Below are 226,073 nucleotides of genomic sequence, written 5' to 3' on the forward strand. Positions count from 1 at the left end.
ACCGCAACATGGTTGGCGCGGTCGTCGGCGTGCAACCCTTCGGTGGCGAAGGCCTGTCCGGCACCGGCCCGAAAGCCGGTGGCCCGCTGTATCTCTACCGCCTGCTGGCCAACCGGCCGGACAACGCCGTTCAGCGCACCCTGAACCGCCAGGACGACGAGCGCCCGCTGGAAGCCACCGCGCGGCCGCAGCTGCTCAATGCCCACCAGGCGCTCGAGCAGTGGGCGATTGCCGAAAAACAAAGCGATCTGGTGCAGTTGGCGCAACGTTACGCCGAGCTGGGCCAGGGCGGCACCGTTCGACCGCTGCCGGGCCCGACCGGCGAACGCAACACCTACGCCCTGCTGCCGCGTGAGCGCGTGCTGTGCCTGGCGGACAACGAGGCCGATGCGCTGACCCAACTGGCTGCAGTGCTGGCAGTTGGCAGCAGCGTACTGTGGCCGGAAGCCGAATTGCAGCGCACGCTATACCGCCGCCTGCCGACGGCTGTTCAGGCACAAATCAGCTTCAGCAAGGACTGGCAGCAAGATAAGGTGGAATTCGACGCCGCCATTTACCACGGCGACGCCGATCAGCTGCGCACCCTGTGTGAACAGATCGCCCAACGCAGCGGCGCGATCGTCTCGGTACAGGGCTTTGCGCACGGTGAAACCAACATCCTGCTGGAACGCCTGCTGATCGAACGCTCGCTCAGCGTCAACACCGCCGCCGCCGGCGGTAATGCCAGCCTGATGACCATCGGTTAACCTTTAAAGAGGGATTACAGCCGTTTGTAATCCACTCTGCTATCTCCCTCGCAAACCCTGCATCCGTGCAGGGTTTTTTGTTGTCTGCACAAAAGCGGCACGCTCGCGTAGTCATCTCGTTGCCATTCAGTGTGTATGGTGTGTATAGCAAAGGGATGATAAATGCGTGAAAAGTGCAGAACCGATCAGGCTGTTAGAACGGGAAGGTTGGGGTTTTAGAGCGGATAAAGGGAAGCCACCATCAGTTCAAACACCCGAGTTCCCGTCTGGTGATCACCGTTCCACACCCGCGTAAAGATCTGAAGCCGGGAACGCTGCGCCAAATCATGAAAGATGCCGGGCTGTGCTGACCCGGCGCCATGAGTTAACAGGAGAAATTATGTTCTACCCTGTTTATGTACATTCAGACTACGACGGCAGCGCCAGCGGTTTCTTCCCCGATGTGCCGGGCTGTTATTTTGCCGGCGACACCCTAGATAAAGCCTTTGAAGATGCCAAAGGCGCGCTGGACGCGCATTTCGAACTTCTGAGCGAAGACAACCAGGCCATCCCGCGCCCACAGGCCGTTTCCTTCCATCTGGCACAGGAAAACGACGCCCTGAACGGCGGACAGTGGCTGCTGGTCGATATCAATATGGATAAGTTCGATGGGCGGGCGGAACGGATAAATATCACCCTGCCGCACCGCTTGCTGAACCGCATCGATTCACTGGTGCAGCAGCATCCCGGCTATGGGAGCCGCAGCGCCTTTTTGGCCGCAGCCGCCCGTAATGAATTGTTGAAAATCGATTAGTCGAGAGTCGGGGGGCGAAACGCCCCCCTTTCTCATTGATTCAGAAACTTGTCGAGGAATTGCTGGGTGCGCTGGTGTTGCGGGTTGGCGAACAGTTCTTTGGCCGGGCCCTGTTCAACGATGCGCCCGTGGTCCATAAAAATGGCGCGGTCGGCAACGTCGCGGGCAAAGCTCATTTCATGCGTCACGATCACCATGGTGCGCTTCTCTTCTGCCAACGAGCGAATGGTGTTGAGCACCTCGCCCACCAGCTCGGGATCGAGCGCGGAAGTGGGTTCATCAAACAGGATCACTTCCGGCTGCATCGCCAGAGCGCGGGCAATGGCCACGCGTTGCTGCTGGCCGCCGGAAAGCCGGCGCGGATAAGCGGACTCTTTGCCACTCAGCCCGACTTTGGCCAGCAAAGCACGGGCGCGCTGTTCGGCGCCGGCTTTGCTCTCGCCCTTAACGATGACCGGGCCTTCAATAATGTTCTCCAGCACCGAACGGTGCGGGAACAAGTTGAAGTTTTGGAACACGAAGCCCACCTGCTGGCGCAATGCCCGCACCTGTTTTTTCTGTTTGCTCAGCGGCTTTGAACCGTCGATCTGAATATCGCCGACGCGAATGGTGCCGGAATCCGGAACCTCCAGCAGATTGATGCTGCGCAGCAAGGTGGTTTTCCCCGAGCCGCTCGGCCCGATAATCGCCACCACTTCACCGGCGTTAACCTCCAGATCGATCCCGTGCAGCACCGTTTGGCCGTTGAACTGCTTGACCAGTTTTTTCACTTCGATGGCACTCATGCGTTACTCCTGATCCTGGCGGTTAACGTGGGCTTCCAGACGATTTTGCAGTGCCGAAAGCAGGGTCGCCATCACCCAGTAAATCAACGATGCCGCCAGATACAGGGTAAACACTTCCAGCGTACGCGAGGTGATCAACTGCGCCTGACGGAACAACTCAGGCACCTGAATGGTCGCCGCCAACGAGGTGTCTTTCACCAGGCCGATGAAACTGTTGCCCAGCGGCGGCAAGGCGGTGCGCGCCGCCTGCGGCAGGATCACCCGGCGCATGGTTTGCCAGCGCGTCATGCCAATGCTGGCTGCGGCTTCCCACTGCCCTTTTTCAATCGACGAAATCGCCGCGCGCAGGGTTTCCGAGGTATAGGCTGCGGTGTTAAGCGACAAGCCAATCAGCGCCGCCGGGAAGGGATCAAACTCGATGCCGAACTGCGGCAGACCGTAATAAATCATGAACAACTGAGCGATCAATGGCGTGCCGCGAAACAGCGACACATAAATACGCGACAGCCACGACAGCGGCCATAATGGCGAAAGGCGCATCAGCGCCAACAGAAAACCAAGCAATAAACCGAGCGCCATGCCCCCCAGACTAAGCTGGAGGGTCAGTATCGCGCCCTTCAATAAAAATGGCGCTGAATCCAGCGCCAGTTGAATACTTTCGTGCATTATTTAGTTACGTCCGCGCCAAACCATTTCTCGGAGATCTTCGCCAGCGTGCCGTCTTTTTGCATCTCGGCAATCGCCTGGTCAATCGCTGCCAACAGTTCCGGGTTGTTTTTACGCACCGCGACGCCGGACTCCTGACGAGAGAACGCCGGGCCGGCGACCGCCAGCGTATCGCCGGTTTTCTTCACCAGATCCAACGCCGCCAAACGGTCAACCAGAATGGCGTTGATACGGCCAATGCGCAGGTCCTGGTATTTGGTCGGGTCGTCATCATAGGTACGTACGTCAACGCCCTGCACGTTTTCACGCAGCCATTGCTCGTAGTTGGTACCCAGGCCAACGCCGACCTTTTTACCCTTCAGATCTTCCGGCTTGGCAATGGTGCCTTCGTTGCCCTTCTTCACCAACGCCTGAATACCGGACACGGTATAAGGCGTTGAGAAATCATATTTCTTCTTGCGCTCATCGGAGATCGTCACCTGATTGATCACCACGTCGATGCGTTTCGACTCCAGCGATGCCAGCATACCGTCCCATTTGGTCGGGTTCAGCTTGGCCTTCACGCCGATGTGCTGTGCCAGCGCATTGGCGAAATCCACTTCGAAACCGGTCAGGTTACCGTCTTCACCCTGGAAGCTGAATGGCGGATAGGTGCCTTCCAGCCCGACAATCAGAGTGCCGCGCTGCTTGACCTGCTGGAGCAGATTGTCGGCGGCATAGGTTTGTGCGCTTAAACCGGCGGTCAGCGCAACGGTCATCACGCCCAACAGCAATTGACGACGAACTTTGGAAAAGATCATAAACACCCCATCTGTTGTTTATCTTTTTGATATCAGCACTTTACCAGTGCGTTTGGTCGCACAAAGGAATATAACATTATAAATATAGTTCAAAATGGAATAACAAGCCGCCGTCACACCTGCGGATGGTAGGCAAACAGCGCCGGCGCACCGCCGGTGTGAATGAACAGTATCGGGCCATCGTCGCAAAAACGCTGCTGGGCAATGCCGTCGATCAGGCCGGCCATCGCTTTGCCGGTATAGACCGGATCCAGCAACACGCCTTCCTGCTGCGCCAGCAACTGCACCGCCGCCGTGCCCTCTTCGTTGGGCATGCCATACTGCGGCGCAAAATACTCGTCCCACAGCTTGATCGGCGCCAGAGTGTCGATGCCTAACGAGCAGGCCAGCGCTTTTTGAATCAGCTCAACCTTGGGTAATTGGTCGATCACTTTACGCGAAACCGTAACGCCAATCAGTTCAGTCTCCGGCAGCAGTTGCTGAAGGCCGACCGCCAGCCCGGCATGCGTACCGGCACTGCCGGAAGCCACCAGCACCGAACTGAAAGCAACGCCGCTACGCCGGCTCTGCTCGGCGATTTCCAGCGCGCACTGCACGTAACCCAACGCGCCCAATGCGTTGGAGCCGCCCACCGGCACCACATAAGGCCGGAAACCCTGCCCTTCGAGACGCGTCGCCAGGTCGGCCAATTGCTGCTGCGGATCGTGCAACGCTTCGCACATCACCACTTCGGCGTTGAACAGCCCGAGCAGCAGACGGTTACCGTTGGTGAGGTAGTTTTCCGCTTGGGTGTCGATCGGATTTTCCAGCAACGCCACGCAGTGCAGGCCGAGTTTTGCCGCTACCGCCGCAGTTTGGCGTACGTGATTGGATTGGATGGCACCGGCGGTCACCAGCGTGTCCGCGCCCTGTCTCAGGGCCTCGGCAGCAAGATACTCCAGTTTTCTCAGTTTGTTGCCGCCCATCGCCATCGGCGTGACGTCGTCACGTTTGATGTAAATTTCACGGCCAAGGTAGTCTGAAAGGCGAGACAGTTTTTCGAGCGGTGTGGCAGAGCCGACTAAATCCAGGCGCGGGAATTGCGCCAATTGCTGTTGCAGATTCACAACGTCCCCCAGGGAACAGGTATCAACATCCAAAGCATAGATTTATCAGATGTGGGCCGAATAATCACTCTTTTTGATGAGACGCAAAGCGGTGAACCCCCGGCCGGCGCGCCGGGGAGACGGGATCAGTAACTTTTCTGCCAGGCGATATATTGGTCGTATTTACGCAGAGCGATGCGGTAATTATTGTGTGCGGCGCTGGGCAAGTCTTCGATAATGCGCTGATGGTTATTGCTGCTGGCGAACTTGTCCGCCGGATAGTTGCGCGCCACCAGCATTTCGTCCAGCCGACGCAGACGCACCACGTATTCGCGGATAGTGCTGTGGCTCATCTCGGTCTGCTCAAACAGATACTGTTTGAACGCCATGATATCGAAATAGCTCGGATGGCTGTTGCAGGAAATCTCACTGCAAAAACGGCATAGCGCGGTCAGCTCATTTTGCACATTCAGCCAGACGTTATCGTCAATCGGCTGGTCCATGCGCGCAATGGCATCTTTGTTAATGATCTTGCCTCGGAACACCAACGCCATGCGATCCAATAACTTACCGCACTGGGAGCAATGGGTTTGGCTGTGTTTGTAATCTTTCAAATAACGGCTCAGCGGCCGTTTTTTCAATAATATTCCTGGCATAAGGCAGTCCGGTTATCGCAACGGTAATCAGGTTGAAGGGTAAGCGTTGATTCGCCTCAATTTTCGGCCGCCAGGCGGGCGCGCAGCCGCTTGATCGCCTGACTGTGCAGTTGGCTGACGCGCGATTCCCCCACGTCCAGCACGGCACCGATCTCTTTCAGGTTCAACTCTTCCTGGTAATACAGCGTCAGCACCATTTTTTCGCGCTCCGGCAACGCGTCGATAGCGTCGATCACCCGCTGGCGGAGGTTGCCCTCCAGCAGATGATGCAGCGGGTTGGCTTCTTCGTGCCCTTCCAGCAGCGGCTCTGCGCTTTCGCCATGCTCTTCACGCCATTCGTCGTAGGAAAAAAGCTGGCTGTTATTGGTGTCCAACAGTATTTGACGGTACTCATCCAGCGGGATATTCAGCGTCTGCGCGACCTCCACTTCACTGGCCGGGCGGCCGAGCCGCTGTTCCAGTTGCCGCATCACCTGTGCCACTTCACGCGCATGCCGACGCACGCTGCGCGGCACCCAGTCGCGGCTGCGCAGCTCATCGAGCATTGCGCCGCGAATGCGCTGCACCGCATACGTGGTAAAGGCGGTTCCCTGCAGGGCGTCATAACGCTCAACGGCGTTCAACAACCCGATTCCCCCGGCCTGCAGCAGATCGTCGAGCTCCACGCTGGCGGGCAGCCTGACTTGCAGGCGCAACGCCTCGTGGCGCACTAACGGAACATAGCGCAGCCAGAGAGAATTTTTGTCCATCACGCCTTCGGCGGTATACAGATCGCTCACTATGTCTAAAACCTGCGGATAAGAGAGTCAGCGCTATTATCCGTAGGGGGCAAAATGCCAATCGGCTGAACAGTCGCACAAAATAGGCTTTATTTGCGCCATGCATTAACTTCTGGGCGCGCACCATAAAAAAACCCTGCCGAAGCAGGGTTCTTTACGACAGGTTAATCGCGGAGATCGATTAACGCAGCAGGGTCAACACGTTCTGGGTAGACTGGTTAGCCTGTGCCAGAACGGAGGTGCCTGCCTGTTGCAGGATGTTGGCACGGCTCATGTTGGACACTTCGGTCGCGTAGTCGGCATCCTGAATACGGGACTGAGAAGCGGACAGGTTGTTCACGGTGCTGTTCAGGTTGTTGATAACAGAATCGAAACGGTTCTGTACCGCACCCAGAGAAGAACGCAGTGAGTCAACCTGTGACAGCGCTTTGTCCAATACAGACAGCGGATCCTCAGTGGTCGGCGTGGTGCTCATTTCTGCGCCTTTGCTGACTTTACCCGCAGAGTCTACGTTAGCTTTGAAGTATTTGGCATTTGCGCCAGTGCCTTCCTGGATAACGTAAGATTTGCCGCTGTCATAAGACTTCAGGTTAGCGGCGTCAGCGCCGGTTGCAGTCACTTCCTGCTTAACGGTAGTGGTAGCGCTGGTGCTGGCCAGGCCGGTGGTGTCAGTCGCTGCGATCGCAGTGATGTCACCTGAGGTTTTGTCAACGGTGGCCAGGTAGTTCTTACCATCGGTACCTACCGCGTAAACATCGCCGGTCGCGTCATCTTTGATAAAGCTGGCTGGTGCTGCACCGTTAGCCTGCTTGTTGGTGGTGTTGGTGATGGCGATATCTTTGCCGTTTGGTACAGTCGTCGCCGCGCCACCCACTTTGGTAGGATCGATGGAGGTCGCAACGCTGAACTTGTCCAGGCCCAGAGTAGAAGAGTTGATGTTTTTCAGGTCGATATCGATAGTTTCGTTATCGTTGGCACCCACCTGAATGGTCAGCTTTTGGTCGCCGCTCAGCACTTTCACGCCGTTGAAATCGGTTTGCGCAGAGATACGGTTGATCTCGGACATACGCTGGGTGATTTCGTCCTGGATTGACTGCAGGTCGCTGGAAGAGTTGGAACCGTTCTGGGACTGTACGGTCAGACGACGGATGTTTTGCAGGTTGTCGTTGACTTCGTTCAGTGCGCCTTCGGTGGTCTGCGCCAAAGAGATACCGTCGTTAGCGTTACGGGAAGCCTGAGTCAGGCCTTTGATGTTAGCGGTGAAACGGTTAGAGATCGCCTGACCCGCAGCATCGTCCTTCGCGCTGTTGATACGCAGACCGGAAGACAAACGCTCGATCGCAGTGCCCAGAGTGGATTGGGATTTGTTCAGGTTGTTCTGCGCCATCAGCGACAGGCTGTTGGTGTTAATTACTTGTGCCATTGTATGCTTTCCTTACGAATCAGTTGCGATATTCGCATCACGGTTAAAAGGTTCGGGCTTCGTTGCCCACGGCGTCAACCACCGTCCCATCAGGTATCGGCCCTCCCCCTGCAACCTTTAGAAATTTTTTATTTTTTTTTCGCTTTCGGGCAATGGCATAAATAACGCTGTTTTTCCTTCCTCTATTGCGCCATCGGTTTTTTATTTTTTCAGTAAACTTTTTCTCCACTGGGCCGATAAACGCGTAAAGCGAATAAAGTCATTATTAAGGAGAATTACGAATGGCATCGATCAGTTCATTAGGCATCGGCTCAGGACTCGACCTCAACGGCTTGCTGGACAAGCTGACCAAAGCGGAGCAGCAACGTCTGACGCCCTACACCACCCAGCAGACCAGCTACAACGCAAAACTGACCGCTTACGGCACCCTGAAAGGCTCGCTGGAGAAGTTTGATACCCTAAGCAAAGATCTGGCCAAACCTGATTTCTTTAATAACACCACCGCCAGCACCCACGATCAGTTCACCATCACCACCAATGCCAAAGCGGTACCGGGCAACTATGTGGTCGAAGTTGAACAGTTGGCGCAGTCCCAGACCCTGACGACTCAGGCGGCCATTAGCGATCAGGCCGCCGAACTCGGTACCTCCGGCGCCAGCGGCCGCACCATCAGCATCACCCAGGGTAACCCGGCCAAAACCGTTAATATTCCTTTGAATGACGATCAAACCTCGCTGCTGGAAATGCGCGATGCGATCAACGGCGCGAAAGCGGGCGTCAACGCCAGCATCATGCGCGTTGGCGATAACAAGTATCAGTTGGCGTTAAGCTCCTCGGCCACCGGCGAAAGCAACAAGATGTCGATCAAGGTCAATAATGACGATGCGCTGAACGACATTCTGAGCTACGACTCCAGCATCCCCAGCGGTGCCATGAAGCAGACGGTTCCTGCGCAGGATGCCAAAATCAAGGTTAACGGCACGGAGATCCAACGCAGCACCAACACCATTGCCGATGCCCTGCAAGGCGTGACCCTCGATCTGAAAACCAAGACCAAGGTCGATGAACCGCAAAACCTGGTGATCAGCAACGATAAAACCGGCTCCGCCGATAAAATCAAAAGCTGGGTCGACAGCTACAACTCTCTGTTGGACACCTTTAATTCGCTGTCCAAGTTTACCCCAGTGAAAAGCGGCGAAGAGCAGTCGGCGAAAAACGGCGCACTGCTGGGCGACAACACCCTGCGCGGTATTCAATCCTCAATCAAAAGCGCGCTCAGCGCGGCGCAGGATAACCCGGAGCTGAAGGGGCTGGGCAATCTGGGGATCACCACCAATGTTAAAACCGGCAAACTCGAGCTCGATAACGAGAAACTGAAGAAAGCCATCGACGAGAAACCCGCCCAGGTGGCGAATTTCTTTGCCGGCAATGGCACGGATACCGGCATGGCGACCGAAATCCACAATGAAATTCAAAATTATATTAAAGCCGGCGGTGTGCTCGAGAATGCAACCAAGAGTATCAACACCAATCTCGATCGCCTGAATACGCAAATTACCCGCGTGACAGAAAGCATTCAGAGCACCATCGACCGCTATAAACAACAGTTTGTTCAACTCGATACCATGATGTCCAAACTTAATGGCACCAGTAATTATTTAAACCAGCAGTTCTCATCCAAATAAGAACTTTTTAACCAGGTAATAAATCGCATGTATAACCGTAGCGGAACTAAGGCCTACGCCCAGGTCAGTTTGGAAAGTGGCGTAATGAGTGCCAGCCCGCACCAGTTAATCGTGATGCTTTTCGATGGGGCGCTCAGCGCCCTGTTACGCGCACGCATTCTGATGAATCAGGGTGATATCGCCGGCAAAGGGCTGGCCATATCAAAAGCCATCAACATTATTGATAACGGCCTGAAAAACGGCCTCGACCACGATCAAGGTGGCGAGATGGCCGATAATCTGGCTGCGCTGTATGACTATATGAAACGGCGCCTGATGCAGGCCAATCTGCATAACGACGAAGCGGCGATCGCCGAAGTGGTCAAGCTGCTGGAAAATATTGCTGACGCCTGGCGCCAGATTGGTCCCAATTATCACCCTTCTCAGGACGCCGTATAATGGAACGTCAACAGCAACTGCTAGCCGCGTATCAGCAAATTTATGCCCTGAGCAGCCAAATGCTCGCGCTGGCGCAAACGGAAAGATGGGAAGACCTGGTCGAGCTGGAGCTGGCCTACGTTCAGGCGGTAGAGAAAACCGCCGATTTTACCGGCAAAGCGGGACCATCAATGGCGTTGCAGGAATTGTTGCGCAATAAGCTGCAGCAGATCCTGGACAACGAAAACGAGCTGAAACGCCTGTTGCAACGCCGCATGGACCAGTTGAAAGAATTGATTGGCCAATCGACGCGTCAAAGCGTGGTCAACAGCACCTACGGTCAGTTTCACGATCGCGCCCTGCTATTAGGGGAACCGCAAATCCGGTGAGCCAGTTATAATAACGACATTTTATGGATAAATAGCACCATACGCTATTTACACCCGATTAATTCAGGATATTAATCCATGATATTTGAATTACTCATGCCCATCATATTTATCACCCAGGCTCCATAGGGGCGAATATAATCGCCCCGGCTAACGCGGCGCAGCATGCGGCGCCCCTAGGATACGGATAAATATCACTCCGACACGGACGTTTTCTGTTCAGCAGGAAATTGATTTTTGATAGATAAAACACGTCGTTGTGCTTCACAACGCATGGAAAAATGTTGCTCCGACGCCCATCAAAGCGTAAAGATATTCCCAGATAATGGCTGCGAAATGAATATCGATGGAACGTACAATTAATCTTTGTCCTGGGATTGGTGCCTCTGCGCACATCATTCAGCATACTGAATTATTATTCCCTTCAGTTTATTTTGAGCAACCTCATCTGTATCTGGTACAGCAAGGCCACAAACGCGTGCGCTGGCAACAGCATGAAGTGGTGGCTCATGCGGGAGAACTGTTGATTATCGGCGGGGGGCAAACCGTGGATATTATTAATGGCCTTTCCGATGAGGGCATATTCAGTTGTCAGTTGCTTACCTGCGATCCTCTGTTGTTCCACGCACAGCAAACTCCTGCTGAAACCGCCCCTCACCCCCCGTTCGACGCGGTGTTGGCCTTACGCAACCTGCCCAGCGCGCTGATGCACAGTTTTGAGACCACCAGTCTGGCGATGGCGTTTAAACACCGTTTCCCGCCGATCATCATCCGCCACAAGATGCTGGAAATCCTGCTCTGGCTAAAGCAATTCGACATCAGCTTTATGCATAACGAGGCGCGCGACTTAACGCAACGGGTACGCCGCTGCCTGGCGACCGATCCGCATAACATCTGGACGGCGGCCAAAGTGGCGGAAAGTCTGTCAATGAGCGAAGTCATGCTGAGACGCAAACTTTCTTTAGAAAACACCGCGTTGCGCAATTTAATGATCGACGTGCGCATGAGCAGCGCGCTGGCGCTGCTGCAATCTACCGATTGGCCAATATCCGCCATCTCCCAGCACGTCGGTTATGAAAGTTCTTCGCGGTTTGCCGAGCGTTTCCGCAAACGTTTCGGTTTTGCGCCAACGGCCATTCGCGGGCACCAGCGGATCATGGAGCCCGGCGCGATCCAGCCCTATCGCCTCAGCCTGATGGAGGACCCGGAGTGATGTCCATCCTGCAAATTAAATCATTGCACAATGAACTCACCGTTTATGCACCCGGCGTTAGCGGAAAATGGTCAGGTGCGATAGCATCGGCAAACCTTAATACCGCCAGAGGTGAATCAACGGTGCTCAACGAAAAATGGCTGCTTTCCCTTGCCGTGTTGCTTGTCGGCCTGTGGCTTATGGGTCTGCTGTACGAAGAAGACGCTATGCGGATGCTGGCGGGGAAATAAATCAGCAGGGCCACGCGCAGTGGCCAATGATTATTTAACTTTGTTTAATTAATACAGTGATCAATCCAACTAAAACGATCAATATTAACACACTGAAAAATCGCCATCTGCTTTCGCTTTTGCTGCTCATTTTTATTACCTGATAATTAAAATGCCTTAAACTCGCACGATTATAATCCAGCAATAAGTTCAGCAATTTGAGACAAAGCATGTTTTTTATGCGTTTACTCAGGCGATTGATTTCAAAGACCTCAACCCATCACACCGCCATATTCATCACTTCCTGATAAGCGGAAACCAGCTTATTGCGCACTTGCACGCCCATTTGCAGTGAGATGGACGATTTTTGCAGATCGACCATCACGTCGTTCAGGCTGACGCCCGGTGCGCCCAGTTCGAAGTCTTGCGCCTGTTTGCGCGCAGCCTGCTGGGTATCGCTGATCTTGCCGATAGCCGCTTTCAACTCGCCGGCAAAGCTGACGCCCTGCACCGCTGAACCCTGGTCAATCTGCCCCGCCTGAATCGCCGTGGCCTGCAATTGCTGCAATACCCCTTCAATCCCCTGAATTGCCATTGTGACCTCAATAAAGACTCTGTTGCCGGATGAGTTTTCATCAGGCACTACTTTGATGCTGAGGAGCCTACCACAGCATTTTTATCCTAAAGCGGCTAATTAACTGCAAAAAACCCGGCTTATCGACCCATCGAAATCGCCCTTAAGGGCAAATAATGGCACGCCCAGAAATGGGAGCGCCGCTATTTAGAAGATATGTGTATCAGGGAGTCTGTTTTGTCACCACACAACGCTAACCACACCGTTCATCAGCCTGGCAGGGAGCTACGCCGTGGCTTGCACCGGATACTGAGCGACATTGAAGGACACGGGATAAAATGAGTGCTTCAATAACCGCCGCCGAAAGCCGCGAAAATGGCCTGCAAGCCCTGTGGGACCGTCTGCGCGCCAACCCGAAAATCCCACTGCTGATCGCCGCTTCTGCGGCAATCGCCATTGTGGTCGCGTTGCTGTTATGGGCGAAAAGCCCGGATTACCGCGTGCTGTACAGCAATCTTAACGATCGCGACGGCGGTGCCATCGTTACCCAATTGACGCAGATGAATATCCCTTATCGGTTTGCCGAAAACGGTGCTGCGTTGATGATACCGGCCGATAAGGTCCATGAAACCCGCCTGCGTCTGGCGCAGCAGGGATTGCCGAAAGGCGGTGCGGTGGGCTTCGAATTGCTGGATCAGGAAAAATTCGGCATCAGCCAGTTTAGCGAGCAGATCAACTATCAGCGTGCGCTGGAAGGCGAACTGTCCCGCACCATCGAGTCGCTGGGGCCGGTACAAAATGCCCGTGTGCATCTGGCGCTGCCCAAGCCTTCGCTGTTTGTCCGCGAACAGAAATCCCCTTCCGCCTCCGTCACCCTGACGCTGCAACCCGGCCGAGCGCTGGATGACGGCCAGATCAACGCTATCGTTTATATGGTCTCGAGCAGCGTGGCCGGATTGCCGCCGGGCAACGTCACGGTAGTCGATCAGGCCGGTCGCTTGCTGACCCAGTCTGACGGCGCCGGTCGCGATCTGAACGCGGCCCAGTTGAAATACGCCAACGAAGTGGAAAACCGCTACCAACGCCGCATCGAAGCGATTCTGGCGCCAATGGTCGGCAATGCCAACGTGCACGCCCAGGTCACCGCGCAGATCGATTTCGCCACCCGCGAGCAAACCGACGAAGAATACCAACCGAACCAACTGCCGAATCAGGCCGCCGTGCGTTCTCAGCAAATGAGCCAGAGCGAACAGCTTGGCGGGCCGCAGGTCGGCGGCGTACCGGGTGCGCTCTCCAATCAACCCAGCGCGCCGGCGACTGCGCCGATAGAAACCGCCAAAGCCAACGCTGCTGCCGGCAATAACGCCAACGGCGCCAAACCTAACGCCGCCGCAACCCGCAGCACTGCAGCCAACGGCAGCGGACCACAGAATACCCGTCGCGATGAAACCACCAACTATGAGGTCGATCGCACCATCCGCCACACTCAGCAGAAAGCCGGGACGGTACAGCGGCTGTCGGTGGCGGTAGTGGTCAACTATCGCGGCGTCGATAAAGACGGCAAACCCTTGCCGATGAGCAAAGAGCAACTGGCGCAGATCGAATCGCTGGTGCGTGAATCCATGGGCTTCTCCAGCAGCCGCGGCGATACCCTGAACGTGGTCAATACGCCGTTTACCGATACCGAAGTCACCGGTGGCGAACTGCCGTTCTGGCAAACCCAGAACTTTATCGATCGTCTGTTCGATGCCGGTCGCTATCTGCTGGTCTTGCTGGCGGCCTGGCTGCTGTGGCGCAAGCTGGTGCGCCCGCAACTGCAAAACCGTCAGGCGGTGCAACAGGCCGCGCTCGCCGCCGCCAATGCACCAATGGCCAAACCGGCCGACAACAATAAACCGAGCAATGAGGAGCTGGCGCAGCATAGAAAATCGCAGCAGCGCGTCAGTGCAGAAGTCCAGAGCCAGCGGATCCGCGATCTGGCTGATAAAGACCCGCGCGTGGTCGCTCTGGTAATCCGCCAATGGATGAGTAACGAATTATGAGTCTGACCGGAACCGAAAAAAGCGCCATCCTGCTGATGACCTTGGGTGAAGACCGCGCCGCCGAGGTGTTCAAACACCTCTCCTCGCGTGAAGTGCAGCAGCTCAGCGGCACCATGGCCAGCATGAGCCAGGTCTCGCACAAACAGCTGGGCGAAGTCCTGCGCGAGTTCGAAGACGATGCCGAACAGTACGCGGCGCTGAGCGTCAATGCCAGCGACTACCTGCGCTCGGTGCTGGTCAAAGCCCTGGGTGAAGAGCGTGCCTCCAGCCTGTTGGAGGACATTCTCGAATCGCGCGAGACCACCACCGGCATGGAAACCCTCAACTTTATGGAGCCGATGAGCGCCGCCGATCTGATCCGCGACGAACATCCGCAAATCATCGCTACCATTCTGGTCCATCTGAAGCGCGGCCAGGCGGCGGATATTCTGGCGCTGTTCGACGAACGCCTGCGCAACGACGTGATGCTGCGCATCGCCACCTTCGGCGGTGTGCAACCGGCGGCGTTGGCGGAACTGACCGAGGTGCTGAACAACCTGCTCGACGGCCAGAACCTCAAGCGCAGCAAGATGGGCGGCGTACGCACCGCAGCCGAGATTATCAACCTGATGAAAACCCAGCAGGAAGAAGCCGTTATCGACGCCATGCGCGAATACGACGGCGAGCTGGCCCAGAAGATCATCGACGAGATGTTCCTGTTCGAAAATCTGGTGGAAGTCGACGACCGCAGCATCCAGCGCCTGTTGCAGGAAGTGGAAGGCGAATCGCTGCTGGTTGCGCTCAAAGGCGCGGAACAGCCGTTGCGCGAGAAGTTCCTCAGAAACATGTCGCAACGCGCCGCCGACATTCTGCGCGACGATCTGGCCAACCGTGGCCCGATGCGCATGTCGCAGGTGGAGAACGAACAGAAAGCCATCCTGCTGGTTGTGCGCCGATTGGCGGAGAGCGGCGAAATGATTATCGGCGGTGGCGAGGACACCTATGTCTGATCGCATTAACACCCTGCCCTGGCAGCCCTGGTCGCTCAACGATCTGCTGGAACCCAAACCGCCGATCGAGCCTTTGCTGCCCATTGAAACGGACACCCTGTCGCCAGACGACAGCGCCGATCGGCAACAGCAGTTGCTCCAGTTGCGCCTGCAAGCGGAGCAGCAAGGCCAACAGTTGGGTTATGCCGACGGCCAGCAAAAGGGCTATGAAGCGGGTCTCCAGGCCGGTATGGAAGAGGGGCGCCGGCAGGGTTTGCTGGAGGCGCAGCAGCAACAACAGCCGCTGACCGCACACTGGCAGCAACTGATCACCGAGTTTCAGCACACGCTCGATGCGCTCGACAGCGTGATCGCTTCGCGTTTGATGCAGTTGGCGCTGACCGCCGCCAAACAGGTGCTCGGTCAACCGCCGATATGCGACGGTACCGCCCTGCTGGCGCAGATCCAGCAGTTGATCCAGCAAGAGCCGATGTTCAGCGGCAAGCCGCAGTTGCGCGTGCACCCGGACGACTATCAGCGTATCGAACAGCAACTGGGGGCCACGCTCAGCCTGCACGGCTGGCGGCTGTTGGCGGACGGTCAACTGCACCCCGGCGGCTGCAAGGTCAGCGCCGAAGAAGGCGATCTCGATGCCAGCCTGGCGACGCGCTGGCACGAACTCTGCCGCCTGGCTGCACCGGGAGACGTGTAATGACCGCTCGCCTCGGCCGCTGGCTGTCCTCGCTGGATACGCTGGAAAAACGCATCGCTTGCACGCCTACGGTTCGCCGCTACGGCCGCCTGACACGCGCCACCGGGTTGGTACTGGAAGCCACCGGCTTGCAATTGCCGATCGGCGCCACCTGCCTGATCGAACGTCACAACGGCGGTGAGGTGCAGGAAGTGGAAAGCGAAGTGGTCGGTTTTAACGGCCAGCGGCTGTTCCTGATGCCGCTGGAAGAAGTGGAAGGCATCGTGCCCGGCGCACGGGTTTACGCCCGCGTTGCGCCGGAAGGGCAAAGCGCCGGCAAGCAACTGCCGCTCGGCCCGGCGCTGCTGGGCCGGGTGCTGGACGGCAGCGCCAAACCGCTCGACGGCCTGCCCGCGCCGGAAACCGGCTATCGCGCGCCGTTGATCACCGCCCCGTTCAACCCGCTGCAACGCACGCCGATCGAACAGGTGCTGGACGTCGGCGTGCGCACCATCAACGGCTTGCTGACCGTCGGGCGCGGCCAGCGCATGGGGCTGTTTGCCGGCTCCGGCGTCGGTAAAAGCGTCTTGTTAGGCATGATGGCGCGTTATACCCAGGCCGACGTGATTGTCGTCGGCCTGATCGGCGAACGCGGCCGCGAAGTCAAAGATTTTATCGAGAATATCCTCGGCACCGAAGGCCGCGCGCGCTCGGTGGTGATCGCCGCCCCGGCGGACGTCTCGCCGCTGTTGCGTATGCAGGGTGCCGCTTACGCCACACGCATCGCCGAGGACTTCCGCGATCGCGGTCAGCACGTGCTGTTGATTATGGACTCGCTCACCCGCTACGCCATGGCGCAACGTGAAATCGCGCTGGCTATCGGCGAGCCGCCGGCCACCAAAGGGTATCCGCCCTCCGTGTTCGCCAAACTGCCGGCGCTGGTGGAGCGTGCAGGCAACGGCATCAGCGGCGGTGGGTCGATCACCGCGTTTTATACCGTACTGACCGAAGGCGATGACCAGCAAGATCCGATAGCCGACTCGGCGCGCGCCATCCTCGATGGCCACGTGGTGCTGTCGCGTCGGCTGGCGGAGGCAGGCCATTACCCGGCGATCGACATCGAAGCCTCTATCAGCCGCGCCATGACCTCGCTTATCGACGAAGAACACTACCGCCGGGTGCGCAATTTCAAACAGATGCTGGCCAGTTACCAGCGTAACCGCGATCTGATCAGCGTCGGTGCCTACGTAGCGGGCAGCGATCCGCTGCTGGATAAGGCCATGACGCTGTACCCGCTGATGGAAGCCTATCTGCAGCAGGGCATTTTTGAACGCAGCGGTTACGACGACGCCTGCCAACAGTTACAGCAGTTGATCGTTTAACGTCACAAAAGGCTGAACCCGATGAAACCACAGTCACCTCTGATTACCCTGCGCGATCTGGCTCAGGATGCGGTGGAACAGGCTACGCAACAGTTGGGCCAGGTGCGCAAAGCGCAACAGGCGGCCGAACAACAGCTTTCCATGTTGCTCAATTATCAAGACGAGTACCGCCAGAAGCTGAATCACCAGTTGAGTGACGGAATGGACTCTTCGCACTGGCAAAACTACCAGCAGTTTATCGGCACGCTGGAGCAGGCCATCGATCAGCATCGCCGGCAACTGATGCAGTGGGGCCAGAAGGTAGACCACGCAATGAAACAGTGGCAGGACAAACAGCAGCGGCTGAACGCCTTCGACACTCTGCATACCCGCGCCCAAAGTGCGGAACGGCAGGTGGAGAACAAACGGGATCAAAAACTGATGGACGAGTTCGCTCAACGCAGTTCACAAAGGAATCTACACCCATGAACCTGAATGCCTTGCCGGGCAGCATAGCGCCTGGCGATGCCGGCGTGCTGCCGGACGCGCAGTTGCCGATGGATGACTCGCAGCTGTCTTCGGCTTTTGCCCTGCTGCTCGGCGCACGTACACTGCCAGCCGACAAAGATGAGGGCAAGCTGCCGCCGGCGCTACTGAGTGCAGAAGATGACAACACGCCGGCGCTGAGCCGCAACCCGCTAAACCCACTGCTCGCCGCCTTCAGTGAACGCGATGGGCTGTTGGCGCCCACCTTGTTAAGCGACACCCAGTCGCCAGTCGCGGCGGGCGGCGATGACAAGACACAAGATAAAAAAACGGATGCCGTCTTGCGCCCCGCAGGTGAAATAGACGCCGCCACGCTGCAGGCACTGTTCGCCATGCTGCCGCTGGCCGTTACCCCTGCCGCGCCGATCGCGTCCGCAACGGGGCTAAACCTTGAAAGCGAACAGGACCCGGCACACCCCGCCGCCCTGCTGAGCGTCGCGCTGAATCAACAGCCCAATGCCGCAGGCATCCCGATGACGCCGCCCCCAAAAGCCACGTCGCCAGTGACCGAAAAACCGCTGAACCTTGACGCGCACACCGACGGCCCGCAGCCAATCGCGGCCCCCCATGACCAACCGGATGCAGCGCCGCTAAAATTCAGCGCCGATACCCAGCCTCAGGCACCGGTCAATCACCTGATGGTACCGCCGGTCGTCAGCCCGGTCGTGGCGACAACGTCGAGCGCTGCCCTGGTCACCGCCCCGCCGACGCCGCAATTGAACGCCCAACTTGGCAGCCCGGAGTGGCAACAGGCGCTGAACCAGCAGGTACTGATGTTCCATCGCAACGGTCAGCAAAGCGCCGAACTGCGCCTGCACCCGCAGGAACTGGGTGCGCTGCAAATCACCCTCAAACTGGACGATAGCCAGGCGCAGTTGCACATCGCTTCAGCGCACGGCCAGGTGCGCGCCGCGGTGGAAGCCGCAATGCCGCAACTGCGCCATGCCCTGGCGGAAAGCGGCATCAATCTGGGGCAAAGCAGCGTTGGCGGCGAGCCCACGCCGCAGTGGCAACAGCCACAGCAGCAGACGGCGGACGATCGGGGCCGACCGGCCTACCGCGATAGCCACGGCGAGAGCGATCTGGCCGCCGAAACCCTCATCGCCCCGACGCAATTGCAGGCGATGGCCCGCGCCGTCAGCGGCGTTGATATTTTCGCCTGAGCGGCGGCAAACGTTCAAGCTGGCACGTTTTTCCCCGCCTATTCTGGCTATTGCACACCGGAATAGGCGCGATAATACCTTTACATGTCATGCGTGAGGCTTTTGCGCGCGCTATGCCCGGCAGCGGTTCGTAGACTCTCGGGTGTCACTACAGGAATTTGATTTAGCTATGTCTCAAAACACCCTACCGGCAGCACCGAAACGCCCCCTCCTGGTCATCCTGCTGGTGTTGATTACCGTCCTCGCCTGCGGCGCGGCAGGCTACAGCTGGTGGCAACTGAAACAACACAAAGACGGCGCTCAACCCGCCGCCAAAGCACTGCCGCCGGCAGCGCCGGTGTTTATGCCGTTGGATACTTTTACCGTCAATCTGGTTACGCCGGATAACAACCCCGATCGCGTGTTGTATATCGGCCTGACGTTGCGCTTACCGGACGAAAACACCCGCCGCCAGTTGAACGATTTTCTACCGGAAGTACGCAGCCGCCTGTTGATGCTGCTCTCCCGTCAGGAAGTGGGCCAACTGAGCAGTGAACAAGGGAAACAGCAACTGGTGGCGCAGATTAAGGACGTGCTTAGCCCGCCGCTGGTTAAGGGACAACCGAAGCAGGTGGTCAGCGACGTGCTGTTCACCGCCTTCATATTGCGGTAATCACTATGGGCGACAGCATTCTTTCACAGGCAGAGATCGACGCCTTGCTCAACGGCGACAGCGCGGGGGATGAACCCGAAGCGGTGGTCAGCAACGAGAGCGAGGTCAAGCCTTACGATCCGACCACCCAGCGCCGAGTGGTGCGCGAACGGCTGCACGCGCTGGAAATCATCAATGAACGTTTTGCCCGGCAGTTCCGTATGGGGTTGTTCAACCTGCTGCGACGCAGCCCGGACATCACCGTCGGCCCGATCAGGATCCAGCCGTATCACGAATTCGCCCGCAACCTGCCGGTGCCCACCAACCTCAACCTGGTGCACCTGAACCCGTTGCGCGGCACCGCGCTGTTCGTGTTCGCGCCGAGCCTGGTGTTTATCGCCGTCGATAACCTGTTCGGCGGCGACGGCCGTTTTCCGACCAAAGTGGAAGGCCGCGAGTTCACGCCAACCGAACAGCGGGTGATCAAACGCATGCTGCGCCTGGCGCTGGATGCCTATGGCGACGCCTGGAGCGCGATTTACAAGATCAATGTGGAATACGTGCGCGCCGAAATGCAGGTGAAATTCACCAATATCACCACCTCGCCGAACGACATCGTGGTCACCACCCCGTTCCAGGTGGAAATCGGTGCGCTGAGCGGTGAATTCAACATCTGCATTCCGTTCGCGATGATCGAACCGCTGCGCGAACTGCTGACCAACCCGCCGCTGGAAAACTCGCGGCAGGAAGACAGCCAGTGGCGTGAAACGCTGGTGAAGCAGGTGCAACATTCCGAGCTGGAGCTGATTGCCAACTTCGTCGATATCCCGATGCGGCTGTCAAAAATCCTGAAGCTGCAGCCGGGTGACGTATTACCGATCGATAAACCGGAACGCCTGATCGCCCACGTGGACGGCGTACCGGTTCTGACCAGCCAATATGGCACGTTAAACGGGCAGTACGCCCTGCGTGTTGAACATTTGATTAACCCTATTTTGAATGCTCTGAGTGAGGAACAGCCCAAATGAGTGATCCTAAGCAACCGTCTGGCGAAGGAAAGGAATCCGTGGACGATCTGTGGGCTGATGCGTTTAACGAACAGCAAGCGACCGAAAAAACGTCCGCAACCGACGCGGTATTCAAGTCGCTGGAGGCGCAGGATGCCGTCGGCAGCCTGCAGGATATCGATCTGATCCTGGATATCCCGGTCAAGCTGACCGTGGAATTGGGCCGCACCAAAATGACCATCAAAGAGCTGCTGCGCCTGTCGCAGGGATCGGTGGTGGCGTTGGACGGGCTGGCGGGTGAACCGCTGGACATTCTGATCAACGGCTACCTGATCGCCCAGGGCGAAGTGGTGGTGGTGGCCGACAAGTTCGGCGTACGCATCACCGACATCATCACTCCCTCCGAACGTATGCGCCGCCTGAGCCGCTGATGAACCCAGGTACCGCCGTGCCCGGCCAGGGCACACTGCAACCCGCTGCACCGGCACTGCCGGCCGGCTCGGTGCTGACGCAAGTCAGCACTGCGCTGGGCGGCATTCTGCTGTTGATCCTGCTGGCCGGCTGGCTGTTCCGCCGCCTGGGGTTTGCCCCTCAGGCGCGCAACAGCAAACTGCTCAACCTGCGCGCCAGTTGCCAGGTCGGGCAGCGTGAGCGGGTGGTGGTGATTGAAGTGGATAACACCCTGCTGGTGCTGGGCGTGACCGCGCAACAAATCACCCCGTTGCATACGCTGCCGGCTCCAGCGCAGGATAGCGAAGCAGTTGACGCCGCGCCGGCTGACTTTCGCCAACTGATGCAAAAAGTTCTGAAACGTCCGGAAAAATCGGCATGAAACCCCTCGCTCATTGTGTCGCTTCGCTTTATCGAAGCGGGAAGAATATGCCCTGGCTGGCTGCCACCCTGCTGCTTGTCAGCCCGGCGGCGTTGGCACAGTTGCCCGGCCTGATCAGCCAACCGCTCGCCGACGGCGGCCAAAGCTGGTCGCTGCCGGTACAGACGCTGGTGCTGCTGACGTCTCTCAGCTTCCTGCCCGCCATGCTGCTGATGATGACCAGTTTCACCCGCATCATCATCGTGCTCGGGTTGCTGCGCAACGCGCTCGGCACCCCCTCGGCGCCGCCGAATCAGGTGATGCTCGGGCTGGCGCTGTTCCTGACCTTTTTCATCATGTCGCCGGTCTTCGACAAGGTCTATCAGGACGCCTATCTGCCGTTCAGCCAGGACAAAATCAGCCTGGACGCGGCACTGGATAAAGGTTCCCAACCGCTGCGCGAGTTTATGCTGCGCCAGACGCGTGAAACCGATCTGGCGCTGTACGCCAGGCTCGCCAACCAGCCGCCGCTGGCCGGGCCGGAAGCGGTGCCGATGCGCATTCTGCTGCCGGCTTACGTCACCAGCGAACTGAAAACCGCGTTCCAAATCGGCTTCACGGTATTTATTCCGTTTCTGATTATCGATCTGGTGGTCGCCAGCGTGTTGATGGCGCTGGGGATGATGATGGTGCCGCCCGCCACCATTTCACTGCCGTTCAAACTGATGCTGTTTGTGTTGGTGGACGGCTGGCAATTGCTGCTCGGCTCGCTGGCGCAGAGTTTTTATTCGTAAATTTATTCAGGTGGCCGCTACGCAGCCACTGAGGAACTCACAATGACACCCGAATCGGTCATGGCGCTGGGCACCGAGGCGATGAAAGTGGCGCTGGCGCTGTCCGCCCCGCTGCTGCTCGCCGCGCTGGTCAGCGGCCTGGTGGTCAGCCTGCTGCAGGCCGCCACCCAGATCAACGAAATGACGTTGTCGTTCATTCCCAAAATTCTGGCGGTGGTCGCCACTATCGTGGTTGCCGGGCCGTGGATGCTGAACCTGCTGCTGGATTATATGCGCACGCTGTTCAGCAACCTGCCGAATCTGATTGGTTAGCCATGCTCACCGTTGACAGCGCACAGTTCGGCGTCTGGCTTAGCCACTATTTCTGGCCGCTGCTGCGCATTCTGGCGCTGATCAGCACCGCGCCGGTGTTCAGCGAAAAACAAATCGGCAAAAAGGTGAAAATCGGCCTCGGCGGGCTGATTGTCATCCTGATCGCCCCCGGGCTACCCACCAGCGCCGTTCCCATTTTCTCCGCCGCAGGTTTGTGGCTGGCGGCCCAGCAAATCCTGATTGGCGTGGCGCTCGGGCTGACCATGCAGTTCGCCTTTGCGGCGATACGCCTGGCCGGCGAAGTGATCGGCATGCAGATGGGCCTGTCCTTCGCCACCTTCTTCGATCCCAGCGGCGGACCGAACACGCCGGTGCTGGCGCGGCTGCTCAATCTGCTGGCGATGTTGCTGTTTTTGAGCTTTGACGGCCACCTGTGGCTGATTTCCCTGCTGGCCGACAGCTTCCACACCCTACCGATCCAGCCCGCCCCGCTGAACGGCAACGGTTTTCTGGCATTGACCCAGGTAGGCTCGCTGATTTTTATCAACGGCATGATGCTGGCGCTGCCGCTGATCTGCCTGCTGCTGACGCTGAACATGGCGCTCGGCCTGCTCAACCGCATGACGCCGCAGCTGTCGGTGTTCGTCATTGGCTTCCCGGTCACCATGACCATCGGCATTATGACCATCGGCATGATGATGCCGATGCTGGCGCCGTTCTGCGAGCATCTGTTCGGCGAATTCTTCGACCAGTTGGCAGGCGTTATCGGCGGCATGGCTTTCTGAATCCCCACCGGCTACTCACAACGCCCCCGCCCGCCACAAGACAAAATGGCAATAAACCGGCTTTACCGGGACAAAAGCGTGATAAAGCCCTTTTGTCCAGATTAAGGTCCAAATGTCCGTCACGGCTTGAATAAAAAAATACCCGACCTAGAATAGACCCATCGACAAAATATAATCGACCATTAACTTTTGGAGAAAAGGGCATAAAAATCCAATAGGCGAATTATTAAACCACTGAATGATTAACCCACGTATTTATTAATTACGTGCAGGACCCTGTACATCATAAAAAACATGCGCCCGGCCTGGCAGCTGGCTGCAGGGCGAAGCGTTGACCTCTGATAACAACAGGAGTGATATCATGATTAAATCGAAAAGCAACCGCAAGGCACGCCGATTATTCGGTTTGACCCACTGGAAAAGCAACAAGTTTAGAGTTTCCTTCACCGAGACCAGCGATGGCGAGAAATGGAAAGTGGTGAAGAAAAAGAAATAATCGCGCAGGACCTATAGCAAAAATTCCGGGTTGCGCCCCTATCCGGCTTCTGCAACGTCATTCGACGCTGCGCCGCATCGGCAGCCCGGGACCCACACTCATCACTCGCCGGCAAACTGTGCCGGTGTACTTTATTCTTAGGAAGGGAATAACGCGCCACATCACTCTGGCTGCTGCGTTAAATTTAAAAATAATACATTAACGATTTAATTTACTCACACCTCTTATTTATTCACTGACAAGAAAAATCGATTTCCCACCTTATTTCCCCAGTGTTATATTAAAAACAACCTTGCAGCCAGCACGCTGCAAGCCTCACTAAAATATAATCGGTGTAAATATGAAGATAAAATTTCAGCTGAGTGATTTATTCATCAGCGGCATCGCCCTTTTGATCATGAGCACTATTTTAAACACGCTGGGTTTTTCCTGGGGTTTATTTGCTCTGCCGCCTGGCGTCGATAGTTTTGTCATCATCCCGTTTACCTTATTTGGCTCATTGAAGTTGGCCGAGTGCCTCTATAAGCCAATACGGTGGCTGCTAAATGAGAGCCGCAAACCCCAAATCGAAAATAACAACCCTAAAAATAACGCTAAGTCGCGTTAACAGGAGATCGACCTATGCTGAGAGAACTGACCAGAGAAGAAATGCAACGGATTGGCGGCGCCGGTGACGGCAATAACGGCGGCGACCGGGATCGCGACTATGGCCCAAGCTCCTACGGCGCGCAGGCGAACGGCTTCCAGCCTAATTGGGCGGCGAAAGACTATGGGCTATTTCAGGATCCTTGTACCGGCGCGGTGGTGACCGGCGCCATTGCCATGGCCGGCGCCCTGGCCAGCCGTAACGGCAGTGCGATTGGCACTGCAGCGGCCTCAGCCTTTGTCAATATAGGCGGTCAATGCAATAAAGACGCCAGCCGCGATCGCGGTGTGCCCTTCCGCTAACGATTAGCGTAAATAGAAAGAGAATGGCGGAGAAAAAAAAGGCACGTCACTCAAGCCTATTGTGGGAGAAAGAGTGACGTGCCCAACAGTGCGCCCGGTTTCAAGAAGCCTCCCTCCCCGCGGGGAGGAGAGGGCATTTTCTAAGCGCACTAAAGGGAAACCCGTCGCGGTCAGGCAACGGGGTAGTGCTCTTAACGATTCATTTGGAACAGCGACATCCCCTGCATATCACCAAAGGTCTTGTACGATGCCTGCAAAGCCGCCTGCTGCATGAAGTAGCTGGAAATCGACTCGGTCAGATCGGCATCCACCAACGCACTCATTTGCGTTTGGTTGATCATGTCGCGATCCTTGCCAATACTGTCCAGCGTATCCATTTCCTGCAGTTGGTTGCCCAACTCGGCACGTACGCTGAGCACCTTGTTATAGGAGTTGTCCAACCCGCGATTGGCCTTGGCCATCGCGTCGTTCACTTGCTGTTTGGTGGCGTCGTCCGCCCCGTCAAGCGGGGTTTTCAACGCTTTCAGCGCGATATCGATGCTTTCGAACACGTTGGACACCGATGCGCTGCCATCCGGCTCCGGCTTGGGGTTGCTGGTCAACGACATGAATACCGTATCGCCGGTATGGCCGACCGTCATGATGCGATTGGCATCCACTTTCTGCTCGACCGGCGTATTGCCACCCACATAGCTGACCGAGCCGCCGTTGTTCGCAAACGGCGGCTTGTCATTCTCAAAACCGCCGAACATAAAGCGGCCATTGCCGTCGGTACTGTTGGCCTGGTTAAGCAATTGGTCTTTCAGCCCCTGTAACTGGGTAGCCAGCGAATCGCGATCGTTGTCGCTTTTGGTGCCGCCTGCATTGACGATCAGCGCTTTCATGTCCGAAATGGTGCTGGTCGCTCCGGCCAGCACCGTCTCTTCCATCGACACGCTCTGGCGGGCAAAGGTGCGCGCCAGCGCATATTGGGTGTTTTCCGACTGGGACTGGGCCAGCATCACCGCCTGCGACGCCGCCAGCGGATCGTCGGACGGGTTGCTGACTTTTTTGCCGGTGGAAAGCTGTTCTGCCGCCTTCATAAACAACGACTGATTACCGGTAATGCCGGTCATGTTCTGCTGGTACATCATGCTGGTGCTCATGCGCATGGTGCGGGTTCCTCAAAATCAGCGGCCGGAGCCGCCGGGGCTCCGGTTAAAATGAAAATCAACGGATATTCAGCAACGTATCGAACAGCGTGCTGGCGGTCTGAATCACCTTCGAGTTCGCCATATAATATTGCTGGAAGCGCAGCAGCTCGCCGTATTCTTCGTCCAGGTTGACGCCCGAAATCGACTGCTGTTGGTTTTCCAACTGCTTGACGATGTTGCCCTGCGAGGTGGCGGTCACCTTGGCGGATGCGGTCTGATTGCCGACGCTGCTGACCAGGCTGGCGTAAGCGCCGCTGAAGGTGGCCTTGCCGTCCACCAATTTTTGGGTTTGCAGATCAAGCAGCTTCTTGGCGTTTTCATTGTCGCCTCGGCCGCTGTCATCTTTGCCTGCGGCAGCGATGTTGGCGGAATCGGTGATGGCGACCTTCAGGCTGCCCGCCACGTCGCTGACCGGCTTGACGGTGAAGCTGTCATTCTTTTGCGCAGTGCCGTCAATGCCGACTTTCAGGCCATCAAAACTCAACGTCGGGTTGCCGGCGGCGTCAGTACCCGCCGTGGCATTAACCTTGACGTTATCCGGCAGGCGGCTCACCTGCCAGTTGCTGCCGTCAAATTCTACCCGGTAATCATTGGCCTTCACCTTGCTGGTATCGGTGTAGGACACCGACAGCGCGGCATCGCCGGTATTGCGGTTGTTGTCCACTGCGCGGGCGCCGCCAAATCTGAAGAAATCCGTGCCGGCATCGCCGTTTAGGTCGAACCCGGCGCGGTGCTGTTGGTTAAAGCTGTCAGCCATCGCCAACGCGAGTTGCCCCAGTTGATTTCGGGCGCTGTCCAGCGATTCGCTGCGGAATTTCAACACCCCGCTGACGCTGCCGCCGGTGATTTGGCCTTCCGGTATTTCGCTGGCGCCGTTACCGCGGTCATACCCCATCGTCAGACGGGAAGGATCGCCGCTGGTGGGCACCGCCGCGACCTGGTAAGCATTGTTGCCCTGCACCAGCGTCAGGCCGTTGGCGAAAGAGACGGTGTAGGCATCGCCGTCTTGCTGAGTCACCTGGACGCCAACCACTTTGTTCAGGTCGGTAACCAGCTGATCGCGCTGGTCCAGCAGCGCATTGGGCTCGCCGCCGCTGCCGCGCAGACGGGTGATCTCTTCGTTCAGTTTGGCGATCTGCTGGCTGTAGCTGTTGATCTGCTGCGCACTGTCGCTGAGCTGCTGATTCACGCCGCTGTCCATGTCGCGCAGGTACTTGTCGGTATTGTTGAACTGATTGACCAGGCCATTGGCCTTGCCCAGCACCGTCTGGCGCGCGGCGTCATCACCGGCGTTGCTGACCAGATTTTGCAGGTTGCTGAAGAAGTCCTGCATGTTGGTCGACAAGGTGTTGGTCTTGCTGGCCAACAGGTTATCAATCTGCGAGATTTTTTCGAAATAGGCGTTCTGCGCCCCGGCCTGGCTCTGCGCACCGCGCAACTGGCTGGTGATGAACTGGTTATATTCCCGGTTGACGCTGGTGACGGTGACGCCGTTGCCAATAAAGCCGCTCATAGTGCTCATGCCGCCGTTTTGCGCCAGGATCGCCGTCTGACGGTTGTAGCCCGCCACGTTGTAGTTGGATATGTTGTTACTGACGGTGCTGAGCGCCACCTGCGCCGCATTCAGCCCGCTCATGGCAGTATTGATTAAGCTATTGGACATAGAAGTTCCTTTTACTGCGGCGCCGGTGGCCCACAGGAGTCAATGAATCTGCCGAGCCATTCGCCCAGCCTGTCTGTGTTATCGGCAAAAACGGAGGAAACTTGAGAGGAAAAACCGGGTTCAGCATGCTGAATTCCTACGTTTTAATACTGCTTATCGCGTAGGGGCGTTACATGCCGCACCCGAAAACTAGAACAGATCCTTCAGGTCATGGGTATAGGCCTTTACCACCTGCTCGCCGGCGTTTTTCATCTGCTGGATCACGCTGACCAGCTTGTTGGCGTATTGCGGGTCGGTGGCGTATCCGGCCTGTTGCAGCGCATGCGCCGCCTGCTCCGGGCTGCGAGCGGCGGCCACGTCGGCGTAGCGCGGGTTATTGGTCAGCAACTTGACGTAGTCGGCAATCGCCTCGACGTAAGAACCATAAACCCGGAACCGCGCCTTGATCTTCTTCGCCGCCCCCTGCTCAAACTCGGTGGTGGTGATCTCGGTCACCGGGCCGTCCCAGCTGCCGCCCGCCTTGATGCCGAACAGGTTGTAACTCGGCGAGCCGTCGGCGGTCGGGATCTCGCGTTGGCCCCAGCCGGATTCCAGTGCCGCCTGAGCCACAATCAGCTGATGCGGAATGCCGCTCTGCTGGCTGGCGACGCGTGCCGGGATCGACAAACGGGCGACAAAGTTGCCGCTGTTGAGCGACAGCGGCGCGGCCGTCGGCGCTTTCGGCACCGCACGGCGAATCATCTGTTCCAGCGCCTGATTTGGCAGCGTTTGCAGCACTTCGTTATCTAACGCCATCGGCGACATCCCCGCCGTTTCGCTCGGAACGGCGTTGGCATTGGCCATCTGTTTCACCATCATATCGGCCAGCCCCAGCCCCTTCTGCGACATCTGCTGGGCGATCTGCTGGTCATACATCGAGGTGTAGAGCCGCGACTGATCGCTGCTCAGCACCCCATCCTGCGGCAGCGCGGCGCGCATGCTTTTCAGCATCATCTGCACGAACATGCCTTCAACCTGCTGCGCCACCTGCTTCAGGTTGCCCTGCGGATCGGCCGCTGCGTCGCGTTTCAGGCCGTTCAGCGCCTGGGCGTCATAGGCGGCGCCCGACATCGCCATCAGATCGCCGGCCATCAGATGATTTCCAGCTTGGCGCGCAGGCAGCCGGCGCTTTGCATCGCCTGCAGGATCGACATCAGATCGATCGGCGTAGCGCCCAGCGCATTGAGCGCACGGATCACATTGTTCAGATTGGCGCTGGCGTTCACCTTCTGCAACGAACCGCCCTGCTGCTGCACCGAAATCTGGGTATTTGGCGTCACCACGGTTTGCCCGCCGCCAAACGGCGTGTTCGGCTGGCTGACGGTATTTTGCCGATCCACCACTACCGACAGGTTGCCCTGCGCCACCGCACAGGAGTCCAGGATCACGTCGCGGTTCATCACCACCGATCCGGTGCGTGAATTGATGATCACCTTGGCGTCAATCGCCCCGACGCTGACGTTGATGTTCTGAATTTCCGCCAGGAAACGCACCTGCGAGCTGTTGCCCTGTGGCACCAATACCTGAATGGTGCGGGCATCCAGCGGTGAGGCGGTGCCGCCGCCGCGCTGGCGGTTGATGGCGTCGCTGATCTGCTGCGCCAGCGTGAAGTCTTCGTTATTCAGTTGCAGGTTAATCACCCCGCCGTTGCCGAAAGTGGTCGGCAATTCACGCTCGATAGTCGCACCGTTGCTGATGCGTCCCCCCGCCAGCTGATTGACCTGCACGCTGCTGCCGCCGGACGCCGCACCGGCGCCGCCCACCAGCACGTTGCCCTGCGCCAGCGCGTAAACCTGGTTATCCACGCCTTTCAGCGGCGTCATCAGCAAGGTACCGCCACGCAGACTTTTGGCGTTGCCCATCGAGGAGACCACCACATCAATGTTCTGCCCGGTGCGCGAGAACGGCGGCAGCTTGGCGGTGACCATGACCGCCGCCACGTTTTTCAACTGCATATTGGTGCCCGGCGGCACGGTAATGCCCAATTGCGACAGCATATTGCTCAGGCTTTGGGTGGTGAACGGCGTCTGCATGGTCTGATCGCCGGAACCGTCCAGCCCCACCACCAACCCGTAACCGATCAGAGCGTTGTCACGCACGCCCTGTACCGTCACCAGATCGCGGATGCGTTCCGCCGTCGCCGGCAGGCTCAGCGCACAAATCACCAGCGCCATTAGAAATTTCTTTAACATTGGAACCTCATTCGCCTTACCCACAAGGCGTTATTGTCGCAGGCAGTTTGGGGGCGGACAGCGCACAGGCGGCGGAGCGTACACGCAGTACGTGACGGCACCGAGCACTGCCCAACCGCAAAATGACAAGTAAAATAGCCTGTACTCAAAACGGGGAGACATTTAAGAAGAAGCGTTGTAACCACCCCATGGTCTGCGCTTCGTTGATATAGCCGTTGCCGACGTATTCAATGCGCGCATCCGCCACCTGGGTGGAGGTGACCGAGTTACTGCCGCTGATGGTGCGCGGGTTAACCACCCCAGAGAAACGGATAAATTCGGTGCCTTGGTTGATGGCGATCTGTTTTTCACCCACCACGTGCAGGTTGCCGTTGACCAGTACCTGATTGACCGTGACGGTAATGGTACCGCTGAAGGTATTGTTGGCGTTGGCCCCGCCCTTGCCGCCAAAGGTGCTGTCGCCGGAGATATCCATATCGGCGCGCGCGTTGCCCAGCAGGCCGTCGAGATAACGCGGCGACGTGGCGACGCCGAACTTGCTCGCCCCATTGCGGCTGGCGTTGGCGGAGGAACTTTTGCTGGCGCTGACGTTTTCCTGCAGCACGATGGTCAGGGTATCGCCGATATTGCGCGGGCGGCGGTCTTCAAACAGCGGCTGATAGCCGTAGTTCATCGGCTGCACCGTCTGGAAAATCGATCCGTTCGGTACCGGAGCGCCCGCCGGCGCCGGCTGCGCCGTGGTAGCGCCATCAACCAGGGGTTTATGCGGAATATAGGCGCAGCCGCTCAGCGTCAGCATCGCCATCGCCGCCAGCCAGCGCTTTCCTTGCTGCGGCGCGTTTGCCATCAGATATGTGGTTACCACGGGTCTCGCCTTTGTTTCACGAAATAGGGTGACGGGCGCACCGGCGGCGCCCGTCAATTACAGTTGCGTCAGTTTTTGCAGCATCTGATCGGACGTTGATACCGCTTTGCTGTTGATCTCGTAGGCGCGCTGGGTCTGGATCATGTTGACCAGCTCTTCAGCCACGTTGACGTTCGAGGTTTCCACGTAGCCCTGATAAAGCAGGCCCGCGCCGTTCAGCCCTGGCGTGCTTTCGTTCGGCGCGCCGGAACTTTCGGTTTCCTGGTACAGATTCTCGCCCACGCTTTCCAGGCCGCTGTCATTGATAAAGGTGGTCAGGGTCAATTGGCCCACCTGTTGGGCGGCGGTCTGCCCCTGCTGAGTGACGCTGACGATGCCGTCACGGCCGACGGTAATGCTCAGGGCGTTGGCCGGAATGGTGATCGCCGGCTGTACCTGAAAACCGCTGGCGGTCACCAGTTGGCCGTTTTGGTCGATCTGGAAAGAGCCGTCGCGTGTGTAGGCCTGGCTGCCGTCCGGCAACATCACCTGGAAGAAGCCCTGGCCTTTAATCGCCACGTCTTTGCTGTTGTTGGTCTGCGACAGGTTGCCCTGGCTGTGCAGACGCTCGGTCGCCACCGGGCGCACGCCGGTACCGATCTGCAGGCCCGACGGCAAGGTAGTCTGCTCGGATGACTGCGCGCCCGGCTGACGCATGGTCTGGTACAGCAGATCTTCAAATACCGCACGCTGGCGTTTGAAGCCGTTGGTGCTGACGTTCGCCAGGTTGTTGGCGATTACGTCCATATTGGTCTGCTGCGCATCCAGACCGGTTTTGGCAATCCATAAAGATGGGATCATGGGTTATTTCCTTGCTGCTTAACTCAGTGATAACAACGAGTTGGCGCGCTGTTCATTTTCATCCACGCTGTGGATGACCTTCATCTGCATTTCAAAGCGACGGGCGTTGGCGATCATGTCGACCATGGTTTCCATCGGCTTGACGTTGCTGCCCTCCAGCACACCCGGCATCACCCGCACCAGCGGATCGTTCTGCAACTGATTGCCGCGTTGCTGCTGGGTTTCCGGCGTCAGGCGAAACAGCCCGTCGTCGCCGCGCATCACTTCACGCGCATTGGCCTTCACCAGCTTCAACCGCCCTATCTGGGCGATGGTGTTCGGCGGATCGCCGGCGTTCAGCGCCGAGATGGTGCCGTCGGCCGCGATGGTGATCTCTGCCGACGGCGGCACTTCAATCGGCCCGCCATCGCCCATCAGCGGCCTACCCTGCACCGTCAACTGCCCGGCGGACGAGATCTGGATGTTACCGTTGCGGGTGTAGGCTTCGCCGCCGTCCGGCAGGCTTACCGCCAGAAAACCGTCCTGCTGCAACGCAACGTCCAACGGGCGCGCGGTGTAGTTCAGCGCCCCCTGGCTCATGTCGGCACCCGGCGTCGACGCGGTGACCAACGTACGCGTCGGCAGGCTGGGCCCGTCCACCGGCACGGCACGCAGCGCCGAAAGTTGAGCACGAAAGCCCGGCGTCGATGCGTTGGCCAGGTTGTTGGCGGTAACGGACTGCTGTTCCAGCGTCTGTCGCGCTGCGCCCATCGCGGTATAAATCGCGTGATCCATAAATCAATCCTATTAGCGCAGGCTGACCAGCGTTTGCAGGATGGAGTCCTGCGTTTTGATGGTCTGGGCGTTCGACTGGTAGTTACGCTGTGCGACGATCATGTTCACCAGTTCCTGGCTCAGATCGACGTTGGAGGCTTCCAGCGCACCGCTGGTCAGCTTGCCGAAACCGCCGCTGCCCGCCAGCCCTACACGCGGTTGGCCAGACGCGCCGGTTTCCTGCCACACGTTATCGCCCTGTGAGGACAAGCCTTCCGGGTTGGAGAAGTTGGTCAATACGATTTGGCCCAGCAATTGGGTTTGCTGGTTGGAATAGATCCCCACGACGCTACCGTCATTATTGATCTGGAAGTTGGTGTACTCACCGGCGGTATACCCGTCCTGCGACACCTTGCTGACCGAGTCGCTGCTGACGCTCTGCTGCATGCTCTTGGCAAAGCTCAGGCTGAAGTTCTGCGCCGGGGCGCCGTTGGTGGCGGACATCGGGATCAGCATGCTGAATTCGCCGGTGGTGCCCTGCTTGCTGGTGGTGCTGACCAGGTTGCCGCTGGTATCGAACGCCATCGTACCGGCATCCGTCACCGGGGAGCCGGGGATGTTGCCTTCCTGGGTATACACCTGCCAGTTGTTGTCGGAGGTCTTCACAAAGTAGGCATTGATATTGTGCACATTGCCCAGCGAGTCATAGGCGGTAATCGAGTTGACGTAGTTGTAGGAATCCTGCTTGGCGGGATCGAACGTCTTGTTATCCGGCACCTTATGGGTCGATTTCAGGTTGGCGACCATGGTGCCCGAGGTGGTGGACTTGGCGGTCATCATCCCTTCCGGAATGCTCAACGGCACCGGGTTGGCGCCCTGCTGAATGGTCGGCGGTGAACCTGCTGCCGGGAAACCGGTCAATTGCAGGCCCTGCATATTGGTCAGGTTGCGGTTTTCATCCAGCTTGAACTGGCCGTTGCGGCTGTAGAAAATACCGCCGTCCTTGTCCTGCAGGCGGAAGAAACCGTTGTCGGAAATGGCGACGTCCAGCGCGCGGCTGGTGCCGGTCGTGGTGCCGCCCTTGAAGTTCTGAGTGATCCCCGCCACCTTGACGCCCAAGCCGACCTGCGAGCCGGCGAACATATCGGCAAAGGAAACGGTGCCTGATTTGAAACCGGAAGTGGCGGAGTTCGCGATATTGTTACCGATCACGTCCAGGTTGGTTGCTGCTGCGTTCAAGCCGCTTACTGCCTGAGAAAAGGCCATGTCATTCTCCGAATAATGTGCAGGCTATCGTCCGATAACGCCTGAGAAACAAGTGATAGAGTTATAAAATCTGCCGAACGTCTTCCAGCGTCGCGCTGCCCGCCAGGCCCAGATCCAGCTTCGTGCCGTCTGAACCGCGGATAACGCCATTGACCATGCCAAAATGCAGGCTGCGCGCCACCAGCTGTTCGCCATTGCCCTTGGCGTTGATCGCCACGGTGTAGGCACCGTCGGGGGCGGTGGTGCCGTCAGTCAGTGAACCGTCCCAGGTAAATGAGTGCACGCCGGCGGTCAGGCCGCCGATATCAATGGTGCGCACCGCTTTGCCGGTGGCGTCGGTGATGGTGGCGGTTACCGTGTCGGCGGCGCGCTCCAGTTCGAGGCCAAACGGCGTGGTGCTGACCTTGCCGTCTTTGCTGCCGACCAGAATGTTGCTGCCGGGCACCATCACGCCGTGACCGATCAGCGCGGTTGCCTGCAATGACTGATTGCTGTTGATCTGGCCGGAGATCGACCCCAGCGTGGTATTGAGTTTTTCGATGCCCTGAACGGTGTTGATCTGCGCCAGCTGCGTGGTCAGCTCATTGTTCTGCATCGGGTTGGTCGGATCCTGGTTTTTCAACTGCGCCACCAACAGCGTCAGGAAGTTGTTCTGCAGATCCTGGCCGGTGTTGCTTTTGGCGTTGACGCCGGTGACGGTGTTATCCAGCGATTCATTGGTGGTTGCGGCAATGGCCATGCATAGCTCCGGTTACTGACCCAGCGTCAGGGTTTTCATCATCATCGACTTGGTGGTGTTGAGCACCTCGACGTTGGCCTGGTAGCTGCGCGAGGCGGAAATGGTATTGACCATCTCGCTCACCACATCCACGTTCGGCATGCGCACATACCCTTTGCCGTCCGCCAGCGGATTACCCGGTTGATACACCAGACGTTCCGGCGCCGGGTCGTCGACCACCTGAGATACGCGCACCCCACCGGTGGGTTGCCCGGCGGCTGCGGCCACCTCAAACACGACCTGTTTGGCGCGGTAGGGTTCGCCGTCCGGGCCGGTGACGCTGTCGGCGTTGGCCATGTTGCTGGCGCTGACGTTCATGCGTTGCGACTGGGCGGAGAGCGCCGAACCGGAGATATCGAAAATATTCAGTAGCGACATGCGCCTTATCCTTGTTGTAACACTGACATCATCCCTTTGATCTGACCGTTGATCAGCGTCAGGTCGGTCTGATACTTCAGGCTGTTATCGGCGAAGTTGGTGCGTTCGCGATCCATGTCCACCGTATTGCCGTCCATCGCCGGCTGATCCGGCACGCGAAACAGTAAATCGAGCTGCGGCGGCTGCATGTTTTGCGCCGGGATATGGCGTGCAGACGTCATATTCAGCGCGATGCCGCTGCCGCTGACGCGGCCCTGTGCCAGCACCTTGTTCAACTGGCCGGCGAAATCGATATCCCGCGCCTGATAGCCCGGTGTGTCTGCGTTGGCGATGTTAGCGGCCAAAATCTCTTGCCGCTGGGCGCGCAGATTCAGCGCCTCTTGACCAAAGCGCAGAGCAGCGTCCAGTTTGTCGATCATGCTCCCTCCGCGAGGTTAAAATTTGGAGCCGACAGCATAAACGCCCCTTCCGCCAGCCTATCGTGGGAATAAGGGCAAAATGCGTCGCTATTTGTCTGCTTAGCCTGCGCGCAGTCCGGGTAAACTTACCCGCACCCGATGGCGCTTGAGGAAGCGAAGATGAAAGGTAAAATACTGTTGTTCGCCGCCCTGCTGTGCAGTCTGAACGCACAGGCCGACGATCTGGCGGCACAGATCGATCGCTTCATCAGCGGCCAGTTCAGCGGCAACCCGGTACAGGTTAAGGTGCTGGTGCGCACGCCGGCGGCACAGTGGCCGCAGTGTGAGTTTCCGCAGTTGTCGCTTGCGCCGAACGCCCGCCTCTGGGGCAATATCAGTATTTCGGCGCGTTGCGGCCAGGAACGGCGTTTTATACAAACGCAGGTGCAGGTGATCGGCAACTACCTGGTGTCGGCACGTAACATCAGCGCCGGCAGCCGGTTGACGGCCGCAGACGTGAAGCTGAAAAGTGGTCGGCTCGATACCCTGGCACCACGCACCCTGACCAATGCGGACAAGGCGATCGGTGCGGTCAGCCTGCGAAATATCAGCCCCGGCCAACCGCTGACCTTCGCCATGCTGCGCCGCGCCTGGGTGATCAAGGCCGGTCAGCCGGTGCAGGTAACGGCGCAAGGCACCGGGTTTAACATCAGCGGCGCAGGCAAAGCCATGAACAACGCCGCCGCCGAGGACAGCGTCCGCGTACGCATGGCCTCCGGGCAAATCGTCAGCGGTATTGCCGATGATGACGGTACGATTCGCATCGCTTTATAAAAAGGTAAAGGTTTATAAAAACCTGCCGATAAGAACAATATAAGCAGAGGTTGATGACAAAGTTGTCTTTGAGTCCGAAATACCCGGGCCTGGCGCACTGAGGGGCACTCTGGCGGCAAGCCGCTACGACCCCTTCAGCACGCTCTCCCTGATAATGGGCTTTGTCAGCTGTCTGAAGCAGTAATTACCTGGCCGCCAGGGCCGCAAAAAATATCAGCCATTGCCCGTCGGGCCGCGGCATTGATGGAGATTGACCATGAGTATCGATCGCACCCAGCGGCTGCAGCCCGTGACAACGGTGCAGCCGCGTGAAACACCGGCAGACAATCAGCTTCAGCCGCGCAAGGCTGTTCAGACGGAAAGCACCGTCAGCGGCACCCAGGTAAAATTGAGCGACGCACAGGCGCGCCTGATGCAACCGGGCACTCAGGATATTGATATGAACCGGGTGGACGCTATCAAGCAGGCGATCCGCCGCGGCGAATTGAAAATGGATGCCGGCAAAATTGCCGATGCGCTGCTGCAAGACGCGCAGAGCGATGTCCAATGGATGTCAAACGGCAGTCGGCCGCCGAAGGCATAATCGGGTGATGCAACCTGGCCTGCATTGCCCGCAGGGCTGCGGCGTGAAAGATTAAGGGACACTCTGAAAGGTGATGAATCGCAATGGAAAATCTGCCACAGCTGCTTGATAATTTGCTGGAAACCCTGAATGCACTCGATACGGTGCTGACGGAAGAACATCATTTGCTCTGCTCCGGCCAACTGCCGGGCGTAGCGTTGCAGCGCGTTACCGACGTCAAGAGCCAGCTGTTGGCTACGGTGAACTACCTGGAACAGCAACGGCTGGAGCTGGAGCGCGCGCAAAGGCAACAGGCGCCCTATGCCGCTCACCCGCGTCTGGCCGACGCCTGGCAGCAAGTACAGTTGCTCAGCCAAAAGTTGCGCGAGAAAAATCAGCATAACGGCCTGTTGCTCAATCAGCAGATTGATCATAACGCCCAGGCGCTGGCGATCCTCGGCAAAAACAACAAATCGCTTTATGGCCCGGATGGCCAGTCGCGCAGCGGCAGTCTGCTGGGGCGAAAAATCGGCGTTTAGGGTCTTTTGACGAAGGGGGCGGACAGGCCCCCTTCGTTTTGCCATCTTCCTCTCAACTTCGGTTCATCCTGCTAAACATCTAAAATCTTCACGCGAAGTCCTTCGCATTCCGGTGAATCAGACTTTTTCGCCTATTTAAATGTCGATTATGAAATCGTGGAAGCAGGGAAGCGTGGCGAAGCGCGGCCTGATTCCGCCGCGATGAAACTGCTTTCGCTGGTCGATCGCAATGGGCTGGCGATCCTCGGTTAAACCGTTATTGGTAATTCACAATCACCTGATTGCCAATCACCCGCAGCGGCGGATTCAATCCGCCGCGCGCCTGCACGTAATAGACAAAGCGCAATTCGGCATTAGCCGGTTCCCCGTTCAATCCGTTGCTGCTGCCACTGCCGCCGCCCAACGCAATGCAACGGGTCAGCGTACAGAGCTGTACCTGCAAGCCGGCAGGTTCGGCGGCCAACAGCCGATAACGCCAACTGACGCTGGTGATGCGTGCATTCGGATCCGGCAATGCGTAAGGCGTGCGCAGACCAGGCGATTCGCCGCGAACGCCGCCATATTCCAGCGTAGCACCGACGCTGTCGGCCACCCAGGATCCCGACACCGCCTGCGCGCCAAGCGGCGCCAGCAGGCAGAGCAACGGCAAACAGTGTTTCATTATGCGGCTCCAATGGTCGACGTCATGCGGATTTGGCGATCGTCGTTGATTTCCAGATTAGACAGCACCACCATCTGCGGCAGGCTGCGGCGCAGGAAGCGCGCCAACAACGCCCGCAGCGCGTGGTTTACCAGCAGCACCGGTGGCGCGCTGAGCATTTCTTGCCGCTGTAACGCCTGTTTGGCCTGCTCCAGCAGGCGGTCCGCCAGCCCCGGCTCCAATCCGCCACCGCCCTGCAACGCCTGTAACAACAAGCGCTCGAGCTGGGTGTCCAGACCAATGACCTGAATTTCGCCGTTGCCCGGGAACCATTGCTGGGTGATCGCCCGCCCCAGCGCAACCCGCACCACGGTGGTCAACTCATAAGGGTCGGTTTGCGACGGCGCATGTTCCGCCAGCGTTTCAATAATGGTGCGCATATCGCGGATCGAGACCCTTTCCGCCAGCAGGTTCTGCAATACCTTATGCAGCGTGGTCAGGGACACCACGCCAGGCACGAAATCTTCGGTCAATTTCGGTATATCCTGCGCTACGCGATCCAGCAACTGCTGGGTTTCCTGCCGGCCAAACAGTTCGCTGGCGAACTGGCCAATCAAATGATTGAGATGGGTCGCCACCACGGTGCTGGCCTCCACCACGGTAAAACCCTGGATCTGCGCCTGTTCGCGCAACGCACTGTCAATCCATACCGCTTCCAGCCCAAAGGCCGGATCGACGGTTTTATCTCCCGCCAGTTCACCCACCGCATTGCCCGGGTTAATCGCCAGCCAACGCCCCGGTTGCGCTTCGCCGCTGCCGATTTCTACGCCCTTCATCAGGATCCGGTAGCTGGCGGGCGGCAACTCGAGGTTATCGCGGATATGCACCACCGGCGGCAGGTAGCCCATCTCTTGGGCGAATTTTTTACGGATGCTGCGGATTCGTCCGAGCAGTTCGCCGTTTTGCTGGAAATCCACCATCGGGATCAGCCGGTAGCCCACCTCCATGCCCAACGGATCTTCCAGTTGTACGTCCGACCAACTGGCTTCTACCGCCTGTGGATTATCCTGTGCCAGCGGTATCTCCTGTACCTTCGGCGCTTGTTGATCGCGCCCCCGCAGCCACCAGGCCAACCCCAACAAGGCCGCAGTGAACAGCAGGAACACCAGGTTCGGCATCCCCGGCACCAGGCCCAGCAGGCCAAGCACTGCGGCACTGAGCAACATCACGCGCGGGTTGTTGAACAGTTGGCCGACCATCTGTTCGCCCACGTCCTGATCGGTCGCCACGCGAGTCACGATGACACCGGCGGCAGTCGAAATGACCAGCGCCGGGATCTGCGCCACCAGGCCGTCACCGATAGTCAGCAGGGTGTAGGTTTCCGCCGCCGTACCCAGCTCCATACCGTGCTGGATCACACCGACAAGCAGACCGCCGACCACGTTCAATATCATGATCATCAGCCCGGCGACCGCATCGCCGCGCACGAACTTGCTGGCGCCGTCCATCGAGCCGTAGAAATCGGCTTCCTGCGTTACCTCGGAACGGCGTTTTTTCGCCTCTTCCTCACCGACCAGACCGGCGTTGAGATCGGCGTCGATCGCCATCTGCTTGCCGGGCATGCCGTCCAGTACGAAGCGCGCCCCCACTTCGGCGATACGCCCGGCGCCCTTGGTGATGACCATAAAGTTGATCAGCACCAAAATGATAAACACCACGATGCCGATGGCGAAATTGCCCCCCACCAGGAAGTGGCCAAAGGCCTCCACCACGCGGCCGGCGGCGGCGGAACCGGTATGCCCTTCCATCAAGATGATGCGCGTCGATGCCACGTTGAGCGACAGGCGCAGCAGGGTCGAGAACAGCAATATGGTGGGGAATGCAGCGAATTCCAGCGTGCGCTGGGTAAACATCGCTACCAGCAATACCATGATCGACAAGGCAATATTGAAGGTGAACAACAGATCGAGGATAAATGCCGGTAACGGCAGCACCATCATCGACAGGATCATCAGGATCAGGATCGGGCCGGCCAGTACCTGCCACTGCGTATCTTTAAAACTGCCCGGCAAACGAAGCAAGGCGGCCAAATTAGCCATTAGAGTTACTCTCTCCAGCAAAATCCAGTGCTTCCGGCACCGGTAAACGTTCAGGTTTCTTCGGGATCAGACCGCCCTCGCGCCGCCAACGTCGCAGTTGGTAAACCCAGGCCAGAACTTCGGCCACGGCGGCATACAGGGTGGCCGGGATGTGTTGTCCAATCTCACTGTGCCGATACAGCGCTCGCGCCAGCGGCGGCGCCTCCAGCATCGGAATGCGGTGTTCCGTGCCCAGTTCACGGATGCGCAGCGCAATTTCGCCGGCGCCTTTGGCCAGCACTTTCGGCGCACTCATTTTTTGATCGTTGTACTGCAACGCCACGGCGTAATGGGTCGGGTTGGTGACTATCACGTCGGCCTTCGGCACGTCGGCCATCATGCGGCGTCGGGCGATAGCGCGCTGCTGCTGACGGATACGGCCTTTAACGTGCGGATCGCCCTCCTGATCCTTGAACTCGTCGCGAATGTCCTGCTTGGTCATTTTCAGCTTTTTAAAATGGCTCCACAGCTGGTAGAACACGTCAAACGCCACCATCGGCGTCAACCCGAGCACCACCAGCAGACCGCAGAAAATGATCATGCGCAGCGCATTGCCGAGCGCATCGAGCGGCTGTTGCGTCACCAGATGCAGCATCTCCGCCCAGTGGTGCCACAGGTACAAACCGGTGATCCATCCCACCAGCGTCGCCTTCAAAAGGCCCTTCAGCAGCTCTGCCAGCACCTGACTGGAAAACATGCGTTTCAGCCCCGACAGCGGGTTCATCCGTTTTACATCGAACTTGAGCGATTTGCCGCTTAACAACAGGCCGCCCAGCAGCATCGGCGCGGTGATAGCCACCAATACCAGACCCGCCATGATTGGCAGCAGCGCCCACACCGCCTGCCGCAACAGCATGCCCAGTTGGCGCAGCATCTGTTTGTCGTTGCTGACCATCGTATGATCGAAATTCAGCCCCTGGGTCAGCATCGCAGCCAGTTGCTGCGCCATGCCGCCACCGGCAACCCAGATGATCGACAGCCCCGCGACCAGCATCAACACCGACGTCAGCTCGCGCGAACGCGGGATCTGGCCATCCTCGCGCGCCTTTTCCACCCGGTGGGCCGTGGGGGCTTCACTTTTTTCCAGATCGCTGTCTTCAGCCACGGGCGCGCATCCTGTGCCAGGGGGGAATAAAATTGCGGCCAGCATGCCAAAAAAACGCTGACTTCATTGATGGAACAACGGGGGAAAAGGCGGGTTATTTGGGGGATGAGGAGGAAGCGCAGGCATTACGCCCACATGCGGCATCTGGGGCGCAATAATGTGCGCCCCAGAAAACGTCAGAAACCGAGGCTGTCGAGCAGGTCATCCACCTGCGCCTGATTGGCGATAACGCCGGCGCCGTTTTGATCGAGCTGCGGACCGTTGAGCAAGCTGTCGTTCGGTTTTTTCTCCTTCGCCGGCTGCTCTGGAATATTTTCCATCAACACCATCAGCAGCTGCTTTTCGATCTCCTGCACCACGTCCATCATGCGTTTGATCACCTGCCCTGTCAGGTCCTGGAAATCCTGCGCCATCATGATTTCCAGCAACTGAGCGTTGGTGAACGACGTATGTTCCGGCACCTGTTCCAGATACTGGCGGGTATCGGTGACCAGCGCGCGCGCGTCGGCCAGTTCGATCGGGTCGGCAAACCAGTCGTCCCAGCGCCCTTTCAGCGCTTTGGCCTCTGACTCCAGCTCCGCCTGGCGCGGCTGCGCCGCTTCCACGCAGTTCAACGCCCGTTCCGCCGCCTGCGCCGTCATGGTGACCACGTAATCAAGCCGATCGCGCGCATCCGGGATTGCCTCTGCCGCCTGGGCGATTGCCTGATCTAGCCCCAGTTCACGCATGCTGTCGCGCAACATGCGCGTCAGTTGACCAATGCGGGAAATTATCTCTCCCGCAGTCGCCGCATCGCTGGCAGGCATTGGAATGTCTCTCATCGCCCTCTCCTTACATGCCCAGTTTTTCAAAGATCTTATTGAGCTTTTCTTCCAGCGTCGCCGCCGTAAAAGGTTTCACCACGTAACCGCTGGCACCGGCCTGCGCCGCCGCGATAATGTTTTCTTTCTTGGCTTCCGCCGTCACCATCAGTACCGGCATCGCCGCCAGCGCGCCGTCGGCGCGAATGGTTTGCAACAGTTCGAGGCCGTCCATATTCGGCATGTTCCAGTCTGATACCACAAAATCGAAACCGCCGGCGCGCAGCTTGTTCAGCGCATCCGCGCCGTCCTCAGCCTCTTCAACATTGTTAAAGCCCAACTCTTTCAGCAAATTTCTGACGATGCGACGCATAGTGGAGAAATCGTCCACCACCAGAAATCTGAGATTTTTATCTGCCATGTTCACTCCCAAGGTGTTAACCGTTCAATTGTGCAAAACCACCACCGCCGTAAGGCGGAAATATAAAATCAAATACGCAGCGCCTGCCCACCGGCAATTTGCGCCAGCATGCGTTGGCTCATGCGATCCAGATCCACCACTTCGTTCACCCCGCCGGTGGCGATAGCCTCGCGCGGCATGCCGAATACCACGCAGCTTGCCTCGTTCTGCGCCAGGGTATAGGCGCCGGCGCGGTGCATTTCCAGCATGCCCGCTGCGCCGTCGTTGCCCATGCCGGTCAGGATCACGCCAACCGCATTGCGCCCGGCGAACTGCGCGACAGAACGGAACAGCACGTCCACCGAAGGCCGGTGACGGTTAACCGGCGGGCCGTCATTCAACTTCACCTGATAGTTGGCGCCGCTGCGCGACAATTCCAGATGGCGATCGCCCGGCGCGATATAAGCATGGCCCGGCAACACCCGCTCACCGTCCTCTGCCTCTTTCACCGTGATCTGGCATAGCTTGTTCAGCCGTTCGGCAAACGATCGGGTGAAACCCGGCGGCATATGCTGGGTGATCAACAGCGCCGGGCTGGTGGCCGGCAACGGTTGCAGCACCTGACGGATCGCTTCGGTGCCGCCGGTGGAGGCGCCGATGGCAATCAACTTCTCGCTGCTCAGCAACGGCGCATGGCTAAGGATCGCCGGCGCCGGGCTGTTGGAGCGCTGCGGTAACCGCGCCTTGGCCGCCGTACGGATTTTCTCGGCAATCAGTTCGCTGTAAGCCAGCATGCCTTCGCGGATGCCAAGCTGCGGTTTGGTGACGAAATCCACCGCCCCCAGCTCCAGCGCGCGCAGGGTGATTTCCGATCCTTTGCCGGTCAATGACGACACCATCACCACCGGCATCGGCCGCAAACGCATCAGCTTTTCCAGGAAATCCAGGCCGTCCATGCGCGGCATTTCGACGTCCAGCGTCAGCACCTGCGGATTAAACTTTTTGATCATGTCGCGCGCCACCAGCGGATCCGGCGCGGTCGCTACCATCTCCATATCGGGATGGCTGTTCACAATTTCGGTCATCAACTGCCGCATCAGGGCCGAATCGTCTACGCTCAATACTCTGATTTTACTCATTACCTCTCCTTGGTCAGGCCATACACGGTCTGCCCACGCAAGTAGAAATCCCGGCTGATCTGGCTGAAATTCTCGGAGTGGCCGGCAAACATCAGGCCCCCCGGTTTAAGCAAGGGCACGAAGCGGCGCAGGATGCGCTCCTGCGTCGCCTTATCGAAATAGATCATCACGTTGCGGCAAAAAATGGCGTCAAACTGCCCCGGCAGCGCCCATTCCGGCGCCAGCAGGTTGAGCGACTGGAAATTCACCCGCGCCGCCAACTCCGGCCGCACCCGCACCAGCCCCTGATGCGGACCTGTGCCGCGCAGAAAATAGCGCTGCATCTGCGCCGGCGTCAGAGTGCGCAGATCCTCGTGGCGGTAAACGCCCGCTTCGGCCTTTTCCAGCACCTGGGTATCGATATCGCTGGCCCATACCTGACAGCCGCTGGCGCGTTGCCCCAGCGCTTCGTTCAGGGTGATGGCGATCGAATACGGCTCTTCCCCGGTCGATGCCGCCGTACTCCACACGCAATAGCCGTTGGGCCGCTGGCGCGCATGCTCCGCCAGGATCGGGAAGTGGTGCGCCTCGCGGAAAAATGCCGTCAGGTTGGTGGTCAGCGCATTGATAAACGCCTGCCATTCGGCGCTGTTCGGATCGCTTTCCAGCAGCGCCAGGTAATCGCCGAAATCGTTCAACCCCAGCAACCGCAGCCGGCGTACCAGGCGGTTGTAAACCATCTCGCGCTTGTGTTCCGCCAGCACAATGCCGGCGCGCTGGTAAATCAGTTGGCTGATACGCCGAAAATGCACGTCCAACAGCGGCAGGCGCTGCACCATCTGTGTCAGTAAGGACCCAGGATCCCGGTTAGGGGTCGACGGCGCCTGTTTCATACCCTATCACTCATAAAAAACGTGCTGCTTATGCGGTTTGACAATCTGAGGCTTCCTTTACCACGGGTGAAACTGCGTCTTGATTGTTGCCCGGCGCGGCGAAGTTATCGTCTGCCAGACGGAATACCGACACCGCGTCGGCCAGGGTTATCGCCTGCTCTTCCAGCGCGGAGGCCGCCGAGGCGGCTTCCTCCACCAGCGCGGCGTTCTGCTGGGTTACCTGATCCATTTGGGTCACCGCCTGCGTGACCTGCTCGATGCCGCGGCTCTGTTCATCGGACGCCGAAGCGATTTCGCCCATGATGTCGGTAACCCGGGTGACCGAGCGCACGATGTCCTGCATGGTCGCGCCGGAGTTTTCCACCAGCACCGAACCCTGTTTCACGCGGCTGACCGATTCGTCGATCAACCCTTTGATTTCTTTCGCCGCCTGCGCGCTACGGCTGGCTAAATTGCGCACTTCTCCGGCCACCACCGCAAAACCGCGCCCCTGCTCACCGGCACGCGCCGCCTCTACCGCCGCGTTCAGCGCCAGAATGTTGGTCTGGAAGGCAATGCCATCGATCACGCTGGTAATGGCGCCAATTTTCTGCGAACTGTTGGCGATATCCTGCATGGTGGTCACCACGTCGCCGGCCATTTCGCCGCCCTTGGCTGCCGTGGCGGAGGCATCACGCGCCAGTTGCGAGGCCTGGCGCGCGTTGTCGGCATTCTGCTTCACCGTGGCGGTCAACTGTTCCATGCTGGCGGCGGTCTCCTCCAACGAGGCGGCCTGTTGCTCGGTGCGCGAAGAGAGATCGTTGTTGCCCTCGGAGATTTCCTGCAGGCCAATCAGGATGGATTCTGCGCCATCGCGCACTGCGCCGACGGTGCCAATCAGCGAACGCTGCATGCGCTGCAGACTGGCGAACAGCTGGCTGATTTCATTGCGGCCATAAACCTGGATCGGCGTCGCCAGATCGCCGGCGGCGATGCGGTCAAAATGGCTGCGCATGATATTCAGCGGTTGCACCAGCATATTGCGCAACCACCACAGGGCGCTGCCGGTCACCAGGATAAGCATCAGCACCGCACCGCCCACCAGCCAGCCGGACAAGGTGAAAGATTGCTGATTGGCAGCATTGGCCGCATCGACATTGGCGTTCACCAGTTGCAGATACTGGACAAAATCGGCCTCGAACAGGTCCTGGGTTTTCTGCGTCGGCTGGTCCATAAACGCCTGCAGGTTGTTGTTCTCCAGGAAGCCAATCAGCTCACGCAGCGCGCTGCGCAGTCGGTTATAGCTGGCTTGGGTGGTTTCGGTCAGTTGCTGTTCCTGTTCGCTGTGACGCGGTACCGCCAGGAACTGGTTGAAATAGAGATCGGCTTTCTGCAGTGAGCTGCGCGCATTGCCCATCAGCGCATTCACCTGCTCTTGCGGCAGCTTAAGCGCCGAACGGGTGCCGGCGCGGTTCAGCGTATTGCGGGCCTGTAGCAGCGATACCCAGCTCAGGCTTAGGGCATCGCGCTGCTGGCTGCCGAGCGTGATCAGGTTCAGGTTGTGGTGATCGGAACGGAAAGCGGTGTACGACAAGCCGCTGGTGGCCAACTGCATAACACAAAAAGTCATCAACAACAGAAACAGACTGGTAGAGACGCGGATTCGGTTAAACACTGTGAACCTCCTTGCAGCCGGCCGACGGCCAGCTTACGACGGGGAATAAGCCTCCCACAGAACTGCGAGGAGGCCCAATGTCGGTCAGAACGTTTCCCAGTTATCCTGCAGATCGCTGGCGTTCGTTTTTTTATGATTGAGTACCGGGAGAACGGTGGCTTTGCCGGCAGGCATTTTGAATTCGTCCTGGCCTTCCGCTTTCAGGCGGAACACCGCCACCGACTGCGTCAGCATGCTGGCTTGCTCTTCCAGAGCCGCCGCCGCAGAGGCGGACTCTTCTACCAGCGAGGCGTTTTGCTGGGTGACGCGGTCCATTTCCGCCACCGCCTGGCCGACCTGATCGATACCGCGGCTCTGTTCGTCGGAGGCCGAGGCGATTTCACCCATGATGTCAGTGACGCGGGTAACCGCGTTTACGATGTCGCCCATGGTCTCGCCGGCGCTTTCCACCAGCACCGAGCCCATATCGACACGGCTGACGGAATCTTCGATCAGGCCCTTGATCTCTTTCGCTGCCTGCGCGCTGCGCTGGGCCAGGTTACGCACTTCCCCCGCCACCACCGCAAAGCCACGGCCCTGTTCGCCGGCGCGTGCCGCTTCTACCGCCGCATTCAGCGCCAGGATGTTGGTCTGGAAAGCAATGCCGTCGATCACGCCGGTAATGTCGGCAATTTTCTGCGAACTGCCGGCAATGTCGTGCATGGTCTGCACCACGTTGGCCACCACTTTGCCGCCCTTCTGCGCGGTTTCTGAGGCGCTCAGCGCCAGTTGGCTGGCCTGACGGGCGTTTTCGGCGTTCTGTTTCACCGTGGCGGTCAACTGCTCCATGCTGGCGGCGGTTTCCTCCAGCGAGGCGGCCTGCTGTTCGGTACGGGAAGAAAGATCGTTATTGCCGGCGGCAATTTCGGATGCGCCGCTGTAGATGGCGTCGGCCCCCTGACGCACGCCGCTGACGGTCTCGATCAGTTCGCTCTGCATGTGTTTGAGGCTGGCGGCCAGCACGCCCATTTCATTGCGGCTGGTCACGGCAATCTGTTGGGTCAGATCGCCGGCGGCGATCATTTTGATATGATCGATCATGCGGTTGAGCGGACGCACCAGAATGTGGTGGATACCGCTCCACACCAATACGATCACCGCCAGCACCACGACCAACACCACGACCAGTGTCCAGATGGCGAAGCTGAAGGAGCTGTTGCTGTCTTCCACCGCGCTTTGGTAGAGCTTGTCGTTTTGTGCCAGGTAGGTGTTGTAGATGTCTTCAAAGCCGTTCTGATAGCTTTGCGTCGGTTGGTCGAAGAAGGCGTTGATCTTGCCTTCGCCCAGCAGTTGAACCAACTCGGACAACGCACCGTGCAAAATACCGTATTGCTGTTTGAGCTTTTCGGCAGACTGCGCGTCCTGACGAGGACTTAGAGGAATTTTGTCATAGGCGGCATAATGTTGTTCCGCCACCAGCAGGTTTTTTTTGGCCCCAGCCAGCAGGTCCGTAACGCTGGCGCCGCTGCCAATCTTATTGGCATCCATCATGTAACGGATCCCGGCGCGGTTCAGCGTATTGCGAGCCTGCAGCAGGTTAACCCAGCTTTCGTTCAAATCGGACTGCTGCTGGCGAATGGTCTGCAAAACGGTGAAGTTTTCTTTGTCATTCTTTAGTGAGGAGAAAAAGAGCCCGCCCGAAACCAGCTGCAAGGCGCCAAATAACACCAGTACCAGCAACAGGCTGGTGACCACCTTCATACGATTAAACATGTTTTCCCTTGTTGAAAGCCCGCGCGGACAGGCCCGAAGTCTGTTGATTGACAGAGTTATCGGCGCTGCGGGGCAGAACTTTATGCGAGGAGGTAACTATTTTTGGTTGGGGGTTTGGGCGCACCGTACGGCGTCCCTGCGGTGCAGACAATGGCGGCATATTGTTTTGCCATATGCAGGGTTCAGTACGCCGCCCCCGTATCGCCACAGGGCTTGGCGCGTACGCCCGCCAGGCGTAACATCCTGCCATCATCGGAAAGCATTTGTGAGGACGAGATGGAGAATCGACGAATCAAACGGGCGGCGTGGGTATTTGCAGGATTCTTGGCCGCCAACCTGCTGAGCGGCCTGTTGAGCTCAACGACGCAGGTCAACCTGTTGCGCAGCGCCACGGTTGCGGCGCTGTTCGCTGCCGGTTACCTGCTGGTGACCAGCCGTGTCTGGAAAAGATACGTGCTGCGCTTGAAGGATATCGATTAGTCGGGCAATGCATCATCAGGCGCTACCCGTTTTTGGGGCGCAACATGCGGCGGAGATCCCTTGCCGCATGATGAACCCGTCTCATCGCCAATCAGGCGCTTTTCGCCACGCTGTCGACCAGCGACATCTCTTCGCTGCTCAGCAGCTTTTCGATATCCACCAGAATCAGCATGCGATCGCCCAGCGACCCCAGGCCGGTCAGGTATTCGGTCGCCAGCGTCACGGCGAACTCCGGCGCCGGGCGGATCTGCTCGGTGGTCAGCGACAGCACGTCGGATACGCCGTCAACCACAATACCCACCACCCGCAGGCCAAAGTTCAGCACAATCACCACGGTGTTTTCATCGTAGGACACGTCCTGCTGGGCAAATTTCACCCGCAGATCGATAATCGGCACAATCACGCCACGCAGGTTGGTGACACCCTTGATAAAGGCCGGCGTATTGGCGATGCGCGTAACCTGATCGTATCCGCGGATCTCCTGCACCTTGAGGATATCGATGCCATATTCCTCGTTGCCCAAGGTAAAAATCAGGAACTCCTGCCCTACCGTTTCGCCAGCCAATTTGCTGACGGTTGCCAGTCCTGCCATATCATTCACCTCTACACCAATCGATTAGTTATTATCAGACGGCTGCCAAAGTCCGTTATTAGGGAGAGCGTGCCGAAGGGGTCGTAACGGCTTGTGCCGTCGACCAATTTGCTGGGAGCAAATTGGAACGACTTCCAGTCGGCCCGAAGGGTGGGACACAGGGATGTGTCCCATAATAGCCCCTCGGTGCGCTAGGCCCGGGTATCTCGAACTCAAAGACAACGCGGCCATCAACCTCATTATTATTATGCAGCCGCGTCCGTCAGACGTTGTTCGCGGTTCAGCGTTTGCAGCGCCGACACATCGACAATCAGCGCCACGCTGCCGTCGCCCAGAATGGTCGCGGCGGAAATCCCCGGCACTTTGCGATAGTTGCTTTCCAGATTCTTCACCACCACCTGATGCTGGCCGATCAACTGATCCACCAGCAGCGCATAGCGGCGGCCGGCGCTTTGCAGGATCACCACAATGCCCTGAGTGGCATCGGTTTTGGCGCCTGCCACCTCGAACACCCGGAACAGTTCCACCAGCGGCAAATATTCGCCGCGCACCTGCAACACCCGCTCGCCACCGGCCAACGGGTGCAGGTCTTCGGCCTGCGGTTGCAACGATTCCATCACCGCATTGAGCGGCAAGATAAACACTTCGTCGTTTACCTTGACCGACATACCGTCGAGGATCGCCAGCGTCAACGGCAGCAAAATGCGAATCGCCGTGCCCTTGCCTGCCTGCGAGTGGATTTCTACATGCCCACCCATTTCCTGAATATTTCGCTTCACCACGTCCATGCCGACGCCGCGGCCCGACACATCGGTCACCTGCTCTGCGGTGGAAAAACCCGGCGCAAAGATCAGCATGCCGACCTCTTCATCGCTCATGCTGTCGCTGACCGGCAGCCCCTGCGACGCCGCCTTGGCGAGAATTTTTGCCCGGTTCAGCCCGGCGCCGTCGTCGGTCACCTCAATGCAGATATTGCCGCCCTGATGCTCCGCCGACAGAACCAGATTACCCACAGCCGATTTACCGGCAGCAACGCGCGTGGCCGGGTCTTCGATGCCGTGATCCAGGCTGTTGCGCACCAAGTGCGTCAGGGGATCGATAATGCGTTCGATCAGACTCTTGTCCAACTCGGTAGAACTGCCCTGCAACTGCAGCTCCACCTGCTTGTTCAGCTTGCCGGCCAGATCGCGCACCAGACGCGGGAAGCGGCTGAACACGTACTCCATCGGCATCATGCGGATCGACATCACCGACTCTTGCAGATCGCGCGCGTTACGCTCCAGTTGGCTCATGCTGTTGAGCAGATCGCCGTGGTTGACCGGGTCCAGGCTGCCGGAACGCTGCGCCAGCATCGACTGGGTGATCACCAGTTCCCCGACCAGGTTGATCAACTGGTCAACTTTTTCCACCGCCACGCGGATGCTGGTCGACTCGCTGGCCTTGGCGCGCGGTTTCGGCGCTTCGGTAACCGCAGGCGCCGGTATGGCTACCCTCGGCTCTGTAGCCTTAACGGCTGGCTGTGTCGGCACCGGCGGCAACTCGGCCTGCGGCGGCTTGGCAAAGCTGATTTGCTCCGGCTCCAGCACGAAACACAGCACTGCGCTGATGTCATCTTCGCCGGCAGAGGTCAGCAGCGTCACTTCCAGGCTGCTTTCGGTCTGCTGCGGATTTTTCACCTCACCCAGGTTGCCCAACTCTTCCAGCATCAGCGGGATTTCATTCGGCTTCAGGCCACTGAGGCAAACCCGCATCCCGCCCTCTGTCGCCGAAGGTGCGGCGACGGCAGTTTCCGTCAACGCAAGCGCAGCGGGAGCATCCTGCTGCTGTGCGTCCAGCGCAAGCTGCCGCAACGCCTGACAGATGTATTCAAAGCTGTCGGCGTCTGGCTTTTGCGACGTTTTATAGGCGTCCAGTTGCTCCTGCATAATGTCTTTGGTTTCCAGAAACAGGTTGATAATTTCAGTGCTCAGGCTCATCTCCTGACGCCGCGCACCGTCCAGCAGGTTCTCCAGCAAATGGGTCGTTTCCTGCAGCACCGAGAAGCCGAAGGTCGCCGCACCGCCCTTGATCGAGTGCGCTGCGCGGAAAATGGCGTTCAGCGGTTCAATGTCCGGGGCCAGCGGATCCAGCTCCAGCAGGTGTTGCTCCATATCGGCCAGCAACTCATCTGCTTCATCAAAAAAGGTCTGATAAAAAGCGCTAATATCCATGCTCACGGGGTCACCTCTGCTGTGAGTCGCTGTTAGTCGGTGAAGGGACAGCCGCCGGCTGCTCCGGGGCGATAAGGGTCGCCGGTGCCGTTGCCGACGGCGCCAGAGGCTTCAGATCAACCGGCCTGGCGATGCCCATCGCGTTGCTTTCGCCATTTTCGTGTTCAATGCCCTGTTGGGTTTGCTTGTTCAGCACCAGCACGGTGATGCGGCGGTTGATAGCATCATCGGCTCCGTGCTGTTTCAGGCTCATGGTGGCGGCCATGCCCACCACCCGCAGCACCTTGCCCTCCGACAACCCGCCGGCGATCAGCTCGCGCCGCGAGGCATTGGCGCGATCGGCCGAAAGCTCCCAGTTGCTGTAGCCACGCTCACCGGTGGCGTAGGGAATATCGTCGGTATGACCGGACAGGCTGATTTTATTCGGCAGGTCATTCAGGATCGGCGCAATGGCCCGCAAGATATCGCGCATGTAGCTTTCTACCTGTGCGCTGCCGGTTTTGAACATAGGCCGGTTCTGGCTATCGATGATCTGAATGCGTAATCCTTCATCCATCATGTTGATCAGCAGATGCGGACGCAGCGCTTTCAGGCGCGGATCGGATTCAATCAGCTCATCCAGCTTTTCCCGCAGCTTGTTGAGCCGCAGTTCCTCGTCACGCTTCTCCAGCGTATCGATCTGTTTTTTCACCAACCCATCCTTCTGAGTGGGGTCATCCCCACCCCCCGGGATCGGGCTGCTTTCCGAACTGCTTTTGTCGCCGGTGGTCAGCGCCACCTTCAAGGGCGTGCGGAAATACTCGGCGATTTGCGTCAGTTCCTGGGGGCTGGCGATCGCCAGCAACCACATCACCAGGAAGAACGCCATCATGGCGGTCATAAAGTCAGCATAGGCAATCTTCCAGGAGCCACCGTGATGCCCCGCCTGATGCGATTTGCGTTTTCTGACCAGAACGACCGGGTGATTCTGTTTCATGCCTGCTCTTCTTCCGTCGCCTGCTGCGCCGGCGCCTTAACGCGGCGCACGTGTTCTTCCAGCTCAACGAAGGATGGCCGCTCGGTGGTGTACAGTGTTTTACGGCCAAATTCGACCGCAATCTGCGGCGCATAGCCGTTCAGGCTCGACAGCAGCGTGACCTTGATGCATTGCATCATTTTGACGTTTTCCGCGCTTTTCTGCCGCAGCAGGGTCGCCAGCGGCGAGATAAAACCGTAGGCCAGCAAAATGCCGAGGAAGGTACCGACCATCGCGTTGGCGATAAGCGCCCCCAACTCGGCCGCCGGGCGATCGGCCGAGGCCAGCGCATGCACCACGCCCATCACCGCCGCCACAATGCCGAAGGCCGGCAACGAGTCGCCGACCATCGCCAGGCTACCGGCCGGCACTTCGCTTTCCTGTTCGAAGGTTTCGATCTCTTCGTCCATCAGCGCTTCAATCTCAAACGCATTCATGTTGCCGCTCACCATCAGCCGTAAGTAATCGGTAATAAATTCCACCAGGGTGTTATCGGCAAGGATGCGGGGATAATTAGAAAAAATTTCACTTTCCTGCGGGTTATCGATATCGAACTCGAGGGACAACATGCCCTGTTGACGGGATTTGGCCAGCAGGCGATACAGCAACGCCATCAGATCCATGTACAGATCCTTGCTGTATTTCGAACGGCGCATCAGTTTGGGGATAGCGCGCAGGGTGGATTTTATCGCCTTACCGTTGTTGCCTACGATAAAAGCGCCGATGCCCGCACCGCCGATGATCAAGAACTCCGACGGTTGATAAAGCGCACCGAGGTGGCCCCCCACCATCATGTACCCCCCAAAAACCGCCCCCAATACCACGAGATAACCCAAAATAACTAACACACGCATTCCTTAAATTAACAATGTGGATGGAAGGTGGGATAAGCGCGCTTTTGAGCCGCAACGGCGCAGCAGTCCAGGCTGCGCCGACGGGTTCGGTATACCGAACCCTGCGTTTCACAAGTCGATTTAGGTCTGGACGAACCGGCGTTGCCGCCGGCTCAAATTGCGCGTTTAACCTGCTCGTCCGGCTGTTGAGGAATAATATCGGCCAGTTGCGGCGAAAGTTTACGTCTTTTTACTGCGCGGGAAGGGGGTTGGCATAAACTGCAAACAAAACTGTTCAAGGGTTGGTGCGCGTGGGTGATAAAAGTGCCGCCACAACAGTTGCAGGCGGAGAGCTGCAACATGCCGCTATCGACGAAACGCACCAGCGTCCAGGCGCGGGTCAGCGCCAGCAACGGCGTCTCCCCCGCCGGGTGCGGGCACTGTTCCAGATACAGACGATAGGCTTTGATCACCGCCTCGACACCGGTGCAATACCCGCTCTTCATCAGGAAACTGTAGGCGTTGTAAAACATGGATGAATGGATGTTCTGTTCCCAGGTCATAAACCAGTCGGTAGAGAACGGCAACATTCCTTTCGGCGGCGGACTGCCGCGCAATTCCTTATAGAGTTTGATCAAACGCCCGCGGCTGAGCTGAGTTTCACTTTCCAGCATCTGCAAACGCGCACCCAGCGTAATCAATTCCATCGCCAGCTGGATGTCCTTGGCTTCCTGAACAATACTTTTCTCTACCATCATCAGGCTCTTTTCTTCGTCGCACTACCGTCTTTAGCCGATAGTTCTTGCAGTAAATGGCTTGATAGCAAAATGCCCGTATGGATTTGCTGCAGATCGTCCACACGTGACTCTTTCGTCAGGCGTTCGATAGTATGGCTTTCGTTAAAACGGAAGTGACAGACCAACTGGTTAGTCTCAGCCAGTTTGACCATTTGCGGTAACGTGAGTTGAGCGAGCGCATCGGCCATGGCTTCGTCGATACCCAGACGGAACATCGCCGATGCTTTTTCATCATTAATCAGACGCTGTGCTAAAAGTAAATATGACAAATTTATGTCATAAATATGCTTAAGTAATTCAGACGTACCCATATTCCCCATCCCGACAGACTATGTTTAAAAACATACGCTGGGTGATAATTTTTATCGCCCGTGACCTGGGTTTGTTCCCGAAGTTGGCAAATGAATCCCTGAATAACGGCCGTTATAAATTTTTCAACATCTCTAAATTCGGACCATCATTCAGTATTTGATACGTGCGCAAACCAATGTGTATGGATGTACAGCATTTTGCTTCGATAGTGTGTAGTCACCATGAAACTATTTTTACAAAATTAATAAGATTATTCCTAAAGCAGCGCAACTCTACCCCCGAACCATTAGCACACACAACGTAAGTAGGCGGCAATTTTAAATACAATGTGACATAGATCACAAAAATAAAAAATAATTAAGCCAAATACCCCCTTATACGTCCATTTTTTAACCGTGTTTTTGCTTAAAAATCAGCCATAAGTAAAAAAACGTCTTAAAAACAATGCATATGAGCCAAAAAAATATCATTTTTAGATCAATTCGAACAAAAGTATTACCAAACCAAAATAACAGAACAAAAATCTGTTCATAGCCGGTAAACGCAGTATAAATAACCATTTAGTTAACAATAAACTATCAACACTCCAAAAATAACTCATGGAAACTATAAGGGAATTAAGTTTCAGATTTGACTTAAAGAACGGCTCATCGCCTGTTTTAATTTTAAGCGAAAGTGCATATTAGGTTAACAATGGGTTGCTTGGGTTATGAACAAGAAAACAGACGTAACGATATGTTTCTCGATTTGCAGAGTTAAGGCGGCGGATTTAGGCTTATGTCTCCCCGTAACGTTTTATCGGCAGAGATAATTAAAACTTTAATCATTTTTTCATTGTAAAAAATTTAAATATCTCTGGGCGATTATTTTTCGATAAAATTTACCCGTGCATTTTTACCGCCATATAAAATAAAACGTAGTTTTATTTTACTTTTTTCTCCGGGCGAGCTATTTCATTATTCGCTGCGGCCAGAGAACCAACCATATAACGTCGGTTATGTTGTCAGCGGCTGCCATAAGAGAATTGAAGACGCCCTACTGTGGGTTTCAGGTGAATGCGCTCGACCGTCGGAGAACTTCAACGCGAGGAAAACAATCCCCTCAGGAGGATGCTGCTCAGCGTTTACCGCCTCGGCTTGCCCCCGACTCGTTGCCCTTACCGGCCCGCCGCCCTCCTCCAGCGACCTGAGACTTTCCCTATTTCGCGTATTTACCGACAGGATGACATTGCCGATACCGCGTGGGCATATTATTATTCTTCACGCAAAGGCGCTGGTAGCGCAGCCGATTATTACCCTATTGCAATTTATTCATTTGAAATTGATTTTTCAGGTCGAACATCACTCTTTTGACGCCGTTCTGGGTGACCGCGTGATGTTTCTTCGTCCGGCCACTACTCTTAACAGGCTATATTTTAATCATGAATGATACCTTCGATTACCTGATGACGTTCCGCAAATGCTCCAGTCTGGACAGCGTGGAAAAAGTGTACGACAAGCTTAACTATTCCATTGATAACGATATTGAAATGAGCAATATGTACCGTGCGGCCGATCACCGTCGTGCCGAGCTGGTTGCCGGTAAATTGTTCGATTTGGGCAAGGTACCAAAAACGCTGTGGGCGCAGGTGCTTTAATTTTCTTTCATTACGCGCGAAAGCCCCTTTATCTTTTATTGCTAAATAGCGGCAATAATCTCCGATTTATTGTCGCGCGTGATACAAAACACATTTATCAAACGCACCAGGCTCTACTCTTTATCTTAAGCATGAGAAACGGGGGTGGAAGATGGGATATCAAAACGTTCTGGTTACTGTTGCCGTAGCGGCTGACAGCCACCGCCTGGTTGAAAAAGCCGTCTCCATCGTGCGCCCCTCTAATGGCAAAATCACCCTGCTGAGCACGATCGCCAACCCGGAAATGTACAATAACTTCGCCGGGCCGATGCTGGGCGATTTGCGGGCACTGATGGAAGAAGAGACGCTGCTGTTTATGGAGGAACTGCGGTTGCGGGCCGATTACCCAATAACCGATACGCTGATCGTTCATGGCGAACTGAGCGATAGCCTGAGCTACGCCCGCCAGCGCCAGCCGTTTGATCTGCTGATCTGCGGCAACCACTGCGACAGCCTGATGAACAAGATCTCCTGTTCTGCTGCGCGTTTTATCAATACCAGCCATATCGACGTGCTGATCGTCCCGCTTTGATATCCGGCGGTTTGCCGCAAAGCCGCCACTTTTGCCCTCGCCGTCTTCATGACGCACTTTCAGCTCTGTGATAGCCCTGCCGATTTAAGGGGGCAGCGCCGAAGCACATTAGGCCATTCCCCCTCACTGCGGATTGACTAGACTTAGGGTTCTGTCCGCATAAGGAGTTCCTGATGTCTCAATCTGAACAACAAAACCGCCGCATCCTGCTGGCCTCACGCCCGCACGGTGAACCCACCGCTGACAATTTCCGCCTGGAAACGGGGGCGATACCGCAACCCGCCGCCGGCCAGGTACTTTTACGCACCGTCTATCTGTCGCTTGATCCCTACATGCGCGGCCGTATGAGCGATGCGCCTTCTTACGCGCCGCCGGTAGAGATAGGCCAGGTCATGGTCGGCGGCACGGTGTCGCGCGTTGTCACGTCGCAACACCCTGATTTCAAACCCGGCGATTGGGTGCTGGGCTACGACGGCTGGCAGGATTATGCGCTGTCTGACGGCAGCGGCTTGCGTAACCTTGGCCCGCAACAGACACACCCTTCCCGCCTGCTCGGGGTCTTGGGCATGCCGGGCTTTACTGCTTATATGGGCCTGCTGGATATCGGCCGGCCGCAACCCGGTGAAACCCTGGTGGTCGCCGCAGCCAGCGGCGCCGTCGGTTCGGTCGTTGGCCAAATAGCCAAACTGAAAGGTTGTCGCGTGGTCGGCGTGGCGGGCGGCGCGGAAAAATGCCGCTATGTGGTGGAAGAACTGGGCTTCGATGCCTGTGTCGATCACCGGGCTGCCGACTTTGCCGAACAGCTGGCCGCAGCTTGCCCGCAGGGGATCGACATTTATTACGAGAACGTCGGTGGTGCGGTGTTTGATGCGGTAATGCCGCTGCTGAACGCCAAGGCGCGTATTCCGGTCTGCGGCATTATTGCCCACTATAATGCCACCGGTTTGCCCGACGGCCCGGATCGGCTGTCGATGCTGCAGGGGCTGATTTTACGTAAGCGCATCCGCATGCAGGGTTTTATTATTTTCGATGACTATGGCTCAGAGTACGGTGACTTCCTGCAGCAAATGGGCGAATGGGTCGGGCAGGGAAAAATCAAGTTCCGCGAAGATGTGGTCGACGGGCTGGAAAATGCGCCGCAGGCGTTTATCGGCCTGTTACAAGGGAAAAACTTCGGCAAACTGGTGATCCGCGTCGCCGACGAGTAACCGAAAGCCAGGGCGCAGCGGTCCGCTACGCCCTGGCATGACTTCAATCCAACAACCTCAGTGCAGCGCGCCGCCGGCGATCGTCAAGTCCTCGTCAACCGTCAACGTGGTATGCGCGATGCTGCGCACCGCGTCGATCATGGTCGCCAGCGCCATGCTCGGTTTGCCCGGATGATTGACCGCCAGCTCATGGCTATACGGAATGTGAATAAACCCGCCTTTTATCGCCAGATGATGGCTGGCAATGTGGTGGCTCAGCCCGTAAAAAAGCTGGTTGCAGTTATAGGTACCGGCAGTATGAGACACCGCCGCCGGAATACCCTGCCGGCGCAAGTTCTGCACAATCGCCTTCACCGGCAGCGTAGAGAAATAACCGACCGGCCCACCATCTACCACCGGCACGTCTATCGGCTGTTTACCGGCATTATCGGGAATGCGGGCGTCGATCAGATTGACGGCCACCCGCTCAACGGAAATCTCCCCGCGCCCGCCGGCCAACCCCAGGCAGATAACGGCAACGGGATGCAGCTCTTCGATCGCCGCAATCAGCTGTTGGTTGGACAGCCCCAGCACACAGGCAAGCTCGCGCACCACGATTTCCGCACCGGCGATATGTTCCCCTGCCAAAGCCTGCGCAACCTGCCATGACGGGTTTACGTCGTCGCCATCAAACGGCTCGATGCCGGTCACCAATACCCTCTCCATCGCTACACCTTATGCTGTGCTTAAATTCCTAGGGTATCAGCCTAAACGCGACAATATGATTATGGAAATATGTTATCCGCATATACCGGTGCGCCAGGGCCTGTGGCTATATTTTCTTCACCGATTGATAAATATCGAGATCGAAATAGCCGTCTGCTTCACAGTCGTTGAGATAGTGCTCAATGGTCTACGGGCAAGACCCCTGCATGCTAGGCACCAATTTCGGTGCGCACGTCCAGCAGTTCCGGGAAGAAGGTCAGATCCAGCGCCTTTTTCAGGAAGCTGACGCCGCTGGAGCCACCGGTACCCGATTTGAAGCCGATAATGCGCTCTACCGTCTTCATATGACGGAAACGCCACAGGTGGAAGCTTTCTTCTATATCCACCAGCTTCTCGGCCATTTCATAGGCTTCCCAATACTTTTGCGGGTGGTCGTAGATCTCTTTGAACGCCGGCAACAGATTCGGGTTGCGTTGGTATGGCTGCGTCCAGTCGCGGTCGATACATTCCTGCGGGATCGGCAGGCCGTGGCGGGACAGGTAGAGCAGGTATTCGTCGTACAGGCTTGGCGCCTCGAGGATCGCTTTCAGCGCCGCGTGTTTTTCCGCATCATTACTGAACACCGCCAGCATGGCCGCATTCTTGTTACCCAGTAAAAACTCGATGGAGCGATATTGATGGGACTGGAAGCCCGAGGAGTTGCCCAGCACGTCACGGAATTCAACATACTCTGACGGCGTCAGGGTTTCCAGCACCGCCCATTGTTCAAACAGCAGCCGCTGAATCTGTTTGACCCTGGCCAGGATCTTGAAACAGTGGCTGAGCTTGTCTTGTTGCACCAACGCCCGTGCCGCCTGCAGTTCATGCAGCATCAGCTTCATCCACAGCTCAGAGGTTTGGTGCTGCACCACGAACAGCATTTCATCATGATGCTGCGGGTTGGACAGCGGATGCTGGCAATCCAGCAACTGGTCCAGGCACAGGTAATCGCCGTAGCTCATGCGTTTGGAAAAATCGGTGACAATCGCGCTTTCTAATTCTCGTTTGTTCATCTGTACTCTCCGCGGTACCACGGCCGGAAGCGGCGTGGAACGTGCTGCAAAGAGAAAACAATAGTACAGAACCCTCACGCCCGGCGGACTATAAACGAGAGTTGCCTCGCAGATCTCGGTCATGATGAGGCCAGGGGTAATCTCGTATCGGTAAAGGTGCGGGAGGAGTATCATTCCCGGCGCGGAATACCTGGCGCGAGAATCTGAAAATATCGAAAAAATAACAAACCAGACGGGGATATTACAGTGAATTAATATCGATTAGCCTTATTCGCATTATTTAATACACCAACTTACCGCAACCGATAACATATTTACCCTTCCGTTTTATTTTCTAAAAAAACACTTGATATGATAATTGCCATGCGCTAATAATTAATCACCTTACAGAGGTCGGCATTACAATAACTCATATATTCAAAAGGAGTTGGTTATGGAAATAGTTGATGCGGTTTGGTTCGACTCTATCGCCGGCGGTCGCGGCAATAATGGTGGCGATCGTACCGATAATGGCGGAAGAAATAAGGGTGGAAGTCAATCCGGTAACAACCGTGGTTCAGGTAATTACTACGCCAACAATACCTCGGAAGACTGTATCAATGGGATGGGCGTTGGTGCGGCATTGGGCGCATTTGGTGGGTTACCCGGTATAGCCGCTGGCTTGATTGGCGGCGCAATTACCGGGAAATGTTTCCAAGACACCAGTAAAGGCGGCGGCAACGTAGGAATGGGTAAAGGCGGCAACAAGTGCGGGTCAAGCGCAGGTGGCAGTTGTTCCTGGTAAGCGTTCACACTAAAAAATGATTTCTATATTTTGTTGTCAGGTTCACTTTCGGCAAGTCTCCTGTAGATAATTAGCCTGCCCATTTTGAATTATAACAACGCAACCACCTGGGAATTCATTAATTAAAGGCGGCAGTTAACACCTGCCGTCTTATAGATTAACAAAGAGTTATAAATGGATAAAATCATCAGACCCATAATTATATTTTTCGCCATACTTTCCATCTCCCCTTTCCTTAGTGGGGCCGGAGTGTTAACACCGGGTTCCGTGTTCTCTGCACCCGCGGGCATATCCAAATTTATGATTACCCTCGCCACCGGCTATTTTTTTGTTTCTTTATCCTTAAAGCTCTATGATTTCTTGCGAAAAAGTAAATGAATATCACAGCAAACCACTACCATCAGGCAGCCATACTCAATCCCCTTTGCGAGGCTGGCTCGGACTCAGCCAACCCTAACCTTGATAATATCGCTAAATTTAGTGGTATAACCCGGTGACAGCATTTCGCGTTTCATTTGCCACGGCTTGACGATGCCTTGCCCGGCAAACCAGATGCGGCCGCGCCCTTCCCGGTTGAGCTTGTCCAGCGTCGCCATCAGTTGGCCGCTGTTGCGCCGCGGTGGGCAGTCGTCGAACAGGTCAATTTGCGCCATGGTACCGGCACTGAAATCCCCCAGTATCACGCCGCCTTTCAGGTAACGGCAGCCCTCCCGCCAGATGCTTTCCAGCGCACGCACTGCCATGGCAATAATATCGCGGCTGTCGTTGCTCGGCGTTTGCAGCCGGGCGGTGCCCAGGTTGCTGTAGTAACCCTCACCTGCGGAATGTGGGCTGGTTTTGATAAAGACCGACACGCTGCGGCAATAGCGTTCGTCTTGCCGCAGTTTTTCCGCCGCGCGCTCCGCATAGCTGCAAATCGCCTCCCGCATATGCGGGTAATGGGTCAACCGCTGGCCGAACGAACGTGAGCAGATAATCTGCTCTCTGGCCGCGGCCTCATCCTCCAGTTGCAGGCAGGATTCCCCGCGCAGCTCGCGCACCGTGCGTTCCAGCACCACGCTGAACGTTTTGCGCACCAGCCGGGTGTCGCAATCCGCCAGTTGCAATGCGTTTTCAATCCCCATCGCCCGCAGTTGCCGGGTCAGTCGGCGGCCGACGCCCCACACTTCCTCTACCGGTATCAACGCCAATAGTTTACGCTGACGGACAGGATCCGAAAGATCCACCACGCCCCGGGTACCTGGCCAACGCTTGGCGGCGTAATTGGCCAACTTGGCCAGCGTCTTGCTGGGCGCAATGCCCACGCCGACGGCCAAATGCGTCTCCTGCAAAATCCTTTGTTGCACCTGGCGGCCAAACTGCGCCAGATCGGCACAGCGGCTAACGCCATCCAACCGCAGAAAGGCTTCGTCCAGCGAATAGATTTCCACCGCCGGCGCCATCTCGTCCAGAATGCTCATCACCCGGTGGGACATATCGGCATACAGCGCGTAATTGGAAGAGAACACCGCCACGTTGCGGCGGCGCATCTCCTCCTTGATCTTGAAATACGGCGCCCCCATCGGCACGCCCAACTCCTTGGCCTCGGCGCTACGGGCGATCACGCACCCGTCGTTATTGGACAGGACTATCACCGGCCGCCCCTTTAAATCCGGCCGGAAAACCGTCTCGCAGGAGGCATAAAAGCTGTTCACGTCCATCAGAGCAAACATCGTCAGGCCACTCCATAGCAAGGGTTCGGCATGATCGCATCGGGTTTTGGGCAACAGGGTTGACGTGTCTTCATAATGCATAACTTAACTGTATATATATACAGCTAATGATAAACAAAAATTACCACCCTGCAAGCAACTTTGCCGGCAGGATGCGGTGTGAATCGCTAAGGCAATCATTTTCTGTGAAATTTGGTTGCCTGGCAGCCGTGAGCCGAAACCGCATTCCGCCCAACATAAATGCCCGGTTGGTATGCAGGCTTCGCTACAGACTCCCCCCAAACATGCGGTTCATCATAAAGGCATGCATAACGTCACGGCGTCATCATTAGCTATTCCCTTCCCCTATTTAGGAATATTTATACTTAAACTATCGATTATATTAATTAATGCCGCACTAAGGTTGCTCATCTGCACTATACCCGTGCGAAATATCATTTATCAATTCCACCAAAATTTAATTTAAACGTATCTTTAATTACAGAAAACAAAATACATCAGATTGTTAAATAACAACTTTATTATTTATTTTTTATTCTGGCACGCTTAATGCTCATTCATCTGCATCGGCAGACACAACACTTATACCTTGGGAGATTTAAATGACCCTAGTCAGCGAGTCAGTAATAGAAAAAAGTAATCAGCGGTGGATACAACTCCTTTTGGGATTGATCTGTATGGCGGCGATTTCCAGCCCACAATATGTTTGGACATTATTGACCAAATCGCTGTCGGCCAAACTGGGCGTTGATCTGCCCGCGTTGCAGGTCACCTTTTCGCTGCTCATCATATTGCAAACCTTCTTTTCGCCCTTCCAGGGCAAACTTATCGATCGCTTTGGGCCACGGATATTAATCTCCATCGGCACGCTGTTGTCGGGATTTAGCTGGATTATTTCATCCCAGGTCAGCAGCCTGACTGAGCTCTATCTGGTGTATGGCTGTCTCGGTGGGCTGGGGACCGGCATTGTGTATATCGGCGTCGTTGGGCTGATGGTCAAGTGGTTTCCGCAACAGCGCGGTTTTGCCGCCGGTGCCGTGGCTGCCGGATATGGCATGGGGGCGATTTTAACCACCTTTCCCATCAGCATTTCTCTGGGCAGCTACGGGCTGGATCAGACCATGATGGTCTTCGGCGGCCTCTTTGCCCTTGTGGGCTTTCTGGCCAGCCAAGGGTTGAAAGTACCGGTCAATGTTGACTTACAGCCGACCAGCACCAAGCTGGAGCAGAACAAACGTCAGTTCACATCAAAAGAAATGCTGCGTCAGCCCCTGTTCTGGCTGATGTTTGTCATGATGGCAATGATGTCCACCTCTGGGTTGATGGTGACGTCACAGATGGCTATTTTCGCGGAAGATTTTGGCATCAGTCAGGCGGTGGTTTTTGGCCTGGCGGCGCTGCCCCTGGCGTTAACCCTCGATCGCTTCACCAATGGGCTGACTCGCCCGCTGTTCGGTTTTATTTCCGACCGCTATGGCCGGGAAAAAACCATGTTTATCGCCTTTGCGCTCGAAGGTGTCGCAATGACGCTGTGGCTGATGTGCCGTGAGGACCCACTGTTATTCGTTTTACTTTCCGGCGTGGTGTTTTTTGGTTGGGGGGAGATATTTTCTTTGTTCCCTGCAACATTAACCGATACCTTCGGCAGCCAAAACGCCACCGCCAACTATGGCTGGCTGTACATGTCGCAAGGGATCGGCTCTATTTTTGGCGGCCCGTTGGCGGCACTGCTTTATCAGCACACGCAAGGATGGCACGTTGTTTTTGGCATGGCGATTTCCTTTGATTTTATCACCGCCGCACTGGCCCTTTGGGTGCTGAAACCCTGGCGCTCACGCTTTATGCGCCAACATAGCTGATAATATGCAGGGTGATCTGAGCTGCGGTCACCCTGCAAACGGCATACGAGCTATTTACAAGCCACAAGATTGGCCATTTGCTCTTTATCCGGCAGACCGGCGATCTGTTGAAGCACGTTGGCATGGTTCAGATAATAAATCGCCGGTGTGCCGTTGGCGCCCAGATCGTCCATCAATTTCTGGTTGTACTGGATCTGGGAAAAAATCGGTTGCGGCGTTTTTTCCAGGAGTGCCGGCTTGCTTTTACCGCCAGACAGTTCGAAATCCTGCCACACCTTCGCGGGGTTATCAGCAGACAATATCGCCGCCGCGTAACGGCCGCTGTCGGGCTGCATGACAGCGACCAACTGCGTTTTCATGGCGATTTTATTGTCGTTGATATAGGGCTGCACTTCCTGTCTGAACTTTTTACAATATGGGCAGAAAGGATCGGCAAACACGACAATCTGGCAATTTGCCTTATCGCTGCCTTCCATGATGCCTGGCGCCTTTAAGAGCGTTTGCCACATCTCCCGGCCAGCAGGAATGTAAATCTCCTCTTGTATGACTTTTTCGCTCAGGTTACTGCCGTTCTCATCGTACATATAACCTGATATGGCATGTTTTTTATCGGGGGTCAGATAAATTGTCACCCCCGTTCCCTGATATTTTCCCAACCAACCCTGAACCCCACCGGGAGCCGTGAAGGGTTTGATGATTTCAATACCTTGTTTTTCCAGCTGTTTGACCGGTGCGGGAAGCTCAGCAGGCGTTGCAGCCTGAACCTGCGTGCCGATAAGCGCAGCAGATAACGCGAGGAGGTATTTGTTCACTCTTATCTCCATATAATAGGTACTCGTTACGGGCCTTTATATCACAAACCACCGGATCTCTCGGTCATGCCAGAAATAATTGCAAAAAAGATCCCATTGGCCTTTATCATTGCCCGAGTTATGTGATGCCGAGTGCCAGTTAATACCTAAGGAGAATACATGCAAGATTTCAAAGCACTGCTTGATGCCGCATCGGGTTACAGCGAATTTGTTGCCGGCGGAACAGAAGAAGACAGCAAGGCATTGCGGCATTTTGAGGCGCTTGCCAAAGGGGCATTGCCTGACGATATCATCGGTAAGCTGTCGCGCCTGCCGGGTTCGTACAGCATTCTGGTTGCAGCCGAAATGTGGTGCCCCGACTGCCATAAAAACTTGCCCGTTATCCATGCCGTTGCCGCGTCAGCACCGGCTATTCGTTTGGGCATCGTCACGCGCGATAAGGCGGAAGCCGTCTTTAAAGCACACTTTGGTGTCGATAAAGTCAAAATTCCGTTTGCGGTGGTACTGGATGAGAACGCGATTCCGCTGGGGCAGTTTATTGAACGGCCTAAAACAGCCATCGGCAAGAATGGAGAAGTGACCGAGAGTTACAAAAACGGCGAACTTCTGGCCGATACCGCCCGTGAAGTGGCTTCAATTTTCCCTCAGGGCTGAGGATCGTCAGAAAACCCGATCAAAATAGTGAATACCTGGTGCTGGGCAGCATCGGGGACTAATAAAAAACGAGTAATATCAATAAGAGTCTTAGCCCTGCTTATTTGCAGGGCTTTTTTGAATAGACGATTTATACCCCTGGCATTGGCGTGGCTCTGAATGCATTTACAGCCTTGTCCATAACAACCTGGGCGTTACTTCCCGAATCAAGAACCGTGTTTTTAACCGATTCGTTTTCTATCAGTACGGTAGTCACGTCAAGCTCCTGCAATTGATCGGTAGCCAGCAAAGCGCCCACTTGCGTAGCGAAACAAGAACCCGTTGCTATAGCCTGCACCTCCGACGCTTCGGTAGTGGCAACAATATGATTGCCAGAAATATAATTTCCCTGCCCCGAGGCGATACGTATTATTACGGGTGTTGCACCTGGGGGCGTGACATACTGAGTACCTATCGTTTCAGAAATATGATTGGCAATCACAGAGTTATTGTCACCACTGATATAGAGAATGCCATACAAATCATCCAAGCCATTGTTGTATGCCTGCATAGGAGGCCAAGGTTCACGGTCACGTAAAAAGTGATTTGAAGAAACCAAATTTTCCGAGCAGTTTCCCTGGAGCACCACCATTCCCGGGTAAAATGAATGAAATCTATTGCTGGAGATAGCTGAGCGCACGACACCAGAAAAATGGACGCTGCTTTTACCCCGTGGGAAAATATTGTTGGCCGTAATTAATAGCCCACCAAAATTCTCAGCATAAATTGAGTAGCCTTTATAACCAGCGCCTAGTAAATTATCGGTCACTTTTGACGCCTGCCCCGAACCCCGTAGCTCTATACAGTTGCCGCATTCAGCGATGAAATTATCATGAACATCCAGCGCATCTGCATTATAAATAGTCACCCCATGCTCCAAATACACCATCCCCATACCGGTAACTCGGAATGAGTCTTGAGCACTGGCAATATAAATACCTGTTTTCCCGTTTGTGTAGCTATTTTCTGGATCATTGTTTCCTGAGCCATCATCCAAAAAATGTAAACCATCAATACAAAAGTCAGCAAACTCTACCGAGCTAATTCGGGGTGCGCCATCACGCTGAACATAAAATGCGGCTCCTGCATACTCCTCATCGCCAGCCGCCGACGATATGCCCACCTGTATTCTGCTGCCCCCCGGCCACACTTCGTGCCAGTTTGCCAGCTCACTCTCCGGAGTATTAAAACGAATGCTGGAAGAAGTGAAACCATGACCAGAACCCACAATTTTCAAATAGCTGATGTCAATAACCACCTGCGTAGTAAGATGATAGTCACCTGGCGGAATATAGATAACGGCGCCTGGCTTACCACCTTCATTCATATCAACGTTCGTTTGCCGGCTTTTAACATCCGCGATAATGCTATTAATTACCTCGCCAATATCCTCATACGGATTACCCACATGCCATTCTGTTACATCGTAGTAATTTTCACTCGCCATTAATTAAACCTCTTCTAAGATGACATTAAAGGACAGGAACGTCTTTATATTCCAGTGATTGACCCCGGCCGTTCTCCAGTTCACGCTTTGCAAGATCGACTTTGATTTTTTCGAGGAGCGCATTATTCAGCTTGAAGTAGCGCACCATAAACGCGCTGATGAAATAACTCACCATGGGCAGTAACGAGAACATCATGATAATGCCCTGAATCGTCTCCGTATTCTGTGCCGGTTTATTGGCAATATACCCGGTAAACGACAGTATCCAGGCAACGATCGCGCCGGCCACCGCCAGCCCCATTTTCAACATAAACAGGTTGCCGGCGAAGGAGATACCGGTCAGGCGTTTACCGAATTTCCAGTCGCCGTAGTCGTCAACGTCGGACATCATTGCCCACAGAATGGGGCCCGACTGGATTAAATGCAGAATATTGATGACGATAAACAGCGTTAACAGCGGGGTCAGCGATTTCGGGTCGACAAACCATAACGCAAAGGACAGGATGCCGAGAATGATGTTGATAATGCGGAACAATTTTATTTTATCGAAGCGATCGGTGAGCGGCTTGGCAATCACGCTACCCAGCATATTGCTGGCGACGCCGAGCGCCATAAAAAAGGTGATAAATCCTACCGAGGCCTGCATTACGTAGGTGGCGTAATAGATAGTGACCGCACCGCGAATAAAAGCCGGGAAGACGTTCAGGAAGGTAATCGAAATCATCAGTAGCCATTGGTCATTTTTGGCGATGTCTTTCAGATCCCGCATTAAGCTGTCGTTGGCTTTAATCGAAACGACGCGTTCCTTGATACTGGAGAAGCAGAACAGGAACATTAAGGTCGCAGCGCCGCCCATGATCATCATCGTCATCTGGAAACCGGAAGCCCGGTCGCCATTACCCAGCCAATCGGTCAGGGGCAGGATGGAAGAAGAGACGATAAGCGTCGCCAGGCCGTTCAGGAAGAAACGCCATGACAGACAACCCATGCGTTCTTTCTGGTTCAATGTAATGACGCCCGCTACCGAGCAGTAGGGAATATTGATCGCCGTATAGATCAACGACATCACCAGATAAGTTACCCATGCATAAATGATTTTTCCGTTCATGCTCAGGTCTGGTGTGGTAAACATCACAACGGCACCCAGACCAAACGGCAGCGCCATCCACAACAGCCAGGGCCGAAATTTACCCCAGCGGCTTTTGGTGCGGTCGCAAATAGCGCCCATGACCGGATCGCTAAAGGCGTCAAAAATGCGGATGACCAGAAATAATGTGCCCACAATCCCGGGATCCAAGCCATACACATCGGTATAAAACCATGTCAGGTACAGCGCCAGCACGCTCCAAATCATGCAGGATCCGGCATCCCCCATACCGTACCCCACCTTTTCTTTCAGGCTCAGCTTTTCGTAAGCGCTTTGCTTTTCTATTGCGGTAGCAGACATAAACCCACCTCTTTATTGCGCAGTCATGAATACAAAGCACGGGCCGTGTTCCAGCCATCAACGCCAGCGCTTTCATCGTTTTTTGTTAAAAGGAATCCCTGGCGCAAACAGTTGCACCTTGGCTAAACCTGAATCGAATTACAGGGTAGTGATGTGAATATTAACGCTGCTCTCTCGTATAATTAATCGTGAGACAATTTCATGCATTTCGATACTTTCCTGCCTAACTTGATTTTTCACCATTTGAAAGGCCAGGTGAGCAATTTCGCTTATCGGTTGTGCCATGCTGGTGATCTTTTTTGTTTGCGCCAATAAGGTGTTGTCGAAGCTGGCGATGGCAATATTCTGGGGTACCGCAACGCCTTTTTCTTTTAACCCATCAATAATATAACTGGCGGCGACATCGTTATAAACCAAAAGACAGGAACAGGTTTTATGCTGCTTCGTTAATTTTTCGATGATGACATCAAGTATATTTATATGGCCTGATATTTTTTCTCCCACACCTTTGGTTATCCAGAACTGGTTCTCTTTGGCTAGAGCCAGACCATGGCTGCTGATTTTTTTACTGTAGGAAGACACTTTTCGATTATCGACACCTTCCTGAGCAACAAAACCCAATGAGGTATGCCCCGTTTGCATGAAATGTTCCGCAATGCTTTCCGCGCCTTTACCTTGGTTAATTGATACGGAGTTAAAAAAACGGGAAACCTGCGTTACGACTGCCACCGGAATGTTGGTGATCGTTAACCACTCAGAGAGTTCAGCCTCCACTTCTGTCGGTACCCACAGCAGGCTGTCGATCCCCATGCCGACCAAGGTATGGATAATTTGCTTATCCTGCTGCGGTTGATTCTGATGCGTTTTAACGATAACCGACTTACCAATGTATCTGGCCTCTTCTTCAAATGTCGCCAGCAGCTCACAGAAGTGAGGGTTAACCAGATTAGGCAATACCACGCCAATCAACCCGGAACATTTGCCGCTAAGTTGGAAAGCACTCTTGCTTGGCACATAACAAAGATAATCCATCGCATCACGCACCGCCTTGCGTGTTTCCGCCACTACGCTGGGGTGGTTATTTAAAACCCGCGATACGGTGGCGGTAGAGACCCCGGCTTTTTTTGCTACGTCTTTAATGGATGCCATGATGATTAATGCGTCTCCCTTACAATGGAACTCACTATAAAGTGTGACGGGAGTTGAAAATGCAAGCCAGTTCACATGTCGTTGTGTTACATCAAACCACGGCTTGCGCTCTCAATTTTATCTATCGCGGGGTTTTGTTGAGTAAATAGAACGTTGGGCCGCCAGCAGGTTCGGAACGCTGTCCTTCTGGTTTGATACGCAGGTCGTCCAGGCCCGGGGTTTTAATTTCCCGCTCACAGCGCAGCATAAACAATAAAAGTAACCACGCCGAAGATCTCCAGCGCGTCTTCGTCACCGAAGACGATCGGCGAATAGGCCGGGTTCATCGGCAGCAGCCGCAGATCGGGGTGGCGCTGCAACTTCTTCACCGTGAACTCGCCGTCGATGGCGGCGATGACAATGTTGCCGTGCTCCGCCCGCAGTGAACTGTCGACGATCAGCAGATCGCCATCCTTGATGTTGCCTTCGACCATCGAATCGCCGCTGGCGCGCACAAAGTAAGTGGCGTTGGGGTGCCGCACCAGCAGTTTGCCGATATCCAGCCGGGCCTCCACATAATCCTGCGCCGGAGAAGGGAAACCGCAAGCCACGGGATCGGCAAACAGCGGCAGTGCCGGCGTGGTTTTATTGTCTTCGGCAGGGGAAATAAACATCATAATGAACGACCTTACATAACTGTGTTTTTATACAGTATCGCATGAGATTTATAGCGTTCAAGTTGTTTCCCTGAGGGGCCCGGGAACCGATTGATGCCGTGGGAAATTTAGCTGTTCTGGCTAGCCGACAGCTTATCTGCATTTTCACCCTCAGCTATAAGCAAACACCTTTACGGCAAGAACATGCTATAGCTATAATGACATGATTTTTCACATAAAAATGGTCATTTTATTCTCAATTGGCTTATCATTTCGGCCGGTCTGCTGACCGATGAGCAGACCTTCGCACTGATATGATCGCTCTGTGTTCATCGTCTAAACTACAAGTCTTTATCTTTTTCATTGAGGTGTAACCCCAGCCTGAATGGCCTGCGGCGCAGAGCAGCCTGATTATCCCCCGCCATGTCTTCATTTTGACATCCGGATCGGGTTAATTAGGGGGGTAGCATGAGCGCATTTGCCGGCCGAAGAACGGGCGGACTGCGTGGGATTCCCTTGGGTACATGCCCGGTTTCAGGGCGTAATTGCAGAGGCAAGCTATGGAACATGTCGTTTATGTCGTCGATGATGACCATTCGGTCAGGCAATCTATTGTCAGGCTGTTAAACTCTGCCGGCTACAATGCCGTTGATTTTGACTGCGCAGAGGCCTTTCTTACACATGCCTTTCCCGCCATACCCGGCTGTATCATTCTGGATATGCGCATGCCGAGCGGAGATGGTTTCGCGGTAACCGATGCGCTGAAAGCAAGCGGCCGGGAAATGCCGGTGATCTTCCTTACCGGCTACGGCACCATCCCGCTGTCGGTGCAGGCGATGAAAGCCGGTGCACATGAGTTTTTGACCAAACCCGTCGCTTCCGACGATCTGCTCAAGGCGGTTCAGGAAGCCCTCAATCTGGCCGCGGAAAATTCAGATCAGTTGCGCGAGCATTACGAACTGAAACAGCGGCACCTCACGCTGACGCCGCGCGAACAAGAAGTGCTGGAGCTGACGATTAAAGGCTTGATGAATAAACAGATTGCCGCAGAGCTGGGCGTCAGTGAAATTACGGTCAAGGTACATCGTCGCCGGGTGATGGATAAAATGCAGGTGCGTTCTCTCGCGGATTTGGTGCGTAATGCCGAGCGGTTAAATCTCAGTAAATCCAAAGTATCCTGACAAATCGGCTCATGTGCAGGCATACAGGGAACCCCGCACATGAGCCATTTTGCTTAACGAGCTTGCAAGAACGCCAGCAGATCGTCGTTTAACCGGTCCTGATGCGTTACGGCAAAGCCGTGAGGCGCATTGTCATACACCTTCAGTTCAGCGCCAGGGATCGTTTCGGCGGCCACTTTACCGGTGACATCAATAGGAACGATTTGATCGTTGCTGCCGTGGATCACCAGCGTAGGCACATCAATCTTCAGCATATCGTCACGGAAGTCGGTTTCCGAGAACGCGGTCACGCACTCGATGGTCCCCTTCAGCGATGCCAGCAAAGCAATGTTCAGGGTCTGGGTCAATACGCCTTCAGAGATCGTCTGGCCGGCATTGATGCCGTAAAAGGGCACGTTGAAATCGCTGATGAACTGGGCGCGATCTTTACGCAACCCACTGCGGATCCCTTCGAAAACGGACAAGTCCACGCCTTGCGGATGCGTTGCGCTTTTGCCAAACATCGGCGTAACCGCGCCTAACAGCACCAGGCCAGCCACACGCGCGCTGCCGTAGCGGCCGATGTAGCGAGCTACGTCGCCACCGCCCATGGAAAAGCCCACCAGCGTGACGTCCTGCAGATCAAGCTGCGTGATCAGTTCATTGATGTCCGACGCGAAAGTGTCGTAGTCATAACCGGTCCAGGGCTGATCTGAACGGCCAAAACCGCGACGGTCGAACGCAATGGCACGATAGCCGCGTTCAGCCAGAAAGTTTAGCTGGCTGTCCCACATATCCGCGTCCAATGGCCAGCCGTGGCTGAACAGCACCGGCTTCCCCTTTCCCCAGTCTTTGTAGTAAATCTGCGTACCGTCGTTCGTTTTAATCGTGCTCATAACAGACCTCTTGGCAGTGGGTTTAATAAACTCAGAGACTGACGGACCCGGTTAAACCGGCGCCACCAGGTAACGGATCAGCGGCAGTGTTTCGCCCTGATGAAAGGCACAAATACGGTTTTGTATTTTCTGGTCATTGACGGTGTAACGCTCCTGCTGGCGCAGGTACTCCATCCAGGAACCGACCACAAACGTCTCGACAAAAACGCCGGGCTGAAGAATGTCCTCATACACAGACCAGTTGATGGCGCCGCCGCGCCGCCTGACGCGTCGCATATCCTGCATGCATACCGTGAAGGCGCGCGCATCCTCTGCCGTAACCAAATATTCATAGCTCACCATCACCGGCCCACGGTCATGGCGCACATCCAGCTCAGGCGTGGCTCCCTGCTCCGTACTGATGTCCAGATTCAGGTCGGGATCCTGGTCCAAACGCCAGCGGTAAACCGTGGTACTGGCCAACACCATGCCCAACGCGGCCACGCACAGCGAAACGGGAATGCCGAAATGCGAGGCCAACTGCCCCCAAATGGCGCTGCCGGCGGTCATGGAGCCGAAGAAGACGGTCAGATACACCGCCAACGCGCGTGCTTTCACCCATTTCGCCGCGCTGCGCTGTGCGCCGAGGTTCAGCGTAGACAGCACCGCTATCCAGGAAAAGCCGGTGAAAAATTCAAACGCGTTGAGCAGCCAGACGTTACGGACAAACGCCAGCGCCAGCATCGTGACGGCAAACAGCAGGCTTGCCAGCACCATCAGCCGATCCGGGTTGAAGGACTTACGCAAGCGAGGCAGCAACACGGCACCGAAAATCGCCCCTACGCCGATAAAGGCCAGCATGATCCCGTAACCGCCCGGGCCAAGCCCAAGTTCACGCCGCGCTACCAGCGGCAGCAAAGCCCAGCCCGCACTGCCGAACGTGAAAAAAGCTACCGTACGAACCAGCACATTGCGTAAAACCGGTGCGGCATGCACATAGCGAAACCCGGCGCGCACGGCGGAGAAAAAGTGCTCGGGCGGCAGGCGCTGAACGCTCGGTTCCGCCTTCCAGCGGTAGAGCACCCAGGCCACGCCCAGCACCGAGATGGCGTTGAGCAAAAACACCATCCAGGGGCCGGCGAAGGAAAGAATCAGCCCGCCCAACGCCGGGCCGATGGCGCGGCTGATGTTGATGCCCAATGAATTGAGCGCAATGGCCGGCCCCATCTCATTTTTGCTGACCAAATCAGGCACGATGGCCTGGAACGGCGGCGAGCTCATGGCCGCGCCGGCGCTCAGCAGGAAGGCCGCAACCAACAACACCCCGGGGGTGACGTGGCCCGTCACCGACAAGAGGGTCAGCCCGGCCGCGGCGATAAACACCCAGACCTGCGAAAACAGCAGGTATTTACGGCGATCGACAATATCCGCCATCACCCCGGAAGGCAGCGCAAACAGAAACATCGGCAAGCTGCTGGCCACCTGGACCATGGCGACGGACAACGGATCGGCACTGAGCGTCAGCATGGTCCAGTTCACCCCGATATCGTTCATCCATGAACCGATATTGGAAACGACGGTGGCTATCCACAGCATGCGGAACACGCGTTGGCGCAGCGGTTGCCACGGCGATGCGTTCGCCGCCGGCACCTCTTTCAGCGCTTCAGCTGTGATGCTGTGAATATCATTAATCTGCGTCATAACGCCTCTCCAGCGGCCTGTCTGCACCGATACGCCATTTACCCGGCCCGGTTATCGCCAGCGTGGTAAAGATGATCAGCAGCAGCCAGCCGAACTGCCCTTCGGCGATGGACCAGCCAGGGTGCACGAACAGCATCGCCACCAGCAGCACGCCGATAATGGGCAGACAGGCGATACGCGTACCGAACCCCAGAATAATGAACACCGGGCAGACCACTTCAGCCAAAATGGCGGGCAACAGGCTCATGTAAGGCCCGAAACCAAAAGGATCTTCGATGCGTGTCAGTTCTTCGCTGAAATTAAACACCTTCGGCAAACCGTGCACATGCAATAAGAGCAGGCTGCCGGTCAGGCGCAGGAAGAACAGCCCCAGATCGATCCGGGGCGCGATGAAAAATGCAGATGACGTTTTCATAGGATTAAAACGCAAAGCAGCTGCAGCCGAGCGTGCCCCAGAATGCATTGTCATCTGCAACGGGTACGCTGGAGCCGCGGGCAATATCATGATTGTGGGTATGCACCCCACAAGGGCCGCTGCAGTGATGCGCCTGTGACATCATGCCGACGCGCGCGTTCGCTACCGGCGGTGCGCTGCGGTAGTGACCCGGCACCTTCACCACCGGCGACCAGTCCGGCAACACCGGAATGGACGGCGGTGCCAACGGCCCGAACGTGCCGGCGGCATAAACGATGTCGCCACCGACCACCGTCAGCACGGATTCGATGCCCTTGATCTCTTCTTCAGGCACGCAGAAGTAATCCTTGCTGAGCACGGCCATGTCCGCCAGTTGGCCCGCTTTGATCTGCCCTTTTTTGCCCTGCTCGCTGGAGAACCAGGCGCTGCCCTGCGTCCACAGCATCAGCGCGGTATCGCGATCCAGACGCGCATTGGCGTCATACATCTGCATGCCGCCCACCGTGCGGCCGGAAACCAGCCAGTAAAGCGCCGTCCACGGGTTGTAGCTGGCCACGCGGGTTGCATCCGTTCCCAGCCCCACCGGCACGCCGGTTTCCAACATGCGGGCCACCGGTGGCGTGTGGCGGGTAGCCTCAATGCCGTAACGCTCGGCGAAGTATTCGCCCTGGAAGGCCATGCGGTGCTGCACGGCAATGCCGCCGCCAAGCTCCTTGATGCGATCGATGTTTTTCTGGGTCACGGTTTCTGCATGGTCAAAGAACCAGTGCAGGCCATTGAACGGGATCTCGCGGTTGACTTTTTCAAACACGTCCAGCATGCGGCTGATGGATTCGTTGTAGGTCGCATGCAGGCGGAATGGCCAACGATGCTCGACCAGGTGGCGTACGACACGCTCCAGCTCGTCTTCCATGCCCGGCGCCAGATCCGGGCGCGGTTCCAGGAAGTCTTCGAAGTCCGCGGCGGAAAACACCAGCATTTCGCCTGCGCCATTATGGCGGAAGAAGTCGCTGCCTTGGCCCGGCGTCAGCATGTCGGTCCATTTTTCGAAATCTTCCAGTTCATGCCCCGGCCGCTGGGTAAAGAGGTTGTAAGCGATGCGCAGCGTCATCTGCTTCTTCTCGTGCAGCTCGGCGATCACTTGATAGTCTTCCGGGTAGTTTTGGAAGCCGCCGCCCGCATCGATGGCGCTGGTCAGGCCCAGACGGTTCAGTTCACGCATGAACTGACGGGTCGAATTCACCTGCTGTTCCAGCGGCAACTTCGGTCCTTTGGCCAGTGTGGCATAGAGGATCATGGCGTTAGGGCGCGCAATCAGCATGCCGGTCGGGTTGCCGTTGCCGTCGCGCTGAATTTCGCCGCCTGGCGGATTGGGGGTGTCTTTGGTATAGCCCACCACTCTCAGTGCGGCGCGATTGAGCAGCGCGCGATCGTAAAGATGAAGAATAAACACCGGCGTGTCCGGCGCGGCTTCGTTGATCTCATCCAGCGTCGGCATGCGGCGTTCGGCAAACTGAAACTCCGTCCAACCGCCCACCACGCGCACCCATTGTGGCGATGGCGTGCGCAGCGCCTGATCTTTCAACATCCGCAAGGCATCCGCCAGTGACGGCACGCCTTCCCAGCGCAATTCGAGGTTGTAGTTCAGGCCACCGCGGATCAGGTGGAGGTGTGAGTCATTAAGCCCCGGCACCGCGGTGTGTCCCTTCAGATCCACCACTTTCGTGCCTTCGCAGTGGTGCTGCATCACTTCGGCGACGGTACCGACCTCGAGGAATTTGCCCTCGCGGATCGCCACGGCTTCCGCCAGTGGATTCTCGCGATCGACAGTATGAAACTGCCCGTTAACCAGTATCAAATCAGCTTTGCCCAGCGAAACCATAGATCCTCCTGTCTGTGACGTCCGGTTCAGGCAGAAGGCCGCCGGACACAACGTACGCGGCCCTTCAGAGCGACGCGAATTGAAAGGATTATGGAATAGGAATGAGAAAAGACCAGTTATACAAAGGGATAGATATACCAAAGTATAGGTATACGAAAGGTTAGTTATACCAACAGATAATAGTTTTGCCCCCGCCTCCCGCCTAACATTCAATCCGTTGATAGCGTTTACCACCCGGTAGCTTTCGGCTCTGTCGCTGCGCCAACGGCGTGACGACCTTGTTACTTTTAACCTCATCCCAAGGGTATTTTTATGACAACCTCTAAGCTCGAAGTCCTTACGCCTGCCAACTGCCAGATGATTTTTATCGACCACCAACCTCAGATGGCTTTTGGCGTGCAGTCGATTGACCGCCAGGTGCTGAAAAACAACACCGTTGCCCTGGCGAAAGCCGCAAAGGTATTCAACATTCCAACCCTCATCACAACCGTTGAAACCGAGAGTTTCTCTGGCAACACTTATCCGGAACTGCTGGACGTGTTCCCCGGCAAGGACATCCTCGAGCGGACCTCAATGAACTCGTGGGACGATCAGAAAGTGCGTGACGCGCTGGCCGCCAACGGCAAGAAAAAAGTGGTGGTTGCCGGTCTGTGGACCGAAGTCTGCAACAACAGCTTTGCTCTGTGCGCCATGCTGGAAGGCAACTATGAAATCTATATGGTGGCCGACGCATCGGGCGGCACCTCTAAAGAAGCGCACGATTATGCCATGCAGCGCATGATTCAGGCAGGCGTGATCCCGGTAACCTGGCAGCAGGTGATGCTGGAATGGCAGCGTGACTGGGCGCACAAAGAGACCTATAACGCGGTGATGGATATCGTGAAAGAGCATTCGGGCGCTTACGGCATGGGCGTGGATTATGCCTATACCATGGTGCACAAAGCGCCTTCTCGTCAGAAGAGCGAGCACCGCACTCTGGCACCGGTCGCCGCCCGCTAACCGCGGGAAGCCGGCCGGCGCAAAGCCCGGCTGGCTTCTTCACTGGAGATAATGATGAGCGCAGGATTGATTTCCCTTTCCGCCGGCGTGCTTATTGGCCTGATCTATGGGCTGCTTAAGGCCCGATCGCCGGCTCCCCCGGCACTGGCGCTGGTGGGGCTGCTGGGAATGCTGGCTGGAGAAAGTTTGATGGGACAGGTGCTGCAACCTGAACAGACCGCCAACGCTCAGCGTTGTCAGACGGAGCCCGGTGCGGCGGCCTCTTCCCCTGTAACCTGCTCTGCGAAAGGGGACTGATGAAATGAAAGCATGGTTTGTTTCGCTGGCAATCGGTCTTCTGGCCGGTATTATCTATGCTGCGTTGGATATTCATTCACCGGCTCCGCCGGTTATTGCCCTGCTGGGCCTGTTGGGGATGCTGATCGGCGAACAGATCATCCCGGTCACCCGGCGGCTTATAAACCGACAGCCGCTGACGCTGACGTGGTTTCGCCATGAATGCGTCCCCAAAATATGCGGAACTCCACCGGCCAAGGCTCAGACGACAACAGAGGACCCTCCGCTTTAGTAATGATTTGTCAGAGGAATTTCAGCATGATGCTGCCGCAGCGCATTGCCATTGTCGATGATGAACGTTCTGTCCGCAGCGGGTTGATCAACCTGCTGCAGTCGGACGGTTACACGACATGCGCCTTTGAATCCGCAGAGGCGTTTTTAAACGAAAAAACCGCGCTGTCAGACGCTTCGTTGGTCATTATCGACATCAAGCTAAAAGGAATGGGTGGATTCGAGCTTTATGAAAAAATAAAGACTTACGCAACGCCGCCGCCGGTGATATTTATATCCGGCCACGGTGATGAGAATATGCAACGGTTTGCCCTTAAACTCGGCGCCGTTGCTTTTTTGCGTAAGCCTATCGACATCGATACGCTCCTGGGCCTGATACAACACGCATTGAGAGGCGATAAAAACGCCTGATGACAAGACCGCTTCCTGCGAGAGACCCGAATGAATGACCCGCTGATACCGCCAGACCGGGCTGCCCTTCCTGATTTTCAGGATGGGCAGTTTTTTGCATTTAAGGATGATGTCATTTTTACTCCCTTGGTTCAGGAGGGTTGCATCGTCTGGATGAACGGGCGGCACCCATTTTCGAACGGGGCTTTCATCCTCGCCACGGCGGTCAGCGATGAGGCGGAAGCGGACGCGACCCGGCTGCTGAAAAATGAATTCATCCTGCGCCCCTATCTGTCCGACGCCTGGGCGGTGAAACCCGCCGCCTGCACGCAGTATCGTGGCCGGTACGCGCTGGTTTATCCGTCTTTTGCCTTTGACTCCCTGGCCCGCATCACGGGGCAGCCGATGGCCTGCATTGCCAGCTTTCTGGAGCTTGCCATCCGGATATGTGCCCCACTGCGCCAGATGCACAGGCACAACCTGATCCACGGCGATATCAAGCCGGGCAATATCTTTATCCAGGAAGATGCCTCATGCCGCCTTGCCGGGTTTGGTCTGACGACGGGCACTGCGGAAGAGTTAAAACAGACCCGCCTGCCGTTTTTTGGCGGCACGCTCGCCTATATGTCACCCGAACATACCTCGCGCACGCAAAGATCGGTGGACAGCCGCAGCGATCTCTACAGCCTTGGCATCGTCTTTTATGAGCTGCTGACCGGCTCTTTGCCCTTCGACCTCAGCGAAGGCGGCCTGGAAGAGTGGACGCATCACCATATCGCTTCGGAGCCACGTCCGCCTCATCTGCTGCGCGAACAGGTACCGGCCATGCTTTCAACCCTGGTCCTGCGGCTGTTGGCCAAGTCGCCCGATAACCGTTACCAGACGGTCGACGGGCTGGTCGCAGACCTGCGTCGCTGTCAGGCCACTTTGACCAGTGACAATGACATCATGCCCTTTCCTCCCGGATTGCAGGATCGCGCACCTGAGTTTCATCTCGCCGATACGTTGTACACCCCACATCCACAGGGCCGCGAGCTTATCGCCGCGTTCGACAAGGTTAATCAGAGCGGAACCCACGCGCTTGCGGTCATCAGCGGGCCTTCTGGCATCGGTAAATCTTCGCTGATCGCCTCAGCGTTAAAAGAGCTGAAAAACCGGCGCACGCTGCTGGCCGTGGGTAAAGTCGACCAGTTTTCGTCGTCGCTGCCTTATGGCGTGCTGACCTCCGCCTTCCGGACGCTGACTCTGAAACTGCTGGGATTGCCGGCAGAAGATGTCGCGCTATGGAAAGCCCGCCTGGCGCGCACGCTGGACGGTTACGAGGGGTTGGCCATTAACCTGGTACCGGAACTGGGCCTGTTGCTGGAGAGAAAATCCCGGCAGGCTCCCGACTCGCTGTCGACCGATGCCCGGGCCCGTTTTAATCTTATGATAGTCAGCCTGGTCAATACCTTTGCCACCCCCGGCTGTCCGCTGGTGTTGCTGATTGACGATATCCACTGGATCGATGCCGCCAGCTTGCAGGTGCTGGAGTATCTGCTTAAAAACAGCGATGCCCTGCCGTTGCTGTTGGTGGTGGCCCTGCGCGATCCCTCTTCAACGGACAACCTTTCGGTGTCTGAGGCGCTGGGCCGTCTTCGTGATGCGGCTCAACGTAAAATCGACATCATACCGGCGCCGCTCTCGGTTAAAGCCGTCGCTCGTTGGCTGGCCGACGTCTTCCAGCGGCGCTCAACCGACACCCTCGACCTCGCTCGTCTGATACATGAAAAAACCGGCGGCAACCCGCTGTTCGTGCATGAGTTTTTCAAACGCATCGTCGATGACGGCCTGGTGACGCACAACAAGTATCAAGGCAAGTGGTATTACGACGTGCCGACCATTCAGGCACGTCATTACACCGAAAATGTCGTCGGCCTGGTATTGCAGCAACTGGAGAAAATGCCCGAAGAAACCCGCAAGCTATTGGGCAGCCTGGCCTGCCTGGGTAGCAGCGGTGAGCTTGGCACCATCAGCCGCGTCCTGAACCTCTCAGATACGGATATCCGCTATCAACTGCACCCTGCGGTTATCGCCCAGTTGATTACCCTGTCCGCCGACACCTACACCTTCCCCCACGATCGCGTGCAGGAAGCGGCCTTCGCCCTGCTGGATGCCGGCGAACGGGGGCACTTGCACCTCACGACGGCAAGTCTGCTGGCCGAAGCTTCACGCCAGGCGGCGGGCAATGAGATGCTGTTCCGCGCCATTCACCATGTGTCCGCAGCCATTGACTGCGTACAGCCGCCGCCACAGCGCAAAATGTTCCGTGAATTGAGCATGCTGGCGGCCCAGCGCGCGAAGCGTTCCGGTGACTACCTCTCTGCACAGCGATACCTACAGACCGCCCGAGCACTCGGCGGCCCCGCGTCTGATAACGCGTCCGATTTCGCGCTGGAGCTGGAAGAGGCCGAATGCGCGTTTTTACTGGGTAACCTGGTCGCGGCGCGGCATTTGAGCGACCGGTTGCTGGGTTCGCCTGGCGGGTTGGCGGAAAAAATCTCCGCGGCCAATTTGCTGGCGGAAGTGCATATGCGCCAATCGGATAACCCACTGGCGCTGGAGACCGCATTATGCTGGCTGACGGTATCCGGCATTACGCTTAACCGACACCCCGACGATGCGGAATGCGAGACAGCCTGGAAAATGCTCCACGCCCGTATCGGTGATAGCCCGGCCGCGATTTTCAATCAATTGCCGCTCATGGCTAATCCTGAAACAGAAGCCGCGATGAGTTTGCTGGCCCGTGCCGGTCTGTCCGCCAGCTTCATCAGCCCACGCCTGCACTTCATGTTGCTGTGCCAGATGCTGCATCTGACGCTGGAACACGGCATTACCGGCGCCTCAACGTCGGCGATGGGCTGGTTTGGCGTGCTGATCGGCCACCGCTATGCCGAATATCGGTTGGGCTTCAAATACGCGGTGCTGGCCCGTGAACTCGTGACGCGCCACGGTTACAGCGTTTACGAAGCGAAAACGCTGCTGCCGCTCGATCAGTTGAGCGTCTGGACCCAGCCGCTCTCCTACACCACCGAATGCGCCAAAGCCTGCTTCACGGCGGCGGTGACGCACGGCGATCTGACCGTCGCCTCTTTTGCCGCCTGCCATCAGATCATTAACTTTTTAAGCCGCGGCGATCATCTCGATAACGTGCTGACCAGCATCGAACGGGGGCTGGCTTTCGTGCGGAAATCCCATTTCCCTGACGTTGAACGCATTATGTTGATCCAGCGGCATTATGTAGAGAATTTACGCACCGTATCCCCCGGATATTGGGGCGGCATAGATGCGTTGCCCGACTCGCTGCTGCCAACCGCGCCGGAACAGGCGCCGCAGCAAATGTCCACCATGATGTTCTGGTTCTGGCTGTATCGGGGCATGACGCATTTTGTCGCCGGCGAATATCCGCAGGCGGAAGAGTCGCTGGCGCAGGCCGAATTCTTTGCCTGGTCTGCGCCGGGGCATATCCACCTGCTGGATTTGCATCTGTACAGCGCGCTGACGTTAAGCGCTCAACTGACACCGGATACCTTCTCCGTTGAACACCGGCGAAAACTGCAAAAGCACCATGACAAAATCGCGCTCTGGGCGCGCATTAATCCGGGCACATTCGCCGACAAAGAAGCGCTGGTGTATGCGGAGATTGTCCGCCTTGACGGCATGAACAGCATTGCACTCGAGCAGTATGAAAAAGCGGTGAGGCTCTCGCGGGACTCGGGGTTCAATCCCAGCAATGGGCTGGCTCACGAACTCGCGGGGCGCTTCGCGCTCAGTTGCGGCTATCATACGGCCGCAGATGCCCACTTTAGGGGCGCAATGGCGGCATGGGGGCGCGCAGGTGCGCAGGCCAAGGTAAATCAGCTGAAACAAGCTTATCCCCATCTGGTGTCTCCCGGCCAGGCAACGCCTTACGACACCATCGCCTTTGCCCAGAATGAAGAAATCCGCGATCTGCAAAGTGTCATCAAGGCATCGCGTGCCCTGTCTGAAGAGATCAATCTGGAACGGCTTATTCAGATATTGATGACGATGCTGCTGGAACGTGCCGGCGCCCAACGCGGCCTGTTGATCCGCGTATTGGACAACAACATTCCTGAAATCGAGGCAAGTGCCTATACCGGCAGCGACGGCGTCAGGGTACGGATTATAAAAGATGTGCCGATGGCCACCGACATGCCGCTGTCGGTACTGTCGGCCGTGATCCGTACCGGGCAAGAGATACGCACCGGAAAACCGGAAGAGTTCAGCCCTTTCTCGCAGGATCCTTACCTCGTGACTTCCGGCGCTGCCGTATTGTGCGTGCCGATGTTCAAGCAGGCGCGGCTGGTCGGCGTGTTGTATCTCGAAAACCGTTTAATGCCTGAAATCTTCACCGCCGAGCATTCGAAAGTGGTTAACCTGCTCGGCGCGCATGCCGCAGTATCGCTCGAAACCGCAAGGCTGTATGCCGAATTGCTGGAGGAGAACATTCAGCGCCGGCGGGTGGAGAAAGAGCTCAGATCAAGCCAGACCTCGCTGATGCTGGGCGAGCAGATCAGCCATACCGGCAGTTGGCGTTGGGAGCTGGAGCAGGATCTGATGTTCATGTCCGAAGAATATGCCCGTATTCTCGGCCTGCCCGAGAAGCAGAAAATGATATCTATGGCCGAGTTTCTTACCTTCGTCCATCCGGACGACTATGCGCGAGTCAGCACCGTCGTCACCGACGGGGTGAGAGACGGGCTGCCCCTGCGGGCCGAGTTTCGCATCATGAGCGCGGATGGCGTTTGCCGCTACATATTGGGCATCGGTAACCCTGTCGGCGTGGGTACCGAGGTCTACGAATACTACGGCACCATCACCGACATCACCGCCCAGCGGCAGACGGAGGACGCCGTCAGGGTTGCCCAGGCCGAGCTGGCCCGCGTTTCCCGCGCGACCACCGTCGGCCAGTTGACCTCGTCCATTGCGCACGAGATCAATCAACCGCTGATGTCGATTGTCTCGAACGCCGGAGCAAGCCTGCGCTGGCTGAACCACGACCCTGTCCGACATGACAATATTCGTACCGGGCTGGAGGAGATCATTGCAGAAGGCCAGCGCGCAGGTGAAATCATTCGCAGCCTGCAAACCCTGACGCGCAAGCAGGAACCGGTCTTTTCCCGTATCGATCTGCACTATCTTGTCCGCCATATCATGACCCTGTCACGCAGCGAAATCGAGCAACGCCGCGTGGTGGTGGATTATGAACTGAAGGCCGCCGACAGCTTCATCTTTGGCGATAGCGTTCAGATTCAACAGGTATTGATTAACCTGGTGATGAACGCGATAGAAGCCTTGTCGGAAGTGAGCGATCGTGCGCGCACGCTTAGGATAACCACGTTGAACCCAGATGACGGCAGGGTTGAGCTACGCATAATGGACAACGGCGTCGGGCTGGATCCTGACGTAATGGAACGGGTTTTCGATTCTTTCTACACCACAAAAGCGCAGGGAATGGGCATGGGGTTGACCATCAGCCACGCCATTATTGAACGCCATCGGGGCGTGTTGAAAGCACAGGCGGCGGAACCCTGCGGCAGTTGCTTCAGTTTTGTGGTGCCAACCGCCGGCAATGAAAGCGCCATTAAGCCGCAATGAGCACAGGAATTTGCGCGATCATCGGGTGAAATCCCGGCGGCCCGTCTCAGCCAAACTGCCCCGAATGAGGCGAGCCGCCGGGTTAGCGGCTACAGCAGCAGCGCCAGTTCCATCGCCGCGCGTTGCAACTGTGGCAGCACCCGCTCACGCAGCTCCGCCGAGGAAATTTGCGAAGCATTGACCCCCACGTTCATTGCCGCCACCACGCCGCCGCCCTTGCGCGAATGCATCGGCACCGCGATCGAACGCAGGCCAATCTCCAACTGCTGATCGTTGATGGCATACCCCTGCCTGCGCACTTTAGCCAACTGTTCACGCAACTGTTCCGCGCTGGTCACGGTATGTTCGGTCAGCGGTTCGAAGGTCACCCGCGACAGATAATCCTCCAACTGTTCCTCATTCAGCGCACTGAGCAAAACCAGCCCCATTGACGTGGCATAGGCCGGCAAACGGCTGCCGCGCCCCAGATCAATCGTCATGATGCGCTTCACCGAGGCGCGAGCGATATACAAAATGTTGTCGCCGTCGAGCGTTGCCACCGAGCAGGACTCGTTGAGCAGCTTGCTAAGGTAATCCAGCGAATTCTGCGCCGCCTTCGCCAGTTCGGAAGAGGAAAGATAGGCGTGACCGATGGTCAGCACCCGAGGCAGCAACCGATAATGTCGTCCGTCGGGGCAATGCACAAAACCCAGCGCCCGCAGAGTGTACAGGCAACGGCGCACCGCAGCGCGCGGAATACCGGTAATCTGGCTGATTTCGGAAACCGACATCTGCGAATACTGCGGCTGGAAGGCCTGCAACACCTCTAACCCCCGGGCCAGCGAAGCCATAAAGTTGGGATCGCCCTTGTACCTCTCGTTGCTTAAATCGCCGATCTCCTGCAGCCGGCGCAGCTCCCCGCCGCCAAATTCCGAAACATCACCCATCCTGATCCTCCCTTCTTTCGATGACGCCTGGGCTGATACGCCCGAAGTGCCAAAAACAGTGCCGAAACAACGCCAAATATCGATTTAGTTACCTGCATCACAAAATGAGCAGCTTAACCACCAATGTTTCGATAATCGCACAATACGCTGATATTCGCACTTGTCGCTGTATTTTTCATCATTTAATTTAGAGCCAGAACCACCAGTGTGACGCTGAATTAACCGTAGCCTACTCAGGAGAGCTGATGATCGATAAAAACGTGGCATCCGCAGACGCCGCCGTCGCCGATATACCGGATGGCGCCACCCTTATGGTCGGTGGTTTTGGCCCTGCCGGCCAACCCTGCGCCCTGCTGGATGCGCTGATCCGCCACCGCCCGCGCGAGCTGACGCTGATCAGCAATAACGCCGGTAACGGGGATTTCGGCCTGGCCGCGCTGCTGAAGGCCGGCTGTGTGCGCAAAGTGGTGTGCTCTTTCCCGCGCCAGTCCGACTCCTGGGTATTTGACGATCTGTACCGCCGCGGCGAACTGGAACTGGAGCTGATCCCGCAGGGCAATCTGGCCGCCCGCATTCAGGCCGGCGGTGCCGGCCTCGGCGGCTTCTACACGCCAACCGGTTACGGCACCAAACTGGCGGAAGGCAAGGAAACCCGTGAGATAGACGGCCGCCAGTACGTGTTTGAGCTGCCGCTAAAGGCCGATTTTGCTCTGATCAAGGCTGAAAAAGGCGACCGCTGGGGCAACCTGCTATATTCCAAAACCGGCCGCAACTTCGGGCCGATCATGGCGATGGCCGCCCATTGCACCATCGCTGAAATCAATCAGCTGGTGCCCCTGGGCCAGTTGGACCCTGAAACCATCATCACGCCGGGGATCTTCGTGCAACGCCTGGTAACTTCCCCGGCAAGCGCAGCGCAACTGTCGGCTTAAGGAACGGACTTATGTCAAAACTCACTCACCAGCAGTTGGCAGAACGCATTGCGCGCGACATCCCGGAAGGCGCCTATGTGAATCTGGGCATCGGCATCCCGACGCAGATCGCCAACTACCTGCCGACGGACAAAGAAATTTTTCTGCACAGCGAAAACGGCATCCTCGGCATGGGTCCTGCACCGGCAGAGGGACTGGAGGATCCTGATCTGATCAACGCCGGCAAACAGCCGGTCACGCTGCTGAAAGGCGGTTGCTTTTTCCATCACGGCGACTCTTTCGCCATGATGCGCGGCGGCCACCTGGATATCTGCGTACTGGGTGCTTATCAGGTCTCCGAACAGGGCGATCTCGCCAACTGGAGCACCGGCGCACTGGGGGCCATTCCGGCAGTCGGCGGCGCGATGGATTTGGCGATTGGCGCACGCCAGGTCTTTGTGATGACCGAACATCTGACCAAAAAAGGCGAATGCAAGATTGTCCGCCACTGTACCTATCCTCTGACCGGCGTCGGCTGCATTGACCGCATCTACAGCGATCTGGCGGTGATGGACGTTACGCCTCAGGGCCTGGTGGTACGCGAAATATTCGGCGGGCTGACCCCGCAGCAATTACAGGAAGTCACCCCGGTCGAATTGACCTTTGCCCTTCAGCACGGAGAACCAACGCATGAATCCAGCCTATCTGTGTGACGCCGTTCGTACACCTTTTGGCCGTCTGAACGGCAGTCTCGCCACTGTCCGCGCCGACGATCTGGCCGCCCTGCCGCTGAAAGCGCTACAGGAGCGCCACCCGCAGCTTGACTGGAGCGCGGTAGACGACGTGTTGCTCGGCTGCGCCAACCAGGCGGGAGAAGATAACCGCAACGTGGCGCGCATGGCGCTGCTGCTGGCCGGCCTGCCGGTGCAGATCCCCGGTTGCACCCTCAATCGTCTGTGCGGCTCCAGCCTGGATGCGGTGGCGATGGCGGCCCGCGCCATCAAGACCGGTGAAAGTGAGCTGATGATTGCCGGTGGCGTGGAAAGCATGTCGCGGGCGCCGTTTGTGATGGGCAAAGCGGAGAGCGCCTTTAGCCGGGCGATGAAAATAGAAGACACCACCATGGGCTGGCGGTTTATCAATCCGCAAATGCAGGCGCAATACGGCGTGGACTCTATGCCGCAGACCGCTGAAAACGTAGCCCTGAAGTTTGGCATTAGCCGCCAGGATCAGGACGCTTTCGCCCTGCGCAGCCAGCAACGCACCGCAGCGGCCCAGGAAAGCGGTTTCTTTGCCGAGCAACTGATTGAAGTCAGTCTGGCGCAGAAAAAAGGCGACCCACTGCTGTTCCGTCAGGATGAACATCCGCGTGCCACTACGCTCGAGGCACTGGCGAAGTTGAAACCGGTAGTTAATCCGCAGGGTACCGTCACCGCCGGTAATGCCTCCGGACTGAACGACGGTGCCTGCGCACTGTTGCTGGCCGGAGAACGCGGCGTAGCCCGCCACGGCTTGCAGCCAATGGCGCGCATTGTCGCCAGCGCCGTGACCGGCATTGAACCTTCGATTATGGGCTTTGCGCCGACAGAGGCGGTGCGCAAAGTGCTGAAAATCGCCGGTCTGACGCTCGATCAAATGGACGTTATCGAACTTAACGAAGCCTTTGCCGCGCAGGCGCTGGCGGTGACTCGTGAGCTGGGACTGAGTGACGACGCCGCACAGGTGAACCCGAACGGCGGCGCGATTGCGCTGGGCCATCCGCTGGGCGCTTCCGGTGGCAGGCTGGTGATGAACGCCGCCTGGCAATTGCAGAAAACTCGGGGACGCTACGGGTTATGCACCATGTGCATCGGCGTTGGCCAAGGTATTGCGTTGATCATCGAGCGGGTATGAATATGGCCATCGACTATCGCCTCGATGGCCGCGCCGGTGCGCCGCTGTTGGTGCTGTCCAACTCGCTCGGCACCACCTTCGACATGTGGCAGGCGCAGTTGCCGGCATGGTGCGAACACTTTCGCGTGTTGCGCTACAACCAACGCGGCCACGGCGCAACCCCCTTGCCGGCGACCCCGCTGCGGCTGGAAACGCTGGGCAATGACGTTGTCGCCCTGCTCGACCGGCTGGGTGCGCCAAGCGCCCACTTTTGCGGCATTTCTATGGGTGGGCTGACCGGGCTGTGGCTCAACCGCTACCACCCGCAACGCATCGATCGCTTGGTGGTGGCGAATACCGCCGCGCGCATCGGCAGCGCTGAAGGCTGGCAACTGCGTGCGCAACAAGTGCGCTGCGAGGGATTGGCGGCGGTGGCCGCCGCATCCCCTTCACGCTGGTTCACCGAAGCCTTTTTGCAGCGCTCGCCGCAGCAGGTTGCTGCGCTGGTTGACGGGCTGGCAGCAGGTGACGCCGCCGGTTACGCAGCCTGCTGCGATGCGCTGGCACAGGCCGATCTTCGTGACCAGACCCGCCAGATGGCACGGCCGATGTTGGTCATTGCGGGGGAGCATGATCCGGTCACCACCGTGGCGGACGCCGAATTTTTGGTTGCCAACGCGCCACATGCCCGGTTAAACGTCTTGCCAGCCTCGCATATTTCCAACGTGGCCTGCGCGGAAGCGTTCGGCCAAAGCGTTATAGAGTTCCTCACCGAGAAGGATTGACGGGCCGGCGGGCCTGTCATTTTCCCGTGATTCGTTGCCCCTGCGCATCAATCACCGGCTCGCCGTCTTCTTTGCTGAACGGACCCTGCTGGGGATCCGGCAGGATATCCAGCACCGCCTCCGACGGACGGCACAGCCGCGTGCCCAAGGGTGTCACCACTATCGGCCGGTTAATCAAAATCGGCTGCTGCAACATAAAGTCGATCAGTTGAGCATCGCTCCACTGTGCGTCCGCCAGCCCCAGTTGTTGGTAAGGTTCGACGTTTTTGCGCAGCAACTCACGCACGGAAATGCCCATATCGGCAATCAGTTTGACCAATTGGTCACGGCTGGGCGGCGTCTCCAGATACAGGATCACCGCAGGCTCCACGCCGCTGTTACGGATCAATGCCAGCGTATTGCGCGAGGTGCCGCAGGCCGGGTTATGGTAAATGGTTATCTGGCTCATGGGGTTCTCTCTTGTTAACACTAAAGCGACAGGCGCAGGGCCAGAGCGGCCAACGCGACAAACAACACCGGAAGTGTCATCACTATCCCCACCCGGAAGTAATATCCCCAGGTGATGACGATATTTTTCTGCGACAGCACATGCAGCCACAGCAGCGTAGCCAGGCTGCCGATAGGGGTAATTTTCGGCCCCAGATCGCTGCCTATTACGTTGGCGTAAATCATCGCCTGCTTGATCACGCCGTCCGCGTTGCTGCCGTCGATCGACAGCGCGCCCACCAGCACCGTCGGCATGTTATTCATGATCGAAGACAAGAACGCCGTCAGAAAACCGGTCCCCATCGTGGTCACCCACAGCCCCCGCTCGGCCAGGCTATCCAGCATACCGGACAGCAGATCGGTTAATCCTGCGTTGCGCAAACCGTAGACCACCAGGTACATGCCCAACGAGAACACTACGATCTGCCAGGGCGCACCACGCAACACTTTACCGGTGTCAATCGCATGCCCTCTTTTCGCCACTGCCAGCAGGATCAACGCCCCTACGGCGGCGACCAGGCTGACCGGTACGCCAAGCGGCTCCAGGCCAAAGAAACCCACCAGCAGCATGGCCAATACGCCCCAACCGGCTTTAAAGGTCGGCAAATCGCGGATCGCCTCGCGCGGCGGCCGCAGCAGCGCCAGGTCATAGCTCACCGGAATATCCTTGCGAAAATACAGGTGCAGCATCACCAACGTTGCGACAATGGCGGCAATGTCCACCGGCACCATCACGGCGGCATACTGAGTAAAGCCCAGCTTGAAAAAATCTGCCGAGACGATGTTCACCAGATTAGAGACCACCAGCGGCAGGCTGGCTGTGTCGGCAATAAATCCCGCCGCCATCACGAACGCCAGCGTGGCGCCCGAGCTGAACCCCAGCGCCAGCAGCATCGCAATCACAATCGGCGTAAGGATCAGTGCCGCGCCGTCGTTGGCGAACAGCGCCGCCACGCTAGCCCCCAGCAACACAATATAGGTAAACAACCACCGCCCTTTGCCCTTGCCCCAGCGCGCAACGTGCAGCGCCGCCCACTCAAAGAAGCCGGACTCATCCAGCAACAGGCTGATGACTATCACCGCGATAAAGGTCGCCGTGGCGTTCCAGACAATGTGCCAAACCAGCGGAATATCAGCGGGATGCACCACGCCTGTCAGCAGCGCCAGCACCGCCCCGAGCGAGGCGCTCCAGCCAATGCCCAACCCTTTTGGCTGCCAGATCACCAAAATGAGTGTCAGAATAAAAATTGCCCCAGCCAGTACCATCATCGCTCCCTGGCGCATCACGCCATAAATACATATGATTTTTCGAATATATAAAAACAAATTTTTTACGTTACCGGCAGAGCACCCGGCCACCCGCTGCAGCTTGCTGCGCCAGTTCGGTAAACCGTTGCTGCTGGCTGAGCCAGGCTTGCTCGATAATCGCCGCAGCCCAGGCCGGCATATGCGGTGACAACCGGTAAAAGATCCACTTACCTTCACGGCGATCGAGCAACAGGCCGCTTTCACGCAGCATAGCTAGATGACGGGAAATTTTGGGCTGTGACTCGTCTAACGCACCGGACAGCTCGCATACGCACAGCTCCCCCGCCTGGCGCAACAACAACACCAGGTTCAACCGAGTGTCGTCCGACAAATTCTTAAACAGTTTCAGCGGCGTCAGTGATGGCATAGATTTCTCTCCGAATGATAACCGTCATCATAATTCGCAGTTGGGTGATGTCAACAACACATATGAATAATCAAATATAACAACCCTTTTACAAGGCATCCGCGAACGTCAATGCCCTACTGACGCACTATACTGAGTACACCGCCGCAGTTCTGGAGATGTGTGATGTCGCTACCCTTCAAATGTTCGGAAAGGCTTACCCTTGGTACGGAGATAGAACTGCAACTGGTGGATAATGACAGCTACGATCTGTCGCACAAGGCCGACCGGGTGGTGGAAGACGTCGACGACAAAAAACGCGTCAAGCACGAGCTGACTAAATCGATGGTGGAGTTAAACAGTTCGGTGCATACCGATATCGGCGAACTGTTGGCAGAGCTGAACGAGCTGACCGGGAAGATACGCGCAAGCGCACAGCGCATTGATTGCGACGTTTGCGGTGGAGGCCGCCATCTGAGCAACGACTGGCGTCAACAGGTCATTACCGACTCCGAACGCTACACATTGCTGGCCAGCCGCTTTGGCTACCTTTCCAAGCTGGCCTGCGTGTTCGGCCAACATATCCATATCGGCGTCAACGACGGTGACGAGGCTATGTATCTGTGCCATGCCATGACGCCCTATTTGCCGCATCTGATTGCCTTGAGCGCCTCTTCGCCGCTCTACCAGGGCGTCGATACCCTGTTTGCCAGTTCCCGTTTCAGCGCGCAAAACTCTTTCCCCAACTACGGCTGCCTTGAGCAAATCTATAATTGGGATGAATTCACTGTGTATTATGAAAGGCTTACCAGCGCCGGGGTGATTGAAGGCATCAAAGACATTTATTGGGACGTACGTCCAAAACCGGAGTTAGGTACGGTGGAAGTCAGGGTCTGCGATACGCCGTTGCATATTCACCATGCGGCCACATTAGCCGGTTACTGCCGGCTGCTGGCCAGATACCTGTTGGATAACAGACAAAGGGTTATTGCGGAATATGTCGCCTTTACCAACTACAACAAGATCAATGCCTGCCGCCACGGCTTTGGCGCCGACTATGTGGATCCCGCCACGCTGCGCCGCTGCAGCCTGACATCGCATATGCTGGCCACACTCGCCGCTCTGAGGCCTGGCGTGCAAAACAGCGAAGAAAACGCGCTGCTCGATGGTGTTGAGCATTACGTCAAGATCGCGCTGAACGATGCGGACCGCATACGCCGCCTGCGGCATAACGGTCTGCAGCAAAAGGAAGTGATCAAACAACTCTGCCATGAGCTGTTGCAGCCGCCGCATTAAACGGCTGACCGAAAATGGCTGCCCACGGCGAAGGAACCACACAGGTTTCAGCTATCGATTCCATACGCCAAAGCGACTGTTCATTACGTGCTATTCCCCTACAATCAACCTTAACAAGACACCATTTATTCTCACCGGGGGCACGATGTACAATTTCTCACGCTATCAGGCAAAAGAACTGGCGCTGGCTTATATGAGCGGCAAAAAACACGATCTGTCGCCGCAAGAATTTCTGCAGCAGTTGAAAAGCAGCGAAAGATCTTTTGAATACTTGCTGAAGCACGGCGCCGAGCAACCGCGCGAAGTGTTGGTAAAAAGCTTTTAAACCCCACCTCAGCCTTCGCCGGTGGCATGCCAAACAGGCGTGCGTATTCCCGGCTGAATGACAATGCGCTTTCATGTCTGACGTTGAACGTCCCAATAAGGCCGTTCCCCACCCAAGTGCGCCAGCAGGAAATCGACAAAGGCCATGACTTTCGCCGGCACGTGTTTGCGTTCCGGGTACACGGCATAAATCGCGTGTTCCGGCAGCTTGTGATCCGGCAACAGTTCGATCAGCCGCCCCTGCGCAAGATCGTCACCGACGATAAAGGTCGGCATCTGACAAACACCCAGGCCGGCGAGCAACGCTTCACGTAGCGCCTCACTGTTATTCACCTGGTAATTCCCCCTCGGCTGAAAACGTACCGCCCCTTCAGGCCCCTGAAACTGCCATTCGCTGCCGGCACGGTAGTAGCTGTAAAACAGGCAGTTATGCTGCGCCAACTGCGCCAGATCCTTTGGCGTGCCGCAGCGCGTCAGATAAGCCGGCGCAGCGCACAATACGCTGTAACAAGGCGCGATACGCCGGGCAATCAGGCTCGAATCGGCAAGCCGGCCAATGCGGATCGCCAGGTCATAACCCCCCTCCACCAGATCGACCAGCTTATCGTCCATCATCATATTGATTTCCACCTCCGGGCAGGCGGCCAAAAAAACCGGAATCAACGGCGCAACGTGCAAACGGCCGAACACCATCGGCACGCTGAGCCGCAAAATGCCCTGCGGCTGCCCCTGCAATCGCGTGATGGCGTCTTCCCCTTCCTGCGCCACCGCGCAGGCGTTCCGCGCATAACCAAAATACTCCTCGCCCGCTTCGGTCAGGCTCAGGCTGCGGGTGGTGCGATGCAGCAACTGCACGCCCAACGAGCCTTCCAGTTGGGTAATGCGTTTACTTACCGCAGACTTGGTAATGCCCAGCCGCTGGCCGGCCGCTGAAAAACTGCCACATTCCACTACCGCTACAAACAACGGGATCGCCGCAAAATTATCGGTCATTTATCGTCAACTTTTACTCAACAATGAGTTTCCATTGTAGTGGATTATGACGATAACAAAAACAATGTACGCTGTTCGCCACTGTAAAAATGGAACCTGACATGATGATACGCGGACGTTTCTCCGATCCTTTGCTGGCGTTAACCGCCGGTGCTTTGCTGGCCCTGATGATCAGCGTCAACAGCGGACTGGCGAGCTATAACAGCCCGCTATTCGCTTCCTGGGTGGCTCATGGCGTTGGCGCAATCGCCGCCTGGTTGTTGCTGCTGTTGCTGCTGCGCCGCCGTACGCCCCTCTCTCCTGCGACGGCGCCCCCCCGCTGGGCCTATTTGGGCGGTATTCCGGGTGCCCTGACCGTGGTAGTGGCCGCCATCACCGTCAATAGCCCGCTGGCGCTTGCCGGTAGCCTGGCGCTCATGCTTACCGGTCAGGTGTTGTTCGGCATGCTCTCCGACAGCCGCGGCTGGTTTGGCGTCATTCAACGCCGCCTGCGCACCAACGACATTATCGCCACGCTGCTGATCCTCGCCGGCTGCGCCCTGCTTATTTTTCTGAGATAACCGCCATGCTAACCTTGGTACTCCTCGCGCTGTTCAATGGCGTCTGCATCAGCATCAGCCGCGCGGTCAACGGCCGCCTGGCGTTGAGTCGCGGCGCTTTCCAGGCCTCGCTCTGCAATCACATCGTCGGTTTTTTGTTCCTCAGTCTGCTGCTGGCGACGGGGGGCGGGTTCAATGGCCTCCCGCTTGGTCATGCCCCGTGGGGGGCCTACCTCGGCGGGGTCATCGGTGCGCTGTTCGTGGCGCTGAACAGTTACGTGCTGCCGCGCCTTGGCACTCTGCGCGCCGCACTGCTGATTATCAGCGGCCAAATGCTGGCGGGCGTCATCATCGATCGCCTGCGTGACAGCGGCGCTCCGGTCGGTGCGCAGATCTTGGGGGTCGGGCTGATCCTGCTCGGCGTCGCTCTGGCGCGGAGGGAAAAACCCCTTATTGCGCTGATCCATAACGTTCTTAAATTGCGCGAATAATTCGCCTTTAGAAGCGAATAAACGCTAAATTCGCATTCAGATACGAATAATTGACATATTCGTATTTAGGTGCGAATTTTAACGGTAAATTATCGCTTCAGAGCAGAAAAAAGCATGCAAACGCAACTCAGCGTAATCACCGGCGATCTGGTCAACTCCCGGCAATTCGACACCGCAAATTACATTACCGGGCTAAACGCCCTGCTCAACCGGCTGCAACAGGCCAAGCTTATACAGCGGTTCGAGATTTTCCGCGGCGATGGCTTCCAGGCGGTGGCCGAATCGCAATCCGGCCTGCTGCTGGCGGCATATATCCGTATCGCACTCAAAGCAATGGACGCCGGCCAGTGGGACGCCCGCATCGCGGTGGGTCTGGGAGATGGCCAGGAGCGAGCGGCCGGTTATGCCAGCGCCTTTGTGAATTCCGGCCACGCGCTGGACAGCCTGGATAAAAATTGCAGGCTGGCTCTGAAAAATGACAATGCCGAGACGAATGCCATTGTCAGCGATCTGTTGCCAATGTTAGATCATGTCATTGGCCGTCTGTCGCAGACCGAGGCGCAGATAGTGCAGACGCGGATGTTTGCCGCCACCAACCTGGAGGTGGCCGAGAAACTGCATAAAGCCGCGTCCACGGTCTCCGCAACGCTAAAACGCGCAGCCTATGAGGAGATCATGCGATTTATTCACGCGATTAACAGGATCACCTGAAGATGGATTTAACCTACGCGCCGTTGCTGACCTGGTTGCTGATTGCACACTTGCTGGCCGATTTCCCGCTGCAACCGCTCAGTTGGGTGGAGGATAAAATTCGCCGTCGCGCGCGTTCGCGTTTCCTGCTGTTGCATGCCTTGCTGCACGGTATATTGGCCGCCTGTGCGGTGGCGAGTTTCGGTCTGCTGCATGGCGGGCTCTCCGCCGCCGCGGCGCTGGCTACTTTGCTGATTATCGCTATCAGCCACTATTTTATCGACCTGCTGAAAGTCACCCTCCTGGCCCACCTCAGCCGGGCCGGCGGCTTTCTTCTCGATCAATGCCTGCATCTGACGGTGATTGTTCTGCTGTGGCTGTGCCTGGTGCCAGAACCCCGCAACCTGATAGCCACGCTTGGCGCCGCCGCTACCGGCGGGCAGTTTGGGCTAGTGTTACTGGCGTATTTAGTGATTTACATGCCGATGGGCGTACTGATTGGGCAATTGCTGGCGCACTGGACGCCGCAAATGCCGCCCTCGGCCAAAGCCGACAACGATTCGCTGTTACGCGCAGGCAAGCAGATTGGTTACCTGGAAAGAACGCTGATACTGACGTTTGTGCTGATCGGCCAAATTCCGGCGATCGGCTTTTTGCTGGCCGCAAAGTCTATTTTTCGCTTTGGCGACCTGCGACAGAGCGATGACAAAATGCGTACCGAGTATGTGCTGCTCGGCACGCTGTTTTCCTTTACGCTGACCATCTTGCTCGGCCTGCTGGTAAAAAAATTATTATAACCGCCAGGCATTGCGCCCGGCGGTCAGGGTAATTACAGCCACTCACCGAAGCGGCGAATATAAAAACGCTTCATCATCTGCGCTACTACGCAGTAGCTGACCAGCGTGCCGGCCAGCCACGGGAAGTATTCCCACGGCAAGGGCTGCAAACCGACCCAGGCACCCAGCGGCGAGAACGGCAGATAAATGCCCAACGCCATTACCAGCGCCGTAGTCAGCAGAACCGGCAATGCGGCGGTGCTTTGGATGAACGGGATCTTCTGGGTACGCAACATATGCACCACCAGCGTTTGCGACAACAACCCTTCAATAAACCAGCCAGACTGGAACAATGCCTGATGCTCGACGCTGTTGGCGGCAAAGACGAACCACATCAGCGCATAGGTGGTGATATCAAAAATGGATGAGGTTGGCCCAATCCACAGCATAAAGCGACCGATGTTCTTCGCATCCCACTTGCGCGGCTTACGCAGGAACTCTTTGTCCATCTTGTCCCACGGCAGCGACAGCTGGGAAATATCGTACATCAGGTTCTGAATCAACAGGTGGATCGCCAGCATCGGCAAAAACGGGATGAACGCACTGGCCACCAGCACCGAAAATACGTTGCCGAAGTTGGAGCTGGCCGTCATGTTCAGGTATTTGATGATATTGCCGAAGGTTTCACGGCCTTTGATGACCCCTTCTTCCAGCACCATCAGATTTTTTTCCAGCAGAATGATGTCTGCCGACTCCTTGGCGATGTCGGTGCCGGTATCCACCGAGATGCCGACGTCCGCATCGCGCAACGCCGGAGCATCGTTAATACCGTCGCCGAGGAACCCGACGGTATGGCCATTCGCCTGCAACATCTTCAACACCCGCGATTTCTGTAGCGGTGTCAGTTTGCTAAAGACCGTGCGTTGCTCCACTTCACGCGCCAGCGTTTCATCGTCCATCTGTTCGATTTGCGGGCCGGAGAGCGGCTCGCCCGGCTCCAGCCCGACATCGCGACAAATCTTGCAGGTGATCACCGGGTTATCGCCGGTCAATACCTTCACCGCCACGCCGTTTTCCTGTAGTGCGGCTATGGCTTCCTGCGCGCTCTCCTTTGGCGGATCGAGGAAGGTCAGGACGCCCTGGATCACCATATCGCGCTCATCGGCCACGCTCAGCGGCAAGGGACCTTTCTGCTCATCCAACTCCCGCGTCGCCAGCACCAGCACGCGGAATCCATCCTCATTATACTGGGCGGCAAGCGCCTGCAGCGCCGCACGCCGCGCCTCATCCAGTACCAGCGTCTGCTGCCCCTCACGCACGTGGGTGGCGATATCCAGCATCTCCTCCACCGCCCCTTTGCAAATCAACCGCTGTTGGCCATTTTCATCCGCCACCACGATCGACAGACGACGGCGCACAAAATCGAACGGCAGCTCATCTACCTTGCTAAACCGCCCCAGCGCCTCGATGCCCGGCTTGCCGCGCCCGAAGCGGATCACCGCCTGATCCATCAGATTTTTCATGCCGCTTTGGTGGGCGCTGTTCAACCACGCCAGGTGCAACACCTCATTATCTTTGGCGCCGCCGGCGTCCAGATGATGCTCGAGGATAATGCGATCCTGAGTCAGGGTGCCGGTTTTATCCGTACAGAGCACGTCCATAGCACCGAAGTTCTGGATGGCATTGAGGCGCTTGACCACCACTTTGCGCCGTGACATGGCAATCGCGCCCTTCGCCAGGTTGGAACTGACGATCATCGGCAGCATCTCCGGCGTCAATCCCACCGCCACCGCCAAAGCAAACAGCGCCGCTTCGCTCCAGTCGCCCTTGGTAAAGCCGTTGATCAGCAACACAATCGGCACCATCACCAGCATAAAGCGGATCAACAGCCAACTGACGCTGTTCACCCCACGATCGAAGGCCGTTTGCGAACGGGAGCCGACGATCGACTTGGCCAGCGAGCCAAAATAGGTGCGCCCGCCGGTCGCCACCACGACCGCCGTGGCGGTGCCGCTGGCGACGTTGGTGCCCATCAGGCAGATATTCGGCAGTTCCAACAGCGCATGCTCGCTGGAGACTTCCTCCTCGCTCGATTTTTGGCTGACGTTACCCATTGCATCGTATTTCTCGATCGGGATTGCCTCCCCAGTCAGGATCGCCTGGCTGATGAACAGATCGCGTGAAGCAAGCAGGCGCACGTCCGCCGGCACCATGTCCCCGGCGGAAAGCTGGATGATATCTCCCGGCACCAGTTCGCGAATTGCCACTTCCAACGTCAAGGGCTGCGCGCTGTAGCTGCTGCGACGTAATACCGTTGCGGTAGTGCGCACCATCGATTTCAGCGTTTCCGCTGCCTTGTTGGTCCGGTATTCCTGCCAGAAACGCAGCAGCCCGCTGAGTGAAACCATCACCAGTATGATGATCACGCCAATGAGATCGGTTTCTTCACCGCGCCGGAGAGGCAACCAGTAATCGGTAAAGAAACTGATCGCAGCCAGCACCATAAGAACAAAGATAAATGGGTTATTAAATGCGCCAATCAGCTGCACCAGCGCGTGCGGCGCTTTCTCATGGGCAACCTGATTAACGCCAAATTGCTCCAGGCGTTCATCGGCGTCGTCCTGGGTCAGGCCATTACGGTTGCATTTTAAATTTGCCAGCGTCTGGGCGACGCTGTTTTTCGCTTCTTGCGCGATGGCGTAAGGCGCCTCTTTTTTATCGCGACGGCGTAGGTTGTCATTAATATAGGTCATAACGCTATTCTCTTATCTTATTCTGCGCACAGGGTTACCCCGCCTGATCAACAGGTGAATAAGCGCAGAGTGGAATTTTATTTAATCAGTGTAATTGCCGGGATTTATAATCGCAGGCAATCACGTCGAACAATCAATATTATGGGATCATCGTCCATGACGCCTCCTTACCACCAAATGAAGTGAATATTAATGAAGAATTAAACGGGTAATTCAGAAGCTACTCGCCAGCGTACGGCGCTCACGCTTTTTTCCAGGCTGACGCGGCAGACAATACCCTCGATTTCTTTTTGCGCTGCGGGATTGGCCGTTATCTCGGCACAAACCTCAAGCTGGCCGGGAATGGATATATCGGCGCTGCGCAAAGATTGCAATCTTAGTGCCACGCCATTCAGCGCCTGCAATATCAGCGTGCGTACCAGTATTTCATCTTGTTCGCCGCAGGTAACCTGAATGCGATAACACAGTTCCAGGTCGGTCGCCTGCTGCTGAGGTTGCAGATTGATGCGCTGCGCCGCTTCGCGCAGCAGAATATTCGCGCACAGGATCACCAGTGTCGCCAGTACCGCATTCCAGTATTGCCCCAGGCCACACAGCACGCCAATCGCCGCCGAGCACCACAGCGTGGCGGCAGTATTCAGGCCACGGATATTCAGCCCTTCACGCATGATCACCCCGGCGCCCAGAAAGCCGATGCCGGAAACAATCTGCGCGGCAACTCGCCCGGCGCTGGAAGGATCGGTGGACATGGAGCTGAGGATAAACACCGCCGCACCGGTGGCCACCAGCGCATTGGTGCGCAGGCCGGCCATACGCTGACGCCACTGCCGCTCAGCGCCAATAACCGCGCCCAGGCTCATCGCCAGTAATAGATTTAAAACAAAAGGAGTCATAGCCATGACTGTCCCCTTAATAAACTGCAGGAGATAAAATCATGTGCTTTTTAGCACACGCGAAATTACGCCAATAATATATTAGCGAACGAACGCGTCAGTGCCTGGAGGGAAAAGGCTGTGGCTGCAAATCACCATAATAACGTCCAAATCAATTCGCCTGATGCCATTGGGCCTCAGGTACAACAATGAGATTCGGGTTTGCACAGCTCGGAATAAAAAGAGAGGGGTGCTGCCCGCCGTTTTCGGCAAGCAACAAATCAGAAGAGGATTGGTCAGCTTGCCTTATTTATATCGCTACAACTAAAACTGTCCAATTGTGTTTCCTCACTGAAATTTTGGCTGAGTATAGTGACGCAGAGTAATGATGTAAAGGCGAATTTATTAAACGGAAATTAAACTGCATAACGCCATTTATTTGACGCGCAACGCAATCTGCCGCATTGGCTTTGGGTGATGTGCTTATTATCTATAGACTAGCGTCTCAACAGGACATTAATCCCCGAAGGACAGCCAATCCGATGAACATGCTTCGCCTTTCCATCAGTTTCGCCCTGTTTGCCGCCGTCCCCGCCGACGCCCTGTTACTGCAACAGGGAGCGGCCCGTTTTGATATCGACCCGGCCACGCTGCAAATCACAGCAGGCAAAACCATCGTCAACCAGGCTCAGGCCGCGCAAGCCGTGGCCGATCTGCAAAGCACACCAACGCAGGCCCGTTGGCAATGGCCGGACAGCGCCATGCAGGTGTCCGCAAGGCTTGAGGACGGCGATCTGCGTCTTGGCTTCAACACCCACCGGGCGCAGACGTTGAATTGGTTCACCCTGCCACAGCAGGCCGACACCCTGTTGTTGCCAATAGGTGAAGGCAGCCGTATCCCGCTGGATAATGCCGTCTGGCAGCAGTATCTGGTTAAGGAAATGACGCCGCTGGATACCAACTGGGATCTGAAGTTGCCATTGTGGAGCCTGGAGCAGCAAGGCAAGGTGTATAGCTGGCTGCTGCTTACGCCGTTCAGCAATCAGGTCAACTTTGCCAACGCAAAGAGCGTATTCAGCATGCTTAGTAGCCACCAGTTCAACCGTTTTAATCAGCAACAGACTTTCGACGTGTTGCTGCATGTGGGTGAAACGCCATTATCCGGCGCGCGTCGTTATCGCCAGTATTTGCAGCAAAGCGGCCAGTTCAGCAGTCTTCGCGATAAAATCCGCTCGGCCCCGGAGGGCGAAAAACTGATTGGCGCCACGCATATCTATCTGTGGGGCGATAAACTGCTGGCACCCGCTGACGTGAAAAACTGGCCGGGCTTGCTGTCCTGGCTTACCTCCCCACCTGGCGAAGCGCTGCGGCAAAAAATGGATGCCGAAAACCAGCAAACACTACGCCAACTGGCGGGAAAAACGCCGGAAAGCTGGCAACAACTGACGCTGATCGACGCCCTGAACCAGGCGCTGGTCGCGCTGACGCCGCTCAACGCTACGCCGGATGATCCTGACTTCCTGGAAGCGCAACATCGGCAGGCCGCCAGCCTGCGTGAACTGGCGCAGCGGCAGCTTGGCGCCTATCTGGCACCGGCAGATAGCTGGGGCCAGGGGTTGGCAAAACCACTGATCGAGGCGCTGCATCAGGCCGGGTTGCCGCGCCTGTGGTTGGGCACCGATAATTGGACCGCCGAGTTTCTGCATCCGCAGGCGGTGGAGAGCGCCAAGACATTGGGCTATCTCATCGCCAGTTACGACTCTTACGACACGGCGATTCCCCGCGGAGTCAACGACAGCTGGCTGACGGCCCAGTTGCCGGCAGCGCTGCGTGAAGACTGCGCCATCGTACGCGCCGACGGCACTAAAAAACCCGGTTTCGGCAAGCAAGGCTACTACCTGAATCCCGGTTGCGTACTGCCCTATTCCCAACAGCGCATGCGCAGCCTGGTACAACTGGCCGGGCTGAACAGCCTGTTCCTTGACGTTGACGGCACAGGAATGGTGTCTGATGACTATCAGCCCAATCACCCTACCGGCGCTGCGCAAATGGCGCAGGCACGCAACGCGCGGCTGGCCTGGTTCAGCGACACGCTAAAACTGCCGCTTGGTTCTGAGGATGGCAATGCGGTGACCGCCCGCCACATCATGTTTGCCCACGGCATGGAAACCTGGGGCTTCGGCTGGGGTGATAAGCAAATGAATCAGGATAAATCCTCGCCCTACTATCTGGGTGCCTGGTGGCCAAACGCGCAACCGGCCTTTTTCTTCAGCCCGGCCAAGGTAAAAGAACCCTACCGAACGGTGGAGTTTGACCCGCGCTATCGCCTGCCGCTTTATCAGGCGGTATTTCACGATGCGATTATCAGCAGCCACCACTGGAATTACGACAACCTGAAGTTCAGCGATGTCAAAACCCTTCGCAGCCTGCTCAGCCAGTTGTACAACACCGCGCCGATGTTCCACCTCAGCCGTGCCACCCTGCAGGCACGTCTGCCGGAGATCAAACGGAGCGATGCGGCGTTCCGCCCGCTGCATCAGGCGTTGTGGGATAAGGCGCTGACGGACTTCCGCTGGCTGGATACGGCGGGTTGGGTACAGCAAACCACCTTCAGCGACGGCTCAACGTTGACCGCCAACTTTGGCAACCAGCCGTTCGAGGGCATTGCCGCCCATAGCCTGCGTGCCAAACTGGCGGACGGTCGCACCCTGAACATCACGCAATAGCAACTCCGGCCGGGGTGAACTACGCTAGGCTCAGTCCCCCGATCGGCAACGATGGAGTTTACTGATGCCTACCCTTACCCAAAAGCTGCTCGAAGAAATCTGGCAAAGCCTGAGCCACACCCCTCCTCCTGTGAGCCAATTGGCGGTCAGCGGCGAAGGCGAACTGGCCAGCGCATTCCCGGTGACCGAACTGGCTACGGCCTGTTGGGGCGCCGCCGGCCTGGCCTGCGCCGGGCTGTTGCAACAAAGCAAAGGCGGTATGCAGCAGGCATTGGTCGATCGTCGGCTGGCTTCGCTGTGGTTCGGTTGGACCTTACGGCCGTTGGGGTGGCAACTGCCTGCCGCCTGGGATGCGCTGGCGGGCGATTATGCCACTCGCGACGGCTGGATCCGTCTGCATACCAATGCGCCGCATCACCGCAAAGCGGTAGAGCAGGTGCTGGGGCCGCATCAGGATAAAGGCACGCTGGCGCAACGGGTGCTGGAGTGGCAAAAAAGCGAATTGGAACAGGCGGTGATAGAGGCCGGTGGCTGTGCGGCGGAAATGCGTTCTGTCGAGGCGTGGCGGCAGCATATTCAGGGCAAAAGCGTCGCACAAGAGCCGTTAATCCATCAAACGCGGCAACCTGAAGCCCCGCCCCCTGCCTGGACGTTGCCGGCCGCCAGACCGCTGCACGGCGTGCGGGTGTTGGATCTGACGCGGATTATCGCCGGACCGATCGCCACCCGCTTTCTGGCCGGGTTGGGTGCAGACGTATTGCGTATCGATCCCTACGGTTGGGATGAACCCGGAGTCGAGCATGAAGTGCTCCTCGGCAAACGCTGCGCGCGCCTGAATCTGAATAACGCCCACGATCGCCACACCTTTGAGCATCTACTGCAAAACGCCGATGTCATCGTTCATGGCTACCGCGCCGGCGCGCTGGAAAAATTGGGCTATGGCGCGGAACAACGGCGTACGTTGTCACCGGGGTTGATCGACGTCTGTCTGAACGCTTACGGCTGGAGCGGCCCGTGGCGTGGGCGGCGCGGTTTCGATAGCCTGGTGCAAATGAGTTGCGGGTTGGCGGCATCAGGTATGACGTGGAAAAACGCCGCCATGCCGGTGCCATTGCCGGTACAGGCACTGGACCACGCTACCGGTTACCTGATGGCGACGGCGGTGCTGCATGGCATGCGCGAGCGGCTGGCGCGCGGCACCGGTTACAGTGCACGGCTTTCCCTGGCCCGCACCGCACAGATGCTGTTCGATAATCCTTATCCACTGGAGCACCTGTCAAAGCCGCTGGCACCGGTCACCGAGGCCGATGAAAACCCGGAAACCGAGTTGACCCATTGGGGTGCTGCGCTGCGCCTTTGCGCCCCGCTGCATCTGAACGGGACTGCGCTGCAATGGGCCCTGCCCGCTACCGCTCTGGGCACTTCTCAGCCGGAGTGGCTGCGTCGCTGATTCAGGTCAGTTGGCGTTGTAACCAGTGTAATAACTCTTCGACCGCCGGCGTCAATCCTGCGGTCTGTGGCCAAACCAGGTAAAAATCGCCATTATCCAGATGCCTGGCCTCGGCCAGCGCCACCAGCCGCCCCTCCGCCAGGGCATCACTGACCAGCAGCCTTTTCACCAGCGCAATGCCGAATCCCTGCTCGGCCGCACGGATCAGCAAACCGGCGTCATTGAACAACGCCATTTGCTGGCCGCACTCCCCCCGTTGGTGCGCCGCGAACCACCTGCGCCACGGCGTAACATCATGCTCCAGCAGCGGCGTGCGCGGTGACCCCTTGTCGAATGCCGCCTGCCACTGTCGCGCCAACTCAGGGGTGGCCACCGGTACCACCTCTCCGGAAGCGATACGCTGTGCCTGCAAGTTCGGCCATTGGCCCTCCCCAATACGGATAGCCGCATCAAACCCCTTACGCGACAGATCCTGCACCGCCAGAGAAGCGTCGATATCCAGCGCAATGCCGGCGCAGGCCTCGCGGAAAGCGGGCAGTCGCGGCATTAACCAATAGTGTGCGAAGGAAGGCAGTACGCTGATGTGCAGCCTGTGGCTTTGCGCAATACGCCTGACGCGGCCAATCCCCTGTTGCAGCGCCTGTAGCGCCGGTTCCGCCACCGCCAACAGTTCGAGGCCGGCGGCGTTCAAACGCAACCCGCGCCCGTGTCGTTCAAACAACGGGCAGCCGATCGCCTGTTCGAGCTGCTGGATCTGTTGACTAACCGCTCCGTGGGTCAGATGTACCTGCTGCGCGGTGGCGCGCAAATTCTCCAGTTTGGCGGCAATCACAAAAGTCGGCAGGGTATGCAAAGGAACACGCTCATTAAGCATTGGTTAGTCCAGCTATCCAAAAGGGTCATTTTTCATCGATTTTCGCACTAAAGCAAATGGTCTAAGGTATCACCCTTATCCTCTTCTCTCCGGAGCCATAGATGCACCCTCGCTTACAACAGGATCTTGACCAATTTCCACAGATACTCGACCGGACCCGCCAGTTGGCAGAGGGGTTTCTTGCCGGGTTGAAACAGCGCCCGGTTTACCCTCCTCTTGAGGCCCAACAGCTGCAGTTGGGCGACGACCAACTGGCGGACAGTGGCAACGGCGCTTTGGCGACGCTGGAGGATTTCTGGTTACGCTATGCCGAGGGCCTCTCAGGCAGCGCCGGGCCGCGTTATTTTGGCTTTGTCACCGGCGGCGCTACTCCGGCCGCGCTGGCGGCGGATTGGCTGGTTAGTGCCATAGACCAAAACAGCCTACTGAGCCACGACACCGTGGCCGCAGCGATTGAGCTGGCCACTATTGAGCAATTGAAGTCGTTGCTCGGTTTACCGAAAGCATTTAGCGGCAGCTTTGTCAGCGGGGCGACCATGGCCAACTTTGTCGGCATCGCTATTGGCCGCCAGTGGCTGGGGCAACAACGAGGAATTGATGTCGCCGAACAGGGATTGGCGGCATTAGGCCCAATACAGGTGCTGTCGGCGAATGCCCATTCCAGCAGCGTGAAGGCACTCAGCATGCTCGGGATCGGCCGCGATGCGCTGAAAATCGTCGATTGCCTGCCGGATTCCGAAGCCATGGACACCGCAGCGCTGGAACGGCACCTGGCCGCCAGCAATGGCGCGCCTGTCATCGTGCTGGCCAGCGCCGGCACGGTCAACACAGTGATCTTCGACGATTTGCCGCGCCTGCTGGCACTGCGCGAGCGCTACCCGTTCTGGTTGCACGTTGATGCCGCGTTTGGCGGTGTCGCCGCCTGTTCACCGCACTACTCCCCGCTGTTGACCGGCTGGGAGCAAGCGGATTCAATCACCGTTGACGCACATAAATGGTTGAATGTGCCCTATGACAGCGCCATTCAATTCACCCGTCATTTAGAACTGCAGATGCAGGTTTTCCAAAACCATTCGGTCTATATGGAAGCGCCGACGTTGCGCCCGGACGACTACCTGCACCTGACGCCGGAAAACTCACGGCGTTTCCGCGCCCTGCCGTTATGGATGGCGCTTAAGGCCTATGGCCGCAGCGGCATGCAAGACATGGTTGAGCGTAATATCCAGTTGGCGCGCCGGTTGGGCGCAGGGTTGGATGCCAGCGAGGGTTTTCATCTGCTGGCGCCGGTCAATTTGAACGTGGTGTGTTTCGCTCTCAGTAACGTTGAAGGGGATGCCGCGGCCGCACGGGATCGCTTTATCGCCCGGCTCGATCGACATGGCATAGTGCGCTGCACCCCCACGCATTATAACGGACAACCCGGGATCCGCGCCGCATTGGTCAATTGGATGACGGAAGAAGAAGATATCCTCCTGGCGCTGGAATCGATGCGGCACTGCCTGCCTGAAGCGCTTTAATCACAGAGTTTAAGGGCGCCCCTTGCGGCGTCCTGCTTTTATTGTTATTGCTACCAACAGACGGCAAGCAGCAGGCCCGGCGCATTGTCCCCTAATCGCCCCTCTTCGGCACCATACTAGCCACAATGGACAAAACAGTTCAGAGAAACCAATTAATCACTCTCTGACATTTCTCACATTTTGTGGAATAGCACATATAGCTACATCAACTCGTTGTTATAACGCCTGTTTCCTTAACAAAGAACCGGTTCCATGTTAACTCAATGTGACTATCGGATATCGCAACTGATAAAAAAAGAAAAAATTCTTATTATCAAACATGAAAATAAGATAAATAAGCAATTGATATATAACAATAAAATTACACAAGCAAAGATTTGACAGCCCTCGATGCGTTGAAAAATTAGACTGAAAAATGTTAAAAAAACAACACATGAATTTTTTTTAAGAATTTTCCTAGCAATTTAAAATTTCATTTCGTGACATGATGCGCAGATTCAATCATAACGATGCCCACAGGCACGCAGCTCAAGCATAAGTTAGCGTTCTAGACTGGCTATTTGTCGGTTAGCAGATTATTCTGACTTAAGCTAAACTTATAGGTTCATGCAATTAATTAGTTTAGAAAGAAAATATCGTTGAGTGCCGCCGTGTTTATTGATAGAACACTGGCTATACGTGAAATTTTGTTCCATTTTTTGCCTTTAGGCTTCAGGCTTTTTCTCTTTGTTACCGCGGTAAAACGGATTTAAGTGGGGGTGCGATATGCCAACGATCATTATGGATTCATGCAGCTATACCAGATTGGGTTTAACAGACTACCTGACAACACATGGAGTAAAAAAACGCCAAATTAATGCCATCAACGATATCGACGATCTGCATGAAAAATGCAGCAAGTTGAAACCCAGCCTGGTGTTTATTAACGAAGATTGCTTTATACACGAAGCCGACGCGACGGAACGTATAAAGCGGGTGATTTCACTGCACCCGGACACCTTATTCTTCATCTTTATGGCTATCACCAACGTACATTTTGACGATTATTTATATGTTCGTAAAAATGTCATCATCTCGTCAAAATCCATCAAGCCAGAGACTATGAATCAGCTACTTAGTCACTATCTTGAGAAAAAAGCCACTCGTACGGAAAAGACCTCATTTGACCAAACGCCCGTTACGCTGAGTCAAACAGAATCAAACATGTTGCGCATGTGGATGTCGGGTCAGGGAACCATCCAGATATCCGACCAGATGCAAATTAAAGCCAAGACCGTCTCTTCCCACAAGGGAAATATCAAAAGAAAAATTAAAACGCACAACAAGCAAATTATTTATCATGTTGTCCGTTTAACCGACACCTTAACCAGTGGGATATTTGTCAATAGCCGCTAGGTAAAGAGATTTACCGTGTATTCTGCTCAGCCTTGGTTTTAAATGTCTTACAACCAGTCATCCTGGATATAAAACATTTAAATAACCTCATACCTGCTCGCGACGACATTTTCGGCCGCGGCGGGTATTCCCGCAGCAAAAATAGCCCCTACCCTCCGAAATAGTAACCTTGCGAAAAACTTGCTGATTAAATTAATCCGTTGGAGAGATATTGGCTCTTTGCCGAGCGGCCTACCGGGTTCCGCCCTGTCTCAGCTCGACGAAGGTGCCGTCCCGGCTGTCAATCTCGTTGAAAAACCAGACGCCGGCAGGATAGTCATCCAACGCGACCAGGTACATTATCCCTTCATTGAATTCTTCTACCGCCAGTATCACCCCTTCACGCCTCAGTTCACCGTCAGTTTTAACCGTTACCAGATCGTTAACTTTCATACTGTGCCCCATCATTTATCATTGATGTCAGTGTATTACAGAATAAGGTGCGAAAAACACTGTGCAGTGCCGGTAAACCCGCAGCTCGCCCGTTTTAGTGCTTTTCTAAAGCGTAGCAGGCCACCGCACCAACCTGTTTTTTCACTTTCTTAACGTTTTGACCGCAGAATCTTAAGACCGTAAAGGATAGGCTGTTCACAGGTGCTTCCCCCCAGAGAGGTGCCTGCAAATGAAGAAGTAACAAGGAACTTTTGCCCGCAGACTTGCGGGCTTTTTTTTGCCTTCGGCAAATTGCAGGCACAAAAAAACCCGCCTTGGCGGGTTTTTGTTAATCAGCAGAAGCCGATTAGATAGCGGTAACGTTAGCCGCTGACGGACCTTTAGCACCGTTCTCGATAGAGAACTGTACGTTCTGGCCTTCAGCCAGGGTCTTGAAGCCTTGATCCTGGATAGCAGAGAAGTGTACGAACACATCTTTGCTGCCGTCTGCTGGAGTGATGAAACCAAAACCTTTAGACTCGTTGAACCACTTCACTTGACCTTTGATCATGTTAGACATGTCTAATTCCTTCAATATTAAATGTAAGCCACCATGGGCATATGATATAGCCGGTCATCAGTTACTTATGGAGGCACTAGAAAGGAAATTCGTCAGAGAAGAGCTATCTAGGATAACGCTTTAAATTTGAACTACTTTACTCAAAATGTCGTGCATAAATAGGTCTGTACCACAGGCCGAGAAGCATTAACTCATGACAGGACTTTAATAGCAACTCTTTTTATCAGCCCCTCTGTAGAAACGGGGTTAAACGCACAGAATTTAACCCAATTTGTTTAATTTATCAGCGTTATCTGCCGTATTTGCCCGATAATGACGGCCAGGCACAGCCAAAAATTTTTTTTAATTTCGCCCAGGCCAAGTAGCCACCTTGTTGAGATTGAACACAATTTCGCCTTTCAGGCCGTCAACGAACCTGGTCCGATGCCTGATAAAGAGAAATTGTTTATGGCGCAGCCTCAAAAGAAGGCATCCGTCCCCATAAATGATAGTCATTCTCGTTGAGCTGTTTTATAGTTGCGCCGCGTAATTATGAAGGGAGATCGACCATGCTTAGAAAGCGTACGCTGGCAGCATCCTGCTGCACTGCCCTGTTGATGCTGAGCACCTACTCAGCCCAGGCGCTCGATTTATCTTATGCCGCGCCGGAGCCGAGCCCCACTCCTGCGCCCGTGCCGCAGAGCGCGCTTGGCCCGGCAGCTAAAACGGCCAAGCCACCGGTATCCTGGTCTGAGTCCGAAGACAAAACCGGTTTTCGCGTTCAAATAGAATGCGATCACCCCGGTTGCAGCCGTCCGCTTACCAAACCCTATTCGGCACTTAGCGGCCCGGTGAAAAAAACCGATCGCCTCCGCCAGTCCGATCCTTACTCCACCAATCAGGATCCCGATTACAGCCTGAATATGGGCTATCAGTGGTAGCTGAGCTTTAAGAGTTATCCCTATATCTGCCGCTGCGGGGAGTTCATACAATGGCGCCGTGTTCACCACTCCTCCTGGTGCTGGGCATGACAAGCTGTGTTGTAAATTTTTATGCGCCTTCCTATAGGCGCTTTTTTTATGTCTAAATATCAACACCCTGCTGCGTTACAGAATGGTCTCATTGCGCGATAACGTGATAACTGTCACAAATAGCGGCTCCTTAGCCACTCTTTATCGGAGGTTAGTCTCATGGCGACAGAATATATGTCTTTACTGGCGGTTTTGGCCGGCATTGCAGGATATGCGCTGTACAAACACTTTAAATCACAGAAGAAAAGCATGCTGATTCGTCCGCACGATCGTTGACAGAACAGAGGGGAGCATAACCGCCGTGTTATGCTCCAGGCCACACAACCGTTCACTGTCATGCTTCCATCACAAAATTGTCACAATTCAGCCATATGATGGTCCACGATTATCCGCACTGGCTTACACCAAGGATTTCGTTATGACCACCATTAAAGCAACAAACCACCAGGAAGCAGAAAAGCTGATCCGTTATGGAACAGCCAAGAAAATCGAACTGGCCTATGACATCGACAGCGACGACTTTTTCCAGCTCGCCAGTCTGTGGTGTGATAAAGGCGCCAAGATCTCCAAAGGGAAAGAGCACTTCATCGTCTCACTCAAAGGTTTCCGCATTCCACCAAACGACTGATACCATGCCGCCCCTGCGGCGGCTCCCCTCTTCTGCCCCCCTAAAAACCGCCCTATGATCCACATTCTCCCGTCGGTATTTCTGTAAGATAAAATATGAATTACAGCAGGTGCTTATCTACACTGTTCACTGTGCCTGAACGCCAATCGGAGGAGAATGACCATGTCAGCAAACCCGCCACTGCCCAACACCATGAAAGCGATCGAAATCAGCCAGCCGGGCGAACCGGAGGTGCTGGTTGTCGCCGAGCGGCCATTGCCGACGCTGCAACAAGGTGAGATTTTGGTGAAGGTCGCCGCCGCCGGGGTTAACCGGCCCGACGTTATGCAACGCCGTGGCCAATACGCGCCGCCACCCGGTGCATCGGATATTCCCGGCCTCGAAATAGCCGGTGAAGTGGTTGCCATCGGCGTTGGGGTGAAAAATTACGCCATCGGCGATCGCGTGTGCGCCCTGATTGCCGGCGGCGGCTACGCCGAATACTGCAAAGTGCATGAAAGCAATGCACTGCCGGTGCCTCAGGGCATGAGCCTGACGGAGGCGGCAGCCATCCCTGAGACCTTCTTTACCGTCTGGGTCAACGTGTTCCAGCGCGGGCATCTAAAGGCCGGTGAAACCGTGCTGATCCACGGCGGCACGTCAGGTATCGGTACCGTCGCCACCCTGCTGGCGAAAGCGTTCTGCGCCCGCGTGATCACCACCGTCGGCTCCGAGGAAAAACGTCAGGCCAGCCTGGCGCTGGGCGCCGACGTAGCGATTAACTACCGTAACGAAGACTTCGTCGAGCAGACCAAACACGCGACCAACGGCAAGGGCGCAGACGTGATTGTCGATCTGATCGCCGGGGATTACGTGGCGAAGAACTACCAGGCGGCGGCGATGGATGGACGCATTGTGCAAATCGGCACCCAGAACGGCGTGGTCAAGGAATTGAACCTGATGCCGCTGCTGCTCAAACGTCTGACTCACACAGGTTCCACGCTGCGCGCGCGCAGCGTGGAAGATAAAGCGCTAATTGCCGCCGATTTGCAGCAAAAAGTGTGGCCTCTGCTGGAGCGCGGCGCGTTAAAACCGCAGATATTCAAAACGTTCCCGCTGGAACAAGCGGCCGCAGCGCATGCGTTGATGGAGTCCAGCATGCATATCGGCAAGATTATGCTGACCCTCTAAAGAGACACCCCGCAGCCTATGCCGCGGGGTGATGTTTCAAGCGCCCGGCGTATGCACGTCCTCTGGCGAAGAACCGGTGTTGGCCAGTTTTTCTTGCGCCAACGCCTCATCTTCGCCGTCTTTCTCCAGGCTTTCCTGTTCAGCCCCCTGCTTGGGCGCGTACACCAGTTCCACCAGAATCGGGAAGTGATCCGAACCGACGTGGGTTAAACGACGCAGCGAGCCGAGCACAAAATCATCGCTGTGGAACACATGATCCAGCGGCCAGCGCAGGAACGGATAGCCGGCATGAAAGGTGCTGAACATGCCGCGACCGCGGCGCGGATCCAACAGACCGCTGACTTTAAGGAACAAGCGGGTCGTGGTCGACCAAGCCACATCGTTCAGATCGCCGGTCACAATCACCGGGAACGCCGATTTGGCAACGCTTTTTCCCACCATGACCAACTCGGCGTCACGATCTTCCGACTCGTCATTCTCGGTGGGGCTTGGCGGCATCGGATGCACGCAGTGCAAGCGCACCTGCTGCCCTTGCGGCAAATGCACCATCATGTGCATCGACGGAATCTCTTTATCCACCAGGTACTGAATTTCCGCATCGCTGAGTTTCAGCCGCGAATAAACATGCATGCCGTAAAGATTATCCTGCGGGCATTTCAAACTGTGAGGATAATCCTGTTCCAGCGGCGCCAGCCGCTGCTCCCACCAACTGTCGGTTTCCACCACCACCAGCACGTCCGGCCGTTCGGTCGCCACCAACGCCAGCAGTTTATCCGCCTGCCGATTGGGGGTTAACACATTGCACACCAGAAGGCGCAAACGCGGCTTGTGCTGGTAACCGGTAAAGTCCACTACCTGGGGTTTGCTCAGTCGGGTATAAGGGAAGATCCATGCCCCCTGATACGCTACACAGGCCAGATTCATCGCTATCATGCCCCACACCAGCGGCGAGGACAGAGGCAGAAAAAGCAGGTTAAGCAATAGCACCGATAATGACAGCGCCAGTATTTGCAGGCGTGGAAAATCCCACACCCGAATCCACCAGGCTGCATGCTTTGAGAGTGGCGCAATGGTCACCAGCGCCAGCAAAAGCGTCAGTATGGCGGTAATCCCTGTCACGTTTATTTCCTCATCATCCCCCGGGCCGATCGGGCTGACGGCCTCTCTGGCCGCCCGACCGGGCGGCAGCCAAAGAGTGCCATAAAAAGCGCCCGCCCCGCCAGCAGACGCTAGGGAATAATCCTTCTCCGCCGGAACTCGTCAAACAGCGTGAAGAACATCACCTCGGTTTCGACGAATTGGGTGAAACCAAAACGCCTCGCCTTGCTGCCGTCGGCAAACATGTCGTAATCCCACGAGAAGACAAAATCGGCAAAGCGCCAGCCGGTCACCGCATGGTAATCAGTCACCGCCAAATCATGCTGCTGCGCGAGGGCCTGCCACAACGCGGTTTTATCCGCCATCATCTGTTCCAGCGGCATCGGCAGCGGCGGCGCCGTCTCCAGGCCAAAATAATCGGCAATTTTCGGCCACATCTCGCTCCAACGGAACAGATCGCCATTATTGATGTTAAACGCCTGATTGGCCGCTGCAGGCTCGGTCGCCGCCCACAGCGTAGCCCGCGCCAGCAGGCCGGCATCGGTCATTTCCAACAGGCTGTGGTAAGCCCCCGGTTTGCCGGGAAAACGCAGCGGCAGCCCCAGTGCCTTGCTGATTGAGGCATAAACAGCAACGGTCAGCGCCAGGTTCATTGGATTGCCGAGCGAAAACCCGCCGACCACGCTGGGGCGAATCGCGCTCCAGCGCCAACGTTTGCCCTGCTGTCGCCGCTCAAGGTAGTGTTGCTGATCCACGTTGAACTCCGGTGGCATATGCCCGGCGTCACTTTCACGAGCCGGGGTTTTAAATGGCCCCAGATGCGCGCCATAAACCTTGTAGCCCTGCATCAGGCTGATGTGCTCCAGCCCTTGCGCTACCGGCTCCATCGCGTCCACCACGTTCGTCAACATCGCCAGATTCGGTACCACTAGCCCCGCCCAGTCCGGCGCGTCCTGATAAGCGGCATAGAAAATGTGGCTGACCTGCGTTAGAGGTTGCAGCGCCTCGCGCGTCGCCTGCGCATCCAGCAGATCAACCGCCAGATAACGCACTTGCGGCCGGTCCACGCCCCCGCGCCGCGACAGGCCGACCACTTGCCACCCCTGCACGACCAGTTCCTCAATCAGTTTATGGCCGATGACACCATTAGCGCCGACCACCAGCGCCAGTTTGCCGCTTTGCATGTTATCTCTCCTGCCAGGTATGGATGCACCTACTGTGATCGATTAGCAAAACTTGCGGTAGACGCCATTTTTAACTAACACTTATAAGCAAAACCTATAAATGGATCATCGATGGACAAGCTGAGCGCCATGAAGACTTTCGTCCGCGTAGCGGAGCTGGGCAGCCTCTCGGCGGCGGCCCGCGATCTTGGGCTCACGCAACCGGCGGTCAGTCAGCAGATCGCCGGGCTGGAGCAGCAATTGGGCACGCAGTTGCTGTTTCGCAGCACCCGCGCCGTCTCCCTGACCGATGCCGGCGGTGGTTATTACCGGCAAATCAAACCGATTTTAGCGGCGGTAGACGAAGCGGAAGAGGCGCTGCACGGTCTGAACCGGCGGTTGCAAGGAAACTTACGCATTCATGCACCAACGGGGTTCGGCCAACAACATCTGACGCCGCTGGCGATCGCCTTTCAACAGCGCCATCCGGAGCTGAATATTGAGTTACTGCTGGACGATCGTCGGGCAGATGTCATCGGCGAAGGCATTGACGTAGCGATTCGCTTTGGCGAACTGAGCGCGCCGGGCACAGTGGCGCGGCGATTGGGGGAATTGCAGCGTATTCTCGTGGCTTCGCCGGCTTATCTGGCGGCGCATGGCATGCCGCAAACGCCGGCCGCATTGACGGCCCATGCACATATTCGTTACAGCGGCCTTAGCGATGGCGATACGCTGACGTTAATCGGCCCTCAGGGCGCCGAGATGGTGAACGTACGGCCGGTATTCCGCGCCAACAACACCTTCTCGCTGCTGGCCGCCATCGAGTCTGGTTTGGGTATCGGCGGTGCGCAACGGCCGCTGATTGGCCGGCAGTTGGCGGCCGGTACGCTGGTACAGGTATTGCCTGCCTGGCACTATCCGCCGATGGCGCTGCATGCCGTTTACCCCGCCGCGCGATTTATTCCCGGCAAAGTGCGAGCATGGGTAGATTATTTGCTGGGAGCGTTGGAGGGCATTGAAGGCATTAGAGTAAACAAGGCCCCCGACCAGGCGCCAGGGGCCTAAACGTTATTTGAACAACTTACCGACCATATCGCCCAGCTCGTTGCTGTCCTGCTGCACTTCGCCATTTGGCGATGCGGCGTCAGTCACCGACGGCAGGAACTGCGCGATGGCGCTGGAAGCCTCAGCAGGATCGACCCCCAGTTTTTCGGCCAACTGGTTGATGGCATCGCTGCCCAGCGCCTGCTGAACGTGATCGCCGCTGATCGGCTGGTTTTCACCGTTGCCCAGCCACGAACCGACCACATCGCCGAATTGCCCCTGGCGGAACTTGTCCAAAATCGCCTGCAGGCCGCCTTGTTGCTCGACCCATTGCAGGATCGCGACGTAATCCAGGCCTTTGCCGCCGTTAGCGCCGCCACCCAGAATACTGCCCAATACGTTATCAAACAGACCCATGCTCATCCCCTTCTGGCCGCCGGCCCAGGCCGCGCGACCGCTATGATTTAACGAAAAAGGGTCGCCTCAGCGACCCTGTTGATCAGTATCTGATTAGCTTCTGATCTTTCTGTAGACAAAAAGTACCACCAGGGCACCGATTATTGCGACAACGAAGCTGCCCAGGTTAAAGCCATCTACGCGACCCATACCGAAGAAGGTACTGATATAGCCGCCAACTACCGCACCGATGACCCCGAGGATAACAGTCACGATAAAGCCACCGCCGTCCTTGCCCGGCATGATCCATTTAGCCAGGATACCGGCGATTAAACCAAAAATGATCCAGGAAATGATGCCCATTTTTACTCTCCCTATTTACTTTTTGCCTAAAAGAAAACCTACCACCAGGCCCACAACGGCACCGGCGCCAACCCCAGCCCAGGGGTTGTTCTTAATGTAAGAACAGGAGTGACCGGCAACGTCTTTCAAACCGGCCCGCACTTCGCATGCAGCGGATTTTGCACTGCCGCACAGCTGTTCCACATTGTCTTTAACGTCATTTTTAACTGACATTTCACATCCTTAAGTTAACATAGCCGAAAAGTTCACACCTATGTTTCCCTATGCTTGCCGTCACCGGCAGCGCGATACAGGGTGATTCGCGACAAACACGCAGCTTCACACTGTTACTATAGTCAAATATCAGCAGTTTACACATTTCCGTCTGTCTGAATTTGGCTGTACAAAAAACGATCTAATTCATCTGACTGTCATTTCCGCGGGCTATACTTGAAGTGAATATTTCCGCTGGAGATAGGCAATGAACAATATGCCATTCATGCTGATACTGGCCGTCATCTATACCTTTGCCGCCGTCTGGGATGGGTCTGCCGCGCAGTTGTTGATGTAATCTCGCGCCCCGCTCAGCTTTCGCAAAACGGTTTGATTAAACGGCCGAACCACTCGGCAAACGCCGTGAAACGCGCCGAACGCTGTCGCCGGTGGGGATAAAGCAGCGCAATGCTCATCGCCGATGGCCGGGCCTGCGGCAGTATCTCTCGCAGGCTGCCATCATCCAGATGATGCTGGAGATCGAACCGCGGGTTCTGAATCATTCCCAGCCCTGCCAGGCAGCAGCCGATATAATTCTCCGCATTGTTGACCGTCACCCGGCTACGCAGCGTTTTTTCAACCGATTGCCCTTCCTGCTCCCACTGCCAGGTCTCCGCGCCCGCCAGATTAGGCTGCGCGTACCCCACCACCCAGTGCTCGTCCAGTTGATCGGTATGCTCCGGCGTCCCGTAGCGCCGCAAATAATCCGGGCTGGCGCAATTGACCATGCTCAAACGGCCAAGCGGCTGGCTGACCAGGCTACTGTCGCTGAGGCTGCCGACACGCACCACGCAGTCTATCCCCTCCTGAATCAAATCGATCGAGCGGTCGCTGGCGCTAAGGAAGAGTTGAATATCGGGGTATTGCAGGAAAAAATCAGGCAGCGCCGGCACGATGATTCGCCGGGCAATGCGGCTTGGCACATCGACCGTCAAGCGACCGCCTATCGGCCCGTTTTTCTGCTGAAACAGCGTGTCCAGCACATTCACGTCGAACAGCAGGCTGCGCGCTTTGTCGAGCAGCAGCTCGCCGTCGCTGGTCAACTGTACCTTGCGGGTAGTGCGATGAAACAGGCGCGCGCCCATTTCATGTTCCAACTGTTGGATCGCCGCCGACACCGTGGTTTTTGGCATCAACAGGATGTGTGAAGCGCGGATAAAACTGCCCACCTCGGCAACCTGGATAAAAACCCGTAATCTCCCTATCTTGTCCACCGGCTGTGCATCCTGAAAAAAGCTGCGGCGCTTTGCCGCAGCAAATTGATATTAACGGGTAGTATAGCCACCGTTGGCGAACAACGTCTGCCCGGTGATCCACCAGCCGTCGGTGACCAAAAACTTGACGATAGGCGCGATGTCCTCAATATCCGTCAGACCGGTTTTCGAGAACTTGCTCAACGCGGCGGCACTGCTATGGTATTCCACCGCCTCCTTGCTTTCCTGCCCATAGAAGAACGGGGTATCCATCGGGCCGGGGCCGATGGCGTTCACGCTGATGCCACGCTCGCCAAACTCCTTGGAAGCCGCGCGGGTAAAGTGTTCCACCGGTGCCTTGCTACCGGGGTACACCGCATAAAACGGCGTATAGGCCGCCAGCAGCGAACTGACGATGGTCACGATACGGCCATTGTCCGCCAGGTGTTTGCCTGCTTGCTGAATGAAAAAGAATGCCGCTTTGGCATTGACGTCAAAACTGGTGTCGTAATCCGCCTCAGTCACATCGGCGATCGGCTTTTTGATCACCAGACCGGCGGTATTGATCGCAATATCCACCTTACCGAACGCCTTAATCCCTTCCTCAAACAGATGCGCCACGTTGGCCGGCCGGGTCAGATCGCCCTGCACCGCTATCGCCTGCGCCCCCGCCGCTTTCACCGCGGCCAGGGTTTCTTCCGCCGCCGCACGGGTCGCGTCGCTGTTGTAATGCACCACTATGGCCGCCGCGCCGTTGGCCGCCAAATCGCGTGCTACCAGGCCGCCCAGGTTCTTCGCGCCGCCGGCGATCAACACCACTTTTCCATTCAAAGATTGCTTACTCATGACCATGACTCCGTTAGTGAAAGTTGCAATGAGTATAGGAACCCTGACCGCTCAGATAATCTGTCCAAATTGGGATGAACCATCCCACTTTTTCGCTCAATTCGTTTGGCCGCGTACCAAAGCGCCAGAGCGTGATCGTCCACCGGGCACTCACCGCGAATCGCACTACACTTGTAAGTCACCTGCGGCAATAGTTGCCCAGAGAAATTATTTATCCCCGCCCTCGGGCCGGTTTACAGCCTGACGGGCCATAACCGAGGTCAATGTCATGTTGATTCAACCTTATTTATTTTTTAACGGTAATTGCGAGCAAGCGGTGAATTTCTACGCGCAGCAACTGGGCGGTAAAATTGAAGTCATCATGCGTTACAAGGAAATGCCCGAGGAAGCAAAACAAGGTGGCCCGCAGGATGCCGATCCGGAATCCATCATGCATGCAAGATTGCTGATTGGTGAAAGCGCGCTGATGGCTTCCGACAGTTGCCCGCAGGATGGCGCCGACGCGTCACATAAAGGGTTTTCCCTGTCGCTCAACCCAAAAGACGTGGAACAAGGGCGTGAACTGTTTGAAAAGCTGTCGCAGGGCGGACAGGTAACCCTGCCTTATGGGCCCACTTTTTGGGCCAAAGGGTTTGGCATGCTGACCGACCAATTTGGCGTCAATTGGATGATTAACGTTGAATAATGCCACCTTATCGCGGTGCCCACGGCCTCTGACGGACACCGCGCCTTCGGCAATCAGCTATAGTGATGCCAGTCGTAGGCTGCCATGGCGAACAGTGCAAACAGCCCCGCCAGCAGCACCAACCCCAAGCGCCAGTAAGGCGATTTACGTCGCCGCCAGGCAAAAAACATCATCACCGCCAGCACGCCCAACGTGACCGGGTAATACACCGCCAGCGTCAGTAAAGTAATAATGATGGTGTCAGACACACTCGCGATCCTCTGGTTTTCGGGCGGCTTTGAACGAATCGTAACATCTGCCGAGGGTAACTTGTTTAAGGAAGTAGTGGTCAGCAGAATTAACGAATAAGATGTAAGATAGTTCTTAACTATATTTAAAAATCACACAGTAAAAAGGGTTACATGACACAGCAGCAACCGCAGGATGCCGATCTGCCGCGCAACGGTAAAAATTCCCCGTTATTATTTCAGGCTGGCGTGTTTGTCATCATCGTTGCCGCCACGCTGATTCTGTTTAACGTTTGGCAAATTTGGAATGCACATCAGCGCGATCTGAAAAGCGCCGAATATGAATCCGCCAATCTGGCACGCTCGCTGGCGCAACATGCCGATGACACTTTCTTGCAAGTGGACAGTACGCTGTCCGATCTGACCGAACGCATTCAAACCGACGGTCTGGGCCAACCGCAGCAATTGCGGCTGCAAAAGTTGATGCAAGGACAGGTCGGCAATCTGCCTCAATTACATGGCCTGTTTATTTATGATTCGCACGGCAGTTGGATAGTCACCTCTTCAGGCAGGTTCGTGCAGGGCGCCAACAATGCCGATCGCGAGTATTTTAAATACCACCTCGAGCACAACAGCAACGCGATTTATATCGGCAAGGTGGTGCGCAGCCGTTCAACCGGCGATTTGATCATCCCGGTGTCACGCCGTTTAAATCACCCGGACGGAAGCTTTGCCGGCGTGGTGCTGGCGACGCTGTACGTCGATTATTTCCGCCAATTTTACGATACCTTTGCGCTTAACAGCGACGCCGCGCTCAGCCTGCTGCTGGCGGATGGCACCATTCTCTACCGCCGCCCTTATTCCGCCGCGTCGATCGGCAAAAATATCTCTCAGGGTGTGCTGTTCCGCGAAATCCTGCCGCATTCCGAATTCGGTAATGCCACCATCACCTCGCTGTACGACAAGGTGGAAAGGATTTATGGCTATTCAAGGGTCAGCCGCTATCCGTTGGTGATCACCGCCGGGCTGTCGAAGGAAGACGCGCTGGCCGACTGGCGCAACGATTCCGGCCTGTTTGTAGCCGGAGGCGCCACGCTGCTGGCCATTCTGTTGGCGTTGGGGCTGGTGTTGATGCGGCAGATAAACCACAGCGTGCGCACCGAAGCCGAACTGATGCGCACCCGCGATCAGCTCACCAGCATCAACCTGCGGCTTGAAGAGCTGGCGTTGCTGGACGGCCTGACCGGGCTGGCCAATCGCCGCCAGTTTGATATCGCCTTAAAGAACGAACTGGCGCGCGCGGCACGAAACTACCGCAGCGTGGCGCTGCTGATGCTGGATATCGACTATTTCAAGCAGTACAACGATATCTACGGCCACGTCGCCGGCGACCAATGCTTGCAGCAGATCGGACAAATGCTCAAGGGGCTGGCCAGCCGCAGCAATGACATCATGGCCCGCTATGGCGGCGAAGAAATGAGCATCATTCTGCCGGACACCGACGCCCAGGGGGCGCTGATTTTCGCCGACCGCGTGATGCAGGCGGTGCGCGAACTGAAGATACCGCATCAGGGGAATCCGCACGGCGTTATCACTCTCAGCATTGGCATCTGCGCCAAAGTGCCGCATATGTACAACGACACGCCAATTGGTTTTATCAATATGGCGGACAGCGCGCTGTATCAGGCCAAAAAAGAGGGTAAAAACCGCATCGTCTGCAACAACGCGGCGGTTTAGCCCAGCCCCATAGTGATACATGACCGGCAACCTGTTGCCGGTCAGCTTACCGCCCCAACGTCGCCTTCCTGACGCGCCACCAGCGTCAAAATGCTGTACAGCGCCACCGCCTGCTGATGCTGATTCAACACCTGAACATCCCACACCACGACCCCATGCGGGCGATCCTCTGCGGTTTTCTGCGGCTTGCGGATTTTCTTTTTGCAGGTCAGGCGCACCTGGAGCGTATCGCCGATTTTCACCGGTTCGATAAAGCGCAGGTTTTCCATGCCATAGTTGGCGATCACCGGCCCCACGCCAGGGTCGACAAATAGCCCGGCGGCGGCTGAAACCACAAAATAGCCGTGCGCCACCCGCTCGCCAAACAGCGACTCGGCGGCGCCGATCTTGTCCATGTGGGCGTAGAAATGATCGCCGCTCAGGCAGGCAAAATTCACGATATCGGCTTCGGTCACGGTGCGGCGGGCGGTCAGCAGGCTTTCGCCCAGTTGCAGCTGTTCAAAGTATTTGCGGAACGGATGAACCGGCTCTTCTATCACCGGCGCTCCGCGCACCCACTCACGGCCAATCGCCGCCAGCATCGCCGGGCTGCCCTGGAGGGCGGTGCGTTGCATATAGTGTTTCACCGCACGCAACCCGCCCAACTCCTCGCCCCCACCGGCACGCCCCGGCCCGCCGTGCATCAGCATCGGCAACGGTGAGCCGTGGCCGGTGGATTCCACGGCCGCGTGGCGATCCAGGATCAGCATACGGCCGTGGGCACAGGCGGTGGCACGGATAAAGCGCGTTGCCAACGCCTCATCGGCAGTCACCAATGATCCCACCAGGCTACCCTGGCCAAGCAACGCCAGCTCAATCGCCTGCTCGGTCTGTTGATACGGCATCAACGTCGCCACCGGCCCGAAAGCTTCGGTGCCATGTACCGCCTGGTGCGAAAACGGATCGGGGCAATACAACAGAGTGGCCGGATAAAACGCGCCGTTCTGCACGCCCTCACCGACCAAATCCAGTTTATCGAGCGCCGCACCGCACAGCGGTTCGCAGCCGTGGTGCAGCAGGAATTCCACCTTTTGCTGCACATCATCGCGCTGCTCGCGGCTGACCAGCGCCCCCATTCGCACCTGTTCCTGCTTGGGATCGCCCACCGTTACCCCGGCCAGCCGTTGCAGTAGCGCCTGTTGCACCTCAACCACCCGCTTCGCCGGCACGATAATCCGCCGGATGGCGGTGCATTTCTGCCCGGCCTTGGCGGTCATTTCACGGCATACTTCTTTGATGAACAGCGCGAACTCCGGCATTTGCGGCGTGACGTCCTCCCCCAGCACGCAGCAGTTGAGCGAATCGGCCTCCATCGTGAAAGCGATAGATTTTGCCAGCAGGCGCGGGTGCGCGCGCAGGTGTTGGCCGGTCTGCGCCGAGCCGGTGAAGGTCACCGCGTCCTGATAATCCAGGTGATCGAACATGTCGCCGATGCCGCCGCACACCAACTGCAAAGCCCCCTCCGGCACCAGCCCGCTGTCGATAATCAACCTGACCATCGCCTGCGTCAGTTGCGCGGTGGCCGTCGCCGGTTTAATGATGGCCGGCATGCCCGCCAGCCAGGTCGGCGCCAGTTTTTCCAGCATCCCCCAGCAGGGGAAGTTAAAGGCGTTGATATGCAGCGCCACGCCCGGCCGCGAGGTCAACACGTGGCGAGCGGCAAACTGCGCCTGTTTGGATAACGAAATCGGCTCGTCCTCCGGCCACAGGGTATCGTCCGGCAGTTCACGCCCCGCCAGGCCGGCATAAGCGAACAGCGTCGCGATGCCGCCTTCGATGTCCACCCAACCGTCGCTGCGCGTGGCGCCGGTCTGGTATGAAATCTCATACAACGCCTCTTTGTGCGCCAGCAGGTGTTTGGCCACGGCCTTCATCATTTGCGCGCGCTGCTGGAATGTCATCTGCGCCAGCGCTCTGCCGCCTTTATGGCGCGCATAGTCCAGGCTGGCGGCCAGCGGCAGGCCGTCGGAGCAAACCTGATACAGCGGTTCGCCGGTAATGGCGTGATGGATCTCGCGGGCTTGCCCCTGGCCGAACACCCAGCCGCCAGAAAGGTAACTGTGTAACTGCTGCATGTGCATCTCCGGAATTCATAAATTTACACTAGATAGCTTAATTACGTATCACATATTGTCCAGTTTATGTCCGGTCAAAATTTAACAAAAACCAAACAACGTTACCGCGCCACGAACTAAATACATCAAAAACACGCCAAAATTGATTTTATAAAAAACCTATAAAACAATTAATTAACAAAATCCATTGTGAGTAGCATCGCAAAATCACATACAGGTCCTTTGATCTTTTTGTTATCAGTTTGTAGCCTTAAGGTGAACAAAAGTGATTCACATTTTTGTATTCAATGTGAAAAATACGAATCACCAAGAGGCAAGCATGACAACTGACGCGCAACATCAGCAGCACTTCGACGCCAAGATTGCGGCGGATACCGCCATCGAAGCCAAAGACTGGATGCCGGACGCCTATCGCCAAAATCTGATCCGCCAGATTGGCCAACACGCCCATTCCGAAGTGGTCGGCATGCTGCCGGAAGCCAACTGGCTGATGCGAGCACCGACCCTGCGCCGCAAGGCGGTGCTGCTGGCCAAGGTGCAGGACGAAGCCGGACACGGTCTGTACCTGTACAGCGCCGCCGAAACCCTGGGCTGCTCGCGCCAGGAGATCTACCGAAAAATGCTCGACGGCAAGATGAAGTATTCCTCCATCTTCAACTACCCGACGCTCAACTGGGCGGATATCGGGGTGATTGGCTGGCTGGTCGACGGCGCAGCCATCGTCAATCAGGTGGCGCTGTGTCGTGCCTCTTACGGCCCCTATGCGCGGGCGATGGTGAAAATCTGCAAAGAAGAAAGTTTCCACCAGCGCCAGGGTTACGAAGCGGCGATGGCGATGGCTAACGGCAGCGAGCAGCAAAAAGCCATGCTGCAGGACGCCATTAACCGCTTTTGGTGGCCGGTGCTGATGATGTTCGGCCCGAGCGACACCGACTCACCGCACAGCGCGCAAAGCATGGCGTGGAAGATCAAACGCCACAGCAATGACGAGCTGCGGCAGAAATTTGTCGACAACACCGTGCCGCAGTTGGAAGCGCTGGGCATGACCGCCCCCGATGCCGATTTGGCCTGGGATGAGGCCGCCGGTCACTACCGTTTCGGCGCTATCGACTGGAGCGAGTTGCATGAGGTGATCAAGGGGCGCGGGCAATGCAACCACGAACGCCTGCAGGCCAAGCGCCGCGCCTGGGACGACGGCGCCTGGGTGCGTGAAGGCGCGCTGGCCCACGCGACGAAAAACGCCGCCACCGCCGCATAGATGAAGGAATCGAAAATGACTCACGCTGAATGGCCGCTGTATGAAGTGTTTATTCGCAGCAAACAAGGGTTGGCGCACCGCCATGTCGGCAGCCTGCACGCCGCCGATGACCAAATGGCGCTGGAGAATGCCCGCGATGCCTATACCCGGCGCAGCGAAGGCTGCTCAATCTGGGTGGTGCAATCGAGCCATCTGATCGCTTCGCAGCCGGAAGATCGCGGGGCGTTCTTCGATCCGTCCGATGACAAGATCTACCGTCATCCGACGTTCTACACCATTCCCGACGGCATCAAGAACATGTAGAGGCGGCCATGACCTTTAACGATCCGCGAATCACCTATGTACTGCGTCAGAGCGATACGCCGCTGATCCTCGCCCAGCGACTGTGTGCCTGGTGCGGCCACGCGCCGGAGCTGGAAATCGATCTGGCGCTGGCGAATATCGGCCTGGATCTGCTCGGACAGGCGCGTCACTTTCTCGGTTATGCCGCCGAACTGGCCGGGCCGCAATACGGCGAAGATCGCCTGGCCTTTAGCCGCGACGAGCGTGAATTCCACAACCTGCTGCTGGCGGAACAGCCGAACGGCGGTTTCAACGACACCCTGGTGCGGCAGTTTTTGCTCGACGCCTACCACGTACAGTTGCACCAGGCGCTGAGCCGCAGCCGTGACCCGCAGCTGGCCGCCATCGCCGCCAAATCGCTGAAGGAGGCGGATTATCACCTGCGCTTCAGCCGCGGCTGGATGATTCGCCTGGGCGATGGCAACGCGGTCAGCCATCAAAAAATTCAGCAGGCGCTGGATAACCTGTGGCGCTTTACCGCCGAACTGTTCCACGCCGATGACCTTGAGCTGGCGTTGGCGGAACAGGGCATCGCCGCCGATCCGCGGCAGCTTGAGGCACCCTGGCGGGCGCTGGTGGACGACACCCTGCGCCTGGCTACCCTGACATTGCCGGAGGAACAGGCGTTCCGTCACGGCGGCAAACAGGGGCGGCACAGCGAACATCTCGGCCCGCTGCTGGCAGAAATGCAGTTTCTGCAGCGCGCCTATCCCAACAGCACCTGGTAAAGAGGCCGCCATGAACATCACCCGGCTGCAGGCCGCCGAGATCCCGCAAATCTGGCACTGTCTGCAACAGATCAGCGATCCGGAACTGCCGGTACTGTCGATCACCGATCTGGGTATGGTGCGCGACGTAGAGCCGGACGGCGCAGGCTGGCGCATTACCTTTACGCCGACCTACTCCGGCTGCCCCGCCACCGAATTTCTGCTCAACGCCATCGAGCAGCGGCTGGCCGAAGCCGGTTTCAGCCCGGTGAAAGTGGCAATCCGCCTCAGCCCGGCCTGGACCACCGACTGGATGAATGCGGCTGCGCGTGCGCGGTTGCGGGACTACGGCGTCGCGCCGCCGCAGGGCCACACCTGCGATAAACCCGAAGCCCACGGCCCGGTGCCCTGCCCGCGCTGCGGCAGCACCCACAGCGAGAAAATCAGCGAATTCGGCTCCACCGCCTGCAAAGCGCTGTATCGCTGCTGCGATTGCCGCGAACCCTTCGACTATTTCAAATGCATATAGGCTGCGTCCTGCAAGAGTTCGCGAGCGCCCCAAATATTACAGGGCACAGCCCAGGAGAACACCATGACGCTCTTCCATCGCCTTAACGTCGCCGCCATCGAGCGCGAAACGCCGGACGCCGTGGCCATTACGCTGCGCGTGCCCGATGAGCTGAAAAGCCATTATCGCTACACCCCCGGCCAGCATCTGACGTTAAAGGCGTGGGTCAACGGCGAAGAGCTGCGCCGCTGCTATTCCATTTGCAGCGCCCCGCAGGAAGGGGTGCTGCAGATCGGCGTCAAAGCGATTCATCAGGGGCGTTTCTCCTCGTTCGTCAATCAAATGCTACAGGTCGGCGACGCGCTGGAGGTGATGGTGCCGCAGGGGCGTTTCGGCTATCAGCCGCAGGCGGAAAACTGCGGCAACTATCTGGCGATTGCCGCCGGTTCCGGCATCACGCCGATGCTGTCGATCATCAAAGCCACGCTGCAGCTGGAAGCCAACAGCCGCTTCACGCTGATCTACGGCAACCGCAGCAGCCGTTCGGTGATGTTCAAAGAGGCCTTGTGTGACCTGAAAAACCGCTATCCGCAGCGCTTTCAGCCGCTGTACCTGTTCAGCCAGGAGAGCCTCGACAGCCCGCTGCTCAGCGGCCGCATCGATCGCGAACGCCTGACGGCTATCGGGGGTGCGCTGCTGGATTACCGCGACTACGACCACGCCTTTATCTGCGGGCCGGAGGCGATGATGGACGACGCGCAAACCGTGCTTGAACAAGCCGGCGTACCGGCTGCCCATATCCACAGCGAACGTTTTAACACCAGCGGCATTGCCGCCCGCCCGCTCAACGACGGCAGCCGCAACGCCACCCAGGTAGAGATCCTGCTCGATGGCCGCCGCTTGAATATCGAGGTTGGCGCACAAGACGACAGCATTCTGGACGCGGCGCTGCGCCAGGGCGCGGACCTGCCCTACGCCTGCAAAGGCGGGGTATGCGCTACCTGTAAATGCCGGCTGAAGGCCGGCCAGGTGGAGATGGCCGTCAACTATAGCCTGGAGCCGGATCAACTGGCTGCCGGCTACGTATTGAGTTGCCAGTCGTGGCCGCGCGGCGACGGCGTGGTGTTGGACTTTGACGTCTAGGAGACGGTAATGGAAACCCCTTTGATCTTGCAACAACAGCAGCAACGCGTGGTCACCCTGACGCTGCATCGCCCGGAGGCGCGTAACGCTCTGAGCACTCCGTGCCTGGAACAGTTGGTGTATCGGCTGGAACAAGCCGATGCCGACGCAGGCGTGGGCGCGGTGGTGATAGCCGGTGCCGCGCGCTTCTTTGCTGCGGGTGCCGATCTGCGGGAGCTGCAACAGCAGGACCTGCCCGCGGCACTGGCGGATCGTCGACCGTTGCTGTGGCAGCGGCTGGCGCAGTTCAGTAAACCGCTGCTGGCGGCGGTAAACGGCTACGCGCTCGGTGCCGGCTGCGAGCTGGCGCTGGCCTGCGACCTCATTATCTGCGGCGAAAGCGCCCGCTTTGGCCTGCCGGAAATCGCCCTTGGCCTGATACCGGGAGCGGGTGGCACCCAGCGTTTAATTCGCTGCGTCGGGAAATCCCTGGCCGGCCAGATGGTGTTGACCGGTGAAACTATCAACGCCACTCGCGCGCTGCAAGCCGGGCTGGTCAGTGAAGTGTGCGTCGACGCGCTGACGCTGGAACGCGCTCAGCAGATCGCCGAGCGCATCAGCTTACAGGCCCCGCTGGCGCTGCGTGCCGCCAAGCAGGCGCTGAAACAGGCGGAAGAAGTCGGCCTCAGCCAGGGGCTGGCCTTCGAGCGCCAGCAGTTTGTCGCGCTGGCCGCCACCGACGATCGCCGTGAAGGCATCGCCGCCTTCTTCGAAAAACGTACGCCAAACTATCAGGGGCGCTGATTTATGGATAACGCATTGATTCTCACCCACCTCGACGCCGGGGTTCTGACCCTGACCCTCAACCGGCCGGACCGGCTGAACAGCTTTAACGACGAGATGCACCACCAGCTCAGCGAGGCGCTGACCCGCGCCGAACGTGACGACCAGGTGCGCTGCTTGCTGATCACCGGGGCAGGACGCGGTTTTTGCGCCGGGCAAGACCTGAACGATCGTAACGTCAGCGTTGAGCAACAGGCGCCGGATCTCGGCCTGTCGGTCGAACGTTTCTATAACCCGCTGATCCGCCGCCTGACCGCCTTGCCCAAGCCTGTGGTGTGCGCCGTCAACGGCGTGGCGGCGGGTGCCGGTGCCGCGTTGGCATTGGCCTGCGATATCGTGATCGCCGCCGACAACGCCAGCTTTATCCAGTCGTTCTGCCGCCTGGGGCTGGTGCCGGACTCCGGAGGCAGCTGGTTCTTGCCGCGTCTGGCGGGCCATGCCCGCGCCATGGGCATGGCGCTGCTCGGCGACAAAGTCAGCGCACAGCAGGCGTTGGAATGGGGCATGATCTGGCAGGTAGTGGCCGCAGGCGAATTGACCGACCACACCCAAACGCTGGCGCGGCATCTGGCTACCCAGCCGACCTACGGGCTGGGGCTGATAAAAAAAGCCCTCTACAGTTCGGCGACCAACAGCCTCGATCAACAGCTTGAGCTGGAGCGGGATCTTCAGCGCCTCGGCGGCCGCAGCGACGATTATCGCGAAGGCGTCAGCGCCTTCTTCGCCAAACGCACACCCAATTTCAGCGGGAAATAACCATGAGCCTGCCGAACTTCAACGGAACCGTGGCGGTGATTGGCGCGGGCACCATGGGCATCGGCATTGCCCAGGTGGCGGCCCATGCCGGGCATCGGGTGAAACTGTTTGATATCGCCGCAACCGCTGCCCAAAACGCGCTGGGTGCCTTAAGCCTGCGATTGCGCCGGCGTGTGGCGGCCGGCAAGGCCGATGCGAAAACCACCGAGGCATTGCTGGCGCGTATCCAGCCGGTGGATACGCTTGAACAACTGGCCGACAGCGCACTGATCATAGAGGCGGTAGCCGAAAAACTGGCGATCAAACAAAGCCTGTTTCGCGAGCTGGAAACCCTGTGTTCACCCGCCACGCTGTTTGCCAGCAACACCTCGTCGCTGTCGATTACCGCCATCGGGGGGGCGCTGCGGCATCCGCAACGCCTGGCCGGACTGCACTTCTTTAACCCGGCACCGCGAATGAAACTGGTGGAGATCGTCAGTGGGCTGGACACCGGCGCCGATACCGTCGCCACCCTGCAAACGCTGGCCCGGCAATGGGGCAAACAGAGCGTGCTGTGCCGTTCTACACCGGGGTTTATCGTCAACCGCGTGGCGCGGCCTTTTTACGCCGAAACCCTGCGCGCGCTGGAAGAACGGGTGGCCGATGTCGCCACGCTCGATGCGGTGATGCGCGATGCCGGCGGTTTCGCCATGGGGCCGCTGCAACTGACCGATCTGATTGGCCAGGATATTAACTATGCCGTCACCGAGTCGGTGTTCCAGGCCTTTTTCCAGGACCCGCGCTTTACGCCGTCGCTGATGCAGCAAGAATTGGTGGCCGCCGGGCGGCTGGGCCGCAAAAGCGGCTGCGGTTTTTATCGTTATGACGGCGAACAAACGTCGTCGACCGCCATCTGCCTGCCCCTCTCGCAGGCGGAGCCGCCACGCAGCGTCCAACTGCACGGCGACGAAGCGGGCGTGGCGTTTTTGGCCGGATTGCTGACGGGAAATGCGGAGGCGATCATACAACCTGGCCAGACCAGCGCCTTTGCCCGGATCGACGAAGTTACATTTATGTTAACCAATGGTAAAACAGCCAGCCAGATTGCCGAGGAAACCGGAACCCCCGTGGTGCTGTTTGATCTGTCCGCCAACTATTCGCAAGCCCCCTGCGTCGCCATCAGCTGCGCAAAGCAAAACGATGCACGGCACAACGACAAGGTAGTGCGCCTGCTGCAATCGTTCGGTAAGCAGGTGATTTTGCTGCCGGACTACCCTGGCCTGTTGGTGATGCGAACCCTCGCCATGCTGAGCAACGAGGCGCTGGACGCGGTAAATAAAGGCGTCGCCAGCGCCGAAGATATCGATAGCGCCCTGCGTTGCGGCGTCAACTACCCGCGCGGCCCGCTGGAATGGGGGGCTGCGCTCGGCTGGCGGCAAATCCTCGCTACGCTGGAAAACCTGTATCGCTACTACGGCGAACCGCGCTATCGGCCAATGCCGTTGCTGCGCCACTACGCTTTCCTCTCTTCAGGAGCCGAATGATGAACGCCAATACACCCCATGCGCTGGCACAGCGCTGCGCCGAACGGATGTTTCAGCAAGATACCTGCGCGCAGGCGATGGGTATGCAGGTAGAAGATGTCGACGCCGGTTTCGCCAGGGTCAGCATGACCGTTGGCCCGCAGATGCTCAACGGTCACCGGACCTGCCACGGCGGCCAGCTGTTCAGCCTGGCCGATACCGCCTTCGCCTATGCCTGCAACAGCCAGGGGTTGGCTGCGGTGGCGTCCGGTTGCAGCATCGATTTTATCCGCCCGGCGCGGGCGGGCGATCGCCTCACCGCCAGCGCCGAGCTGCGTCATCAGGGCAAAACCACCGGGCTGTATGACGTAGAGATAGTCAACCAGCAGGGCAAAACCGTCGCCTGGTTCCGCGGCCGCGCACACCGCCTCGGCTACCCTGTGTTAGGGGAGCAGCCATGAGTCAGGCATTTATTTGCGACGGCGTCCGCACGCCGATGAGCCGCGACGCGCTCTACCCCCAGCGTATCGACGCCGGTCAGGGTATTGCTATGATCATTGAACGGGCATGACACTCCGAGGCTAACTATGACAACCCTTCCACGGCCACTCGACACCATTGAGTTCGCCTCGCGCGATGAAATAGAAACGCTGCAGCTGGAACGCCTGAAATGGACGCTGCATCACGCCTACAACAACGTGCCGATGTATAAACGCAAGTTCGATCAGGCAGGCGTACATCCTGACGACCTCAGGCAACTTAGCGATATAAGCCGCTTCCCCTATACCACCAAGCAGGATCTGCGCGACAACTACCCGTTTGACACCTTCGCCGTTCCGATGGAACAGGTGGTGCGCATTCACGCCTCGTCGGGCACCACCGGGCGACCGACGGTGGTCGGCTATACCCAACGGGATATCGATAACTGGGCCGATATCGTCGCCCGCAGCCTGCGCGCCGCGGGCGCCACCGCCAAAGACAAGGTGCATGTGGCCTACGGCTATGGCCTGTTCACCGGCGGCCTGGGCGCCCATTACGGCGCGGAGCGGCTCGGGGCGACGGTGATCCCGGTGTCCGGCGGGCAAACCGAAAGGCAGGCGCAGTTGATCCTCGACTTCAAACCCGATGTCATCATGGTGACGCCGTCTTATTGCCTGACGCTGATCGACGAACTGGAACGCAAAATGGGCGGCGATGCCCGCAGCTGTTCGCTGCGCCTCGGGGTGTTTGGCGCCGAACCCTGGACCGAGGCATTGCGCCACGAGATTGAGTCCCGTCTGGGCATCAGGGCGCTGGATATTTACGGCCTGTCCGAAGTGATGGGGCCGGGCGTTGCGATGGAGTGCGCCGAAAGCGGCGGCGGTTCGACCATCTGGGAAGACCACTTCCTGCCGGAGATCATCTGCCCGGAGAGCGGCGAAGTCCTGCCGGACGGCCAGCACGGCGAACTGGTGTTCACCACCCTGACCAAAGAGGCGCTGCCGGTGATCCGCTACCGCACCCGCGACCTCACCCGCCTGCTGCCGGGCGATGCGCGCCAGATGCGGCGCATGGGGAAAATCACCGGCCGTTCGGACGACATGCTGATCATTCGCGGCGTCAACGTGTTCCCATCGCAGGTGGAAGAGCAAATTATGCAGTTCGAACAGCTGTCGCCGCACTACCAGTTGCAGGTCAGCCGCAGCGGGCATCTGGATACCCTGGCGGTACGCGTTGAGCTGAAAGAGTCGGCGCTCAGTCTCAGCCACCAGCAGCGCTGCGAGATCTGCCACCAGTTGCGTCACCATATCAAATCGATTATCGGCGTCAGCACCGACGTCAGCATCGCCAACTGCGGCGATATCCCGCGTTCGGAAGGCAAGGCCCAGCGCGTGGTCGATCTGCGACCGCGCTAATTCAGCCGGCGTCACGGATGACGCCTCAATGAATTGTGTTAATGTTGTGTCTCATCGACGGCTAACCCATGGAAAAATATGGAACATAAACTGGATGAGTTTATCCGCCATGCTGTAGACGCCCAGCCGATCAGCGGCACTTCACTGATTATCTCCCTGTATGGCGATGCGCTCAGCCATCGCGGCGGCGAGGTATGGCTCGGCAGTCTGAGCGCGCTGCTGGAGGCGCTGGGTTTCGGCGATCGCTTCGTGCGCACCTCGGTGTTCCGTCTGCAAAAAGAGGGTTGGTTGGCGGTGGAGAAAATAGGCCGACGCAGTTTTTATCGGGTGACCGATCAGGGCATGCGCCAGTTCCGCCATGCCGAGTCGAAAATCTACCTCAGCGAACCACCGGCCTGGGACGGCAAATGGGATTTATTGCTGCTGGAAAGCGCGGAAAAAAGCGAGCGGGCGCGGCTGAAAAAAGAGCTGGGCTGGCTGGGTTTCGGCCAGATCGCCAATAACCTGATGGCGGCGCCCACCCACGCGCAAACCGACGTGACGGCACTGCTCGGCGAGCTTAACGCCAGCGAGCAGGTGATCTATTTCCGCGCCGACTACCCGTACAACCGCTCCGAACCTATCCTGCAACAGTTGGTGGCCACCTGCTGGTCTCTGGCAGACGTGGCGGCCGGTTATCACGAGTTTATCGTCTCCTTCCGCCCGCTGATGCAACTGCTGCGCGAAGCCGACGACGCCCTGCTGACGCCCCAGCGGTGCTTCCAGATTAAGCTATTATTGATCCACTTCTTTCGCCGCGTGGCGCTGAAAGATCCGTTGCTGCCGGATGCCCTGTTACCGGCGCAGTGGGAGGGGCAAATCGCCCGCAATTTGTGCATCAACATTTATCAGCGGGTAGACCGCGCCGCGACCGACTATGTCAGCACGCTGGCGGAAACCACTATCGGTTCCCTGCCCGCCCCGGCAGCCAGTTATTACCGGCGCTTTGGCGGCCTGCCACGCGATACTCTCAAGGAGATTTAACTATGCCCGTGTATCAGATTGACGGCCTGACGCCGGTGGTAGATCCGAGCAGCTATGTGCATCCGACGGCGGTGCTGATTGGCGACGTGATTATCGGCAAGCAGGTCTATATTGGCCCGAACGCCAGCCTGCGCGGCGACTTTGGCCGGCTGGTTATCTGCGACGGCGCCAACATTCAGGACAATTGCGTGATGCACGGCTTTCCGCAGCAAGACACCGTAGTCGAGGAAGACGGCCACATCGGCCACGGCGCAATCCTGCACGGTTGCCGCATCCGCCGTAACGCCATGGTCGGCATGAACGCGGTGATCATGGACGGCGCAGAGATTGGCGAGAACAGCATCGTCGGCGCAATGGCTTTCGTGAAAGCGGCGGCGGTGATTGAGGCCAATAAACTGGTGGTCGGCAGCCCGGCGCGGGTACTGCGCGACCTGACCGAACAGGAGCTGGCGTGGAAAGTGACCGGCACGCGTGAATATCACGATCTGGTGCTGCGCTGCAAATCCACGCTGAACGAGGTCGAACCGCTGGCCGAAGTGGAGCCCGGCCGCCAGCGCCTGAGCTTTGGCGATCACCTGCTCCCCAAAAGCCGACTTTAAGCGGGACGGGCTACCGCATTCCGATCAAAAGTGGTTTACAGTTAATACCCTATATCGCCACTGACTTCTGGACCGGAATCCATGCCAAGAACCGCCAAAACCGTTGAAATCCCCGCCATCGGCGAACTTGACCGAAACGCGGGGCAGCTCAGCCGCCAACTTTCCCAGGCGTTGCGGGCCGCCATTCATAAAGGCGAGTTGAAAGCAGGCGATCTGCTGCCCTCGACGCGGGTGCTGTCGGGCGCCTTGCAGCTCGCCAGAGGAACGGTGCTGGCCGCCTTTGAGCAGCTAACCGCCGAAGGGTTTCTGGAAGCGTTACCCGGTTCGGGTACCCGAGTGGCCCTGTCGCTCAATCGCAAAACCCCGCCACCGGCCAAAAAAACGCAGACCTGCGACATTCCCCTGACCGCCCAGGCGCAGGCGCTGGCACAATTCTCCGCCCAACGGGCGCCCTTGCCACCGGTCCCTTTCACCGTTTCGGTACCGATCAATGATACTGCCCCCGATGACGTCTGGCGCCGGATCGGCAACCGGATCCGCGCCCGGGGGCCTGGCGCCCCATCAGGCTACGGTGATCCTCTTGGCGAGTTGCCGCTGCGCAAAGCGATTTGCGAATACGTGCGAAAATCACGTTCGGTGCTCTGTACGCCAGAACAGGTGATCATCACCTCAGGCACCCAGCAAGGGCTTTATCTCGCCACGCAAATCCTGCTGGAGGCCGGCGACGCCGCCTGGGTTGAGAACCCCGCCTATCGCGGTATCACCGCTATCTTTGACAGTTTGCTCAGGGACCGGCACATGGCGCGGGTGCCGGTCGATGACCAAGGCATCGACGTGGCGGCGGGCCGAAGAATAGCGCCACGGGCCAGGGCCGCTTTTGTCACCCCGTCTCACCAGTATCCGCTGTGCATGCCGATGAGCATGTCGCGCCGGCTTGAGCTGCTGGCCTGGGCGAAAGAGCAAAAAGCCTGGATTGTCGAAGACGATTACGACAGTGAAATGCGCTACGCCGGTCACCCTTTTCCCTCTCTGCAAGGGTTGGATCCCGCCAGAGTCGTCTACCTCGGCACCTTCAGCAAGATCCTGTTCCCGTCATTGCGGCTGGGTTACGCCATCGTCCCGGAACCGCTGCTGGCCGCCTTCTGCGGTGCGCGTGTGCTGATGGACCGCCACCCACCCACCGCCGACCAGCACGTACTGGCCAGCTTTATGGCGCAAGGGCATCTGGATCGTCATATCCGCAGAATGCGCGGCGTCTATGCGGAAAAGCGGCGCGTGCTGACCGACGCCGTCAACGCACATATTTCGCCGCATCTGGCTACCTTGCTCCCCAGTGACCAGGGGATGCACCGGGTATTGTGGTTGAAAGCGGGACTGGATGACCGGCAAGTGACCGCCGGCGCCGCCGAGGCCGGAGTGGCGGTCAGTGCGCTGTCGCCAATGTACGCCCCCGGTCACGGAAAAAGCGGGTTGATCCTGGGGCTGGGAGGTTACGACGACGAGGCTATTCACCGCGCCGCCCAAAAACTGAATCAGGTCATCTTGTCGCTGATAGGCTGACACCGCCGGATTTAACGCGAAAAACGCTTGGCGCCGAACACGCAAACCACGACGCCGGCCATCACCGCGATCATCGAAGGCTGGACGGTTTCATGCAGCACCAGCCCCGCCAGCGCCAGGCCAAAGAAGGGTTGCAGCAATTGCAGTTGCCCCACCGCGGCAATACCGCCCTGCGCCAGGCCGCGATACCAGAAAATAAAACCTATCCACATGCTGAACAGCGAAATATAACCCAGCGCGAACCAGGCCCCGGCGCTCACCCCTGTCCAGGCTGCGGGTGCCGTCCAGGCCGCGACCGCCGCCGCCAGCGGCAACGCGATCACCAGCGCCCAGGAGATCACCTGCCAGCCGCCAAGCCGGCGCGACAGCACCGCCCCTTCGGCATAGCCCAATCCGCAAAGCAGCACCGCGACCACCATCAGCGCATCACCAGCCCAGGAACCGCCAGAACCCTGGCTCAGTGCGAAAGCGCCAACCAGCAGGCCGCCTACCAGCGAAAAGCCCCAGAAGGCCGCCCTCGGGCGCTCCCCGCCGCGCAAAACGCCGAAGCAGGCCGTCGCCAGCGGCAGCAGGCCGATGTAAACCATTGAATGCGCCGAGGTGGTGTGTTGCAAGGCTAATGCCGTCAGCAGCGGAAAACCGATCACCACCCCGACGGCGACAAAAATCAGCGGCGCAATATCAGCGCGCCGAGGCCAACGCTGGCGCATCAACAACAGCGCGCTCAGGGCCAGCAGCGCGGCAATCGTAGCCCTCATCGCCGTCAGGAATACCGGATCAAACTCCAGCACCGCCACCCGGGTGGCAGGCAAGGAGCCGCTGAAAATCAACATCCCCAAAAAACCGTTGACCCAACCCTGCGCCGAACGCGTGGCGCCAGCATGCACTCCACCAACCTTAACCCCGGTTTTTGCTGTCTGACTTGTCATTCCAATAAGGCTCCACACGCTTCAAAGAGGGGTCATTCTCCGGATAAAGTGGTTTATTGCCAGAGCCACATAGACACATTTTCAGCAGACCGGTTTACTCCGCGCCCGTCGTTTCCACCCGGCCCGGCACGGGCTGGTGACGGCTATAGAAGAAATAGACCGCCGCCAGCAGCAGGGTGAACGGAATGCCAAACCACAGCGTCATTTTGAAAAACTCGGTGAACGCCGTCGAGATCAGCAACGCGGCCATCAACCCGGCCCCTGCCAGCGTAGTGTACGGGAAGCCCCACATGCGGAATTTCAGGTGGGTTTTGCGGTGCTGACGGCGGAAAAACAGATGAGTGACAAAGATCATCAACCAGGTGAAGCAGGCGCCATACACCGAGATCGACATCATGGCGGCGAACGATTTTTCCGGATAAACCAGGCTCAGCACGATCGACACCACAATGCCGATACAGGACATTGCCAGCGCGCTCACCGGTATGCCACGTTGGCTGACGCGGCCCAGCGCAGCGGGAGCCTGCCCGGCACGGGAAAGTGAAAACATCATTCGGGTGGTGATGTACAGTTGGCTGTTCATCGCCGACAGCGCGGCCACCAGAACGATGAAGTTGAAAATGCCGGCAGCGGCGGGCAGATGGATCACGTTCATCGCCACCAGGAACGGGCTTTCGCCGGTACCGGACTGCCGCCAGGGTACGATCGCCAGCATCAGCGCAATCGACAGCATGTAAAAGATGAACAGCCGCAAAATGGTACCCTTGAAGGCGGTTTTGACCGCAATCACCGGGTTTTTGGCTTCCCCGGCGGCCACCGCAATCATCTCAATGCTCAGGTAACTGAAAATGGAGACGATCACCGCGAACCACATGCCTTTGACGCCAAACGGGAAGAAGCCGCCGTTGTCGGTAAAGTTTTTAAAGCCAAAGGCCGGGTTGGCGGAAAAGGCCAAGATGCCGATGCCAATGGCGATAAAGGCTGCAATCGCCACCACCTTGATGGTCGACAGCGCATACTCCACCTGGCCGAACGACTTGACGCCAATCACATTGATGGCGATCACCGCCGCAGAAAACAGCAGCACCCAGGGCCAGATTGGCGTGCCGGGGAACCAGAACTGCATGTACATACCGATGGCAGTCACTTCGGTGCCTACCGCCAGCACCACGCAAGACCAATAGGAATAGCGCACCAAAAAACCGAACAGCGGGCTGATATAAAACTCGGCGTAGTCGCAAAAAGAACCGGGCGTCGGGTGTTCGGAGGTCATCTCCGCCAGGCATCCCATCAGCAATAAAGCCACCACGCCGCCGATAAAATAGCTCAGCAACACGCTGGGGCCGGCCATTTGTATGGCGTAGGCGCTGCCGAGAAACAGCCCGGTGCCGATCGCGCCTCCTATCGCCAGCATCGACATCTGTCCGGCGGTGAGCTGCTTTTTCAACCCGCCCTGCCGCCGGGCTATTTCGTCAAAACCTTTCATCTCTTTCATGGCAATGTCCTACCTTGTTCACACAGCGCGGGTGACGTCCAGAATGGCGGCAGTAACGTAATCGACATTATTTTGGTTCAGGCCAGGCAGGCACATGCGGCCGGGCGCGACCAGATAAATGGCATACTCTTGCCGCAGCCGGGCAAGTTGCTGTTGGTTCAGCCCGGTATAGCTGAACATGCCTTTCTGATCGCGGATGCGACGGTGATCCAGCCGTGAACCGCCCTGCTCCAGCCCTGCGGCCAGAATTTGGCGCATCTGCTTAATGCGCTGGCGCATACCGGCCAGTTCACTCTCCCACTGATGCCGCAGCGCCGCGTCCGCCAACAGGGTCTCCACAATCCGGCTGCCGTGGGTCGGCGGGCAAGAGTAGCTGCGACGGATCAGCGTTTTCAGAGCGCCCTTCACGTTCACCGCGCTTTGCGGGCTGCCACAGCGCACCGACAAGCCCCCCAGCCGCTGGCCGTACAGCGCGACATTTTTAGAAAACGAGTTGGCGACCAAAAATTCCAGATCGGTTTTCAGCGCCTCATGCAACGCAAAACCATCTTCTGCCAGGGCGTCGCCAAACCCCTGATAAGCGATATCGAAGAACGGCAGCAACCGGCGGCGTTGCAGTACTTCGATCGTGGCGCGCCACTGCGCCTGAGTGAGATCGGTGCCGGTCGGGTTGTGGCAACAAGGGTGCAGCAGCACCACGCTGCCTTCCGGCAGGCTGGCGAGCGTATCGAGCATGGCGTCAAAACGCAGGCCGCCGTTGGCCTCATCAAAGTACGGATAGGTGTGAACCTTCAGCCCGGCCCCCTCGAAGATGGCCCAATGGTTGGCCCAGGTCGGGTCAGACACCCAGATATCGCGGCGGGACAAATAGTGGTGGATAAAGTCCGCCGCCAGCTTCAAGGCACCGGAGCCGCCGAGGGTCTGTACCGTGGCGATGGCGGAGGTATCCTGTTCGCCAAACAGCAAACTTTGCACCTGTTGGGTAAACAGCGGCGAACCTTCTATCGGCGGGTAACCGTGGGGAGTGCGCTGTTCAAGCAAGCGCCGCTCGGCCACTTCAACCGCCTGCATCAACGGGATCCTGCCCTGCTGATCATAATAAAGACCAATACCCAGATTCACTTTCTGCGTATTTTCATCCTGTAAATAAGCTTCCATCAACGACATAATAGGATCGGGCGCAGACGCGCCGATATGATTAAACATAGCGATTCCTTAATTCATTATTTAATGAATTTACTGGTGAAGGTGATAATTAAATGCGACTCAGGCCGTGGCGCTGACGGTTATTTCTATTTTCATTCCCGGCACTACCAATTTATCGACAATCACGGTTGAGCGATTGGGGTAAGGATAATTAAAGTATTTCTTATAAATCTCATCGAGCAATTTAACGTCATTCACATCGGTGAGATAAACAATCACCTGCAATACGTTATCGCTGTGGCTATTGGCCGCTTTCAACGTTTGCGCCAGATTATCGAACGTCAGGGTAATCTGGCTTTCCGGCGCACCGGTTTCAATACTGCCGTCTGGCCTGACCGGGCCGTGGGCAGTGAACAACATGCCCCCGCCTTTGGTGGCCCAGGAAAAGGGTTGCCCAATCTCCGGCAGGCCGGTATCAACGATGCTGCGCATGGTTTATTTCCCCGTGGTGATTAACTGCCGGATCAGCGCCCCGTCAGCGGCGAACAGCTGATCCAGTACGTTGTAATGATTGGCTCCCGCTACGGCAACCAGCTCAGCCGGCAGGTTTTTCTCCCGCAGCGCAGCGTAATAATGAAGCGACTGCCCTATCAGCTCCGGCAGCTCGGCTGCGCCGTAAAACAGCGTCATGGGTTTTAGCTGTTCAGGAATATGGCGCGCCGGACTCAGCTGCGTGATTTGCCGCCGGGTCAGTTGCAATTGCCGATTTACATAAGTGCTTAACAGCGGTTCCAGTTCAAAAATGCCGCTGATGGGCAATACCGCGTCAACAACCGCATGCTGTTGCCAATAACTGGCCAAATGCCCGCCTGCGGAATGGCCGCACAAATAGACCGGCGCGTTTTTTTGCGCTGCCAGCCGCAGTTCAATGGTATCCAGCGCCGTGCCGATTTGCCGGCAAATATCGTCCAGTGTCGCCACCGGCGCCAACGTATACTCCAGCAACACCACATCAAAGCCCAGCGCCAATGGCACCTCGGCAATAAAAGCGAAGTCGTCTTTACGGCAAAACTGCCAATAACCGCCGTGAATAAATATTAATGTTCCTTTAGAGGGCGCATCGGAATATAACCAATCAAAAACTTCCCGTTCCGAATAACCATAGGCAATATTAAATTCGCTGCGTACTTGCTGATAAACGGTCTGACTGCGAGTTTGAAATGAGTTCAGGATCTCATCTTCATTGTCTACCGTCGAACCGTTATCGTAACTTCCCGGGACAAGTTTCATATATTAAACTTCGTTTATTATTTAAGATATGCGTTAACTATTAGCACCGGCCAAAATATTGTCAAGAAGGGAACCGCAGCAATGCGTGCGCGGTAAAATAAATCTTATTTTTGCGCCAAATAAGTTTAACCAGTGAAACTTATCGGTATTGATTCGCCGGTTTATACCGGCTGAATTTGTGCCAACCGGCTTAATTCTTGCCAGGCGTAGTCCCAGAAGGTACGCACCTTCAACGGCATGCGCTGAACGTTCTGCGCCACCAGTTGCACCGGCATCGGCAAGGGTTCATACGCCGGCAGCAAACGCACCAGCGTGCCCGCCGCCAAATCGTCCGCCACCTGATACGACAATAATCGGGCGATGCCCTTGCCCGCCCGCACCGCCAGCAGTTGGGTTTCCACCTCGTTGATCAGCAGCCTGGGCGTCAGCCGTACCCGCTCGCCATTTTCCTGCGGGCCAAAACGCCATTCGCGCAGCGACGCACGTTGGGTACCGACAATGGTATCGTGATCGGTCAACTGCGCCGGGTGTTGCGGTTCACCGCGCCGCGCCAGATAAGCCGGGCTGGCGACCGTGACCCGCGACACCTGCCCCAACCGGCGCGCCACCCGGGAAGAATCCTGCTGATGACCAATGCGCACCGCCACATCCAGCCCTTCGTCGATCAAATCCAGGTTGCGATCGTTGAGCACCATTTCAATCTGCATCTGCGGATAACGATCAAGAAACGCCATCACCAGCGGCGCCACGTGTTTGCGCCCGAACTGCACCGGCGAGGTGACGCGCAACATGCCGGAGAGCTGGCTGTCCGCCGTGTCCAGCACCGCCGAGTCATAGTCATGCAGCAGCAGGCGCGCACGCTCCGCCAGCCGCAAACCCGCCTCGGTCGGTGCCAACCGCCGGGTGGTGCGCTCCACCAAGCGGGTGCCAAAACGCTGCTCCAGCGAGGCAATCGCACGGGTGATCGCCGGCGCGGAACGCCGCAGCTTGCGTCCGGCCGCAGCCAGGCTGCCGTGCTGAATCACCGCCACAAAGATAGCCAGTTCGTCCAACCTATCCATAGATTCTTCCAAAATGTGAAATTATCAATTTCTACATTGCCGGATTCCGCTCGCTGCCCGCAAGAGTATGCTGATAAAAATTATTCAGGAGCCTCATTATGCAAACCCTCAAATTGTACGGTACCCCGCTTTCCGGCCACGTTCATCGCGTGGCGTTGCTGCTGCGCATGCTTGATCTGCCCTACGAATTTATCGAGGCTCCCGCCGGCGTGCGCCAGAGCGAGGCTTTCCGCCGCCTCAATCCATTTGGCCAAATCCCGGTGCTGGTGGACGGCGACTTGACGCTCGCCGACAGCAACGCCATTTTGGTGTATCTGGTCAAACGCTACGCGCCGGGCAGCCACTGGCTACCGGAAACGCCGCAGGCTTCGGCGCAGGTGCAAGTATGGTTGTCCAAAGCTGCCGGAGAGGTCCGCTACGGCCCGGCTTCCAGCAGGCTGATCGCCCAATTTTCCGCTCCGGAGGATTATCAGGCTGCGCTGGCGATAGCGGCGCGCTTCCTGTCGCAGATGGAACAGCATCTGGCGGAACGTGATTTCTTGGCGACGGAACACGCCACCATCGGTGATTTGGCCTGCTACAGTTACGTGGCAGTAGCGCCGGAAGGCGGCATCTCGCTGGCGCCCTATCCGGCGATCCGCCGTTGGGTCGCGCGCATCGCCGCTCTGCCTGGTTTCTTCGCCATGCCGGCGCTGCCGGAACCCACCGCGAGGTAACGCTGATGATACAGCCGCTGTTCCACCCCGATGAAGTGCGCGCCCAGGCATTGGCCGGTTTTGACCGCGTGGGCGCAGGTATTTATGCCGCCATGCCCGACCAGCACCGCGAGTTTTTCGCCGCGCTGCCCTACCTGTTCGTCGCCACGCTGGACGATCAGGGCTGGCCGGTCGCTACGCTGTTCAGCGGCCCGCCCGGTTTTCTGCGCACGCCGGATGACACCCACCTGCGGATCAGCGCGCCGCGCCGCAACGACGATCCGGCACAGGCCGCATTGCAAAGCGGCAAACTGGTTGGCGCATTAGGGCTGGATTTCAGCAACCGCAGGCGCAACCGCGCCAACGGCGTGATTGGCCGCACCGACAAGAACCGCATTGAAATCGAGGTCCGGCAAAGTTTTGGCAACTGCCCGCAATATATCCAGCGGCGCGAGCTTTACCCGGTGGCCGCTGAGCCTGCGCCGATTGAATATCTTCCTGTGCTGGATGCTGGTGCGCAGGCGCTGATCCGGCGAGCGGACACCTTTTTCGTCGCCAGTTGCGCTCACACCGGGCTGGCGCAGGGCGGCATGGATATGTCGCACCGTGGCGGCAAGCCGGGGTTTATCCATCTGGCGGACAACCGCCTGTGGATCCCGGACTTTCGCGGCAACCGCTATATGAACACCCTCGGTAATCTGCTGGCCCAACCCCGGGCGGCGCTGTTGTTTGTCGATTTCGACAATGGCGATATTTTGCATCTGCAAGGGGAAACGCAGATCCTCTGGCAAACGGATATCGACCACGGGGTGGAGGGGGCGGAACGTTACTGGCGGTTTGATATGCACAGTGCGTGGCGCTTCCCGCAGGCTTTGCCCTGGCGCGGCCGCAATCTGGAATACTCTCCGGCCACGCTGAACACCGGGGTGTGGCAGGTGTAAATGGCCATAAAAAACCCCGCGTTGGCGGGGTCGGGTTCAATGAGGATTTATAGGCTGTGTTCCGCCATCGAGGTGGCCTGATAAAGCTGGCGAAAATAGCTCAGACGCTCGAAAAACAAACGACTTTGCGATTCCGACATATTGCCGGCCACCTTGCCGGCGTCGATTTCGCGTCCCTGCCACTCCATCAGCGCAATGCTGGAAGCGAGAAAATCCATGTTGCTGCTGTAAGCCGCAAGGTGCCGATTCACTGAATTTACCATTCTGCACACTCCTTTTTGTTATCTCGAAAAGGGTCATATGCTCACTGAGTTCAGTATCGTCCCGGCGGCGACTGTTTTTTGTACAGAAGATGCGCATGGCAGCAAATGGATGCGAAAAAGTTTGCTAGGGTAAAGAGGACTATTTGGGACAGGCCATACTGTTTGTAATTCTGAAAAAGGAAGATAACCGATGAGCACGACCTTCTCCGCCACCCTCAAAGATCCCGCGCTATTTCGCGAAGCAAACTACATCGATGGACAATGGCTGCAGGCCAAAGACGGGCAAACCATCAAGATCCATAACCCGGCCACCGGCGAGTTGGTCGGCCAGGTGCCGGCCTTTGGCGCCGAAGAAACCTCACAGGCGATAGCCGCCGCCAAAAAAGCCCAGCCGGCCTGGCGCGCGCTGACCGCCAAAGAGCGTGCAGGCAAGCTGCGCCGCCTGTTCGAACTGATGATGGAACACCAGGACGATCTGGCGCGCATCATGACCGCAGAACAGGGCAAACCTCTGGCCGAAAGCCGCGGTGAGATTGCCTATGCGGCTTCGTTTATCGAGTGGTTCGCCGAAGAGGGAAAACGCGTTTACGGTGACACCATTCCGCAAAACCTGCCCGGCCGGCGCATTATCGTGCAAAAAGAACCCATCGGGGTATTTGCCGCCATTACGCCGTGGAATTTCCCGGCGGCGATGATCACCCGCAAAGCCGGCCCCGGCTGGGCCGCGGGATGCACCGGGGTGATCCGCCCCGCCAGCCAGACCCCGTTCTCGGCGCTGGCGATTGCAGTGCTGGCCGAACGCGCCGGTTTACCGGCGGGCGTCTGCAACGTGATTACCGGGCCCAGCAAAGCGATCGGCGGCGAACTGACCGCGAACCCGGACGTACGCAAGCTCTCCTTTACCGGCAGCACAGAGGTAGGCGCGCAGTTGCTGGCGCAGTGTGCGCCCACCATCAAAAAGACCAGCATGGAACTGGGTGGCAACGCACCTTTTATCGTGTTTGACGATGCCGATCTGGACGCCGCCGTCGCCGGGGCGGTAGCCTCCAAATACCGTAATGCCGGCCAGACCTGCGTGTGCACCAATCGCTTTCTGGTGCAGGACGGCGTCTACGACGCTTTTGCGGAAAAGCTGAAAACCGCGGTGGCGAAGCTGAAAGTGGGCAATGGCATGGACGAGGGCGTCACTATCGGCCCATTGATTAACCGGGAGGCGGTGGAAAAAGTCAGCGAGCATATCGCCGATGCCGTGAAACGCGGTGCTTCGGTGCTGCTGGGTGGCCAACCCAATGCACTGGGCAATAACTTCTATACGCCGACCATCCTGACCGACGTACCGAGGCAGGCCAAAATTTTCCATGAGGAAACCTTTGGCCCGGTGGCGCCCTTGATCCGTTTTGAGCACGAAGCCGAAGCCATCGAACTGGCGAACGACACGCCGTTCGGCCTGGCCTCGTACTTCTACAGCCGCGACATCGGCCGGGTGATGCGCGTGGCCGAAGCGCTGGAATACGGCATTGTCGGCATCAATGAAGGGCTGATCTCTACCGAGGTCGCCCCCTTTGGCGGGGTTAAAAACTCCGGCCTGGGGCGCGAAGGATCGAAGTACGGCATCGAAGATTATCTCGAGATCAAATATCTGTGCCTTGGCGGGCTGGGTATCTGAATCTGTCGCCGGCCCCCGCAAGGGGGCTGAGCGCTGGCTAATCCGCTGCCATTTCTGCTAATTTTGCTTGCCCTTCAGGGGGCTTACAAGGACTCTCACATGGAACTCTCCGCCGCCATTCCCATTATCCGTATCTTCTCGGTCGAAAAAGCCAAAGAATTTTATCTGGATTTTCTCGGCTTCAAGCTGGATTGGGAGCACCGCTTTAGCGAAGACCTGCCGCTTTATGCCCAGATATCGCGCTCAGGTCTGACCCTGCATCTCAGCGAGCATTACGGCGACAGTACGCCCGGCTCAGCGGTGTTTATTCCGACCCGCGCTATCGATGCCCTGCAGCAGGAGTTAATGGCGAAACAGTACCGTTACGCCCGTCCGGGGGTTGAAACCCTTGACTGGGGAAGACAGTTGAACCTCACCGATCCCTTCGGCAATTGCCTGCGCTTTTGCGAGCAAGCCGACAATGCGTAACCGCCGTTAAACAGGCGTTTATCGCTTCAGCACGCGGGCAATTCGCCGGTAATACCGCCGCTCTTATTGCCGGTATTGCTCGTCGCTAACCTTCTCCATCCAGTCAACCGGGCTGCCGTTGAGGGACTCGGCAATGGCGATATGGGTCATGGCCGTTTCCGGGGTAGCGCCGTGCCAATGCTTGACCCCTTCGGGGATCCAAACGATATCGCCCTGATTCATCTCCTGGATTGAGTCGCCCCACACCTGGATCCAGCCGCGTCCCTGGGTGACGATCAACGTCTGCCCCAGCGGATGGGTATGCCAGGCGGTGCGGGCACCGGGTTCGAAGGTCACGGTGGCGCCGCCCACGCGGGCCGGTTCAGTACCGGCAAAAGGCGCATCAATCCGCACTTGGCCGGTAAAGTAATCCTCGGGACCCGGCCGGGATGGCAGGGAACCGCTGCGTTGAATTTTCAATTTTTCCTCCGTTTCGGCAATGGCTGCCGGTGCTGACATGGACAAGATAAGGGTAGACGCTGCGAGTAATTTCACTGACTGCTCCCGTTAAGATAGCGCGAAAGAGAAAGATAACGCCGCACCGCTATCGGGACTAGATAGCAAAATACGCAAGGACCTATGAGTTGAATTCATGAGTGATCGGGTGTGATGCCCCCCGGCAAGCGTATAGAATGCCGCTATCGATCTCGCCGGAGTGCCGGAATTAAGGTGCCGCATGTTAAAAGAAAACTTTAACGATTTGATTTCGTTCCTTGTCGTGGCGCGTGAACGCAGCTTTACCAAAGCGGCGGCCAAGCTCGGCGTTTCCCAATCGGCATTAAGCCATGCCATTAGGGGCCTGGAAGAACGGCTAGAGCTGCGGCTATTGACCCGCACCACGCGCAGCGTTGCCCCGACCGAAGCCGGCGAAAGGTTGCTCAACAGCATCGGCCCGCGTTTTGCGGAAATAGAAAGCGAACTGGATGCCTTAAGCGAGATGCGTGAACGACCGGCAGGCAACATTCGCATCACCGCCGGGGAACATGCCGTCGACTCGGTACTCTGGCCGATGCTGAAGTCATTTCTGGCCGACTATCCGGACATTAATGTCGAAATCACGGTCGATAACACCTTGACCGACATTGTCGCCGGTCGCTTTGATGCCGGGATCCGTTTGGGCGAACAGGTTGCCAAAGACATGATCGCCGTGCGGATAGCGCCTGATATGCGCATGGTGCCTGTCGCTTCACCCGCTTATTTCGAGCGATACGGCATCCCGAACACGCCGCAGGCGTTGCAAAACCACCGCTGCATCAATATGCGCTTACCCACTATGGGCGGGATCTATGCCTGGGAGTTTGCAAAAGACGGGCGTGAGATAAAAGTGCGCGTAGAGGGCCAGTTGATCTTTAACAGCCTGCGCCAACGCATTGACGCGGCGCTACTCGGCTTCGGCATCGCCTTTGTGCCGGAAGATACCGTCACCGACGAGCTGGCCGGCGGCCGTTTAGCGAGAGTTCTCGATGAATGGTGCCCGCTTTTTCCCGGCTATTACCTCTATTACCCCAGCCGCAGGCAGCACACCACCGCCTTCGCCCTGTTTGTCGAAGCGTTGCGCTATCAGCGCTAATCGTTGGTAACCCGCCGCCGACAAGCTTGGCAGGCGGGATGTGATCAACGCCCGACGTTTTTTTGCAGATGCGCCGGATAACGCGCGCCCTGCACTTCAATGGCGGCAAGCGCCTCTTCGATACTGCTCCGTTCACCCGTAGCCAGCACGACCTCCGACGCACCGAGGTTCTCGGTAAGGCGATGGTGTTTGGTGGTGCCCGGGATCGGCACAATCCAGGGTTTCTGCGCCAACAGCCAGGCCAGTGCAATCTGCGCCGGAGTCACGCCTTTTTGCCGGGCTATCTGCCCCAGCACGTCCACCAGCCTTTGGTTGGCTTTGCGCGCCTGGGCGCTGAAGCGCGGCACGATGTTACGAAAATCGCTGCTGTCGAAGGTGGTGTTTTCATTGATGGCCCCGGTGAGGAAGCCTTTCCCCAGCGGGCTGAACGGCACAAAGCCGATGCCCAGTTCTTCCAGCGTCGGTAAAATGTCCTGCTCTGGCTCGCGCCACCACAGCGAATACTCGCTCTGCAACGCCGCAACCGGCTGCACCGCATGGGCGCGACGGACAGTTTCCGCCCCAGCCTCCGACAGCCCGAAATGTTTTACCTTCCCTTCCCGAATCAGCGCCTTTACCGTGCCGGCGACGTCCTCAATCGGCACGTTGGGATCAACCCGGTGCTGATAAAGCAGATCGATGGTCTCGATATTGAGGCGTTTGAGCGATCCTTCCACCGCCTGGCGGATATGTTCAGGCCGGCTATTAAGCACCTGCTTACCCTCCGGCTGCGGCAGTGCAAAACCAAATTTGGTGGCGATCACCACATGATCGCGCACCGGTGCCAGGGCTTCTCCCACCAGCGCCTCATTGGTAAACGGGCCATAGATCTCAGCCGTATCGAAAAAGGTCACGCCCTGCTCCACGGCCGAACGAATCAGGGCAATCGCCTGTTGCTTGTCGGTCGCCGGGCCGTAACCAAAACTCAGGCCCATACAACCCAGCCCTAACGCCGAGACTTCCAGGCCGCCGTTGCCCAATTTGCGTGTTTGCATTTCATTCCTCCGGGTGAATCGCACAGACCCCCGACGTGCTTGCCGGGGCCGATTATCGTGTGATGACTGTAGAAGAGCGGGGTGGCGGTGACTATGGAGCAAATCCGCTTGAGTTTATGAATTTAACTCATGAATCAAACGACGGTGCCCATCGTTGTCCTCATTCGCCTCATTGTCCGACGTCAAGCTCCGCCTTTACATCGGAGCATTGACACCCGCTGGAAGCATCCGGATACTCTCGCACCGTTACCGGTAACAATGATCGGTTGACCAATGATAAAACCAAGACCGGGCGGCAACCAAGGCTATCACCTGTGGCAGCGCCCCTTTTGGAGAAGGCAAAGTGCCCCGAGGCAAAAACGCGGGACAGGGTTTGCGTCACCCTGGTTTTTTAAGGAGAAACCGCGTGTTTTTTTTGATTTAGCTTAATCTCTAAATCGGGGACTTTTCATTTTTGGTAAGGATAATACTATGCAAAATAAAGCGTCATTGTCGCCGCTCGTCATCATAACGGCGCTGTTCGCCGTGTTGAGCGGGCTCTATCTGCTGGCCGGGGGCATCTGGTTGGCTAAGCTCGGCGGTTCGTTGTACTACATCATCGCCGGGGTAGTATTGCTGGTCACGGCCTGGCTGCTGTTCCGCCGCCGCGCCACCGCGCTGTTGTTGTACGCCCTCTTCCTGCTCGGTACCACGGTCTGGGCGCTGTGGGAAGTCGGCCCGGATTTCTGGGCACTGACGCCGCGTCTGGACGTCACCTTCTTCTTCGGCCTGTGGCTGGTGTTGCCCTTTATCTATCGTCGGCTTATCGCCAACGGCAAACTGGCGTACGGTGCTTTGAGCATCGCGCTGGTGATCACCGTGGGCGTTCTGGCCTACGCGGTGTTTAACGATCCGCAAGAGATCCATGGCACCCTGGAACCGGCGCAGGCCAAAGCCGAAACGGATGCGTCTGCCGCCGACTGGCCGGCTTATGGCCGCACGCAGGAAGGCACGCGCTATTCCCCGTTGAGCCAGATCAACGACAAAAACGTGGGCCAACTCAAGGAAGCCTGGACCTTCCAGACCGGCGACCTGAAGACCGCCAACGATCCGGGTGAAATCACCAACGAAGTCACTCCGATTAAAATCCGCGACACGCTTTATCTGTGTACGCCTCACCAGAAGCTGTTCGCGCTGGATGCCGCCACCGGTAAAGAGAAGTGGAAGTTCGACCCTCAGTTGAAATTCAACCCGACCTTCCAGCACATCACCTGCCGCGGCGTGTCTTACCATGAAACCACAGCAGCGGCCGGCGCAACGGCAGAAACCCCTCCTGCACAGTGCGCACGCCGCATTATCCTGCCGGTGAATGACGGCCGTCTGTTCGCTCTGGATGCGGAAACCGGTAAGCCTTGCGCCGATTTCGCCAATAACGGCGAGTTGAATCTGCAAAGCAATATGCCGTATGCGACTCCAGGCCACTATGAGCCGACGTCGCCGCCGGTGATCACCGATAAGGTGATTGTCGTTGCCGGTGCGGTTACCGATAACTATTCCAACCGCGAGCCTTCGGGTGTGATCCGCGGGTTTGACGTCAACAGCGGCAAGCTGCTGTGGGCCTTTGATCCGGGCGCCAAAGATCCGAACGCCATCCCGGCGGACGAACATCATTTCACGCCGAACTCGCCGAACTCCTGGGCGCCTGCCGCCTATGACGCCAAACTGGACATTGTCTATCTGCCGATGGGCGTCACCACCCCGGATATTTGGGGCGGCGACCGTACGCCGGAAATGGAGCGTTATGCCAGCGGCCTGCTGGCGCTGAATGCCTCCACCGGCAAGCTGGCCTGGTTCTATCAGACCGTGCACCATGACCTGTGGGATATGGACGTGCCGGCTCAGCCAACTCTGGCGGATATCACCGACAAGAGCGGCAACAAGGTGCCGGTGATTTACGTACCGACCAAAACCGGCAATATCTTCGTGCTGAACCGCACCAACGGAGAGTTGGTGGTGCCGGCGCCAGAAAAACCGGTCCCGCAAGGCCCGGCCAAGGGCGACCGCTTGTCACCGACCCAACCGTTCTCCGAGCTGACTTTCCGTCCGGAGAAAAAACTGACCGGCGCGGATATGTGGGGCGCGACCATCTATGACCAACTGGTCTGCCGGGTGATGTTCCACAGCCTGCGTTACGAAGGCACCTTCACCCCGCCTTCCGAACAGGGCACGCTGGTGTTCCCGGGCAACCTCGGCATGTTCGAATGGGGCGGCCTGTCTGTCGATACCGACCGTCAAATCGCCATCGCCAACCCAATCGCCCTGCCGTTCGTTTCCAAACTGATCCCGCGCGGCCCAGGCAACCCGATTGAACCGCCAGCCGGCGACAAAGGCGGCAGCGGCACCGAAGCCGGCGTGCAGCCACAGTATGGCGTGCCGTTCGGCGTGACCCTGAACCCGTTCCTGTCGCCGTTTGGTCTGCCATGCAAACAGCCGGCATGGGGTTATATTTCCGCTGTAGACCTGAAAACCAACGACATCGTGTGGAAAAAACGCATCGGTACCGTGCGCGACAGCTCTCCGTTGCCGCTGCCGTTCAAGATGGGCATGCCAATGTTGGGCGGACCGGTCTCTACCGCCGGTAATGTGTTCTTCATTGGCGCAACCGCAGACAACTACCTGCGCGCCTTCAGCGTCACCAACGGTGACAAACTGTGGGAAGCACGTCTGCCGGCCGGTGGCCAGGCAACGCCAATGACTTATGAGGTTAACGGCAAGCAGTACGTGGTGATTTCCGCAGGCGGACATGGCTCCTTCGGCACCAAGCTGGGCGACTACATCGTCGCTTACGCTTTGCCGGACGAGAAATAATCGCTAAGAGAGCCCTACCCTGGAGCACGCCATCCGGCGTGCTCTATCCCCCACCCGCAGCGCCCCGAACCTCAATACGCAATAAACTCATCCCGCAGACAGCAAACGGATGAACATCCGGTGCGCCAGGCCGCGCAAACCGCTGCCGACACATCGGCACTGTGCCATAATGCGCCGCCGAAGGGAGGGCGATAAATGGACATCATTCTACTGCGTCACGGTCAGCCGAACATCGATACCGACAAGCTGCAGCGCACCCACGAGATGCGCGCCTGGATCGATCAATACAATCTTGCGGGCATCGCCGATACGCCGCCCGAAAACGCCAGGTCGCTCGCTTCGCAACCCCGGTATGTTGTCGCCAGCACCCTGCCAAGAGCCTTGGCTTCCCTGGCTTTGCTGGGCCTGCACCCCCACGAGAGCGACGCCCTGTTCTGCGAAGCCGAGCTGCCGGTTTTCTCTGTACCGCTGTTACGTTTACGCCCCTTGCATTGGGTGGTGATTTTTCGCCTTCTGTGGCTATGCGGCTACGCGAAAAATGTCGAATCCTTGTCATCAGCCAAAAAACGCGCCGCGGCCGCCAGCGGCAAACTGGCCGATCTCGCGGCGGCTCAGGGGGCAGTACTGCTGTTGGGACACGGCGTAATGAACAGCCTGATTGCCAATAAATTGAAGAAGGCCGGCTGGAAGCTGCACAGCCAGTCAGGCAACAGCTACTGGAACGCCAAGGTGTATCGGCTTGCCGACCCCTTAACGACATCTGCCTGAATGACTGCCAACAAATACATAGCCCCTTCAGCCACAGCAGCTTGGGGGGCCACAGGCACAACACCTGATGCAGTTTTCGCTATCTCACCGCCAGCGGCAGTGTGCCTTCCCCCTTCAATACCCGCGCCTTGCCGGTCAAGGCAAAGGCCGAGATCAGGGTAAACAGCAACGCGATGCAGCCAAGGATCAGGTAAGAGGTTTTGAAGCCGTAATTGACGTACATCATCCCCGCCGCATAGGACATGCCGATGGCCGACAGTTGTTTGAAGAAGCAAAAGCCCCACAGGTAGATCGACGCGGAAAGGTTAACGTTAAATTGGGTGGTGATGTATTTGAAGATGCCCACCAGCAGGAACGGCACCTCAAACATATGCAGGGTCTTGAGGACAATCACCGCCGTCACCGAGTCCGCCTGCGACGAACCTATGATCCGCACCGACATAATCACCCCGGCAATCAGCAGCGCATTCTTGCCGCCGATGCGGTTGATGATCAACGGCGCAAAGAACATGATGAAAGCGTTAAGAAACTCGCCCAGCGTGGTGACATAGCCAAATGCCTGGGTACCGGCATGCCGATCGCGGAAAAACGAAGTGAAGAAATTGGCGAACTGCTGGTCGAATACGTCGTACACGCAGGCCACCCCGACGATATACATCACCAGACACCAGAATTTGCGCATTTTCAACAGCCCCAGCGCCGCTTTCAACTTGATCGGTTTGTGGTTCAGCGCCAGGCCGTCCGCCACCGCCAGCGTGTTGTTCTCTTCCGGCTTGAACAGATAAAGCAAACCTGCCAGCACCAGCGCGAAGCTGGAGGCCAGCCAAAACGCGAATTGATTGTTAATGGTAAACATGTAGCCGACGATCGAGGCGCAGATCGCCCAGCCGATACAGCCAAACAGCCGGGCGCGGCCATACTCGAACTGGCTGCGGCGGCTCACCTTCTCGATATAGGCTTCAATCGCCGGCGAACCGCCGCTGCACACCAAACCGAGATACATGCCGCACAGCAGCGCGCCCAGCAAAAAGTTACTTTGCAGCAGCGGCGAGAACACATAGATAAACAGCGGTGCCAGAAACAGCAGCAGGAAGATGATCATCCACAGCAGGTGTTTCTTCAGGCCAAACTTGTCGGTGACGAAGCCAAAAATCGGCTGGAACACCAGGGCAAACAGCGCCATGCCGGCGAACACCAGCCCGGTTTGTCGCTGATCGAGATGATTGACGTCATGCAGCCAGATCGGAAAGAACGGCAGCACCGCGCCCATGATAAAGAAATAGAAAAAACAGAAGGCACCGAAGATCCAAAAGTTCTTGTTTTTCAAATAAAACATGGCTCACCATCCCATTTTTAACGGCGCGGGAAGCCCCGCGCCTTGTGCGTTTTGAGGAGGTACCGGGGTAATGCGGCGATTAATGGTAGGCGGGAAGCCAGTTGCCGTGCGCTTCAATCAGTTCGTCGCACAGCTTGCGGATATCATCGATAGAAAGCTCGGCTGAAGTGTGCGGATCCAGCAACGCCGCATGGTAGATCGCTTCGCGTTTGTGCGTGACCGCCGCTTCGATGGTCAACAGTTGGGTGTTGATATTGGTGCGGTTCAGCGCCGCCAGTTGCTCCGGCAAGTTGCCGACATAGCAAGGCGTGATCCCCTGCCCATCCACCAGACAAGGCACTTCGACGCAGGCCTCCGCGGGCAGGTTGGTGATCAACCCAGTGTTGAGCACGTTGCCGCCAATCTTGTATGGCCGATCGGTCTCCATCGCTTCGATGATGTAAGAAGCATATTCGTGGGTACGGCTGTGGGTGAGGCTGGCGTCATGGGTCAGCGCCACTTTCTGTTGCTGCCATTGTTCAATCTGCTCAATACACCGGCGCGGGTATTCATCCAGCGGAATATTGAAGCGCTCAATCAGTTCCGGGTAATTGCGTTTGATCCAGTAAGGCATGTATTCGGCATTGTGTTCTGAAGATTCGGTCACGTAATAGCCGAAGGTTTTCATGATTTCATGACGCACCATGTCATCATGCTTGCCCTGCAAGGCATTGGCGCGGCGCTTGATTTCCGGGTACAGGTCTTCGCCGTGGCGGCGAACGTCCAGCAGCCAGGCCATATGGTTGATGCCCGCGATGTGGAATTGCACGTCGTCGGTCGGCATATCCACGCTTTTCAGCAGCGTCTCGGCGCAAACCTGAACGCTGTGGCACAACCCCACGGTTTTCACTTCGGTATGGCGCAGCATGGCACCGGTTATTGCCGCCATCGGGTTGGTATAGTTCAGCAGCCAGGCGTCCGGGCAGACCGCTTCGATATCCCGGGCGAAATCAAACAGCACCGGAATGGTGCGCAGCGCGCGAAAGATACCGCCAATGCCCAGGGTATCGGCAATGGTCTGCTGCAGGCCGTATTTTCTGGCAATGGTGAAATCGGTAATGGTGCAAGGATCGTAGCCGCCAACCTGGATGGCATTCACCACGTAATTGGCGTTTTTCAATGCCGCACGGCGGTTTTCTACGCCGAGGTAAGGGGTAATCTTCGCCCTGCCCGCATTGGTATTGCGGTTGATATTGCTCAGCATGGCTAAGGATTCGTTGAGACGGGCGCTGTCAATGTCGTACAGCGCAATATCCACCTCTTTCAATGCCGGCGTTGCCATGATGTCGCCGAGTACGTTCTTGGCGAAGATGGTGCTGCCCGCGCCCATAAATGTCACTTTAATCATCGTATTTCTCCGCTGCTGCCGTTGTCGATAAGCTGAAATTACCCTGCAACGCCGGCACGTGATATGGATGAATGTGACCTTGTTATGGCGAAAAATGACGCACCGCAAAAAGTGTGAGCCAGGTCGAGATCTGGTCATGTCCCGGCGACTCCGCCGTAACTCCACTGATAAAGTGGAGATAAAACGGAGGCCATGACTGATGCACAAGAGTTTCACCCTCAATCGCACCGACAATATTGAGCTGAACCTGTACCAGTATGGGGAGGAGAATTGTGATAAAGGCCACAGTTTTGGCCCCGCCGTGCGCCAGCACTATCTATTCCATTATGTGATAAGCGGGACCGGCGTGCTGCACAGCGAATACGGCTCGTTTCCCGTCGTGGCAGGAGAAGGTTTTCTGATCCACCCGCACGACGTAACCACCTACTGCGCCGACAAAAAGGATCCCTGGCATTATATGTGGCTGGAGGTCGACGGGCTTATCGCCGGCAAGATTTTCGAAGAATGCCATCTGAGCCGTCAATTCCCAATTTATCGGCCCAACCTACAGGACGATAACGCCGACGCCCTGGGCTACCTGCGACAGATCGTTGCCCAGGGCGATGAGCATCGGCTGAAGGTGCTCGGGCTGAGCTACCTGTTTTTTTCCGCATTAATCGGCAATAGGCTGCAGGGCACGGCTGCACATCCCGATGACAAGGCGCAGCATCTGCGTAAAGCGGTCAAACAAATTGAAAACCGCTACCATGAACATTTGACGATTGAGAGCCTGGCCGCCTACTGCAATATCAACCGCAGTTACCTGTGCCGGCTGTTCAAAAACGCCTACGGCATCGGTCCCAAGGAATATTTGCTTAATTTTCGCATGAGTATCGCCGTCAGCCTGCTGAGCAATGGCCCTACGGCGATCAAAGTGGTGGGTATTTCGGTCGGCTATGAAAACCAATTGCACTTTTCCAAAGCCTTCAAGCAGGTGCACGGCGTATCGCCGGCCAGATGGCGGCAGGAAAACCTTCAGGCACCGCAGCCTGGCAGGTGACGTTCAGCCCCCCGTTCGTCTGGCGTAGGGGATTGCCTGTTCCGCAACCTCTTCTTGTTTTATACGCGGGTATTTCCACAACCAACGCCCGCTGACCATGCGCCAGTAGAAGAGCGCACCACGCACCGCCCAATCCATAAACATGCCGAGCCAAACGCCGACCACGCCCATGCCCAACACAATACCCAGCGTGTAACCCGCCACCACCCGGCAGCCCCACATGCCCAACATCGACACCCACATGGCAAAGCGGGCGTCGCGCGCACCTTTCAACCCGGCGGGCAGCACCCAGGAGGCGGCCCAGATCGGCATAAAGGCGGCGTTGAGCCAGATAAGCACTTTCACCACCTCTTTAACATCGTCCTGCCGGCTATAAAACGAAGCGAACACCCCGGCCAGCGGCACCGTTCCCCAGGCGATCACCGTCAGCCCAATCGTCGCCAGCCAGAAAATGTGGCGCAGTTGCCGCTCCGCCTGGGCTATCTGCCCTTTCCCCAAGCGTTTTCCCACGATAATGGTCGACGCCGATCCCAGGGCGTTGCCCGGCAGGTTAATCAACGAGGCGATGGAAAAGGCGATGAAATTACCGGCAATGACGTTGGTCCCCATGCCGGCGACAAACATCTGGGTCAGCAATTTGCCGCCGTTGAACAACACCGATTCGATGCTGGCGGGGATGCCGATCCCCAGCACTTCCCAAAGGATGTTCAGTTTTAACGGCGTAAAGTAGCTTTTCAGCGTGATGTGCAGCGCCGGGTTAAACCCAATCATCAGCACGTAAATAATGGCGATGGCACCGATATAGCGGGAAATGGTCAGCCCCAGCCCGGCGCCGACAAAGCCCAGCCCATGCCAGCCCAGCATGCCGTAAATCAGAATGCTGCTGATGATGATGTTCAGGATATTCATGCCGCCGTTGATCAGCAGCGGGATCTTGGTATTGCCCGCCCCGCGCAGCGCGCCGCTGCCGATCAGCGCAATGGCGGCGGCCGGGTAGCTCCACACCGTAGTTTGCAGATAAGAAAGCGCCAACGCCTTGACCTCCGGGGTGGCGGCACCGGCGATCACGTCAATAATCTGCTCGCCCGCCAGATGGATGCCCACCGCCAACACCAGGGCGACCAGAGTCATCAACACCAACGACTGGCGCGCCGCCGACCGCGCTCTTTTGCGGTCCCGCTTGCCGAGGCTGAAGGCCACCACCACCGTGGTGCCCAGATCCACCGCGGCAAAAAAGGCGATAATCACCATATTGAAGCTGTCCGCCAGCCCCACGCCGGCCATGGCTTCCTTACCGATCCAGCTCACCAGGAAGGTGCTTAGCACCCCCATCAGCAAGACGCAGGCGTTCTCCATAAAGATCGGCACCGCCAGCGGCGTGATCTCACGCCAGAACAGCACACGGTAGCTTTTTCGTTTGGCATACCAGGGCGTTTTTTCCACGCGCTGACGCAGGGCGGCAAGTAAATTCAAGATGAACTCGGATAAAAGTGAAACAACATTTCAAAGGATGAATGACAGATCGTTATCCTGCAAAGAATTTTTTGCAAGAGAGGATTTCCGCCAGGCGGTCCAGTCCATGTCATCTTCCTGATCCGCCAGCGATACCGTGATATGGAAGGTCCTGCAATGAGAAGGAAGGTTAAATTGATCTTAGGGGCAAGTAATAGAACGGCAGCCAATAAAGTAGCAATCAACCACTGGCGTTTTTGACAGCAATAATAATCATTTTCGGTAATAGAAATAACAATCATTTCCGGTAAAGATGAAGACGGAATTTTTACCTTTTACGGAAATGATAATGAAGCTAAAGACATGGACTGTCTTGCTGATGTCAACATGCCTGACAACATGCACCTCACCTAAAATAGATAAATACCCGACCATTATGGACGGTGTCACAACGGAAAAAGTTAACTCGATTATCCGGACGGTAGTCATCCCTTCAGCAGGGGAAAATCATGGGGAAGTCATCAGCCGCGTGTCATCTGCTTTTCTCGGAACACCTTATCAGGCAGATACGCTTATCGGTGGACCTGACACCTCCGAAGCTCTTGTCGCGAATTTTAACGGAGTGGATTGCTTTACCCTGGTAGATTACGTCGAAGCCCTGACCCGGAGCCGTGACCAGAAAACATTTCTGCATAATCTTGCCAGAACCCGCTATACCGGAGGCAACGTTGGCTACCTCAGCCGCCGGCACTTTTTCTCTGAATGGTTCACCACCGCGCCGCGTAATGCCCGGGACGTCACGCCGGATATCAGCCCTGATTATGTCATTGCTGACAAGCAGCTGAACCGTAAACCGGATGGCGGCGAGTACATTCCTGGCCTGGGCATTAATCCGCGTAAAATAAATTACATTCCCGGTAAGGCTATCAACGAACAGGTCCTGAGCCGTCTGAAAACCGGCGATTATGTCGGCGTTTACTCCCCACTCAACGGGTTGGATGTTTCGCATGTGGGTATCGTGATCCGCTACGGCGAACAGGTGTGGTTCAGAAATGCCTCCTCACTGGCCGCTAACAGAAAAGTGGTGGACTCACTCTTTATGGAATACATGCAGCCAAAACCGGGCATCGTTGTGTTGCGGGCTGAGTGACAAGGTCATTATCGGGGATCTCATATGAAAAAAATCCAGCCGCCTGAAAGAATAAAGCCTCTTTTCCTGATTGTTCCGCTGCTGTTATCGGCGTGCCACACCGCGCCACTCAGACCGGAAGTCAACGACACGGCTTCTCCCGGTTATGCCGCAACGGACTATATCGACCCGACCAAAACGATCTTTCCACTGGGGAATTATTCGCAGTCTGTCGATAAATGGATCCCCCCCGGCCCGGATAGGTATGTCCCCATTATCGATGCCGCCACGCAGCAAAGGTTTTTTTCTGTCCTAAAATCTCGCTATTTTGGTATGGGGCAAGACGAACAGTCGCCCTGGAACCCTTATTACATCGCATCCATCCTGAACAAGGGAGCTGGAAGCGCTCGTGATGCCAGCACTAAGAAGTACCTTGGGAATAACAGTGTTTCCTGGGGAGAAAACTTCAGGACTCATTCTGCCGGCTGGAAGCAAGAGGTAAGACATAATGCGGATACCGACATTGACGATGTTTATCACCCCTCCGGTCGAGGCATTGCCGTCAGGGAAACGCTGGTCAGGGCTATCCCGACAGCGGACCCGGCTTATGACGATCCCCGGCAGGCCGGACAAGGATACCCCTTTGACAATTTGCAGGATTCCTCCATCCATCCCGGCACTCCTGTATACGTACTTGCAAACAGTCGCGACAAACGTTGGAAGTACCTGGTCTCCCCCACAGTAACCGGGTGGGTTCACAGCGAAGATATCGCGGGAGTGGATCAGCAATTTGTGACCGAATGGCTGGCGCTGACCAGAAACAACCTGGGCGCGTTTATTAAAGAGTCGGTCTCCGTGCATGAAGACGAGCAGTATTATTTTACCGCTCGCCCCGGAACCATTCTGCCATTCCAGCATAAACAGCACAGCCTTTTTCTGGCCGCAGCGCCTGTACGTAACGATGACGGCCGCGCACAAATTCGCTGGGTCAACCTGAAGGCGAAGGAGTTCACCGCCATGCCATGGGAAATGACGCCCGATAATATGGCGACACTGATGAAATCGATGAACGGCAGACCCTATGGCTGGGGAAATTATAACTTTTATAATGACTGTTCTGCCGAAATGCTAAGCCTGCTGATGCCCTTTGGTATATTTCTTCCCAGAAATTCTGCGGCTCAGATACAGGCAGCAACCAGGGTTGTTGACCTCAGCCATGAGAATACGAGCGCGCGAATACGTTACCTCGCGGAACACGGCAGATCCTTCACCACACTGGTCTACATTCCGGGACATATTATGCTGTACATCGGTAATACAGAAATTAACGGGAAAAGTGTCCCGATGACATACCAGAATATATGGGGACTGCGGCCGGCAGATTCGAAAAGTCGGAGTATTATTGGCGGTTCCGTTTTTTTCCCTTTGCTGACCTCTTACCCGGAAAACCCCAAACTGATGTCGCTGGCAGGCAAGGCACAGTTTAAGCTGGGGTTTATTGAGTAATTAGCAAGAGTCACTATGCATTTTTAGCCATCTTAAAAAATCGATATTATTATGGATATTCAACTTTCGCATTGCAGAGCGCTTATGAATACTGACGGTTTTTGGGCTGATGCCAAGTAGCATCGCCATTTGATTTTGCGAGTAACCGCACTTGATCAGACGACAAACCTTGCCTTCACTGAAGGTCAACTGAGTGCGGCAACGTGGGCAATGATCTGAAGTAAACGGAGCTTTGCCCCTATAACATGCCATTACCTTGGCAATGACTTTTTCTACCCCCTCTGTGCGCGTGATGCTCCCCGCCTCTAAATTGCAATGAACCTTCGGCATAATGGCATTATGTTCCAATATCGAAAAATAGAGTGGGATAGAATAAAACTCTCCCTGTAGCAATTGTGCATGGCAAAAATTTATAGACACCCGGTCATCAGGCGCTCTGAAGATCACATTAGCATTTTTTTCTCCGGTAAATTCAACCCGAACCCCATGCTCAGAAAAACCCTGTTTCATTGCAAGGCTCAGACCCAATTTAAAGAATTGATTCCGATCGACTATAGCAATACTTACCTGTTCCATTTGAATATTCTCCTTCATTAACCGGAATTTCTATACTTTTTCCCAAGCGGGATCCTTACGGTTGTTGTGAGAAAAAATAATGCAGGCATTGATGCTTGCATAAAAGGTTCAGATAAAATACATCAAATATGTTTTTAGACTCTAAAGATATAAATCAGATATCTTTATGAGTATATTTTAGCGTAGTGATAGCGTAAAAAAACCGCCGCGTTCAACACGGAAAGTCAACCTCAGATCAAAATCTATCTTCGCGAATTAAAGTAATCCCAAAAAACCTCCAGGAAAATTATCTGTAGGATTATAGTTTACCTCAAGAACTCAGCATATCCAGATAAATACATAAATAAAATACAATATAAATCATTAAATTGACAAAAATATCTTTTTAAGCATAACCATCCAGACATTGGTATTTTCCTTAGGTGGCGTCCAACACCCTTAATTTCCTTATCCAACCTAATAAATAATAAAATATAATATATCATTATAAAATATCACCAAAAACCACACACTGCGTTATTTAGGCGAAAGTGAGACAGGTCCTGATGCAAAGGCATAATCTTTAACTATAGCGCGGCGGTAATTTTTGAAATAGGCAATAAGATCGGGAAGGTGACAAGGGTGCATGAGATAAATGGTACGCCATGATCGTCTCAGCGATAAAGACGAGAGGATAAGCAATCTAAATGCGAGTGAACAAACAGGGTTATTTGAGCCGCACTATTTTTCTCTCGACAATTGAAACCAAACTGACATGTTCCTTCTTCATCTGTGAACGCTGCCCACTGGCAGTTCCTCGTCTCAACCACGATTTTCCGCCAGTTCGTCATAACTCAAGGGCCTTTGCGAGACCGTAAAACCCCTCATGACACAGCCTCCCTGGCTGAGATTATAGAAATAAATGAAAAAATAAAATTCTATTTAAAAAACCAATAAAATCTCGACTACGCCAGACAATAATAAACAAGGTGGTTGGTGATAACTATAACAGTACGAAGTTAAAAAAACCAATATTAGCATATAATTAATGATGTTTCTTGCGCGTTAAACCACCCTGATAATATTATAAAAACCCGTCCAAACCTTATTGGCAATATATCGTGATTTGCAATAATCAAATGGCCTGCAGTTAAGGGCTAACTGAAAAAGGAGTTTCAAATTATGAAAGTATTATCTCCAAGTGAAATTGAGCAAGTAAGCGGCGCCGCTTTCTTTGGCGATGTCGGTACACTTATTTGCAGCGCTATTGGAACCGGTATTGATACTATATAAGCCATTGCCGGTGTTGATCCTGATGCCAAAACAGTAGTCGGTACTTTGGGTAAAGGCATCGACCTGGCTGTCGACTCGGTCATTTCCACTGGCTTGCAGTTCCTCTCAAAACTGTAATATAGAATAGCCCCCCCTTTAATTCCCTTTTATGTATATTGTTTCATTTACCAGTGTCCCTGCGGACACTGGTTTTTTTTGCAGACTAAAAATTAAAAATAAATAAGCGCCAGAAGGATACAAACCCAAAAGAACAAACTGGAACATACCGCGAGTAAAAAACCCGTCAGTGGGTTAGCATTTCTTAACATCCAGTTATATATCATTGCATACCTCCCTGTTTATAATGCCAGGGAACAAATTCATCCCCCGGCATTCTTAATGATTAAAGCACATAGCCTCCACGTTACAGTTTGGGTACCTTCGTGAAAAAGTTTGCCATTTCATTTGGAAAACCTTTAGCAATCGTTGGGCGAAGGTCGTCCATTGGCACGTTAAAGTCTTTCGGCTGTTCGGACGTTTGCATTTTTTGGTGCGCCGTCACATTTGCTTGCAGCCCGTTAAAAATGCCTTTCATATTACCAAACATATCGTCACAGGATTTTGTCACGTTGCTCATCACGGACTTCGCCGCATCAGGGCCCGACATCTGAATATTACTCACCCCTTGCATAAAAGGTTGGCTAAGGGAAGATTGAGAATTCTGTCCCAGGCTGCCGCCCGCCTGCATGGTTTCAAAGATTTTTGCTGGATCTAACATAGTAATTACCTCTTCTCGGTTGTGTTTACATCGCTTTTGGGCAGGAGAATCCTCTCAACGCCCGTGACCAGAGTGGGAAATCCTTCATGGTGGAACGCAATTCCAGTTTCAGAACGCCAACGACGGAAGACATTGACATCGTTAACTCACGTCTATCGCTGGCGAGAGGAACTGGGTTACTGGCATCAAACATGCGGAACAAGGCCCAGGGGCCGTCAAAACTGGAAACCTGAATCTGGCCGGTACCCGTTCTGAAGGTCAGGCGAACATAGCTGCCGCCTTTGGGGCCGGGCCAATCAATGCGGGTTGGCTGACTGTAACCGTGGCTGTAGGTAATCACCTGGCCATCAATATCCAAAGTGGCTTCGGTAATGGTAGGGGTCAGTGATAATGGCCTGATAAACATTGAGAAAGAGAGCTTCTCGCCCGAGGTGAAAAAAGTGTCGCGAATCAATCGGGCATTTTCGAAAGCACCCAGGGTACTCGCATTGACAATACCTTCGGATCCCGGCTTGGCATTCCATTTTTTGGCGTTCACATCCACGTAGGGGGCCAGGTTTTCGTCAAAGAACTGCTGCATGGCACCATCGCGGCCGAACATACGTGAGAAATCTTCGATCCCGACCTCTGCCCTGGCGTTGCGGGCAAACGGATAACGCCCGCTGATGCTCCCCTTGCACAATCCTGAGGCCAGCGACGAAGCTCCTTTGCTCAGATTTTTTTGGCTCTGCTGTACCGTCTGGCTATCCCCAACCTGCAGGAGATCCATCATGACGCTGTACACCGGCTCCGGCTGCCGCGCAGCATCCAATTGCAAGCGCTTCAAGGTGCCGCCGGCCGGTACCACTTGCCCGCCGCGCAGCGAGGTAGACAACGTGGTCAACTGGCTATAGAGCGCCTCAAAACTGCGGCTCAAGGGATCATTGCTGGCATTGGTGGTTTGCAGTAGCTGGTAACCCAGGCGACGAAGCAGCTCAAAGCGATCTTCAACCGCCCGTTCCGGCGTCAGACGAAAGCGCGCACGCTCGCCGGAGATTTCGCCGAGAATATCGCGCCGTTGCTGCTCAATTCGGTTACGCTGACGATCGAACCAGCTGGCCGCATCCCCTTGATTGGTACCCGTCATGCTGGTTTCCCGAGCGGCAAATCGCACCAGGTTAGCCAATGGCGAAGACGGATCCGACAGTTGACGCGCCAAAATCGCCGCATCCTCAAGCCCGTTAACCGGCCGGGCCCGAACGTCGCGAACAAAGGCATCCCACTTGTCCGCATACTCAATCAGATAGAGTTTCCTCGCCTCATCGGCCAGCTTCTGCGCGGAAGCCAGTGTGGTGACTTTCGAGCCATCCTCTTTGCTGTCGCGCAACACCCAAGACTCCTCTTCAATCATGTCCTTGGCGGCGTCGTCCAACTGCGGCAGGAACACATCCCGATAACTGGCTCGGGTATAGAACCCCGGCACGGCGCTATCGGTAACCGTTGCCTGACTCTTGCGCCGCAACATCAAAGAGACATTTGGCCCCGCAGCATCGGCCAAAGAAATGTCGCCGATGGCGGCCGGCAAGGGTTTTTCTTCGATGCGGCGCACAACCCTGAGCTGCATCGGAATATTCATCGCCTTCACCCGTGCCAAGCGCAACAGATCGCCGTCCATTTTCATCACCGGCGCATCGGGCAACGAGAACATTTCGCGCAAGTGGTAAGCGAAAATATCCTTGTTCATATCGGTGTAGCCTTGCGGCATAAAGTTTTCCCACCGCGCCATAAACCAATCGATCAGCGCCTGTGCGGAACGATGCGAAGGTTGCCCCATCATCAGATAAACCTTCAGGGTGCTATACACATCTTTATTGGAGGCCGATACGTCGTTCTTCAGCTCACTGGCTATGTAGTTTTCTACCGCCGGCCAGAAAATCTGCAGCAAATGGCGCTGGTAGGTTTTTTGCGCCGCGTTGTTGATCAGCTTGTGTTCGAAGTAGGGATTCGGCAAAGGTGACACTTCGCCTCCCAGTTGGGCGTTCATATAGCCCATTTGTTCATACGCAGAAATAACGTCATCGCTGATGCGATTAGTGACAGGTATCTCACGCACGATGCGTTTTGTTTCATCGAAGCGTGCCGCAATATAGGAAATATAATCGCTCTCCCACAGGTAACGCATCGCCAACAGGTTGAAAGACACCGCCAATAGGATCAACACCAGGGTATAGCGCCCAATCATGCCCATTCTGTTGCCCAACGGCAGCCCATGCGACGACTGCTGCAATACCCCGCGCTCCTGTCTGGCGTAGCTCAGTTCAGGGTGATATATGCGCCCGGTTGGACGGGCTTCATACATGTCCGCCGCCTGCGCGTTATAAATAGCGCCCTGCGGCGGCAGCGCGACGGTGCTGCCCAACCAAACCTGCTGCAGATGGCAGGAATAGCCCACCGGGGTCTGCGGGAAGATCTGCTCCAACAGCGAATAAAGCGGATTGCCCAGCGAGCCGAGCGCCTCCGTGAAAAACAGCAGCTGCTGACGATTTTGGCCGTCCGGCACATCGTGCAACAGTTCAAGAACATGATGGCTGACTCGCGCCACCATTTCACGGTAAAGGGTTTCGTACTGTTCGAAAGGGGTTTCCCCCTGTTTGGCGCGATTGAGACTAAAACCCATGCCTTTTTGCAACAGATCGTCGCCCAGCATCGACAGGAAGGTGGCTCCGCCGACAATCTGATCGATATGACTAATGGTGAAGTACACCGCCAGATCGATGCGAAACCAGGCGGCGAGTTCCAACAAGCGCACCCGCAACGCATCGGCCACGGATTTTCTTTCCGTCAACGACGCATGCAGCAGCCAACGTGCATCCAGGCATAATATGATGCCGTCGACTCCCGGATGGCGGCGATGGCGCTTAATCAGTTTGAACAGGGTGTCGCGCGCTTTGCTGCCTTCTTCGCCCAAGCCGTTCAACTGCAACCATTCGCCAGAGGTGTCTATATACACCGAGTTTTCCGCCAGCCACCAGTTACAGTCCTGCGTCGGCCCGATATCCACCGTCTGCTGCAGGCCATAATGCTCCGCCATCAGAAAACGTTCCCCGCTTTCTCCGATTAGCGATGTTTTCCCGCTGTTCGGCGGCCCAATAACCAGGAACCAGGGTTTTTCACCGATGTGACGGCGGTTAAAGCGGTATTTAAAGCGCTGCCAATGGGTGCGCTGCTTCGCTAATCCCACGTACTGCAATGTGCGCATAGCATCGTAAAAACGCGAGGTCACGCGATCGCGCTGGGCCGACTTTTTCTTGACCGGTGCAGGCGCTCGGGCGTGGCGGAATACCCAAGACAAAAATGTCGCGACGAATGGCCACAGCGCCCAGCACAGAATCAGAGCGATGATGATGCCGCGCACCCACACGGCGAACAAAGGCCTGTAAGTGCCGATGGCAATCAGCGGCCCAATCCACCACACCACCGCACAAAGCAATAGGGCCAGCACTAAGACGAATGATCTACGTATCATATAACTTCCTTATTCCGACGCAGGTGAGTTCCTTCAGTTTTCCCCAGGGGCAGCCGCAACATCTGCTTTGTTTAAATCCGCTGGCGGATCGGATATCTCTCGTTCACCAATTTTCCAAAGAATGTCTACCCGGCGGTTACGACGGCGCCCTTCTTCGGTCGCATTGTCATCCAGCGGTTCTGCATCCCCTTTGCCGACCGACGTCACTGTTCGGTTGTATTTGCTATTGACCAGCGACTCTCGCAGCTTTTCCGCCACCGTCTGCGCACGCGCTTCGGAAAGCTTCAGGTTGGAGTTGTTAGACGTTTTGCGATACTGAGTGTTGTCCGTATGGCCGATCACTTCCAAGTCACCCGGCCACGGGGCCAAGGCTTCCCCCAGGCGCTCAATATTGCGTTTCTGTTTAAACTCCTCCGACAGTGTCGACTTGCCGTTGGCGAATGCGCCGTCGGAAGTAAAGATTAACAACCAGCCACGCGGATCCGCCCTGACCTCAAGCCAACCTTCGCTAAGTATTTGAGGCAGCGGCTGCGGAAGGGTTTCCATTATATTGATTTTTCTAGGTATTGGTGGCGTCCATGCCAAGATGGCATTACGCAACGCCCGTGATTGTTCGTGTAGATACCAAGCAGCTGACCCATATGTCAGCAATGCCAGCAACATGCCGTAGCCCAATAACTTTATAGGGGTGACTCGGCTCACTCTATGCGTCACCCTCTCCGGTTTGGCATCGGCCAGCGTTTGCGTCGGATCCTGGCTATATAAGTAACTATCAAGATGATTGCGTACGTCAGCCAACAATACTGCCCCACGCTCCATCACATGGAATTTCCCCTCAAACCCCAGTGACAGGACAAGATCGTAGAAAGCCAGGATATCCTTATCCCGCGGAGTGGCGGCCAGATAGCCCTGCAGATGGTCAAAGCATTTTTCGCCGCCCCAGGCGTCGCGATAAAACTCGACCAGCAGGCTGAGATTTAGCGTGCCCGCTTCCAGAGTGCTCATGCAGCATTCGTCAACATAAGAGCAAAGCAGGTACGCCAGCTTGTCCACATCATCCGGCGTAATATGTTCCTTCAGTAAGCTCTGCTGAAACTGCTGTATCTCCCGGACCATTTGGGCGCGCACCGCCGCCGGATTCAGCTGCCCCTGATCGCGCACCCGCTCCACCTGCAGTAAAACCGGTATCGCCGCAGCAATCAGCGCATTATCCCAATGCCCCATCATCACGCCGGGCCTGCTCAACGCCGCCCGTCCAAATAGGCCATTGACGCTACCTGAAGCTGCCTCGCCAGCCTGTGCTACCGCGTGAGGTTCACCGGTTGCCGCTGTGACAAATTCAGACTCACCCGCTGCTGGCTCGGCATGCGCGGCTCCCGCCGGATTTCCCTGACTGCCAGGACGCATTTTCGCGGCCAATGCGCGAGCGCCCAGGGAAAGCCCGGCAATTTCCGCTGCAGTTTTCCCCGCCTCCGCAGAGGGAAGCTGTGGATAAGCTTTGTTGCGTGTGGCCGCCATCGCCTCGCGCATTTTTCTCTCGAACTCGTTCATCCTACTCTTCCTTGCCTTAGCCCCCAGACGTCAAAACGCAAATCCGGGAAGTCGCCAACGATACTGAGCGCCAGCGCCGATCCAGCCATCATTTCCTTATAAATAGGGTCTGAGTGATCGACCTCGAAATAAATGCTGTTCGGGTAATAAGGGATATGCCGCGGCGGTGATGCCATAGGGAGCAGTCGCGCTCCCGGCAATTGCAAATCGATCAGTTGAATGATTTTCTCCACCGACCCCAACTTGACCTGAGCGGGGAAGTACGAGCGCAAATGCTCGATGGATAAACCACAACTGACGGCAAACACCAGTTTTTCCAACCGCAGTTGGGTATCGTTTTGACACAGATAAATACCGTCCCCCCGATCAATAAACGATAGTGCTACTGCAGGCGCTTCGATAACCAATGACAGTGCTCGGCGAATCGAGGCGAACAGCTGAAAATAGCTGTTGTGCGGCTCGTTGTGCAGATACACCAGATCCGCACGATCCCACAGGCGTTCTCCGCCGGGGATTATGCTCAACCGCCCCAACAGGCTCAGCAAGGTTTCGAACAGCTTTTCCGGATGCACCTGCGGGCACGCCAACAGTTGGCTGATGCGCAAGTTAAACTCGCTCAACGTCTGCAACAGCAGCAATTCCAACAGTTCAGAAAGCCCGCCAATGGTCATATGCACATCGGGCCGGAATACCGACTCCAGGCGCTGACTGATCAGGCCGAGCAGTTCGCTGGTGAAGCCGGGCAACCAGCCGATGGCACGGAAATCGAGCATCGGCGGCAATGCACGTTCATCCAACATAATTCGGCGATCGCTGGTTATTTCGCGAATAAAGCCAACCGGCAAGGCGCTTTCCGCACTGCTGACGGTTTCCTCCAGGCTCAGCCGGGTAACCAAGCTCCCTAACTGCATGGTGCATACGCGCGGCGTGCCTTCCAGGCTAACGCCATGGTTGCGATCCGGCACCTCGGCATCCACAGTGCGAAACCGGCTGTTCTTGCGATCATCCTGAACCAGGTCAATCTGCGCGTTGCCCGTAATATCCATCAGCACCGACAGGCAAACCACCTTCCCTTGACAATCCTCGCCCATCACCAACGGCAAAGGCAGCGGCACATCTTCCGGCATGCTGAAAGGCGTGCCGTCCGGAAAGACTCCTTTGGCTTTTTTCAGCGCGAATTTGCCCTGTTCCAATAGCCCGCGATCGATCTCCAGCGTGATAAAACCCCAGGTAAAGGTCTCGACGCTGCGCAGCCTCGTATCAATCAAGTGTTCGAAAAACCGTTCCTGTTGCTGGAAGTGCTGCGGCTCCATCAACATGCCTTCTACCCAGGCGACGCGTTGTTTAGGTAACATGTCATTCATCCATTTTGTCGTTAGCCACTACTGAGAGTGACGTCATTCCCACCATTACCTTTATTTGCGAATAAGCCAGCGCTGGTGATTTTTGTTCGGCTAAAGGCAATACCCCACTGATTTGCTGAAACTCCGCGCCGATAACGATCCACCGTTCCTGTCCGACGGGAACCTCAAAGCGATAACGCCGCGTCTCTTTCGGTTGCAGAATGCTCTGATTGCGGCTCAATACCCCCTCAGTCAAAGGCGCATCGCGACAAGGCGCGCCATCGCTAACCCCTTCCGGTATCCAGCCGGGCCGGGTGGTTTCGATCACGCACACCTTGACAGGCTGCGCCTGACCGGCGGCATTGGGATTCGCATCGGCACCGGCGGTAACATCAACGTCAATCGAACGCATTCGGTTGGTCATCTCCTGTGACGAATCCTGTGACGGATCCTGAGAGAACCAGCTGCACCCGCTCAGTAACCCTGCCGCCAGAACGCCCGATGCGGCATACCCCCGGAGCATCCTCACCATGGTGACTCCTATGCGTTGATAAAATATTTGGTCTGACTTGGCGCAATTTGATTCGCGACCATGTTGTTGTTATTGGTCATGCTCATATCCCCCAAACGCGTTGCCGGCATGCCCTGGATAAAATATTTCCCCGAGCCCTGCATCGGTTGCATTTGGGCTGAATGGGTACCTGAGGCGGCACCGATAACGCCCCCGGAATCGATAGTCGTCACCCGGATAGTGGCTATATTCTGTTCATTGCCACCGCAACAGAAATAGTTGGCGACGTTCGGTATGCCGGTATTGTTCGGCGCGGTATTCGGGCCCGGCGCCGGTATCATCGGATCACAGCCGGCAAAGCTGATCCCCCCCATGTTGGTATTGGCCGCTGTCATTTCGATTACCCCACGTGTACCTGGCCGCCATCGATCTTCAGCACCGCCGAAGACTTCAAAGAACCAATTTCGCTTTTCATGACAAAGCTTTGATCGGCATCCTGCACAATGTGCTTTGCCTGAACTTCGTCGGTTTGATCCACCTTGCGGCTGGCATATCCGCTGCGGACGAACAAGCGCTGGGAAATCTGATGCAGGGTGTCAGCAATCCAGCGGCTGCTGCGCGTCAGCAGCGTGAAATCCGGGCTATGCAGCATCAGTCGCTTAGCGCCATGCAGTTCAATTTCCGGCGCCACAATGCGCAAACTGGCGCATCGGCTATCGAGCGTCATCAGGGTGTTTTCCTGGCGGCGCGACAAAATCTCGGTAATGACCAATTTTGTTCCGTCAACAATGACGCAAACGCGATCGCCCTCCAAAGGCCGCACCAGGCAACTGGTGGCCACCGCCAGGCAATAAGCGCGCATGCCATCGACATACAGCCCCCCATTGGCGTCAGCCTCCAGCGTCACCACCTTGCGGCTGCCCTGTTCTGCCCGTGGGGCTCGGCTCACCAATCGCAACGGGGCAACACTGGTGTTGGCCCCCCCTTTCTGATGCTGTTCTCTTCTGGATTTATACATATCTGCTCGCTCCTGTAGGTCGCGGATAGGTTGGTTGTCGTGGTCCCGGTTGTTGATGTGCGTACCATTCATCAATGGCAATTAAAAAAGGGTCGGCGTTGAGGGGGGCAGTCTCAGTACGGCAACGTTTTGCGCCGTGCAACCGGGCCGTTTGCTGCTGTGCGGTGGACAAAGGTTGTTCCAGCAAATTCATCTCCCGCAAATCGGCCTGATTGAGGTTGGCCTGCGCCAGCTCGCACCGGTGGAACTCCGCCCGCGGCAGCACTGCCTTCTCCCAATTGGCGCCGTTCATTGCGCACTCGCTGAAACGCGCATCCTGACCTTGCGCCATCAGCAAAACCGCCTGGTTAAAATCGCAGCGCAGCAGCCTTGCTTCGGTAAAAATCGCCAGCGACAGATCGCTGCCGGCGAAGGAACACGCCTCCAGCTCAGAGCGGTGAAAGCTGGCCCCCAAAAGCGGCAGCTCAGCCAAAATACACTTCGTCAGCCGGCTGGCGAACCAGATGCGACCTAGCCCTGTGATGGCCTGCCAGCTGCAGTTCTCGATCTGGCAACTCCCCGCCACCTGCCGTTCCAAAGACAAAGCTTGCCAGACGCAACCCTTGATTTGGCAGGCATACCAATTGACGTCATGCAACAATCCCTGATGCATCATCACGTTCTCCACCACGCAGGCCTGTGCGGCAAAATGGCTTAAGCGGCTGTGTTCAACCTCCGCGCCCCGCACTTTACTGCGGTTCAGGCTGAGATCGTCAAACAGGCAATTAACGACAAAACACCCCTGTAAGTCGCCTTCGTTGTATGCCAAATTCCAAACGCTGACCCCATTCAGACTCAGGTTGTCTTGCCGGCATTCGCTAAATGTCAGACGCGCCAGCCGGCCGCCGACAATACCGATATCTTTCATCGTGCAGCGCTCGAAATGCAGTTGGCGAAGATCGCAGTCTTTAAAGACCACCCGTTCAAAGCGGCAGTCGATGAAAAAGCAGTCGCTCAGCGCCAGCGTCTGCAGTTCACGATCGTGAAAGTACCGTTTTTTGAACACCCGGGATTTAGGTGATACCTGAGCCAGCGCCCCCTCGACCTCTTGTTTGATCGCCTCGGCGTCAGGCAATGCCTGTTGAATAACGCGGCTGTCAGTTGTCATGCGGATATCCTCCATGCAGGGCTCTGCGAGGCATCCAGCACGCGCGTTCAAACAGGCAGCCGCTAAATCGGGTAGCCGCATCCTGCCAGGACATCGCCAGGTTTGCCGATGCCAGATTGCACTGGTCAAACCCCGCATCACGTAAATCGGCGTTATACAACATGCCTTGCTGCAGGCTGGTGTTTTGCCAACGCGAATGAGCCAGTACGCTATCTTTGAAACGCGCCCCCGCCATATCGCAGGCGGCGATTGACGAAGAGGTCAAATCCGCCTGATCGAAGTTACTTTCGATGAAAGAGCAGTGCAGTAAGCGGCACCCCGCCAGGTCGGCCTGTTTCAATCCGACTTTGGTGAAACTGCAATCACTGAACGTCGCGCAGGCAAAATCCACCTGCATCCCCGCCGTCATGCTTTCAATGCTGCTGCGCTCAAAGCGGGCTTTTCGCCAGACACCGCCAAGCAGGGAGTTCTTGGTCATCACCATGTCCAAGCTCACCGTCTCCTCGGCCAAACAGCGATTGAATATGCAGGCGTCCAATTGGCCCTGCAGAAAGCGAACGCCGCTCAGCACTGTCCCATTGAACATGCCATTGCCGATCGTGCAGGCGTCGAAGCAGCTCGCGCTCAACGTCCCTTGATTAAATACGCAGTAGTTCAGCGTTGACTTCCCAACCTGCAAGCGCTGGCCTTGCGGCGCCTCCAGCGTCACGCTGTCGAACGTCACCTCGCTCAGATGGCTTTCCGTCAGCACCGCGTCTTGTAACGAGCAGTGGCTCATTCGAACGTTGCGCAAGGTCGTCCGGGTGAGATCCGCAGCGACAAAAACGCATTTTTCGAACGCGCAGTTTTCCAGCGTCGCTTGCGAAAAATCACACGCTACAAAGCGGCAGCGGAGGAAGGTTTTACCCGTCAGGTGGCCGCTAAAACGCACCCCGCTGAAGTTTTTTTCCTCCAATGTCGTGACGTCCTGATAGAGCAGATCGGCCTCGTTATCATCAGGTACCTTCGGCAACGCTCCCGACTCCGCCGGCTCAGCCTGTTGCTGCCGGTGTGCTGCAATGGCCTCGCGGATGCGCTGATAAAAAGCGGCCGACGTCCCTGCGGCGGTGGGCGTAGGGTCGTAACGCAGCGAACTGGGGTGATCTGCGGCGGACTCGATGATGTTCAGCCCCATATCCGCCGGCATCAGGTCCGGGTCGAACAAAAACTCAAAGGGAGAGGCACCGTCATCGCTGCGCTTATGCAGCACCTGCTGGAAATGGTCGAGGGAACGGGGAGCATCACAACGATCCAGCGCCACCATCATCAACTCGATAGACTCATCCAAAAGATGCTCGACCGGCACGCTGCCGGTAAAGATCATCAGAGCGATATCGCTATCCGGCAGGAACCACAGCGTCTTGCGCTGCAAAGCGACGGTTTCCAATTGGCCGCTCCCATGACGGCGAACAAATGCCTGGCCGCGCACCGCAGGCAAGACGCCGTGAATCGCCTCGCCTTGCGCATGAAATCCCTGCAGTCCAAACGGCACCTGATCCGGCCACTCCGCCTCCGACAGCCACTGCGCGGGCGGCGCCATCTGGAAATAGCGTCTATCGATCGCGGCCGGCAACCCCGGGAAGACAGTTTCCAGGTATTCCTTGCCCGACATCTGGCTCGCCACCTTGTCGATATGCGCTTTACGCAGCAGGAACTCGTGCGGCACCGGGGTTGGCGCCGCCAATGGCGAGCGCTCCTGTGCGGAACCGTCGGCGGCCAGGCTCATCAGCAAAGGCCGCAGGCCATCGTCGCTGCCGCGCCCCAACGGGTTTTCCTTGACCTCTGTTCCCCCCCAGGCGGAAGGATGATCCATCGGCATTCTGAGAAAAGGCTCTACGCCAAGGGTACCGCGCCGCCCTTCCCCCTCAATGCGCCAGCGGCGCGAGAGGCTGCCGATATCCGCGCTGACGTTCAACGTTTTAACCGGCCGACCAATACCGGCATGCCCGGCGATCAGATACTCGGCAAACGGCTTGGGTTCCGCAGCGTCCAATGCAGGAAAACTGACAGGCGCGCTTCTCCACGCCTCCCAAATCTGGGCCTCGCTCACGAAGTGTGCCGGCTGGGTCAGATAACAACCGGCAATGACGCTGACGCCAAGCCTGCTTTCTCGTCCGAGCTGATAGCCCCCTTTGATAACAACCAACTGCTGCGGTCGTATGATTCTCATTGCGGTCCCTCGTTAGTTCTTGCTTTGCATCCCAACCGTTTTCAGGTCAACGCCGGTTTCAGACAGTGACGCGCCGGTGTAACTGATGGAAACCCCCGTAGTACTGTTGCTGCTGCCGGTGCTGCTGACGCTGCTGCCGGTCGTGCTGATGCTGCTACCGGTCGTGCTGATGCTGCTGCCGGTGGTGTCGATGCTGCTGCCGACAGTGCTGATACTGCTGCCGGTAGTGCTGGACGAGGCGCCGGTGGTGCTCAGGCTAACGCCTGTCGTGCTGGTTGAAGAGCCTACGGTACTCACGCTGACGCCGGTAAAGCTGGTGCTCGAACCGGTCTGGCTGGTGCTGACCGTGGTAAAGCTGTTGCTTTCACCCACCATGTTGTTGCTGATGCTGGTAAAAGAGTTGCTTTCGCCCGTCATGGAATTGGACACGCCGGTGTGACTGGTGCTCTGCCCGGTGTATGAGTTGCTCAACCCGGTAAATGACGTGCCGACGCCGGTGAACGAGGTGCTGACACCGGTGAACGAGGTGCTGACGCCGGTGAACGAGGTGCTGACGCCGGTAGCGCTGATGCTGACCCCCGTCAATGATGCATTGACCCCCGTTATAGATGCGGAAAAGCCGGTAATGCTGAAGATGTAATCCTTATAAGAAACGTGATTGCTGAACCAGTCGGTAAAGGTGCGGCGGATAATGTCGAACTTGTCCATGCCCACATCGGTGGCCTGGTTGCGTTCCACAGTGGTCTGCAGATCGCGCTCGGCATGCAGCATGACGCGTTCATTATCACGATTGTCATCGAAGGTCAGCTGGCTGGCGTGCTGCGGTTTGCCAAAGCGCAGCGAGCGCGATACCAGGCCGGTATAGTTAATGTACTCCGGCAATTGATAAGGCGGCGGGTTGTCGCCGTTATAGACAATGCCGGTGACCATAGGACGATCCAAATCGCCATCAACATAGGTGATCAGCACTTCCTGCCCAACGCGCGGCATGGCCAGCACGCCCCAGCCTTTCCCTGCCCAGGCTTGCACGACGCGGATCCAACAGGAACTGTCTTCCTCGGTAGTTTTGTAGCGATCCCAATGGAAATGGACGCGAATACGCGCAAATTTGTCGGTGTGAACTTCGGAGTTGGGCGCCCCCACCACGGTCGCACTTTGAATGCCCGGCATCTGCGGCCTGGGGGTCAGCCGCAATGGGCGAAACGCCACGTCATCATTCAGGGCGCTGAATTGGCATGTGACATTGCGCCCCTCACTGCTGCTGTCAGGGCCATCCTGCACGAAAATATAGTCACAGCGAATCAATTTAAAACGGCGGTTACGGTTGCCGTCCGGATGCAGCGTCAGGGTAAAATCTTTACCGGCCATCAGCCCCACGGCGTTGCTTTCGCCGAACAGCAAATGGCCGTCGCTCTGCATTTCTTCCAGACGCAGCCGTGCCAAATACTCACCGCGCTCGGTATCAACATAGCCCGCCGCGTAGTCATACCATTCCAGCGGGGTATTCTGCAGGCCGAGGCTGCTTTCCTCGACCTTGGTTTGCAGATTTTTTCGCGGGTTCAGGTAATCGAAATCACGCAGCACAATCTCGTTCGGGCGCACCTTACGCGAGCGCTGAATACGCTGGATCCCCTCGCGGATTGCCCGGTTCTCTTCGCTGTCCGGCATAAATGGCAGCACCGCATAGCCCAGGTCCAAATCATCGAAGTTCTGACGATCCGTGATAACCAGCGTATGCTTATCCGACTCATGATCGAAGTAATACCAAATGCCTTCGTCTTCAAGCAGTCGGCTAATAAACGCAAAATCCGTTTCTGCAAACTGCACGCAGTATTCCCGCGGCGGATAGGTTCCCTGAATATCCAGGCGATAATCGGCAAAGCTATAGCGAGCAAATATTTGCTCGATAATATCGAGTATGTTCAGATCCTGAAAAATACGGCAGTTGCGGTTTTGCATCAAAAACCATAACCAGGTGCTCAGTTCGAGCTTATAAACAAATTTATCTTGATGCTGCCCCGTATCAGAGGCGCCAATAACGTAGGCATAGAATGGACGCGAACCAAAGTCCGGCCTTTCGATACGAATATTCACCCCCTCGCCCAGCAGGGTTTCATAATCGACGTCGGCCTGTTCGCACTCAAATTCGAGCGTATATTGAGAATTACTCGACAGCCCTTCCTTCGTGGTGAAGCTGAGCGGAAATGCGTTCAAACCTGATAAAACAGGGTTATCAATTTCGATTAAAGGCATAGCAACCTCTCTGACACCGGATTTCCCCACAAGGCCGCTAGCGGCCAACGGGAAAAATTAAAAATCAGTCGAAATAAACACTCAAACTTTCGTTCTCGACCATGAGTTGGATGTTTTTCAGTTCCTGTCCCGTACGTTTGCGCTGCAGCACTTCATTACTGATCGGCGGTAAAATAGCCTGTTGCAATAGCGACTCAACCGCTCTGCCGCGCGATGGGTGCGTGCTGACGCGCTGGGCTATCCAACCGGAAATATCGCCTTCCAGCACCAAAGAAACGCCCACTTCTTTTTGCAAACGCTGTTGTAAACGGGAAATCTGTTTCGCGGCGATATGGGTAATCGCTTCGATGGAAAGCGGCACATAAGGGATCATATTCATGCGCGCCAGCAGAGCCGGCGGGAAAACACGCGCCAAAGCGTCATGTAACATCGGGCGTAATGCTTCGGTTTTAAGATCCGGCGTTTCTGACAGCGTGGCTTCTATTTCGGCGGCGCCGACATTGCACGTCATCAAAATAAAGCACTGACGGAAGCTGATCATGCGGCCTTCGCCGTCCTCCATCACGCCCTTGTCGAAGACCTGATAAAACACTTCGTGTATATCGGGGTGCGCCTTGTCGAACTCGTCGAGCAACACGATAGAGTAGGGTTTTCGCCGCACCGCCTCCGTCAACTTGCCGCCTTTGCCGTAGCCGACATAACCGGGCGGCGCGCCCTTCAAGGTGGAAACGGTATGAGATTCCTGAAACTCGCTCATATTGAACACGATCAGGTTATGCGCCCCGCCATACATCGCTTCAGCCAAAGCGAAAGCCGTTTCGGTCTTGCCGACGCCGCTCGGACCGGACAACATGAAAACGCCCAGTGGCCGATCGTGCGCCTGAATGCCGACGCGAGAAATGCGCACCGCCTGCGCGATCTCATTGATCGCCGTCGTCTGGCCGAATATCTGTCGCTCAAGCAATCGGTTAAGATTGAGCGCGTTGTCCAGGTCGTTTTGCAACATGCGCCCCGTGGGAATGCCGGTCCAGTCCGAAAGCACCTCCGCCACGACGCGATCGTCCACCCAGGGGTAAACCAATGGCAGATCGCCCGCCTGCAGTTCCCCCAATTGCTCCGCCAACAGCGGCAACCGGTCAGGTTGCTGCTGCTCCGCCTCCCGCAGTTGCGTCACCGCCAGCCGTTCCTGTTCCTGCCGCCGACGTAACCCGGCCAGAAGCTGCTCCTTGGCGAAAATCGCATTCTGCAACTCACTCATGCGGTTAGGCGCCTGGCCAGCAAACCTGACCTCATCTTGCAGGCTGTTCACCTCGGTTTGCATGGCCGCCAGGCCGGCTTCCAGAGACTCAATCTTTTCCGGCTGGGCGTGCTGGCTCAGTGCCACGCGTGCGCAGGCGGTATCCAACAGGCTGATGGCTTTATCCGGCAACTGGCGCGACGGTAAGTGACGCAGCGACAGATGCACCGCAGCCTGCAACGCCGATTCGCGAATAATGACGTTATGGTGCCGTGCAAAATGCGGTGAAATGGCACGCATCATGTTGACCGCGTTTTCTTCGTCAGGCTCGGAAACCAGCACATATTGGAAACGACGCGTGAGAGCGGCATCGGGTTCAATGAATTGTTTGTATTCCGACCAGGTTGTCGCCGCCACCATACGCAGCGTTCCCCTCGCCAACATCGGCTTAAGCAGGTTGACGGCATCGCCCGTACCGGTTTGGCCGCCTGCGCCCACCAGTGTATGTGCCTCATCACAGAACAGGATCACCGGCACGCCGGAACGGGTAATCGCATCAATCAGCGCTTTGAGACGCGATTCAAATTCGCCTCTCATGCTGGCACCAGCCTGCATTCGCCCCAGATCCAGTGACAGCAAACGCGCGCCTTGCAACAAGGGCGGTACCTGACCCGCGGCGATCTTGCAGGCCAGCGCCTCGGCTACGGCGGTTTTCCCCACCCCCGCTTCCCCGACCAAAATAGGGTTGTTTTGCCTACGACGGAGCAAGATATCAATCACCTGGCGCAGCTCCGCTTCGCGGCCGATAACCGGATCGATCTCGCGGGCGCGCGCTTGGCGAGTCAGGTCGGCGCACCATTGATCGAGAATGTCTTCACCGTCTGCGGAACCTGAAGCATCGCCGCGATATTCCCCCTCGGCGATCTCTTCTATCTCTTCATGCTCGACTGAATTGGCCAACAGAGACGGGTAATCATCAAAAACCTGCGGAATGGGGATCTTTTTAAATTCATAGCTCAACCGGTATAACCCGCGCTGCAGCGTGGCGTCCTGCAGAATGCCGACCAGGATATGGATAGTGCGCACCCCGCCGCCCGGAAACTCGGCAAGTTGGCTCATTAACAGCCCCCTTTCCACTACCGTTTCTAACTGCGCGGACAGGTCCACTACCGCATTGGTGCGGTTAGGCAGGGTATGGAGGATACGATCCAGCGCATCGCTGATGCGCTGAATATTGACCTCGTAATGCGCCAATATCAGCGGAAGATCGCCGCGTTCCTTATCCACCAGCACCTTCAGCCAATGTTCGAGCTCCACATACTCATGCCGAAAAGTACGGCACAGTTTGGTTGCCTCAACAAAAGACTGATAAGCAAAATGCCCTAATCGCGAGAAAAGACGTTCACGTTGATACACCTTAATCATCCTTATATTAAGTTGGTGATTGGTAGACCAGTTGCCTAAACGTCCCTGCTTTAGGTTTCAACCAGCCATCTTTGCTCAGAGATTTGCCGCCCAACTGCGCCGCCATTCCCGGTTCAGTGATAATGAGCAGACTGATATCGAGCATCAGCTGATGGCTCATAAAGTCATGGCAAATGCTCACTAGCGCCTGAAGCCGCCGGCTGCCGCGCTGATACTGCTGATATTGCGGTGCCGCCAACGGGCCAATCTGGATATGCGCGCCATATTGCGCATCAAAAAAACGGCTGCCGACGCGCGTTTCCCCCAGGCACCCCATCTTCTGGCTGTCGGCCTTTTTACCGTCGTCAATCCATTTGGCGTAGCGCGGCGTGACCTCGATCGGCACGGAAAAATAGGCCGCCAACATCTGGTTAAGCTGCTTCAGAGAACGACGCCCCGGCAGATAAGCGCCAGGATAAGCCTCGCGCAGCCGTTGAATATGCGTATTCACCGCCAGGCCCGGGTTCACCCCGCAGGTTTGCCGCAAATGAAGCAAGAACGGATTTTGGTGATCGGCATGGTCATGGCCGATCATCGCGTTCAACTGCGACCAGGCGCGATAGTGCAGCACGGCGAAACGCTGGCTCATAATGCCGACGAACTGTTGGAATGCCTGATTTCGCCTGGCGATGACTTCGGTGCGCGCATGTTCCGTCATATGGATAGGCAAAGGCCCATAAGGTGCAAACATGCCGAAGTGTCGGGCTTTGATCAGTACTTGCGGCGGACGCTGCTCAATATCGACTATCTCGCGCGAAGCGAAGGCCATATCGGCGGGCTGCGTGATACTCAGGCGTTCGCGGCTGCGATCGTTAGTCATACCCAGGCGTGGCGCATCCTGTTGCGCGCGCTCTATCCGCCGCAATAACTCGAAGAAATCCTGCCGCTTGGACAGCCCCTTGATTTCCGCGGCCCCCACCTTTTCGCGCAGGTGATTCGGCGGCGACTGCTGTGCCGAAGTCAGCACCGTTTTTTGCGCCAGCGGCATGTCAGCCATGATAGATAGCCCCCCAGTTGGCGTGAGTTTCCCCATCAAGCATCAGCGTCATGCTTAACGTTTGATTCAAATCGCCATAGTGGCTCAGCGCATGGTGCAGTACCTTACCGAACAGATAAGCGCCGTGGTCGGCGTGGTGGTTGACGCTCAGGTTGACGCTGATTTCAGCGCCGCGGATCCATGCCAACGGCCCTCGCCCCTGGTAGCGTTCAAAATGGTGATCTACCGAAGCGTTCTTGATACTGGCGATGCGCCTGCGCTGGCTGACGTCGTCCTGGTGGCAAAACAGCGATAGCCAGTCGCGCAACAGCGTCGAACAGTCCTGCACTTCGGGGCGCGCATAGCGCAAGGGGTTCATCGCCAGCATCTGAACGGCCTGCCATGCCTGGCTTATGTTCGGCACCGCGATGGGATTGGTCGGATGGCGCACAATCTCAACCTGGTGCACGGGCATCGCTGTTTCCAGCATAAAATGCGGCTGTTGAAGATGGGCCGGTATAAGGTGGCGCTCGCACACCAGCGCCTCAACGCTCAGCGAGCTCAGAGCGTCGATATCAATACCGCTTTTGCCTGGCGAGATGGAGATGAACGTATCCTCGTTGGGCAAATGCAGATTGTTATATTTGGATGGCGAAGGCTCACGCCGGCGACGCAGCTGGTATCCGGCAGGCTCGCGTTCACAGTCAAAATACGTATCTGCCTGCAACGATGAAAAAATCACCGGATTGCCGTCCGGCATCATCCCCTTGACTTGCTTGACGCTATGGATCTCGTACAAGGAGGTATTCAGGCGATCGACGACCAGCTGATGTTCCGTTTTCTCCCCCGTCAGTTGCAGCGGCGAGCAGTAACGACGGTAAAGGTTGATGACCGGGGTCGCAAAAAGGTGAAAATCCCTGGCGTGGACGCGACCAATCAAAGGGAGCGGGCGCTGCTCAAGCACGAACAACACCTCAAACTCATGTACTCGTTCGCATTGCAGCAGGAAATCCCGAACGCCGCACAGCTCCAGACTGAAGAAACGGCTTGGGGCAGCGAAATATTCACGCATCAACCGGCTACCCGGCAGCTCCCCCACCGCCACCGGCAGCAGCGCTTCATCGTCGCTTACGCCGCCCAGGCGCAAACTCGCCGGTGAAAGCACGCTAATCACCGGTTGATCATCCGTTTTCGCCCATAAAACTATACGTAAAGTATGGTTAAGCAACGTTGCCATAAGCTGATTCACTCGCACCGTTTCTTCCGCCAACGTCAGGTGCAACGGCTCGAGGTCGAGCGCAGAGAGGGAAAGTACGCCGTGAGTCGTCAGGCGCAGCCGCACATGTGCAGAACCGTCTTTCAAATGCCGAGCCACGCCGGCTGGCAAATGATGCGGCGGTAAAACTTCGCATTCGGCCAACGCAATCTCAACCGGCTGTACTTTGATGTGGCGCGCAGTGGTAAACGTGGCCGGCTTATTGTTCAGCGACGCATCGTTAAGCGTGAGCTTGCTTCCCCGCGGCAATTCAACCTGACTGTGCCACTGAGGGAAAGACAGATCGGGTTTGATGGCGATGGTCGCAATAGAGGGAACCGGCGTATACCAGAGAGGCGCCAAGCGAGAAAGCATCTGCAATGCAAACTCAGGCTGCTCATTGTTCAGCTTTTCCTGAACCCGCGTGCAGAGAAAAGCCGAGCCTTCCAGCAGGCGTTCGACGAAGGGATCAAGCACACCGTCGATATGCATTCCCAGATGCTGGGCTACCTGCGGATGAGACAGCGCAAATTGACGCCCGGCCTCGCGAAAGTAACGCAGTTCATCATTATATAATTGAAGAAAGCGCTCACTGAACATAATTCCCCCTACTAATCAAACACACGAACAGCACCACATGAATAATCAAGCGCAATGCGCAAGTTCACTAACATCTCATCGCCCGGTAATGAGCAGGTACCGTATATGTCGAATAAAATGGCCAGAACATAAGATTGACGTTCATTAACCACCGGCACGACACGAATCGTTTTCGGATCCAAACGAGGTTCAAAAGAGGTAATGATTCTTTGTATATGTTTCGCTAAGGTTAAAGGATCGGTGCTAATAGGTATCCGTTGGCTCAGCGAAGGCAAACCATAATTGAGCACTGAGTTTTCACAGTGCCTGTAATCATGAAGTTTCAGATCGGCGCTGCGCGACGCATCATTGAGCAAAAACTCTATATCGCGCACTATAACCTTCCGCCATTTATCCGAACCCGTGCTCTGAGTTTTCGTGCTGAGTTTATCGAATAACATTGGCAATGACGCTTTCATCTGCCGCCTCATTATATTTGGCTATGTCTGCCCGCAATAATGCGGGCAGACACCCTGCAATTAATGTTATTTCATCGATAATTAGATACGGGCATTAAGCTTGAGGTCATAACCCGTCTTGATTACCGCCCCCATGGAGCCATCATTATTCTGCTCTTTATACTCAACTTCGATACGGGCAAAGTTGAGTTTGATAACGTCTGTCGGAAGCACGGTATCAATTTCGGCGCCAACCGTAGAGTTCAGCGGCATATTGCCAACGGTTTTGAAAGACGAAACCAGGCAGTTGCTGAAGGTGACGGCCATAAAGTCCTGCTGCCCCTGACCTGATTTACGGCAGACCAATTTCGCCTGAGGAATATGCTCACCCGTAGCACACATGAGGAAAAGCTTCGGCGAGGCCTTGTTGCTAACCATGCGAAACTCAAAGTCTTTCATCTCCACTTTGCCAGAACCGCCACCGCTGCCATATCCCCAGCGCCCAGCATTTTCTTCAGCCCATTGCCAGGCCTGCAGCTGAATCCATCCTGGATAGGTTTGATCAGGTGATTCACCATCAACACCTTCAATCTTCAAAAAATAGTCTACTAAAGCTTTAGTACTCATTTTTGTCTCCTTGACTGATAGGTCTAACTCATTAAGTTAAAAGTTGATTCAGATAAGTTCGGACATCGCCTCCGCTATCATCACAATAGCAAGGTTAACGTTTATTTAAATATTAAGGTAAAGATGCTCGCAGCAAATAAATTCACCACTCCCACAAATCTTAATATGATATTAAAACATACTAGCCGCCGTAATAATTGGCGTTGGCAATATCCTAATCAATGACCAGCCGTAACTTATCTGCTCCCATCCTTTTTAGCTGACGGAAGTTTGGACACCAGTCGCAAGGATACGGTCATGCCTTCCAACTGGTAATGAGGGCGTAAATAGAAATGTGCTCGATAATATCCAGGATCGTCTTCGACATCCTCGACGCGAACTTCCGCTGCAGCTAATGGACGGCGCGCTTTTGTTGCCTCTGTGGATACCGAAGGATCTCCATCGACATAATTCATCAACCAGTCATTCAGCCAAAGCTGCATGTCGTCTCGGGAACGAAACGAACCGATTTTATCTCGCACGATACATTTTAAATAATGCGCGAAGCGACACGTAGCAAAAATATAAGGCAATCTAGATGAAAGTTTAGCGTTAGCCGTTGCATCGGGATCCTCATATTTCGCAGGGGCATGCATCGTGCATGAGCCGATAAAAGCCGCAAAGTCTGAATGTTTACGATACACCAGGGGTAAAAAGCCCGCGTCGGACAGCTCCTGTTCCCTTCGGTCGGAAATCGCCACCTCAGTCGGACAAGTGAGCTCATAACCGCCTTCGTCAGAAGGAAACGCATAGGCAGGCAATTCCTCAACCGAACCGCCGGACTCGATCCCCCTGATTTTGGAACACCAACCATACTCGTGAAAAGCGCGGTTGATATTCAACCCCATGGCATACGCCGAATTCGCCCAGGAAAAATCGTCATCCACGCCAGGCCGGACAGACTCTTCAAAAGCAAACTCCTCCACCGGGTTGGTTTTAGCCCCGTAGGGTAAACGCGAAAGGAAACGCGGCATGGTCAAAACCAAATAACGCGAGTCATTACTTTCCCGCAGACGCCGCCATGAGGCGTATTCCGGCGTCGTGAAGATTTTGCCAATATCACGCGGATTCCCCAGTTCGTTCCACTTGCTCATTTGCAATAGCGACGGCGACGCAGCGGAAATGAATGGGCAATGCGATGCGGCGGAGATTTTCGCCAACTCCGTCAGCAAGGTTACGCTCATCGGGCTGTGGTCGAACTCGAAGTCGCCGATTATGCAGCCGAAGGGCTCACCGCCGAACTGACCATATTCTTGCTCATAAATCTGCTTGAAGATTGGGCTTTGATCCCATGCCGCACCACGGTAACGGCGCAAATTGCGCGTCAACTCATCCTGGCTGATGTTAAGCACGCGAATTTTAAGCGTCTCGCTAACGTTGGTATTGTCCACCAGATAACTCAGGCCCTGCCATGCAGATTCCAGCTTCTGGAATTCCGGATGATGCAAAATATTGTTCATCTGCTCTGAAAGCTGTTCGTCGATCTGGGCAATCAGCGACTCGATGGTCAATACCACATCGTGGCTCACCTTTACCTTGCCGCGATTGGCGTATTCCGACAGCGTGCCGATGGCCCGGCGCACCGCCTCCGAAGCTTCATTGGTTCTCGGGCGAAAAGAGCGTTTAAGCAAGCCGTCCAGCTCATTTTCCACCTCGCTCTTTTCTATCTCGGCAACAGCGGTAGCCTGCTGCTTTGCCGTATAGCGTCGTTGCCTCGCTCCCATTATGCCTCTCCTTTATTGCCGGTGTCCTGTGCATCCTGCTCTGCGTCTGCCACCGTTTTGCGTGCATCCATCACCAGGCGATGCAGGAAATCCGGCTTCTCAAGCAGGTTTTTCACCACTTCTTCCGCGCTTGATTTCCCGTCCATATAAGTAATTAATTCAGTAAGGTGCTCTCTGGCCTCCAGAAGTCGCTGCATTTGAGGAACCCTTTTGGCAATCGCCCCCGGAGAAAAATCATCCATGGACTCGAACTCCAGCTCAACATCCAGCAATGAATCATCTTCACTTAAGGTATTCTCAACGTAAAACTGCAGGTGAGGTCTAATTGCTCGCATGCGATCGTTGAAGTTATCCTGATCGAAAGTCAGAAATTTCCGTTCCTCAATGGGCGCCAAAGGTTTTTTCCGATGTCCGGAGAGGTCGGACATAACCCCAGTCACAAAAGGCAACTCAACCTTCTTTTGTGAACCATAAAGTTCAACGTCATATTCAATTTGCACACGGGGCGCATTATTCTTGCCAATAAACTTTTGAGAGCTTGAGTCCTTAGCCATTGGAAAACTCCTCTGTAAAAAATCACTTCCCAGCCAATTGGTTTAACGATGCCAGAGATTCAGGCAAGAGTTCCTCAACTATCGTCGCGAAATCCATGCCAATCATTTTTTGCGAGCGTCTGATAAGAATAGGAGCGGGATGGCTTGGCTCATAATTCTGGAAGTAATCCAGCACCTGGTCCAACAATAAAATGACATCCTGCCTGGTACGAATATATTTATTCCCGTTAGCTATATTTACTTCTTCACCCGCTATATCGGACGACAGTTCCTCGTCAGCAAGCGGTAATTCCTGTTGTTCAAGAGAGCTCAGCAAACGGATAAGCGTCTGAAAATAATCCCGGACCTGGCGACAATCCAATCGATAGTCTTCCGCTTGCAAATTGGCGTAATTTTCCACCCGCTCCAAAGCCTCCAACTGCAACGTCAATTGTTGCTGCAACGAGGGTATACTACGTGAGGAAAAGTAGGCATTGGCCTGGCCAATCAATTTAACTGTTTCAGAGAAATGCTGATATTTTCCCTCTTGATCAACAAGGCGAAAATTGAGAAATTCATCTATTGTTAGCGAGTTATCGGGATAAATGCGGCTATTTTTTATCTCGTGCAGACAGGAGGAAGTGGCGAGCCAACCTAATGCGGCGGCATGATTGCTGTCCGCGGATTGGTCGATATCGGCCTGCGGGAAAATAGTTACTCCTTCATCAGAATATTGCTTATCGATTTGCGCAATTCCCAGATAAAAGGCCGAAAAACCATCGATATGAAGATTTGCACGCATAAGCCAAAGTACGACACGCAAATCAAAACACTGCTCAAGCAGCGCTACTGCCTGCTCGCGAATAGCATGCCAATTAACATCACGGGTGCTATCCAAAGCATTCAACGGATCGGTTTCACTATCATATTCTGACAGGGTAAACTCAATCTCACTATATCCAGGGTCAAATTCGACGCCATTTATCTCAGTATCAGTAAATGTGACTTCATTCATTGCCTGACATCCTTTTCATTCAATCAGTTGTTGCAACTGTACGAAGTGAACCTGTTACGTTCACTAATCCTTCCTAGATTCACTTCAGAGTAATTGTTAACCACCCCGCTAACAAATTGTTTAGACATATTAATTATTAATAAATCAATAGACATTACCTATCAAGTATTTGAAAGTGATCGATTTTAACGATAAAGATGTGGATTTTTTTATTTTTTACTAAAAAAATCAATAAAATAAAAAAAATCAATGCCAAATTGAAAATCAGGGGTGTGCCTATAAAATCGACAAATAAATAACTCCTCATTCCCATTAGGATTAGTATTGTAAAAGCAATCTATTACAATAATTAATCAAAAAAATAATAACAATATGAAACAGATAAAAAAAGCTGTACAGTTTTCCATGTGTTTTTGAGCACAAGCAAAAGAGGACGCCACCAACGATGGAACTGCTCACCCGGTATTATCTAAATAACCAGCACCTTTTTAACTGCAGGTTCTGGTGCGAAAAATATAAGATGGGGAAGCTTTAATTATTTATTTTAAGATAACTAGAATTTGATGAATGCGGCAAATGCGGCAAATGCGGCAAATGCGGCAAATGCGGCAAGTTACCTTGACCAGACTTATAGCGGCATTGATTAATAAATTTATTTTCACCTCCTCATAAGAAGATAAAAAACCATCAGTTAATAATTTAATACAGCGACTGACCAGAGAATTGAAACCCGCGACCCCGCTGGCAAATGGATTTCACTTAACCAGTATGCATCCGACGTTACATGTCGGTACAATCCAAATATTGCAAAAATAAAAATCATAACTTTAATACCAATTAATAAAAAACCAATTTAATTAACACTCTTATATTAGCCAACTTAGGTTGGAAAGGTTACCCTATGAAAACCCTAAAAATAAAATGAAATAACAGTGTCGCGCAAACAAGAAATGTGATAAAAACCCTTTTAAAACGACACAATAAAACCCTAATGAATACAATATTAAAATCAAACCATCATTAATCGACAACGTTTATCGCACCAAACAATCAAGACTATTCCTAACCAAAATTTAGAGGGTATTTTTAAATTTAATCCTAAAGAATATAATAATACGCACTTTAAAATACATATGAGAATATCGCCTTTTATCGACACACATATTTATTTCTCAGTGCATATTGTCGGCGACCGATACCAAACGACCGAAACGGTCTAACCCCGGAGATATCGATAGTTCTCGCTATATCCCGGCGGAACCAACATGGCTCAAACCCAAAGTACCCCAGACAAGCCAGGGAGGCACAAACACATTAAGCAGGGGAATGAATCCTGTACGAACCCAAGGCTTGCTCTTGATAGGGATGAAGGTTTTCCCTGCAGGCTAGGGGGCGAGGATAGGTTATCTGTGACGGGGATCGTTGAAAGAATTTAACGTAAATGATTGAATAATGGCGGAGAGAGGGGGATTTGAACCCCCGGTAGAGTTGCCCCTACTCCAGTTTTCGAGACTGGTCCGTTCAGCCGCTCCGGCATCTCTCCTGATAGTGCTTGTCATCATGCCCCTTTTTGCGGCATTTTTACAGAGTTAGCCTCCAGCCGAATGTTCAAGTGACTACTTTACGAGCAACGCGATGATTAAATGGCCGTGGAAAACGCATCAACCGCAGGCGGAAACGCTTGCTCAGTGGCAGGACGCGCTGGCGATCCCCCTGCTCTCTCCGCTGGACGAGCAGGAACAACAACGCCTGATCGTCGTTGCCGGGCAGATTTTGCAGCAAAAACGCATCGTGCCGCTGCAGGGGCTTGAGCTGACGTCGCAAATGCAGGCGCGCATCGCCCTGCTGTTCGCCCTACCGGTGCTGGAACTGGGGGCGGAATACCTGGACGGCTTCAATGAGATCCTGCTCTACCCTTCGCCGTTCGTGGTGGAGGATGAATGGCAGGACGACATCGGCCTGGTCCACTCCGGGCCGGTGGTGCAGTCCGGCCAGAGCTGGGAACAAGGGCCGATCGTGCTCAACTGGCAGGACGTGCAGGACTCTTTCGATCTCTCCGGCTTTAACCTGGTGATCCACGAGGCGGTACACAAGCTGGATATGCGCAATGGCGGCAGCGCCACCGGGATACCGTCGATCCCGCTGCGCGATATTGCCGCCTGGGAGCATGATCTGCACGCCGCGATGGAAAACCTGCAAGACGAGATCGACATGGTCGGCGAAGAGGCCGCCAGCATGGACGCCTACGCCGCCACCGATCCGGCCGAGTGCTTTGCCGTGCTGTCGGAGTACTTTTTCAGCGCCCCCGAACTGCTGGCCCAGCGTTTTCCGCTGTTGTATCAGCATTTTTGCCGTTTCTATAAACAAGATACCTTGGCGCGCTTGCAGCGTTGGCAAGCCGAAAGCGGCGCAGAAACGCCATAAGCGACCGCGCATTGCTCGCATACTGAGCAGTCGCGCCGAATCGGCGAATTTAGCGTTGACACACTCTGGGTGGCTGGATATGATGCGCCCCGTTCACACGATTCCTCTGTAGTTCAGTCGGTAGAACGGCGGACTGTTAATCCGTATGTCACTGGTTCGAGTCCAGTCAGAGGAGCCATATTAGAAAAGCCCGCTTAAGGAAACTTAAGCGGGCTTTTTGCTGTTGTGGCGCCAATCGCTCAGTCTGGGTGCATGAGGTACCGCACGCAAGAACATCGCCCAGGGCATTGCCAAGTTCTTAACGCTTATGTCCCACCACAGACCGGCACCCTGGTTGCTAACTGAAAAGGATTACTCCTGCATCTTGACGACAACTTTTCCCTTCGCATGCCCTTGGTCAAGGTAGGCAAGCGCATCCTTTGTGTCTACAAAGGAGAAAACCTTGTCGATCACGGGTGTGATTTGTTCAGTTTCCAGCAGTTTGCCGATTTGGCTGAGTTGCTCGCCCTCAGGGCGGACAAACAGAAATGAATAGGTGATACCTCTCTTTTTCGAAAGACGCATAATCTTGCGGCTCATCAACCCAAAGACAAAAGTCAGAAAGAAGTTTAACCGTCGAACCCGTGCAAATGCGGCATCTAACGGCCCGATGAGAGAAACGATCGTTCCCCCGGGCTTAAGAATTTTGGTGGATTTCTCAATCGCATCGCCTCTGATAGTGCCGAGTACGATATCGTAGCCACTCAGCACGTTGTCGAATTCCTGCTTTTTATAGTCAACCACTTCGTCGGCGCCAAGGCGACTGACCCACTCGACGTTGCCCGTACTCGTGGTCGTTCCTACCGTTGCGCCAAGGTACTTCGCCAGTTGAATCGCAAACGAGCCAATCCCCCCCGATCCTGCGGGGATGAAAACCTTCTGGCCAGGCCGAAGCCCGGCACGCTCTTTCAGCGCTTGCCAGGACGTGAGGCTCACCATCGGCAGAGACGCCGCCTGCACGAAATCCAGGTTCGCGGGTTTCATCGCAGCAGCGTTCTCAGGCACCACGGCAAATTCGGCAAGCGATCCCCTGCCCATATCGAAAATGCTGGCAAAGATGGCATCGCCGGGCTTGAAACCTGTCACGCGACTTCCCACCGCGGTGACTACGCCGGACAGGTCGCTGCCAAGGGTGGCAGGTAACTGAAAATTGAGAACCGGCTTAAATATTCCCGTTGGGATCATATTGTCGATAGGGTTCAGACCCACAGCGTAAACCTTTACAAGGATTTCATTAGCGTTGAGTGTAGGAAAATCCACGTCATCGAAACCTAAGTCAGGCGACTTGCCATAGCGTTTGAAAGTGAAGGCTTTCATCGTCTTATTGTTCATTTGTTGTTTACCCTATCGTGTTTGTCGATAAAACGTTCATTTAGCCGCCCTATTGGCCCGTAAAAAAGCCACGCCCAGGAGACCCTTGATAGATACGGCAAACAGGATCTGCCCGTTAAAAAACAAAGTAGACGTCAGAATCGCCAATCGAGAAAATTTCATTGTTTTTATTCTTTGGTATCAAGCTGAAGATTGTTGCGTACCACCTTATCCAGGAGTTTTGCCGGCGCAAATCTGAGCAAAAAATTCAATCTGCCTGCCAATTTTCCCGCCGTGTAACGCAACTTTGGCTGCAAAGTCTGAGCCGCTTTAACGACCACATCCGCCACCACCTCCGGGCTTTCCGCTTCAGCCATCGCCTTGCTGACCACTTTCGTCAGCTTGGCCCGAATAATTTCATACTCTTCCAGCTTGGCATCCGGCTCTATATTATTGGCTTCAAACTGCGTTTTTGTGTAGGCAGGTTCGATAACGGAGACTCTTATGCCCTGCGTGCGCAGTTCATGATCCAGCGCTCCCGAATACCCTTCAATCGCATGCTTACTGGCGGCATAAAGAGCCACGTACGGCAACGGAACGATGCCCAGTATCGAACCGATGTTGATGATACGACCGCTGCCCTGACGGCGCATGTGAGGCACTACCGCCCGGGTTAACCGGACCACCCCGAGAAAATTCGTGTCGAAAATGTCCTTGGCCTGTTTGATGGAGCTCTCTTCCGCTGCCGCCGGAGCAACGCCAAAGCCGGCATTATTCACCAGGATATCGATCCGCCCCTCCAACCTCAGCAATTCATCAATGGCGGCCTGAACAGAAGCGTCGTCCGTTACGTCAAGCGCCAACAAAGGAAAGGGATGTTTACCCGCCAGGGAACCACGGCGGCTTGTGCCGTAGACCCTAAATCCTGCGGCCAACAGTTTGTTGGCCGATGCCTCGCCAATACCTGATGAGGCACCCGTCACGAGCGCTACACGTTTATTTGTCATGCTGAAATAAGACCTTCATAAGCGGTTTGGGGTTTATCATCAGTGGTGCGATGACAAGCGATACGGAATATATTTGGCTTTAACGCTCTGCAGGAGGGTTCGAAAGATCGTTATCCGTGTCCTGCAGAGTGTCACTCATCGATTAAACGTTTTTATATCGCTCTGCGGCTTCGGCTTGTTTAATGTCCGAAAGCAGAGCCTGCCGCGCGGTATCCAGGGCGTCCCAGCGTGCCGCATTATGCAGAGGTGGAATGGTGACGAGTTCACGGCGATCAAAGCCAACCAGAGCCGCATCAACCAGTTCGCCCACTTCCATCATTTTGGACGAGTTGCTGATGTCGATACCTGCGCGCTCCCAAATTTCCGTGTAAGTTCCGGCAGGAAGTACCGCCTGGACGTAAACGCCCTTGGGCGACAGCTCCAAACTCATTCCCTGAGACAGGAAAAGGACAAAGGCTTTGGTTGCGCCATAAACCGACATTACAAATTCAGGGGCCAGGCCAACGATAGAGCTGATGTTGACGATCGATCCTTCACCCGCTTGTACGAATCGGGGGGTCACCGCACTGGCAAGGCGCGTCAGGGCAGTGACGTTAAGCGCAATGAGTCGCTCAATCGAATCAGGCGTCTGCTCAACGAAGCTGCCCGACTGCGCGATCCCCGCGTTATTAATAAGAACGCCTATCCGCAAGTCGTCGCGAAGACGAGCTTCGACGGTAGCCAAATCACTCGATTGCGTGAGATCCGCCGGCAGAACATCGACAGAAACAGCATTTTCTTGTCGCAGACGTTCTGCCAGGAGATCAAGTTTTGTCTTGTCGCGAGCGACCAGCACAAGGTCGTGGCCCCGGCGCGCGAACCGCTCGGCGTAAACCGCGCCAATACCCGTAGAAGCGCCTGTAATGAGGACTGAAGATTTGGTCATGGGTTGATTGCCTTTATTAATGAGTCAATAAAATCCGCAATGTGCGATGTATAGAGAAGCGAGCCACCCGCAGAGCTACTTGCCGCTCGCGGAAAGCGGCGGGTAATCGGTGTACCCTTCTGCGCCGCCGCCATAAAGCGTTTCGGGAACCAGCGTGGCCAGCGGCGCTTGCGTTTTCAGTCTTTCGACCAGATCGGGGTTGGCGATGAACGGACGTCCGAAAGCGAACAGGTCCGCTTTACCTTCAGCAAGCTGGCTGGAGGCTAACGCCAGGTCATAGCCGTTGTTGCCAATATAGGTATTTTTAAAGCGCCGGCGCAGAGAGCCATAATCGAACGGCGATACGTCACGGGGGCCCCCCGTAGCGCCTTCCACAACATGGAGGTAGACGATGCCTAATGCGTCGAGTTGTTCAACGAGATAGTCATATTGCGGCTGTGGATCACTGATCGAAATCGCATTAGCGGGAGACACCGGTGAAATGCGGACGCCAGTGCGCTCAGCCCCGATCTCATCTTTAACGGCAGCCACGACCTCTAACAGCAGCCGTGCGCGATTCTCGATAGAACCACCGTATTCGTCGGTACGTTGATTGGCGCCATCTTTGAGGAACTGTTCCAGCAGATAGCCATTCGCGCCATGAATCTCAACACCATCAAATCCAGCGGCAATGGCGTTGGCGGATGCCTTTCTGAAATCCTCGATAATGTCCTTTATTTCGTCCAGCTCTAGCGCACGAGGCTCAGAGACGTCAGCAAAACCGTTGTTCACAAAGGTTTTCGTCTCGGCACGGATGGCCGAAGGGGCAACGGGCGCTGCGCCACCAGGCTGCAAGTCGACGTGGGATATGCGTCCTACATGCCACAACTGCACAAAGATATGCCCGCCTTTTGCATGCACTGCGTCAGTCACTTTACGCCAGCCGTCAATCTGCGCTGGAGTATAGATCCCCGGGGTATCCTGGTAGCCCTGTGCTTGCGCCGAGATCTGCGTGGCTTCGGTAATCAACAGCCCCGCAGTGGCACGCTGCGCGTAATAGGTCGCCGCCAGTTCACTGGGTACCAGACCCGCTCCGGCGCGATTACGCGTTAACGGCGCCATCACAATATGGTTGGTGAGCGAAATTGGCCCAAGATTATAGGGTTGAAATAAAGGTTGGTTCGCCATGTTTGTACCCCTGTTAAGTGATGTGTGAAGCGACGAGCACAATGATGATGACCATAATCTAAAAAGTCAAACGGTTTGATTATGATCATCATCAATGTATACTTGCGGCATGCATTTTTAAGAGAGGGCCCGGAAACGATGAAAGTTTCAAAAGAGCAGGTTCGCGAAAATCGCATGCGCATTGTCGAAACTGCCTCAGTGTTGTTTCGTGAACGGGGCTATGACGGCGTGGGGATAGCTGAGCTCATGTCAGCCGCAGGGTTAACGCATGGCGGGTTTTACAAGCACTTCGGTTCCAAGGCGGATTTGATGTCGGAGGCGATGAGCTGCGGTTTTTCGCACTCTGTAGAGAGTACCGTGGGTATGGATATGGCTGGTTTTGTAGAGCAATATCTCTCACGCAAGCACCGTAATGCCAGGGGAAATGGCTGCGTGATGTCGGCACTGGGTGTCGATGCCGCGCGCCAGTCGGCGTCAATCAAAGAAAGCTTTGCGGCCGGCATTGAACGTCAGTTGGCCACATTAGAGCATGAGAATGGATCGGGAGATGAAGCACGCGCCGAAAGAATCAGCACCATTGCGCATCTTGTCGGCGCCCTGGTGCTGTCGCGTGCCTGTCCAGATGACTCTGCCCTTGCCGATGAGATTCTGGAGGTTTGCCGCTCCCGTATTCTCGGTCAGGAAGTCCATGAGAATTGAATGCCCGGGTACAATCGCAATAGGATGGCGGCGGTAACCTTTCTGCAAACATGCCCGTTTTAACTGACCGCGTTTTCGGGGCAGGCCTGAGCAACCCCATGTTCCGGGGAGGATGCCCATTCGATTCGGTTCCTGCCCCAAGACTTTGCCTGATAGAGCGCGATGTCCACACGCTTGAGCAAGCTTTCCTGGCTTTCATTTTCTCTTTTATTTCCGGCACCAATGCTGACAGTGAGGCGAACCTCATCATTAACCATCAATTCTCTGGCGCGGGTTAATATTTTCTCTGCCGTTGACTGTGCCTCTTCAAATACCGACGTTTGCACTATTACGGCAAACTCTTCGCCACCGATTCTGGCGGCAATGACATTATTTTCATACAGCTCGCCCAGCATCTGCCCAAAAGCTCTGAGGACTTCATCGCCAATATCGTGCCCGTATTTGTCATTTATCTTCTTGAACAAATCGATATCAATAAAAAACACATAATGATTCACATTCTGCAAATCCAGCAGCACGCGTCGAAAATAACGCCGATTGGGTAAATTCGTCAGTTCGTCGCGATAAGAGTCGATGCTGGCATCGGCATATTTATCATTAACATAGTGCACGATTAAATACACGCCAACGGCGACGCAGAGCATCCCTATGAGCCTGGTGAGGTCCTCGATGTAATAGCCTAACCACTGGGGCTGGCGGATGATTTCGTCCATAAAATCACACGCCGCGGAGAGGATCCAGACAAGCAGGCCGACGTTAATCCACCGGCGCTGGCTGGCTTTTACCGTTAGCCGGTTAAAACTCCATAAGATAAAATTAAGTATTAACAACTGGAATAAATCAAATAACCAGCCTGAATTTTGTATCCAGGAATGCCCGATTTTTTTTGCCGGGAAGTACGCCAGGTGAATGATCATCACCAAAATACACAGCGCCCCGGATAATACCAGCGGCATATACAGGGTTTTTCGCGATTCGTTTTTGGTAAAAAGTCCGTTCTCATTTTTCACGAATGGCATAGTAGCCCCCTGGTACAAACTGAAATAAAAATCATTCTCATGTAGATTTATTGGTCTACCCCTCTCTTAATTTACACGCCTGTGGCGGTGCCGGAAAGAAATCGAATGCGTCTGGCTGAAAACGTCATTTCGGGTGGATGCCACGCTGCGGGCATGGCTGGAGAAAGTCCGCACGGCGTTTGTGATGGCGCAGATTCGTGGGCTGACTTACGCGGAGATCGCTACCTGACTATGAGCATGAGCAAACCGAAGACGATGTGTTGGGATGAATCGGCGACCCCGCTGGCGGATGCTCGCCGCCATTCACAAGCCGGCAATGCAGGCGTCCCCCCCAGGAGCCTGCATTGCCGGACGAAACAACCGCATCACGCCGACCAGCGCCTGATGCTGTGGGGAGGATTCGCGGCCTCAGAATCTGCCGTTCATCCCCAATATCGGCCCCTGCTGCACCACGTCATACACAAAGCCGTTATGCCGATAATCGACCCCCATGGCCCGGTATCCCGCCACGGCAGAGAAACCGGGGGTAAACTCCCAACTCAGCAGCGCCGCCGCATCCCAGTCCAACCGGGATTGCCCGCCACCGGCCAATCCCCAGGCCGAAAGCCTGACGGTTGGCGTCAGAGCATACTGGCCGCGCAGCCCCGCAACGCCATCCACCCAGGTGGCGCGGTCGCTGCCCGACGCCCCATCGATGATCCCTCCCTGAAAATGCAAGCTGGTGCTGCTGTACCACACCCGAACGCCACCGGTGGCATCAAGGCGAGCGCCGCCCTCCTCCAGCAAGGTATATCCGCCACCGAGGAACCCGGACACCGTCCGGCTATCCACTTTCAGGCGTGATGCTGGTGCCCCATCCGGCAAACCGTTCCGCGTCGTGGTGTCGATGAACATCAGGTCCATCAGCAGGCTGTAAGGTCCTTTACGGGCCTCCCCCATCCCCATCACCGCCACATCGAGATCACGGGCAATGGCGGAAAAATCCGTTTTCATAAATTGCGTGCCCGTTGACCGATGGCCGACATCTCCGCGAATGCCTGCCGCCCAGAGATAAGGAGAAAGAGTGAACTGCCACTCCTCCGCCGGCTGATAGGCCGGTGACACCACTTGAGCCGCCTCTGCCGGGAGACTCAAAACGCCGGACGCGAAAAGCGCCGCAGGCAGAGTCCGCCAGGCGAGTCTGTTTTGCAGATTGTCACAATTCATCATGGCCATGCTCTTCTCAGTGCATACTCAGGGAGAGAGCAACACGTTCAGCCGCGCAGTCCTCGGTGGGTTTCAGGTTCGCTTTGGTGGCGTCTTGCACTTCGCGCTTGGCGGCGGCCAAATCAGCCAGGAAAGCCGGGTTGTCATGCAGCACGGCTACCGTGGCGGCCCCCATGATGCGCCCTGCATCCACGTCGCTTTGCCAATGCGCATTGCAGACGACCCGGCTCTGACCAAACGCCAGACCTCGAGCCAGCAGCTCGGTCGCCCGTGCCGGCTGCACTTCGGCCAACACCAAGCCCCAGGCCCAGCCAGCCGCCGAGTGGCCGGACGGCCAGGAACCGTCGGTACGCAGCACTGGCTCCATGTCTTTGCGACAGGTTCCCTCGTCATGCTGCACAAACGGGCGAGTACGGTTATACGCGTTCTTTCCTGCGTAGGTTGAGCCCCCCGCATCCGTCAATACGTGCTGCATCATGGCGTAAAGGTGCGGCGTCTTTTTCTCGTTGATATCGGTGCCCAGCGCGCACGAGAACGATTTTGCCGGCGCAGGAAAGGTCAACTCGGCGTCCGTTGCGGCCAGTTTTTCACGGGCAGACCCACGTAACGCCAATGCCGCCCGCCGTGCCTCTTCATCGCGGGCGAATGCCGCAGAATCCGGTTTTGGCGGCCCTCCGAGCAGGGCTAAGCGCACCGGCAGGCTGGCCGGTTCAAGGTAACCCGGCGCCAGCTTAAAATGCGGATCCGTTACCGTCGGCCCGGTATCGCTCGCCGCCGCCAGGCCGGAACACAACAGGCCGGCCAACGGCGCTATCAGGTACAAAGGAACGCATGACTTTTTCATTTATGATGATCTCCAGAGTCGGTCGCTGCCGCAGAGGGCAGCGCTATCAAGGCACTCAGAATTGGTACACCGCATTCAGGTAGAAGCCCGCCCCCACCGTCTTATCCGTCAGCGGGCTGCGACGCGCATCCGCCGTCAAGGCGTACAGCTTCATCCCGCCCTGCAGGGCAATATGAGGCTGTAACTGGACGGTCAGGCCGGTTTTTAACGTCACATTCCGCATACCGCCGCCGGCATGATATTCGCTGAAGCCGCTACGATCGGCCTGCTCTCCCGTCACCCCGAAACGCGCCATCATGTCGTCTCTGTCGCTCCAGGTCCCGTACAGCGCGGAATCCAGCGTCAGTGAGGAAGACAGCGGCAGCGAGAAGTCGGCACCGGCTTCAAGGTATGCGGTGTGCCCCAGATCCTCGCCGCCGTATTCGCGGCTGCGGGTAGCCTGCCAGCCACGAACGAACAGCCGGCCGGCCGGCAGACGCCAATAGGCTTCCGCACCGAGCATCGCGCTGCCGTCCAGATCGCCCATCCCCTTCAGATGATTATTGCTGCCTCCCAGGGTACGAATTTTTTCCTTGCGGCCCATGTCATATCCGGCCAGCAGCGCCAACCCCACGGAAGAAGCCCCCGGCAAGTCCCAGCGCAAACCGTCAGGAAAACCTGCCGTGAAGGTTCCCCAGTTCTGCGTCGGCATCACCGCCTTCGCCACCAGAGAAGGAAAGGCTTCATAACGCGAGGAGCCTTCATACAACGGGCTCACCGCCACCCCGCCGCCCAGCGTTATACTCTGGTCCCCATCGGAAGCGGCCTGTACGGACAACGGCAGCGCCGCCATCAGCGCAAAGGCAGGAAGCCCGAACGATTTATAAATCCCGTTTTTCTTGCTTGTCATATCCTTGTTCCTTTCTCTATTTTCTTTTCGTTTTTATTCTGATTCATCGGCATGTTTAACCTCTATCCGGGATATATTCCCGTCATCCATTCCCTTGACCGGAAATAGGTTTTGGCTAATTACTTTTTATTTTTTCAGTCATGGCATAGCCAACACTATGCCTGCGGATAACCCTCCTGCCCGGAAAAGGGCGCAAAAAACCCCGGTGCGCGAGGGGCTGCTTAAAAGCGCCTGCACAGCTGGAAAAAGCATTATGTCTTCGCACCGCTTACCGAAAAGTGCAATTCGACAGGCTAAAAGGGGTGATTGAAACAAAGAGAGAGTGAAAACACGCTCTCACTTCCCGCGCCCATCATTAGCGAACGTCATGTCCAAAGACGGCGTTATCCCTGTCGTCCATCCCTGTTTCTCCCTGACATATTTTTAATACAGATTTTTCTTATTCCTAATTGTGTCAAACGGCACAATTAAGGGAGAAAAAGTAAAAAAACAGGTTCAGGAAAATACCGGGCGGATCACTGCGGCTCCGGGAAATGCCATTGACCATTCAGGATTTCGTCCTCAGGCTGATAAAGCCTGACCGTGTAGTTCCAACCAGGCATGGTCGGCAGACAATTCGCAATTTTGCCGTCGCAACCACCAAATTGGATCACAATCGAACCATCATCGCTTTTTTGGGCGGTGAGGTTATTTAGCGAATAGGCGTCATACGGGTTTTTCTCGAAATAACCCTTGGCGTTATAAACGCTCACGGACCAAAAACTCTTCACCGGTACATGCCCGACCTTGAGCCGATAAACGGTTTTCCCGTCATTCTTCGGCATCACGCCGCCGAGATAAATCGCATCCTTGCTCGGATTGCCTCCCCATCCGGACGCCGTCGCGATCAAATGCTGAATAGGATCGACCGTGCTCTTGGTGCCAAATGCCTGGTTGTAGTTGGGGAGCGTATCCCCGAGAACCAGCAAGGCATCGCGCATCTTTTTCTGACTCGCCGGATCCCATTTCGGTACCACGAACTCCCCTATCTGAGCCTGGCTAACCTTGATGGCATCTTGTAGTGCATGCACCTGCTCAACGTCTTGGCGATCGGCAGGATCGACCAGCGTACGGATAGCGACGAAAACATAACGAGTGCCGACCTCCTCCTTCGTCAACGTATGGCGGCCGGCGCCATAAAAGACGGCGGGAACGTAGTGGTCTTCGTTGACCACCAGCATCGACATGAATCGCTTACCGGCCTCCGGCAAGGTGATCGTGACCGGGCCGGCATCGAGATCGAACACCGCACTCGAGTAGAGCGTGTCCCGATTCATGCGGATGACGCTCTGCGCGTCAATGGAAATCGGTTCGCGGCTATGCACAAAGCGCCCCAATCCGCCGTCCGCCACCATATTGCCCATATAAAGATCGGACTCGGCACGGATAAAATTATCGACACCAACCGATACCGTCTCACCAGAAACGGATTGAGCGTTTGCGATCCCGAATGTTGCCAACGTGAACGCAACGATGCCGGCCGTGGATAGATATGACATGTAAACCCCCCGATGATATGAAAATTGATGCAAGTTCTCAGTTTCAAACTTTTCTTTCTCGTGGATCGCTGGCAGCACCGCGAGCTGAGCTTGAAATCGCCCCCTCAGACAATATAAGAAACTTCCTATTGAGACTTGCCATTTCACGCCAAAGATGACGTTCTCCCAGCGCTATTCCTCCTGTTAACAAGCTTTGTGAAGAGGAGGAAGGTTGTGCGGCGTCACTCAGGGAAACCGAATTGCGGTGATACGGCCGTTTGGCGTCTCGCGATAATTAGGAAAAAACTCAAGCAGGGAGCCGTACATACGAGCAAAATATCGGGATCTCATGCCACTTGTCTCTTCGCGCAGACAGGTAGAAGTGGCACCACGTTGAAGGAGGGAGGATGACTCCAGGTGCGCCAGGACGCCAACCCCAGAGTTCATCGTTTGATGGAGCGACAGTGACGCTGATGGTCACCCTTTTTTAAGGGCAGAACGATAAAGCGACGGGGTTTCCCCCGTCCAACGTTTAAACGCTCGGGTAAAATGCGCTGGATCGCTATAACCCACCATATAGGCAATTTCGGTCGCGGTATATCTGCCACTGGCAATCAGCTGGAGTGCTTCGCCGCGGCGCGTCTCGTCACGCAAAGCCTCAAATTCGACACCGCAATATTTAAGGCGTCGCTGCAGAGTGCGTGTGGACAACCCAACGCTTTTTGAAATCATTTCAAGTTTGGCCTGCTCCAGATCCGATATCCGCTGGTGAAGCACCGATGCCGTGTCAATGGTCGATTTCAGGGCCTCGGTGGTTTTCCAGGCGTCATCCCGAATATGTTTCAGGGGGATCTCGAGCAAATCACGATCGAACTCGATCATGTTGTACTCAGCGTTCATGACGAGATTCGGGCCTAAACATTCTTCCAGCGCGTCGTCCCCCCTTTCTCTTGAGGTTTTAACATGTACGCGAATAGAGGCGGGCTCACCGGACATGAGAGGCACCTTTCTAAGCACCGCGAGGCTGCCAAGAATAAATTGCCTCGGATCAGCTTCATATTGCCCTGTGAATTGGTGGATCATTTTTGTTGTACGGCCTTCGGTGATGATTTTTACTTCACCTCCCTGATGCAGTAAGGCCGCATGGGTCGCCGCCATTGCGCAGGCCTGAGCAATGTTCGTTGACCCCAATATCATGTCGCCCCAGGCCCCGAGCGCACGTATTTCGGTCAGATGTCCCACATAGGCGCCGCCGAATGGATCACCCGCGACGGATGCCATTTCATTGGCGATACGAAAACAGGCTGCTCGCGGTATCCATATATCAGGGTTTTGGAAAATATTGGGGGAAATACCAAGGCGCTGAAAGAACTCCAACGCAGACACTCCACGCATGGCCAGATAAGGGGCCATCTGGAGAAAGCTTCTAAGCTTGATGGAGGGTGTAGCATTCACCATAGGCGTTCGCACCTCTGTTGCCCGATGTAGGCCCCTGCCGCCAGCGTTATGTACGACGGACAGCCCGTTTTTTGGGAGTATACCTGAGCTTGGAAAAAATATATCTGCACGTAACATAAGGGAATAGCGTCGTCGATCCTTCCGCAGAGCGACAATTTGCCGGGCAGAGCCCGGCGGGCTGACCGGCTTTCCATTGCCCCTGCATTTATTGACGACCATTAATGACCGAAGCAGAATATTACCTGGGTGCCCGTTGGCCCCGCCCATTGAGGTGGCTATCAATGACAAGGATGAAATTTCTATGTTGAAACTACGAAATTTATTATTTCTTATCCCCTTTTCTTCCGGTGTTTTCCTTTCCATACCGCAATCAAGTGAGGCCAGAACCTCGGTCGCCATTCAGCTCTCCGCCTGCGAAAGCCAAAACGGCCAAAACGGGCAAGACAACTCCCCTAACGGTCAGAACGGTAAAAACGGCGTCCCTGGCTCGGGCTGTCAGGATGGTGGGAAAGGAGGCGACGGAGCCCCCGGCAACGGCATGGGTGGCGGCATGGGTGGTATGGGCGGCAACGGCGGCAACGGCGGCAATGGCGGCAACGGCGGCAACGGCGGCAATGGCGGCAATGGCGGTAACGGAGGAGATGGCGGCAACGGTGCTGGAGCGGTTCCCGGCTCGCATCACAAACATCACAAACACATGAACACCGGCACCGACGGGGATAAGAGGCTTCACCAGGTATAAGCGCCCTGTTACACCCGTATCTGTTACAGGTGTCTCATCATACGCCTGTAACGGGTAACGCCGTTAACAGAAACAAGACAACTCGCTGAAATAACAACACTTTTCCCTGAATCGTCACATTGGCACGTTTTTCGCTATCTCCTGCGTTGAGTCTCTGTCCCGGCCACCGACGTATCGGCCGCCGAGGCAGGTTTACGGTTAATTTCAAGGGGAAGATGATGAAAGCAGCTCGTTGGTATCAGGCGCGCGACATCCGTATTGATGATATTGAAGAACCTCAGGTTTCCGCCGGTAAGGTGAAAATCAAGGTAGCCTGGACCGGAATTTGCGGCAGCGACCTGCACGAATACCTCGCCGGACCGATTTTTGCCCCGGTAGGCAAACCTCACAAGCTAAGCCATGACATCGCGCCTATCGTCATGGGCCATGAGTTTTCCGGTGAAGTGGTGGACGTGGGTCGCGGCGTGACGAAATTCAAAGCCGGCGACCGCGTGGTCGTAGAGCCGATCCTGGCTTGTCGGCAGTGCGAAGCCTGCCGCGAAGGCAAATATAACCTGTGCGCCGATCTGGGTTTCCACGGTCTGTCCGGCGGTGGCGGCGGCTTCTCCTCCTTTACCATGGTAGACGAGCATATGGTACACCGCATGCCCGATGCGCTCAGCTATGAGCAAGGTGCGTTGGTAGAGCCTGCGGCGGTAGCCCTTCATGCGGTGCGGATGAGCAAATTGAAAGCCGGGGATAAAGCGGCCGTCTTCGGTGCCGGCCCCATCGGCCTGCTGGTGATTGAAGCATTGCGCGCGGCCGGTGCGGCAGAAATTTATGTGGTCGAGCTGTCACCTCAGCGGGCAGAAAAAGCGCGCGAACTGGGGGCGAAAGTGGTGATCGACCCCAGCAAAGACGATGCCGTCGCCACAATACGCGAGCTGAGCGCGGGTGGCGTTGACGTGGCGTTTGAAGTGACCGGCGTGCCGGTGGTGCTAAAACAGTGCATCGACAGCACTCGCTACGAAGGCGAGACGATTATCGTCTCCATCTGGGAAGGGGAAGCGGCATTCCATCCGAACAAAGTGGTGCTCAGCGAACGTTCAGTCAAAGGGATTATCGCTTATCGCCATATTTTCCCGGCGGTGATGGATCTGATGACCCAGGGCTACTTCCAGGCCGACAAGCTGGTGACCAAGCGTATCGAACTGGCTGATTTGGTGGAGCAGGGTTTTGAAGCGCTGGTGAAAGAAAAACAACAGGTTAAAATCCTGGTGCGTCCACCGCAGTAAAAGGTATCGCAGGTATGACGAGATGGCGGCCCCTCGGTCCGCCATCTAAGCTCAAGACGCAATTCCGAGCGCCCCGCAAGGTTACAACGGTGCCGGGGAACGCAGGATCGCCGCCCCTAGCGCATCGACTATCTCGTCGCGGAGATCGTGGGTAACGTCCGGCGCCATTTGCGCCACGCTAACGGTTTTCTCCGCTTGATAATACCGCCCACTGCCCAATGCCGCCTCAAACTGATTGGCATAACGGTGTGCCGCCGCCAAATCACAATCCACCAACAGCGCCGCATGGGCCAGCACCACGTGCCGCCGCGCCTCGTCGGCAGGTTGACTCGCCACCGGCCGCCAATATTGGGCGGTACCGGCGATTTTACGCGCCGCCGCCCCGTCGCCGCAGGCAAGATTGAAGCGCCCGTCGCAGAAGGATCCTTCCACCGCCTGCCAGTGGGCCACTACGCCCCGGGCGGCCAGCGCACTGCGAAGAATGGCGCACAAATGCTCATACACCTCTTCTGCCGCTTCACCCAGAGTGCGCGCTATCGGGTATGCCAGGCTGACGTTCACGATGCCGGGCCCCTGCGGCACCAGCCCGCCGCCGGACTTACGCAAAAACACCGGACACCCGTCTGCGGCAAACTGTTGGCGCGCCGATTCCAGCGCGGCAAAACGCTTATAGCTGCCCGGAACCACCAGCGACAGCGGCGAGTGCCACAGCTGTGCCACCGCCTCTCCGGCGGCAGCGCGGGCAAACAGGCCGGCTTCGGCCTGCGTAGGGTCCGGAAAAAACATCAGCCGCGATGGCTGCAGTGAAAACCGGCCGCCGTTAACGGCGGCAGCCTGAGAAACATCCTTCATCATCTCCCCTTGTCCACCACTCATATAAGGCGGGGTTAGTCATGCACCGGCGACTGAATGCCGAAGCGCTGCATGCGGCGATAGAGCGTCATTCGGCTGATGCCCATTTGCCGTGCGACGGCGCTGTGGTTCCAGCGGGCGGCACGCAGATATTGGATCAACAACTGTGCCTCTGGCGGCAGTGCCGCATCGGCTTCGGCGTTAACCATCGGCAGCGGGCTGGCGGGGATCGCCGCCGTCAACCCTTCCGGCAGATCGGTGGCCTCGATGCGGCCCCCATCGCAGAGTGCGGCGGCGTAATCCAGCGCATTGCTCAGTTCACGCAGGTTGCCCGGCCAACGGTGCTGATGCAGGCGGCGACGCGCGGCGGCGGAGAGCTGCGCCTTACCGGCCAGCAGTTTATCCACCAGCCAGTCGAGGTCGCTGCGCTGGCGTAACGCAGGCAGCGAGATACGCGCCCCCTGCAAACGGTAGAACAGATCGGCACGAAAACGCCCTTCCTGCACCAGTTGATCCAACGCGTGGTGCGACGCGGAGATCACGCGGATATCCACCGATACCGGACGCGAGGCCCCCACCGGCAACACCTCCTGCTCCGCCAACACCCGCAGCAACCGGGTTTGCATCTCCAGCGGCATATCGCCTATCTCATCAAGGAACAACGTGCCGCCGTCGGCTTCCTGGATCAGCCCGCGCCGCCCTTTACTGCCTGCGCCGGAGAAACTGCCGGGCAGATGGCCGAACAGTTCGCTCTCAATCAGCGCCGCCGGGATCGCGGCGCAGTTCACCGCCACAAACGCCCGATGGCGGCGGTTGCTTGCCTGGTGAAAGGCTTTGGCAAAAAACTCTTTCCCGCAGCCGGTTTCACCGTGAACCATCAGGTGCAGCGGCGCCTCCAGCAGCCGGGCGGCACGCTGGAGCTGGAGCTGCAACGCCGCGTCGCCGCCGTTCAGCGCGGCCAGCGCCGGAGGTAACGCGCCCTGGCTGGCTGCGGCCTTACGTGGCGCACGCCGAACGGGCTGCACGGCGGTAACGTAGAGTTTCTCCCCGCTGCGGGCGCGTTCGAGCGTACCCTGCTGCCCGCTGGCGCTGGCCAGCCAATCGGGAAGACTGTCGATGGACGTATTAAACAGTTGTTCAATCGGCCGGCCGAGCAGCGTGCTGCGGCAGTGTACCGGCGGCGCGGCGATGCCCAGCTCGTTTTCCAGCATGCGCTGGGCGCGGTGGTTATGCCCCACCACTTTGCCGGCGGCATCAAAGGCGATCAGGAAATCCGGGCTGACCTCAACAAACGACGATGCCGGGCTGAGTTTCAGCACCCAATCGCCGCGATGCCGGTGCTCAAACCAGGCATTTTCAATCTGATGCGCATAAATTTTAGCGAGCTGTAGCGCCAACTGCTGGCTGGATTTTGGTTGCGGTGAGCTGAGCGCGGAAATATCAAGAATGGCGTTTAACTGCCCCTGCGGATCGAACAGGGGAACGGCGGTGCAGGTCAGCGGGATATGGGTGGCGTCGAAATGATCGGCCTGATGCACCGTTAGCGCCTTGCCGGTGGCCAGCGCGGTGCCCACGGCGCAGGTGCCTGCGCAGGCTTCCGTCCACTGCGCCCCGAGGAACAGCCCGGCACGACGCAGGCTGATTTCCGCATTGGCGTCCCCCAGGTAATCCACGGTGATACCGCGCGCATCGGTCAACAGCACCACGTAGCCGGCGGCGGCAATCTGCTGATACAACACCGTCAGGCCGTGGTGGGCAATGTGACGAAACTCTTCCATTTCCTGGCGGTGTTCCCGCAGCTCATGCCACGGCAAGATGCGCGCTTCCTGCATGCGGCGGGGATCAAGGCCATGATGTTCCACGCAGCGCTGCCAGGAGTCGCGAATAGTCTGTTCATGGAAACGCGGGGCCAGCAAATGCGCCTTGTTGCTGAGGCTGGCCATTACCGTAGCAATGTGTTCGCGCTGGCTCTGATTCACGAGTCGTTCTCCTGTGGCGGCACGGTGGGAATAACCGTTGCTGATGCGGGCCCTCATCATACACTGGGTTGAGCGCCCGGTGCAGGGGCATGGCCGGCAGGTATCAGCGCACCGGTTATCAACGGTTGGTTATCTCAGACTAAATACCGGGGAGAACTTTTCACCGCGTCCGGGCGCAATTTGTGATCGGCCACACGGCGCGGCCGCATTATTTGCCGAAAAAGAAACGTGCGCGGAGAGCAGGCTGAACCGCCCCGCTCTCAGCCGCCGCGAATGGTGCTGCGCCAAATGAAGTCGGCATGGTACATCCGCGTTTCGCCCGGCATTTCCTGCCCCAACGCCGGTGCCATGTTCTCTTCGTTCTCCTCTTCCGCCACCAACCATGCCACCGCCTCCCGAGCGAACTGCTCCACCGGTTGGGTAAAGGTGGTGAGGTTGTAGGATGACCAGCCCGCCTGCGGGATATCATCGAACCCGGCCACGCAAAGATCTTCCGGAATGCGCAACGCAAAGCGATGGCGCGCCTCATCCATAAAACCGCAGGCCAGCAGATCGGTGACGCAGAACACCGCATCAGGCCGCTCCCGACGGGTTAACAGCCGGTGCGCCAGAATTTGCCCGCTCTCGTACGACGTGGTGCCAAAGCGCTCGACGCTCACCGCCAGCCCCGCCGCTTCCGCCGCCTGGAGAAAACCGCGTTCGCGGGCCATCAGGCTTGGCGTGCCCGCCAGCGAGTTGGCAAAGGCGATCCGCCGGCAACCGGCGCGGACAAACGCCATCATCACCGCGCCGGCCGCTTCTTCGTTATCCAGGTTGATGCTGAGCGAACCCGGTAGCGCATCATTGCGGTTAATCAGCACCAGCCGCTGGCCGTGCCGGTGGCACAGGCGGGCGATGGCGCTGTCCGGCATGCCGGAGAGGACAAAAGACGCATCGGCGCGGAAGTTAATCGCCTGCTGCAACGCCTGGGACACGCTGTCGTCGGAACGATCGGTGTTAATCAACATGGCGATCTTTCCCGCCGCCTGCAAATGCTGGGTCAGCAATCGCACCAGGCTGGCCCGGTAAGGGGTCGCCAGTTCGGACACGATCAGGCAGACAATGCCGCTGCGATTGCGCACCAATCCCCGCGCCAAATGATTAACGTGGTAGCCCAGTTGCTCCGCCGCCCACATCACCCTTTCGCGGGTTGCCGCCGAGACGCTGGCGCCGGGCGTATAGGTGCGCGACACCGCCGATCGGGACACGCCGGCCAGCTCCGCTACGTCTTTGGCACTGATCATTGCCTTGTCTACCGCCATGGTTACATCCATCCGTTACGCGTTCCGATAAAGTTTGCCGCACTTTGCAAAGCTGTGCAAATTTATTGCAGAAATTTTGTTTCATTTTTGTGACGAATAGGTTGAATTGTTCTATATCGCAATTGACAGCACAATTTTTATCCTCTAGTTATTTGCACACACGTGCAAAAAAATGGCGACAACGTATCGCCACCCTACACAAACCAGGAGAACACCATGCATCGAGTCACCCTGATGGCGGTCATCGCCGCCGGCTCCGCGCTCTCGGCCCTGCCGGCTCACGCCGCCGGAAAACTGAATATGATCTGCTCCGCCGATGTCGTGGTCTGCGAGCAAATGACCACGCTCTTCGAGAAACAGCACCCGGATGTCAACGTCAGCATGGTGCGCCTGTCCGCCGGAGAAGCCTATGCACGCATCCGAACCGAAGCGCGTAACCCGCGCACCGATATTTGGTGGGCAGGCACCGGCGATCCCCATATGCAGGCCGCCAACGAAGGCTTAACCCAGCCCTATAAATCGCCGCTGCTTGACCAACAACACGACTGGGCGCGCAAGCAGGCGGAGAGTGCCGACTACCGCACCGTGGGCGTTTACGCCGGTGCGCTGGGCTGGGGCTACAACACCAAGCTGCTGGCAGAGAAAAAACTCAAAGTCCCGGCCTGCTGGGCCGATCTGCTGGATCCGGCCTACAAGGGCGAGATCCAGATGGCCAACCCGAACTCCTCCGGCACCGCCTACAACACCCTCGCCACGCTGGTGCAGATCATGGGCGAAGACAAGGCTTTCGATTACCTGAAAAAACTCAACGCCAATATTTCGCAGTACACCAAATCGGGTTCCGCACCGGTTAAAGCGGCGGCCCGCGGCGAAACGACGGTAGGCATCGTCTTTATGCACGATGCGGTGGCGATGCAGGTCGATGGTTTCCCGGTGAGGGCCATCGCGCCCTGCGAGGGGACCGGGTTTGAAATTGGCTCCATGTCGATTGTCAAAGGCGCGCGCAACCTTGCCAATGCCAAGCTGTGGTACGACTGGGCGCTCGGTGCCGAAGCACAATCGCACATGAAAGACGCCAAATCCTTCCAATTGCCGTCAAACCGCGAAGCGGCGATCTCGGAATATGCGCCGCGCTTCGAGAACATCAAACTGATCGACTACGACTTTAAAACCTACGGCGCCACGGAAAAACGCAAAGAGCTGCTCAGCCGCTGGGATAAAGAGATCGGCTCCGGCGCGCAGTAATTCCCGTCCATTCCCTCTCGCACTTTCTGCCGTTGCCGATGAACCGGGCGTGGCACGCCGCGCCCGCACGGCTCGCAGAAAAGGAATAATGAACGATCGAGGTTACGATGAATGCTCAAAACCGCCGCTTAGACGTGGCTCTTGTGCTGGGCGCGCTCGCATTGCTGCTGCTGCCCTGGTACAGCCAGGAAGCCGGATTCTTCGACTTCAGCTGGTTGAATACGCTGTGGCAGGATCGGGAAAGCGCTCCTGCGCTGTGGCAAATCCTGGCTTTTCAACGCCCGTGGCTGGCTATTGCGCTGCTGTTGCTGCTGGTTTGCTCGCTGGGCCGCCTGCTGCAGGTGGGCCGGTTGCGCTCGCAGTTACTGATGTCTGCCGCCGCCGCCGGCATCCTCTTCCTGCTGTTTGAAGGCCACGCCATAGGTTACAGCGGCTGGAACTGGCAATGGAGCGAGCGGCTGTTTGGTGCGCTCGGCGACGGCCAACCCGCCTTTGGCGCCGGCGCTATTGCGTTGCTCACCGCGTTTTTGCTGCTGTTCTCTTTTGGGTTGGCCGAGCGTGGCGTGCTGAAGGGAGATGCCTTTGTGGTGTCCTCGATCGTGCTGCTGGTCGCGTTGGTCAGCACCTTCGTGCTTTATCCGGTACTGAGCATGTTTGTCGCCTCGGTGCAGGACGCTGACGGCGCGTTTAAACCGGACGGCCTGATCGCCAATATGCAGGATCCGGCGATCTGGAGCCTCGGTTGCCTGAAAGGCGGCAGTTGCGGCACCGCCTGGCGCACCCTGTGGCTGGCGCTGATGACCGCCGGCGGATCGACGCTGCTCGGCCTGGCCTTTGCGCTGGCCGCCACCCGCACGCCGCTGCCGTTCAAGAAAGGGCTGCGCCTGCTCAGCGTGCTGCCGATCATCACGCCGCCGTTCGTCATTGGCCTGGCGCTGATGCTGCTGTTTGGCCGTTCCGGCATCGTCACCGAGCTGCTTTCCACCCTGTTCGGCATCGAGCCGGGGCGTTGGCTGTACGGCCTGACCGGGATCTGGATTGCCCAGGTGCTTTCTTTCACTCCGATCGCCTTTTTGGTGCTGATTGGCGTGGTGGAAGGCGTCAGCCCTTCGCTGGAAGAAGCCTCGCAAACGCTGCGCGCCAACCGCTGGCGCACCTTCCGTTACGTTTCGCTGCCGCTGATGGCGCCCGGCCTGGCCAATGCTTTCCTGATCAGTTTTATCGAAAGCATGGCGGATTTCGGTAACCCTATGGTGCTCGGCGGCAGCCACGGCGTGCTCTCGACCGAGATCTTCTTCTCGGTGGTAGGGGCGCAAAACGATCCGAGCCGCGCGGCGGTGCTGGCGATCATCCTGCTGTGCTTTACCCTCAGCGCCTTTGTGTTGCAACGCCTGTGGCTGGCGGGAAAAAGCTTCGCCACCGTGACCGGCAAAGGCGATTCCGGCATGCACTGCGGCCTGCCGCGCGGGCTGCGCTATGGCGTTTACGGGCTGGTGATCCCCTGGGGCCTGTTCACGCTGGTGGTGTACGGCATGATTTTAATCGGCGGTTTTGTTCAGTCGTGGGGGCTGGACAACAGCCTGACCCTGGCGCATTACACCCGCGCATTCGGCTTCCAGTGGAGCGGCGGCCAGATCCTCTGGACCGGCGTCGCCTGGAACTCGTTCTGGACCACCCTGGAAATCGCGCTGATCGCCGCGCCGCTCACGGCCATCGTCGGCCTGCTCACCGCCTGGCTTATCGTGCGGCAGAAGTTTGCCGGCCGCCAGACCTTCGAGTTTATGTTGATGCTCAGCTTTGCCATCCCCGGCACGGTGATCGGCGTCAGTTACATCATGGCGTATAACCTGCCGCCGCTGGAAATCACCGGCACCGCCCTGATCCTGGTCGCCTGCTTTGTGTTCCGCAACATGCCGGTGGGCGTGCGCGGCGGCATCGCGGCCATGAGCCAATTGGACCGCAGCCTGGATGAAGCGTCGCTGACGCTGCGCGCCGGCAGCTTCCGCACCCTGCGCAAAGTGATTTTACCGCTGTTGAAACCCGCCATCAGCGCAGCCCTGGTCTATGCCTTCGTGCGGGCGATTACCTCCATCAGCGCGGTGATTTTTCTGGTCAGCGCCCAGTACAACATGGCCACCTCCTACATCGTCGGGCTGGTCGAAAACGGGGAATACGGCGTGGCTATCGCCTACTCCTCCGTGCTTATCGTGGTGATGCTGGCGGTGATCCTCACTTTCCAGCTGCTGGTCGGCGAACGTCGCCTGCGCCGCGTATCCCGTATCGCCACACCGCCGGTGGCATCGCCGCCGGCCTTACAACAGGAGACTGCCGTATGACCGCCATTCGTTCCGGCTCGGTGGTGTTTGAAAACGTCACCAAACAGTTTGCCGATTTCACCGCCCTGCCCGGCCTCTCGCTTACCGTCGAACCAGGCACGCTGGTGACGCTGCTCGGCCCCTCGGGCTGCGGCAAAACCACCACCCTGCGCCTGCTGGCCGGCCTGGAGCACCCGACCGCCGGGCGCATCCTGATCGGCGGCAAAGAGGTGACCCATCTGCCCGCCAACGAGCGCGACGTGGCGATGGTGTTTCAATCCTACGCGCTGTTCCCGCATATGAACGCGCTGGACAACGTCATGTACGGCCTGCTCGCCAGCAAGCTGCCGCGCAAAGAAGCGCTGGATCGGGCGCACGAAGGGCTGAAGCTGGTCGGGCTGGAAAACATGGGCAAGCGCCTGCCCGCCGAACTGTCCGGCGGCCAGCAGCAACGCATCGCCGTGGCGCGCGCGTTGGTGCTGGAGCCGCAGGTACTGCTGCTCGATGAGCCCTTATCCAATCTTGACGAGCGGCTGCGGCGCCGCGTACGTACCGAGATCCGCGATTTGCAACAGCGCCTCGGGTTCACTGCGGTGTACGTGACCCACGATCAGGAAGAAGCGCTGGCGGTGTCCGATAAGATTATCGTCATGAAAGAAGGGCATATTGCCCAGCAGGGTGCGCCGCAGGAGCTTTATCACTCGCCCGCGTCGGTGTTTATCGCCGATTTCATGGGTGAGGCCAATATCCTGCCCTGTGACGTTGAACGGGTGGACGGTGGCGAAGCGCTCATCAGCCTGGGTAGCCGTCAGTATCGGGTGCCGGGTGCCAAAGCGCGCCCCGGCGCCGCGCAACTGTCCGTGCGGCCGCAGTTTATTACTCTGCATGCGGAACAGTCCGGCGCATTGAACGGCGAGGTGACCCACAGCACCTGGCTCGGAGACCATATCGAGTATGAAGTGAAGACCGACCTCGGCGCTCTGTTTATCGTCGATGTGCAGATGGAACTCCAACTGGCGCCGGCCACGCGCGTGGCCATTGATTTCAAACCTCAGGGGCTGGCACTGATTGCCCAGTGACGGCCCGCAACTTTAAGGATCTGCTATGAACGAACAAATCTCCCGGCGTCTGGCGCTGGCCGAACGGGTGGCGCGCGAGGCGGGAGCCAAGGCGCTGGACTATTTCAACCGTCGCGAAAGCCTGGTGATCGAAACCAAACGCGATGCGCAGGACGTGGTATCGATTGCCGATCGCGAGGTCGAGCTGCTGATCCGCGGACAGATCGCCCAGGCGTTTCCGGACGACGGTTTTCTCGGTGAAGAGTTCGGCCTGCAACCCGGTGGCTCGGGCTATCACTGGGTGGTCGATCCGATTGACGGCACCAGCCCCTTCGTCAACGGCATGCCGAACTGGTGCGTGTCCATTGCCGTCATTTATCAGGGCGAGCCGGTGATCGGCGTGATCATGGCACCCTGCCAACAGGAATGCTTCGTCGCGGCGCAAGGCGCGGGTGCCACGCTCAATGGCAAACCGCTGCATGTGGATCCGGCGCGCACCTTGCAAAACCACATCACCGGGTTTGGTGCCAACAGCTATGTGGCGCCTGAACGCGTCGGTGAAATCGCCGCCGAGATCACGGCGGTCGGCGGCAATTTCTTCCGCAACGGTTCCGGCGCCATGATGCTGGCATGGGTCGCCGCCGGGCGGCTGGTCGGTTATTACGAACCTTATATGCACGCCTGGGACTGTCTGGCGGGTTATTGCCTGGTGAACGAAGCCGGCGGCTGGACGCATCCGTTTAACGCTCAAGGGGAACAGCTGTTGCGCGGCGCGCCGGTGCTGGCGGTGGCCCCTGGGGCCAAAGACGAGTTAATGCGTATCGCGCGGTTATGATACTGCGCTGAAAAAAATCGTCCCCTGAGGGGACGATTTTCTGGCGTCTGACATGGCGGGCGCAGCATACTGCGCCCCTGCTCGGGTAACCGACTACAACCCGCGTTTTTCCATCAGCAACGCGAGATCGACCAGGCGGTTGGAGAAACCCCATTCGTTGTCGTACCAGGCCAGGATCTTGACCAGCTTGCCGCCGATAACCAAGGTAGACAGCCCGTCGATAATGGACGAACGCGGATCGCCTTTATAATCGCTCGACACCAAAGGTTCGTCGCTGTAGCCAAGGATCCCCTTGAGCGGCCCCGACTCCGCCGCCTGGCGGAAGGCGGCGTTGATTTCTTCGCTCGTCGCTTCGCGTTTCAAGGTCACCGTTAAATCAACGATAGACACCACCGGGACCGGCACCCGCAGCGAGTAGCCGGTCAGGCGGCCATCCAGCTCCGGGATCACCTTGCCGAGCGCTTTGGCCGCGCCGCTGGAGTAAGGCACAATCGACTGAGCGGCAGCGCGCGCGCCACGTAAATCTTTTTCCGGCTGATCGTGCAGCGCCTGGCTATTGGTGTAGGCGTGGGTGGTGTTCATCAGGCCGTATTCAATGCCGAAGGTCTGATGCAGCACCTGCGCAGCAGGCGCCAGCCCGTTGGTGGTGCAACTGCCGTTACTGACCACCCGATGCCTGGCCGGATCGTAATCCTGATGGTTAACGCCCATCACTATGGTGATGTCGTCGTTCTTGGCCGGCGCCGAGATGATAACGCGCTTGGCGCCACCTTTCGTGATGTGCACCTCGGCCTGGCTTTTGTCGGTAAAAAAGCCCGTCGCTTCGATCACGATGTCGACGCCGACGCTGTTCCACGGGATTGCGCCAGGATCTCTTTCAGAGAAAACATGAATCGGTCGGCCATCCAGCAGCAGCTGGTTTTCACCGGCCTCGACGCTGGCGGCCAAGGTGCCTGACAGCGAGTCGTATTTCAGCAGATGCGCCAGAGTTTTGCTGTCGGTCAAATCGTTGATCGCGACAACCTGAAAGTCACTGCGCCCTAATGCCGCACGTAAAACATTGCGCCCGATTCTGCCGAAACCGTTAATGCCTACTTTGACCATGATCTACCCCTTCGTTATTGTCTCTGCCTGCCAATCTAGCCGGGAGAGACGCATGGCGTAAATGACGTTTATAGATCAATTTACGCCAAATTGCGCGAGTGGAAACGATCGCGGTACTCGGTAGGCGTCAGTTGCAGGTTTCTTTCGAACACGCGCCGCAGGTTGAGGCCATTGCCGAAGCCGGTGGTCACGGCGATATGCTCGATGCCTTCCGCACTCTGCTCCAGGCGCTGCCGGGCGGTATGCAAGCGCCCTTCTTCGACGAATTTGGCGGGGGAGATGCCGGTCTCGCGGGTGAAGACGCGCGTAAAGTTTCGCGGGCTCATGGCGACCCTTTCGGCCAGTTTCTCAACGGAAAGATCGCCGTCCAGGTTTTCCAGGATCCAGGACTGGAGATCGCGGATCGGGCCAGGCGTTTTGGCCTGATTCAACGGATAGCGGCTGAACTGCAACTGCCCGCCGGGGCGACGAAGAAACATCACCAGATCTTGCGCCACTTCGCGTGCCTGAATAAAACCGTAATCGTCTTCCACCAGCGCCAGAGTGAGATCGAAACCGGAGCTGACGCCGCCGGAGGTCCAGACGGGCCCGTCCTGAACGTAGATCGGCCCGTTTTCGACCTTCACCTTCGGGAAACGAGATTGCAGGGTATCCAGCAAGCGCCAGTGCGTCGTCGCCCGGCGCCCTTCGAGCAAACCGGCCTCGGCAAGCAACAAGGCCCCGCCGCAAACGGAAGCGATACGGCGTGCGTTGGGGGCGGCGCGACGCAGCCAGTCTGCGACAAACGCGCCTTCTTCCTCGGTCGCCCCCTTTCCGGTGACAATGACAGTGTCACGTTCCTGTTCAGGGTCGAGATCGGCAAGGCGGTGATCGGCCAGCAAATTCAATCCTGATGACCCATGCACCACCCGATGAGATTGCGTGGTGGCAACCTCAATCCGATAGAGCGGAGCGTCGTTGGGCCTCAAGCGGTTGGCTTGCATCAGGATGTCGGCGATACCCGCCGACTCAAACAGCATGCCCCCTTCGGGGACGATAATCAGGAATGTATGCATGGCTTTAAAATACAATTTGAGCAAAATAAGTCAATAACGCGCATTTCATGCCACCCTGGCGCCACCGATTTTCCGCTCAGGATATCGCCAGCGCAACGCCGGTAACGCGTTCGAGTTCCGCCAACAGCGCATCCTGAAAAGCCGGATCGCGCGCGGCGGCATGCGGCTCCAGACGGCGCTGGTGATGCCAATAACCGCCGGAAACGCCGGCCTGCGCATCTTCGCTGGTGACCAGCCACTCTTGCGTCAGGTGCCCCAGGCGCAGATCGTCGGGCGCATTTTCGCCGCCCATCTTGGTCGGCACCCAGCCGGGATCGACCGCGCTACTGACCACGCCCGGCCAACGCCGGGCTACGGCGGCGGCGAGCGCCGTCACCCACAGTTTGCTGTCCGAATAGGAGACGGCTGCGTGCCCGCGCCAGTCCACCTTTTCCAACGCGGCGCGGCCGTCAAAATGCATGCTGCTGCTCAAATACACCAAACGCGACGGGCGAGCGATAAGCGCCGTCAGCAGATAAGGCGCAATCACGTTGACCGCCAGCACCTGCGGCCCGGTGAAGACACCGGCATTGTGAATGACCGCATCCGGACGCCCGATGCGGTTCACCTGTTCGGCCACCTCTCGAGTCTGCTGCAGATCAGACAAATCGCCGGTGACCGCCAGCGCGCCGCGGTCCAGCAAATCGCGCACGCCGTGAAGCCGGCCTGGCTCGCGCGCGTGAACGATCACCTGATGCCCTTCGCCCAGCAAGGTTTCCGCTGCCGCGCGCCCCAGCCCGTCCGCCGAGCCGGTAATGAAAATACGAGACATGGCCAGCTTCCTTTATTGTTGAGACATCAACGCCAGCCCAGCGCCGGAGCGACATGGGTGAGGATCGATTCAATCACGTGCGCGTTGTAATCGACGCCCAACTGGTTAGGCACGGTTAACAGCAAGGTGTCCGCCTCGGCAATGGCTTCGTCCTGCGCCAGCTGTTTGATCAGTTCTTCCGGTTCGGCGGCGTAGCTGCGGCCAAAAATCGCCCGGGTTTGCTGGTCGATATACCCGACCTGATCGCCTTCCTTGCCGCTGCCGCCGAAGTAGCTGCGGTCCTGCTGGTTCATCAGCGCAAAGATGCTGCGGCTTACCGACACGCGCGGTTCACGCGGGTGGCCCGCCTCTTTCCAGGCGGCGCGGTAAGCGCGGATCTGCTTGGCCTGCTGAATGTGGAAGGGCTCGCCGGTTTCGTCGTTTTTCAGCGTCGAGCTTTGCAGGTTCATCCCCAGTTTTGCCGCCCACACCGCCGTGGCGTTGGAGCTGGCCCCCCACCAGATGCGATCGCGCAGGCCGGCGGAAAAAGGTTCGATGCGCAGCAGCCCCGGCGGATTGGGGAACATCGGCTGCGGGTTCGGCTCGGCAAAGCCCTCACCGCGCAGCGCATCGAGCAGCACCTCGGTGTGGCGACGGGCCATATCGGCCTCGGTCTCGCCTTCTGCGGGCGTATAGCCAAAATAGCGCCAGCCTTCGATAACCTGCTCGGGCGAACCGCGGCTGATGCCGAGTTGCAGCCGTCCGCCTGAAATCAGATCGGCGGCTCCGGCGTCTTCCACCATATAAAGCGGGTTTTCATAGCGCATATCGATCACGCCGGTGCCGATCTCAATGCGCTGAGTTTTGGCGCCGACGGCGGCCAGCAGCGGGAACGGGGAACTGAGCTGGCGGGCGAAGTGATGCACGCGGAAATAGGCGCCATCCGCCCCGAGCTCCTCTGCGGCGACCGCAAGATCGATGGATTGCAGCAGCGCATCCGCCGCCGAACGGGTGCCGGACTGTGCCGAAGGCGTCCAGTGACCAAAAGAGAGAAAGCCGATCTTCTTCATGGGAGTGTTCCTCAGAGTCAACATTACCGGATTACAGTGCAAAAATGCCGCCGCCGGTGCCAGAGAAATCGTCGCGAACCGCACTAAACGAACCGATTGCCGCTCCCGTCGTTCCCCCTCGTCCGAGCATTGTAATCAAAAAGCAAATATCGTATAACAGGCTCCTCCGAGGGGTGTCCTGTTACGGGCTGAGATGGCGCAAGCCGAACCCTTTGAACCTGATCTGGGTCATGCCAGCGAAGGGACGGGTCGGCAATCACTCTCTCGGTCATTGCCTGTTCATACCTCAGCGCGCCCGGATCTCCACTCACTTTTGGAGGTCCCATGTTTACTCCCCTTTTCGATAACGGTCTTTACGGCCGGCTGCGCCAACAGGCAGACGCGGACTGGCAGGACTACGTTGCTCATCCTTTTATTCGGCAACTGGCCGCCGGCACGCTGCCTGAATCCGCGTTCCGCCGCTATCTGACCCAGGATTATCTGTTCCTGATCCACTTCGCCCGCGCCTACGCCCTGCTGGTGAGCAAGCTGCGCACGCTGCCGGAGATGCGCGCGGCCACCGCTTCGCTCAATGCCATCGTCGCCGAACTGCCTTTGCATCTGGCTTACTGCGCCGGTTGGGGGCTGGGCGAATCCGAGATTGCCGCCGAACCCGAGGCGGCGGAAACCCTGAACTACACCCGCTATGTGCTCGATATCGGCCACTCCGGCGATGCGCTGGATCTGCTGGCGGCGCTGATGCCCTGCGTCGCAGGTTATGCCGAGATTGGCCTGCGCCTGCTTGACGACCCGGCGACGGTGATGGAGGGCAATCCTTACGCCTCGTGGATCCGCAACTATGGCGATAAAAACTACCTGGCCGGCGTGCAGGCGGCCCTCGACCTGCTGGAGAGCGTGGGCCGGCAGCGTGGCGCAGAAAGCCGCTTTGCAGAGCTTGCGGGGATTTTCACCACCGCCACCCGGCTGGAGTCCGCCTTCTGGCAGATGGGGTTGAACGCCTCATGAGTGACCGCATCGCGCCGCCCGGCATTCAGGTGCGGGATCTCAGCCTGCGTTTTGGCCGGCAGGTGATTTTCGATCGGCTGAGTTTCGATATTGCCGGCGGCAGCGTTGTCGCCCTGCTCGGCGCCAGCGGCGCGGGCAAAACCAGCCTGCTGAAGATTATCGCCGGGCTGATGCGGCCCACCGACGGTGAGGTGACCGGCAGCGATGGCCTGCCGATAGCCGGCCGCATCGCCTATATGGGGCAAAAGGACCTGCTCTATCCGTGGCTGACCGTCGCCGAAAACATCAGCCTCGGTGCGCGGCTACGCGGTGAAAAAGCTGACCGGGAATGGGCCGGGCATCTGCTCGAGCGCGTAGGGCTGAGCGGTTACGCCAAAGCCCTGCCCTCGGCGTTGTCCGGCGGCATGCGCCAGCGCGCCGCCATCGCGCGCACGCTGTATGAACGCCAGCCGATTGTGCTGATGGACGAACCCTTTTCGGCGCTGGACGCCATCACCCGCGCCATGATCCAAACCCTGGCGGCCGAGCTGTTGGCGCAGCATACCGTGCTGCTGATTACCCATGATCCGATGGAGGCCTGCCGCCTGAGCCATCGCCTGCTGGTGATCTCCCGCTACCCTGCCGGCATTGACGATACGCACGTCATCAGCGGCCTGCCGCCGCGCGCGCCGGACGATCCCCATCTGCTGAAAAGCCAGGGCGAGCTATTGCAGCAACTGATGAGGGCCGCCGAATGAAGCTACGGGTTGAAAACCGCCTGTCGCGGGTGCGCCGCAGCCTGACGGTGTTCGCCGGTTTACTGCTGCTGTGGTGGCTCATCACGTTGGGCGATATTCCCGCCTTTTTGCTGCCTTCCCCCTCTGCGGTGGCGCAGGCGCTGTGGAGCGGGCGCGCCTATCTTGCTTATCACACGCTGATCACCGCCTCGGAAATTGCCTGCGGGCTGGGGATTGGGGTATTGCTCGGCGCCGCGCTGGCGCTATGCATGATCTATTCGCCCCGTCTGCAACGCTGGCTGATGCCGCTGGTGCTGACCAGCCAGGCGATACCGGTGTTTGCGCTGGCGCCGCTGCTGGTGCTGTGGTTCGGCTTTGGCATGAGCGCCAAAGTGGCGATGGCGGTACTGGTGATCTTCTTCCCGGTCACCTCCGCGTTCTTCGATGGGCTGCGCCGGGTCAATAACGATTATCTCGATCTGGCCCGCACCATGGGCGCTTCCCCCTGGGCACAACTGCGCCATGTGCGGCTGATGGCGGCGCTGCCGGCCTTTGGTTCCGGGTTGCGCATGGCCGCCGCCGTCGCGCCCATCGGCGCGATTATCGGCGAATGGGTCGGCTCGGCGGAAGGGTTGGGCTACGTGATGCTGAACGCCAACGCGCGCATGCAGACCGACGTCTGCTTTGCCGCGCTGTTTATTCTGGTGCTGATGACCGTCTTGCTGTGGATGACGGTGGATGCGCTGCTGCTGCGCCTTATCGACTGGGCGCCGGAAAACGACTGATAACTTTTTAACGACTGGGGTAAGAAATGATCAAGCAAACCTTCTGCGGGCTGATGCTCAGCGCCGCTCTGGCCGGCAATGCTGCCGCCGCCGAAAAACTGACGCTGGTGCTCGACTGGTATATCAATCCCGACCACGCACCCATCATGGTGGCCGAGCAAATTGGCGCCTTCAAGGCCGAAGGCCTCGAGGTCAAGATTGTGCCCCCTTCCGATCCGGCGCTGCCGCCGCGCCTGGTGGCGGCAAAACAGGCCGATCTCGCCATCACCTATCAGCCGCAATTGCACTTCTTCGCCGATCAGGGCCTGCCGTTGGTGCGCGTGGGCACCCTGATTAACTCACCGCTCAATACCCTGATGACACTGGATAAAAGCATCACCTCGCCGGCGGATCTCAAAGGCAAAAAAATCGGCTATTCCGTCAGCGGCATCGAGCAGGCCACGCTGGCCACCATGGCCAAACATGCGCATATCGACCCGAACGACATGAAGCTGATTAACGTCAATTTCCAACTGACCAGCGCTCTGTTGGCGGGCCAGGTCGATGCGGTGATCGGCGGCTATCGCAACATTGAAGCGCTGGAGCTGAAACTGCAGGGGAAAAATCCGGTGGTGTTCAACGTCGAAGACTACGGCGTGCCGGCCTATGACGAACTGATCATCGTCGCCAACCGCGACGCGGTAGCCGAGCCGAAGATCAGGAAATTCCTCGCCGCGCTGAAAAAAGGCAACGATTACCTGCAGGCTCACCCACAGGAAACCTGGCTGGCCTTCGCCAAAACCCATCCGGAGCTGAACACCGAACTGAACAAGCAGGCGTGGCAGGCGAGCTTGCCGCTGTTCGCCACCGATCCGGCCAAACTGGACACCGCGCGCTACCAGGCTTACGAACAATTCCTGTTCGACAACAAACTGATCAAGAAAATCACCCCGGTGGAACAATACGCCGTGGAACTGCATTAAAGGTTATTCGCGGGGGCGCTGTATGCAGCGCCCCTACCCTTGAACAACAAAAACCCGTTGCCAGCCGCCTCACGCCGCAGGCGCCACCGTCACCTCGCCCTGCCCGCTGCGCTTCAGCGCCTGCTGCACCAACCCGCTGGCCTTGCATCTTTCCACAAAACAGCGCACATAGGCTGCCCCCTGCTCTTTACCGCGCGGCACCGCCATCGCCTGGTGAATCGCGGTAAAATGCCCGTCCAGCACCCGGTATCCCGGGTTCGCCGCAGCGGCGGCAAGCAGCGGTTGACGCACGCCCGCAGCGGCGTCCAACGCTTGCTCGAAGAATAAGGTGATCGCTGCGGGAGAAGTCTCTGCCCGCACCAGCTGCGCCTGCTTTAAAGTACGCGACAGATACAGGTCATAGGCCGCGCCCTGGCCCACCGCAATGCGTATGCCAGGCCTGTCGAGCTCGGCAACCTGCCTATAAGGCGCCTCCTGCGCCACCAGATAGGTGCCCTCAATAATGACGTAAGGCGCACTGAAGGCGATTTGCTCCGCCCGCACCGGTTCGATGGCCATAAAGGCGACATCCCAGGCGGCGGTTTCCAGCGCGGCGAAAACCTTGCCCGCCGCATCATAGGTCACCAGCTCCAGCGCTACGCCCAGCTCATGCGCCAGTGCGCCGGCCAGCGTGACCGACACGCCTTGCGGCTCCCCATCCGGCCCCCATTGCGCCAGCACCGGATTGCCTAAATTGATCGCCGCGCGCAGCACGCCCTGCGGTGCCAAATCATCCAATACGGCGGTGGAAATGCTCTGCATGTTTTCTCCTGAACAGGTTAATGCGCCTCGCCGGTCTGCAATCAGCGCCATTCATTAATGGTAGAGCCAAATGCCCGGTGAGCAATATTTCAGCGACCCACGCCTCTCAGCAGTGACCAGGGTCACAATATTGTCACAAAATTGTTCATTCGCGTCTGGCGGCCACCCCGCTGTGCAAACGCGCATTGACCCTGGCGCGTTCAATGCGCTATACCCTTCCTCTTTCGCGCTGCGACAGGGCCAGCAGCCTTTGCCAGGGCAGTTAAGATTTTCTTTTTAACCAGACAGGGTACGGTGGATGGTTTCAGCATTAGTCTCGTTCGCACTTTTTTTAGCCTCAATCTTGATCTACCGGAACAAGGCCGCCGCCAACCGCTGGTGGCTTTCCATTTTGCTGATCCTGCTGGGCAGCTATCTGATCCTCAACGTTATCCTGATCGCCAGTAACTATTTTACCGGCGACGGCATCACCGATGCGGTGATCTACACCCTCACCAGCAGCCTGAAAGGGGCCGGCGTCAGCAAGTACGTGCTGCCGTTTATCGGCCTGCTGGCGGTGCTGGCGTTGATTTTCGCCGTGTTGGCCTGGAGCCTGGTGCGCCACAAAGCAAAAGGCAGCAGCGTGGTTTACAGCGTGCTCGCCGTACTGCTGGCGCTGTTCTCCGTCGGCACCACCCCGGCTTTTCAGGATATTTCGCTGCTGCTCAGAAGCCAGATTACCGGCGACACCGCCGATTTTTACACCTACTACAAAGCGCCGAAAAAGAGCCTGCAGGGCAAAGCGCCGAACCTGGTGTACATCTATGCCGAAAGCCTTGAACGCACCTATTTCGACCCGGAAGTCTTCCCCGATCTCGCCGACGAGCTGAATCGGCACCGTGAAAACGGCATCGATTTCAGCAATACCCAGCAGTTGCCGGGCACCGGCTATACCATTGCCGGCATGGTGGCTTCGCAGTGCGGCATTCCGCTGTTCGCCCCGTTCGACGGCAACGCCTCCAGCGCCGTTTCCACCTTCTACCCGGAAAACGTCTGCCTGGGCGACGTGCTGAAAGCCGCCGGCTACGACAATTATTTCTATCAGGGCGCCGAACTGGCCTTCGCCGGCAAAGACACTTTCCTGAAATCGCACGGCTTTGACCACGCCTACGGCTACAAGGAGTTGCGCGAACAGGTCCGCGATCCGGGCTACAAGAATGACTGGGGCTGGTACGACGATACCGTGCTGGACGTGGTTTTCGACAAGTTCGTCGAGCTGTCGCAGCAGAACAAGAAGTTCTCGCTGTTTGCGCTGACCGTGGACACCCACCACCCGGACGGGTTTATCTCCGCGAGCTGCAGTAAAAAATCTTATAGCCGGCAGAACAAAGAGAACCGTTCTCTGAGCGCAGTGGCCTGTAGCCAGCAGCATATCGCGGCCCTGATCGACAAAATCAAAGGGTCGGAATACTTCAAAAACACCGTGATCGTGGTGTCTTCCGATCATCTGGCGATGAACAACACCGCCTACGACATTCTGACCAAACAAAAGCGCCGCAACCTGTTCTTTATTATCGACGGCAGGCAGCCGCAAAGCGCGCAGCATAACGAAAAGCGCAGCACGCTGGACAACGGCGCCACTGTGCTGGACGTGATGGGCGGCGACAACTATATCGGCCTCGGCCGCAGCAGCCTGTCCAGCCCCACGCTGGCTACCGTCTTCTTGAATATCGAAGAAAAAATCAACGGTTGGAAACCGGCGGTGGTGAAGCAATGGGGCTTCCCGAACAGCATTTCCGACTACCAGTTGGATACCCAGCGCAACAGCTTCACTTTCTCCGGCATCAGCTTTAAGGTGCCGTTTATCCTCAAGGTGACGGACAATAAAATCGAACCCATGTTTAACGTCTATCTTTCCACGCCGCTGAAAAAGCAGCTCGCCGGCCTGGGGGCGGGTGAAAAGTTTGTCTGGGTAGATAAATGCTATGAGATTGGCCGGGTGTGGGCGCCCGAACTGGCGCTGAGCACCGACACCTGCGTGGCCTCCGGCAATCTGGCCGCTCCGCCGCATATCGTGCAGGCCAAGGGCGGCAACTACCGCGGCAAAGTCAGCTTTACCGAGCCTGCAGCGGACAGCGTTGCCGCTTACCAGAACGCCGTCGACAAGCTCAAGGTGGACGACGCCGCCGTTAAATATCAGGCGGACGCCATCGCCTTTATGCTGCCGGGCATGCCGCAACAGGTGAAGGCAATCACCGGCGTATCCAGCGTCGAGGACTGGGGCCGCTGGTCGGACGCCAACCTCGCGCCGGCAGTGAACATCGACTATGTCGCCCCGCTGCCGCCGACCTTCGATCTGGTGCTGCGCGCCCGTGCCTACGGCAAAAACGTCGGTGCGCCGATCTCGGTGCGCGTAGGCGACGAAGAGCAGTTCGTGTCGCTCGGCGAGCAGGACACCACCGTCACGTTGCGCTTCAACAACCCCGCCGGCGCGCAAAACATCAGCATTACGCCACCGGCCCCGACCGAACCGCAGGAAGGCGCCAGCGGCGGCTTTACCCCGAAAAAACGCGGCATCGGCCTGGTTTCGCTGAAGGTGGAACAGGCAGAGCCGGCCTCCTGATCTCAACGCCGCAGCGGCAGCCCTGCCGCTGCGCTTTACTTTTTCTCCGGTTCCATTTCGGCAAAGCTTTTGCGCCCAGCTTCAGCTAACCTGTTGTGATAAATTGCTATAACCAAATTAGTTGGCGTTACCTCAAGGCAGTAAGAGCCTGACTCCCCAAGGGCTGACTCACGTCAGTGACGGGGGTGAATGCTCGCCGCAAACGCAGAGGTAACGTCAAATATGAAGGGTATATCGGCATGCCTCCCGCCGCAGGGACGGGAGAACCAAGGAGAGAGAATGAGTAGTCACCAATCCGGCACCGGCCTCACCCCCGCTCAGGCGATCGACCAGTTGGAAGCGCTGTATGACGCCTCTGTTACCGCGCTGCGCCAGGCGGTGGGCGATTTTATCAGCCACGGCAGCGTGCCCGACATACAAACCCGCGCCGCAGGGCTGTTCGTCTACCCCGAGCTGCGCGTAAGTTGGGACGGCCAGAAAACCGGCCAGAGCAAAACCCGCGCTTTCGGCCGTTTTACCCATACCGGCCGCTACACCACCACCATTACCCGTCCGCAACTGTTTCGCAGCTATTTGACCGAGCAACTGGCAATGCTGGCGCACGACTACGACGCCCATATCGAAGTGGCGCCTTCACAGCAGGAGATCCCTTTTCCTTATGTGATTGACGGCTCGAACCTGATGCTGGATCGCTCGATGAGCGCCAGCCTCGCGCAGCATTTCCCCACCACCGAGCTGGCGCAAATCGGCGATGAAACCGCCGACGGTCTGTTCAACGCCACCAGCACTTTCCCGCTGTCGCACTTCGACGCGCTGCGGGCCGATTTCTCGCTGGCGCGGCTGCGGCACTATACCGGCACCCCGGTGGAGCATTTCCAGCCCTTCGTGCTGTTCACCAACTACACCCGCTATGTGGATGAATTTGTCCGCTGGGCCTGCGCCGAGATAGCCAACCCGGACAGCCCTTATATTGCGCTGTCCAGCGCCGGCGGCATTTACATCACGCCGGAAACCACCGCGCCGGAACAGGCGGTGTCCGATCTGGCCTGGAAAAACCACCAGATGCCGGCCTACCACCTGATTTCGCGCAACGGCCAGGGCATTACGCTGATCAACATCGGCGTCGGCCCGTCCAACGCCAAAACCATTTGCGACCATCTGGCGGTGCTGCGCCCCAGCGCCTGGCTGATGATTGGCCACTGCGGCGGGCTGCGCGAAAGCCAGTCGATCGGCGACTACGTGCTGGCACACGCCTACCTGCGTGACGATCACGTGCTGGACGCGGTGCTGCCGCCGGATATCCCGATCCCGAGCATCGCCGAAGTGCAGCGCGCGTTGTATGACGCCACCAAAATGGTCAGCGGCATGCCGGGCGAAGAGGTGAAACAGCGCCTGCGTACCGGCACCGTGGTGACCACGGACGATCGCAACTGGGAGCTGCGTTACTCCGCCTCGGCGCTGCGCTTTAACCTCAGCCGCGCGGTGGCGGTGGATATGGAAAGCGCCACCATCGCGGCGCAGGGTTACCGCTTCCGGGTGCCTTACGGCACGCTGCTGTGCGTTTCCGACAAGCCACTGCACGGCGAAATCAAGCTGCCGGGCCAGGCCAACCGCTTCTATGAGGGGGCGATCTCGGAACACCTGCAGATAGGCATTTGCGCCATCGATCTGTTGCGCGCCGAAGGCGACAAGCTGCATTCGCGCAAGCTGCGCACCTTCAACGAGCCGCCGTTCCGCTAACCGGCCCTTCAGGCCCACCCCACGTGGGCCTTTTTAAATCCCTATTGCACCAGCGCCAGCGTGCGTTTTTCCTGGCTGCGGCCAGCGGCAATCGACAGCAAAATATCCTTCACCACCAACGCCGGTGCGGAAAGCGATTGCTGGCTGGAAATGCACAGTGAAAGCGGCACGCTCAGCGCCGGAGCGGCGATACGCGCCATCCACGCCTTGGCCGGGCCAATCATCGCCCGCGCAACGGATTCCGGCAGAATGGTCGCCCCCAGGCCGCTGGCGATGGCCGCGCTCAGCGTACTGGGGGATTCGATTTCGCCAATCACGTTGGCGGCCAGCAAGCGCTGCGCCATCGCTTCATCGACCTGCGTGCGCACCACATCGCCCTCGCGCGGCAGGAACAGATTCAGCCGCGCCACGTCCAACAGATCGACGCTGCTACCGGGGCTTGGCACCGCACGCGTCGCCACCAGATACAGATCTTCCTTCATCAACGCCGTGGCCTGCAGGCCGTCGGGCATTTTAGCGCCGTAGATCACCGCCATATCCAGGCTCTGGCTGGCTACCTGCCCGGCCAGCATCGAACCTATGTTCTCGTTCAGGCTGAGTAAAATCCCGGGATGGCGGTCACGCACCGCCTGCAACAGCGGCAGCGCAAGTTGCGCAGCCATGCTGCCCGGCGCCAGCCCGACGGAAACCTGCCCGCTCACCGCCTGGCCTGCGCCTATGACCGCGCTCTGCGCCTGTTCGCACTGGCGCAGAATGGTTTGGGCGTGGGCATAGAGAATGTTGCCGGCTTCGGTGGGCTGCACGCCGCGCTTGGTGCGGATCAGCAATTGTTGCTTCAGCTCCCCTTCCAGCGTCGCCAACTGTTGGCTGAGTGCGGGCTGCGCGATATGCAGCACCTCCGCCGCCTGGGTCAGGCTGCCGATATCGACGATTTTCACGAAATATTTTAGACGTCTGAGATTCATATTGCCTCCGTCGAGCCGCTGAACTGCGTATGGCAAAGCCATGTTGACAACAGAACTGCAAAATCCGGGCCAGCGTAACGGAATAAGAGAAAGCGCTAACTAATCGACGGAAAAATAAGAAAAAATGATATTTGCGCGACCAGACGCCGACATGCAACCGGCGGCAAGTGAAGCAGGCTTGCACCACCACAAGGCATCTCGCGGCCCACCGTGGGCCGTTGTGCAGCGCTGCACCAATAAAAGCGATAAAAAGCAGCAGGTTGAATAATCTTGCAGCAAACGGAACGGCGAGACGTTTTCACGCTTTACAAGCCCGGGCCACGCCGCTATTATTCGCCCCGTTCACACGATTCCTCTGTAGTTCAGTCGGTAGAACGGCGGACTGTTAATCCGTATGTCACTGGTTCGAGTCCAGTCAGAGGAGCCATATTAGAGAAGCCCGCTCAGGGAAACCTGAGCGGGCTTTTTGCTTTTTGGCGTTTTTGACCGGCGGTTATGAGCGAGGAGCGGACCTTAAAAGGTTGAAATACGCTAGGCAAAGTCGCTACTTTTAGACGCATCAATAATTCAGGATTTCCTTTTGCCCTATCCCTGACATCTGAACTTAGCCTTGCACCAGAACCCAGTAATTAGCCCAGCGCACTCATACTGGTCAAACGCGCCTCATGGCTTCATAACGATGCGGCCAAGCGGTTTCGCTGTCTCGGCAAATTCGTGGGCCGCGGCAGCGTTGGCCAGGGAGAAGATGCGGTCAATGACAACCCTGATGCGCCCTGCCGCCACAGCCTGCAACATGTCGTCCACACTTGCCCGAACTCCGGGCCTTTCAAAAAGGGGCCCCATAAATACCCCCATGAGTGTTTGGTTAGACTGCATTGGCGGCCACAAGTCGACAGTCAGGCTACCACCGCCCGCATTACCGACGAAGACGAGACGTCCTTCCGGAGCGAGTGCAGAAAGCGAAGCAGGCAACGTCGTTCCCACCGGATCAATGACGAGGTCAACACCGGTGCCATCGGTGTACTGTCGGACACTGTCCACGACGTTATTCTCTGCACGATCCACGACATGATCGGCACCCAGTTCAAGCAACCGGCCTCTTCGCTGCGTTCCGCTTGCCACGGCGATGACCGTCGCGCCTGCTTGTGAGGCAAGCTGAACGGCTGCGAGCCCCACACCACCCGCTGCTGCCTGAATAAGGACGGTTTCTCCCTGCCGGAGCATGCCTCGTGTGAAAAGACAATGATGCGCGGTTCCAAAAGAAATCGGCAACACAGCCGCTTCTGCCATATCCACCCCATCGGGTATAAGCCAGGTTCGTTCCGCGGGCACAGCCCAACGTTCCGCATGTGATCCCTGCATGTTAAAAGCGGCGACTCTGTCCCCAACCGCACGGCTACGGACTTTCGATCCGACCGCAATAACTGTGCCCGCAGCCGCATAGCCGACGATCCATGAAGGAAGAGGCGGCGGAGTTGAACGGCGGTTGATCAGATCTCCACCCTCAATCGAGATAGCCTCGACAGAAATCAGGATGTCGTCAGGCCCTGTGACCGGATCTGGGATATCGACATATTTCAGGACGCCGGGAGCGCCTTCCACGTCATAAACCGCTGCTTTCATAAATTTTCCTTTGTCTCATCAGTAAATCCGGCCCCGTCTGGCAAACCATCCCGATCCGGCATATAGCACGTCAGAAATCTCTCTGTTGCCTCTACAGGCAGCGCGGGCTGCCCTGTTGAATTTTCGACGGACGGAAAGACCCGTAACGCTTAGGGCAGCCTGGCAATCACCTTAATCTCAAACTTGAATCCGTAAAGCCACGTCACGCCGATCCCGGTCAACGTAGGGTAAGGCGCTTCCCCCCAATATTCTGGCAGGATACTCCAGATAGCATCGAGGTTTGACTCGGGATCGACGACAAAGAGGGTAACGTCAACCACGTCACCGAACGTGCAGCCCGCAGCCGTGAGAACAGCATTAAGATTGTTGAATGCCAGCCTGACCTGCGCTTTTAGATCGTGCTCAGGCGAACCATCCTCGCGGCTACCAACCTGCCCCGAAACGAACAAGAAACCGTTGGATTTGATGGCCGGTGAATAGCGATTGCGCTCATAGAGCGCCTGCCGACCGATAGGAAAAACTGCTTCGCGTGCTGTCATGTTTGTACCTTTGCAATGGGGCGAAATCTACCCGGTGAACATCAAGACACTTTACAGGTGCCAGATCGGGTGGATAAACAAGCGACTTTGTTCATCATTGTTTGTAAAATCCAAACAATCGGTGAAATAGAGAGGATAAGGAATGGATCGTTTCGATGCGATGCGCGCCTTTGCTCGCGTGGTGGAGGCCGGTAGCTTCACAAAGGCTGCCCAAACGCTTCATATAAGCAAAACTACGGTGACGCAACTCATTCAGCAATTGGAAGCGCGCCTGCGTGTCAAGTTGCTCCATCGCACCACCCGCAAGCTTGGTGTCACTCCCGATGGCGCGGTCTACTACGAACGCGTCATCCGCCTGCTGGCGGACATGGAGGATGCTGAAAACAGCCTGTCCAGTGCGGCGATTACGCCCAGGGGACGGCTACGGGTGGATGTGCCCAGTCCGCTGGCCCGCCTCATCCTGGTGCCGGCGCTACCGGCTTTCCACGCACGCTACCCTGATATCCAGTTCGACATGGGCGTGAGTGACCGGGTGGTGGATCTGATCGGCGACAACGTGGATTGCGT

General features: G+C 56.8%; 215 protein-coding genes, 3 tRNA genes, 2 pseudogenes and 1 riboswitch (2 of these 221 only partly in view). Of the genes and pseudogenes, 101 read left to right on the top strand and 119 right to left on the bottom strand.

Annotation, left to right across the window (positions count from 1 at the left end; genetic code table 11):
• The 3 genes and pseudogenes from putA to ACTJJ1_RS08985 all read left to right on the top strand — a co-directional run.
• Positions 1-746, top strand: partial view of a trifunctional transcriptional regulator/proline dehydrogenase/L-glutamate gamma-semialdehyde dehydrogenase gene (gene putA / locus ACTJJ1_RS08975; protein WP_440833229.1) — the 3' portion only. It extends 3,226 nt beyond the left edge of the window; the window shows 746 of its 3,972 coding nt (coding positions 3,227-3,972); its start codon lies beyond the left edge, outside the window; its stop codon occupies positions 744-746.
• A 166-nt stretch (positions 747-912) separates the two neighbouring features.
• Positions 913-1,096 (top strand): annotated as a pseudogene (locus ACTJJ1_RS08980) (type II toxin-antitoxin system HicA family toxin).
• A 29-nt stretch (positions 1,097-1,125) separates the two neighbouring features.
• The gene (locus tag ACTJJ1_RS08985) at positions 1,126-1,539 is read left to right on the top strand and encodes a type II toxin-antitoxin system HicB family antitoxin (protein WP_122288675.1); all 414 of its coding nucleotides are present in this window, start codon (positions 1,126-1,128) and stop codon (positions 1,537-1,539) included.
• A 32-nt stretch (positions 1,540-1,571) separates the two neighbouring features.
• On the opposite strand, the gene tcyN is transcribed toward ACTJJ1_RS08985, so the two are convergent.
• From tcyN to ACTJJ1_RS09020, 7 genes are all read right to left on the bottom strand, one after another.
• Positions 1,572-2,324: an L-cystine ABC transporter ATP-binding protein TcyN gene (gene tcyN / locus ACTJJ1_RS08990; protein ID WP_004945934.1), complete on the bottom strand. Its 753-nt coding sequence runs from the start codon at positions 2,322-2,324 to the stop codon at positions 1,572-1,574.
• Between the two features lie 3 nt (positions 2,325-2,327).
• Positions 2,328-2,990, bottom strand: coding sequence for a cystine ABC transporter permease (gene tcyL / locus ACTJJ1_RS08995; protein WP_004945937.1), 663 nt, complete (start codon positions 2,988-2,990; stop codon positions 2,328-2,330).
• Positions 2,990-3,790 (bottom strand): cystine ABC transporter substrate-binding protein, encoded by an 801-nt coding sequence (tcyJ, locus tag ACTJJ1_RS09000; protein WP_006326095.1) that lies wholly within the window; start codon positions 3,788-3,790, stop codon positions 2,990-2,992. Before tcyJ ends, tcyL begins: the two co-directional genes overlap by 1 nt.
• A gap of 113 nt (positions 3,791-3,903) precedes the next feature.
• Complete coding sequence (locus ACTJJ1_RS09005) at positions 3,904-4,896, bottom strand: D-cysteine desulfhydrase (RefSeq protein WP_004945944.1); 993 nt, start codon at positions 4,894-4,896, stop codon at positions 3,904-3,906.
• 125 nt (positions 4,897-5,021) lie between these two features.
• Entirely contained in the window at positions 5,022-5,531 is a 510-nt protein-coding gene (fliZ, locus tag ACTJJ1_RS09010) for a flagella biosynthesis regulatory protein FliZ (protein WP_004945946.1), read from the bottom strand.
• Positions 5,532-5,587: 56 nt separating this feature from the next.
• Positions 5,588-6,310 carry an RNA polymerase sigma factor FliA gene (locus ACTJJ1_RS09015; protein ID WP_004945948.1) on the bottom strand — a complete coding sequence of 241 codons (723 nt, stop codon included), beginning with the start codon at positions 6,308-6,310 and terminating at the stop codon, positions 5,588-5,590.
• Positions 6,311-6,491: 181 nt separating this feature from the next.
• Positions 6,492-7,733: a FliC/FljB family flagellin gene (locus tag ACTJJ1_RS09020; protein ID WP_020439242.1), complete on the bottom strand. Its 1,242-nt coding sequence runs from the start codon at positions 7,731-7,733 to the stop codon at positions 6,492-6,494.
• A 281-nt stretch (positions 7,734-8,014) separates the two neighbouring features.
• Here ACTJJ1_RS09020 and fliD point away from each other — a divergent pair, with 281 nt between their 5' ends.
• The 5 genes from fliD (at position 8,015) to ACTJJ1_RS09045 (ending at position 11,667) form a co-directional block, all read left to right on the top strand.
• Positions 8,015-9,418 (top strand): flagellar filament capping protein FliD, encoded by a 1,404-nt coding sequence (gene fliD, locus ACTJJ1_RS09025; protein ID WP_004945953.1) that lies wholly within the window; start codon positions 8,015-8,017, stop codon positions 9,416-9,418.
• Positions 9,419-9,445: 27 nt separating this feature from the next.
• Positions 9,446-9,856, top strand: coding sequence for a flagellar export chaperone FliS (fliS, locus tag ACTJJ1_RS09030; RefSeq protein WP_004945956.1), 411 nt, complete (start codon positions 9,446-9,448; stop codon positions 9,854-9,856).
• Positions 9,856-10,224: a flagella biosynthesis regulatory protein FliT gene (fliT, locus tag ACTJJ1_RS09035; protein ID WP_006326098.1), complete on the top strand. Its 369-nt coding sequence runs from the start codon at positions 9,856-9,858 to the stop codon at positions 10,222-10,224. Before fliS ends, fliT begins: the two co-directional genes overlap by 1 nt.
• Positions 10,225-10,570: 346 nt before the next feature.
• Entirely contained in the window at positions 10,571-11,437 is an 867-nt protein-coding gene (locus ACTJJ1_RS09040; RefSeq protein WP_004945963.1) for a helix-turn-helix transcriptional regulator, read from the top strand.
• A complete protein-coding gene (locus tag ACTJJ1_RS09045; RefSeq protein WP_006326102.1) occupies positions 11,437-11,667 on the top strand; it encodes a hypothetical protein in 231 nt (76 codons plus the stop codon). The genes ACTJJ1_RS09040 and ACTJJ1_RS09045 overlap by 1 nt, the downstream gene beginning before the upstream one ends.
• Before the next feature lie 259 nt (positions 11,668-11,926).
• Here the strand turns inward: ACTJJ1_RS09045 and fliE are convergent, their stop codons facing one another.
• A complete protein-coding gene (fliE, locus tag ACTJJ1_RS09050) occupies positions 11,927-12,241 on the bottom strand; it encodes a flagellar hook-basal body complex protein FliE (RefSeq protein ID WP_006326104.1) in 315 nt (104 codons plus the stop codon).
• Between the two features lie 317 nt (positions 12,242-12,558).
• On the opposite strand from fliE, the gene fliF reads away from it, so the two are divergent.
• From fliF to ACTJJ1_RS09130, 16 genes are all read left to right on the top strand, one after another.
• Positions 12,559-14,262 carry a flagellar basal-body MS-ring/collar protein FliF gene (fliF, locus tag ACTJJ1_RS09055; protein ID WP_202291543.1) on the top strand — a complete coding sequence of 568 codons (1,704 nt, stop codon included), beginning with the start codon at positions 12,559-12,561 and terminating at the stop codon, positions 14,260-14,262.
• Positions 14,259-15,251, top strand: coding sequence for a flagellar motor switch protein FliG (fliG, locus tag ACTJJ1_RS09060; RefSeq protein ID WP_006326107.1), 993 nt, complete (start codon positions 14,259-14,261; stop codon positions 15,249-15,251). Before fliF ends, fliG begins: the two co-directional genes overlap by 4 nt.
• A complete protein-coding gene (gene fliH, locus ACTJJ1_RS09065) occupies positions 15,244-15,942 on the top strand; it encodes a flagellar assembly protein FliH (RefSeq protein ID WP_421412832.1) in 699 nt (232 codons plus the stop codon). The genes fliG and fliH overlap by 8 nt, the downstream gene beginning before the upstream one ends.
• Positions 15,942-17,303 (top strand): flagellar protein export ATPase FliI, encoded by a 1,362-nt coding sequence (gene fliI, locus ACTJJ1_RS09070; RefSeq protein WP_020453876.1) that lies wholly within the window; start codon positions 15,942-15,944, stop codon positions 17,301-17,303. The genes fliH and fliI overlap by 1 nt, the downstream gene beginning before the upstream one ends.
• Before the next feature lie 21 nt (positions 17,304-17,324).
• Positions 17,325-17,771 (top strand): flagellar export protein FliJ, encoded by a 447-nt coding sequence (gene fliJ / locus ACTJJ1_RS09075; protein ID WP_006326110.1) that lies wholly within the window; start codon positions 17,325-17,327, stop codon positions 17,769-17,771.
• On the top strand, positions 17,768-18,991 hold the full coding sequence (locus ACTJJ1_RS09080) for a flagellar hook-length control protein FliK (RefSeq protein ID WP_440833237.1): 1,224 nt from the start codon (positions 17,768-17,770) through the stop codon (positions 18,989-18,991). Before fliJ ends, ACTJJ1_RS09080 begins: the two co-directional genes overlap by 4 nt.
• A 169-nt stretch (positions 18,992-19,160) precedes the next feature.
• The gene (gene fliL, locus ACTJJ1_RS09085) at positions 19,161-19,643 is read left to right on the top strand and encodes a flagellar basal body-associated protein FliL (RefSeq protein WP_004946053.1); all 483 of its coding nucleotides are present in this window, start codon (positions 19,161-19,163) and stop codon (positions 19,641-19,643) included.
• A gap of 5 nt (positions 19,644-19,648) precedes the next feature.
• Entirely contained in the window at positions 19,649-20,650 is a 1,002-nt protein-coding gene (gene fliM, locus ACTJJ1_RS09090; protein ID WP_004946056.1) for a flagellar motor switch protein FliM, read from the top strand.
• Positions 20,647-21,060 (top strand): flagellar motor switch protein FliN, encoded by a 414-nt coding sequence (gene fliN / locus ACTJJ1_RS09095; RefSeq protein ID WP_004946060.1) that lies wholly within the window; start codon positions 20,647-20,649, stop codon positions 21,058-21,060. The genes fliM and fliN overlap by 4 nt, the downstream gene beginning before the upstream one ends.
• Complete coding sequence (fliO, locus tag ACTJJ1_RS09100) at positions 21,060-21,461, top strand: flagellar biosynthetic protein FliO (protein WP_440833240.1); 402 nt, start codon at positions 21,060-21,062, stop codon at positions 21,459-21,461. Before fliN ends, fliO begins: the two co-directional genes overlap by 1 nt.
• Before the next feature lie 47 nt (positions 21,462-21,508).
• Complete coding sequence (fliP, locus tag ACTJJ1_RS09105) at positions 21,509-22,234, top strand: flagellar type III secretion system pore protein FliP (protein WP_004946065.1); 726 nt, start codon at positions 21,509-21,511, stop codon at positions 22,232-22,234.
• 42 nt (positions 22,235-22,276) lie between these two features.
• Positions 22,277-22,546 carry a flagellar biosynthesis protein FliQ gene (gene fliQ, locus ACTJJ1_RS09110; RefSeq protein ID WP_004946069.1) on the top strand — a complete coding sequence of 90 codons (270 nt, stop codon included), beginning with the start codon at positions 22,277-22,279 and terminating at the stop codon, positions 22,544-22,546.
• Between the two features lie 2 nt (positions 22,547-22,548).
• A complete protein-coding gene (gene fliR, locus ACTJJ1_RS09115; RefSeq protein ID WP_004946070.1) occupies positions 22,549-23,331 on the top strand; it encodes a flagellar biosynthetic protein FliR in 783 nt (260 codons plus the stop codon).
• Between the two features lie 361 nt (positions 23,332-23,692).
• Complete coding sequence (gene sra, locus ACTJJ1_RS09120) at positions 23,693-23,827, top strand: stationary-phase-induced ribosome-associated protein (protein ID WP_440833243.1); 135 nt, start codon at positions 23,693-23,695, stop codon at positions 23,825-23,827.
• A 340-nt stretch (positions 23,828-24,167) separates the two neighbouring features.
• Positions 24,168-24,434, top strand: a complete 267-nt coding sequence (locus ACTJJ1_RS09125) for a hypothetical protein (protein WP_062871183.1) — start codon at positions 24,168-24,170, stop codon at positions 24,432-24,434.
• 14 nt (positions 24,435-24,448) lie between these two features.
• Entirely contained in the window at positions 24,449-24,775 is a 327-nt protein-coding gene (locus ACTJJ1_RS09130) for a hypothetical protein (protein WP_421412840.1), read from the top strand.
• A gap of 191 nt (positions 24,776-24,966) precedes the next feature.
• Here the strand turns inward: ACTJJ1_RS09130 and flgL are convergent, their stop codons facing one another.
• The 11 genes from flgL to flgB all read right to left on the bottom strand — a co-directional run bounded on the left by flgL (position 24,967) and on the right by flgB (position 35,161).
• Positions 24,967-25,926: a flagellar hook-associated protein FlgL gene (gene flgL / locus ACTJJ1_RS09135; RefSeq protein ID WP_004946072.1), complete on the bottom strand. Its 960-nt coding sequence runs from the start codon at positions 25,924-25,926 to the stop codon at positions 24,967-24,969.
• 58 nt (positions 25,927-25,984) lie between these two features.
• Complete coding sequence (gene flgK / locus ACTJJ1_RS09140; protein ID WP_440833246.1) at positions 25,985-27,631, bottom strand: flagellar hook-associated protein FlgK; 1,647 nt, start codon at positions 27,629-27,631, stop codon at positions 25,985-25,987.
• Between the two features lie 189 nt (positions 27,632-27,820).
• Positions 27,821-28,762, bottom strand: a complete 942-nt coding sequence (gene flgJ / locus ACTJJ1_RS09145) for a flagellar assembly peptidoglycan hydrolase FlgJ (RefSeq protein WP_062792514.1) — start codon at positions 28,760-28,762, stop codon at positions 27,821-27,823.
• Positions 28,762-29,862 carry a flagellar basal body P-ring protein FlgI gene (locus ACTJJ1_RS09150; RefSeq protein WP_004946077.1) on the bottom strand — a complete coding sequence of 367 codons (1,101 nt, stop codon included), beginning with the start codon at positions 29,860-29,862 and terminating at the stop codon, positions 28,762-28,764. Before ACTJJ1_RS09150 ends, flgJ begins: the two co-directional genes overlap by 1 nt.
• Before the next feature lie 145 nt (positions 29,863-30,007).
• A complete protein-coding gene (gene flgH / locus ACTJJ1_RS09155; protein ID WP_004946079.1) occupies positions 30,008-30,709 on the bottom strand; it encodes a flagellar basal body L-ring protein FlgH in 702 nt (233 codons plus the stop codon).
• 75 nt (positions 30,710-30,784) lie between these two features.
• Positions 30,785-31,567 (bottom strand): flagellar basal-body rod protein FlgG, encoded by a 783-nt coding sequence (flgG, locus tag ACTJJ1_RS09160; RefSeq protein WP_004946081.1) that lies wholly within the window; start codon positions 31,565-31,567, stop codon positions 30,785-30,787.
• Between the two features lie 18 nt (positions 31,568-31,585).
• Positions 31,586-32,341 (bottom strand): flagellar basal body rod protein FlgF, encoded by a 756-nt coding sequence (locus ACTJJ1_RS09165; RefSeq protein ID WP_004946084.1) that lies wholly within the window; start codon positions 32,339-32,341, stop codon positions 31,586-31,588.
• A 12-nt stretch (positions 32,342-32,353) separates the two neighbouring features.
• Positions 32,354-33,586, bottom strand: coding sequence for a flagellar hook protein FlgE (gene flgE / locus ACTJJ1_RS09170; RefSeq protein WP_004946087.1), 1,233 nt, complete (start codon positions 33,584-33,586; stop codon positions 32,354-32,356).
• Positions 33,587-33,647: 61 nt separating this feature from the next.
• Entirely contained in the window at positions 33,648-34,325 is a 678-nt protein-coding gene (gene flgD, locus ACTJJ1_RS09175) for a flagellar hook assembly protein FlgD (protein ID WP_004946091.1), read from the bottom strand.
• A gap of 12 nt (positions 34,326-34,337) precedes the next feature.
• Positions 34,338-34,742 carry a flagellar basal body rod protein FlgC gene (gene flgC / locus ACTJJ1_RS09180; RefSeq protein ID WP_004946094.1) on the bottom strand — a complete coding sequence of 135 codons (405 nt, stop codon included), beginning with the start codon at positions 34,740-34,742 and terminating at the stop codon, positions 34,338-34,340.
• A 5-nt stretch (positions 34,743-34,747) separates the two neighbouring features.
• The gene (gene flgB, locus ACTJJ1_RS09185) at positions 34,748-35,161 is read right to left on the bottom strand and encodes a flagellar basal body rod protein FlgB (protein ID WP_004946096.1); all 414 of its coding nucleotides are present in this window, start codon (positions 35,159-35,161) and stop codon (positions 34,748-34,750) included.
• A gap of 159 nt (positions 35,162-35,320) precedes the next feature.
• Between flgB and flgA the strand changes: the two genes are divergently transcribed.
• From flgA to ACTJJ1_RS09200, 3 genes are all read left to right on the top strand, one after another.
• Positions 35,321-35,974 carry a flagellar basal body P-ring formation chaperone FlgA gene (gene flgA, locus ACTJJ1_RS09190; protein WP_004946099.1) on the top strand — a complete coding sequence of 218 codons (654 nt, stop codon included), beginning with the start codon at positions 35,321-35,323 and terminating at the stop codon, positions 35,972-35,974.
• 256 nt (positions 35,975-36,230) lie between these two features.
• Positions 36,231-36,557: a flagellar biosynthesis anti-sigma factor FlgM gene (gene flgM / locus ACTJJ1_RS09195; RefSeq protein WP_004946102.1), complete on the top strand. Its 327-nt coding sequence runs from the start codon at positions 36,231-36,233 to the stop codon at positions 36,555-36,557.
• An 83-nt stretch (positions 36,558-36,640) separates the two neighbouring features.
• Positions 36,641-37,075 carry a flagella synthesis protein FlgN gene (locus ACTJJ1_RS09200; RefSeq protein ID WP_062871191.1) on the top strand — a complete coding sequence of 145 codons (435 nt, stop codon included), beginning with the start codon at positions 36,641-36,643 and terminating at the stop codon, positions 37,073-37,075.
• Positions 37,076-37,331: 256 nt separating this feature from the next.
• Here the strand turns inward: ACTJJ1_RS09200 and ACTJJ1_RS09205 are convergent, their stop codons facing one another.
• From ACTJJ1_RS09205 to tsr, 9 genes are all read right to left on the bottom strand, one after another.
• Positions 37,332-37,736, bottom strand: coding sequence for a flagellar protein FlhE (locus tag ACTJJ1_RS09205; protein ID WP_004946111.1), 405 nt, complete (start codon positions 37,734-37,736; stop codon positions 37,332-37,334).
• Positions 37,736-39,814, bottom strand: a complete 2,079-nt coding sequence (flhA, locus tag ACTJJ1_RS09210; protein WP_004946114.1) for a flagellar biosynthesis protein FlhA — start codon at positions 39,812-39,814, stop codon at positions 37,736-37,738. The genes ACTJJ1_RS09205 and flhA overlap by 1 nt, the downstream gene beginning before the upstream one ends.
• Positions 39,807-40,958, bottom strand: a complete 1,152-nt coding sequence (flhB, locus tag ACTJJ1_RS09215; protein ID WP_006326139.1) for a flagellar biosynthesis protein FlhB — start codon at positions 40,956-40,958, stop codon at positions 39,807-39,809. Before flhB ends, flhA begins: the two co-directional genes overlap by 8 nt.
• Before the next feature lie 176 nt (positions 40,959-41,134).
• Entirely contained in the window at positions 41,135-41,779 is a 645-nt protein-coding gene (gene cheZ / locus ACTJJ1_RS09220) for a protein phosphatase CheZ (RefSeq protein WP_004946120.1), read from the bottom strand.
• A 10-nt stretch (positions 41,780-41,789) separates the two neighbouring features.
• Positions 41,790-42,179, bottom strand: coding sequence for a chemotaxis response regulator CheY (cheY, locus tag ACTJJ1_RS09225; protein WP_006326141.1), 390 nt, complete (start codon positions 42,177-42,179; stop codon positions 41,790-41,792).
• 68 nt (positions 42,180-42,247) lie between these two features.
• Complete coding sequence (locus ACTJJ1_RS09230) at positions 42,248-43,297, bottom strand: protein-glutamate methylesterase/protein-glutamine glutaminase (RefSeq protein ID WP_004946126.1); 1,050 nt, start codon at positions 43,295-43,297, stop codon at positions 42,248-42,250.
• Positions 43,297-44,169 (bottom strand): protein-glutamate O-methyltransferase CheR, encoded by an 873-nt coding sequence (gene cheR, locus ACTJJ1_RS09235; protein WP_004946129.1) that lies wholly within the window; start codon positions 44,167-44,169, stop codon positions 43,297-43,299. The genes ACTJJ1_RS09230 and cheR overlap by 1 nt, the downstream gene beginning before the upstream one ends.
• Before the next feature lie 28 nt (positions 44,170-44,197).
• Positions 44,198-45,823 carry a methyl-accepting chemotaxis protein gene (locus tag ACTJJ1_RS09240; RefSeq protein WP_006326144.1) on the bottom strand — a complete coding sequence of 542 codons (1,626 nt, stop codon included), beginning with the start codon at positions 45,821-45,823 and terminating at the stop codon, positions 44,198-44,200.
• Between the two features lie 84 nt (positions 45,824-45,907).
• Complete coding sequence (tsr, locus tag ACTJJ1_RS09245; protein ID WP_440833255.1) at positions 45,908-47,575, bottom strand: methyl-accepting chemotaxis protein; 1,668 nt, start codon at positions 47,573-47,575, stop codon at positions 45,908-45,910.
• A gap of 276 nt (positions 47,576-47,851) precedes the next feature.
• On the opposite strand from tsr, the gene ACTJJ1_RS09250 reads away from it, so the two are divergent.
• Positions 47,852-48,055 carry a hypothetical protein gene (locus ACTJJ1_RS09250; RefSeq protein ID WP_041417002.1) on the top strand — a complete coding sequence of 68 codons (204 nt, stop codon included), beginning with the start codon at positions 47,852-47,854 and terminating at the stop codon, positions 48,053-48,055.
• 91 nt (positions 48,056-48,146) lie between these two features.
• On the opposite strand, the gene cheW is transcribed toward ACTJJ1_RS09250, so the two are convergent.
• The 6 genes from cheW to flhD form a co-directional block, all read right to left on the bottom strand.
• Positions 48,147-48,647, bottom strand: a complete 501-nt coding sequence (cheW, locus tag ACTJJ1_RS09255; protein ID WP_004946138.1) for a chemotaxis protein CheW — start codon at positions 48,645-48,647, stop codon at positions 48,147-48,149.
• 245 nt (positions 48,648-48,892) lie between these two features.
• Entirely contained in the window at positions 48,893-50,863 is a 1,971-nt protein-coding gene (cheA, locus tag ACTJJ1_RS09260) for a chemotaxis protein CheA (protein WP_440833257.1), read from the bottom strand.
• Between the two features lie 4 nt (positions 50,864-50,867).
• A complete protein-coding gene (gene motB, locus ACTJJ1_RS09265) occupies positions 50,868-51,833 on the bottom strand; it encodes a flagellar motor protein MotB (RefSeq protein ID WP_409442734.1) in 966 nt (321 codons plus the stop codon).
• Entirely contained in the window at positions 51,830-52,720 is an 891-nt protein-coding gene (gene motA, locus ACTJJ1_RS09270; RefSeq protein WP_006326150.1) for a flagellar motor stator protein MotA, read from the bottom strand. Before motA ends, motB begins: the two co-directional genes overlap by 4 nt.
• A 158-nt stretch (positions 52,721-52,878) precedes the next feature.
• Entirely contained in the window at positions 52,879-53,463 is a 585-nt protein-coding gene (flhC, locus tag ACTJJ1_RS09275) for a flagellar transcriptional regulator FlhC (RefSeq protein ID WP_004946150.1), read from the bottom strand.
• On the bottom strand, positions 53,463-53,813 hold the full coding sequence (flhD, locus tag ACTJJ1_RS09280; RefSeq protein ID WP_004946152.1) for a flagellar transcriptional regulator FlhD: 351 nt from the start codon (positions 53,811-53,813) through the stop codon (positions 53,463-53,465). Before flhD ends, flhC begins: the two co-directional genes overlap by 1 nt.
• A 1,421-nt stretch (positions 53,814-55,234) precedes the next feature.
• Here flhD and ydgT point away from each other — a divergent pair.
• The 3 genes from ydgT (at position 55,235) to ACTJJ1_RS09295 (ending at position 57,229) form a co-directional block, all read left to right on the top strand.
• Positions 55,235-55,450, top strand: coding sequence for a transcription modulator YdgT (gene ydgT, locus ACTJJ1_RS09285; protein WP_004946155.1), 216 nt, complete (start codon positions 55,235-55,237; stop codon positions 55,448-55,450).
• Between the two features lie 151 nt (positions 55,451-55,601).
• The gene (gene uspC / locus ACTJJ1_RS09290) at positions 55,602-56,021 is read left to right on the top strand and encodes a universal stress protein UspC (RefSeq protein WP_004946159.1); all 420 of its coding nucleotides are present in this window, start codon (positions 55,602-55,604) and stop codon (positions 56,019-56,021) included.
• A gap of 173 nt (positions 56,022-56,194) precedes the next feature.
• Positions 56,195-57,229, top strand: a complete 1,035-nt coding sequence (locus ACTJJ1_RS09295) for an NADP-dependent oxidoreductase (RefSeq protein WP_004946161.1) — start codon at positions 56,195-56,197, stop codon at positions 57,227-57,229.
• Between the two features lie 57 nt (positions 57,230-57,286).
• On the opposite strand, the gene pcp is transcribed toward ACTJJ1_RS09295, so the two are convergent.
• From pcp to kynA, 3 genes and pseudogenes are all read right to left on the bottom strand, one after another.
• Positions 57,287-57,934: a pyroglutamyl-peptidase I gene (gene pcp / locus ACTJJ1_RS09300; protein WP_440833262.1), complete on the bottom strand. Its 648-nt coding sequence runs from the start codon at positions 57,932-57,934 to the stop codon at positions 57,287-57,289.
• Between the two features lie 106 nt (positions 57,935-58,040).
• A pseudogene (locus ACTJJ1_RS09305) lies at positions 58,041-58,115 on the bottom strand (DNA gyrase inhibitor SbmC); the annotation flags it as partial.
• A gap of 28 nt (positions 58,116-58,143) precedes the next feature.
• Positions 58,144-58,986 (bottom strand): tryptophan 2,3-dioxygenase, encoded by an 843-nt coding sequence (gene kynA, locus ACTJJ1_RS09310; protein ID WP_006326156.1) that lies wholly within the window; start codon positions 58,984-58,986, stop codon positions 58,144-58,146.
• 433 nt (positions 58,987-59,419) lie between these two features.
• Here kynA and ACTJJ1_RS09315 point away from each other — a divergent pair, with 433 nt between their 5' ends.
• A complete protein-coding gene (locus tag ACTJJ1_RS09315; RefSeq protein ID WP_006326157.1) occupies positions 59,420-59,770 on the top strand; it encodes a hypothetical protein in 351 nt (116 codons plus the stop codon).
• A 443-nt stretch (positions 59,771-60,213) separates the two neighbouring features.
• Here ACTJJ1_RS09315 and umuC read toward each other — a convergent pair whose 3' ends face one another.
• A complete protein-coding gene (umuC, locus tag ACTJJ1_RS09320) occupies positions 60,214-61,482 on the bottom strand; it encodes a translesion error-prone DNA polymerase V subunit UmuC (RefSeq protein WP_004946171.1) in 1,269 nt (422 codons plus the stop codon).
• 602 nt (positions 61,483-62,084) lie between these two features.
• Here umuC and oxlT point away from each other — a divergent pair.
• The gene (gene oxlT, locus ACTJJ1_RS09325; protein WP_440833265.1) at positions 62,085-63,341 is read left to right on the top strand and encodes an oxalate/formate MFS antiporter; all 1,257 of its coding nucleotides are present in this window, start codon (positions 62,085-62,087) and stop codon (positions 63,339-63,341) included.
• A 50-nt stretch (positions 63,342-63,391) separates the two neighbouring features.
• Here the strand turns inward: oxlT and dsbG are convergent, their stop codons facing one another.
• Positions 63,392-64,153: a thiol:disulfide interchange protein DsbG gene (gene dsbG / locus ACTJJ1_RS09330; RefSeq protein WP_440833267.1), complete on the bottom strand. Its 762-nt coding sequence runs from the start codon at positions 64,151-64,153 to the stop codon at positions 63,392-63,394.
• Between the two features lie 159 nt (positions 64,154-64,312).
• On the opposite strand from dsbG, the gene ACTJJ1_RS09335 reads away from it, so the two are divergent.
• Entirely contained in the window at positions 64,313-64,807 is a 495-nt protein-coding gene (locus ACTJJ1_RS09335) for a thioredoxin family protein (protein WP_004946178.1), read from the top strand.
• 130 nt (positions 64,808-64,937) lie between these two features.
• Here ACTJJ1_RS09335 and ACTJJ1_RS09340 read toward each other — a convergent pair whose 3' ends face one another.
• From ACTJJ1_RS09340 to umuD, 4 genes are all read right to left on the bottom strand, one after another.
• Positions 64,938-66,293 carry a NosD domain-containing protein gene (locus ACTJJ1_RS09340; protein ID WP_440833269.1) on the bottom strand — a complete coding sequence of 452 codons (1,356 nt, stop codon included), beginning with the start codon at positions 66,291-66,293 and terminating at the stop codon, positions 64,938-64,940.
• A gap of 25 nt (positions 66,294-66,318) precedes the next feature.
• Positions 66,319-67,740: a glycoside-pentoside-hexuronide (GPH):cation symporter gene (locus ACTJJ1_RS09345; protein ID WP_004946181.1), complete on the bottom strand. Its 1,422-nt coding sequence runs from the start codon at positions 67,738-67,740 to the stop codon at positions 66,319-66,321.
• A gap of 138 nt (positions 67,741-67,878) precedes the next feature.
• Entirely contained in the window at positions 67,879-68,889 is a 1,011-nt protein-coding gene (locus ACTJJ1_RS09350; RefSeq protein WP_208904156.1) for a LacI family DNA-binding transcriptional regulator, read from the bottom strand.
• Positions 68,890-69,122: 233 nt separating this feature from the next.
• Positions 69,123-69,545 carry a translesion error-prone DNA polymerase V autoproteolytic subunit gene (gene umuD, locus ACTJJ1_RS09355; protein WP_440833272.1) on the bottom strand — a complete coding sequence of 141 codons (423 nt, stop codon included), beginning with the start codon at positions 69,543-69,545 and terminating at the stop codon, positions 69,123-69,125.
• A 539-nt stretch (positions 69,546-70,084) separates the two neighbouring features.
• Between umuD and ACTJJ1_RS09360 the strand changes: the two genes are divergently transcribed.
• The gene (locus ACTJJ1_RS09360; protein ID WP_440833274.1) at positions 70,085-70,705 is read left to right on the top strand and encodes a response regulator transcription factor; all 621 of its coding nucleotides are present in this window, start codon (positions 70,085-70,087) and stop codon (positions 70,703-70,705) included.
• A gap of 53 nt (positions 70,706-70,758) precedes the next feature.
• Here ACTJJ1_RS09360 and ACTJJ1_RS09365 read toward each other — a convergent pair whose 3' ends face one another.
• The 4 genes from ACTJJ1_RS09365 to ACTJJ1_RS09380 are packed head-to-tail and all read right to left on the bottom strand — an operon-like array spanning position 70,759 to position 75,557.
• Positions 70,759-71,580 carry an alpha/beta fold hydrolase gene (locus tag ACTJJ1_RS09365; protein ID WP_004946186.1) on the bottom strand — a complete coding sequence of 274 codons (822 nt, stop codon included), beginning with the start codon at positions 71,578-71,580 and terminating at the stop codon, positions 70,759-70,761.
• A 51-nt stretch (positions 71,581-71,631) separates the two neighbouring features.
• The gene (locus ACTJJ1_RS09370) at positions 71,632-73,260 is read right to left on the bottom strand and encodes an MFS transporter (RefSeq protein WP_440833276.1); all 1,629 of its coding nucleotides are present in this window, start codon (positions 73,258-73,260) and stop codon (positions 71,632-71,634) included.
• The gene (locus ACTJJ1_RS09375; protein ID WP_006326169.1) at positions 73,247-73,675 is read right to left on the bottom strand and encodes a DoxX family protein; all 429 of its coding nucleotides are present in this window, start codon (positions 73,673-73,675) and stop codon (positions 73,247-73,249) included. Before ACTJJ1_RS09375 ends, ACTJJ1_RS09370 begins: the two co-directional genes overlap by 14 nt.
• A gap of 4 nt (positions 73,676-73,679) precedes the next feature.
• Positions 73,680-75,557: an amidohydrolase gene (locus ACTJJ1_RS09380; RefSeq protein ID WP_073439826.1), complete on the bottom strand. Its 1,878-nt coding sequence runs from the start codon at positions 75,555-75,557 to the stop codon at positions 73,680-73,682.
• A gap of 312 nt (positions 75,558-75,869) precedes the next feature.
• On the opposite strand from ACTJJ1_RS09380, the gene ACTJJ1_RS09385 reads away from it, so the two are divergent.
• From ACTJJ1_RS09385 to ACTJJ1_RS09405, 5 genes are read left to right on the top strand one after another with little or no spacing between them, the layout of a single operon-like run.
• Positions 75,870-76,556: a hydrolase gene (locus ACTJJ1_RS09385; protein WP_440833279.1), complete on the top strand. Its 687-nt coding sequence runs from the start codon at positions 75,870-75,872 to the stop codon at positions 76,554-76,556.
• A gap of 54 nt (positions 76,557-76,610) precedes the next feature.
• Positions 76,611-76,853 carry a DUF1427 family protein gene (locus tag ACTJJ1_RS09390; RefSeq protein WP_073439825.1) on the top strand — a complete coding sequence of 81 codons (243 nt, stop codon included), beginning with the start codon at positions 76,611-76,613 and terminating at the stop codon, positions 76,851-76,853.
• Positions 76,854-76,857: 4 nt separating this feature from the next.
• On the top strand, positions 76,858-77,124 hold the full coding sequence (locus ACTJJ1_RS09395; protein ID WP_073439824.1) for a DUF1427 family protein: 267 nt from the start codon (positions 76,858-76,860) through the stop codon (positions 77,122-77,124).
• A 26-nt stretch (positions 77,125-77,150) separates the two neighbouring features.
• Complete coding sequence (locus tag ACTJJ1_RS09400; protein WP_004946199.1) at positions 77,151-77,534, top strand: response regulator transcription factor; 384 nt, start codon at positions 77,151-77,153, stop codon at positions 77,532-77,534.
• 30 nt (positions 77,535-77,564) lie between these two features.
• The gene (locus tag ACTJJ1_RS09405; RefSeq protein ID WP_440833282.1) at positions 77,565-83,171 is read left to right on the top strand and encodes a trifunctional serine/threonine-protein kinase/ATP-binding protein/sensor histidine kinase; all 5,607 of its coding nucleotides are present in this window, start codon (positions 77,565-77,567) and stop codon (positions 83,169-83,171) included.
• Between the two features lie 89 nt (positions 83,172-83,260).
• Here the strand turns inward: ACTJJ1_RS09405 and ACTJJ1_RS09410 are convergent, their stop codons facing one another.
• On the bottom strand, positions 83,261-84,097 hold the full coding sequence (locus ACTJJ1_RS09410; protein WP_073439821.1) for an IclR family transcriptional regulator domain-containing protein: 837 nt from the start codon (positions 84,095-84,097) through the stop codon (positions 83,261-83,263).
• Between the two features lie 245 nt (positions 84,098-84,342).
• Here ACTJJ1_RS09410 and ACTJJ1_RS09415 point away from each other — a divergent pair, with 245 nt between their 5' ends.
• Genes ACTJJ1_RS09415 through pcaD form a run of 4 tightly spaced genes read left to right on the top strand, consistent with a single transcriptional unit; the run spans position 84,343 to position 87,665 of the window.
• Positions 84,343-85,029 (top strand): 3-oxoacid CoA-transferase subunit A, encoded by a 687-nt coding sequence (locus tag ACTJJ1_RS09415; RefSeq protein WP_006326176.1) that lies wholly within the window; start codon positions 84,343-84,345, stop codon positions 85,027-85,029.
• Positions 85,030-85,040: 11 nt separating this feature from the next.
• A complete protein-coding gene (locus ACTJJ1_RS09420; RefSeq protein ID WP_440833285.1) occupies positions 85,041-85,721 on the top strand; it encodes a 3-oxoacid CoA-transferase subunit B in 681 nt (226 codons plus the stop codon).
• On the top strand, positions 85,699-86,901 hold the full coding sequence (gene pcaF / locus ACTJJ1_RS09425; protein WP_440833287.1) for a 3-oxoadipyl-CoA thiolase: 1,203 nt from the start codon (positions 85,699-85,701) through the stop codon (positions 86,899-86,901). Before ACTJJ1_RS09420 ends, pcaF begins: the two co-directional genes overlap by 23 nt.
• Positions 86,898-87,665, top strand: coding sequence for a 3-oxoadipate enol-lactonase (gene pcaD, locus ACTJJ1_RS09430; protein WP_020439269.1), 768 nt, complete (start codon positions 86,898-86,900; stop codon positions 87,663-87,665). The genes pcaF and pcaD overlap by 4 nt, the downstream gene beginning before the upstream one ends.
• A gap of 16 nt (positions 87,666-87,681) precedes the next feature.
• On the opposite strand, the gene arsC is transcribed toward pcaD, so the two are convergent.
• From arsC to ACTJJ1_RS09445, 3 genes are all read right to left on the bottom strand, one after another.
• Positions 87,682-88,113 carry a glutaredoxin-dependent arsenate reductase gene (gene arsC, locus ACTJJ1_RS09435; RefSeq protein ID WP_006326180.1) on the bottom strand — a complete coding sequence of 144 codons (432 nt, stop codon included), beginning with the start codon at positions 88,111-88,113 and terminating at the stop codon, positions 87,682-87,684.
• A 20-nt stretch (positions 88,114-88,133) separates the two neighbouring features.
• A complete protein-coding gene (locus ACTJJ1_RS09440; RefSeq protein ID WP_440833628.1) occupies positions 88,134-89,417 on the bottom strand; it encodes an arsenic transporter in 1,284 nt (427 codons plus the stop codon).
• Positions 89,418-89,487: 70 nt separating this feature from the next.
• Positions 89,488-89,826, bottom strand: a complete 339-nt coding sequence (locus tag ACTJJ1_RS09445; RefSeq protein ID WP_004946226.1) for a metalloregulator ArsR/SmtB family transcription factor — start codon at positions 89,824-89,826, stop codon at positions 89,488-89,490.
• A 165-nt stretch (positions 89,827-89,991) separates the two neighbouring features.
• Here ACTJJ1_RS09445 and ACTJJ1_RS09450 point away from each other — a divergent pair, with 165 nt between their 5' ends.
• Both ACTJJ1_RS09450 and ACTJJ1_RS09455 read left to right on the top strand, forming a co-directional pair.
• Positions 89,992-91,101: a YbdK family carboxylate-amine ligase gene (locus ACTJJ1_RS09450; RefSeq protein ID WP_202291311.1), complete on the top strand. Its 1,110-nt coding sequence runs from the start codon at positions 89,992-89,994 to the stop codon at positions 91,099-91,101.
• A gap of 145 nt (positions 91,102-91,246) precedes the next feature.
• A complete protein-coding gene (locus ACTJJ1_RS09455) occupies positions 91,247-91,426 on the top strand; it encodes a hypothetical protein (protein ID WP_004946232.1) in 180 nt (59 codons plus the stop codon).
• Positions 91,427-91,497: 71 nt separating this feature from the next.
• Here ACTJJ1_RS09455 and ACTJJ1_RS09460 read toward each other — a convergent pair whose 3' ends face one another.
• Positions 91,498-92,418: a LysR family transcriptional regulator gene (locus tag ACTJJ1_RS09460; RefSeq protein WP_440833291.1), complete on the bottom strand. Its 921-nt coding sequence runs from the start codon at positions 92,416-92,418 to the stop codon at positions 91,498-91,500.
• Positions 92,419-92,519: 101 nt separating this feature from the next.
• Between ACTJJ1_RS09460 and ACTJJ1_RS09465 the strand changes: the two genes are divergently transcribed.
• From ACTJJ1_RS09465 to ACTJJ1_RS09480, 4 genes are all read left to right on the top strand, one after another.
• On the top strand, positions 92,520-92,978 hold the full coding sequence (locus ACTJJ1_RS09465; protein ID WP_006326192.1) for a DMT family transporter: 459 nt from the start codon (positions 92,520-92,522) through the stop codon (positions 92,976-92,978).
• 5 nt (positions 92,979-92,983) lie between these two features.
• Positions 92,984-93,448 carry a DMT family transporter gene (locus ACTJJ1_RS09470; protein WP_004946241.1) on the top strand — a complete coding sequence of 155 codons (465 nt, stop codon included), beginning with the start codon at positions 92,984-92,986 and terminating at the stop codon, positions 93,446-93,448.
• A gap of 114 nt (positions 93,449-93,562) precedes the next feature.
• Positions 93,563-94,159, top strand: coding sequence for a hypothetical protein (locus ACTJJ1_RS09475; RefSeq protein ID WP_004946244.1), 597 nt, complete (start codon positions 93,563-93,565; stop codon positions 94,157-94,159).
• A gap of 2 nt (positions 94,160-94,161) precedes the next feature.
• Entirely contained in the window at positions 94,162-94,935 is a 774-nt protein-coding gene (locus ACTJJ1_RS09480; RefSeq protein ID WP_004946245.1) for a DUF3307 domain-containing protein, read from the top strand.
• A 32-nt stretch (positions 94,936-94,967) separates the two neighbouring features.
• On the opposite strand, the gene mgtA is transcribed toward ACTJJ1_RS09480, so the two are convergent.
• Together mgtA and ACTJJ1_RS09490 are read right to left on the bottom strand one after the other, a co-directional pair.
• Positions 94,968-97,667, bottom strand: coding sequence for a magnesium-translocating P-type ATPase (gene mgtA / locus ACTJJ1_RS09485; protein WP_440833294.1), 2,700 nt, complete (start codon positions 97,665-97,667; stop codon positions 94,968-94,970).
• A 200-nt stretch (positions 97,668-97,867) separates the two neighbouring features.
• A complete protein-coding gene (locus tag ACTJJ1_RS09490) occupies positions 97,868-98,566 on the bottom strand; it encodes an MgtC family protein (RefSeq protein WP_004946253.1) in 699 nt (232 codons plus the stop codon).
• A gap of 515 nt (positions 98,567-99,081) precedes the next feature.
• Between ACTJJ1_RS09490 and ACTJJ1_RS09495 the strand changes: the two genes are divergently transcribed.
• Entirely contained in the window at positions 99,082-101,265 is a 2,184-nt protein-coding gene (locus ACTJJ1_RS09495; RefSeq protein ID WP_440833296.1) for a glycoside hydrolase, read from the top strand.
• Between the two features lie 64 nt (positions 101,266-101,329).
• Positions 101,330-102,715 carry a CoA transferase gene (locus tag ACTJJ1_RS09500; protein WP_409442745.1) on the top strand — a complete coding sequence of 462 codons (1,386 nt, stop codon included), beginning with the start codon at positions 101,330-101,332 and terminating at the stop codon, positions 102,713-102,715.
• Position 102,716: 1 nt separating this feature from the next.
• On the opposite strand, the gene ACTJJ1_RS09505 is transcribed toward ACTJJ1_RS09500, so the two are convergent.
• Positions 102,717-103,589: a LysR substrate-binding domain-containing protein gene (locus ACTJJ1_RS09505; RefSeq protein WP_440833299.1), complete on the bottom strand. Its 873-nt coding sequence runs from the start codon at positions 103,587-103,589 to the stop codon at positions 102,717-102,719.
• A gap of 101 nt (positions 103,590-103,690) precedes the next feature.
• Here ACTJJ1_RS09505 and ACTJJ1_RS09510 point away from each other — a divergent pair, with 101 nt between their 5' ends.
• Both ACTJJ1_RS09510 and rcsA read left to right on the top strand, forming a co-directional pair.
• Positions 103,691-105,106 (top strand): pyridoxal phosphate-dependent decarboxylase family protein, encoded by a 1,416-nt coding sequence (locus tag ACTJJ1_RS09510; protein ID WP_440833301.1) that lies wholly within the window; start codon positions 103,691-103,693, stop codon positions 105,104-105,106.
• Between the two features lie 765 nt (positions 105,107-105,871).
• Positions 105,872-106,501 carry a transcriptional regulator RcsA gene (rcsA, locus tag ACTJJ1_RS09515; RefSeq protein WP_004946270.1) on the top strand — a complete coding sequence of 210 codons (630 nt, stop codon included), beginning with the start codon at positions 105,872-105,874 and terminating at the stop codon, positions 106,499-106,501.
• Between the two features lie 231 nt (positions 106,502-106,732).
• Here rcsA and dsrB read toward each other — a convergent pair whose 3' ends face one another.
• Together dsrB and cspE are read right to left on the bottom strand one after the other, a co-directional pair.
• On the bottom strand, positions 106,733-106,933 hold the full coding sequence (gene dsrB, locus ACTJJ1_RS09520) for a protein DsrB (RefSeq protein WP_004946272.1): 201 nt from the start codon (positions 106,931-106,933) through the stop codon (positions 106,733-106,735).
• A 346-nt stretch (positions 106,934-107,279) separates the two neighbouring features.
• Positions 107,280-107,492: a transcription antiterminator/RNA stability regulator CspE gene (cspE, locus tag ACTJJ1_RS09525; protein WP_004946278.1), complete on the bottom strand. Its 213-nt coding sequence runs from the start codon at positions 107,490-107,492 to the stop codon at positions 107,280-107,282.
• 548 nt (positions 107,493-108,040) lie between these two features.
• Here cspE and ACTJJ1_RS09530 point away from each other — a divergent pair.
• The 4 genes from ACTJJ1_RS09530 to ACTJJ1_RS09545 all read left to right on the top strand — a co-directional run bounded on the left by ACTJJ1_RS09530 (position 108,041) and on the right by ACTJJ1_RS09545 (position 110,300).
• Complete coding sequence (locus ACTJJ1_RS09530; protein WP_440833304.1) at positions 108,041-108,412, top strand: hypothetical protein; 372 nt, start codon at positions 108,041-108,043, stop codon at positions 108,410-108,412.
• 249 nt (positions 108,413-108,661) lie between these two features.
• Positions 108,662-108,778, top strand: coding sequence for a FeoB-associated Cys-rich membrane protein (locus ACTJJ1_RS09535; RefSeq protein ID WP_004946283.1), 117 nt, complete (start codon positions 108,662-108,664; stop codon positions 108,776-108,778).
• A 142-nt stretch (positions 108,779-108,920) separates the two neighbouring features.
• Entirely contained in the window at positions 108,921-109,130 is a 210-nt protein-coding gene (locus tag ACTJJ1_RS09540; RefSeq protein ID WP_006319262.1) for a hypothetical protein, read from the top strand.
• Between the two features lie 162 nt (positions 109,131-109,292).
• Positions 109,293-110,300, top strand: coding sequence for an NAD(P)H-quinone oxidoreductase (locus tag ACTJJ1_RS09545; RefSeq protein ID WP_004946288.1), 1,008 nt, complete (start codon positions 109,293-109,295; stop codon positions 110,298-110,300).
• A gap of 36 nt (positions 110,301-110,336) precedes the next feature.
• On the opposite strand, the gene ACTJJ1_RS09550 is transcribed toward ACTJJ1_RS09545, so the two are convergent.
• Positions 110,337-111,419, bottom strand: a complete 1,083-nt coding sequence (locus ACTJJ1_RS09550) for an endonuclease/exonuclease/phosphatase family protein (protein WP_440833307.1) — start codon at positions 111,417-111,419, stop codon at positions 110,337-110,339.
• A 110-nt stretch (positions 111,420-111,529) separates the two neighbouring features.
• Positions 111,530-112,582 (bottom strand): SDR family oxidoreductase, encoded by a 1,053-nt coding sequence (locus tag ACTJJ1_RS09555; protein ID WP_325986735.1) that lies wholly within the window; start codon positions 112,580-112,582, stop codon positions 111,530-111,532.
• A gap of 111 nt (positions 112,583-112,693) precedes the next feature.
• Between ACTJJ1_RS09555 and ACTJJ1_RS09560 the strand changes: the two genes are divergently transcribed.
• Positions 112,694-113,626: a LysR family transcriptional regulator gene (locus ACTJJ1_RS09560; RefSeq protein ID WP_004946297.1), complete on the top strand. Its 933-nt coding sequence runs from the start codon at positions 112,694-112,696 to the stop codon at positions 113,624-113,626.
• A 3-nt stretch (positions 113,627-113,629) separates the two neighbouring features.
• On the opposite strand, the gene ACTJJ1_RS09565 is transcribed toward ACTJJ1_RS09560, so the two are convergent.
• The 5 genes from ACTJJ1_RS09565 to ACTJJ1_RS09585 all read right to left on the bottom strand — a co-directional run bounded on the left by ACTJJ1_RS09565 (position 113,630) and on the right by ACTJJ1_RS09585 (position 116,655).
• Positions 113,630-114,022: a YidB family protein gene (locus ACTJJ1_RS09565; RefSeq protein ID WP_004946300.1), complete on the bottom strand. Its 393-nt coding sequence runs from the start codon at positions 114,020-114,022 to the stop codon at positions 113,630-113,632.
• A 93-nt stretch (positions 114,023-114,115) separates the two neighbouring features.
• Positions 114,116-114,364: a GlsB/YeaQ/YmgE family stress response membrane protein gene (locus tag ACTJJ1_RS09570; protein ID WP_004946303.1), complete on the bottom strand. Its 249-nt coding sequence runs from the start codon at positions 114,362-114,364 to the stop codon at positions 114,116-114,118.
• A gap of 15 nt (positions 114,365-114,379) precedes the next feature.
• A complete protein-coding gene (locus ACTJJ1_RS09575; RefSeq protein ID WP_006326222.1) occupies positions 114,380-114,577 on the bottom strand; it encodes a glycine zipper domain-containing protein in 198 nt (65 codons plus the stop codon).
• 350 nt (positions 114,578-114,927) lie between these two features.
• A complete protein-coding gene (locus ACTJJ1_RS09580) occupies positions 114,928-115,830 on the bottom strand; it encodes a LysR family transcriptional regulator (RefSeq protein WP_440833311.1) in 903 nt (300 codons plus the stop codon).
• 51 nt (positions 115,831-115,881) lie between these two features.
• The gene (locus tag ACTJJ1_RS09585) at positions 115,882-116,655 is read right to left on the bottom strand and encodes an SDR family oxidoreductase (RefSeq protein WP_037433099.1); all 774 of its coding nucleotides are present in this window, start codon (positions 116,653-116,655) and stop codon (positions 115,882-115,884) included.
• A gap of 268 nt (positions 116,656-116,923) precedes the next feature.
• On the opposite strand from ACTJJ1_RS09585, the gene ACTJJ1_RS09590 reads away from it, so the two are divergent.
• Positions 116,924-117,340, top strand: coding sequence for a VOC family protein (locus ACTJJ1_RS09590; protein WP_006326224.1), 417 nt, complete (start codon positions 116,924-116,926; stop codon positions 117,338-117,340).
• A gap of 53 nt (positions 117,341-117,393) precedes the next feature.
• On the opposite strand, the gene ACTJJ1_RS09595 is transcribed toward ACTJJ1_RS09590, so the two are convergent.
• The gene (locus ACTJJ1_RS09595) at positions 117,394-117,588 is read right to left on the bottom strand and encodes a hypothetical protein (protein WP_006326225.1); all 195 of its coding nucleotides are present in this window, start codon (positions 117,586-117,588) and stop codon (positions 117,394-117,396) included.
• 153 nt (positions 117,589-117,741) lie between these two features.
• Here ACTJJ1_RS09595 and ACTJJ1_RS09600 point away from each other — a divergent pair, with 153 nt between their 5' ends.
• Positions 117,742-119,304, top strand: a complete 1,563-nt coding sequence (locus ACTJJ1_RS09600) for a sensor domain-containing diguanylate cyclase (protein ID WP_440833314.1) — start codon at positions 117,742-117,744, stop codon at positions 119,302-119,304.
• Positions 119,305-119,345: 41 nt separating this feature from the next.
• Here ACTJJ1_RS09600 and paaZ read toward each other — a convergent pair whose 3' ends face one another.
• On the bottom strand, positions 119,346-121,418 hold the full coding sequence (paaZ, locus tag ACTJJ1_RS09605) for a phenylacetic acid degradation bifunctional protein PaaZ (protein WP_440833316.1): 2,073 nt from the start codon (positions 121,416-121,418) through the stop codon (positions 119,346-119,348).
• 319 nt (positions 121,419-121,737) lie between these two features.
• Here paaZ and paaA point away from each other — a divergent pair, with 319 nt between their 5' ends.
• The 13 genes from paaA to pdxR all read left to right on the top strand — a co-directional run bounded on the left by paaA (position 121,738) and on the right by pdxR (position 133,533).
• A complete protein-coding gene (paaA, locus tag ACTJJ1_RS09610) occupies positions 121,738-122,676 on the top strand; it encodes a 1,2-phenylacetyl-CoA epoxidase subunit PaaA (protein ID WP_440833318.1) in 939 nt (312 codons plus the stop codon).
• A 15-nt stretch (positions 122,677-122,691) separates the two neighbouring features.
• Positions 122,692-122,979, top strand: a complete 288-nt coding sequence (paaB, locus tag ACTJJ1_RS09615) for a 1,2-phenylacetyl-CoA epoxidase subunit PaaB (RefSeq protein ID WP_004946321.1) — start codon at positions 122,692-122,694, stop codon at positions 122,977-122,979.
• Positions 122,980-122,987: 8 nt separating this feature from the next.
• Positions 122,988-123,746, top strand: coding sequence for a 1,2-phenylacetyl-CoA epoxidase subunit PaaC (gene paaC / locus ACTJJ1_RS09620; RefSeq protein WP_440833320.1), 759 nt, complete (start codon positions 122,988-122,990; stop codon positions 123,744-123,746).
• A 10-nt stretch (positions 123,747-123,756) separates the two neighbouring features.
• Positions 123,757-124,254 (top strand): 1,2-phenylacetyl-CoA epoxidase subunit PaaD, encoded by a 498-nt coding sequence (gene paaD / locus ACTJJ1_RS09625; RefSeq protein ID WP_421412904.1) that lies wholly within the window; start codon positions 123,757-123,759, stop codon positions 124,252-124,254.
• A 63-nt stretch (positions 124,255-124,317) separates the two neighbouring features.
• Positions 124,318-125,376 (top strand): 1,2-phenylacetyl-CoA epoxidase subunit PaaE, encoded by a 1,059-nt coding sequence (gene paaE / locus ACTJJ1_RS09630; protein WP_004946331.1) that lies wholly within the window; start codon positions 124,318-124,320, stop codon positions 125,374-125,376.
• A gap of 9 nt (positions 125,377-125,385) precedes the next feature.
• Complete coding sequence (gene paaF / locus ACTJJ1_RS09635; RefSeq protein WP_440833323.1) at positions 125,386-126,159, top strand: 2,3-dehydroadipyl-CoA hydratase PaaF; 774 nt, start codon at positions 125,386-125,388, stop codon at positions 126,157-126,159.
• A 3-nt stretch (positions 126,160-126,162) separates the two neighbouring features.
• Positions 126,163-126,954 (top strand): 2-(1,2-epoxy-1,2-dihydrophenyl)acetyl-CoA isomerase PaaG, encoded by a 792-nt coding sequence (gene paaG, locus ACTJJ1_RS09640; protein ID WP_440833325.1) that lies wholly within the window; start codon positions 126,163-126,165, stop codon positions 126,952-126,954.
• Between the two features lie 2 nt (positions 126,955-126,956).
• A complete protein-coding gene (locus ACTJJ1_RS09645; RefSeq protein WP_440833327.1) occupies positions 126,957-128,477 on the top strand; it encodes a 3-hydroxyacyl-CoA dehydrogenase in 1,521 nt (506 codons plus the stop codon).
• Positions 128,477-128,917, top strand: a complete 441-nt coding sequence (paaI, locus tag ACTJJ1_RS09650) for a hydroxyphenylacetyl-CoA thioesterase PaaI (RefSeq protein ID WP_073439231.1) — start codon at positions 128,477-128,479, stop codon at positions 128,915-128,917. The genes ACTJJ1_RS09645 and paaI overlap by 1 nt, the downstream gene beginning before the upstream one ends.
• 126 nt (positions 128,918-129,043) lie before the next feature.
• The gene (gene paaK / locus ACTJJ1_RS09655) at positions 129,044-130,351 is read left to right on the top strand and encodes a phenylacetate--CoA ligase PaaK (protein WP_020439291.1); all 1,308 of its coding nucleotides are present in this window, start codon (positions 129,044-129,046) and stop codon (positions 130,349-130,351) included.
• Between the two features lie 78 nt (positions 130,352-130,429).
• On the top strand, positions 130,430-131,374 hold the full coding sequence (paaX, locus tag ACTJJ1_RS09660; RefSeq protein ID WP_440833329.1) for a phenylacetic acid degradation operon negative regulatory protein PaaX: 945 nt from the start codon (positions 130,430-130,432) through the stop codon (positions 131,372-131,374).
• A 2-nt stretch (positions 131,375-131,376) separates the two neighbouring features.
• On the top strand, positions 131,377-131,973 hold the full coding sequence (paaY, locus tag ACTJJ1_RS09665) for a phenylacetic acid degradation protein PaaY (RefSeq protein WP_037433106.1): 597 nt from the start codon (positions 131,377-131,379) through the stop codon (positions 131,971-131,973).
• A gap of 81 nt (positions 131,974-132,054) precedes the next feature.
• The gene (gene pdxR, locus ACTJJ1_RS09670) at positions 132,055-133,533 is read left to right on the top strand and encodes a MocR-like pyridoxine biosynthesis transcription factor PdxR (protein ID WP_440833332.1); all 1,479 of its coding nucleotides are present in this window, start codon (positions 132,055-132,057) and stop codon (positions 133,531-133,533) included.
• 11 nt (positions 133,534-133,544) lie between these two features.
• On the opposite strand, the gene ACTJJ1_RS09675 is transcribed toward pdxR, so the two are convergent.
• The 6 genes from ACTJJ1_RS09675 to ACTJJ1_RS09700 form a co-directional block, all read right to left on the bottom strand.
• The gene (locus tag ACTJJ1_RS09675; protein WP_020439294.1) at positions 133,545-134,462 is read right to left on the bottom strand and encodes a DMT family transporter; all 918 of its coding nucleotides are present in this window, start codon (positions 134,460-134,462) and stop codon (positions 133,545-133,547) included.
• A gap of 94 nt (positions 134,463-134,556) precedes the next feature.
• A complete protein-coding gene (locus ACTJJ1_RS09680; protein WP_440833334.1) occupies positions 134,557-135,957 on the bottom strand; it encodes an amino acid permease in 1,401 nt (466 codons plus the stop codon).
• An 18-nt stretch (positions 135,958-135,975) separates the two neighbouring features.
• Positions 135,976-137,163, bottom strand: a complete 1,188-nt coding sequence (locus ACTJJ1_RS09685) for an amino acid aminotransferase (RefSeq protein ID WP_440833336.1) — start codon at positions 137,161-137,163, stop codon at positions 135,976-135,978.
• Positions 137,164-137,223: 60 nt separating this feature from the next.
• Positions 137,224-137,595, bottom strand: coding sequence for a RidA family protein (locus ACTJJ1_RS09690; RefSeq protein WP_062871266.1), 372 nt, complete (start codon positions 137,593-137,595; stop codon positions 137,224-137,226).
• Positions 137,596-137,598: 3 nt separating this feature from the next.
• Positions 137,599-138,393: an alpha/beta hydrolase gene (locus tag ACTJJ1_RS09695; protein WP_440833339.1), complete on the bottom strand. Its 795-nt coding sequence runs from the start codon at positions 138,391-138,393 to the stop codon at positions 137,599-137,601.
• 161 nt (positions 138,394-138,554) lie between these two features.
• Positions 138,555-139,454 (bottom strand): LysR family transcriptional regulator, encoded by a 900-nt coding sequence (locus ACTJJ1_RS09700; protein ID WP_197912535.1) that lies wholly within the window; start codon positions 139,452-139,454, stop codon positions 138,555-138,557.
• A 98-nt stretch (positions 139,455-139,552) separates the two neighbouring features.
• On the opposite strand from ACTJJ1_RS09700, the gene ACTJJ1_RS09705 reads away from it, so the two are divergent.
• Entirely contained in the window at positions 139,553-140,170 is a 618-nt protein-coding gene (locus ACTJJ1_RS09705; RefSeq protein WP_440833341.1) for a glutathione S-transferase family protein, read from the top strand.
• Between the two features lie 5 nt (positions 140,171-140,175).
• Positions 140,176-141,090: a pyridoxamine 5'-phosphate oxidase family protein gene (locus ACTJJ1_RS09710; RefSeq protein ID WP_440833343.1), complete on the top strand. Its 915-nt coding sequence runs from the start codon at positions 140,176-140,178 to the stop codon at positions 141,088-141,090.
• A gap of 47 nt (positions 141,091-141,137) precedes the next feature.
• On the opposite strand, the gene ACTJJ1_RS09715 is transcribed toward ACTJJ1_RS09710, so the two are convergent.
• Entirely contained in the window at positions 141,138-141,353 is a 216-nt protein-coding gene (locus ACTJJ1_RS09715; protein ID WP_004946382.1) for a glycogen synthase, read from the bottom strand.
• A gap of 190 nt (positions 141,354-141,543) precedes the next feature.
• Here ACTJJ1_RS09715 and gabD point away from each other — a divergent pair, with 190 nt between their 5' ends.
• Positions 141,544-143,019 (top strand): NADP-dependent succinate-semialdehyde dehydrogenase, encoded by a 1,476-nt coding sequence (gene gabD, locus ACTJJ1_RS09720; RefSeq protein ID WP_440833345.1) that lies wholly within the window; start codon positions 141,544-141,546, stop codon positions 143,017-143,019.
• A gap of 99 nt (positions 143,020-143,118) precedes the next feature.
• The gene (locus ACTJJ1_RS09725) at positions 143,119-143,487 is read left to right on the top strand and encodes a glyoxalase superfamily protein (protein ID WP_409442758.1); all 369 of its coding nucleotides are present in this window, start codon (positions 143,119-143,121) and stop codon (positions 143,485-143,487) included.
• Between the two features lie 63 nt (positions 143,488-143,550).
• Here ACTJJ1_RS09725 and ACTJJ1_RS09730 read toward each other — a convergent pair whose 3' ends face one another.
• Positions 143,551-143,946 carry a (R)-mandelonitrile lyase gene (locus ACTJJ1_RS09730; RefSeq protein WP_041417351.1) on the bottom strand — a complete coding sequence of 132 codons (396 nt, stop codon included), beginning with the start codon at positions 143,944-143,946 and terminating at the stop codon, positions 143,551-143,553.
• 256 nt (positions 143,947-144,202) lie between these two features.
• Between ACTJJ1_RS09730 and ACTJJ1_RS09735 the strand changes: the two genes are divergently transcribed.
• On the top strand, positions 144,203-145,096 hold the full coding sequence (locus ACTJJ1_RS09735) for a LysR family transcriptional regulator (protein WP_004946396.1): 894 nt from the start codon (positions 144,203-144,205) through the stop codon (positions 145,094-145,096).
• A gap of 44 nt (positions 145,097-145,140) precedes the next feature.
• Here the strand turns inward: ACTJJ1_RS09735 and ACTJJ1_RS09740 are convergent, their stop codons facing one another.
• Complete coding sequence (locus ACTJJ1_RS09740; protein ID WP_440833348.1) at positions 145,141-146,130, bottom strand: aldo/keto reductase; 990 nt, start codon at positions 146,128-146,130, stop codon at positions 145,141-145,143.
• A 471-nt stretch (positions 146,131-146,601) separates the two neighbouring features.
• Here ACTJJ1_RS09740 and ACTJJ1_RS09745 point away from each other — a divergent pair, with 471 nt between their 5' ends.
• Both ACTJJ1_RS09745 and ACTJJ1_RS09750 read left to right on the top strand, forming a co-directional pair.
• Positions 146,602-148,977, top strand: a complete 2,376-nt coding sequence (locus ACTJJ1_RS09745) for a glucose/quinate/shikimate family membrane-bound PQQ-dependent dehydrogenase (RefSeq protein ID WP_004946400.1) — start codon at positions 146,602-146,604, stop codon at positions 148,975-148,977.
• A 195-nt stretch (positions 148,978-149,172) separates the two neighbouring features.
• Entirely contained in the window at positions 149,173-149,745 is a 573-nt protein-coding gene (locus ACTJJ1_RS09750) for a hypothetical protein (protein ID WP_062792454.1), read from the top strand.
• 79 nt (positions 149,746-149,824) lie between these two features.
• On the opposite strand, the gene ACTJJ1_RS09755 is transcribed toward ACTJJ1_RS09750, so the two are convergent.
• Together ACTJJ1_RS09755 and ACTJJ1_RS09760 are read right to left on the bottom strand one after the other, a co-directional pair.
• Positions 149,825-151,081, bottom strand: coding sequence for an MFS transporter (locus ACTJJ1_RS09755; RefSeq protein WP_004946405.1), 1,257 nt, complete (start codon positions 151,079-151,081; stop codon positions 149,825-149,827).
• A gap of 79 nt (positions 151,082-151,160) precedes the next feature.
• Complete coding sequence (locus tag ACTJJ1_RS09760) at positions 151,161-152,468, bottom strand: alpha-glucosidase/alpha-galactosidase (protein ID WP_006326308.1); 1,308 nt, start codon at positions 152,466-152,468, stop codon at positions 151,161-151,163.
• A gap of 199 nt (positions 152,469-152,667) precedes the next feature.
• Here ACTJJ1_RS09760 and ACTJJ1_RS09765 point away from each other — a divergent pair, with 199 nt between their 5' ends.
• On the top strand, positions 152,668-153,507 hold the full coding sequence (locus tag ACTJJ1_RS09765) for an AraC family transcriptional regulator (protein WP_004946410.1): 840 nt from the start codon (positions 152,668-152,670) through the stop codon (positions 153,505-153,507).
• 3 nt (positions 153,508-153,510) lie between these two features.
• Here the strand turns inward: ACTJJ1_RS09765 and ACTJJ1_RS09770 are convergent, their stop codons facing one another.
• Entirely contained in the window at positions 153,511-154,980 is a 1,470-nt protein-coding gene (locus ACTJJ1_RS09770) for an EmmdR/YeeO family multidrug/toxin efflux MATE transporter (RefSeq protein WP_004946412.1), read from the bottom strand.
• A gap of 322 nt (positions 154,981-155,302) precedes the next feature.
• Between ACTJJ1_RS09770 and ACTJJ1_RS09775 the strand changes: the two genes are divergently transcribed.
• Together ACTJJ1_RS09775 and ACTJJ1_RS09780 are read left to right on the top strand one after the other, a co-directional pair.
• Positions 155,303-156,109, top strand: a complete 807-nt coding sequence (locus tag ACTJJ1_RS09775; protein WP_440833631.1) for a DUF1460 domain-containing protein — start codon at positions 155,303-155,305, stop codon at positions 156,107-156,109.
• Between the two features lie 24 nt (positions 156,110-156,133).
• Positions 156,134-157,594, top strand: coding sequence for an SH3 domain-containing protein (locus tag ACTJJ1_RS09780; RefSeq protein ID WP_440833352.1), 1,461 nt, complete (start codon positions 156,134-156,136; stop codon positions 157,592-157,594).
• Here the strand turns inward: ACTJJ1_RS09780 and ACTJJ1_RS09785 are convergent, their stop codons facing one another.
• The 20 genes from ACTJJ1_RS09785 to ACTJJ1_RS09880 all read right to left on the bottom strand — a co-directional run bounded on the left by ACTJJ1_RS09785 (position 157,595) and on the right by ACTJJ1_RS09880 (position 185,186).
• Positions 157,595-158,170: a helix-turn-helix transcriptional regulator gene (locus tag ACTJJ1_RS09785; RefSeq protein WP_440833354.1), complete on the bottom strand. Its 576-nt coding sequence runs from the start codon at positions 158,168-158,170 to the stop codon at positions 157,595-157,597.
• Positions 158,171-159,845: 1,675 nt separating this feature from the next.
• Positions 159,846-160,199 carry a DUF6277 family protein gene (locus ACTJJ1_RS09790; RefSeq protein WP_440833356.1) on the bottom strand — a complete coding sequence of 118 codons (354 nt, stop codon included), beginning with the start codon at positions 160,197-160,199 and terminating at the stop codon, positions 159,846-159,848.
• Between the two features lie 25 nt (positions 160,200-160,224).
• Positions 160,225-163,704 (bottom strand): type VI secretion system membrane subunit TssM, encoded by a 3,480-nt coding sequence (gene tssM, locus ACTJJ1_RS09795; RefSeq protein WP_440833358.1) that lies wholly within the window; start codon positions 163,702-163,704, stop codon positions 160,225-160,227.
• 33 nt (positions 163,705-163,737) lie between these two features.
• Positions 163,738-165,255 (bottom strand): type IVB secretion system protein IcmH/DotU, encoded by a 1,518-nt coding sequence (gene icmH / locus ACTJJ1_RS09800; protein WP_440833360.1) that lies wholly within the window; start codon positions 165,253-165,255, stop codon positions 163,738-163,740.
• Positions 165,252-166,610: a type VI secretion system baseplate subunit TssK gene (gene tssK, locus ACTJJ1_RS09805; RefSeq protein WP_440833364.1), complete on the bottom strand. Its 1,359-nt coding sequence runs from the start codon at positions 166,608-166,610 to the stop codon at positions 165,252-165,254. Before tssK ends, icmH begins: the two co-directional genes overlap by 4 nt.
• A gap of 1 nt (position 166,611) precedes the next feature.
• Complete coding sequence (tssJ, locus tag ACTJJ1_RS09810) at positions 166,612-167,130, bottom strand: type VI secretion system lipoprotein TssJ (protein WP_440833366.1); 519 nt, start codon at positions 167,128-167,130, stop codon at positions 166,612-166,614.
• Between the two features lie 8 nt (positions 167,131-167,138).
• Positions 167,139-167,504 (bottom strand): PAAR-like domain-containing protein, encoded by a 366-nt coding sequence (locus ACTJJ1_RS09815; RefSeq protein ID WP_112347634.1) that lies wholly within the window; start codon positions 167,502-167,504, stop codon positions 167,139-167,141.
• 5 nt (positions 167,505-167,509) lie between these two features.
• The gene (locus ACTJJ1_RS09820; protein WP_440833369.1) at positions 167,510-168,127 is read right to left on the bottom strand and encodes a DUF3540 domain-containing protein; all 618 of its coding nucleotides are present in this window, start codon (positions 168,125-168,127) and stop codon (positions 167,510-167,512) included.
• On the bottom strand, positions 168,120-169,274 hold the full coding sequence (locus ACTJJ1_RS09825; RefSeq protein WP_440833371.1) for a pentapeptide repeat-containing protein: 1,155 nt from the start codon (positions 169,272-169,274) through the stop codon (positions 168,120-168,122). The genes ACTJJ1_RS09820 and ACTJJ1_RS09825 overlap by 8 nt, the downstream gene beginning before the upstream one ends.
• Positions 169,264-171,483 carry a DUF2169 domain-containing protein gene (locus ACTJJ1_RS09830; protein ID WP_440833373.1) on the bottom strand — a complete coding sequence of 740 codons (2,220 nt, stop codon included), beginning with the start codon at positions 171,481-171,483 and terminating at the stop codon, positions 169,264-169,266. Before ACTJJ1_RS09830 ends, ACTJJ1_RS09825 begins: the two co-directional genes overlap by 11 nt.
• Positions 171,484-171,495: 12 nt before the next feature.
• Complete coding sequence (gene vgrG, locus ACTJJ1_RS09835; protein WP_440833375.1) at positions 171,496-173,736, bottom strand: type VI secretion system tip protein VgrG; 2,241 nt, start codon at positions 173,734-173,736, stop codon at positions 171,496-171,498.
• Between the two features lie 64 nt (positions 173,737-173,800).
• Positions 173,801-176,389, bottom strand: a complete 2,589-nt coding sequence (gene tssH, locus ACTJJ1_RS09840; protein ID WP_440833377.1) for a type VI secretion system ATPase TssH — start codon at positions 176,387-176,389, stop codon at positions 173,801-173,803.
• Positions 176,390-176,405: 16 nt separating this feature from the next.
• A complete protein-coding gene (gene tssG / locus ACTJJ1_RS09845; protein WP_440833379.1) occupies positions 176,406-177,434 on the bottom strand; it encodes a type VI secretion system baseplate subunit TssG in 1,029 nt (342 codons plus the stop codon).
• Complete coding sequence (gene tssF, locus ACTJJ1_RS09850; RefSeq protein ID WP_440833381.1) at positions 177,427-179,268, bottom strand: type VI secretion system baseplate subunit TssF; 1,842 nt, start codon at positions 179,266-179,268, stop codon at positions 177,427-177,429. Before tssF ends, tssG begins: the two co-directional genes overlap by 8 nt.
• 11 nt (positions 179,269-179,279) lie before the next feature.
• Positions 179,280-179,726 carry a type VI secretion system baseplate subunit TssE gene (locus tag ACTJJ1_RS09855; protein ID WP_440833383.1) on the bottom strand — a complete coding sequence of 149 codons (447 nt, stop codon included), beginning with the start codon at positions 179,724-179,726 and terminating at the stop codon, positions 179,280-179,282.
• A gap of 81 nt (positions 179,727-179,807) precedes the next feature.
• Positions 179,808-180,332 carry an Hcp family type VI secretion system effector gene (locus tag ACTJJ1_RS09860; protein ID WP_112347641.1) on the bottom strand — a complete coding sequence of 175 codons (525 nt, stop codon included), beginning with the start codon at positions 180,330-180,332 and terminating at the stop codon, positions 179,808-179,810.
• 236 nt (positions 180,333-180,568) lie between these two features.
• Entirely contained in the window at positions 180,569-182,095 is a 1,527-nt protein-coding gene (tssC, locus tag ACTJJ1_RS09865; protein WP_440833385.1) for a type VI secretion system contractile sheath large subunit, read from the bottom strand.
• Positions 182,095-182,649 carry a type VI secretion system contractile sheath small subunit gene (gene tssB, locus ACTJJ1_RS09870; RefSeq protein ID WP_112347642.1) on the bottom strand — a complete coding sequence of 185 codons (555 nt, stop codon included), beginning with the start codon at positions 182,647-182,649 and terminating at the stop codon, positions 182,095-182,097. The genes tssC and tssB overlap by 1 nt, the downstream gene beginning before the upstream one ends.
• A gap of 22 nt (positions 182,650-182,671) precedes the next feature.
• The gene (locus tag ACTJJ1_RS09875; RefSeq protein ID WP_440833388.1) at positions 182,672-183,643 is read right to left on the bottom strand and encodes an ImpA family type VI secretion system protein; all 972 of its coding nucleotides are present in this window, start codon (positions 183,641-183,643) and stop codon (positions 182,672-182,674) included.
• A 1,453-nt stretch (positions 183,644-185,096) separates the two neighbouring features.
• Positions 185,097-185,186, bottom strand: a tRNA-Ser gene (locus ACTJJ1_RS09880).
• 92 nt (positions 185,187-185,278) lie between these two features.
• Here ACTJJ1_RS09880 and mtfA point away from each other — a divergent pair.
• Together mtfA and ACTJJ1_RS09890 are read left to right on the top strand one after the other, a co-directional pair.
• On the top strand, positions 185,279-186,067 hold the full coding sequence (gene mtfA / locus ACTJJ1_RS09885) for a DgsA anti-repressor MtfA (RefSeq protein ID WP_440833390.1): 789 nt from the start codon (positions 185,279-185,281) through the stop codon (positions 186,065-186,067).
• A gap of 102 nt (positions 186,068-186,169) precedes the next feature.
• Positions 186,170-186,245: transfer RNA gene (locus ACTJJ1_RS09890), tRNA-Asn, on the top strand.
• Positions 186,246-186,418: 173 nt separating this feature from the next.
• Here the strand turns inward: ACTJJ1_RS09890 and ACTJJ1_RS09895 are convergent.
• From ACTJJ1_RS09895 to ACTJJ1_RS09910, 4 genes are all read right to left on the bottom strand, one after another.
• Positions 186,419-187,438: an NADP-dependent oxidoreductase gene (locus ACTJJ1_RS09895; RefSeq protein ID WP_440833392.1), complete on the bottom strand. Its 1,020-nt coding sequence runs from the start codon at positions 187,436-187,438 to the stop codon at positions 186,419-186,421.
• A gap of 167 nt (positions 187,439-187,605) precedes the next feature.
• Positions 187,606-188,424 carry an oxidoreductase gene (locus tag ACTJJ1_RS09900; RefSeq protein ID WP_122289487.1) on the bottom strand — a complete coding sequence of 273 codons (819 nt, stop codon included), beginning with the start codon at positions 188,422-188,424 and terminating at the stop codon, positions 187,606-187,608.
• Between the two features lie 142 nt (positions 188,425-188,566).
• Complete coding sequence (locus ACTJJ1_RS09905; RefSeq protein WP_004946442.1) at positions 188,567-189,349, bottom strand: SDR family NAD(P)-dependent oxidoreductase; 783 nt, start codon at positions 189,347-189,349, stop codon at positions 188,567-188,569.
• Between the two features lie 75 nt (positions 189,350-189,424).
• Positions 189,425-190,516 carry an alkene reductase gene (locus ACTJJ1_RS09910; protein ID WP_004946443.1) on the bottom strand — a complete coding sequence of 364 codons (1,092 nt, stop codon included), beginning with the start codon at positions 190,514-190,516 and terminating at the stop codon, positions 189,425-189,427.
• A 138-nt stretch (positions 190,517-190,654) separates the two neighbouring features.
• Here ACTJJ1_RS09910 and ACTJJ1_RS09915 point away from each other — a divergent pair, with 138 nt between their 5' ends.
• Positions 190,655-191,215, top strand: a complete 561-nt coding sequence (locus ACTJJ1_RS09915) for a TetR/AcrR family transcriptional regulator (RefSeq protein WP_004946446.1) — start codon at positions 190,655-190,657, stop codon at positions 191,213-191,215.
• Between the two features lie 59 nt (positions 191,216-191,274).
• Here ACTJJ1_RS09915 and ACTJJ1_RS09920 read toward each other — a convergent pair whose 3' ends face one another.
• From ACTJJ1_RS09920 to ACTJJ1_RS09945, 6 genes are all read right to left on the bottom strand, one after another.
• Complete coding sequence (locus ACTJJ1_RS09920; RefSeq protein ID WP_004946452.1) at positions 191,275-192,234, bottom strand: GGDEF domain-containing protein; 960 nt, start codon at positions 192,232-192,234, stop codon at positions 191,275-191,277.
• Positions 192,235-192,642: 408 nt separating this feature from the next.
• A complete protein-coding gene (locus ACTJJ1_RS09925; RefSeq protein WP_440833395.1) occupies positions 192,643-193,443 on the bottom strand; it encodes a hypothetical protein in 801 nt (266 codons plus the stop codon).
• Between the two features lie 13 nt (positions 193,444-193,456).
• Positions 193,457-194,284 carry an acid phosphatase gene (locus tag ACTJJ1_RS09930; protein WP_004946461.1) on the bottom strand — a complete coding sequence of 276 codons (828 nt, stop codon included), beginning with the start codon at positions 194,282-194,284 and terminating at the stop codon, positions 193,457-193,459.
• A gap of 55 nt (positions 194,285-194,339) precedes the next feature.
• Complete coding sequence (locus ACTJJ1_RS09935; RefSeq protein ID WP_440833397.1) at positions 194,340-195,173, bottom strand: MipA/OmpV family protein; 834 nt, start codon at positions 195,171-195,173, stop codon at positions 194,340-194,342.
• Positions 195,174-195,688: 515 nt separating this feature from the next.
• Positions 195,689-196,711, bottom strand: a complete 1,023-nt coding sequence (locus ACTJJ1_RS09940) for a DUF1254 domain-containing protein (RefSeq protein WP_062790211.1) — start codon at positions 196,709-196,711, stop codon at positions 195,689-195,691.
• Between the two features lie 456 nt (positions 196,712-197,167).
• On the bottom strand, positions 197,168-198,148 hold the full coding sequence (locus ACTJJ1_RS09945; RefSeq protein ID WP_440833399.1) for a helix-turn-helix domain-containing protein: 981 nt from the start codon (positions 198,146-198,148) through the stop codon (positions 197,168-197,170).
• A gap of 301 nt (positions 198,149-198,449) precedes the next feature.
• Here ACTJJ1_RS09945 and ACTJJ1_RS09950 point away from each other — a divergent pair, with 301 nt between their 5' ends.
• Both ACTJJ1_RS09950 and ACTJJ1_RS09955 read left to right on the top strand, forming a co-directional pair.
• The gene (locus ACTJJ1_RS09950) at positions 198,450-198,890 is read left to right on the top strand and encodes a hypothetical protein (protein ID WP_440833400.1); all 441 of its coding nucleotides are present in this window, start codon (positions 198,450-198,452) and stop codon (positions 198,888-198,890) included.
• A 218-nt stretch (positions 198,891-199,108) separates the two neighbouring features.
• Complete coding sequence (locus tag ACTJJ1_RS09955) at positions 199,109-200,164, top strand: 2,3-butanediol dehydrogenase (protein ID WP_004946469.1); 1,056 nt, start codon at positions 199,109-199,111, stop codon at positions 200,162-200,164.
• 81 nt (positions 200,165-200,245) lie between these two features.
• Here the strand turns inward: ACTJJ1_RS09955 and ACTJJ1_RS09960 are convergent, their stop codons facing one another.
• The 3 genes from ACTJJ1_RS09960 to ACTJJ1_RS09970 form a co-directional block, all read right to left on the bottom strand.
• Positions 200,246-201,019 carry a lipoyl protein ligase domain-containing protein gene (locus ACTJJ1_RS09960; RefSeq protein ID WP_041417017.1) on the bottom strand — a complete coding sequence of 258 codons (774 nt, stop codon included), beginning with the start codon at positions 201,017-201,019 and terminating at the stop codon, positions 200,246-200,248.
• A gap of 32 nt (positions 201,020-201,051) precedes the next feature.
• Positions 201,052-202,995 carry a sigma-54-dependent Fis family transcriptional regulator gene (locus tag ACTJJ1_RS09965; RefSeq protein WP_064798985.1) on the bottom strand — a complete coding sequence of 648 codons (1,944 nt, stop codon included), beginning with the start codon at positions 202,993-202,995 and terminating at the stop codon, positions 201,052-201,054.
• A gap of 260 nt (positions 202,996-203,255) precedes the next feature.
• Positions 203,256-204,296, bottom strand: coding sequence for a LacI family DNA-binding transcriptional regulator (locus ACTJJ1_RS09970; RefSeq protein ID WP_041417019.1), 1,041 nt, complete (start codon positions 204,294-204,296; stop codon positions 203,256-203,258).
• Positions 204,297-204,512: 216 nt separating this feature from the next.
• Here ACTJJ1_RS09970 and ACTJJ1_RS09975 point away from each other — a divergent pair, with 216 nt between their 5' ends.
• The 4 genes from ACTJJ1_RS09975 to ACTJJ1_RS09990 all read left to right on the top strand — a co-directional run bounded on the left by ACTJJ1_RS09975 (position 204,513) and on the right by ACTJJ1_RS09990 (position 209,749).
• A complete protein-coding gene (locus tag ACTJJ1_RS09975; protein WP_440833403.1) occupies positions 204,513-205,541 on the top strand; it encodes an ABC transporter substrate-binding protein in 1,029 nt (342 codons plus the stop codon).
• 107 nt (positions 205,542-205,648) lie between these two features.
• The gene (locus tag ACTJJ1_RS09980) at positions 205,649-207,877 is read left to right on the top strand and encodes an ABC transporter permease (protein WP_004946483.1); all 2,229 of its coding nucleotides are present in this window, start codon (positions 205,649-205,651) and stop codon (positions 207,875-207,877) included.
• Positions 207,874-208,935, top strand: a complete 1,062-nt coding sequence (locus tag ACTJJ1_RS09985) for an ABC transporter ATP-binding protein (protein ID WP_440833405.1) — start codon at positions 207,874-207,876, stop codon at positions 208,933-208,935. The genes ACTJJ1_RS09980 and ACTJJ1_RS09985 overlap by 4 nt, the downstream gene beginning before the upstream one ends.
• Positions 208,936-208,960: 25 nt before the next feature.
• On the top strand, positions 208,961-209,749 hold the full coding sequence (locus ACTJJ1_RS09990) for an inositol monophosphatase family protein (protein ID WP_004946490.1): 789 nt from the start codon (positions 208,961-208,963) through the stop codon (positions 209,747-209,749).
• 93 nt (positions 209,750-209,842) lie between these two features.
• Here the strand turns inward: ACTJJ1_RS09990 and gap are convergent, their stop codons facing one another.
• The 4 genes from gap to ACTJJ1_RS10010 all read right to left on the bottom strand — a co-directional run bounded on the left by gap (position 209,843) and on the right by ACTJJ1_RS10010 (position 213,768).
• Positions 209,843-210,853: a type I glyceraldehyde-3-phosphate dehydrogenase gene (gap, locus tag ACTJJ1_RS09995; protein WP_004946495.1), complete on the bottom strand. Its 1,011-nt coding sequence runs from the start codon at positions 210,851-210,853 to the stop codon at positions 209,843-209,845.
• Positions 210,854-210,933: 80 nt separating this feature from the next.
• Positions 210,934-211,908, bottom strand: a complete 975-nt coding sequence (locus ACTJJ1_RS10000) for a GlxA family transcriptional regulator (protein WP_440833408.1) — start codon at positions 211,906-211,908, stop codon at positions 210,934-210,936.
• A gap of 76 nt (positions 211,909-211,984) precedes the next feature.
• Entirely contained in the window at positions 211,985-212,719 is a 735-nt protein-coding gene (locus ACTJJ1_RS10005) for an SDR family NAD(P)-dependent oxidoreductase (protein ID WP_202291880.1), read from the bottom strand.
• Between the two features lie 26 nt (positions 212,720-212,745).
• A complete protein-coding gene (locus ACTJJ1_RS10010) occupies positions 212,746-213,768 on the bottom strand; it encodes an LLM class flavin-dependent oxidoreductase (protein WP_004946504.1) in 1,023 nt (340 codons plus the stop codon).
• A gap of 159 nt (positions 213,769-213,927) precedes the next feature.
• Positions 213,928-214,030, top strand: a riboswitch (TPP riboswitch).
• A 62-nt stretch (positions 214,031-214,092) separates the two neighbouring features.
• On the opposite strand from ACTJJ1_RS10010, the gene ACTJJ1_RS10015 reads away from it, so the two are divergent.
• From ACTJJ1_RS10015 to ACTJJ1_RS10030, 4 genes are read left to right on the top strand one after another with little or no spacing between them, the layout of a single operon-like run.
• A complete protein-coding gene (locus ACTJJ1_RS10015) occupies positions 214,093-214,773 on the top strand; it encodes a TenA family protein (protein WP_440833410.1) in 681 nt (226 codons plus the stop codon).
• On the top strand, positions 214,770-215,510 hold the full coding sequence (locus ACTJJ1_RS10020) for an ABC transporter ATP-binding protein (protein ID WP_440833412.1): 741 nt from the start codon (positions 214,770-214,772) through the stop codon (positions 215,508-215,510). Before ACTJJ1_RS10015 ends, ACTJJ1_RS10020 begins: the two co-directional genes overlap by 4 nt.
• The gene (locus ACTJJ1_RS10025; protein ID WP_004946512.1) at positions 215,507-216,274 is read left to right on the top strand and encodes an ABC transporter permease; all 768 of its coding nucleotides are present in this window, start codon (positions 215,507-215,509) and stop codon (positions 216,272-216,274) included. The genes ACTJJ1_RS10020 and ACTJJ1_RS10025 overlap by 4 nt, the downstream gene beginning before the upstream one ends.
• Before the next feature lie 26 nt (positions 216,275-216,300).
• Complete coding sequence (locus tag ACTJJ1_RS10030; RefSeq protein ID WP_202291874.1) at positions 216,301-217,236, top strand: ABC transporter substrate-binding protein; 936 nt, start codon at positions 216,301-216,303, stop codon at positions 217,234-217,236.
• A 69-nt stretch (positions 217,237-217,305) separates the two neighbouring features.
• Here ACTJJ1_RS10030 and ACTJJ1_RS10035 read toward each other — a convergent pair whose 3' ends face one another.
• Complete coding sequence (locus ACTJJ1_RS10035; RefSeq protein WP_004946517.1) at positions 217,306-218,037, bottom strand: ABC transporter substrate-binding protein; 732 nt, start codon at positions 218,035-218,037, stop codon at positions 217,306-217,308.
• A gap of 298 nt (positions 218,038-218,335) precedes the next feature.
• Between ACTJJ1_RS10035 and opgB the strand changes: the two genes are divergently transcribed.
• Both opgB and ACTJJ1_RS10045 read left to right on the top strand, forming a co-directional pair.
• On the top strand, positions 218,336-220,639 hold the full coding sequence (opgB, locus tag ACTJJ1_RS10040) for a phosphatidylglycerol--membrane-oligosaccharide glycerophosphotransferase (RefSeq protein WP_440833415.1): 2,304 nt from the start codon (positions 218,336-218,338) through the stop codon (positions 220,637-220,639).
• Between the two features lie 279 nt (positions 220,640-220,918).
• On the top strand, positions 220,919-222,379 hold the full coding sequence (locus tag ACTJJ1_RS10045; RefSeq protein ID WP_004946522.1) for an AMP nucleosidase: 1,461 nt from the start codon (positions 220,919-220,921) through the stop codon (positions 222,377-222,379).
• 41 nt (positions 222,380-222,420) lie between these two features.
• On the opposite strand, the gene nac is transcribed toward ACTJJ1_RS10045, so the two are convergent.
• Positions 222,421-223,344, bottom strand: a complete 924-nt coding sequence (gene nac, locus ACTJJ1_RS10050; RefSeq protein ID WP_006326378.1) for a nitrogen assimilation transcriptional regulator NAC — start codon at positions 223,342-223,344, stop codon at positions 222,421-222,423.
• A gap of 351 nt (positions 223,345-223,695) precedes the next feature.
• Between nac and ACTJJ1_RS10055 the strand changes: the two genes are divergently transcribed.
• Positions 223,696-223,771 (top strand) — tRNA-Asn (locus ACTJJ1_RS10055).
• A gap of 236 nt (positions 223,772-224,007) precedes the next feature.
• Here the strand turns inward: ACTJJ1_RS10055 and ACTJJ1_RS10060 are convergent.
• Both ACTJJ1_RS10060 and ACTJJ1_RS10065 read right to left on the bottom strand, forming a co-directional pair.
• Complete coding sequence (locus ACTJJ1_RS10060) at positions 224,008-224,967, bottom strand: quinone oxidoreductase family protein (protein ID WP_004946529.1); 960 nt, start codon at positions 224,965-224,967, stop codon at positions 224,008-224,010.
• 149 nt (positions 224,968-225,116) lie between these two features.
• Positions 225,117-225,506: a RidA family protein gene (locus tag ACTJJ1_RS10065; RefSeq protein WP_004946530.1), complete on the bottom strand. Its 390-nt coding sequence runs from the start codon at positions 225,504-225,506 to the stop codon at positions 225,117-225,119.
• A gap of 142 nt (positions 225,507-225,648) precedes the next feature.
• On the opposite strand from ACTJJ1_RS10065, the gene ACTJJ1_RS10070 reads away from it, so the two are divergent.
• Positions 225,649-226,073, top strand: the 5' end (the start) of a protein-coding gene (locus tag ACTJJ1_RS10070) for a LysR substrate-binding domain-containing protein (protein ID WP_440833418.1). The gene runs 496 nt beyond the window's last position; the window shows 425 of its 921 coding nt (coding positions 1-425); it begins with the start codon at positions 225,649-225,651; its stop codon lies off the right edge, out of view.

Origin of the sequence: Serratia sp. 22264, from assembly GCF_052045345.1 — a bacterium.
Lineage (GTDB): Bacteria > Pseudomonadota > Gammaproteobacteria > Enterobacterales > Enterobacteriaceae > Serratia > Serratia plymuthica.

Bases quoted from the DNA above. Each gene is read 5' to 3' on its own strand.
- ACTJJ1_RS08985 (WP_122288675.1), top strand. From the start codon at position 1,126: ATGTTCTACCCTGTTTATGTACATTCAGACTACGACGGCAGCGCCAGC.
- tcyN (WP_004945934.1), bottom strand. From the start codon at position 2,324: ATGAGTGCCATCGAAGTGAAAAAACTGGTCAAGCAGTTCAACGGCCAA.
- tcyL (WP_004945937.1), bottom strand. From the start codon at position 2,990: ATGCACGAAAGTATTCAACTGGCGCTGGATTCAGCGCCATTTTTATTG.
- tcyJ (WP_006326095.1), bottom strand. From the start codon at position 3,790: ATGATCTTTTCCAAAGTTCGTCGTCAATTGCTGTTGGGCGTGATGACC.
- fliZ (WP_004945946.1), bottom strand. From the start codon at position 5,531: ATGCCAGGAATATTATTGAAAAAACGGCCGCTGAGCCGTTATTTGAAA.
- ACTJJ1_RS09020 (WP_020439242.1), bottom strand. From the start codon at position 7,733: ATGGCACAAGTAATTAACACCAACAGCCTGTCGCTGATGGCGCAGAAC.
- fliD (WP_004945953.1), top strand. From the start codon at position 8,015: ATGGCATCGATCAGTTCATTAGGCATCGGCTCAGGACTCGACCTCAAC.
- fliS (WP_004945956.1), top strand. From the start codon at position 9,446: ATGTATAACCGTAGCGGAACTAAGGCCTACGCCCAGGTCAGTTTGGAA.
- fliT (WP_006326098.1), top strand. From the start codon at position 9,856: ATGGAACGTCAACAGCAACTGCTAGCCGCGTATCAGCAAATTTATGCC.
- ACTJJ1_RS09040 (WP_004945963.1), top strand. From the start codon at position 10,571: ATGGAACGTACAATTAATCTTTGTCCTGGGATTGGTGCCTCTGCGCAC.
- ACTJJ1_RS09045 (WP_006326102.1), top strand. From the start codon at position 11,437: ATGTCCATCCTGCAAATTAAATCATTGCACAATGAACTCACCGTTTAT.
- fliE (WP_006326104.1), bottom strand. From the start codon at position 12,241: ATGGCAATTCAGGGGATTGAAGGGGTATTGCAGCAATTGCAGGCCACG.
- fliF (WP_202291543.1), top strand. From the start codon at position 12,559: ATGAGTGCTTCAATAACCGCCGCCGAAAGCCGCGAAAATGGCCTGCAA.
- fliG (WP_006326107.1), top strand. From the start codon at position 14,259: ATGAGTCTGACCGGAACCGAAAAAAGCGCCATCCTGCTGATGACCTTG.
- fliH (WP_421412832.1), top strand. From the start codon at position 15,244: ATGTCTGATCGCATTAACACCCTGCCCTGGCAGCCCTGGTCGCTCAAC.
- fliI (WP_020453876.1), top strand. From the start codon at position 15,942: ATGACCGCTCGCCTCGGCCGCTGGCTGTCCTCGCTGGATACGCTGGAA.
- fliJ (WP_006326110.1), top strand. From the start codon at position 17,325: ATGAAACCACAGTCACCTCTGATTACCCTGCGCGATCTGGCTCAGGAT.
- ACTJJ1_RS09080 (WP_440833237.1), top strand. From the start codon at position 17,768: ATGAACCTGAATGCCTTGCCGGGCAGCATAGCGCCTGGCGATGCCGGC.
- fliL (WP_004946053.1), top strand. From the start codon at position 19,161: ATGTCTCAAAACACCCTACCGGCAGCACCGAAACGCCCCCTCCTGGTC.
- fliM (WP_004946056.1), top strand. From the start codon at position 19,649: ATGGGCGACAGCATTCTTTCACAGGCAGAGATCGACGCCTTGCTCAAC.
- fliN (WP_004946060.1), top strand. From the start codon at position 20,647: ATGAGTGATCCTAAGCAACCGTCTGGCGAAGGAAAGGAATCCGTGGAC.
- fliO (WP_440833240.1), top strand. From the start codon at position 21,060: ATGAACCCAGGTACCGCCGTGCCCGGCCAGGGCACACTGCAACCCGCT.
- fliP (WP_004946065.1), top strand. From the start codon at position 21,509: ATGCCCTGGCTGGCTGCCACCCTGCTGCTTGTCAGCCCGGCGGCGTTG.
- fliQ (WP_004946069.1), top strand. From the start codon at position 22,277: ATGACACCCGAATCGGTCATGGCGCTGGGCACCGAGGCGATGAAAGTG.
- fliR (WP_004946070.1), top strand. From the start codon at position 22,549: ATGCTCACCGTTGACAGCGCACAGTTCGGCGTCTGGCTTAGCCACTAT.
- sra (WP_440833243.1), top strand. From the start codon at position 23,693: ATGATTAAATCGAAAAGCAACCGCAAGGCACGCCGATTATTCGGTTTG.
- ACTJJ1_RS09125 (WP_062871183.1), top strand. From the start codon at position 24,168: ATGAAGATAAAATTTCAGCTGAGTGATTTATTCATCAGCGGCATCGCC.
- ACTJJ1_RS09130 (WP_421412840.1), top strand. From the start codon at position 24,449: ATGCTGAGAGAACTGACCAGAGAAGAAATGCAACGGATTGGCGGCGCC.
- flgL (WP_004946072.1), bottom strand. From the start codon at position 25,926: ATGCGCATGAGCACCAGCATGATGTACCAGCAGAACATGACCGGCATT.
- flgK (WP_440833246.1), bottom strand. From the start codon at position 27,631: ATGTCCAATAGCTTAATCAATACTGCCATGAGCGGGCTGAATGCGGCG.
- flgJ (WP_062792514.1), bottom strand. From the start codon at position 28,762: ATGGCCGGCGATCTGATGGCGATGTCGGGCGCCGCCTATGACGCCCAG.
- ACTJJ1_RS09150 (WP_004946077.1), bottom strand. From the start codon at position 29,862: ATGTTAAAGAAATTTCTAATGGCGCTGGTGATTTGTGCGCTGAGCCTG.
- flgH (WP_004946079.1), bottom strand. From the start codon at position 30,709: ATGGCAAACGCGCCGCAGCAAGGAAAGCGCTGGCTGGCGGCGATGGCG.
- flgG (WP_004946081.1), bottom strand. From the start codon at position 31,567: ATGATCCCATCTTTATGGATTGCCAAAACCGGTCTGGATGCGCAGCAG.
- ACTJJ1_RS09165 (WP_004946084.1), bottom strand. From the start codon at position 32,341: ATGGATCACGCGATTTATACCGCGATGGGCGCAGCGCGACAGACGCTG.
- flgE (WP_004946087.1), bottom strand. From the start codon at position 33,586: ATGGCCTTTTCTCAGGCAGTAAGCGGCTTGAACGCAGCAGCAACCAAC.
- flgD (WP_004946091.1), bottom strand. From the start codon at position 34,325: ATGGCCATTGCCGCAACCACCAATGAATCGCTGGATAACACCGTCACC.
- flgC (WP_004946094.1), bottom strand. From the start codon at position 34,742: ATGTCGCTACTGAATATTTTCGATATCTCCGGTTCGGCGCTCTCCGCC.
- flgB (WP_004946096.1), bottom strand. From the start codon at position 35,161: ATGATCGACAAACTGGACGCTGCTCTGCGCTTTGGTCAAGAGGCGCTG.
- flgA (WP_004946099.1), top strand. From the start codon at position 35,321: ATGAAAGGTAAAATACTGTTGTTCGCCGCCCTGCTGTGCAGTCTGAAC.
- flgM (WP_004946102.1), top strand. From the start codon at position 36,231: ATGAGTATCGATCGCACCCAGCGGCTGCAGCCCGTGACAACGGTGCAG.
- ACTJJ1_RS09200 (WP_062871191.1), top strand. From the start codon at position 36,641: ATGGAAAATCTGCCACAGCTGCTTGATAATTTGCTGGAAACCCTGAAT.
- ACTJJ1_RS09205 (WP_004946111.1), bottom strand. From the start codon at position 37,736: ATGAAACACTGTTTGCCGTTGCTCTGCCTGCTGGCGCCGCTTGGCGCG.
- flhA (WP_004946114.1), bottom strand. From the start codon at position 39,814: ATGGCTAATTTGGCCGCCTTGCTTCGTTTGCCGGGCAGTTTTAAAGAT.
- cheZ (WP_004946120.1), bottom strand. From the start codon at position 41,779: ATGAGAGACATTCCAATGCCTGCCAGCGATGCGGCGACTGCGGGAGAG.
- cheY (WP_006326141.1), bottom strand. From the start codon at position 42,179: ATGGCAGATAAAAATCTCAGATTTCTGGTGGTGGACGATTTCTCCACT.
- ACTJJ1_RS09230 (WP_004946126.1), bottom strand. From the start codon at position 43,297: ATGAGTAAAATCAGAGTATTGAGCGTAGACGATTCGGCCCTGATGCGG.
- cheR (WP_004946129.1), bottom strand. From the start codon at position 44,169: ATGAAACAGGCGCCGTCGACCCCTAACCGGGATCCTGGGTCCTTACTG.
- tsr (WP_440833255.1), bottom strand. From the start codon at position 47,575: ATGTTTAATCGTATGAAGGTGGTCACCAGCCTGTTGCTGGTACTGGTG.
- ACTJJ1_RS09250 (WP_041417002.1), top strand. From the start codon at position 47,852: ATGGAGAATCGACGAATCAAACGGGCGGCGTGGGTATTTGCAGGATTC.
- cheW (WP_004946138.1), bottom strand. From the start codon at position 48,647: ATGGCAGGACTGGCAACCGTCAGCAAATTGGCTGGCGAAACGGTAGGG.
- motB (WP_409442734.1), bottom strand. From the start codon at position 51,833: ATGAAACAGAATCACCCGGTCGTTCTGGTCAGAAAACGCAAATCGCAT.
- flhC (WP_004946150.1), bottom strand. From the start codon at position 53,463: ATGATGGTAGAGAAAAGTATTGTTCAGGAAGCCAAGGACATCCAGCTG.
- flhD (WP_004946152.1), bottom strand. From the start codon at position 53,813: ATGGGTACGTCTGAATTACTTAAGCATATTTATGACATAAATTTGTCA.
- ydgT (WP_004946155.1), top strand. From the start codon at position 55,235: ATGAATGATACCTTCGATTACCTGATGACGTTCCGCAAATGCTCCAGT.
- uspC (WP_004946159.1), top strand. From the start codon at position 55,602: ATGGGATATCAAAACGTTCTGGTTACTGTTGCCGTAGCGGCTGACAGC.
- ACTJJ1_RS09295 (WP_004946161.1), top strand. From the start codon at position 56,195: ATGTCTCAATCTGAACAACAAAACCGCCGCATCCTGCTGGCCTCACGC.
- pcp (WP_440833262.1), bottom strand. From the start codon at position 57,934: ATGGAGAGGGTATTGGTGACCGGCATCGAGCCGTTTGATGGCGACGAC.
- kynA (WP_006326156.1), bottom strand. From the start codon at position 58,986: ATGAACAAACGAGAATTAGAAAGCGCGATTGTCACCGATTTTTCCAAA.
- ACTJJ1_RS09315 (WP_006326157.1), top strand. From the start codon at position 59,420: ATGGAAATAGTTGATGCGGTTTGGTTCGACTCTATCGCCGGCGGTCGC.
- umuC (WP_004946171.1), bottom strand. From the start codon at position 61,482: ATGTTTGCTCTGATGGACGTGAACAGCTTTTATGCCTCCTGCGAGACG.
- oxlT (WP_440833265.1), top strand. From the start codon at position 62,085: ATGACCCTAGTCAGCGAGTCAGTAATAGAAAAAAGTAATCAGCGGTGG.
- ACTJJ1_RS09335 (WP_004946178.1), top strand. From the start codon at position 64,313: ATGCAAGATTTCAAAGCACTGCTTGATGCCGCATCGGGTTACAGCGAA.
- ACTJJ1_RS09340 (WP_440833269.1), bottom strand. From the start codon at position 66,293: ATGGCGAGTGAAAATTACTACGATGTAACAGAATGGCATGTGGGTAAT.
- ACTJJ1_RS09345 (WP_004946181.1), bottom strand. From the start codon at position 67,740: ATGTCTGCTACCGCAATAGAAAAGCAAAGCGCTTACGAAAAGCTGAGC.
- ACTJJ1_RS09350 (WP_208904156.1), bottom strand. From the start codon at position 68,889: ATGGCATCCATTAAAGACGTAGCAAAAAAAGCCGGGGTCTCTACCGCC.
- umuD (WP_440833272.1), bottom strand. From the start codon at position 69,545: ATGATGTTTATTTCCCCTGCCGAAGACAATAAAACCACGCCGGCACTG.
- ACTJJ1_RS09360 (WP_440833274.1), top strand. From the start codon at position 70,085: ATGGAACATGTCGTTTATGTCGTCGATGATGACCATTCGGTCAGGCAA.
- ACTJJ1_RS09365 (WP_004946186.1), bottom strand. From the start codon at position 71,580: ATGAGCACGATTAAAACGAACGACGGTACGCAGATTTACTACAAAGAC.
- ACTJJ1_RS09370 (WP_440833276.1), bottom strand. From the start codon at position 73,260: ATGACGCAGATTAATGATATTCACAGCATCACAGCTGAAGCGCTGAAA.
- ACTJJ1_RS09375 (WP_006326169.1), bottom strand. From the start codon at position 73,675: ATGAAAACGTCATCTGCATTTTTCATCGCGCCCCGGATCGATCTGGGG.
- ACTJJ1_RS09380 (WP_073439826.1), bottom strand. From the start codon at position 75,557: ATGGTTTCGCTGGGCAAAGCTGATTTGATACTGGTTAACGGGCAGTTT.
- ACTJJ1_RS09385 (WP_440833279.1), top strand. From the start codon at position 75,870: ATGACAACCTCTAAGCTCGAAGTCCTTACGCCTGCCAACTGCCAGATG.
- ACTJJ1_RS09390 (WP_073439825.1), top strand. From the start codon at position 76,611: ATGAGCGCAGGATTGATTTCCCTTTCCGCCGGCGTGCTTATTGGCCTG.
- ACTJJ1_RS09395 (WP_073439824.1), top strand. From the start codon at position 76,858: ATGAAAGCATGGTTTGTTTCGCTGGCAATCGGTCTTCTGGCCGGTATT.
- ACTJJ1_RS09400 (WP_004946199.1), top strand. From the start codon at position 77,151: ATGATGCTGCCGCAGCGCATTGCCATTGTCGATGATGAACGTTCTGTC.
- ACTJJ1_RS09405 (WP_440833282.1), top strand. From the start codon at position 77,565: ATGAATGACCCGCTGATACCGCCAGACCGGGCTGCCCTTCCTGATTTT.
- ACTJJ1_RS09410 (WP_073439821.1), bottom strand. From the start codon at position 84,097: ATGGGTGATGTTTCGGAATTTGGCGGCGGGGAGCTGCGCCGGCTGCAG.
- ACTJJ1_RS09415 (WP_006326176.1), top strand. From the start codon at position 84,343: ATGATCGATAAAAACGTGGCATCCGCAGACGCCGCCGTCGCCGATATA.
- ACTJJ1_RS09420 (WP_440833285.1), top strand. From the start codon at position 85,041: ATGTCAAAACTCACTCACCAGCAGTTGGCAGAACGCATTGCGCGCGAC.
- pcaF (WP_440833287.1), top strand. From the start codon at position 85,699: ATGAATCCAGCCTATCTGTGTGACGCCGTTCGTACACCTTTTGGCCGT.
- pcaD (WP_020439269.1), top strand. From the start codon at position 86,898: ATGAATATGGCCATCGACTATCGCCTCGATGGCCGCGCCGGTGCGCCG.
- arsC (WP_006326180.1), bottom strand. From the start codon at position 88,113: ATGAGCCAGATAACCATTTACCATAACCCGGCCTGCGGCACCTCGCGC.
- ACTJJ1_RS09440 (WP_440833628.1), bottom strand. From the start codon at position 89,417: ATGGTACTGGCTGGGGCAATTTTTATTCTGACACTCATTTTGGTGATC.
- ACTJJ1_RS09445 (WP_004946226.1), bottom strand. From the start codon at position 89,826: ATGCCATCACTGACGCCGCTGAAACTGTTTAAGAATTTGTCGGACGAC.
- ACTJJ1_RS09450 (WP_202291311.1), top strand. From the start codon at position 89,992: ATGTCGCTACCCTTCAAATGTTCGGAAAGGCTTACCCTTGGTACGGAG.
- ACTJJ1_RS09455 (WP_004946232.1), top strand. From the start codon at position 91,247: ATGTACAATTTCTCACGCTATCAGGCAAAAGAACTGGCGCTGGCTTAT.
- ACTJJ1_RS09460 (WP_440833291.1), bottom strand. From the start codon at position 92,418: ATGACCGATAATTTTGCGGCGATCCCGTTGTTTGTAGCGGTAGTGGAA.
- ACTJJ1_RS09465 (WP_006326192.1), top strand. From the start codon at position 92,520: ATGATGATACGCGGACGTTTCTCCGATCCTTTGCTGGCGTTAACCGCC.
- ACTJJ1_RS09470 (WP_004946241.1), top strand. From the start codon at position 92,984: ATGCTAACCTTGGTACTCCTCGCGCTGTTCAATGGCGTCTGCATCAGC.
- ACTJJ1_RS09475 (WP_004946244.1), top strand. From the start codon at position 93,563: ATGCAAACGCAACTCAGCGTAATCACCGGCGATCTGGTCAACTCCCGG.
- ACTJJ1_RS09480 (WP_004946245.1), top strand. From the start codon at position 94,162: ATGGATTTAACCTACGCGCCGTTGCTGACCTGGTTGCTGATTGCACAC.
- mgtA (WP_440833294.1), bottom strand. From the start codon at position 97,667: ATGACCTATATTAATGACAACCTACGCCGTCGCGATAAAAAAGAGGCG.
- ACTJJ1_RS09490 (WP_004946253.1), bottom strand. From the start codon at position 98,566: ATGGCTATGACTCCTTTTGTTTTAAATCTATTACTGGCGATGAGCCTG.
- ACTJJ1_RS09495 (WP_440833296.1), top strand. From the start codon at position 99,082: ATGAACATGCTTCGCCTTTCCATCAGTTTCGCCCTGTTTGCCGCCGTC.
- ACTJJ1_RS09500 (WP_409442745.1), top strand. From the start codon at position 101,330: ATGCCTACCCTTACCCAAAAGCTGCTCGAAGAAATCTGGCAAAGCCTG.
- ACTJJ1_RS09505 (WP_440833299.1), bottom strand. From the start codon at position 103,589: ATGCTTAATGAGCGTGTTCCTTTGCATACCCTGCCGACTTTTGTGATT.
- ACTJJ1_RS09510 (WP_440833301.1), top strand. From the start codon at position 103,691: ATGCACCCTCGCTTACAACAGGATCTTGACCAATTTCCACAGATACTC.
- rcsA (WP_004946270.1), top strand. From the start codon at position 105,872: ATGCCAACGATCATTATGGATTCATGCAGCTATACCAGATTGGGTTTA.
- dsrB (WP_004946272.1), bottom strand. From the start codon at position 106,933: ATGAAAGTTAACGATCTGGTAACGGTTAAAACTGACGGTGAACTGAGG.
- cspE (WP_004946278.1), bottom strand. From the start codon at position 107,492: ATGTCTAACATGATCAAAGGTCAAGTGAAGTGGTTCAACGAGTCTAAA.
- ACTJJ1_RS09530 (WP_440833304.1), top strand. From the start codon at position 108,041: ATGCTTAGAAAGCGTACGCTGGCAGCATCCTGCTGCACTGCCCTGTTG.
- ACTJJ1_RS09535 (WP_004946283.1), top strand. From the start codon at position 108,662: ATGGCGACAGAATATATGTCTTTACTGGCGGTTTTGGCCGGCATTGCA.
- ACTJJ1_RS09540 (WP_006319262.1), top strand. From the start codon at position 108,921: ATGACCACCATTAAAGCAACAAACCACCAGGAAGCAGAAAAGCTGATC.
- ACTJJ1_RS09545 (WP_004946288.1), top strand. From the start codon at position 109,293: ATGTCAGCAAACCCGCCACTGCCCAACACCATGAAAGCGATCGAAATC.
- ACTJJ1_RS09555 (WP_325986735.1), bottom strand. From the start codon at position 112,582: ATGCAAAGCGGCAAACTGGCGCTGGTGGTCGGCGCTAATGGTGTCATC.
- ACTJJ1_RS09560 (WP_004946297.1), top strand. From the start codon at position 112,694: ATGGACAAGCTGAGCGCCATGAAGACTTTCGTCCGCGTAGCGGAGCTG.
- ACTJJ1_RS09565 (WP_004946300.1), bottom strand. From the start codon at position 114,022: ATGGGTCTGTTTGATAACGTATTGGGCAGTATTCTGGGTGGCGGCGCT.
- ACTJJ1_RS09570 (WP_004946303.1), bottom strand. From the start codon at position 114,364: ATGGGCATCATTTCCTGGATCATTTTTGGTTTAATCGCCGGTATCCTG.
- ACTJJ1_RS09575 (WP_006326222.1), bottom strand. From the start codon at position 114,577: ATGTCAGTTAAAAATGACGTTAAAGACAATGTGGAACAGCTGTGCGGC.
- ACTJJ1_RS09585 (WP_037433099.1), bottom strand. From the start codon at position 116,655: ATGAGTAAGCAATCTTTGAATGGAAAAGTGGTGTTGATCGCCGGCGGC.
- ACTJJ1_RS09590 (WP_006326224.1), top strand. From the start codon at position 116,924: ATGTTGATTCAACCTTATTTATTTTTTAACGGTAATTGCGAGCAAGCG.
- ACTJJ1_RS09600 (WP_440833314.1), top strand. From the start codon at position 117,742: ATGACACAGCAGCAACCGCAGGATGCCGATCTGCCGCGCAACGGTAAA.
- paaZ (WP_440833316.1), bottom strand. From the start codon at position 121,418: ATGCAGCAGTTACACAGTTACCTTTCTGGCGGCTGGGTGTTCGGCCAG.
- paaA (WP_440833318.1), top strand. From the start codon at position 121,738: ATGACAACTGACGCGCAACATCAGCAGCACTTCGACGCCAAGATTGCG.
- paaB (WP_004946321.1), top strand. From the start codon at position 122,692: ATGACTCACGCTGAATGGCCGCTGTATGAAGTGTTTATTCGCAGCAAA.
- paaC (WP_440833320.1), top strand. From the start codon at position 122,988: ATGACCTTTAACGATCCGCGAATCACCTATGTACTGCGTCAGAGCGAT.
- paaD (WP_421412904.1), top strand. From the start codon at position 123,757: ATGAACATCACCCGGCTGCAGGCCGCCGAGATCCCGCAAATCTGGCAC.
- paaE (WP_004946331.1), top strand. From the start codon at position 124,318: ATGACGCTCTTCCATCGCCTTAACGTCGCCGCCATCGAGCGCGAAACG.
- paaF (WP_440833323.1), top strand. From the start codon at position 125,386: ATGGAAACCCCTTTGATCTTGCAACAACAGCAGCAACGCGTGGTCACC.
- paaG (WP_440833325.1), top strand. From the start codon at position 126,163: ATGGATAACGCATTGATTCTCACCCACCTCGACGCCGGGGTTCTGACC.
- ACTJJ1_RS09645 (WP_440833327.1), top strand. From the start codon at position 126,957: ATGAGCCTGCCGAACTTCAACGGAACCGTGGCGGTGATTGGCGCGGGC.
- paaI (WP_073439231.1), top strand. From the start codon at position 128,477: ATGAACGCCAATACACCCCATGCGCTGGCACAGCGCTGCGCCGAACGG.
- paaK (WP_020439291.1), top strand. From the start codon at position 129,044: ATGACAACCCTTCCACGGCCACTCGACACCATTGAGTTCGCCTCGCGC.
- paaX (WP_440833329.1), top strand. From the start codon at position 130,430: ATGGAACATAAACTGGATGAGTTTATCCGCCATGCTGTAGACGCCCAG.
- paaY (WP_037433106.1), top strand. From the start codon at position 131,377: ATGCCCGTGTATCAGATTGACGGCCTGACGCCGGTGGTAGATCCGAGC.
- pdxR (WP_440833332.1), top strand. From the start codon at position 132,055: ATGCCAAGAACCGCCAAAACCGTTGAAATCCCCGCCATCGGCGAACTT.
- ACTJJ1_RS09675 (WP_020439294.1), bottom strand. From the start codon at position 134,462: ATGACAAGTCAGACAGCAAAAACCGGGGTTAAGGTTGGTGGAGTGCAT.
- ACTJJ1_RS09680 (WP_440833334.1), bottom strand. From the start codon at position 135,957: ATGAAAGAGATGAAAGGTTTTGACGAAATAGCCCGGCGGCAGGGCGGG.
- ACTJJ1_RS09685 (WP_440833336.1), bottom strand. From the start codon at position 137,163: ATGTTTAATCATATCGGCGCGTCTGCGCCCGATCCTATTATGTCGTTG.
- ACTJJ1_RS09690 (WP_062871266.1), bottom strand. From the start codon at position 137,595: ATGCGCAGCATCGTTGATACCGGCCTGCCGGAGATTGGGCAACCCTTT.
- ACTJJ1_RS09695 (WP_440833339.1), bottom strand. From the start codon at position 138,393: ATGAAACTTGTCCCGGGAAGTTACGATAACGGTTCGACGGTAGACAAT.
- ACTJJ1_RS09700 (WP_197912535.1), bottom strand. From the start codon at position 139,454: ATGGATAGGTTGGACGAACTGGCTATCTTTGTGGCGGTGATTCAGCAC.
- ACTJJ1_RS09705 (WP_440833341.1), top strand. From the start codon at position 139,553: ATGCAAACCCTCAAATTGTACGGTACCCCGCTTTCCGGCCACGTTCAT.
- ACTJJ1_RS09710 (WP_440833343.1), top strand. From the start codon at position 140,176: ATGATACAGCCGCTGTTCCACCCCGATGAAGTGCGCGCCCAGGCATTG.
- ACTJJ1_RS09715 (WP_004946382.1), bottom strand. From the start codon at position 141,353: ATGGTAAATTCAGTGAATCGGCACCTTGCGGCTTACAGCAGCAACATG.
- gabD (WP_440833345.1), top strand. From the start codon at position 141,544: ATGAGCACGACCTTCTCCGCCACCCTCAAAGATCCCGCGCTATTTCGC.
- ACTJJ1_RS09725 (WP_409442758.1), top strand. From the start codon at position 143,119: ATGGAACTCTCCGCCGCCATTCCCATTATCCGTATCTTCTCGGTCGAA.
- ACTJJ1_RS09735 (WP_004946396.1), top strand. From the start codon at position 144,203: ATGTTAAAAGAAAACTTTAACGATTTGATTTCGTTCCTTGTCGTGGCG.
- ACTJJ1_RS09740 (WP_440833348.1), bottom strand. From the start codon at position 146,130: ATGCAAACACGCAAATTGGGCAACGGCGGCCTGGAAGTCTCGGCGTTA.
- ACTJJ1_RS09745 (WP_004946400.1), top strand. From the start codon at position 146,602: ATGCAAAATAAAGCGTCATTGTCGCCGCTCGTCATCATAACGGCGCTG.
- ACTJJ1_RS09750 (WP_062792454.1), top strand. From the start codon at position 149,173: ATGGACATCATTCTACTGCGTCACGGTCAGCCGAACATCGATACCGAC.
- ACTJJ1_RS09755 (WP_004946405.1), bottom strand. From the start codon at position 151,081: ATGTTTTATTTGAAAAACAAGAACTTTTGGATCTTCGGTGCCTTCTGT.
- ACTJJ1_RS09760 (WP_006326308.1), bottom strand. From the start codon at position 152,468: ATGATTAAAGTGACATTTATGGGCGCGGGCAGCACCATCTTCGCCAAG.
- ACTJJ1_RS09765 (WP_004946410.1), top strand. From the start codon at position 152,668: ATGCACAAGAGTTTCACCCTCAATCGCACCGACAATATTGAGCTGAAC.
- ACTJJ1_RS09775 (WP_440833631.1), top strand. From the start codon at position 155,303: ATGATAATGAAGCTAAAGACATGGACTGTCTTGCTGATGTCAACATGC.
- ACTJJ1_RS09780 (WP_440833352.1), top strand. From the start codon at position 156,134: ATGAAAAAAATCCAGCCGCCTGAAAGAATAAAGCCTCTTTTCCTGATT.
- ACTJJ1_RS09785 (WP_440833354.1), bottom strand. From the start codon at position 158,170: ATGGAACAGGTAAGTATTGCTATAGTCGATCGGAATCAATTCTTTAAA.
- ACTJJ1_RS09790 (WP_440833356.1), bottom strand. From the start codon at position 160,199: ATGTTAGATCCAGCAAAAATCTTTGAAACCATGCAGGCGGGCGGCAGC.
- tssM (WP_440833358.1), bottom strand. From the start codon at position 163,704: ATGATACGTAGATCATTCGTCTTAGTGCTGGCCCTATTGCTTTGTGCG.
- icmH (WP_440833360.1), bottom strand. From the start codon at position 165,255: ATGAACGAGTTCGAGAGAAAAATGCGCGAGGCGATGGCGGCCACACGC.
- tssK (WP_440833364.1), bottom strand. From the start codon at position 166,610: ATGTTACCTAAACAACGCGTCGCCTGGGTAGAAGGCATGTTGATGGAG.
- tssJ (WP_440833366.1), bottom strand. From the start codon at position 167,130: ATGGTGAGGATGCTCCGGGGGTATGCCGCATCGGGCGTTCTGGCGGCA.
- ACTJJ1_RS09815 (WP_112347634.1), bottom strand. From the start codon at position 167,504: ATGACAGCGGCCAATACCAACATGGGGGGGATCAGCTTTGCCGGCTGT.
- ACTJJ1_RS09820 (WP_440833369.1), bottom strand. From the start codon at position 168,127: ATGTATAAATCCAGAAGAGAACAGCATCAGAAAGGGGGGGCCAACACC.
- ACTJJ1_RS09825 (WP_440833371.1), bottom strand. From the start codon at position 169,274: ATGACAACTGACAGCCGCGTTATTCAACAGGCATTGCCTGACGCCGAG.
- ACTJJ1_RS09830 (WP_440833373.1), bottom strand. From the start codon at position 171,483: ATGAGAATCATACGACCGCAGCAGTTGGTTGTTATCAAAGGGGGCTAT.
- vgrG (WP_440833375.1), bottom strand. From the start codon at position 173,736: ATGCCTTTAATCGAAATTGATAACCCTGTTTTATCAGGTTTGAACGCA.
- tssG (WP_440833379.1), bottom strand. From the start codon at position 177,434: ATGGCTGACATGCCGCTGGCGCAAAAAACGGTGCTGACTTCGGCACAG.
- tssF (WP_440833381.1), bottom strand. From the start codon at position 179,268: ATGTTCAGTGAGCGCTTTCTTCAATTATATAATGATGAACTGCGTTAC.
- ACTJJ1_RS09855 (WP_440833383.1), bottom strand. From the start codon at position 179,726: ATGAAAGCGTCATTGCCAATGTTATTCGATAAACTCAGCACGAAAACT.
- ACTJJ1_RS09860 (WP_112347641.1), bottom strand. From the start codon at position 180,332: ATGAGTACTAAAGCTTTAGTAGACTATTTTTTGAAGATTGAAGGTGTT.
- tssC (WP_440833385.1), bottom strand. From the start codon at position 182,095: ATGGGAGCGAGGCAACGACGCTATACGGCAAAGCAGCAGGCTACCGCT.
- tssB (WP_112347642.1), bottom strand. From the start codon at position 182,649: ATGGCTAAGGACTCAAGCTCTCAAAAGTTTATTGGCAAGAATAATGCG.
- ACTJJ1_RS09875 (WP_440833388.1), bottom strand. From the start codon at position 183,643: ATGAATGAAGTCACATTTACTGATACTGAGATAAATGGCGTCGAATTT.
- mtfA (WP_440833390.1), top strand. From the start codon at position 185,279: ATGATTAAATGGCCGTGGAAAACGCATCAACCGCAGGCGGAAACGCTT.
- ACTJJ1_RS09895 (WP_440833392.1), bottom strand. From the start codon at position 187,438: ATGAACAATAAGACGATGAAAGCCTTCACTTTCAAACGCTATGGCAAG.
- ACTJJ1_RS09900 (WP_122289487.1), bottom strand. From the start codon at position 188,424: ATGACAAATAAACGTGTAGCGCTCGTGACGGGTGCCTCATCAGGTATT.
- ACTJJ1_RS09905 (WP_004946442.1), bottom strand. From the start codon at position 189,349: ATGACCAAATCTTCAGTCCTCATTACAGGCGCTTCTACGGGTATTGGC.
- ACTJJ1_RS09910 (WP_004946443.1), bottom strand. From the start codon at position 190,516: ATGGCGAACCAACCTTTATTTCAACCCTATAATCTTGGGCCAATTTCG.
- ACTJJ1_RS09915 (WP_004946446.1), top strand. From the start codon at position 190,655: ATGAAAGTTTCAAAAGAGCAGGTTCGCGAAAATCGCATGCGCATTGTC.
- ACTJJ1_RS09920 (WP_004946452.1), bottom strand. From the start codon at position 192,234: ATGCCATTCGTGAAAAATGAGAACGGACTTTTTACCAAAAACGAATCG.
- ACTJJ1_RS09925 (WP_440833395.1), bottom strand. From the start codon at position 193,443: ATGATGAATTGTGACAATCTGCAAAACAGACTCGCCTGGCGGACTCTG.
- ACTJJ1_RS09930 (WP_004946461.1), bottom strand. From the start codon at position 194,284: ATGAAAAAGTCATGCGTTCCTTTGTACCTGATAGCGCCGTTGGCCGGC.
- ACTJJ1_RS09935 (WP_440833397.1), bottom strand. From the start codon at position 195,173: ATGACAAGCAAGAAAAACGGGATTTATAAATCGTTCGGGCTTCCTGCC.
- ACTJJ1_RS09940 (WP_062790211.1), bottom strand. From the start codon at position 196,711: ATGTCATATCTATCCACGGCCGGCATCGTTGCGTTCACGTTGGCAACA.
- ACTJJ1_RS09945 (WP_440833399.1), bottom strand. From the start codon at position 198,148: ATGGTGAATGCTACACCCTCCATCAAGCTTAGAAGCTTTCTCCAGATG.
- ACTJJ1_RS09950 (WP_440833400.1), top strand. From the start codon at position 198,450: ATGTTGAAACTACGAAATTTATTATTTCTTATCCCCTTTTCTTCCGGT.
- ACTJJ1_RS09955 (WP_004946469.1), top strand. From the start codon at position 199,109: ATGAAAGCAGCTCGTTGGTATCAGGCGCGCGACATCCGTATTGATGAT.
- ACTJJ1_RS09960 (WP_041417017.1), bottom strand. From the start codon at position 201,019: ATGATGAAGGATGTTTCTCAGGCTGCCGCCGTTAACGGCGGCCGGTTT.
- ACTJJ1_RS09970 (WP_041417019.1), bottom strand. From the start codon at position 204,296: ATGGCGGTAGACAAGGCAATGATCAGTGCCAAAGACGTAGCGGAGCTG.
- ACTJJ1_RS09975 (WP_440833403.1), top strand. From the start codon at position 204,513: ATGCATCGAGTCACCCTGATGGCGGTCATCGCCGCCGGCTCCGCGCTC.
- ACTJJ1_RS09980 (WP_004946483.1), top strand. From the start codon at position 205,649: ATGAATGCTCAAAACCGCCGCTTAGACGTGGCTCTTGTGCTGGGCGCG.
- ACTJJ1_RS09985 (WP_440833405.1), top strand. From the start codon at position 207,874: ATGACCGCCATTCGTTCCGGCTCGGTGGTGTTTGAAAACGTCACCAAA.
- ACTJJ1_RS09990 (WP_004946490.1), top strand. From the start codon at position 208,961: ATGAACGAACAAATCTCCCGGCGTCTGGCGCTGGCCGAACGGGTGGCG.
- gap (WP_004946495.1), bottom strand. From the start codon at position 210,853: ATGGTCAAAGTAGGCATTAACGGTTTCGGCAGAATCGGGCGCAATGTT.
- ACTJJ1_RS10000 (WP_440833408.1), bottom strand. From the start codon at position 211,908: ATGCATACATTCCTGATTATCGTCCCCGAAGGGGGCATGCTGTTTGAG.
- ACTJJ1_RS10005 (WP_202291880.1), bottom strand. From the start codon at position 212,719: ATGTCTCGTATTTTCATTACCGGCTCGGCGGACGGGCTGGGGCGCGCG.
- ACTJJ1_RS10010 (WP_004946504.1), bottom strand. From the start codon at position 213,768: ATGAAGAAGATCGGCTTTCTCTCTTTTGGTCACTGGACGCCTTCGGCA.
- ACTJJ1_RS10015 (WP_440833410.1), top strand. From the start codon at position 214,093: ATGTTTACTCCCCTTTTCGATAACGGTCTTTACGGCCGGCTGCGCCAA.
- ACTJJ1_RS10020 (WP_440833412.1), top strand. From the start codon at position 214,770: ATGAGTGACCGCATCGCGCCGCCCGGCATTCAGGTGCGGGATCTCAGC.
- ACTJJ1_RS10025 (WP_004946512.1), top strand. From the start codon at position 215,507: ATGAAGCTACGGGTTGAAAACCGCCTGTCGCGGGTGCGCCGCAGCCTG.
- ACTJJ1_RS10030 (WP_202291874.1), top strand. From the start codon at position 216,301: ATGATCAAGCAAACCTTCTGCGGGCTGATGCTCAGCGCCGCTCTGGCC.
- ACTJJ1_RS10035 (WP_004946517.1), bottom strand. From the start codon at position 218,037: ATGCAGAGCATTTCCACCGCCGTATTGGATGATTTGGCACCGCAGGGC.
- opgB (WP_440833415.1), top strand. From the start codon at position 218,336: ATGGTTTCAGCATTAGTCTCGTTCGCACTTTTTTTAGCCTCAATCTTG.
- ACTJJ1_RS10045 (WP_004946522.1), top strand. From the start codon at position 220,919: ATGAGTAGTCACCAATCCGGCACCGGCCTCACCCCCGCTCAGGCGATC.
- nac (WP_006326378.1), bottom strand. From the start codon at position 223,344: ATGAATCTCAGACGTCTAAAATATTTCGTGAAAATCGTCGATATCGGC.
- ACTJJ1_RS10060 (WP_004946529.1), bottom strand. From the start codon at position 224,967: ATGAAAGCAGCGGTTTATGACGTGGAAGGCGCTCCCGGCGTCCTGAAA.
- ACTJJ1_RS10065 (WP_004946530.1), bottom strand. From the start codon at position 225,506: ATGACAGCACGCGAAGCAGTTTTTCCTATCGGTCGGCAGGCGCTCTAT.